General features: G+C 65.1%; 192 protein-coding genes and 5 pseudogenes (2 of these 197 only partly in view). 107 read left to right on the top strand and 90 right to left on the bottom strand.

Annotated features, from left to right (window positions below; genetic code table 11):
* Positions 1 to 1,977, top strand: the 3' portion of a protein-coding gene (locus ACVW1C_RS07645) for a multidrug efflux RND transporter permease subunit (protein WP_456757884.1). 1,125 nt of this gene lie to the left of the window's left edge; only the last 1,977 of its 3,102 coding nucleotides appear in the window; the start codon falls outside the window, past its left edge; it ends in the stop codon at positions 1,975 to 1,977.
* Between the two features lie 189 nt (positions 1,978 to 2,166).
* A complete protein-coding gene (gene cnbZ / locus ACVW1C_RS07640) occupies positions 2,167 to 2,910 on the top strand; it encodes a 2-amino-5-chloromuconate deaminase CnbZ (RefSeq protein WP_456757883.1) in 744 nt (247 codons plus the stop codon).
* 159 nt (positions 2,911 to 3,069) lie between these two features.
* Here cnbZ and ACVW1C_RS07635 read toward each other — a convergent pair whose 3' ends face one another.
* The 12 genes and pseudogenes from ACVW1C_RS07635 to ACVW1C_RS07580 form a co-directional block, all read right to left on the bottom strand.
* Positions 3,070 to 3,957: an ABC transporter permease gene (locus tag ACVW1C_RS07635; RefSeq protein ID WP_456757882.1), complete on the bottom strand. Its 888-nt coding sequence runs from the start codon at positions 3,955 to 3,957 to the stop codon at positions 3,070 to 3,072.
* A gap of 4 nt (positions 3,958 to 3,961) precedes the next feature.
* Complete coding sequence (locus ACVW1C_RS07630; protein WP_456757881.1) at positions 3,962 to 4,903, bottom strand: ABC transporter permease; 942 nt, start codon at positions 4,901 to 4,903, stop codon at positions 3,962 to 3,964.
* Positions 4,904 to 4,934: 31 nt separating this feature from the next.
* Positions 4,935 to 6,438, bottom strand: a pseudogene (locus ACVW1C_RS07625) (ABC transporter substrate-binding protein).
* Positions 6,439 to 6,455: 17 nt separating this feature from the next.
* Entirely contained in the window at positions 6,456 to 7,562 is a 1,107-nt protein-coding gene (locus ACVW1C_RS07620; RefSeq protein ID WP_456757880.1) for an ABC transporter ATP-binding protein, read from the bottom strand.
* Positions 7,559 to 8,548, bottom strand: a complete 990-nt coding sequence (locus ACVW1C_RS07615) for an ABC transporter ATP-binding protein (RefSeq protein ID WP_456757879.1) — start codon at positions 8,546 to 8,548, stop codon at positions 7,559 to 7,561. Before ACVW1C_RS07615 ends, ACVW1C_RS07620 begins: the two co-directional genes overlap by 4 nt.
* Positions 8,545 to 9,255: a DUF1028 domain-containing protein gene (locus tag ACVW1C_RS07610; protein ID WP_456757878.1), complete on the bottom strand. Its 711-nt coding sequence runs from the start codon at positions 9,253 to 9,255 to the stop codon at positions 8,545 to 8,547. The genes ACVW1C_RS07615 and ACVW1C_RS07610 overlap by 4 nt, the downstream gene beginning before the upstream one ends.
* Before the next feature lie 9 nt (positions 9,256 to 9,264).
* Positions 9,265 to 11,070 carry a gamma-glutamyltransferase family protein gene (locus tag ACVW1C_RS07605; RefSeq protein WP_456757877.1) on the bottom strand — a complete coding sequence of 602 codons (1,806 nt, stop codon included), beginning with the start codon at positions 11,068 to 11,070 and terminating at the stop codon, positions 9,265 to 9,267.
* A 100-nt stretch (positions 11,071 to 11,170) separates the two neighbouring features.
* On the bottom strand, positions 11,171 to 12,166 hold the full coding sequence (locus ACVW1C_RS07600; RefSeq protein WP_456757876.1) for an ABC transporter ATP-binding protein: 996 nt from the start codon (positions 12,164 to 12,166) through the stop codon (positions 11,171 to 11,173).
* A complete protein-coding gene (locus ACVW1C_RS07595) occupies positions 12,163 to 13,146 on the bottom strand; it encodes an ABC transporter ATP-binding protein (RefSeq protein WP_456757875.1) in 984 nt (327 codons plus the stop codon). The genes ACVW1C_RS07600 and ACVW1C_RS07595 overlap by 4 nt, the downstream gene beginning before the upstream one ends.
* Positions 13,143 to 14,105, bottom strand: a complete 963-nt coding sequence (locus ACVW1C_RS07590; RefSeq protein WP_456757874.1) for an ABC transporter permease — start codon at positions 14,103 to 14,105, stop codon at positions 13,143 to 13,145. The genes ACVW1C_RS07595 and ACVW1C_RS07590 overlap by 4 nt, the downstream gene beginning before the upstream one ends.
* Positions 14,106 to 14,116: 11 nt before the next feature.
* Complete coding sequence (locus tag ACVW1C_RS07585) at positions 14,117 to 15,097, bottom strand: ABC transporter permease (RefSeq protein ID WP_456757873.1); 981 nt, start codon at positions 15,095 to 15,097, stop codon at positions 14,117 to 14,119.
* Between the two features lie 103 nt (positions 15,098 to 15,200).
* Positions 15,201 to 16,799: an ABC transporter substrate-binding protein gene (locus tag ACVW1C_RS07580; RefSeq protein ID WP_456757872.1), complete on the bottom strand. Its 1,599-nt coding sequence runs from the start codon at positions 16,797 to 16,799 to the stop codon at positions 15,201 to 15,203.
* A gap of 444 nt (positions 16,800 to 17,243) precedes the next feature.
* Here ACVW1C_RS07580 and ACVW1C_RS07575 point away from each other — a divergent pair, with 444 nt between their 5' ends.
* From ACVW1C_RS07575 to ACVW1C_RS07550, 6 genes are all read left to right on the top strand, one after another.
* Positions 17,244 to 17,501 (top strand): DUF6489 family protein, encoded by a 258-nt coding sequence (locus tag ACVW1C_RS07575; RefSeq protein WP_092125001.1) that lies wholly within the window; start codon positions 17,244 to 17,246, stop codon positions 17,499 to 17,501.
* A 65-nt stretch (positions 17,502 to 17,566) separates the two neighbouring features.
* Entirely contained in the window at positions 17,567 to 18,301 is a 735-nt protein-coding gene (locus tag ACVW1C_RS07570) for an esterase/lipase family protein (protein WP_456763014.1), read from the top strand.
* 58 nt (positions 18,302 to 18,359) lie between these two features.
* Positions 18,360 to 19,910, top strand: a complete 1,551-nt coding sequence (locus tag ACVW1C_RS07565) for a WS/DGAT/MGAT family O-acyltransferase (RefSeq protein ID WP_456757871.1) — start codon at positions 18,360 to 18,362, stop codon at positions 19,908 to 19,910.
* An 11-nt stretch (positions 19,911 to 19,921) separates the two neighbouring features.
* Positions 19,922 to 20,917, top strand: coding sequence for an alpha/beta fold hydrolase (locus tag ACVW1C_RS07560; RefSeq protein WP_456757870.1), 996 nt, complete (start codon positions 19,922 to 19,924; stop codon positions 20,915 to 20,917).
* A 129-nt stretch (positions 20,918 to 21,046) separates the two neighbouring features.
* Positions 21,047 to 24,280: a bifunctional cytochrome P450/NADPH--P450 reductase gene (locus ACVW1C_RS07555; RefSeq protein ID WP_456757869.1), complete on the top strand. Its 3,234-nt coding sequence runs from the start codon at positions 21,047 to 21,049 to the stop codon at positions 24,278 to 24,280.
* Positions 24,281 to 24,553: 273 nt separating this feature from the next.
* Positions 24,554 to 25,228, top strand: a complete 675-nt coding sequence (locus ACVW1C_RS07550) for a spermidine synthase (protein ID WP_456757868.1) — start codon at positions 24,554 to 24,556, stop codon at positions 25,226 to 25,228.
* A 72-nt stretch (positions 25,229 to 25,300) separates the two neighbouring features.
* Here ACVW1C_RS07550 and ACVW1C_RS07545 read toward each other — a convergent pair whose 3' ends face one another.
* Entirely contained in the window at positions 25,301 to 25,696 is a 396-nt protein-coding gene (locus ACVW1C_RS07545; protein WP_456763013.1) for a nuclear transport factor 2 family protein, read from the bottom strand.
* Positions 25,697 to 25,891: 195 nt separating this feature from the next.
* Positions 25,892 to 26,818 carry an alpha/beta fold hydrolase gene (locus ACVW1C_RS07540; protein WP_456757867.1) on the bottom strand — a complete coding sequence of 309 codons (927 nt, stop codon included), beginning with the start codon at positions 26,816 to 26,818 and terminating at the stop codon, positions 25,892 to 25,894.
* Between the two features lie 415 nt (positions 26,819 to 27,233).
* Here ACVW1C_RS07540 and ACVW1C_RS07535 point away from each other — a divergent pair, with 415 nt between their 5' ends.
* The 16 genes from ACVW1C_RS07535 to ACVW1C_RS07460 all read left to right on the top strand — a co-directional run bounded on the left by ACVW1C_RS07535 (position 27,234) and on the right by ACVW1C_RS07460 (position 41,931).
* Positions 27,234 to 27,617 (top strand): hypothetical protein, encoded by a 384-nt coding sequence (locus ACVW1C_RS07535; RefSeq protein ID WP_456757866.1) that lies wholly within the window; start codon positions 27,234 to 27,236, stop codon positions 27,615 to 27,617.
* Entirely contained in the window at positions 27,614 to 28,696 is a 1,083-nt protein-coding gene (locus ACVW1C_RS07530) for a PHA/PHB synthase family protein (RefSeq protein WP_456757865.1), read from the top strand. The genes ACVW1C_RS07535 and ACVW1C_RS07530 overlap by 4 nt, the downstream gene beginning before the upstream one ends.
* On the top strand, positions 28,693 to 29,289 hold the full coding sequence (locus ACVW1C_RS07525) for an N-acetyltransferase family protein (RefSeq protein WP_456757864.1): 597 nt from the start codon (positions 28,693 to 28,695) through the stop codon (positions 29,287 to 29,289). Before ACVW1C_RS07530 ends, ACVW1C_RS07525 begins: the two co-directional genes overlap by 4 nt.
* A 181-nt stretch (positions 29,290 to 29,470) precedes the next feature.
* The gene (locus ACVW1C_RS07520) at positions 29,471 to 29,947 is read left to right on the top strand and encodes a phasin (RefSeq protein ID WP_456757863.1); all 477 of its coding nucleotides are present in this window, start codon (positions 29,471 to 29,473) and stop codon (positions 29,945 to 29,947) included.
* 251 nt (positions 29,948 to 30,198) lie between these two features.
* Entirely contained in the window at positions 30,199 to 31,482 is a 1,284-nt protein-coding gene (locus ACVW1C_RS07515; RefSeq protein ID WP_456757862.1) for a DUF445 domain-containing protein, read from the top strand.
* A 197-nt stretch (positions 31,483 to 31,679) separates the two neighbouring features.
* Positions 31,680 to 32,450 (top strand): esterase/lipase family protein, encoded by a 771-nt coding sequence (locus ACVW1C_RS07510; RefSeq protein ID WP_456757861.1) that lies wholly within the window; start codon positions 31,680 to 31,682, stop codon positions 32,448 to 32,450.
* Between the two features lie 88 nt (positions 32,451 to 32,538).
* Positions 32,539 to 33,408, top strand: a complete 870-nt coding sequence (gene paaX, locus ACVW1C_RS07505; protein ID WP_456757860.1) for a phenylacetic acid degradation operon negative regulatory protein PaaX — start codon at positions 32,539 to 32,541, stop codon at positions 33,406 to 33,408.
* Between the two features lie 76 nt (positions 33,409 to 33,484).
* Positions 33,485 to 34,477, top strand: coding sequence for a 1,2-phenylacetyl-CoA epoxidase subunit PaaA (paaA, locus tag ACVW1C_RS07500; RefSeq protein ID WP_456757859.1), 993 nt, complete (start codon positions 33,485 to 33,487; stop codon positions 34,475 to 34,477).
* Between the two features lie 13 nt (positions 34,478 to 34,490).
* Complete coding sequence (gene paaB / locus ACVW1C_RS07495) at positions 34,491 to 34,778, top strand: 1,2-phenylacetyl-CoA epoxidase subunit PaaB (RefSeq protein ID WP_024579339.1); 288 nt, start codon at positions 34,491 to 34,493, stop codon at positions 34,776 to 34,778.
* Positions 34,779 to 34,924: 146 nt separating this feature from the next.
* Entirely contained in the window at positions 34,925 to 35,701 is a 777-nt protein-coding gene (paaC, locus tag ACVW1C_RS07490) for a 1,2-phenylacetyl-CoA epoxidase subunit PaaC (protein ID WP_456757858.1), read from the top strand.
* Positions 35,695 to 36,198 carry a 1,2-phenylacetyl-CoA epoxidase subunit PaaD gene (paaD, locus tag ACVW1C_RS07485; protein WP_456757857.1) on the top strand — a complete coding sequence of 168 codons (504 nt, stop codon included), beginning with the start codon at positions 35,695 to 35,697 and terminating at the stop codon, positions 36,196 to 36,198. The genes paaC and paaD overlap by 7 nt, the downstream gene beginning before the upstream one ends.
* A gap of 2 nt (positions 36,199 to 36,200) precedes the next feature.
* A complete protein-coding gene (paaE, locus tag ACVW1C_RS07480; RefSeq protein ID WP_456757856.1) occupies positions 36,201 to 37,277 on the top strand; it encodes a 1,2-phenylacetyl-CoA epoxidase subunit PaaE in 1,077 nt (358 codons plus the stop codon).
* 95 nt (positions 37,278 to 37,372) lie between these two features.
* Complete coding sequence (paaI, locus tag ACVW1C_RS07475; RefSeq protein WP_456757855.1) at positions 37,373 to 37,828, top strand: hydroxyphenylacetyl-CoA thioesterase PaaI; 456 nt, start codon at positions 37,373 to 37,375, stop codon at positions 37,826 to 37,828.
* A gap of 19 nt (positions 37,829 to 37,847) precedes the next feature.
* Entirely contained in the window at positions 37,848 to 39,179 is a 1,332-nt protein-coding gene (gene paaK / locus ACVW1C_RS07470; RefSeq protein ID WP_456757854.1) for a phenylacetate--CoA ligase PaaK, read from the top strand.
* Positions 39,180 to 39,215: 36 nt separating this feature from the next.
* Positions 39,216 to 40,646 (top strand): indoleacetamide hydrolase, encoded by a 1,431-nt coding sequence (gene iaaH, locus ACVW1C_RS07465; protein WP_456757853.1) that lies wholly within the window; start codon positions 39,216 to 39,218, stop codon positions 40,644 to 40,646.
* A 229-nt stretch (positions 40,647 to 40,875) separates the two neighbouring features.
* On the top strand, positions 40,876 to 41,931 hold the full coding sequence (locus ACVW1C_RS07460) for a YeeE/YedE family protein (protein WP_456757852.1): 1,056 nt from the start codon (positions 40,876 to 40,878) through the stop codon (positions 41,929 to 41,931).
* 258 nt (positions 41,932 to 42,189) lie between these two features.
* Here the strand turns inward: ACVW1C_RS07460 and ACVW1C_RS07455 are convergent, their stop codons facing one another.
* Together ACVW1C_RS07455 and ACVW1C_RS07450 are read right to left on the bottom strand one after the other, a co-directional pair.
* Positions 42,190 to 45,519 (bottom strand): adenylate/guanylate cyclase domain-containing protein, encoded by a 3,330-nt coding sequence (locus ACVW1C_RS07455; protein WP_456757851.1) that lies wholly within the window; start codon positions 45,517 to 45,519, stop codon positions 42,190 to 42,192.
* Positions 45,520 to 45,684: 165 nt separating this feature from the next.
* Positions 45,685 to 46,593: a DMT family transporter gene (locus tag ACVW1C_RS07450; RefSeq protein WP_456757850.1), complete on the bottom strand. Its 909-nt coding sequence runs from the start codon at positions 46,591 to 46,593 to the stop codon at positions 45,685 to 45,687.
* An 81-nt stretch (positions 46,594 to 46,674) separates the two neighbouring features.
* Between ACVW1C_RS07450 and pdxR the strand changes: the two genes are divergently transcribed.
* The gene (pdxR, locus tag ACVW1C_RS07445; protein WP_456757849.1) at positions 46,675 to 48,132 is read left to right on the top strand and encodes a MocR-like pyridoxine biosynthesis transcription factor PdxR; all 1,458 of its coding nucleotides are present in this window, start codon (positions 46,675 to 46,677) and stop codon (positions 48,130 to 48,132) included.
* Positions 48,133 to 48,341: 209 nt separating this feature from the next.
* Here pdxR and ACVW1C_RS07440 read toward each other — a convergent pair whose 3' ends face one another.
* The 5 genes from ACVW1C_RS07440 to ACVW1C_RS07420 all read right to left on the bottom strand — a co-directional run bounded on the left by ACVW1C_RS07440 (position 48,342) and on the right by ACVW1C_RS07420 (position 53,311).
* Positions 48,342 to 49,562 (bottom strand): bifunctional alpha/beta hydrolase/OsmC family protein, encoded by a 1,221-nt coding sequence (locus ACVW1C_RS07440; RefSeq protein WP_456757848.1) that lies wholly within the window; start codon positions 49,560 to 49,562, stop codon positions 48,342 to 48,344.
* Between the two features lie 158 nt (positions 49,563 to 49,720).
* The gene (locus ACVW1C_RS07435; protein ID WP_456757847.1) at positions 49,721 to 50,383 is read right to left on the bottom strand and encodes a sulfite oxidase-like oxidoreductase; all 663 of its coding nucleotides are present in this window, start codon (positions 50,381 to 50,383) and stop codon (positions 49,721 to 49,723) included.
* A 13-nt stretch (positions 50,384 to 50,396) separates the two neighbouring features.
* Positions 50,397 to 51,719: an MFS transporter gene (locus ACVW1C_RS07430; protein ID WP_456757846.1), complete on the bottom strand. Its 1,323-nt coding sequence runs from the start codon at positions 51,717 to 51,719 to the stop codon at positions 50,397 to 50,399.
* 85 nt (positions 51,720 to 51,804) lie between these two features.
* On the bottom strand, positions 51,805 to 53,031 hold the full coding sequence (locus ACVW1C_RS07425) for a cytochrome P450 (protein ID WP_456757845.1): 1,227 nt from the start codon (positions 53,029 to 53,031) through the stop codon (positions 51,805 to 51,807).
* A 73-nt stretch (positions 53,032 to 53,104) separates the two neighbouring features.
* Entirely contained in the window at positions 53,105 to 53,311 is a 207-nt protein-coding gene (locus tag ACVW1C_RS07420) for a ferredoxin (protein WP_016842874.1), read from the bottom strand.
* A 175-nt stretch (positions 53,312 to 53,486) separates the two neighbouring features.
* On the opposite strand from ACVW1C_RS07420, the gene ACVW1C_RS07415 reads away from it, so the two are divergent.
* The gene (locus ACVW1C_RS07415; RefSeq protein ID WP_092125037.1) at positions 53,487 to 54,119 is read left to right on the top strand and encodes a TetR/AcrR family transcriptional regulator; all 633 of its coding nucleotides are present in this window, start codon (positions 53,487 to 53,489) and stop codon (positions 54,117 to 54,119) included.
* Between the two features lie 6 nt (positions 54,120 to 54,125).
* On the opposite strand, the gene ACVW1C_RS07410 is transcribed toward ACVW1C_RS07415, so the two are convergent.
* On the bottom strand, positions 54,126 to 55,547 hold the full coding sequence (locus tag ACVW1C_RS07410; RefSeq protein WP_456757844.1) for an amidase: 1,422 nt from the start codon (positions 55,545 to 55,547) through the stop codon (positions 54,126 to 54,128).
* A gap of 213 nt (positions 55,548 to 55,760) precedes the next feature.
* On the bottom strand, positions 55,761 to 56,537 hold the full coding sequence (locus ACVW1C_RS07405) for an SDR family oxidoreductase (RefSeq protein WP_456757843.1): 777 nt from the start codon (positions 56,535 to 56,537) through the stop codon (positions 55,761 to 55,763).
* Positions 56,538 to 56,706: 169 nt separating this feature from the next.
* On the opposite strand from ACVW1C_RS07405, the gene ACVW1C_RS07400 reads away from it, so the two are divergent.
* Positions 56,707 to 57,786, top strand: a complete 1,080-nt coding sequence (locus ACVW1C_RS07400; protein ID WP_456757842.1) for a tartrate dehydrogenase — start codon at positions 56,707 to 56,709, stop codon at positions 57,784 to 57,786.
* Between the two features lie 232 nt (positions 57,787 to 58,018).
* Here the strand turns inward: ACVW1C_RS07400 and ACVW1C_RS07395 are convergent, their stop codons facing one another.
* From ACVW1C_RS07395 to ACVW1C_RS07385, 3 genes are all read right to left on the bottom strand, one after another.
* Positions 58,019 to 58,930: an NAD(P)-dependent oxidoreductase gene (locus ACVW1C_RS07395; protein ID WP_456757841.1), complete on the bottom strand. Its 912-nt coding sequence runs from the start codon at positions 58,928 to 58,930 to the stop codon at positions 58,019 to 58,021.
* A gap of 30 nt (positions 58,931 to 58,960) precedes the next feature.
* Positions 58,961 to 60,211 carry an allantoate amidohydrolase gene (locus ACVW1C_RS07390; protein ID WP_456757840.1) on the bottom strand — a complete coding sequence of 417 codons (1,251 nt, stop codon included), beginning with the start codon at positions 60,209 to 60,211 and terminating at the stop codon, positions 58,961 to 58,963.
* Positions 60,212 to 60,334: 123 nt separating this feature from the next.
* Positions 60,335 to 61,252, bottom strand: a complete 918-nt coding sequence (locus ACVW1C_RS07385; RefSeq protein ID WP_456757839.1) for a LysR family transcriptional regulator — start codon at positions 61,250 to 61,252, stop codon at positions 60,335 to 60,337.
* 120 nt (positions 61,253 to 61,372) lie between these two features.
* Here ACVW1C_RS07385 and ACVW1C_RS07380 point away from each other — a divergent pair, with 120 nt between their 5' ends.
* The 6 genes from ACVW1C_RS07380 (at position 61,373) to ACVW1C_RS07355 (ending at position 66,907) form a co-directional block, all read left to right on the top strand.
* Positions 61,373 to 62,191: a putative hydro-lyase gene (locus tag ACVW1C_RS07380; protein WP_176532653.1), complete on the top strand. Its 819-nt coding sequence runs from the start codon at positions 61,373 to 61,375 to the stop codon at positions 62,189 to 62,191.
* Between the two features lie 87 nt (positions 62,192 to 62,278).
* Positions 62,279 to 63,526, top strand: a complete 1,248-nt coding sequence (locus ACVW1C_RS07375) for an ABC transporter substrate-binding protein (protein WP_456757838.1) — start codon at positions 62,279 to 62,281, stop codon at positions 63,524 to 63,526.
* 97 nt (positions 63,527 to 63,623) lie between these two features.
* The gene (locus tag ACVW1C_RS07370; RefSeq protein WP_173641657.1) at positions 63,624 to 64,502 is read left to right on the top strand and encodes a branched-chain amino acid ABC transporter permease; all 879 of its coding nucleotides are present in this window, start codon (positions 63,624 to 63,626) and stop codon (positions 64,500 to 64,502) included.
* Positions 64,502 to 65,488 carry a branched-chain amino acid ABC transporter permease gene (locus ACVW1C_RS07365; protein ID WP_456757837.1) on the top strand — a complete coding sequence of 329 codons (987 nt, stop codon included), beginning with the start codon at positions 64,502 to 64,504 and terminating at the stop codon, positions 65,486 to 65,488. The genes ACVW1C_RS07370 and ACVW1C_RS07365 overlap by 1 nt, the downstream gene beginning before the upstream one ends.
* Positions 65,485 to 66,219, top strand: coding sequence for an ABC transporter ATP-binding protein (locus ACVW1C_RS07360; protein WP_092125048.1), 735 nt, complete (start codon positions 65,485 to 65,487; stop codon positions 66,217 to 66,219). Before ACVW1C_RS07365 ends, ACVW1C_RS07360 begins: the two co-directional genes overlap by 4 nt.
* Positions 66,203 to 66,907 carry an ABC transporter ATP-binding protein gene (locus ACVW1C_RS07355; RefSeq protein WP_456757836.1) on the top strand — a complete coding sequence of 235 codons (705 nt, stop codon included), beginning with the start codon at positions 66,203 to 66,205 and terminating at the stop codon, positions 66,905 to 66,907. Before ACVW1C_RS07360 ends, ACVW1C_RS07355 begins: the two co-directional genes overlap by 17 nt.
* A 198-nt stretch (positions 66,908 to 67,105) precedes the next feature.
* On the opposite strand, the gene ACVW1C_RS07350 is transcribed toward ACVW1C_RS07355, so the two are convergent.
* Positions 67,106 to 67,393: a hypothetical protein gene (locus ACVW1C_RS07350; RefSeq protein WP_456757835.1), complete on the bottom strand. Its 288-nt coding sequence runs from the start codon at positions 67,391 to 67,393 to the stop codon at positions 67,106 to 67,108.
* A gap of 32 nt (positions 67,394 to 67,425) precedes the next feature.
* Positions 67,426 to 68,082: a 3-oxo-tetronate 4-phosphate decarboxylase gene (gene otnC, locus ACVW1C_RS07345; RefSeq protein ID WP_456757834.1), complete on the bottom strand. Its 657-nt coding sequence runs from the start codon at positions 68,080 to 68,082 to the stop codon at positions 67,426 to 67,428.
* Between the two features lie 175 nt (positions 68,083 to 68,257).
* Between otnC and ltnD the strand changes: the two genes are divergently transcribed.
* The 6 genes from ltnD to ACVW1C_RS07315 all read left to right on the top strand — a co-directional run bounded on the left by ltnD (position 68,258) and on the right by ACVW1C_RS07315 (position 77,852).
* The gene (ltnD, locus tag ACVW1C_RS07340; protein WP_456757833.1) at positions 68,258 to 69,169 is read left to right on the top strand and encodes an L-threonate dehydrogenase; all 912 of its coding nucleotides are present in this window, start codon (positions 68,258 to 68,260) and stop codon (positions 69,167 to 69,169) included.
* A gap of 12 nt (positions 69,170 to 69,181) precedes the next feature.
* Positions 69,182 to 69,964 (top strand): 2-oxo-tetronate isomerase, encoded by a 783-nt coding sequence (gene otnI, locus ACVW1C_RS07335; RefSeq protein WP_456757832.1) that lies wholly within the window; start codon positions 69,182 to 69,184, stop codon positions 69,962 to 69,964.
* Positions 69,961 to 71,238 (top strand): 3-oxo-tetronate kinase, encoded by a 1,278-nt coding sequence (gene otnK, locus ACVW1C_RS07330; protein ID WP_456757831.1) that lies wholly within the window; start codon positions 69,961 to 69,963, stop codon positions 71,236 to 71,238. Before otnI ends, otnK begins: the two co-directional genes overlap by 4 nt.
* A gap of 178 nt (positions 71,239 to 71,416) precedes the next feature.
* Positions 71,417 to 73,108, top strand: a complete 1,692-nt coding sequence (locus ACVW1C_RS07325; RefSeq protein ID WP_456757830.1) for a methyl-accepting chemotaxis protein — start codon at positions 71,417 to 71,419, stop codon at positions 73,106 to 73,108.
* A gap of 375 nt (positions 73,109 to 73,483) precedes the next feature.
* Positions 73,484 to 76,663: an efflux RND transporter permease subunit gene (locus ACVW1C_RS07320; protein ID WP_456757829.1), complete on the top strand. Its 3,180-nt coding sequence runs from the start codon at positions 73,484 to 73,486 to the stop codon at positions 76,661 to 76,663.
* A complete protein-coding gene (locus ACVW1C_RS07315) occupies positions 76,650 to 77,852 on the top strand; it encodes an efflux RND transporter periplasmic adaptor subunit (RefSeq protein WP_456757828.1) in 1,203 nt (400 codons plus the stop codon). The genes ACVW1C_RS07320 and ACVW1C_RS07315 overlap by 14 nt, the downstream gene beginning before the upstream one ends.
* 171 nt (positions 77,853 to 78,023) lie before the next feature.
* On the opposite strand, the gene ACVW1C_RS07310 is transcribed toward ACVW1C_RS07315, so the two are convergent.
* Together ACVW1C_RS07310 and ACVW1C_RS07305 are read right to left on the bottom strand one after the other, a co-directional pair.
* A complete protein-coding gene (locus ACVW1C_RS07310) occupies positions 78,024 to 79,535 on the bottom strand; it encodes an acetyl-CoA acetyltransferase (protein ID WP_456757827.1) in 1,512 nt (503 codons plus the stop codon).
* A gap of 143 nt (positions 79,536 to 79,678) precedes the next feature.
* Positions 79,679 to 80,812: a nitronate monooxygenase gene (locus tag ACVW1C_RS07305; protein WP_456757826.1), complete on the bottom strand. Its 1,134-nt coding sequence runs from the start codon at positions 80,810 to 80,812 to the stop codon at positions 79,679 to 79,681.
* Between the two features lie 276 nt (positions 80,813 to 81,088).
* Here ACVW1C_RS07305 and yghU point away from each other — a divergent pair, with 276 nt between their 5' ends.
* Complete coding sequence (gene yghU, locus ACVW1C_RS07300; RefSeq protein WP_456757825.1) at positions 81,089 to 81,967, top strand: glutathione-dependent disulfide-bond oxidoreductase; 879 nt, start codon at positions 81,089 to 81,091, stop codon at positions 81,965 to 81,967.
* A 100-nt stretch (positions 81,968 to 82,067) separates the two neighbouring features.
* On the opposite strand, the gene ACVW1C_RS07295 is transcribed toward yghU, so the two are convergent.
* From ACVW1C_RS07295 to ACVW1C_RS07270, 6 genes are all read right to left on the bottom strand, one after another.
* Positions 82,068 to 82,343, bottom strand: coding sequence for a GNAT family N-acetyltransferase (locus ACVW1C_RS07295; RefSeq protein WP_456757824.1), 276 nt, complete (start codon positions 82,341 to 82,343; stop codon positions 82,068 to 82,070).
* A gap of 9 nt (positions 82,344 to 82,352) precedes the next feature.
* The gene (locus ACVW1C_RS07290; RefSeq protein WP_456757823.1) at positions 82,353 to 82,970 is read right to left on the bottom strand and encodes a flavin reductase family protein; all 618 of its coding nucleotides are present in this window, start codon (positions 82,968 to 82,970) and stop codon (positions 82,353 to 82,355) included.
* Between the two features lie 144 nt (positions 82,971 to 83,114).
* The gene (locus ACVW1C_RS07285) at positions 83,115 to 84,389 is read right to left on the bottom strand and encodes an acyl-CoA dehydrogenase family protein (protein ID WP_097670521.1); all 1,275 of its coding nucleotides are present in this window, start codon (positions 84,387 to 84,389) and stop codon (positions 83,115 to 83,117) included.
* A gap of 175 nt (positions 84,390 to 84,564) precedes the next feature.
* Entirely contained in the window at positions 84,565 to 84,942 is a 378-nt protein-coding gene (locus ACVW1C_RS07280; protein WP_456757822.1) for a VOC family protein, read from the bottom strand.
* 365 nt (positions 84,943 to 85,307) lie between these two features.
* Complete coding sequence (locus tag ACVW1C_RS07275; protein WP_456756841.1) at positions 85,308 to 86,393, bottom strand: IS4 family transposase; 1,086 nt, start codon at positions 86,391 to 86,393, stop codon at positions 85,308 to 85,310.
* A 211-nt stretch (positions 86,394 to 86,604) separates the two neighbouring features.
* The gene (locus ACVW1C_RS07270) at positions 86,605 to 87,387 is read right to left on the bottom strand and encodes an SDR family NAD(P)-dependent oxidoreductase (RefSeq protein ID WP_456757821.1); all 783 of its coding nucleotides are present in this window, start codon (positions 87,385 to 87,387) and stop codon (positions 86,605 to 86,607) included.
* Between the two features lie 163 nt (positions 87,388 to 87,550).
* Here ACVW1C_RS07270 and ACVW1C_RS07265 point away from each other — a divergent pair, with 163 nt between their 5' ends.
* From ACVW1C_RS07265 to ACVW1C_RS07255, 3 genes are read left to right on the top strand one after another with little or no spacing between them, the layout of a single operon-like run.
* Entirely contained in the window at positions 87,551 to 88,345 is a 795-nt protein-coding gene (locus tag ACVW1C_RS07265; RefSeq protein ID WP_173641676.1) for an enoyl-CoA hydratase/isomerase, read from the top strand.
* Positions 88,342 to 89,328, top strand: coding sequence for a phosphotransferase family protein (locus ACVW1C_RS07260; RefSeq protein ID WP_456757820.1), 987 nt, complete (start codon positions 88,342 to 88,344; stop codon positions 89,326 to 89,328). The genes ACVW1C_RS07265 and ACVW1C_RS07260 overlap by 4 nt, the downstream gene beginning before the upstream one ends.
* A 1-nt stretch (position 89,329) precedes the next feature.
* Positions 89,330 to 89,701 carry a DUF6285 domain-containing protein gene (locus ACVW1C_RS07255; protein WP_456757819.1) on the top strand — a complete coding sequence of 124 codons (372 nt, stop codon included), beginning with the start codon at positions 89,330 to 89,332 and terminating at the stop codon, positions 89,699 to 89,701.
* Positions 89,702 to 89,912: 211 nt separating this feature from the next.
* Here ACVW1C_RS07255 and ACVW1C_RS07250 read toward each other — a convergent pair whose 3' ends face one another.
* Positions 89,913 to 90,650: a transposase gene (locus tag ACVW1C_RS07250; protein ID WP_456763012.1), complete on the bottom strand. Its 738-nt coding sequence runs from the start codon at positions 90,648 to 90,650 to the stop codon at positions 89,913 to 89,915.
* Positions 90,651 to 91,306: 656 nt separating this feature from the next.
* On the bottom strand, positions 91,307 to 92,086 hold the full coding sequence (locus ACVW1C_RS07245; protein ID WP_456757818.1) for an enoyl-CoA hydratase-related protein: 780 nt from the start codon (positions 92,084 to 92,086) through the stop codon (positions 91,307 to 91,309).
* A 220-nt stretch (positions 92,087 to 92,306) separates the two neighbouring features.
* Between ACVW1C_RS07245 and ACVW1C_RS07240 the strand changes: the two genes are divergently transcribed.
* On the top strand, positions 92,307 to 93,581 hold the full coding sequence (locus ACVW1C_RS07240; protein WP_456757817.1) for an acyl-CoA dehydrogenase family protein: 1,275 nt from the start codon (positions 92,307 to 92,309) through the stop codon (positions 93,579 to 93,581).
* 26 nt (positions 93,582 to 93,607) lie between these two features.
* Complete coding sequence (locus ACVW1C_RS07235) at positions 93,608 to 94,081, top strand: GFA family protein (RefSeq protein ID WP_456757816.1); 474 nt, start codon at positions 93,608 to 93,610, stop codon at positions 94,079 to 94,081.
* A 62-nt stretch (positions 94,082 to 94,143) separates the two neighbouring features.
* Here ACVW1C_RS07235 and ACVW1C_RS07230 read toward each other — a convergent pair whose 3' ends face one another.
* Both ACVW1C_RS07230 and ACVW1C_RS07225 read right to left on the bottom strand, forming a co-directional pair.
* Positions 94,144 to 95,724 carry a fatty acid--CoA ligase gene (locus tag ACVW1C_RS07230; RefSeq protein WP_456757815.1) on the bottom strand — a complete coding sequence of 527 codons (1,581 nt, stop codon included), beginning with the start codon at positions 95,722 to 95,724 and terminating at the stop codon, positions 94,144 to 94,146.
* A 149-nt stretch (positions 95,725 to 95,873) separates the two neighbouring features.
* A complete protein-coding gene (locus ACVW1C_RS07225) occupies positions 95,874 to 96,749 on the bottom strand; it encodes an SDR family oxidoreductase (protein ID WP_456757814.1) in 876 nt (291 codons plus the stop codon).
* Between the two features lie 101 nt (positions 96,750 to 96,850).
* Between ACVW1C_RS07225 and ACVW1C_RS07220 the strand changes: the two genes are divergently transcribed.
* The 3 genes from ACVW1C_RS07220 to ppc all read left to right on the top strand — a co-directional run bounded on the left by ACVW1C_RS07220 (position 96,851) and on the right by ppc (position 102,423).
* Positions 96,851 to 97,660, top strand: coding sequence for a crotonase/enoyl-CoA hydratase family protein (locus tag ACVW1C_RS07220; RefSeq protein WP_456757813.1), 810 nt, complete (start codon positions 96,851 to 96,853; stop codon positions 97,658 to 97,660).
* A 165-nt stretch (positions 97,661 to 97,825) separates the two neighbouring features.
* Positions 97,826 to 99,373: an acyl-CoA synthetase gene (locus tag ACVW1C_RS07215; RefSeq protein WP_456757812.1), complete on the top strand. Its 1,548-nt coding sequence runs from the start codon at positions 97,826 to 97,828 to the stop codon at positions 99,371 to 99,373.
* Positions 99,374 to 99,615: 242 nt separating this feature from the next.
* Entirely contained in the window at positions 99,616 to 102,423 is a 2,808-nt protein-coding gene (ppc, locus tag ACVW1C_RS07210; RefSeq protein ID WP_456757811.1) for a phosphoenolpyruvate carboxylase, read from the top strand.
* A 40-nt stretch (positions 102,424 to 102,463) separates the two neighbouring features.
* Here the strand turns inward: ppc and ACVW1C_RS07205 are convergent.
* The 4 genes and pseudogenes from ACVW1C_RS07205 to ACVW1C_RS07190 all read right to left on the bottom strand — a co-directional run bounded on the left by ACVW1C_RS07205 (position 102,464) and on the right by ACVW1C_RS07190 (position 106,384).
* Positions 102,464 to 103,566, bottom strand: a pseudogene (locus tag ACVW1C_RS07205) (SMP-30/gluconolactonase/LRE family protein).
* Between the two features lie 159 nt (positions 103,567 to 103,725).
* Positions 103,726 to 104,640 (bottom strand): SDR family oxidoreductase, encoded by a 915-nt coding sequence (locus tag ACVW1C_RS07200; RefSeq protein ID WP_173641688.1) that lies wholly within the window; start codon positions 104,638 to 104,640, stop codon positions 103,726 to 103,728.
* A gap of 186 nt (positions 104,641 to 104,826) precedes the next feature.
* The gene (locus ACVW1C_RS07195; protein ID WP_456757810.1) at positions 104,827 to 105,966 is read right to left on the bottom strand and encodes a thiolase C-terminal domain-containing protein; all 1,140 of its coding nucleotides are present in this window, start codon (positions 105,964 to 105,966) and stop codon (positions 104,827 to 104,829) included.
* Between the two features lie 4 nt (positions 105,967 to 105,970).
* On the bottom strand, positions 105,971 to 106,384 hold the full coding sequence (locus ACVW1C_RS07190) for a Zn-ribbon domain-containing OB-fold protein (protein ID WP_456757809.1): 414 nt from the start codon (positions 106,382 to 106,384) through the stop codon (positions 105,971 to 105,973).
* Positions 106,385 to 106,628: 244 nt separating this feature from the next.
* Between ACVW1C_RS07190 and ACVW1C_RS07185 the strand changes: the two genes are divergently transcribed.
* From ACVW1C_RS07185 to ACVW1C_RS07140, 10 genes are all read left to right on the top strand, one after another.
* The gene (locus tag ACVW1C_RS07185) at positions 106,629 to 107,891 is read left to right on the top strand and encodes an amino acid ABC transporter substrate-binding protein (RefSeq protein WP_456757808.1); all 1,263 of its coding nucleotides are present in this window, start codon (positions 106,629 to 106,631) and stop codon (positions 107,889 to 107,891) included.
* 45 nt (positions 107,892 to 107,936) lie between these two features.
* Complete coding sequence (locus tag ACVW1C_RS07180) at positions 107,937 to 108,860, top strand: branched-chain amino acid ABC transporter permease (protein ID WP_456757807.1); 924 nt, start codon at positions 107,937 to 107,939, stop codon at positions 108,858 to 108,860.
* Positions 108,853 to 109,773: a branched-chain amino acid ABC transporter permease gene (locus ACVW1C_RS07175; protein WP_456757806.1), complete on the top strand. Its 921-nt coding sequence runs from the start codon at positions 108,853 to 108,855 to the stop codon at positions 109,771 to 109,773. Before ACVW1C_RS07180 ends, ACVW1C_RS07175 begins: the two co-directional genes overlap by 8 nt.
* The gene (locus ACVW1C_RS07170; protein ID WP_207836366.1) at positions 109,763 to 110,494 is read left to right on the top strand and encodes an ABC transporter ATP-binding protein; all 732 of its coding nucleotides are present in this window, start codon (positions 109,763 to 109,765) and stop codon (positions 110,492 to 110,494) included. Before ACVW1C_RS07175 ends, ACVW1C_RS07170 begins: the two co-directional genes overlap by 11 nt.
* Entirely contained in the window at positions 110,484 to 111,203 is a 720-nt protein-coding gene (locus tag ACVW1C_RS07165; protein WP_456757805.1) for an ABC transporter ATP-binding protein, read from the top strand. Before ACVW1C_RS07170 ends, ACVW1C_RS07165 begins: the two co-directional genes overlap by 11 nt.
* 110 nt (positions 111,204 to 111,313) lie before the next feature.
* Entirely contained in the window at positions 111,314 to 112,663 is a 1,350-nt protein-coding gene (locus ACVW1C_RS07160; protein ID WP_456757804.1) for an amidase, read from the top strand.
* Positions 112,656 to 113,342, top strand: coding sequence for a DUF2848 domain-containing protein (locus tag ACVW1C_RS07155; RefSeq protein ID WP_456757803.1), 687 nt, complete (start codon positions 112,656 to 112,658; stop codon positions 113,340 to 113,342). The genes ACVW1C_RS07160 and ACVW1C_RS07155 overlap by 8 nt, the downstream gene beginning before the upstream one ends.
* A 251-nt stretch (positions 113,343 to 113,593) precedes the next feature.
* On the top strand, positions 113,594 to 114,337 hold the full coding sequence (locus tag ACVW1C_RS07150) for a 2OG-Fe(II) oxygenase (RefSeq protein ID WP_456757802.1): 744 nt from the start codon (positions 113,594 to 113,596) through the stop codon (positions 114,335 to 114,337).
* Between the two features lie 13 nt (positions 114,338 to 114,350).
* On the top strand, positions 114,351 to 115,004 hold the full coding sequence (alkB, locus tag ACVW1C_RS07145) for a DNA oxidative demethylase AlkB (RefSeq protein ID WP_456757801.1): 654 nt from the start codon (positions 114,351 to 114,353) through the stop codon (positions 115,002 to 115,004).
* Between the two features lie 216 nt (positions 115,005 to 115,220).
* Positions 115,221 to 116,435, top strand: a complete 1,215-nt coding sequence (locus ACVW1C_RS07140; RefSeq protein WP_456757800.1) for an MFS transporter — start codon at positions 115,221 to 115,223, stop codon at positions 116,433 to 116,435.
* Here ACVW1C_RS07140 and ACVW1C_RS07135 read toward each other — a convergent pair.
* The 6 genes from ACVW1C_RS07135 to hpaH form a co-directional block, all read right to left on the bottom strand.
* Positions 116,432 to 118,060 (bottom strand): thiamine pyrophosphate-dependent enzyme, encoded by a 1,629-nt coding sequence (locus tag ACVW1C_RS07135; RefSeq protein WP_456757799.1) that lies wholly within the window; start codon positions 118,058 to 118,060, stop codon positions 116,432 to 116,434. The genes ACVW1C_RS07140 and ACVW1C_RS07135 overlap by 4 nt on opposite strands.
* Entirely contained in the window at positions 118,057 to 118,956 is a 900-nt protein-coding gene (locus ACVW1C_RS07130) for a fumarylacetoacetate hydrolase family protein (RefSeq protein ID WP_456757798.1), read from the bottom strand. The genes ACVW1C_RS07135 and ACVW1C_RS07130 overlap by 4 nt, the downstream gene beginning before the upstream one ends.
* 164 nt (positions 118,957 to 119,120) lie before the next feature.
* Entirely contained in the window at positions 119,121 to 120,104 is a 984-nt protein-coding gene (gene hpaD / locus ACVW1C_RS07125; RefSeq protein ID WP_456757797.1) for a 3,4-dihydroxyphenylacetate 2,3-dioxygenase, read from the bottom strand.
* A 104-nt stretch (positions 120,105 to 120,208) separates the two neighbouring features.
* Complete coding sequence (gene hpaE / locus ACVW1C_RS07120) at positions 120,209 to 121,753, bottom strand: 5-carboxymethyl-2-hydroxymuconate semialdehyde dehydrogenase (protein ID WP_456757796.1); 1,545 nt, start codon at positions 121,751 to 121,753, stop codon at positions 120,209 to 120,211.
* Complete coding sequence (locus tag ACVW1C_RS07115; protein ID WP_456757795.1) at positions 121,746 to 122,144, bottom strand: 5-carboxymethyl-2-hydroxymuconate isomerase; 399 nt, start codon at positions 122,142 to 122,144, stop codon at positions 121,746 to 121,748. Before ACVW1C_RS07115 ends, hpaE begins: the two co-directional genes overlap by 8 nt.
* A gap of 21 nt (positions 122,145 to 122,165) precedes the next feature.
* A complete protein-coding gene (gene hpaH, locus ACVW1C_RS07110; RefSeq protein ID WP_456757794.1) occupies positions 122,166 to 122,972 on the bottom strand; it encodes a 2-oxo-hept-4-ene-1,7-dioate hydratase in 807 nt (268 codons plus the stop codon).
* A gap of 110 nt (positions 122,973 to 123,082) precedes the next feature.
* On the opposite strand from hpaH, the gene hpaR reads away from it, so the two are divergent.
* Complete coding sequence (hpaR, locus tag ACVW1C_RS07105) at positions 123,083 to 123,616, top strand: homoprotocatechuate degradation operon regulator HpaR (RefSeq protein WP_456757793.1); 534 nt, start codon at positions 123,083 to 123,085, stop codon at positions 123,614 to 123,616.
* Positions 123,617 to 123,641: 25 nt separating this feature from the next.
* On the opposite strand, the gene ACVW1C_RS07100 is transcribed toward hpaR, so the two are convergent.
* A complete protein-coding gene (locus ACVW1C_RS07100) occupies positions 123,642 to 124,637 on the bottom strand; it encodes a GntR family transcriptional regulator (RefSeq protein WP_456757792.1) in 996 nt (331 codons plus the stop codon).
* 288 nt (positions 124,638 to 124,925) lie between these two features.
* Between ACVW1C_RS07100 and ACVW1C_RS07095 the strand changes: the two genes are divergently transcribed.
* The 11 genes and pseudogenes from ACVW1C_RS07095 to ACVW1C_RS07045 all read left to right on the top strand — a co-directional run bounded on the left by ACVW1C_RS07095 (position 124,926) and on the right by ACVW1C_RS07045 (position 140,838).
* Positions 124,926 to 126,071 (top strand): ABC transporter substrate-binding protein, encoded by a 1,146-nt coding sequence (locus tag ACVW1C_RS07095; protein ID WP_456757791.1) that lies wholly within the window; start codon positions 124,926 to 124,928, stop codon positions 126,069 to 126,071.
* A gap of 240 nt (positions 126,072 to 126,311) precedes the next feature.
* Entirely contained in the window at positions 126,312 to 127,187 is an 876-nt protein-coding gene (locus ACVW1C_RS07090) for a branched-chain amino acid ABC transporter permease (protein ID WP_029082157.1), read from the top strand.
* The gene (locus ACVW1C_RS07085; RefSeq protein WP_456757790.1) at positions 127,184 to 128,956 is read left to right on the top strand and encodes a branched-chain amino acid ABC transporter ATP-binding protein/permease; all 1,773 of its coding nucleotides are present in this window, start codon (positions 127,184 to 127,186) and stop codon (positions 128,954 to 128,956) included. The genes ACVW1C_RS07090 and ACVW1C_RS07085 overlap by 4 nt, the downstream gene beginning before the upstream one ends.
* Entirely contained in the window at positions 128,956 to 129,684 is a 729-nt protein-coding gene (locus ACVW1C_RS07080; RefSeq protein WP_021079917.1) for an ABC transporter ATP-binding protein, read from the top strand. Before ACVW1C_RS07085 ends, ACVW1C_RS07080 begins: the two co-directional genes overlap by 1 nt.
* Before the next feature lie 36 nt (positions 129,685 to 129,720).
* Positions 129,721 to 130,806 carry a malate/lactate/ureidoglycolate dehydrogenase gene (locus ACVW1C_RS07075; RefSeq protein WP_456757789.1) on the top strand — a complete coding sequence of 362 codons (1,086 nt, stop codon included), beginning with the start codon at positions 129,721 to 129,723 and terminating at the stop codon, positions 130,804 to 130,806.
* 39 nt (positions 130,807 to 130,845) lie between these two features.
* Positions 130,846 to 131,622 (top strand): HpcH/HpaI aldolase family protein, encoded by a 777-nt coding sequence (locus ACVW1C_RS07070; protein WP_456757788.1) that lies wholly within the window; start codon positions 130,846 to 130,848, stop codon positions 131,620 to 131,622.
* A gap of 197 nt (positions 131,623 to 131,819) precedes the next feature.
* Positions 131,820 to 133,343 (top strand): UxaA family hydrolase, encoded by a 1,524-nt coding sequence (locus tag ACVW1C_RS07065; RefSeq protein ID WP_456757787.1) that lies wholly within the window; start codon positions 131,820 to 131,822, stop codon positions 133,341 to 133,343.
* 141 nt (positions 133,344 to 133,484) lie between these two features.
* Positions 133,485 to 133,988, top strand: coding sequence for a GDSL-type esterase/lipase family protein (locus ACVW1C_RS07060; protein WP_456757786.1), 504 nt, complete (start codon positions 133,485 to 133,487; stop codon positions 133,986 to 133,988).
* Between the two features lie 143 nt (positions 133,989 to 134,131).
* Positions 134,132 to 137,398, top strand: coding sequence for a transglutaminase family protein (locus ACVW1C_RS07055; protein WP_456757785.1), 3,267 nt, complete (start codon positions 134,132 to 134,134; stop codon positions 137,396 to 137,398).
* Positions 137,399 to 137,418: 20 nt separating this feature from the next.
* Positions 137,419 to 139,963, top strand: a pseudogene (locus ACVW1C_RS07050) (circularly permuted type 2 ATP-grasp protein).
* Positions 139,960 to 140,838, top strand: a complete 879-nt coding sequence (locus tag ACVW1C_RS07045; RefSeq protein WP_456757784.1) for a transglutaminase family protein — start codon at positions 139,960 to 139,962, stop codon at positions 140,836 to 140,838. The pseudogene ACVW1C_RS07050 and the gene ACVW1C_RS07045 overlap by 4 nt, the downstream one beginning before the upstream one ends.
* Positions 140,839 to 140,883: 45 nt before the next feature.
* Here ACVW1C_RS07045 and ACVW1C_RS07040 read toward each other — a convergent pair whose 3' ends face one another.
* Positions 140,884 to 142,386 (bottom strand): diguanylate cyclase, encoded by a 1,503-nt coding sequence (locus tag ACVW1C_RS07040; protein ID WP_456757783.1) that lies wholly within the window; start codon positions 142,384 to 142,386, stop codon positions 140,884 to 140,886.
* A 171-nt stretch (positions 142,387 to 142,557) separates the two neighbouring features.
* Positions 142,558 to 144,264, bottom strand: coding sequence for a methyl-accepting chemotaxis protein (locus tag ACVW1C_RS07035; protein ID WP_456757782.1), 1,707 nt, complete (start codon positions 144,262 to 144,264; stop codon positions 142,558 to 142,560).
* Between the two features lie 350 nt (positions 144,265 to 144,614).
* Here ACVW1C_RS07035 and ACVW1C_RS07030 point away from each other — a divergent pair, with 350 nt between their 5' ends.
* The 4 genes from ACVW1C_RS07030 to ACVW1C_RS07015 all read left to right on the top strand — a co-directional run bounded on the left by ACVW1C_RS07030 (position 144,615) and on the right by ACVW1C_RS07015 (position 151,092).
* Positions 144,615 to 145,997: an ethanolamine ammonia-lyase subunit EutB gene (locus tag ACVW1C_RS07030; RefSeq protein ID WP_456757781.1), complete on the top strand. Its 1,383-nt coding sequence runs from the start codon at positions 144,615 to 144,617 to the stop codon at positions 145,995 to 145,997.
* A 128-nt stretch (positions 145,998 to 146,125) separates the two neighbouring features.
* Positions 146,126 to 147,712, top strand: a complete 1,587-nt coding sequence (locus tag ACVW1C_RS07025) for a B12-binding domain-containing radical SAM protein (protein ID WP_456757780.1) — start codon at positions 146,126 to 146,128, stop codon at positions 147,710 to 147,712.
* A gap of 4 nt (positions 147,713 to 147,716) precedes the next feature.
* Positions 147,717 to 148,511 carry an ethanolamine ammonia-lyase subunit EutC gene (gene eutC, locus ACVW1C_RS07020; RefSeq protein WP_456757779.1) on the top strand — a complete coding sequence of 265 codons (795 nt, stop codon included), beginning with the start codon at positions 147,717 to 147,719 and terminating at the stop codon, positions 148,509 to 148,511.
* Between the two features lie 196 nt (positions 148,512 to 148,707).
* Positions 148,708 to 151,092: an efflux RND transporter permease subunit gene (locus tag ACVW1C_RS07015; RefSeq protein WP_456757778.1), complete on the top strand. Its 2,385-nt coding sequence runs from the start codon at positions 148,708 to 148,710 to the stop codon at positions 151,090 to 151,092.
* Between the two features lie 79 nt (positions 151,093 to 151,171).
* On the opposite strand, the gene ACVW1C_RS07010 is transcribed toward ACVW1C_RS07015, so the two are convergent.
* Complete coding sequence (locus ACVW1C_RS07010; RefSeq protein ID WP_456757777.1) at positions 151,172 to 151,675, bottom strand: hypothetical protein; 504 nt, start codon at positions 151,673 to 151,675, stop codon at positions 151,172 to 151,174.
* Between the two features lie 405 nt (positions 151,676 to 152,080).
* Between ACVW1C_RS07010 and ACVW1C_RS07005 the strand changes: the two genes are divergently transcribed.
* The 6 genes from ACVW1C_RS07005 (at position 152,081) to ACVW1C_RS06980 (ending at position 158,254) form a co-directional block, all read left to right on the top strand.
* Positions 152,081 to 152,317, top strand: a complete 237-nt coding sequence (locus ACVW1C_RS07005) for a hypothetical protein (protein WP_456757776.1) — start codon at positions 152,081 to 152,083, stop codon at positions 152,315 to 152,317.
* Positions 152,318 to 152,513: 196 nt separating this feature from the next.
* Positions 152,514 to 153,392: a squalene synthase HpnC gene (gene hpnC, locus ACVW1C_RS07000; RefSeq protein ID WP_456757775.1), complete on the top strand. Its 879-nt coding sequence runs from the start codon at positions 152,514 to 152,516 to the stop codon at positions 153,390 to 153,392.
* On the top strand, positions 153,389 to 154,225 hold the full coding sequence (gene hpnD / locus ACVW1C_RS06995) for a presqualene diphosphate synthase HpnD (protein ID WP_456757774.1): 837 nt from the start codon (positions 153,389 to 153,391) through the stop codon (positions 154,223 to 154,225). The genes hpnC and hpnD overlap by 4 nt, the downstream gene beginning before the upstream one ends.
* Positions 154,225 to 155,475, top strand: coding sequence for a hydroxysqualene dehydroxylase HpnE (gene hpnE, locus ACVW1C_RS06990; protein WP_456757773.1), 1,251 nt, complete (start codon positions 154,225 to 154,227; stop codon positions 155,473 to 155,475). The genes hpnD and hpnE overlap by 1 nt, the downstream gene beginning before the upstream one ends.
* A 65-nt stretch (positions 155,476 to 155,540) precedes the next feature.
* Positions 155,541 to 157,502, top strand: a complete 1,962-nt coding sequence (gene shc / locus ACVW1C_RS06985; RefSeq protein WP_456757772.1) for a squalene--hopene cyclase — start codon at positions 155,541 to 155,543, stop codon at positions 157,500 to 157,502.
* On the top strand, positions 157,499 to 158,254 hold the full coding sequence (locus ACVW1C_RS06980; protein ID WP_456757771.1) for a phosphorylase: 756 nt from the start codon (positions 157,499 to 157,501) through the stop codon (positions 158,252 to 158,254). Before shc ends, ACVW1C_RS06980 begins: the two co-directional genes overlap by 4 nt.
* Positions 158,255 to 158,377: 123 nt before the next feature.
* On the opposite strand, the gene hpnH is transcribed toward ACVW1C_RS06980, so the two are convergent.
* Both hpnH and ispH read right to left on the bottom strand, forming a co-directional pair.
* Entirely contained in the window at positions 158,378 to 159,547 is a 1,170-nt protein-coding gene (hpnH, locus tag ACVW1C_RS06975) for an adenosyl-hopene transferase HpnH (protein WP_456757770.1), read from the bottom strand.
* A gap of 45 nt (positions 159,548 to 159,592) precedes the next feature.
* On the bottom strand, positions 159,593 to 160,519 hold the full coding sequence (ispH, locus tag ACVW1C_RS06970) for a 4-hydroxy-3-methylbut-2-enyl diphosphate reductase (RefSeq protein WP_456757769.1): 927 nt from the start codon (positions 160,517 to 160,519) through the stop codon (positions 159,593 to 159,595).
* A 453-nt stretch (positions 160,520 to 160,972) separates the two neighbouring features.
* Here ispH and hpnN point away from each other — a divergent pair.
* Positions 160,973 to 163,589: pseudogene (hpnN, locus tag ACVW1C_RS06965) on the top strand (hopanoid transporter HpnN).
* Between the two features lie 111 nt (positions 163,590 to 163,700).
* On the opposite strand, the gene ACVW1C_RS06960 reads toward hpnN, so the two are convergent.
* Complete coding sequence (locus ACVW1C_RS06960) at positions 163,701 to 164,357, bottom strand: DUF2147 domain-containing protein (protein ID WP_456757768.1); 657 nt, start codon at positions 164,355 to 164,357, stop codon at positions 163,701 to 163,703.
* Positions 164,358 to 164,460: 103 nt separating this feature from the next.
* Between ACVW1C_RS06960 and hpnO the strand changes: the two genes are divergently transcribed.
* A complete protein-coding gene (gene hpnO / locus ACVW1C_RS06955; protein ID WP_456757767.1) occupies positions 164,461 to 165,852 on the top strand; it encodes an aminobacteriohopanetriol synthase HpnO in 1,392 nt (463 codons plus the stop codon).
* Between the two features lie 153 nt (positions 165,853 to 166,005).
* On the opposite strand, the gene ACVW1C_RS06950 is transcribed toward hpnO, so the two are convergent.
* From ACVW1C_RS06950 to ACVW1C_RS06935, 4 genes are all read right to left on the bottom strand, one after another.
* Positions 166,006 to 166,770, bottom strand: a complete 765-nt coding sequence (locus ACVW1C_RS06950) for an anti-sigma factor family protein (protein WP_456757766.1) — start codon at positions 166,768 to 166,770, stop codon at positions 166,006 to 166,008.
* Positions 166,767 to 167,324 (bottom strand): sigma-70 family RNA polymerase sigma factor, encoded by a 558-nt coding sequence (locus ACVW1C_RS06945; RefSeq protein WP_456757765.1) that lies wholly within the window; start codon positions 167,322 to 167,324, stop codon positions 166,767 to 166,769. The genes ACVW1C_RS06950 and ACVW1C_RS06945 overlap by 4 nt, the downstream gene beginning before the upstream one ends.
* A 94-nt stretch (positions 167,325 to 167,418) precedes the next feature.
* Positions 167,419 to 167,742 carry a cupredoxin domain-containing protein gene (locus ACVW1C_RS06940; RefSeq protein ID WP_456757764.1) on the bottom strand — a complete coding sequence of 108 codons (324 nt, stop codon included), beginning with the start codon at positions 167,740 to 167,742 and terminating at the stop codon, positions 167,419 to 167,421.
* A 25-nt stretch (positions 167,743 to 167,767) separates the two neighbouring features.
* Positions 167,768 to 168,721: a metallophosphoesterase family protein gene (locus ACVW1C_RS06935; protein ID WP_456757763.1), complete on the bottom strand. Its 954-nt coding sequence runs from the start codon at positions 168,719 to 168,721 to the stop codon at positions 167,768 to 167,770.
* A 214-nt stretch (positions 168,722 to 168,935) separates the two neighbouring features.
* Between ACVW1C_RS06935 and ACVW1C_RS06930 the strand changes: the two genes are divergently transcribed.
* A complete protein-coding gene (locus ACVW1C_RS06930) occupies positions 168,936 to 169,103 on the top strand; it encodes a hypothetical protein (RefSeq protein ID WP_456757762.1) in 168 nt (55 codons plus the stop codon).
* Positions 169,104 to 169,188: 85 nt separating this feature from the next.
* On the opposite strand, the gene ACVW1C_RS06925 is transcribed toward ACVW1C_RS06930, so the two are convergent.
* The 6 genes from ACVW1C_RS06925 to ACVW1C_RS06900 all read right to left on the bottom strand — a co-directional run bounded on the left by ACVW1C_RS06925 (position 169,189) and on the right by ACVW1C_RS06900 (position 174,771).
* Positions 169,189 to 169,455, bottom strand: coding sequence for a hypothetical protein (locus ACVW1C_RS06925; protein WP_456757761.1), 267 nt, complete (start codon positions 169,453 to 169,455; stop codon positions 169,189 to 169,191).
* Positions 169,456 to 169,542: 87 nt separating this feature from the next.
* Entirely contained in the window at positions 169,543 to 170,445 is a 903-nt protein-coding gene (locus tag ACVW1C_RS06920) for an alpha/beta fold hydrolase (protein WP_456757760.1), read from the bottom strand.
* Between the two features lie 7 nt (positions 170,446 to 170,452).
* Positions 170,453 to 172,072 carry a GMC family oxidoreductase gene (locus tag ACVW1C_RS06915; protein WP_456757759.1) on the bottom strand — a complete coding sequence of 540 codons (1,620 nt, stop codon included), beginning with the start codon at positions 172,070 to 172,072 and terminating at the stop codon, positions 170,453 to 170,455.
* A gap of 197 nt (positions 172,073 to 172,269) precedes the next feature.
* Entirely contained in the window at positions 172,270 to 173,574 is a 1,305-nt protein-coding gene (locus ACVW1C_RS06910) for an MFS transporter (protein WP_456757758.1), read from the bottom strand.
* Between the two features lie 244 nt (positions 173,575 to 173,818).
* Positions 173,819 to 174,268 (bottom strand): MaoC family dehydratase, encoded by a 450-nt coding sequence (locus ACVW1C_RS06905; RefSeq protein ID WP_456757757.1) that lies wholly within the window; start codon positions 174,266 to 174,268, stop codon positions 173,819 to 173,821.
* Between the two features lie 11 nt (positions 174,269 to 174,279).
* Positions 174,280 to 174,771, bottom strand: coding sequence for a MaoC family dehydratase (locus ACVW1C_RS06900; protein WP_456757756.1), 492 nt, complete (start codon positions 174,769 to 174,771; stop codon positions 174,280 to 174,282).
* 170 nt (positions 174,772 to 174,941) lie between these two features.
* Here ACVW1C_RS06900 and ACVW1C_RS06895 point away from each other — a divergent pair, with 170 nt between their 5' ends.
* The 3 genes from ACVW1C_RS06895 (at position 174,942) to ACVW1C_RS06885 (ending at position 177,899) form a co-directional block, all read left to right on the top strand.
* On the top strand, positions 174,942 to 175,712 hold the full coding sequence (locus ACVW1C_RS06895; protein WP_456757755.1) for an IclR family transcriptional regulator domain-containing protein: 771 nt from the start codon (positions 174,942 to 174,944) through the stop codon (positions 175,710 to 175,712).
* A gap of 118 nt (positions 175,713 to 175,830) precedes the next feature.
* Positions 175,831 to 177,168, top strand: coding sequence for an amidohydrolase (locus tag ACVW1C_RS06890; protein WP_456757754.1), 1,338 nt, complete (start codon positions 175,831 to 175,833; stop codon positions 177,166 to 177,168).
* A 104-nt stretch (positions 177,169 to 177,272) separates the two neighbouring features.
* A complete protein-coding gene (locus ACVW1C_RS06885; protein WP_456757753.1) occupies positions 177,273 to 177,899 on the top strand; it encodes a pyridoxamine 5'-phosphate oxidase family protein in 627 nt (208 codons plus the stop codon).
* A 111-nt stretch (positions 177,900 to 178,010) separates the two neighbouring features.
* Here ACVW1C_RS06885 and ACVW1C_RS06880 read toward each other — a convergent pair whose 3' ends face one another.
* Entirely contained in the window at positions 178,011 to 178,433 is a 423-nt protein-coding gene (locus ACVW1C_RS06880; protein ID WP_456763011.1) for a hypothetical protein, read from the bottom strand.
* A gap of 280 nt (positions 178,434 to 178,713) precedes the next feature.
* Between ACVW1C_RS06880 and ACVW1C_RS06875 the strand changes: the two genes are divergently transcribed.
* On the top strand, positions 178,714 to 179,886 hold the full coding sequence (locus ACVW1C_RS06875; RefSeq protein ID WP_456757752.1) for a M20 aminoacylase family protein: 1,173 nt from the start codon (positions 178,714 to 178,716) through the stop codon (positions 179,884 to 179,886).
* 135 nt (positions 179,887 to 180,021) lie between these two features.
* On the opposite strand, the gene ACVW1C_RS06870 is transcribed toward ACVW1C_RS06875, so the two are convergent.
* Positions 180,022 to 181,203 (bottom strand): cytochrome P450, encoded by a 1,182-nt coding sequence (locus tag ACVW1C_RS06870; RefSeq protein ID WP_456757751.1) that lies wholly within the window; start codon positions 181,201 to 181,203, stop codon positions 180,022 to 180,024.
* Between the two features lie 137 nt (positions 181,204 to 181,340).
* Here ACVW1C_RS06870 and ACVW1C_RS06865 point away from each other — a divergent pair, with 137 nt between their 5' ends.
* Positions 181,341 to 182,249, top strand: a complete 909-nt coding sequence (locus ACVW1C_RS06865) for a LysR family transcriptional regulator (RefSeq protein WP_456757750.1) — start codon at positions 181,341 to 181,343, stop codon at positions 182,247 to 182,249.
* Positions 182,250 to 182,336: 87 nt separating this feature from the next.
* Here ACVW1C_RS06865 and ACVW1C_RS06860 read toward each other — a convergent pair whose 3' ends face one another.
* On the bottom strand, positions 182,337 to 183,959 hold the full coding sequence (locus tag ACVW1C_RS06860; protein WP_456757749.1) for an inorganic phosphate transporter: 1,623 nt from the start codon (positions 183,957 to 183,959) through the stop codon (positions 182,337 to 182,339).
* 601 nt (positions 183,960 to 184,560) lie between these two features.
* Positions 184,561 to 186,024 (bottom strand): UdgX family uracil-DNA binding protein, encoded by a 1,464-nt coding sequence (locus ACVW1C_RS06855; RefSeq protein ID WP_456757748.1) that lies wholly within the window; start codon positions 186,022 to 186,024, stop codon positions 184,561 to 184,563.
* A gap of 256 nt (positions 186,025 to 186,280) precedes the next feature.
* Between ACVW1C_RS06855 and ACVW1C_RS06850 the strand changes: the two genes are divergently transcribed.
* The 5 genes from ACVW1C_RS06850 (at position 186,281) to ACVW1C_RS06830 (ending at position 192,968) form a co-directional block, all read left to right on the top strand.
* Positions 186,281 to 187,075: an ImuA family protein gene (locus ACVW1C_RS06850; protein WP_456757747.1), complete on the top strand. Its 795-nt coding sequence runs from the start codon at positions 186,281 to 186,283 to the stop codon at positions 187,073 to 187,075.
* On the top strand, positions 186,966 to 188,747 hold the full coding sequence (locus ACVW1C_RS06845; protein WP_456757746.1) for a Y-family DNA polymerase: 1,782 nt from the start codon (positions 186,966 to 186,968) through the stop codon (positions 188,745 to 188,747). Before ACVW1C_RS06850 ends, ACVW1C_RS06845 begins: the two co-directional genes overlap by 110 nt.
* A gap of 70 nt (positions 188,748 to 188,817) precedes the next feature.
* Positions 188,818 to 192,303 (top strand): error-prone DNA polymerase, encoded by a 3,486-nt coding sequence (locus tag ACVW1C_RS06840; RefSeq protein ID WP_456763010.1) that lies wholly within the window; start codon positions 188,818 to 188,820, stop codon positions 192,301 to 192,303.
* Positions 192,304 to 192,382: 79 nt separating this feature from the next.
* Positions 192,383 to 192,598 (top strand): hypothetical protein, encoded by a 216-nt coding sequence (locus ACVW1C_RS06835; RefSeq protein ID WP_173641757.1) that lies wholly within the window; start codon positions 192,383 to 192,385, stop codon positions 192,596 to 192,598.
* A 43-nt stretch (positions 192,599 to 192,641) separates the two neighbouring features.
* A complete protein-coding gene (locus ACVW1C_RS06830; RefSeq protein ID WP_456757745.1) occupies positions 192,642 to 192,968 on the top strand; it encodes a heme-binding protein in 327 nt (108 codons plus the stop codon).
* A gap of 713 nt (positions 192,969 to 193,681) precedes the next feature.
* Here ACVW1C_RS06830 and ACVW1C_RS06825 read toward each other — a convergent pair.
* Positions 193,682 to 193,969 carry a hypothetical protein gene (locus ACVW1C_RS06825; protein WP_050403335.1) on the bottom strand — a complete coding sequence of 96 codons (288 nt, stop codon included), beginning with the start codon at positions 193,967 to 193,969 and terminating at the stop codon, positions 193,682 to 193,684.
* 199 nt (positions 193,970 to 194,168) lie between these two features.
* Here ACVW1C_RS06825 and ACVW1C_RS06820 point away from each other — a divergent pair, with 199 nt between their 5' ends.
* The 3 genes and pseudogenes from ACVW1C_RS06820 to ACVW1C_RS06810 all read left to right on the top strand — a co-directional run bounded on the left by ACVW1C_RS06820 (position 194,169) and on the right by ACVW1C_RS06810 (position 200,175).
* A complete protein-coding gene (locus ACVW1C_RS06820; RefSeq protein ID WP_456757744.1) occupies positions 194,169 to 195,560 on the top strand; it encodes a CoA transferase in 1,392 nt (463 codons plus the stop codon).
* A 151-nt stretch (positions 195,561 to 195,711) separates the two neighbouring features.
* Entirely contained in the window at positions 195,712 to 196,959 is a 1,248-nt protein-coding gene (locus ACVW1C_RS06815; RefSeq protein ID WP_456757743.1) for an efflux RND transporter periplasmic adaptor subunit, read from the top strand.
* Positions 196,960 to 197,045: 86 nt separating this feature from the next.
* Positions 197,046 to 200,175 (top strand): annotated as a pseudogene (locus ACVW1C_RS06810) (efflux RND transporter permease subunit).
* A 59-nt stretch (positions 200,176 to 200,234) separates the two neighbouring features.
* Here ACVW1C_RS06810 and ACVW1C_RS06805 read toward each other — a convergent pair.
* Both ACVW1C_RS06805 and ACVW1C_RS06800 read right to left on the bottom strand, forming a co-directional pair.
* On the bottom strand, positions 200,235 to 201,203 hold the full coding sequence (locus ACVW1C_RS06805; RefSeq protein ID WP_456757742.1) for an amidohydrolase family protein: 969 nt from the start codon (positions 201,201 to 201,203) through the stop codon (positions 200,235 to 200,237).
* Between the two features lie 138 nt (positions 201,204 to 201,341).
* Positions 201,342 to 202,688 carry a TolC family outer membrane protein gene (locus ACVW1C_RS06800; protein WP_456763009.1) on the bottom strand — a complete coding sequence of 449 codons (1,347 nt, stop codon included), beginning with the start codon at positions 202,686 to 202,688 and terminating at the stop codon, positions 201,342 to 201,344.
* Positions 202,689 to 203,003: 315 nt separating this feature from the next.
* Here ACVW1C_RS06800 and ACVW1C_RS06795 point away from each other — a divergent pair, with 315 nt between their 5' ends.
* The gene (locus tag ACVW1C_RS06795; protein ID WP_456757741.1) at positions 203,004 to 204,866 is read left to right on the top strand and encodes an acetyl-CoA hydrolase/transferase C-terminal domain-containing protein; all 1,863 of its coding nucleotides are present in this window, start codon (positions 203,004 to 203,006) and stop codon (positions 204,864 to 204,866) included.
* On the opposite strand, the gene ACVW1C_RS06790 is transcribed toward ACVW1C_RS06795, so the two are convergent.
* On the bottom strand, positions 204,863 to 205,642 hold the full coding sequence (locus tag ACVW1C_RS06790; protein WP_456757740.1) for an enoyl-CoA hydratase: 780 nt from the start codon (positions 205,640 to 205,642) through the stop codon (positions 204,863 to 204,865). The genes ACVW1C_RS06795 and ACVW1C_RS06790 overlap by 4 nt on opposite strands.
* A gap of 125 nt (positions 205,643 to 205,767) precedes the next feature.
* Positions 205,768 to 206,433 (bottom strand): hypothetical protein, encoded by a 666-nt coding sequence (locus ACVW1C_RS06785; protein ID WP_456757739.1) that lies wholly within the window; start codon positions 206,431 to 206,433, stop codon positions 205,768 to 205,770.
* 327 nt (positions 206,434 to 206,760) lie between these two features.
* On the opposite strand from ACVW1C_RS06785, the gene ACVW1C_RS06780 reads away from it, so the two are divergent.
* Both ACVW1C_RS06780 and ACVW1C_RS06775 read left to right on the top strand, forming a co-directional pair.
* Positions 206,761 to 207,306 (top strand): sigma-70 family RNA polymerase sigma factor, encoded by a 546-nt coding sequence (locus tag ACVW1C_RS06780; protein WP_212311080.1) that lies wholly within the window; start codon positions 206,761 to 206,763, stop codon positions 207,304 to 207,306.
* Between the two features lie 2 nt (positions 207,307 to 207,308).
* On the top strand, positions 207,309 to 207,947 hold the full coding sequence (locus tag ACVW1C_RS06775) for an NrsF family protein (protein WP_456757738.1): 639 nt from the start codon (positions 207,309 to 207,311) through the stop codon (positions 207,945 to 207,947).
* On the opposite strand, the gene ACVW1C_RS06770 is transcribed toward ACVW1C_RS06775, so the two are convergent.
* Both ACVW1C_RS06770 and ACVW1C_RS06765 read right to left on the bottom strand, forming a co-directional pair.
* Positions 207,944 to 209,050 carry a DUF2336 domain-containing protein gene (locus ACVW1C_RS06770; protein ID WP_456757737.1) on the bottom strand — a complete coding sequence of 369 codons (1,107 nt, stop codon included), beginning with the start codon at positions 209,048 to 209,050 and terminating at the stop codon, positions 207,944 to 207,946. The genes ACVW1C_RS06775 and ACVW1C_RS06770 overlap by 4 nt on opposite strands.
* Positions 209,051 to 209,111: 61 nt before the next feature.
* A complete protein-coding gene (locus tag ACVW1C_RS06765) occupies positions 209,112 to 210,260 on the bottom strand; it encodes a GGDEF domain-containing protein (protein WP_456757736.1) in 1,149 nt (382 codons plus the stop codon).
* A 414-nt stretch (positions 210,261 to 210,674) separates the two neighbouring features.
* Between ACVW1C_RS06765 and ACVW1C_RS06760 the strand changes: the two genes are divergently transcribed.
* The 4 genes from ACVW1C_RS06760 (at position 210,675) to ACVW1C_RS06745 (ending at position 214,734) form a co-directional block, all read left to right on the top strand.
* A complete protein-coding gene (locus tag ACVW1C_RS06760; RefSeq protein ID WP_456757735.1) occupies positions 210,675 to 211,244 on the top strand; it encodes a sigma-70 family RNA polymerase sigma factor in 570 nt (189 codons plus the stop codon).
* Positions 211,244 to 211,990 carry a hypothetical protein gene (locus ACVW1C_RS06755; RefSeq protein ID WP_456763008.1) on the top strand — a complete coding sequence of 249 codons (747 nt, stop codon included), beginning with the start codon at positions 211,244 to 211,246 and terminating at the stop codon, positions 211,988 to 211,990. The genes ACVW1C_RS06760 and ACVW1C_RS06755 overlap by 1 nt, the downstream gene beginning before the upstream one ends.
* Before the next feature lie 42 nt (positions 211,991 to 212,032).
* On the top strand, positions 212,033 to 213,697 hold the full coding sequence (locus ACVW1C_RS06750; protein ID WP_456757734.1) for a S8 family serine peptidase: 1,665 nt from the start codon (positions 212,033 to 212,035) through the stop codon (positions 213,695 to 213,697).
* 542 nt (positions 213,698 to 214,239) lie between these two features.
* Positions 214,240 to 214,734: a TIGR03809 family protein gene (locus ACVW1C_RS06745; RefSeq protein WP_456757733.1), complete on the top strand. Its 495-nt coding sequence runs from the start codon at positions 214,240 to 214,242 to the stop codon at positions 214,732 to 214,734.
* Between the two features lie 8 nt (positions 214,735 to 214,742).
* Here ACVW1C_RS06745 and ACVW1C_RS06740 read toward each other — a convergent pair whose 3' ends face one another.
* On the bottom strand, positions 214,743 to 216,113 hold the full coding sequence (locus tag ACVW1C_RS06740; protein ID WP_456757732.1) for a TIGR03808 family TAT-translocated repetitive protein: 1,371 nt from the start codon (positions 216,111 to 216,113) through the stop codon (positions 214,743 to 214,745).
* 348 nt (positions 216,114 to 216,461) lie between these two features.
* On the opposite strand from ACVW1C_RS06740, the gene ACVW1C_RS06735 reads away from it, so the two are divergent.
* Complete coding sequence (locus ACVW1C_RS06735; protein ID WP_456757731.1) at positions 216,462 to 217,790, top strand: adenylate/guanylate cyclase domain-containing protein; 1,329 nt, start codon at positions 216,462 to 216,464, stop codon at positions 217,788 to 217,790.
* Positions 217,791 to 217,932: 142 nt separating this feature from the next.
* Here ACVW1C_RS06735 and ACVW1C_RS06730 read toward each other — a convergent pair whose 3' ends face one another.
* The gene (locus ACVW1C_RS06730) at positions 217,933 to 218,580 is read right to left on the bottom strand and encodes a pyroglutamyl-peptidase I family protein (RefSeq protein WP_456757730.1); all 648 of its coding nucleotides are present in this window, start codon (positions 218,578 to 218,580) and stop codon (positions 217,933 to 217,935) included.
* Complete coding sequence (gene meaB, locus ACVW1C_RS06725; protein ID WP_456757729.1) at positions 218,577 to 219,569, bottom strand: methylmalonyl Co-A mutase-associated GTPase MeaB; 993 nt, start codon at positions 219,567 to 219,569, stop codon at positions 218,577 to 218,579. Before meaB ends, ACVW1C_RS06730 begins: the two co-directional genes overlap by 4 nt.
* A 155-nt stretch (positions 219,570 to 219,724) precedes the next feature.
* Between meaB and ACVW1C_RS06720 the strand changes: the two genes are divergently transcribed.
* Positions 219,725 to 220,195, top strand: a complete 471-nt coding sequence (locus ACVW1C_RS06720) for an SRPBCC family protein (RefSeq protein WP_456757728.1) — start codon at positions 219,725 to 219,727, stop codon at positions 220,193 to 220,195.
* 15 nt (positions 220,196 to 220,210) lie between these two features.
* On the opposite strand, the gene ACVW1C_RS06715 is transcribed toward ACVW1C_RS06720, so the two are convergent.
* The 9 genes from ACVW1C_RS06715 to ACVW1C_RS06675 all read right to left on the bottom strand — a co-directional run bounded on the left by ACVW1C_RS06715 (position 220,211) and on the right by ACVW1C_RS06675 (position 228,346).
* Entirely contained in the window at positions 220,211 to 221,014 is an 804-nt protein-coding gene (locus ACVW1C_RS06715; protein ID WP_456757727.1) for an RsiV family protein, read from the bottom strand.
* Between the two features lie 36 nt (positions 221,015 to 221,050).
* Complete coding sequence (scpA, locus tag ACVW1C_RS06710) at positions 221,051 to 223,207, bottom strand: methylmalonyl-CoA mutase (RefSeq protein ID WP_456757726.1); 2,157 nt, start codon at positions 223,205 to 223,207, stop codon at positions 221,051 to 221,053.
* A gap of 12 nt (positions 223,208 to 223,219) precedes the next feature.
* Positions 223,220 to 223,690 carry a GFA family protein gene (locus ACVW1C_RS06705; RefSeq protein WP_456757725.1) on the bottom strand — a complete coding sequence of 157 codons (471 nt, stop codon included), beginning with the start codon at positions 223,688 to 223,690 and terminating at the stop codon, positions 223,220 to 223,222.
* Complete coding sequence (locus tag ACVW1C_RS06700; protein WP_456757724.1) at positions 223,687 to 225,561, bottom strand: methylmalonyl-CoA mutase family protein; 1,875 nt, start codon at positions 225,559 to 225,561, stop codon at positions 223,687 to 223,689. Before ACVW1C_RS06700 ends, ACVW1C_RS06705 begins: the two co-directional genes overlap by 4 nt.
* Before the next feature lie 107 nt (positions 225,562 to 225,668).
* Entirely contained in the window at positions 225,669 to 226,160 is a 492-nt protein-coding gene (gene folK / locus ACVW1C_RS06695) for a 2-amino-4-hydroxy-6-hydroxymethyldihydropteridine diphosphokinase (protein WP_456757723.1), read from the bottom strand.
* Positions 226,161 to 226,180: 20 nt separating this feature from the next.
* Entirely contained in the window at positions 226,181 to 226,561 is a 381-nt protein-coding gene (folB, locus tag ACVW1C_RS06690) for a dihydroneopterin aldolase (RefSeq protein ID WP_092125171.1), read from the bottom strand.
* A complete protein-coding gene (gene folP, locus ACVW1C_RS06685; protein WP_456757722.1) occupies positions 226,558 to 227,415 on the bottom strand; it encodes a dihydropteroate synthase in 858 nt (285 codons plus the stop codon). Before folP ends, folB begins: the two co-directional genes overlap by 4 nt.
* Positions 227,416 to 227,513: 98 nt before the next feature.
* Positions 227,514 to 227,921, bottom strand: coding sequence for a DUF4332 domain-containing protein (locus ACVW1C_RS06680; protein ID WP_092125172.1), 408 nt, complete (start codon positions 227,919 to 227,921; stop codon positions 227,514 to 227,516).
* 59 nt (positions 227,922 to 227,980) lie between these two features.
* Positions 227,981 to 228,346: a hypothetical protein gene (locus tag ACVW1C_RS06675; protein ID WP_092127034.1), complete on the bottom strand. Its 366-nt coding sequence runs from the start codon at positions 228,344 to 228,346 to the stop codon at positions 227,981 to 227,983.
* Positions 228,347 to 228,719: 373 nt separating this feature from the next.
* Between ACVW1C_RS06675 and ACVW1C_RS06670 the strand changes: the two genes are divergently transcribed.
* Together ACVW1C_RS06670 and ACVW1C_RS06665 are read left to right on the top strand one after the other, a co-directional pair.
* Positions 228,720 to 230,339 carry a helicase HerA-like domain-containing protein gene (locus tag ACVW1C_RS06670; protein WP_456757721.1) on the top strand — a complete coding sequence of 540 codons (1,620 nt, stop codon included), beginning with the start codon at positions 228,720 to 228,722 and terminating at the stop codon, positions 230,337 to 230,339.
* A 97-nt stretch (positions 230,340 to 230,436) separates the two neighbouring features.
* Positions 230,437 to 230,686, top strand: partial view of a M20/M25/M40 family metallo-hydrolase gene (locus ACVW1C_RS06665; protein WP_456757720.1) — the 5' end (the start) only. Its footprint extends 1,151 nt past the window's final position; the window shows 250 of its 1,401 coding nt (coding positions 1-250); the start codon lies at positions 230,437 to 230,439; its stop codon lies beyond the right edge, outside the window.

Raw genomic sequence — 230,686 nt, 5'->3', positions numbered from 1 at the left:
ATGCTGGCAGCGGGCTTCAGCTTCAACCTGCTGACGCTGCTGGCGATGGTGCTGGCGATCGGCCTCGTGGTCGACGACGCCATCGTGGTGGTGGAGAACATCCATCGACATCTCGAGGAGGGCCTGCCACCGGTGCAGGCATCGCTGAAAGGTGCGCGCGAGATCGTGGGCCCGGTCGTCTCGATGACGATCACGCTCGCGGCGGTGTATGCGCCGATCGGCTTCCTTGGCGGCGTCACCGGCACGCTGTTCCGCGAATTCGCGTTCACGCTGGCCGGCTCGGTGATCGTGTCGGGTGTGATCGCGCTGACGCTGTCGCCGATGATGTGCTCGGTGTTCCTGAAGAGCGCGGAAGAGGGGCGTTTCGCCAAGCTGGTCAATCGCGTCTTCGGCGCGTTGACGCGCGCCTACGGCCGCCAGCTCGACCGTTCGCTCGACTACCGCCCGATCACGGCCCTGTTCGCCGTGACCATCCTCGGCCTGGTCGGCTTCCTCTATATGCACATCCAGAAGGAGCTGGCGCCGCAGGAGGACCAGGGCATCGTGTTCGCGGTGACCAAGGCACCGAAATACGCCAACATCGACTACATCGATTTCTACGGCGACAAGATGGACAAGGAGTTCCAGAAGTTTCCCGAGACCGACCTGCGGTTCATCCTGAACGGCATCACCGGTCCGCAGGGCGGCTTCGCCGGCATGCTGCTCAAGCCGTGGGACGAGCGCAAGCGTAGCGCGCAGGCGCTGCAGCCGCTGGTGCAGGCCGAACTGTCGAAGATCGAAGGCATCAGCGCGTTCGCGTTCAGCCTGCCGCCGTTGCCCGGCGGTCCCGGCGGTCTGCCGGTGCAGATGGTGATCTCGTCGACGGCCGGATTCCAGCAGGTGTTCGACCAGATGAACAAGCTGAAGGGTGCCGCGCGCAAGAGCGGCTTGTTCATCGTCACCGACAGCGACCTCGACTTCAACCAGCCGGTGGTCCGGGTGAAGGTCGATCGCTCCAAGGCGAGCGACCTCGGCATCACCATGCAGTCGATCGGCGGCGCGCTGGCGACGCTGCTCGGCGGCAACTATGTCAACCGCTTCAACCTCGAAGGACGCTCCTATCAGGTGATCCCGCAGGTGCCGCGCGCCAGCCGGCTCGCACCGGAATCGTTCGACAACTATTACGTCCCGACCACGACCGGGCAGCTGGTGCGGCTGTCGACCGTGGTTACGGTCGAGACCGGCGTCGATCCGAACGCGCTGACCCACTACAACCAGCTCAACTCGTCGACCTTCCAGGCCGTGCCGATGCCCGGTGTTTCGATGGGGCAGGCGGTGGAGTTCCTGCAGGGTGAAGCCAAGAAGCTGCCGTCCGGCTTCAGCTACGACTTCCTGGCCGACTCCCGGCAGTACGTCCATGAAGGCAACCAGCTGCTGGTCACCTTCGCGTTCGCCATCATCATCATCTTCCTGGTGCTGGCGGCGCAGTTCGAGAGCCTGCGCGATCCATTCGTGATCATGATCAGCGTGCCGATGGCGATCGTCGGTGCCCTGATCCCGTTGTTCTTCGGCGTCGCCACCATGAACATCTACACCCAGGTCGGCCTGCTGACGCTGGTCGGACTGATCACCAAGCACGGCATCCTGATGGTGGAGTTCGCCAACGAGCTGCAACTCAACGAGGGATTGGACCGCCGTTCCGCGATCGAAATGGCGGCCCGGATTCGTCTGCGGCCGATCCTGATGACGACGGCGGCCATGGTCACCGGCCTGCTGCCGCTGCTCACCGCCTCGGGCGCCGGTGCCGCAAGCCGCTTCTCGATCGGGCTTGTCGTCGTCACCGGCATGACGATCGGCACGCTGTTCACGCTGTTCGTGCTGCCGATGGTCTACACGGTGATTGCGACCGACCACCAGGCCGCGGCACGGTCCGAGCGTGCCAAGCAGATCGCCGACTACGAACTCGAAGGCCGCGGCGGCGCACTGAAACCGACTTGAGCCCTCCAAGCTCATGCTCGCAGGAAAGGCGGCATTGGCGACAGCCACTGCCGCCTTTCTTTGTCCCGCGAACGCCTTGCCGATGGGCGGGCCGAACACTGCTTGGCTTGACGCGTTTTCTTGACCCGAACCGGGAGACCAATTCGCTCGAAAGCGCTATGCTCCTCACAAGATCTGGAGGAAACAGGCATGGCGAGCGAATTCGCGGCGGGCAATTACCGGTTCATTCCGGCCGTGTTCCAATATTCAAGTGGTGCGCAGGCGAACGCGGGCTATGAGATCGAGCGGGTGCGCTTCGATCGCCTGGTGCCGCTTGCGGAAGGTTTTGCGCGCATTGCCGCCTACATCAAGGACGCCGGCCGGCCGCTGACCTCGTTCTGCGCCTGCGAACTGCGTTCACCGGCCGCCTTTACCGAGGACGGCTTCCGCGCCTTCAACCAGCATTATGTCAAGACGCTCGCCGAATGGGGCCTGTTCGACGGCACCATCAATCCGGTGGCGCGCAGCAATGTCTGTCCCGAGATCGATCCGGCGGCCGAGCCGTCGTTCCATGCGTTCTCGTTCACGCGGCCGAGCGCGAGCACCTCGCCGTCCTTCGTGATCGCGGGCGGCGCCGAAGCCCGCAGTGGCACTGCCAGCTACCCCGACCGCATCGTTTGCTATCGCGATCTCAGCCCCGGCGCGTGGCGGGAGAAGGTCCGCTTCACCACCGCCGAGATGGAGCGCCGTCTTGCGGAGTTCAGCTTCGGCTGGGCGGAGACGACAGCGGTGCAAGCCTACACCGTGCACGACATCCATCCCGTGATCGTCGACGAGCTGGTCCGCCGCAGCGCCACGCGCTCCGGCTTGACCTGGCACTTCTGCCGCCCACCGGTGGTCGATCTCGAATACGAGATGGATTGCAGGAGGGTGCTGCGCGAGGTGGTGATTTAGCTGAAGAGCTTTGGGTACGCATGCTACGAGTCCCGTCATCCTGAGGAGCGCGTAGCGCGTCTCGAGGGATGCATGGCCCGACTGGTGGCCGTGCATCCTTCGAGGCTCGCTCCGCTCGCACCTCAGGATGACGGGAAGGGATGGAGGCTCAGATCAGCCTCACCGCGCCTTCGGGTCCAGCGCGTCGCGCAGGCCGTCGCCGACCAGGTTGAACGACAGCACGACCAGGAAGATCGCAAGCCCCGGCCAGATCGCCATCCATGGCGCGCTGGTCAGGAAGCGTTGCGCGGCGTTGAGCATGCTGCCCCAGGACGGCGCCGGCGGCTGCTGGCCGAGGCCGAGAAAGGACAGCGCGGCCTCGGCGATGATCGCGGCCGCGATCGACAGCGTAGCCTGTACCAAAAGAGCCGGCAGGATATTGGGCAGGATGTGAACCAGCGCGATGCGCCAGCGCGGATTGCCCATGGCGCGTGCGGCCTCGACATAGTCCTCGACCTTGACGCTCATCACCTGGCCGCGGGTCAGGCGGATGAAGATCGGGGTCGCCGAGACGCCGATCGCGATCATCGCATTGCCGAGGCTCGGCCCGAGGAAGGCGGCGAGCGCGATCGCCAGGATCAGGAACGGGCAGGCCAGCATCGCATCGGTGATACGGCTGATGAGCGCGTCGATGAAGCCGCCGCGATAGCCGGCGACGAGCCCGAGCGGTACGCCGATCGCAAGCGCGATGCTGACCGAGATGACGCCGGCAAGCAGCGAGGCGCGGGCGCCGAACACGACGCGGGCGAGCACGTCGCGGCCGAGCTCATCGGTGCCGAACCAGTGCTGCATCGACGGCGCCTTGCGGACCAGCGACCAGCTCGTCGCGATCGGATCATAGGGCACGATCAGCGGCGCGAAGACGGCGAGCAGAACAAAGAGCGCGATCACGGCGAGCCCGAGCACGGCACCCTTGCGCCGGATCAGCCGCCGCCCGGCGCGCCGTGCCGGGCTCTCCAGCGTCTCGGCGGCAAGCGAAGCTGATGTGCTGAGTACCGCGTCGGTCATCCGATCAGCCCCTCAGCCGCGGATTGACGAGGATGTAGGCGATGTCGGCGATCAGGTTGAGCGTGATGTAGATCGTCGCCGTTGTCAGCACCACGCCCTGCACGACGGCATAGTCGCGGTTGAACACGGCATCGACGATCAGCTTGCCGAAGCCCGGGATCGAGAAGATCTGCTCGGTAAGAACCGCACCCGACAGCAGCGTGCCGAGCTCGAGCGCGCCGAGCGTGATGATCGGCGTCAGCGCGTTGCGCATCGCATGCTTGAGGATCACCGTGCGCTCGGACAAGCCCTTGGCGCGCGCGGTGCGGACATAGTCGCTCTCCAGCACCTGCAGCATGGCGCTTCGTGTATGACGCATCAGGACCGCGGCGATCGCATTGCCGAGGACGAAGGCCGGCATGATGGTGGCGGCGAGGCTGGCGCGCCAGTTCTCGGTCAGCGGCACATAGCCGGACGCCGGAAGCCAGCCGAGTTCAATGGAGAACAGGAAGATCAGCATGATGCCGAGCCAGAAGTTCGGCGTCGAGATGCCCCACAGCGCGAACAAATTGGCGCCGTAGTCCCAGGCGGTGCCTTTCTTGACGGCCGAGACGATGCCGGCGGGAATGCCGATCAGGAAGGCGATCACGATCGCCATGCCCGCAAGCTGCAGCGTGACCGGCAGCTTCTGCGCAATCAGCTCCAGCACCGGCATCTTGTTGCGCAAGGACTCGCCGAAGTCGCCCGACAGCACACCCTTGATCCAGTAGACATATTGCACCGGGATCGGCTGATCGAGATGGTACTGCGCACGGATCTGCGCGATCACGGCCGGGTCGCGCTCCTCGCCGGCCATCACCAGCGCCGGGTCGCCTGGCAGCAAATGCTGCAGCGAGAAGATCAGCACCGAAACGAAGAACAGCGTCGGGACGGTTTGAACCAGCCGCTTGGCGAGGAAGTTCAGCATGGCGATGCTCGTGTCCCGGACACCGGCGCGATCACTTCAGCTTGAGCCCGACCACGCGCACCAGGCCGTCGGGCATCTGCTTGTAGCCGTCGAGCTTGGTGGTGTGCGCGATGATGATGCGGCGGTGGTAGATATAGAGAATGGCCTCGTCCTCAAGCTCGAGCTTGGTGAGCTTGGCGTAGATTGCCTTGCGCTGCGCCATGTCGGTGGTGAGGCGGGCATCGTCGAGCGCCTTGTCGGCCTCGGGATTGGCCCAGGCGCTGTAGTTCTGCGGCGCGTCCCTGTGCAGGAAGACGTAGGAGTTTCCGTCCGGATCAATGCGGCCGCTCCAGGCCAGCATATAGGCCTGGTATTCGCCGGCCTCGGCCTGCTTGAGCGACGTCGCGAACTCGGTGACCCGGATCTTGAGGTCGAAGCCGGCCTCCGCGGCCATCGACTGGATCACCTGCGCGGTGGCCTCGGTCTCGGGACCCTTCGGCACCATGAAATCGACGCTGACCGGCGGCGTCACGCCGGCTTCCTTCAACAGTGCCTTGGCCTTCTCGATATCGCGCGGACGGATCGGAAACTCCTTCTGGTAATAAGGATGATCCGGGCTGATCCACTGGTTTCCCGGCTTGAACTCGCCGTTGAACACGACCTGGTTGATCGCCTCGCGATCGATCGAGAGGTCGAGTGCCTGCCGGACCTTAGCGGACTGGCTCAACGGACCTTTGGCCTTGTCCTTGCCGATATTGAGCGTGATGCCCTGATAGCCAAGCTCGATTGCGCTCGAGCCGCGAATCCGCGCGCACGTCCTTCAAGTCGGTCGCAAGCACGCGCTCGATCAGGTCGAGGCCGCCCGACTTGAGATTGGCGAGCCGCACCGTGGCATCCACGATCGGCAGATAGACGATGCGGTCGATGAAGACGTTGTCCTTGTTCCAGTAGTCGGCAAATTTCTCCAGCACGATGCGGTCCTGCTGCACGCGCTCGACGAATTTGTAGGGACCAGCGCAGACCGGATGCAGGCCGAGCTTGTCGCCGGCAGCCTTGGCGGCCTTGGGCGACACCATCATGCCGGCGCGGTCGGTGAGCTGCGCGATCAGGGGCGAGAACGGTGCCTTGAGCACGAGCTTGATGGTCAGGGGATCGACGACGTCGATATGATCGATGCTGGCAAGCTCCGGCTTGCGGAACGAGCCTGGGAGAGTCAGATGCCGCTGCAGCGAGAACTTGGCGGCCTCCGCATCGAGCGGCTCGCCATCCTGGAACTTGACGCCGGGCCTGAGCTTGATGGTGACTTCCTTGCCGTCGGCGGAAGTCTCGTGCGACAGCGCGAGTTGCGGCACGATGTTGAGCTTCTCGTCGATGTCGAACAGCTTGTCGCAAAGTGCAGCGAATACGATGCGGCCGACATAGGTACGCGCCATGGTCGGATCGAGCACGTCGGGGTCCTCGGCAAGCCCGATCCGCAGCGTGGTCTGGGCCTGGGCGCCTGCCGCCAGCGACAGCAGCAGGGCGGCGGCGGTCGCCGCCAAACGAAACATCCTCATCGCGCAACTCCCCTTGATCATGCTTGCGGCAGCGTCTCGACGTTACCAACCCCGCCGCGGCCGGTCCCTTCCGCCGCTCCGCTGAATGCCGCCACCAATTTCTCCAATGTAGGCGAGAAGCCGCCATCGGCGGGAACGATGGTCTCCGCGGGCGGCAGTTCGGCGACGCGGTGACAGGCCGTGGCATGGCCCGCGCCATCCGCCAGCAATTGCGGAATCTCGTTGCGGCAGCGCGCGATCACGTAGGGGCAGCGGGTATGGAAGCGGCAGCCGGAGGGCGGATTGAGCGCGCTCGGCAGCTCACCCTCCAGCACGATGCGGCTGCGCCTGGCGCGCGGCTTCGGCACCGGGATCGCCGACAACAGCGCGCGGCTGTAGGGATGGCGCGGCGCGGCGAACAGCGCCTGCGCCTCCGCCGTCTCGACGATAGTGCCGAGATTCATCACGGCGACACGGTCGGCGATGTGTTTGACGACGGCGAGATCGTGCGAGACGAAGATGTAGGCAAGCTTCAGGCGATCCTGCAGGTCGCGCAGCAAATTCAGGATCTGCGAGCGGATCGAGACGTCGAGCGCCGACACCGGCTCGTCGCAGATGATCAGCTTCGGCTCGACCGCGAGCGCGCGGGCAATCGCGATGCGCTGGCGCTGGCCGCCGGAGAATTCATGCGGATAGCGGCGCGCGAAGCGCGGCTCGAGCCCGACCAGACGCAACAGCTCCTCGACCCGCTCGCGGCGGCGCGCAGCCGGCACGAGATCGTGCAGCGCCAGCGGCTCGGTCAGGATCTGGCTCACCGTCATGCGCGGGTTGAGCGAAGCGTAGGGGTCCTGGAAGATGAGCTGCGCGTCGCGGCGGAACGCGCGCAATTGCTCGGCATTGAGCGCGCGGAGGTCGCGGCCCTCGAAGTGGACGCGTCCGGCGTCCGGCTCGATCAGCCGCAGCACCAGGCGGCTGACGGTGGATTTGCCGCAGCCGGATTCGCCGACCAGCGCCAGCGTCTTGCCGGCCTCGACCGTGAAGCTGACGCCGTCGACCGCCTTCACATGAGCGGTCGGCCGTCCGAACACCGAGCGTTCGGCGACGAAATGCTTCACCAGCCCTTCGACCTCGAGCAGCGCAGTCATGATACCAGCCGCTCCAAGGGCGCGCGGATGCAGCGCGAGGCGTGGGTCGCGCTCAGCAGCGCGAGCGGCGGCGGCGACCGGGTGCAGGCATCTTTCACGAATGGGCAGCGCGCGGCAAAGCGGCAGCCCGCCGGCGGGTTCGCCATGTTCGGCACCATGCCTTCGATGGTGGCGAGATGGCTGGTGCGGCGGTCGAGCCGCGGGATCGAGCCGAGCAGGCCGACCGTGTAGGGATGCTGCGGATTGGCAAACAGCTCGTCGACCGGGGCGCGCTCGACGATCTCGCCCGCATACATCACCGCGACTTCGTCGCAGACTTCGGCGACGACGCCGAGATCGTGCGTGATCAGGATGATCGCGGCGCCGCTCGCGGCCTTCAGCTCGCGCATCAGATCGAGGATCTGGGCCTGGAGGGTGACGTCGAGCGCGGTGGTCGGCTCATCGGCGATCAGGAGCTGCGGATCGCAGGCCAGCGCCATCGCGATCATCACGCGCTGGCGCATGCCGCCGGAGAGCTTGTGCGGATATTCGTCGATGCGCTTCTCGGGCGAGGGAATATGGACGCGGCGCAGCAGCTCGATGGTGCGCTCGCGCGCGGCGCGGCGCGAGCCGCCGCGGTGGCGCAAAATGGTCTCGGCGATCTGGTCGCCGATGGTGAAGCTCGGGTTGAGCGAGGTCATCGGCTCCTGGAAGATCATCGCGAGGCGATTGCCGCGCAGGTCGCGCAGCGTCGCATCCGGCACGTCAAGCAGGTCGAAGCCGTCGAAGCGGATCGCGCCGGAGACCGCGGCCGACTGCTTCGGCAACAGTCCCATGATCGCAAGCGAGGTGACGCTCTTGCCGCAGCCGGACTCGCCGACCAGGCCGAGCGTGGCGCCGTTGGCGACGGAAAGGTCCACGCTGTCGACGGCATGCGTCACGCGGCCGTCGTCGCTGTGGAAGGTGACGCGCAGGCCCTCGATCTCGATCAGCGGACCGGCGGTCATTTGCGGCTCTTCGATGCCGCTGCGATGCCGGCGTCGATCTTGGCGCGGTCGCTGGTTCCGGCCGGGTTGTCGCGGGTCGGCATGAAGCTCCGGAACGGCACCCAGTGGTCGCGGCTGACCGCTTCCAGCCGTTCCAGCTCGCGCAAGGGATCGGCGTGGTCGTCGACCCGCAGGTCGAGCAACGGCCATTGCTCGGTTCCGTGGATCAGAAGGGCGGCCGATTGCTTGCCGCGCTTGTCGCCGCCGGCCGCTTCGCCGGCGAACATCGCCTTGATCAGCCGCTCCGCGAACGGCAGCTTCTCGTTCGCGGCATAGACGCGCGCGGTCTCGTCGAGTACGGCGGGCCCGGCCAGCATATTGCCGGCGATCGAGAAGCCGTCGCCGGCGATATGGCCGAACCAGTCGATGCAATCCTTGCCCGAATGGGCGGCGATCCGGCCCTTGCTGTCCATGACATGCACCTGCCGGCTCTCGCGGCCGCCGTCACGCGCGAGCAGCGCCGCGATGGTTTCGTGCGGGCTCTTGCCGTCGCGCAGCAGCGCGAGGCCGTCGATGCCGTAATAGGGATTGACCAGCGCCTGCGTCGCAATGGCGCCGATCCCCGGTGCAATGTGCGGCACGAGGGCGCCGACCGCGAAGAACCGCGTTGCGACGGCGATGCCGAGCTGGCCGGTGGCGCTGTCGCGGGCGATGATCGACCAGGTCATCCCAAACCTCTAGCGGCCCGCGGCGTAACCCTGCATGCCGCGCGGGTTGGCGGCGGCGCGGCGGCGGGGGCCGACCTTCGAGGCCGCGGTGAGGCGGCCTTCCGACCAATCCGGGCCAATCTCCACCACATGGCCGCGGCGCTTCAATTCGTCGATGGTCGATTTCGGCACGCGATTTTCCAGCACCAGCACGCCGGGGCGCGAGGTGCGCGGCCAGAACGAAATCGGGAAATGCTCGGAGTGCCAGGCCGGCGCGTCGATCGCTTCCTGCAGATTGAGCCTGGCGTGGACATGGCGCAGGAAGAACTGCGTGATCCACTGATCCTGCTGGTCGCCGCCCGGCGAGCCCCAAGAGAGATACGGCTCGCCGTCGCGCAGCGCCATGGTCGGCGACAGCGTGGTGCGCGGCCGCTTGCCCGGCGCCAGCGAGGCAGGGTGGTTCTCCTCCAGCCAGAACATCTGGGCGCGGCTGCCGAGGCAGAAGCCGATCTCGGGAATCACCGGCGAGGATTGCAGCCAGCCGCCGGACGGCGTCGCCGAGATCATGTTGCCGGCCTTGTCGATGATGTCGAAATGCACGGTGTCACCGCGCACCTCGCCGAAGCGGCCGACCGTCGGCTCTCCCGCGCCCATGGCGCCGACCGCCTCGCGATGCCCTTCGGCGTGTCGCAGCTTCACGACGCCGCCGAAGCCTGTGACCGAGCCGGGGCGGAAGTCGAGCGACGCCTTGTCCTTCGAGATCAGCTTGCGCCGTTCGTTGTTGTAGGCATCGGACAGCAGCGTTTCGATCGGGATGTCGGTGAACTTGGGATCGCCATAGAACGTCTCGCGATCGGCATAGGCAAGCTTGGCGGCTTCGATCTGCAAATGGATGAAGTCGGGGCCCGCGGGATCGAGCCCGTCGAGCTCAAAACCCTTCAGCAGCGCGAGCTGCTGCAGCATCACCGGACCCTGGCTCCAGACGCCGCACTTCTGCACGGCGTAGCGGCCGTAATCGTAGGTCAGCGGCGCCTCGATGGTCGGCTGCCAGCGCGCCATGTCGTCGGCCGACAGCACGCCGCGATGCGGCGAGCCGGAGACGTCCATCACCTCCTGGGTGCGGCAGAATCTGTCGATCGCCTCGGCGACGAAGCCCTTCGACCAGGCCTGCCGCGCGCGCTCGATCTGCGCCACGCGGTCGCCGCCTGCGCTCTCCGCCTCGGTCAGGATGCGAGCGTAGGTCTCCGCGAGCTTCCTGTTGGTAAAGATGGTGCCGGGCTTCGGCACCTCGCCACCAGGCAGATAGATCTCGGCGGACGTGAGCCAGTATTTCCGGAACAGCTGCTCGACGGTCTTGATGGTGGCGGAGGCGCGCTCGACCAGCGGATGGCCGTCGCGGGCATAGGCGATCGCCGGCTCCAGCACGTCGCGCAGCTTCATCGTGCCGTAGTCGCGCAGCAGCAGCATCCAGGTTTCGAACGTGCCGGGCACACAGGCCGCGAGCAGGCCGGTGCCGGGCACCATTTCGAGGCCTTCGCTGCGATAATGCGCGATCGTCGCCTTGGCCGGCGCCGGTCCCTGGCCGCAGATCACTTCGGTTTTGCCGCGCTTGACGTCGTGCACGATGAGCGGGACGTCGCCGCCGGGGCCGTTCAGATGCGGCTCGACCACCTGCAACGTGAACGCCGCCGCAACGCCGGCGTCGAAGGCGTTGCCGCCTTTCTCCAACGCCGCCATGCCGACTGCGGTCGCGATCCAGTGGGTCGAGGTGACGACGCCGAAGGTACCTTCGATCTCTGGCCTTGTGGTGAACGGATCGGGATTGACGTTGCTCATGGGGCTGCGCTTCCGGCTAGGTCTTGTGGCGCGCGCACTTGATCACAGGCCGGCTGGTATGCCAACCGCTTGGTGGACATGGCCGCTCCCATCCGCGTGATCATGCCGGAACGGCGGCGGCAGGGCTGTTGACGGCGTGGCAGGCGACGCCGTCGATCAGTTCCGGCGCCTTCTCGCGGCAGAGATCGAAGGCGAGGGGACAGCGCGGGTTGAACGCGCAGCCCCGCGGCGGATCGATCGGGTTGGGGATCTCGCCCTTGACCGGGATGCGCTGGCGGCCGGACATCGCAAGGTCCGGAACCGCGCCGAGCAGCATCTTGGTGTAGGGCATCCGCGGGTTCTCGAACAATTTTCGGCCCTCGGCGATCTCGACGATGCGGCCGAGATACATCACGCCGATCCTGGTTGCCATGTGGCGGACAACCGCGAGATTGTGGCTGATGAACAGATAGGTCAGGCCGAACTTGTCCTGCAGGTCGCGCATCAGATTGAGGATCTGCGCCTGCACCGAGACGTCGAGCGCCGAGGTCGGCTCGTCGCAGACGATGAACTCGGCTTCCGACGCCAGTGCGCGGGCGATCGCGATGCGCTGGCGTTGGCCGCCGGAAAACTCATGCGGGAATTTCTGGCCGTCGTCGGGGTGCAGGCCGACGAGCGAAAGCAGTTCGCCGACCCGGGCCTTGATGTCGCGTTCGCCCGCGATCAGGTCGAAGGCGCGGATCGGCTCGGCCACGATGGCGGCGACCCGGTAGCGCGGGTTGAGGCTGGCATAGGGGTCCTGGAAAACCATCTGGATGCGCCGGCGCAGCCGGCGGCGCGCCTGCGCCTGGCGCGGATCGGTCATCGAGACGCCGTCGATGACGACCTCGCCCGAGCTCGGCGGCAACAGGCCGACCACCATGCGTGCCACCGTGGTCTTGCCGGAGCCGGATTCGCCGACCAGCGCAAACGTCTCGCCGCGCTTGATGTCGAAGCTGACGCCGTCGACGGCCTTCAGGAATTCGAGATGGCCGCCTTCGATCACGCGGTTGAGCCACGGCTTCGAGACGTCGAAGACGCGGCGCAGGTTCTTGACCTCGATCAGCGTCCCGCTCATGCCGCCGTCTCCTTCGCCGGTTCGAACAGATGGCAGGCGACGGATTGGGTGCCCTGCCGGATCGGCTCGGGGCGTTCGACGCGGCAGCGATCGAAGACAAACGCACAGCGCGGATTGAACGGGCAGCCGGCCGGGATCGCCGATAGCCGCGGCATCGAGCCCGGGATCTGCACCAGGCGCTTGTCCTCGCCTGCGAGCGTCGGGATCGCGCCCATCAAGCCCCTGGCGTAAGGATGCAGCGGGTTGCGCACCACCTCCTGCACCGGGCCGATCTCCGCGATACGGCCGGAATACATCACCGCGACGCGGTCGCAGGTCTCGGCGATCACGCCCATGTCGTGGGTCACCAGCATCACGGCGGTGCCGTGGTCGCGGCCGAGCCGCTTGATCAGCGCGATGATCTGCGCCTGCACCGAGACGTCGAGCGCGGTGGTCGGCTCGTCGGCGATGATCAGCTCGGGCTCGGCGCAGATCGCAAGCGCGATCACGACGCGCTGGCGCATGCCGCCGGAGAATTCGTGCGGGTAGCCGTCGATGCGCTTCTCCGGCGCGGGGATGCCGACCTCGGCGAGCAGATCGATGGCGCGCCGGCGCGCGGCGCTTTCGCTCAGATTGGTGTGGGTGCGAATCGTCTCGATGATCTGGTCGCCGATCCGGTAGAGCGGATTGAGGCTGGTCAGCGGGTCCTGGAAGATCATGCCGATCCGCTTGCCCCTGACGCGGCGGATTTCTTCCGGCGGAAGATGGTCGATCCGCGTGCCCGAGAGCTCGATCTGGCCGCCGGAGATGCGGCCGGGCGGATCGATCAGCCCGATCACCGCAAGGCCGGTGACCGATTTGCCGGCGCCGGACTCGCCGACCACACCGAGCACCTCGCCCTTGGCGATGTCGAACGACACACCGTTGATGGCGCGCAGCGTCGCGCGCCGGGTGACGAATTCCACCTCGAGATTGCGCACGGAGAGAACAGGCTGGATCATCGGAGCTTTGGGTTCAATGCGTCGCGCAGCCAGTCGCCGAGCAGGTTGATGGAGAGGATCAGGCCCGCCAGTGCGATACCTGGAAAGGCGACGATCCACCATTCGCCGGCAAACAGGTAGTTGTTGCCGATCCGGATCAGGGTGCCGAGCGAGGGCATGGTATCGGGCATGCCGGCGCCGAGGAAAGACAGCGTCGCCTCGGTGATGATCGCGAGCGCGAGGTTGATGGTGGCGATGACCAGGATCGGGCCCATCGTGTTCGGCAGCACGTGCCGCAGCATGATCGTCGGCGCCGGCAGGCCGATCAGCTGCGCCGCCGCCACGTAGTCCTTGTTCTTCTCGACCATGACCGAGCCGCGCACGGTGCGGGCATATTGCACCCAGAAACTGAGGCCGATCGCGATGACCAGCACGCCGAACGTGCTCATCTCGTCGAGCCGGTTGCCGAGCAGCGATTTGGCGACGCCGTTAACGAGGAGCGCGATCAGGATCGCCGGGAAGGTGAGCTGGACGTCGGCGATCCGCATGATCACGCTGTCGACCACGCCGCCGAAATAACCGGCGACCAGCCCGAGGGCGATGCCGAGCGCGCCGGCGAACACCACGCCGGCAACGCCGACCGCAAGCGAGATGCGCAGGCCGTAGAGGATCGCCGAGAGCACGTCGCGGCCCTGCTCGTCGGTGCCGAGCAGGAACGGGCTCTGGCCGTCGGCGGTCCACAGCGGCGCGATCCGCGAGTTGATCAGCTGCAGCTGCGCCGGATCGAACGGGTTCTGCACCGCAAGCCATGACGCAAAGATCGCCAGCAGGAAGAACAACAGCGTGATCACGGCGGCGACCATCGTCAGCCTGGATCGGCGGAACGAATAGAGGATGTCGCTGTCGAGCGCGCGCCCGAACCAGCCGGCAGGTGCCTGCGGGTGATCTTCGGAGCGATGGGGGACGACGGCGTCGGACATCGGTTGCCCCCTCACGCCGCGCGGCCGATGGTCGAGCGCAAGCGCGGATCGACCACGGTGTAGAGGATGTCGACGACGAGATTGATGGTGACGAAGATCAGCGAGACCATCAACAGATACGCGGCCATGATCGGGATATCGACGTTTTGCACGGCCTGCACGAACAGAAGTCCCATGCCCGGCCATTGGAACACGGTTTCGGTGATGATCGAGAAAGCAATAACCGAGCCAAACTGCAGGCCGGCGACCGTGATCACCGGAACCAGGGTGTTCTTCAGCGCATGGCCGAAATGGATCGCGCGCGTGGTCAGCCCGCGGGCGCGGGCGAAGCGGATATAGTCGGTGCGCAGCACTTCCAGCATTTCGGCGCGCACCAGCCGCATGATCAGGGTCATCTGGAACAATCCGAGCGTGATCGCCGGCATGATCAGCGCCTTCAGGCCGGAGACGGTGAGCAGCCCGGTCGACCACCAGCCGAGCTTCACCACCTCGCCGCGGCCGAAGGAGGGCAGCCAGCCCAGCGTCACCGCGAACAGATAGATCAGGAGGATGCCGATCAGGAAGGTCGGCAGCGAAATGCCGATCAGCGATACCGCCTGGAATAATTTGGCGAGCACGGTGTCGCGGCGCAGCGCCGAGTAGACCCCCATCAGGATGCCGGCGATCATCGCGAACACCGTGGCGCAGATCGCAAGCTCCAGCGTCGCCGGCAGCCGTTCGGCCAGCAGCGATGAGACCGGCAGGCGGAACTGGTAGGACACGCCGAACTTGAACTGCAGCGCATCGATGAAGTAGCGGCCGAACTGCACCAGCACGGAATCGTCGAGGCCGAGCGAGCGCCGGATTTCAGCGCGCTGCGCGGCCGAGGTGTCGATCGAGACGATCTGGCTCACCGGATCGCCGGCGAAGCGGAACATCGCGAACGCAATGACGCCTACGGCGAGCATCACGCCGATCGCCTGCAGCACGCGGCGAAGAGTGAAAGCGAGCATCTCTACCTTTCACTGCTTTTGACATCCGGCGCGCGGCTTTGCGCGACCGGAAAGCGAGAGGTCCCGGAAGCCTGCGCTTCCGGGACCCAATTCGCTAGAGCCACTATTCACCTTGCTTGGTCGCCCAGTAGAGCAGCACCTGATTGTCCGCGCGCTGGGTCAATTTGACCTTTTTCGACACGCCCCACACCAGCGGTTGCTGATGCAGCGGAATGTAGCCGTAATCCTTGATGACGATCTCATAGGCTTGCTTGATCAACTGGTCGCGCTTGGCAGTGTCAGTCTCGACCAGGACCTTGTCGGCGAGCGCGTCGACTTCCTTGTTGCAGTAGCCGCCGAGATTGGCTTCGCCTCGGGTGGAGTCCTTCGGATCGTCACGGCAACCGAGGATGTCGTGCAGCACGTTGTGGGAATCCGAGGTCGCAGGCGTCCAGCCCAGCATGAACAACGAGGTCTGGTAGCCGCCGGGCTTCAGCACCTTGGCGAAATACTGCGCCTTCGGCTGCGCCAGCAGGTTCACCTTGATGCCGATGCGGGCCAGCATGCCGACCACCGCCTGGCAGATTGCGGCATCGTTGACGTAGCGGTCGTTCGGGCAATCCATCGTGACTTCGAAGCCGTTCGGATAGCCGGCCTCGGCCAGCAGCTTCTTCGCGCCATCGGGATCGAGCTTCGGCCGGGTGAACTCCTTCGACAGCGGATAGAGTTCGGGCGCGATCATCAGCGTCGAGGGAGTCGACATGCCGCGCATGACGCGGGTCTTGATCAGGTCGACGTCGATCGTCTTGTAGAAAGCTTCGCGGACCTTGATGTCCTTGAACGGATTCTTGCCCTTGACGTTGGAGTACAGCAGCTCATCGCGCGCCATGTCCATGCCGATGAAGATGGTGCGGATTTCCGGCGCGGTCATGACGGTGGCGACGCCGCTGGAATTGACGCGCTGGATGTCCTGCAGCGGCACCGGTTCGATGACATCGACCTCGCCCGAGAGCAGCGCGGCAACGCGGGTGGCGTCGGAGCCGATCGGTGTGAAGATGATCTCCTTGAGATTATGCTCGGGCTTGCGCCAGTAGCCCGGAAACGCCTTGAACACGGTCTTCACGCCGGGCTGGTGGCTCTCGATCGTGAAGGGGCCGGTGCCGTTCTCGTGCAGCGCCGCGTAGCTCGGCGTGGTCGCGGAGGCCGGCGTCGGTGCGACGGCGTTGTTCTCCTCGCACCACTTCTTGTCCATGATGTACCAGCTATCCCATTGCGAGGTCAGGATGGGATTGGGCGAGTCCAGCGTCACGTCGACCGTGTAGTCGTCGACCTTGGTGAACTTGGCGTCGGCCGGGACGTTGCTGAGGAAATTGGAGCCCTTGGCGCGGACGCGCTCGGCGGAGAACAGCACGTCGTCGGCGGTGAAGGGATCGCCATTGTGGAATTTCACGCCCTTGCGCAGATGAAAGCGCCATTTGGTCGGGCTCAGCGTCTCCCAGCTTTCCGCCAGTGCCGGGATGATCTTGAGGTCCTTGTCGCGCGCGGTGAGGCCTTCGTAGACGTGCGCGTGGTGCGCGATCGTCGTGGTTTCCTTCAGCGTGTACGGATCCAGCGACTTCAGCTCGCCCTGATTGGCATATTTCAGTGTCTGCGCCGATGCCGGCAAGGCAAGGGCGACCAGCGCGACGGCAGTCGCCGCAAACAAACTCCAACGTACCGACATGTGATCCCGCGTCCCCGTTTTTGTCCGCCGGCTGCTTTGTCCGGCTGGTATTATTGATGCATGTTGCCAGAGTTTACCGGCCGCGCAAGCGCGATTTGCCAAAGGGTTAATCGGTTCGCGCGGGTGCAGCGCAATGAACGCGATAGGAGAGTAGGCGGTTGGTGCGGGCGCGTGACATTCGACTTTCGGAGTGCTGCTTGCCGAGCACCGGAGTGATCGCCGGCGAGCCGGCTGATGCCGGTCCCGCCAAGCGGTTTGGAGCGGTCGCTCCAAACGGTTTGAAGCCGTCGTTCCAAACGGTTTGGAGCCGTCGTTCCAAACGGTTGGGTTGACCATAACGGATGATTGAGGCCGACTATCCATTGGGGCAGGTACGGCTCGCTTGCGTGACCGACCCCGTCCCGGCGATACTGAGGCGGGCCAGGCGCATTTGAGGAGGCGGATATGAAGGTCAACGTCGAGATAGATTGTACGCCCCTTGAAGCGCGGCAGTTCTTCGGCCTGCCGGACGTGGCACCGATGCAGAACGCGGTGATGGACAGGCTCCAGCAGCAGATGCTGTCGAACATCGACAAGGTTTCGCCGGAAGCGTTGCTGCAAAGCTGGTTCACCTTCGATCCCAAGCTCGCCGAGCGCTTCCAGGACATGTTCGTGGCGATGGCCGGCTTCGGCGGCGGCGCGGGCAAGAAGGACAAGAAATAGTGGCGGCCGCGAAAGGGAGCGTCGATGCGGCCGAACGCCGGTTGCGTCCGCCCAGCCTGTTCCTGATGCTGGCGGAAGCGCGCGGCGTGCTCGAGCTGAATTCGAGCCTGCTGCTGTCGCCCTTGCTGATGCAGGCGCCGAAGGGCGACGGTCATCCGGTGCTGGCGCTGCCGGGCTTCCTCGCCAGCGACCTTTCGATGGCGCCGATGCGGCGCTATCTGAAGGAGCTCGGCTATGACGCCTACGCTTGGAACATGGGCCGCAATTTCGGCGGGATCTCCAGCAGGCGGACTGCGCTGCGCGACCTGCTGAAGCGGGTCCATGAGGCGTCGGGGCGCAAGGTCTCGATCATCGGCTGGAGCCTCGGCGGCGTCTATGCGCGCGACCTGGCGTCGCAGATGCCCGAGCTGGTGCGCTCCATCGTCACGCTGGGCAGCCCGTTCGCCGACGATATCCGCGCCACCAACGCGACCCGGCTGTACGAGCTGCTGTCCGGCGAGGGGGTGGACGACATTCCCGAGATTCGCGCGGCGATCGCCGGCGACATGCCGGTGCCGGCAACCTCGATCTATTCCCGCACCGACGGCATCGTGAATTGGCGGACCTCACGGGTACGGCCGTCGGCGACCGCCGAGAACATCGAGGTGCATTTGGCCAGCCATCTCGGCCTCGGCGTCAACCCCGCGGCGCTGTGGGCGATCGCGGACCGGCTGGCACAGCCGGAAGGGGAGTTCCGGCATTTTGACCGCTCGGGCCCCTTTGCCATTGCCTATGGGCCGGCAGAACAGGCACTATCCTGATCAGACGACGAGAAGCGCCGTCAAGGCGCCCGCGTGAGTTGGCTCTCGGGAGGAGACCATGAGCGACGCCAAAAAGCTGTCCTCGCTGGACGCATCGTTTCTGTATCTGGAAACGCCGGAAATGCCGATGCATGTCGGCAGCATGGCGATCTTCCGGCTGCCCGACGGCTACAAGGGCGACTTCTTCGAGGAGTTCAAGGCGATGATCGCCTCGCGGCTGCACATCGCGCCGATCCTCAAGGCGCGCCTGCAGAAGGCGCCGCTCGACATCGATCACCCGTCCTGGGTCGAGGACGACCAGTTCGACATCGATCGCCACATCTTTCGCGCCAGCCTGCCCGCGCCGCGCGACCGCGCGACGCTGGAGCGCATCGTCGGCTGGATGCACGCCAAGCTGTTGAACCGCGCCCGCCCGCTCTGGGAGTTCTACGTCTTCGAGGGCATGAAGGACAACGAGATCGGGCTCTATTCCAAGATGCACCACGCCTGCATCGACGGCGGCGCCGGCGCGGCGCTGACCAGCATGATCTACGACCTCACGCCGGTGCCGCGGCAGATCGATCCGCCGAGCGCCAAAAAGGTCGCGCAGGAGCCGCGCGACATCGCGGCCAATTTGATCGACGCCTATCAGCAGCTCTGGACCCAGCCGTTCGAGGCGGCCGCCGCCGCACAAAAGAGCCTGGAGCTGCCGCGCTCCGGCAAGAGCGACCTCGGCTCGATCCTGTTCGACAACGCCATGTTCCAGATCGAGAGCGCGGTGAAGTTCGCGGGCTCCATGCCGACCGTGCTCAAGAGCCTGTCCGACGTCGTCGCCAAGATCGCCGATCCCAGGTCGCGCGAGAGTCTGCAAGCGATGTCCTCGCCCCCGACCATCCTCAACAAGGCGATCTCGTCGGAGCGCAGCTTTGCCGGCACCTCGATCTCGCTGTCGCGCGCCAAGGCGCTGGCGAAGGCATCGGGCGGCAAGCTCAACGACGTCGTGCTGGCGCTCGCCTCGGGCGTGGTGCGGCGCTATCTGATCAGCCAGGGCGCGCTGCCAAACAAGTCGCTGACGGCAGGCGTGCCGATCTCGCTGCGCGAGGAAGGCAACGCCGAATCCAACAACCAGGTTTTCGGCATGATCTGCTCGATCGCGACCGACGTCGAGGATCCGAAGAAGCGGCTGGAGACCATCATCGCGCAGTCCACCAAGTCCAAGGAGATGTCGCATCCGCTGCGCGCCCTGGTGCCGCAGGTTTCCAATATCTCGCTGCTGGGCGCGCCGATCCTGGTACAGATCATGGCGCTGCTCTACAGCCGATCCGACCTGTCCAATGTGCTGCCGCCAGCCACCAACATCACGGTGTCGAACGTGCCGGGTCCGCGGCAGACGCTGTACGCGGCCGGCGCGGAGCTGCTTCACATCTTCCCGGTCTCGATCTCGACCCACGGCGTGGCGCTCAACATCACCGTGCAGAGCTACCGCGATCAGCTCGATTTCGGCTTCATCGTCGGCGCCAACATCATTCCGCATGTGCAGGTGATGTGTGACATGCTGCCGCTCGAATTCGATGCACTCGAGGCGGCGTTCGCGCCGCCGCCTGCCGACATCAAGGGCGCGGCCGAATAGGAACCCTGTCAATGATCGAAATGCCACCGCTGCAGTTCGCCGAGACCAACGGCATCCGCATGGGGTTCTACGAAGCAGGCCCCAGGACCGACGCGCCGCCCGTGGTGCTGTGCCACGGCTGGCCTGAACTGGCGTTCTCCTGGCGCCATCAGATCAAGGCGCTGGGCGAGGCCGGCATCCGGGTGATCGCCCCGGATCAGCGCGGCTATGGCGCGACCGACCGGCCGGAGCCGGTTGAGGCCTACGACATGGAGCACCTGACCGGCGACCTGGTCGGCCTGCTCGACCATCTCAAGATCGACAAGGCGATCTTCGTCGGTCACGACTGGGGCGGCTTTGTCGTCTGGCAGATGCCGCTCAGGCATCCGTCGCGGGTCGCCGGCGTCGTCGGCGTCAACACGCCGCATTTGAACCGCGCGCCGATGGACCCGATCGCGCTGTTCCGCCAGCGCTTCGGCGACCAGATGTACATCGTCCAGTTCCAGGATCCGGCGCGCGAGCCCGACCGCATCTTCGGCAGCCGCGTGGAGCAGACCTTCGATGCCTTCATGCGCAAGCCGGCGGCGCGCCCGCCGGGCACACCGGAGGAACAGCCGATCGCCGGCGTCGGCGCCTCGGCGCGGCTGAACCTGGCGTTCCCGCAGATGATCGCGAACTACGACGCCAAGCACGATCCGCGGACGCCGATCCTGTCGGCCGAGGAGAAGAAGGTGTTCGTCGACACCTTCAGCAAGACCGGGTTCACCGGCGGCATCAACTGGTATCGCAACTTCACCCGCAACTGGGAACGCTCGGCCGGGCTCGACCATCACGTGCGGGTGCCGTCGCTGATGATCATGGCTGAGAACGACGCGGTGCTGCCGCCCTCGGCCGCCGACGGCATGGAGAAGCTGGTACCGGACCTCGAAAAGTATCTGGTCCGAGACAGCGGCCATTGGACGCAGCAGGAAAAGCCGGACGAGGTCAGCGCCAAGCTGATTGAGTGGCGCAAGCGAAGGTTTGGGTGAGGACAAGACACTAACGCCGTCATTGCGAGCGAAGCGAAGCAATCCATTGGTCCGCATACCAGGACAGATGGATTGCTTCGTCGCTTCGCTCCTCGCAATGACGAATAGAGGACAGGGGGCAATCTCAATATGGCGTCCGGCAACAGACTGAGTCCGATTCCGCATCCGCCGACGAAGCCGGTGGTCGGCAACATGCTGTCGCTGGATTCGACCGCGCCGGTGCAGCATCTGGTCAAGCTCTCCAAGGAGCTCGGGCCGATCTTCTGGCTCGACATGATGGGTGCGCCGATGGTGATCGTCTCCGGTCACGATCTGGTCGACGAGCTCTCCGACGAAAAGCGCTTCGACAAGGCGGTGCGCGGCTCGCTGCGCCGGGTGCGTGCGGTCGGCGGCGACGGGCTGTTCACCGCCGACACCAAGGAGCCGAACTGGAGCAAGGCGCACAACATCCTGATGCAGCCGTTCGGCAACCGCGCCATGCAGTCGTATCACCCGAGCATGGTCGATATCGCCGAGCAGCTGGTCAAGAAATGGGAGCGCCTCAACGCCGACGAGGAGATCGAGGTCGTCCACGACATGACGGCGTTGACCCTCGACACCATCGGGCTCTGCGGCTTCGACTACCGCTTCAATTCGTTCTACCGCCGCGATTACCACCCGTTCGTGGAATCGCTGGTGCGCTCGCTCGAGACCATCATGATGACCCGCGGCCTGCCGCTCGAGGGTCTTTGGATGCAAAAGCGGCGCAAGACGCTCGCCGACGACGTCGCCTTCATGAACAAGATGGTCGACGAGATCATCGCCGAACGTCGCGGCAATACCGACGTGACCAGCGACAAGAAGGACATGCTGGCCGCGATGATGACCGGCGTCGATCGCGCCACCGGCGAGCAGCTCGACGACGTCAACATCCGCTACCAGATCAACACCTTCCTGATCGCCGGCCACGAGACCACCTCTGGCCTGCTGTCCTGCACGATCTATGCGCTGTTGAAGCATCCCGAGGTGCTGAAGAAGGCCTATGAGGAGGTCGATCGCGTCCTTGGTCCCGACATCAACGCGAGACCGACCTATCAGCAGGTGACGCAGCTCACCTACATCACCCAATGCCTGAAGGAGGCGCTGCGGCTGTGGCCGCCGGCGCCGGCCTATGGCATTGCGCCGCTCAACGACGAGACGATCGGCGGCAAGTACAAGCTCAAGAAGAACACCTTCATCACCATCCTCGTGATGGCGTTGCATCGCGATCCCTCGGTCTGGGGCCCGAACCCTGACGTGTTCGATCCCGAGAATTTCAGCCGTGAGGCGGAAGCAAAACGCCCGATCAATGCCTGGAAGCCGTTCGGCAACGGCCAGCGCGCCTGCATCGGCCGCGGCTTTGCGATGCATGAGGCGGCGCTCGCGATCGGGATGATCCTGCAACGCTTCAGGCTGCTCGACGTGCATCGCTACCAGATGCATCTGAAGGAGACACTGACCATCAAGCCCGACGGCTTCAGGATCAAGGTGCGGCCGCGCGACGACAGGGATCGCGGCGCGTTCGCCGGCAGCACGGGCGCCGTTGCCGCCGCGCCGAAGGCAGCGCGCGCGCCGACCACGCGCCCCGGCCACAACACGCCGATGCTGGTGCTCTACGGCTCCAACCTCGGCTCGGCCGAGGAGCTGGCGACCCGCATGGCGGATCTGTCGGAGATCAACGGCTTCGCCACGCGGCTTGGTCCGCTGGACGATTATGTCGGCAAGCTGCCGGAGGAGGGCGGCGTCCTGATCATCTGCGCCTCCTACAATGGCGCGGCGCCCGACAATGCGACGCAATTCGTCAAATGGCTCGAAAGCGATCTGCCGAAGGATGCCTTCGCCAAGGTGCGCTACGCGGTGTTCGGCTGCGGCAACAGCGATTGGGCCGCGACCTACCAGTCGGTGCCGCGCTTCATCGACGAGCAGCTGACCAAGCACGGCGCGCGCGCGGTCTATCCGCGCGGCGAGGGCGATGCGCGCAGCGATCTCGACGGCCAGTTCCAGAAATGGTTCCCGGAGGCGGCGAAGGTTGCGACCAAGGAATTCGGCATCGACTGGAATTTCACCCGCACCGCCGAGGACGAACCGCTCTACGCGATCGAGCCGGTGGCGCAGGGCGCGGTCAACACCATCGTGACGCAGGGCGGCGCGGTGCCGATGAAGGTGCTCGCCAACAACGAGCTGCAGAACAAGCAAGGCGCCCATCCGTCGGAGCGCTCGACCCGGCATATCGAGGTCGAGCTGCCTGCCAGTCTCAGATATCGCGTCGGCGATCATCTCAGCGTGGTGCCGCGCAACGACCCGACCCTGGTCGATTCCGTGGCGCGCCGGTTCGGCTTCCTGCCGGCCGACCAGATCCGCCTGCAGGTCTCGGAAGGCCGCCGCGCGCAGCTGCCGGTCGGCAACGCCGTGTCGGTCGGGCGGCTGCTCACCGAGTTCGTCGAGCTGCAGCAGGTCGCGACCCGCAAGCAGATCCAGATCATGGCCGAGCACACCCGGTGCCCGGTAACCAAGCCGAAGCTGATGGCCTATGTCGGCGACGATGAGGCTTCGGCCGGGCGCTATCGCGCCGAGGTGCTGGCCAGGCGCAAATCGGTGTTCGATCTGCTCGAGGAATGTCCGGCCTGCGAGCTGCCGTTCCACCTCTACCTGGAAATGCTGTCGCTGCTGGCACCGCGCTATTACTCGATCTCGTCGTCTCCGGCCAGCGAGGCGCAGCGCTGCAGCGTCACCGTCGGCGTCGTCGAGGCGCCCGCGAGCTCTGGCCGCGGCATCTACAAGGGCGTCTGCTCGAACTATCTGGCGCGCCGCCGCGCCGGCGACACCATCCATGCCACGATCAAGGAGACCAAGGCCGGCTTCCGCCTGCCTGACGACAACGCCGTGCCGATCATCATGATCGGGCCGGGCACCGGGCTCGCGCCGTTCCGCGGCTTCCTGCAGGAGCGCGCCGCGCGCAAGGCACAGGGCGCTGCGCTGGGCCCCGCGATGCTGTTCTTCGGGTGCCGGCATCCGGAGCAGGATTTCATCTATGCCGATGAGCTGAAGGCGTTCGCAGCCGACGGCGTCAGTGAACTCTACACCGCCTTTTCGCGCGCCGACGGGCCCAAGACCTATGTGCAGCACCTCGTCGCCGCGCAGAAGGATCGGGTCTGGGAGCTGATCGAGAAGGGCGCGATCGTCTATGTCTGCGGCGATGGCGGCAAGATGGAGCCCGACGTCAAGGCGACGTTGATGTCGATCTATCGCGAGCGCACCGGCGCCGACACTGGCGCCGCCGCGCGCTGGATCGAGGACATGGGAACCGGGAACCGCTACGTGCTCGACGTCTGGGCCGGCGGCTAGCCTCGGCGCCAGGGCCGGGGACGACGGTGATGCGGTTGAGGGCAGGTTCCTTTCCCCATCGTCGTCCCGGCGAAAGCCGGGACCCATAACCACTGGGTTGAGTCGTTGAAGAGGGCTATGGCCCCAGCGATGCGCAACAATCACCTTCGGTGGTTAGGGGTCCCTGCTTTCGCAGGGACGACACTGAGTTTGTTGCGCCATTCGTGAGTCACTATTTCGCATGCTCTGGGCGCTAGCTTCGCCCGCCCTGACGCCCATGCTACAAGCCGCCGCATGATTCCCTGGGAGAAGATCGACACCGCGCGCATTCCCGGCACCGAAGGTGAACTGCGTCTGATGCGGCGAGGCCGCGAGTTTTCGATCATGCTCGGCACCAACGAGCTGATGAACAGCCGCCTGTCGGGGTCGGAAGCAGCGCTGGCGACGCTCGCGGCGAAGAAGATCGATAAGGTCGAACGGCCGCGTTTTCTGATCGGCGGCCTCGGCATGGGCTTCACGCTGCGGGCGGCGCTGACCGTGCTTGGACCCGAGGCGGACATCGTGGTGGCCGAGCTGGTGCCGGCCGTGGTCGCCTGGGCGAGAGGCCCGATGGCCGAGATCTTCGGCGACAGCCTGAACGATCCGCGCGTCAGCATTCAGGAGGTGGATGTCGCCGATGTGATCGAGCGCAATCCGCGCACCTACGATGCCATTCTCCTCGATGTCGATAACGGCCCGGAAGGCCTGACCCGCAAGGCCAACGACGCGCTGTATGATGTCGCCGGACTTAAGATCGCCCACACGGCGCTGCGGCGCGGCGGCGTGCTCGCCGTCTGGTCGTCCGGTCCGAACGTGAAGTTCCCGAAATCGCTGTCTCGCGCCGGATTCGCGGTCAATGAAGTCGCCGTTCGTGCCACGGGCCGTGGCCGCGGCGTGCGCCACGTGATCTGGATCGCGGTCAAGGAGTAGCAGGCATCTCGGCGGGCTCGCGAACCTGACTGTGCGCCATGTCCGGCGCAAGGCCAGGGTATATGGGTACTTTCAGAACATCGTGTTGTTATTCGCCGGATTCTCCGGGACGGGCTGCACCACGTCCCAATGCTCGACGATCTTGCCGTCCTCGAGCTTGAAGATGTCGACGATCGCGTTGCCGCGGGTGCCGGGCTCGCGCACGGCGTGGACGTGCAGGATCACGTAGTCGCCGTCGACGAACGAACGCTTGATCTCGCTGTGCGAGTTTGGAAACTTCTCGCGCAGGAAGCCGATGAACTTGCGGAAGCCGTCGGGACCGTCGGCCGCGCCGGGATTGTGCTGCACATAGCGGTTGCCGACATAGGCGAGCGCCGCGTCGGCGTCCTTCTGGTTCAGCCCCTTCTCGTAGAAGGCCAGCACCGCCCTGCGGTTGGCTTCCTGTTGCGCGCCGCTGGTGGCGGCCATCGCGGTGGAAGACGCAAGCGCGAGCAAGAGAGCGGCGACGGCTGTCGGCGGCCGGAGGATGGTCTTCATCTGGGGACTCCCGAGGCTGATGGTGCGCGGCCCGCGCAGTGGATCGCGCTCTCTACAGCCTTCATGCCGGGCCCGGAAGAACGCACTCCCGGCTCACATGGTTACCGGGAGATACCTCCCTCACGCTCACGCCGCCTTCACCGCCGCCCCATGCGCGTGCTTGTCGATGGCGTCGATGATCTGCGGCCACATCGGGATCGGCAGCGCATGGCCCATGCCCTCGATCATCAGGAGCTTTGCGCCAGGGATCGAGACGGCGGTGTCCTTGCCGCCTTCGGGATGCACCAGCGGATCGACGGTGCCGTGGATCACCAGCGTCGGTGCCTTGACGCTGCGCAGCCGCTCCTTGCGGCTGCCCGAGGCGAGGATGGCGCGGAGCTGGCGGCCGACGCCCTCCGGATTGAGGCCGCGCTCAAAGGTGCGCCGCGCACGCTCGGGATCGAGCGCCTCATCTTCGGGGAACGAGCCGTTGCGCAGCACCTTCCAGGTCTGGCCGAAACGCACGAAGTACTCCTCCTTGCTCTTCGGCGGCGGTGCCATCAGCACCGCGGTCGCCTCGCGGGTCGGTCCCGGCACCTTTGGATTGCCCGTGGTCGACATGATCGAGGTCAGCGAGCGCACGCGCTCGGGAAAGGTGATCGCAACCTCCTGCGCGATCATGCCGCCCATCGAGGCGCCGACAAGGTGCGCGGTGCGGATGCCGAGCGCATCCATCAATCCGATCGTGTCCCGCGCCATGTCGGCCAGCCGGTAGGGCGCTGTGACCGGAATCTTCAGGAAGCGCAGCTTCAGCAGCTCGAGCGCGGTCAGCCGGTTGCCGCCGCTCATCCGGGAGGATTTGCCGATATCCCTGTTGTCGAACCGGATCACGCGAAAACCGCGCGCAGCAAGCCGGCGGCAGAATTCGTCGTCCCAATGGATCATCTGGGCGCCGAGGCCCATGATCAGAAGCAGCGGCTTCGCATTCGCATCGCCAAAAATCTCGTAGCAGATGTCTATGCCGTTGGCGCGGGCGAGCTGCGGCGGCTGATGGGCGAGCGTGGTCACGGGCATCCCCTGCTAAAGCATGATCGGTCTAATTTGAGCTGGAACGGCGTCGAAGGTTCACCTCTCCCGTTGGGAGAGGTCGATTTGCGCAGCAAATCGGGTGAGGGGTTACGGTCTTTCGAGGGAGCAAGAGCCCTCGCCCGGATTGCACTGGGCGATGCTCCGCATCGCCAGGCGCAATCCGACCTCTCCCCGACGGGGAGAGGTGAACCGAAAGCGCGGCATGCCGATTCAACCAAAACCCATCTCACTCTAGTGGCTCGGTCAGGAGCCTCCATGCTGCCATAGATTGACGCAGCGCAGAAGAGCGTCAACGTCGCCGGGCGTGCCGCACTGTTGACCGATCAGCGGCAACAGTGTCGTATGGCACAAACAAACGGAAGCGCGACAAGCGCTCGGAATTGACGTGGAGGAGGGCCGCATGGCCGACAAGGGCAACGACCCTGCCGTGATCTGGCAGACGATGATTGGCGAGATGGAGAAGGGGTTCAACTCCTTCGGCAACCAGTTGATGACCTCGCCTGAATTCTCCAAGGTGATGAATCAGGCCGGCAGCGCCGCGGCGGGCGCGCAGAAGCAGCTTGGCGAGCTGATGGAGAAATATCTGCTGGCGATGAACCTGCCGAGCCGGGCCCAACTCGTCGGCATGGCCGAGCGCCTGCAGTCGATGGAGACCCAGCTCAACGAGATCAAGACGCTGCTGCAGCAGGTGCACCACAATTCGCTGGCGCCGGACGACGGTCACGGCGCAACGCCGCGGCCGCCGCGCACCAGGCGCCCGCCATCGGAGGGAGACAGCAAATGAATGCTCCCACCGGGTTTGATTTCGCCTCGATCTCCGAGCGAGTCCAGTCCGAGGTGCAGCGTGCGATCCAGCGCAGCATCAAGGGCGTCGAGTATTTTTCGAGCTCCGGCCCCGAGCTCGGCTCGACGCCGAAGGACGTGCTGTATTCGCGCGGCACCATGAACCTCTATCACTACCGGCCGCAGGCCAGTGAGGTCTATCGTGTGCCAGTCCTGATCGTGATGGCGACCACCAACCGCGGCTACATCCTCGACCTGGTGCCCGGGCAGAGCTTCATCGAGTTCCTGCTCAAGCGCGGCTTCGACGTCTACATGCTGGACTGGACCGCGCCGAAGCCCGAGGAGAAATCGCTGCGCATGGAGGACTACGTCCTCGACTTCATTCCGGAATCGATCCGCCGCGTGCAACAGGACTCCGGTGAGAAGGACGTCTCCGTGATCGGCTATTGCTTCGGCGGCGTATTGTCGCTGCTCTATGGCTCGATCTTCAATAACGGGCCGATGAAGAATTTGATCTGCTTCACGACGCCGATCGATTTTCGCGAGATGAAGCTGTTCTCGAATTTCGCCGACCGCCGCTACTTCGACGTCGACCGCCTGATCGACAGCACCGGCAACATGCCGCCCGAACTGATCCTGCAATCATTCGACATGCTGCGGCCGGCCGCGCGCGTCGTCGGCCAGATCCAGCTCTGGGACAACATCTGGAACGATGAGTTCGTCAAGTCGTACCGGATGTTCGATCGCTGGGCGACCGACACGCTGCCGCTGGCGGGCGAATATTTCCGCGCCATCACCAAGGACCTGATGTGGGACAACAAGCTCTTCAACGACACCATGACGGTCGGCGGCCGCGCGGCAAAGCTCGCCGACATCAAGGTGCCGATCCTGCACGCGGTCGCCGAGCACGACCACATCGTGCCGTATGACGCGGCAAAGCACCTGATCACCAAGATCGGCTCCGAGGACAAGGAGGAGGTGATGCTGAAAGGCGGTCACGTCTCGCTGGTCGCCGGCGCCAATGCAATCAAGCGGCTGTGGCCGAAACTGGACTCCTGGTTGAGCAAGAGATCGACATGACCGAACAACGTTCCTATCCGCGCCACGTCAAGACCGAGGCCGGCGACATCGAGTTCCGCCTGATGAAGCGGGCCGACGAGGCCGCAGTGCTGGCCTTCGCGCAGCAACTGCCGACGCATGATCTGCTGTTCCTGCCGCGCAACATCAGCCAGCCGAAGGTGCTGTCGGCCTGGATCAACGAGATCGAGCGCGGCGACATCACGAGCCTGCTCGCGATCAAGGACGGCAAGGTGGTCGGCTGCGGCACCCTGGTGCGCGACCCACATTCCTGGTCGCCGCATGTCGGCGAGATCCGGATGGTCGTGTCGCTCGACGTGCGCGGGCAGGGCGTCGGCCGGGCGCTGTCGCAGGAGACCTTCGCCATCGCGCTCGGCGCCGGGCTGGAGAAGTTCTCGGTGCAGATGACAGTCGACCAGCGGGCGGCAATCGCGCTGTTTGAAAGCTTGGGCTTCAAGGCGGAGGCCCTGCTGCGCGACCATGTCCGCGACGTCGAGGGCAAGACCCACGACATCGTCGTGCTCGGGCACAATGTGGCGCAGGTCCGGGCGCAGATGGAGGCATATGGGGTGTCCGAGGCAGTTAACGGTAATTAGAAACCGTAAATCGCTGGTTCCTTAGGCAGTCTGCCGGATCTTCATGCTGTTCACAGGTTCGTGATATCGCGCTGCAACATTAATGTTGCGTCGCACCATGAATTGTGACACAACAGCCTTGCCCCGGGCCAAACCGGACGGGGTGAGCCCATAGCTCAAACCTGAGGATGGAGAGACCCCAATGACCACCGAAACCAATTCCGTGCTGAACAGCGTCAAGGAAGCCTTCGCGCCCGTCACCGAGGCGTTCACCAAGCTCCAGAACATGGAAGTTCCGGAAGCCGCCCGTGAGTTCGTGAAGAAGCAGGCCGAGGCCGCCAAGACCCGCGCCGCCGATGCGTATGCCGGCTCCGAGAAGGTGACCAACGTGATCGAGACCGCCGTTGCCGGTTCGGTGACCGAGGCCGCCAAGATCAGCCGCAACATCCAGCAGGCGCTCTACCAGGACGCCGAGGCGTTCTTCGCCGGCATCGACAAGCTCGCTTCCGCCAAGTCGCTGAGCGAAGCCGCCCAGATCCAGTCGGACCTGGTCCGTGCGCGTGGCGAACTGTTCGTCTCGCGGGCGAAGGCCACCACCGAGTATCTCGGCAAGCTCGTCACCGACGGTGCGAAGACCGCGCAGGACAACTTCGCCAAGGTCTACAGCAAGACCGCCTGATCGCGCTTGCACTGACCACTGCCCTGTTCGAAGGCCCGCCGTTTTGCGGGCCTTCTTTTTTGCCGGTGCTTCTCATACATCGTTGACGTCGCGCCTGCCGTCATTGCGAGGAGCTCGCGACAAAATTGCGCAGCAATTTTGCGCTGAAGCGACGAAGCAATTCACCCCTCCGCAAGCGGTGAAATGGATTGCTTCGCTTCGCTCGCAATGACGGCTAGTGTGCGGCCAGTGCGAGAGCTTGCTCTATCCCCATGACCCTTCCCGCCGCCCTCATCGCAACGCCCCTCGATGCCGAACGCGCGGCCGAGCTGCGGCGCGTGAAGTGGCTGGCGACCGCCGTGCTGGCGGCCACCCTCATCATCTTCATCGCAGCGAAGGCGCTGCTGCCGGTGCATCCTGCCTTCGGCTTCATCGCGGCATTTGCCGAGGCCGCGACCATCGGCGGGCTGGCCGACTGGTATGCCGTCGTCGCCCTGTTCAAGCGGCCGCTGGGGCTGCCGATCCCGCACACCGCGATCATCCAGAGCAATCAGGAGCGCATCGCCGAGAAGCTCGGCGAATTCATCGAGAACAATTTCCTGGAAGCCGGGCCGGTCGAGGCCAAGCTGCGCGAGATCGATTTCGGCAGCTTCATCGCCGACTGGCTGCGCGACCGCAAACGTTCCGAGGATCTCGCCCGCTTCGTGCTGCGGATGCTGCCCGAAGCGTTTGCGGCGACCGAGAGCTCGGGCCTGATGCAGTTCATCAGCCGCCGCGTCACGACGCAGGTGCTCTCGATCGATCTTGCACCGCTTGCGGCCGGCGCGCTGCGCGGCTTCGTGCAGGAGGGCAAGCATGGCGGCCTGCTCGACGACATCCTGCGCGTGCTGCACCAGACGCTGACGCAGCAGGAGACCATGGCCGTGATCCGCGACAAGGTCCGCGCGGAGATGCCGACGCTGTTGAGGCTCTATCGCGCCGACAAGTTCGTGGTGAACCGGATCATCGCCTCGGCCACGAAATTCTTCGAGGAGGTGCGCAACGACCCGCAGCATCCGTTTCGCGGCGAGTTCGACCGGATGCTGCTGTCCTTCGTCGACCGGCTCGGCAGCGACAAGGCGTTCGCCGAACGCATCGACGGTCTCAAGCGCGATCTGATGGCGCGGCCGGAGCTCGCCAATCTCGGGCGCACGATCTGGGCCAACGTCAAGGATTTCATCGAGCGGAGCGCCTCGGGCGAGTCGCAGGTGCTGCAGCATCAGCTGGCGAGAATGCTCGTCGAGGCCGGCGACGCGCTGGACGGCGACGCCGAGCTGCGCGCCGAGATCAACCAGGGCCTGGTCGCGGTTCTGCGCACGGTCGTTGCCGAGCAGAAGAGCGGTGTCTCGACCTTCATCGCCGATCAGATGAAGAGCTGGGACATGGACCAGCTGATATCCCTGATCGAGGTCAATGTCGGCAAGGACCTGCAATACATCCGCTTCAACGGCTCGCTGATCGGCGGGCTTGCCGGGCTGGCACTTTACACGCTGGAATATGTGCTGCGGCTGCTGTGACCGATTGGGCACGGGCGCCACATTAGTTGTGGCAAGTGTGACCTGGGCCGCTTGCACGAAAGTGATCGGTTCCCTAGCTTTTCAAGGTTGGTTGTTGCGTTGCGGAACGATTCCGCCGGGTTTGCGTCAATCCTGTTGACCCACCCTGTTGATCCCATTGCCGGCCGCCGAGACGTCGTGCCGGAAGAGGAGTTGAAATGTCCGTTGCTGCGCAGACGCTACGCCCGCCGTCCAGGACGCTGATGTTTCTGGAAGGCCGCGCCATTCACGAGCTCGGTGCCTTTCTTGGCGCATTGCCGCTGCTGAGCCTCGCGCCGCGCGGCGATGGGCATCCGGTGCTGGTGCTGCCCGGACTGATCGCCTCCGACATGTCGACGCGCCCGCTGCGCGACTTCCTCAAGAGCAAGGGCTACGCCGTCAGCGGCTGGCGCCAGGGCCGCAACCTCGGGCTTCGCTCCGGGGTGCAGGACGGGATGGTCGATCTGCTGCAGGAGATGAACGAGACCAGCGGCCGCATGGTCTCGGTGGTCGGCTGGAGCCTCGGCGGCCTCTATGCGCGCCAGCTCGCCAAGATGATGCCGGAGCGCGTGCGCCAGGTGATCACCCTCGGCAGCCCGTTTGCCGCGGGCCCGAAGTCGACCAACGCCTGGCGCGTCTACGAGATGGCCAGCGGGCGCCGTGCCGACGAAGAGGACCAGCGTTTCGGCGGCTCGCTCACCAGCGCGCCGCCGGTGCCGACCACCGCGATCTTCAGCCGCACCGACGGCGTCTGCGCCTGGCAGGGTTGCCGCGAGCAGGCCTCGTCGATGACCGACAGCATCGAGGTCGAGAGCAGCCATTGCGGCATGGGCCATCATCCGGCCGTGGTCTACGCCGTCGCCGATCGCCTCGCGCAGAAGGACGGCGAGTGGGCGCCGTTCGATCGCAGCGGCTGGCGCAGCTTCGTCTACCCGGATCCCAATCGCTGACGTGCTTGCCTCGCCCGGCTTGCGGGGAGAGGCAGAAGCCAGAGCGGCTGCATTGTCGTGAATCGACAAAACGCGCTATGCGTTGGGCATGCCACAGCCGCTTGCCCGCATCGTCGATCAGCTGAAGCGCGAGCCGTCGCGCACCGGCTCGATCATCATCACCGTGTTCGGCGATTCCATCGTGCCGCGCGGCGGCTCAGTTTGGCTCGGCACGCTGCTCGAATTCTTCAAATCGCTCGACATCGACGGCAATGTGGTGCGCACCGCGATGTCACGGCTTGCCGCCGACGGCTGGCTCGAGCGCAGCAAGGTCGGCCGCAACAGTTTTTATCGCTTGAATGCGAAGGGGCGGCAGACCTTCGACACCGCGACCCGGCACATCTACGATCCGCCGCCGTCGGACTGGACCGGCCGCTTCGAGCTGCTGTTGATCGGCAATGCCGAGGATCGCGATGCCGCGCGCGAGGCGTTGAAGAATGCCGGCTTCGGCAGCCCGCTGCCCGGCGTATGGGTCGCGCCGTCGGGCGTGCCGATCCCCGATGAGGCATCGCGCGCGATCCGTCTGGAAGTCTCCGCGGAGGATGACAGCGGGCGCAGGTTGCTCAGCGAGAGTTGGCCGCTCGATCGCACCGCGGATGCCTATCTGAAGTTCATGAAAACGTTCGAGCCGCTGCACGGCTGGATCGTCAGAGGCGAAAGGCTGAGCGACGCCGACGCTTTCACCGCGCGCATCCTGCTGATCCACCATTATCGCCGGGTCGTGTTGCGCGATCCGCTGTTGCCGTATCAGTTGTTGCCGAAGGATTGGCCGGGCAGGGCCGCGCGGAAACTCTGCGGCGAGATCTATCGCGGGCTGCTTCCTGCGTCGGAACAATGGCTTGACGATCACGCAACCAACGAGGATGGGCCGCTGCCGAAGCCTAACGGAGCCGTGGCACGTCGCTTCGAGGGTGTCTGAACATATTACAGAAATATATTGCATTTAGAAATTTGTGTTATATATTCCTGTCCAACAACACACTGGGAGGTCGGCCATGTACACGCAGGCGCTCAATTCATCCGACGGTGACGATCGCGGCGTCGAGGATGTCGCCCGTGCCAATCAGTTCCAGGCCCGCATCGATGCCGACGAGCGCATCGAGCCGAACGACTGGATGCCCGCGGCCTATCGCAAGACGCTCACCCGGCAGATTTCCCAGCACGCCCATTCCGAAATCGTCGGCATGCTCCCCGAGGGCAACTGGATCACCCGCGCACCGTCGCTGCGCCGCAAGGCCGCGCTGCTCGCCAAGGTGCAGGACGAATGCGGCCACGGCCTCTATCTCTATGCCGCCGCCGAGACGCTCGGCACCTCGCGCGAGGAGCTCGTCGACGCGATGCTCTCGGGCAAGGCGAAATATTCCTCGATCTTCAATTATCCGACCCTGACCTGGGCCGACATCGGCACCATCGGCTGGCTGGTCGACGGCGCCGCGATCATGAACCAGATCCCGCTGTGCCGCTGCTCCTACGGCCCCTATGCGCGCGCGATGATCCGCGTCTGCAAGGAAGAGTCGTTCCACCAGCGCCAGGGTTTTGAGATCATGGTGACGCTGTGCCGCGGCACCGCCGAGCAGAAGGCGATGGCGCAGAATGCGCTCGATCGCTGGTGGTGGCCGGTGCTGATGATGTTCGGTCCGCCGGACCAGGTCAGCCAGCACAGCGATACCTCGACCAAGTGGAAGATCAAGCGCTTCTCCAATGACGAGCTGCGCCAGAAATTCATCGACGCCACCGTGCCGCAGGCCGAGTTCCTCGGGCTCACGATTCCCGATCCCGGCATGAAGCAGAACGAGAACGGCAATTGGGTGCACAGCCCGATCGACTGGGACGAGTTCAAGCAGGTGCTTGCCGGCAACGGCCCCTGCAACCGCGATCGCCTCGCCGCGCGCCGCAAGGCGCATGAGGAAGGCGCCTGGGTGCGCGAAGCCGCGATGGCCTATGCCGAGAAGCGCAAGAGCCGCCAGCTCGCGCAAGCCGCAGAATAAGGGAGCGCTAAAGATGGCCACGCCGAACGTTCCACTCTGGGAAGTCTTCATCCGCAGCCGCAACGGCCTTGCGCACAAGCATGTCGGCTCGCTGCATGCGGCGGACTCGACGCTGGCGCTGCAGGCGGCGCGCGACATCTACACCCGCCGCGGCGAGGGGCTGTCGATCTGGGTGGTGCCCTCGAACGCGATCACCGCGTCCGACCCGTCCGAGAAGGGCATGATGTTCGAGCCGGCGGAATCCAAGATCTACCGCCACCCGACGTTTTACGACGTTCCCGACGAAGTCGGGCACATGTGACTTTCGCCCGTCATGGTGAAGAGGCGCGGCACGCGCCGTCTCGAACCATGACGCCCCGATCGTAACCGCGGCCATCCTTCGAGACGCCTGCTGCGCAGGCTCCTCAGGATGACGTCGAGCAAGTGGATGCAGGTGGAATAGGGAACATGGCAACCGCCAATATCGCAGTCTCCGAAACGCCGCTGGTGCTCTACGCGCTGCGCCGCGCCGACGATGCGCTGATCCTCGGTCATCGGCTGTCCGAATGGTGCGGCCATGCGCCCGCGCTGGAAGAGGACATGGCGCTCGCCAATATGGGTCTCGACCTGCTCGGCCAGGCCCGCGAGCTCTACACCTATGCGGCCAAGGTCGAAGGCAAAGGCAACGACGAAGACAAGTTCGCCTATCTGCGCGACGTCAGGCAGTACCGCAATCTGCTGCTGGTCGAACAGCCGAACGGCGACTTTTCCCGCACCATGGTGCGGCAGTTCTTCTACGCGGCATTCGCCGATCCCTACTGGCGCGCGATGATGGCCTCGTCCGATCCGACGCTCGCCGCGATCGCGGCGAAGTCGGAGAAGGAGAGCGCCTATCATTTGCGGCATTCGTCGGAATGGATCGTCCGTCTCGGCGACGGCACCGAGGAGAGCCACCGCCGCGCGCAGGATGCGATCGACGATCTCTGGGCCTATACCGGCGAGATGTTCGCGGTCGACGACAGCGAGCGCGGCCTGATCGATGCCGGCATCGCGATCGATCCGGCGGCGCTCAAGCCGCGCTGGCTGAAGACGGTCACCGGCATCGTCGACGAGGCGACGCTGGCGCTGCCATCGGGCAACTGGATGCAGCAGGGCGGCCGCACCGGCAGCCACAGCGAGCATCTCGGCCATCTCCTCAGCGAGCTGCAGTCGATGCAGCGGACCTTCCCGGGGGCAACATGGTGACGGCTGCGCTCAGCGATGCCGATCTGCGCCGGCGCGCCTGGAGCGCGGCTGCGCAGGTGGTCGATCCCGAAATTCCGGTGCTGACCATCGCCGATCTCGGCGTGCTGCGCGATGTCGCGGTCCACGACGGCCATGTCGAGGTCGCGATCACGCCGACCTATTCCGGCTGTCCCGCGATGAACATGATCGCGCTCGAGATCGAGCTTGCGCTGGAACGCGAGGGCATCCACCAGCCGAAGGTCCGCACCGTGCTGTCGCCGGCCTGGACCACCGACTGGATGAGCGAGGACGGCCGACGCAAGTTGAGAGAATACGGCATCGCGCCGCCGCTGCCGGGCTCCTCGCGCCGCGCGCTGTTCGGCGAGCAGCAGGTCGCGTGCCCGCAATGCGGGTCAGGCGATACCGAATTGCTGTCCGAATTCGGCTCGACCTCCTGCAAGGCGCTGTGGCGTTGCAAGAGCTGCCGTGAACCCTTCGACTACTTCAAGTGTCATTGACCATGTCGACACCGCGATTCCACCGTCTGTCCATCAGCGATCTGCGCCGCGAGGCGTCGGATGCCATCTCGATGACCTTTGCGATCCCCGACGAGCTGCAAGGCGACTACCGCTTCACGCCGGGCCAGTATCTGACGCTGCGCACCACGATGGACGGCGAGGAAGTCCGCCGTTCCTACTCGATCTGCTCCGGCCCCGACGATGGCGAATTGCGCATCGCGGTGAAGAAGGTCGATGGCGGCGCCTTCTCGAACTGGGCCGCCGAGGAGCTGAAGGCCGGCGACGAGCTCGACGTGATGACGCCGACCGGCCGTTTCGGCGTCGCGCACACCCCCGGCGAGGCGCGGACCTATGTCGGCTTCGCCGCTGGCAGCGGCATCACGCCGATCCTTTCGATCATCAAGGGCGTGCTGGCGCGCGAGCCGGACAGCCGCTTCTTCCTGTTCTACGGCAATCGCTCCACCGAGGGCATGTTGTTCCGGGAGGCGCTGGAGGAGCTGAAGGACCGCTTCATGCAGCGGCTGTCGGTGTTCCACGTCATCTCGGGTGAAGAGCAGGACATCCCGATCCTGCACGGTCGGCTCGACGGCGAGAAGGTGCGGGTGCTGCTGCGCTCGCTGGTGCCGGCCGCGATCGTCGATCATGTCTTCGTCTGCGGCCCGGCCGCGATGAGCGAGACCATCGAGGCGACCTGCCGCGAAATCGGCATCGCCGCAGAGCGCATCCATGTCGAGCGCTTCGTGTCGGAATTCGGCGGCAAGCCGCGCGCGAAGGTGGTCGTTCCCGCCGGCGCGCCGCCAAAGGCGATCGCCGGGCTGATCATCGACGGCAAGCGCCGCGAGGTCCCGGTGGCCGACGGCGAGTCGATCCTCGATGCCGCGTTGCGCGCCGGCATGGACCTGCCGTTCGCCTGCAAGGGCGGCATGTGCTCGACCTGCCGCGCCAAGCTGGTCGAAGGCGAGGCGCCGATGGATCTGAACTATTCGCTGGAGCCGTGGGAGCTCAAGGCGGGGTTCATCCTCACCTGCCAGGCCAAACCGTGCTCCGGCAAGGTCGTGGTCGACTACGACCACGTCTAGTTCTATTCGCGCGTTGACACCTCCGGTGTCGCGCCCAACACTGACGTGACAGCAAGAAGCCCGTCGCAACGGGCCCGTGCACAGGGAGTTCGATTGTGAACGTGAAGGCCACGCTATCATCAGAGGATGTCGCTCGCGCCTGCGCGGACGCAATGTGGAAGGAAGACGACGCCAGCAAGGGCCTCGGCATGGAGCTCGTCGAGATCAAGCCGGGGCAGGCGGTGATGGCGATGACGGTGCAGCCGCACATGGTCAACGGCCAGCGCATCTGCCATGGCGGTTACATCTTCACGCTCGCTGACTCAGCCTTCGCCTTTGCCTGCAACAGCCGCAACGATCGCGCGGTGGCGGCGCAGGGCAACATCACCTTCATCCGGCCCGGCAAGCTCGGCGACCGTCTGGTGGCGACCGCGCGCGAGATCTCGCGCAGCGGCCGCTCGGGAATCTACGACGTGCGCGTTACCGCCGGCGACAGCGTGATCGCCGAGTTTCGCGGCCATTCGCGCGTGATACAGGGCAGCTGGCTGCCGGACACGGACATCAAGGCATAAGTCTCCAGAGGAAACGTCGATGGCAACGGCAAAGCTCAAGGTCAGGGATAGCGGCTATCATGCCGAGCTCGATGCGGCTGAACGCGCCTCGCGCGACGAGATCATGGCGTTGCAGACCAGGCGGCTCGCCTGGTCGCTGAAGCACGCCTATGACAATGTCGCGCACTACAGGAAGTCGTTCGACGCGGCGGGCGTGCACCCGTCCGATTTCAAGCAGCTTGCCGATCTCGCAAAATTTCCCTTCACGGTGAAGACGGATCTGCGCGACAATTATCCCTTCAACATGTTCGCGGTGCCGCGCGAGCAGCTGGTGCGCGTCCATGCTTCCTCCGGCACGACCGGCAAGCCGATCGTGGTCGGCTATACCAAGGGAGACATCGACACCTGGGCCGATGTGATGGCGCGCTCGATCCGCGCCGCCGGCGGCCGCAAGGGCATGCTGATGCACAATGCCTACGGCTATGGCCTGTTCACCGGCGGCCTTGGCGCGCATTACGGCGCCGAGCGGCTCGGCTGCACGGTGGTCCCGATCTCCGGCGGCATGACCGAGCGGCAGGTGCAGCTCATCAACGACTTCCGGCCCGACATCATCACGGTGACGCCGAGCTACATGCTGGCGATCCTCGACGAATTCAAGCGGCAGGGCCTCGACCCGCGCCAATCGTCGCTCAAGTTCGGCATCTTCGGCGCCGAGCCCTGGACCAACGCGATGCGCGTCGAGATCGAGCAGGCCTTCGACATGGACGCCACCGACATCTATGGCCTGTCGGAGGTGATCGGCCCCGGTGTCGCGCAGGAATGCGTGGAGACCAAGGACGGCCTGCACATCTGGGAGGATCACTTCTATCCTGAAGTGATCGATCCGCTGACCGGCAAGGTGCTGCCCGACGGCGAGAAGGGCGAACTGGTGTTCACCTCGCTGACCAAGGAAGCCTTCCCGATCATCCGCTATCGGACCCGCGACCTGACGCGGCTGTTGCCCGGCACGGCGCGGCCCGGCATGCGGCGGATGGAGAAGGTGACCGGCCGCTCCGACGACATGATCATCCTGCGCGGCGTCAACGTGTTCCCGACCCAGATCGAGGAGGCGCTGCTGGCGACCGACTGGTGCGGCGGCCATTTCGTTATCGAGCTGACCCGCGAGGGCCGCATGGACGAGATGACGGTGCTCGCCGAAGCCCGGCCCGAGAGCTGGGACGGCGAGGGGCTCACCGCGCACGCCGAGAAGGTCTCCGCCTTCATCAAGAACACGATCGGCATCTCGACCCGCGTCCGCGTCGTCGCGCCCGAGACATTGGAACGTTCGCTCGGCAAGGCGAAACGTGTTTACGACAAGCGGCCGAAAGAATAGCCTCTCGCCCGCAATCCAAAAGGGCGCGGGGTTTCCATGGCCGATACCAACGAAGCAACCGCTGCGAAAATCGTGGCTGATATCCGCGACGGGAGGGTGACGGCGGTCAGTGTCGTCGAGGCGGCGCTCGATCGCGCGGAGCGGCTCAAGCATCTCAACGCCTTCATCGTGCTGAACCGCGACGGCGCGCTGGCGGCGGCGCGCCAGGTCGATGCCGGCACGCGCACCGGCGTGCTGGCCGGGCTTCCGATCGTCGTCAAGGACAACATCAACACATCAGACCTGCCGACATCGGGCGGCACTCCGGCGCTGCAACACGCGCGGCCTGCGCGCAATGCGCCGTCGCTGCAGAAGCTGCTCGATGCCGGTGCTGTGGTCATCGGCAAGACCAATCTACACGAACTCGCCTTCGGCATCACCAGCACCAATCTCGCGCCGTTCGCGGGACCGGTCAGAAATCCATACGACGTGACCCGGATCCCGGGCGGGTCGTCCGGCGGAACGTCGGCGGCGATCGCCGCACGTATCGCCACCTGCGGCCTCGGGTCGGACACCGGCGGCTCGACCCGCGTGCCCGCGGCGCTGACCGGGACCGTGGGCTTGCGGCCTTCGGTCGGCAATGGCGGCGCCGAGCGGCGCTATCACGACGACAACCAGGTGGTTCCGATCAGCCATACCCGCGACACTGTCGGCCCGATGGGATGCACGGTCGCCGACGTCGCGCTGCTCGATGCCGTGATATCAGGCACGCCGCTGGCGTCAGCCATTCCGCTGCGCGGCGTGCGTCTCGGCATGCCCGCCTGCTTCTGGAGCGGTCTCGATCGCGACGTCGAGACTGTCGCCCGCGCGGCCTGCGCGCGGCTCACGGCTGATGGCGCGGTGCTGGTCGATGTCGATATGCCTGACCTGTTCGAGCAGAACGGCAAGGTGTCCTTTGTGGTCGCGCTGCATGAACCGATCGCCGATATCCCAGCCTGGCTCGCCGCCTCCGGAATTGAAGGGATCACGTTGTCCGATATCGCGGCCGGCGTCGCCAGTCCCGACGTTGTCGGCGCTTTCGGCGCCATCACGGCGGACGCGTTCGGTGCCGCCTATGACGATGCGATCAAGGTGCAGCGGCCGGCGCTGCAGGCGATCTATGCGGCGTATCTGAGGGACAACAAACTGGACGCCATCCTGTTTCCGACCACGATCGCGCCTGCGCCTGCCATCGACGAGAAGACCGGGTCCGGCGAGATGTCGGTCAATGGCGGCGAGCCGGTGCCGACCTTCGGCACCATGATCCGCAACACCGATCCCGGCAGCAATGCCGGCCTTCCCGGGCTGTCGCTCTATGCCGGCATGACGCCCGATGGCCTGCCGGTCGGGCTCGAGCTCGACGGTCCGGTCGGCAGCGATGCCAGATTGCTCGGGCTCGGCCTGTCGATCGAAGCGCTTCTGGGGACGGCCCCGCCACCGCAGCTCTGAGTAGAGCGTTTTCAAGCGAAGTGGCTACCGGTTCGCGTGAAGAAAACGCGTCGAAACAAGAATCCAGAGCCCCGTTCCGATTCGATCGGAACGGGGGCTCTAGGCCTCCCGCAACAAGCCCCTTGAATTGATCGGCCAGTCGATTAGTCATGGCCTGAGGCCGCCTGGCCGCCACGATCTGCGCGCCTTTCGCTTCGCCCGCAATGACGAAGGCAATTGAAGGATTGTCATGGACCCCGCCACGATCGTCATCCTCGCCGCCCTGGTCATCGGCCTGATCTATGGCTCGGTCGGGCTCGTCAGCGGCTTCTGCATGATGAGCGGCCTGCGCGGCTGGTGGGCGGACGGCGATGGCCGGCTGGTGCGCACCTACGCGCTGGCGATGGGGGTCGCGATCGCGGCCTCGCAGCTGCTGGCAGGGGCCGGTCTCGTCGATCTCGGCAAGTCGATCTATCTGCAACCGTTGTTCTCGGCGCCGGTGATGTTCCTCGGCGGGCTGCTGTTCGGCTACGGCATGGTGCTGTCGAATGGCTGCGGCTCGCGGGCGCTGGTGCTGCTCGGGCGCGGCAACTTACGTTCCTTCGTGGTCGTGATCGTGCTCGGCATCGTCGCCGAGATAACGCTGAAGGGCCTGATCGCGCCCATGCGCATCGCAATGGTGCAGGCCTCGCAGGCCACGGTATCAGCCAATTCGGCGCCTGCGCTGTTGGCAAGCATCGGCCTCGGCGCGGTGCCGGCGCGGATGGTGGCGGCCTCGGTGCTATCAGCCGTCCTGATCATTTTCGCCTTCGCCCATGCGCCGTTCCGGAAATCGCCGGGCCAGATCGCGGCCGGCCTGATCGTCGGCCTGCTGGTGGCGGCCGGCTGGTACGCGACCGGTTATCTCGGCGCCGATGATTTCAATCCGGTGCCGGTGACCTCGCTCACCTTCATCGCGCCGATCGCCGACGCGCTGCAATATGTGATGCTGTCGACCGGCTCGACGCTCAATTTCGGCATCGTCACCGTGTTCGGCGTGTTTGCCGGCAGCGCGGTCACGGCGATCGCCACCGGGCGCTTCCAGCTCGAAGGCTATCGGTCGCCGCAGCACATGCTGCGCTCGGCAGCCGGCGCCGCGCTGATGGGCGCGGGCGGCGTGATGGCATTCGGCTGCTCGGTCGGGCAGGGGCTCACCGGCTTGTCGACGCTGTCGCTGTCGTCCTTCATCGCAATCGCCGGCATCATGCTCGGCACCGGCGCCGGCCTGCGCGGCGCGCTGCGGGTCAGGCCGCTGGCAACGGCTTGAAGATCTTGTTTGAGCACGATCTCCGCGCAAAGCCATTCCGCGATTGTCGCGACGGAAAACTGCTTCACGCGTTTCCGGATCATGGTCTAAAGCGTGATGAGATGAGGCCGTGTGCCTACAAACCCGGCGGCGTCATGTGGCTGGTGACTACGTCCGCTTTGCTCCTATGGCGACCAAGTTCGTGCGGCAGCGCAGTATGTCGCGATGGGCCATGAACCGACATCCCAGGGCCGAATCGATAGCGGTTATACAAAATCCCTATATCGCGAATTCGGACAAAGAAGCCTGCGCGCGGCGCTCGAACATGAGGGCTCCCTGGCGCCTAGCGATGTCGGCGGCGGTTGCGAAGGCCGATCGTGCCTCTGTCTTGTTGCCGCGGTCGAGCGCCAGCAAGCACGCACCACGCAGGCGGTAGATTTCCGGCATGTAGATGCCGACGCCAGCCTCGTCGACTCCTGCGATTGCGCGGTCGAGATGACCGAGCGCGTCCGCCGGCCGACCTGCGGCAAGCAGCACCTCGGCTGCAAGGCCGAGATAATATTGGGGCAGCGGACCGGCCGCCGTGGCCTTGCCGATCTCGGCGTCGATCAGCCGTACGGCATCCGCAGCGGCGGCACCGGTTGCGGTCGCCCATCCGACCAGGATCAAGCTGCTGGCGCGCCATGGCGGTAGGCCGAATTTGTCGGCCAGCGTGGCCGCGCGATGCGCGGCTGCGTACGTCGCGTCGCGGTCTCGCCCGAGCTGATAGCCGATGCCCACGTTGTGTAGCCCGTGCGCGAGACTGTTCGGGTGGTCGAGCAATTCGGCCAGCGCAATACCTTGCATGAAATGCGACTTTGCCTGTTGTTCGTCGCCAGATAGCCGCAATGAATTGCCGCACTGAATATGGGCGCAGACGGCGGGATCGTGGCCACCAAAGGCGTGTGCGAGATGACGGTGCTGCGTCATGTCGTAAAGCGCGATGACGTGCCTGCAGCCGTCCAGCGCGCCGCCGACATCGCCGCGAAAATAGGCTGTTGAAAACTGGCAGTGATAGGCTTCGAGCAACAACTCGCGATCGCCGGACTGCTGCGCAAGCGACACCAGTTCGCCCGCACGGTCGCGCGCAAGAGCGGTCTTGCGCCTGAGGTTGGCGTTGATCCAGAGCCCCCATTTGGCCTGGAAGGAGGCTGAGCCGTCGCCGAGCTGGTCGCCGATCTCGCTGGCCCTGGCATAAGCTGCTTCGGCTTCGGCGCTTTGCAGGCCGTGCGCGACCAGCGATGCCGCGCCGAGCTTGAGCCAGAATTCCAACTGCCGGCGCCGGCCGTCTTGCGGCAACATGGTTTCGGCGAGCCTGAGGCCCGCCATGAAATGCGCGATCGCCTCCACGTAGGCCGAGCGGCTAACGGATTGGTTACCGGCGCGCATGCGATAATCGCAAGCAGGAGAGAACTGTCCCGCCTCGCCGAAATGATAGGCCAGCAACTCCGGCTCGTTCGCGGCGACGTCGCCAAAACGCTGCTCCAGCGCCAGAGCGACGCGCCCGTGCCATTCGCGCCGGCGCATCAGCAACAGGCTTTCATAGGCGGCGTCCCGCACCAGCGCGTGCTTGAAGTTGAAGCTCCGCTCGAGGCCACGCTCCTCAGGAAAGACAATTCCCGCGGCAACCAGCTTTGCCAGCATGTCTTCCAGTTCGTCATTGTCCTTGCCGGCTACCGCTTCCAGCAAGGCAAAGGTGAATTGCCGGTCGATCACCGCGGCAATTTGGGCCACCTCGCGGGCCCCGCCGAGACGGTCGAGGCGGGCCATCAACGAGTCCTTCAGCGTCGCAGGCACCGAATCCTCGCCCGCCGATTCCATCACGCTCCGCGTCAGCTCTTCGACGAACAGCGGCACGCCGTCAGTTTTGGCGATGATCGCGGCGATCGTGTCCGCCGTCAGTCCATGCGCCGCAGCGATGCTCGCGACCACCTGCATACATTCGGGCCGGCCGAGTCGTCCGAGCGTGATCAGCGTGGCGTGTGGCCTTGACAGCCATGGCGGCGTGAAATCCGGTCGCGCCGACACCACGACAAGGAACCGCGAGCGGGCTATGCTGTCGGCCAATCGCGTCATCAGTTCGATCGTGGTCGCATCGATCCAGTGCGCGTCTTCCAATACAGTCAGCACCGGATCGTTGTCACTGGTCCGCTTCATGATCTCGACGATCAGCGCCAGCGTTGCGGCCTTGCGCTGCGCCGGCGCCGCGGCGGGAGCTGCCTCAGCCAACGGGATCGACAACAGCTCGGCCAACAGCGGCAGCGCAGCCGGATCGGTGATGTGCCGCGCGCCAAGAAGCGAGCGGAGTTTCTCGGTGCGCGAATCCGATGGATCGCCAGGCGCAAGGTCGGCGGCGCGGTTGAGATATTGGATCACCGGGTAGAGTGCGCTGTCGCTGTGATAGGGAGAGCATTGCAGATTGATGCGCGCATGAGCTTCGGCCGCAAGCTCTTGCTGCAGCCCCTCGATCACGCGCGATTTGCCGATTCCGGCTTCGCCGGTCACGGTGACGATCTGGCCTTCGCCCTGCTGCGCCAGACGCCAGCGTTCGCGCATCAGGCCCGTTTCATGCGCTCGACCGACCAGCGGCAGGCGTTTCGCGCGGATCGCAGCAAATCGGCTTTCGACCGAGGCTTCGCCGCACACGCGCCAAGCTGGCACTGGGCGGGAAAAGCCCTTGAGCTCGTGCTCGCCGGTATGGGTGAGTTCGAAAAGGCCGCCCAACAACTTTTGGGTGGACTCGCTGATAATGATGCAGTCTGCATCCGCAAGGGCCTGCAGCCTTGCCGCGAGGTTGGGCGTTTCACCGACAATGGTCCGCTCCTGAGCCGAGCCGGTACCGATGATTTCGCCGACCACGACCAGGCCAGTTGCGATGCCAATCCGCGTCTGCACGCGGGACCCGTCGGGCAATTCAATTGCGCTAACTTCCGATAGAATTCCAATCGCCGAGCGGACCGCGCGTTCCGCCGCATCCTCAAAGGCCCGGGGAAAACCGAAATAGGCCAATACGCCATCTCCCATGAACTTCGCGACGAAACCACCGTAACGTCCAATCGCACCCGCCACCGCGTCTTGGTACCGCCGGATCAGGCCGCTGAGCAGCTCTGGATCGAGCTTCGCCGAGAGCGCCGTAGAGCCAACCATATCGGCGAACATCACCGAAACCTGCCGCCGCTCGGCATCGCCCGAGCCGGACGCCTCAGCCGCAGCTTTGCCAGGCGAAGGAGCCTCGCCCTGGCCGGCAATAGGGTCTGCCGCGGTCTTACCCGCCGCGATCGCCTTCAAAAGCCTCCGGCGATTGCCTAATGAGAGACCCAATTGCTCGAGATCATCGTCATCGAGGTCGGGGAGAATATCGAGGCCGATGTCATTCGCCTCAAAAACTTCGGCGTATTGCTCCAGATTGTGCTCACGCAACCAGTCGCGCAGATCGCTCATGCCATTGATTCCCCCACACCCGGCTCCCCAAAGGTAGATTGGCACATCTACAGGATCTTGGGGTACAAGACTTTGGGTGCGGGATTTCGAGCGGCCGAAGGAACGACCCTTAGGTCCGCCTTGGGTCATTTTCGACGGTCTCAGCGGAGATTGTCGGCTGGCTGACGTCCGCTTCAACCCTGTAAGCGTCTAATCGGGGCCTGCCCGAAACGGCGTCGAAGGTTCACCTCTCCCCGATGGGAAGAGGTGAAACGAAACCGCCGCAAGCCGCTTCAACCAAAAACTCATTCCGCTTCAGGCGCGCGACGGCGCATCCGCGAGCGAGCTCAGCGCAATCCCGCCGACGATCAGCGCCGCGGCAATCGCCAGCGAGAGGTCGATCGGCTCGCCGAGCAGCAGCGCTGCGGTGACGATGCCGACGATCGGCGTCGCGGTGGTGCCGAGCGAGGTCGTCAGCGCCGGCAGGCTCTTGTTGACCATCGACATCGCCCAATAGGCCAGCGCCGTGCCGATGAAGCCGGAATAGAGGAACAGCAGCACGAGGTGCGGCGACCATGTCACCGTGGGCACGCCCTCGGTGACCAGCGCCGTCGTGGTCAGCACCAGCGTCGCAACCAGCACCTGCCACAGCAACAGCTGCAGCGGTGTCGCGATCCAGCGATGCGAGCGGATATAGATGATGTTCGCGGCCCAGCAAATCGCGGCGATGATGATCATGCCGGCGCCGGCGATGACATGCAGGTTGCTCCAGTCGAGCGATGCCGGGTTGAGGATCACGCAGAGCCCGGCGAGTCCCAACGCGACGCCGACGAGCTTGAGCGCGCCGAGCCGTTCGGTGCGCGCCGCGCCCGCGGCCAGCGCGACCCAGAGCGGCGTGGTGTAGCCGAGCACGACGCCCTTGCTGGCCGGCAGATAGCGCAGGCCGGCGGCGACCAGGGTCGAGAAGAACGTCATGTGCAAGAGCGCGACGCTGAGCACGACCGGGACATCGGCGATCCGCGGAATGATCAAATTGCCGCTGGCGCGCAGGATCACCAGCAGGGCGACCAGGGCGACCCAGCTGCGGATCGATGCGGTCCACAGCGGCGGCACCGCCTCGACCAGCGATTTCGTCACCGACCAGTTGATGCCCCAGGCCAGCACCACGACGATGAACAAGGCTGCGGCCTTGGCAGGGGAGAGCGATGAGTTCACGGGCGGCATCCTTGCAGGCGATACCGCTTGTGAATAGGATCGCGCTGGCTCTCTCGAAAGAGCCAGATTTGACAGATAAAAGGAGCCAGATTGATCCTCGCCGAATTGCTCGCGCTGAAGCGTGCCGATGATGCCGGGCTGACCGCGCAGCTGACGCAGCAGCTGCGTGGGCTGATGGCGAGCGGCCGGATCAGGAGCGGGGCCGTACTGCCGTCGAGCCGCACGCTTGCGGCCGAGCTCGACGTGTCGCGCAACACGGTGACGCATGCCTACGAGCAGCTCGCAGCCGAGGGGTATCTGCGCGTTGCCGCGCGGCGGCGGCCGGTGGTGTCAGACGATATCGAGGCGCGCTTCGCCAGGGCGGTGCCGGCCCCGCGGCGCGATACCGCCCGCAAGCCGCAGCTGTCGCCCTGGGCCTTGCAGCTCTCCGACACGGATTGGCCGCTGTCCTACCAGGCCGACTTCCGGCCGCTGCGTCCCGGGCTTGCGGATGCGCGCGAGTTTCCGCACGAGATCTGGGCGCGCTGCCTGCGCCGCAGCGCGTTGCGCCGCCGCTTCAACGACCAGACCGTGATCAACCGGCCAAGCCTGCGCGAGGCTTTGCGCGACTACCTCGAAATCAGCCGCGGCGTGCGCGCCGAGGCCGATCAGATCCTGATCCTGCCGACGGCGCAGGCGGCGCTGACGCTGATCGCCGCGACCACCATCGTGGCTGGTGATGCGGTGTGGACCGAGGATCCCGGCTATCCCGGCGCCGCGGCGGCGTTTCGCGCGGCCGGCGCCGACGTCGTCGGGGTCAGGCTCGATCAATGGGGCATGATGCGGACGCGCGAAGCGCGCGCGCCGAAGCTCATCTTCACGACGCCCTCGCATCAGCATCCGACCGGGCGGGTGATGCCGGTTGCGCGCCGCACCGAATTGTTGGCGGCGGCCGAGCCCGGCAAGACCTGGATCGTCGAGGACGATTACGACGGCGAGTTTCACTATGACAGCCGCCCGATGCCAGCGCTGCAAGGGCTCGATCGCGAGGGACGCGTGCTCTATCTCGGCACCTTCGCGAAGGCGATGACCGCCGATATCCGCATCGGCTATCTGGTGGTGCCGCCGTCATTGGCACGGACGATGGAGATCGCGCAGCGCCATCTCGGGCTGATCGCCTCCGTGCACGTCCAGGAGGCGCTAGCCGGCTTCATGGCCGACGGGCATTTCCTGGCGCATGTCCGACGGATGCGGCGGATTTATCGCGCGCGCCGCGACCACCTCGCGGCGGCGCTGGCGCGACACCTCGAGCCGGTGCTCACGGCCGAAGTCCCGCCGGGCGGGATGCAACTGATCGCCCGCTTCAGGGATGGCGCCGCGGACCAGAGCGCCGTGACGCGCCTGGTCGCAGCCGGGGTCGAGGTGCGCGCACTGTCGAGCCTTGCGCTGGAGCGGCCGCACGACCACGGCCTGTTGCTCGGCTTCGCCGCGTGGCGCGAGAACGAGATCGGCGCCGCGGTGCGCATCATGGCGAACTGCCTGACGAGGAAGCGGCCGGCGCGTGGCTAGAGGGACGTTGGCGTGATTTCGGAATAATAGAAGAATATCTCTGAGTTGCCCGACGTGTCAAGTCGCCTTGTCGAACGCCGGGGCCGCCGGCACCTTTGCATGGGGTTGTTTTCGATATTTTTCAGCGCGCCCCTGCGACGGCCCGCAAGCGGGAGGGGGACGCAGCCGCCATGCTGCCACGGCTCGGCCCGTCTCGCTGCGTCGAGGGCTCAATCCGCCGCCTTGGTGACGATCCGGACCTCCGACGTCAGCGTCTTGTGCACCGGGCACTTGTCGGCGATCTCCATCAGCCGCTTGCGCTGATCGGCGTCGAGGTCGCCCTCGATCCTGATCACGCGGTCGATCTGGTCGAGCATGCCGTCGCGCGTCTCGCACTCCTCGCAATCCTTGGCATAAATCTTGTTGTGCCGGAGTGTTACGGTGATGCGATCGACCGGCAGCGACTTGCGGTCGGCATACATTCGCATCGTCATCGAGGTGCAGGCGCCGAGACCGGTGAGCAGGAAGTCGTAAGGCCCGGGGCCGGAATCCTGGCCGCCGACGGCAACCGGCTCGTCGGCCAGCATCCGATGCGGACCCGTCGTGACGGTCTGCTGGAATTTGCTGGCGCGAGTCTCCTGCACCACGACGTTGCGCGGCGCGCTGCCGGTGTCGGCTGCCGGCTGCGGCGCGAGGTCGATGTAGCGCTCGGCCCAGGCGCCGATCACGTCGGCGACATAGGCGGCATCCTGCTTGCCGCTCAGGAGGTGATCCGCGCCGGCAAGCGAGACGAAGCTCTTCGGGTGTTTGGCCGCGATGAAGATGTGTGTGGCGTTGTCGATGCCGACGGTGTCGTCGGTCGGCGAGTGCATGACCAGCAGCGCCTTGTGCAGCCTGGTCACCTGCGCCATCAGATTCTGCTCGGCGACGTCGTCGAGGAATTCGCGCTTGATGCGGAACGGGCGGCCGGCGAGCGAAACTTCGCCTTCACCCTGCGCGCGGATGTCCTCGATCCTGTCCCGGAAGAAGTGCGTGACATGGACGGGATCGGACGGCGCGGCGATGGTGACGACCGCCTTCGCCTCGGGAATCTGGCCTGCGGCCGCGAGGATCGCGGCGCCGCCGAGGCTATGGCCGATCAGGATCGCCGGCGCCTTGCGCGTCTCGCGCAAATGGTCGGCGGCGCGGACGAGATCGGCGACATTCGACGAGAACGTCGAATTGGCGAAATCGCCCTCGCTGGAGCCGAGGCCGGTGAAGTCGAACCGCAGCGTGGCGATGCCTTTGGCGGCGAGCGCGACCGCGATGCGCTTGGCCGCCAGCACGTCCTTGCCGCAGGTGAAGCAGTGCGCGAACAGCGCATAGGCCTTGATCGGGCCGTCCGGCGTATCAAGCGCGGCGGCAAGCTGATGGCCGCCCACACCGGTGAATTGAAAGCGTTCATGCGGCATCTTCGGCTCCCGGGATCATTCTTCACCTCTCCCATGGGGAGAGGTCGAATTTCGAGCGTAGCGAGAAATTCGGGTGAGGGGTAACGCTTCATCTAGGGAGCGCGACCCCTCACCCTGCGCTTCGCGCCGACCTCTCCCCATCGGAGAGGTGAGGAAAGTCAGTCGCCAGAATAGCGCTGTTCGGCCCAGGGATCACCGCGATTGTGATAGCCGCGCACCTCCCAGAAGCCGGGCGCATCCGCAGGTAAAAATTCGATGCGCTGCAGCCACTTCGCGCTTTTCCAGAAATACAGATGCGGCACCACCAGCCGCACCGGGCCGCCATGCTCCGGCTCCAGCGGCTTGCCCGACCAGCTATGGGCGAGCAGCGCGTCCTCGGCGGCAAAATCCTCGAGCGCCAGGTTTGTCGTATAGCCGTCATACGAATGCAGCGCGACAAACCGCGCGTCCTCGCGCGGCTGGCAGGCGGCGAGCAGGTCGCGGGTCGCAAGCCCCTCCCACTGATTGTCGTAGCGCGACCAGGTGGTGACGCAGTGGATGTCGGAGACGAATCGGGTCTGCGGCTGCGCCATGAATTGCGTGAAGGTCCAGTAGATCGTCTGCTCGACCGCGCCGTGGACGTCGAGCCGCCAGCGCTCCCGCGTCACGTTCGGCATCAGCCCGAGATCGAGCACCGGCCAGTCCGCCGTCAGATGCTGGCCCGGCGGCAGGCGCTGCTCTTCCGGCCGGGTGATCTTGCCGGTGAGGAATTTACCCTCACGCGCCCAGCGCTGCTTGCTGCGCGTCAGCTTGCTCTCGGGTGGCTCGGCGTCGTCGGTCATCGGCGTTGTGCCATCATTCGTGGCGATGCATCGCGGAGTCGTGCTTGGTGTCGCGCATGGTCGAATAAATCAGGAGCGACAGGAAGATCATGCCACTAAGATAATAGTAGAACCAGTCCTCATGCCCGATGCTCTTGAAATAGAGCGCGACCGCAGGCGCGGTGCCGCCGAAGACCGACACCGTGATGGCGTAGGGCAGGCCGACGCCGAGCGCACGGACATTGGTCGGGAACAGCTCGGCCTTCACGATCGCATTGATCGAGGTGTAGCCGGCGACGAAGATCCAGGCGCCGCAGATCAGGAGGAAGGCGATGAAGGGCGATTTGGTCTCCTTCAGCGCGGTCAGGATCGGGATCGTCGCCAGCGTGCCGACGACGCCGAAGAAGATCAAAAGCGGCTTGCGGCCGATACGGTCGGACAGCGCGCCATAGATCGGCTGCAGGAAGGTCGCGAAGATCAGCGAGCCGAAGATCACGAAGGTGGTCTGGTCCTCGGTGAGGCCGACCGACAGCTTCACGAAGGTCTGCATGTAGGTGGTGAAGGTGTAGAACGCCGCGGTGCCGCCGGCGGTGAGACCAACCACCAGCAGCAATTCGCGCGGATAGTTCAACAGGCCGACGATCGAGCCGGTCGGCTTGGAGACCTTCTTGGCCTCCTCGAACGCCTCGGTCTCGTGCAGGCCGCGCCGCATCACCGCCGCGAAGATCGCGAGCATGGCGCCGATCACGAACGGAATCCGCCAGCCCCAGGCCTTCAGCTCGTCCGCGGTCAGGAACACCTTTTGCAGCAACAGCAGCACGATGATCGCGGTGAGCTGGCCGCCGATCAGCGTCACGTACTGGAAGCTCGAATAGAAGCCGCGATGCTTGGGATCGGCGACCTCGCTGAGATAGGTGGCACTGGCGCCATACTCGCCGCCGAGGCTGAGACCCTCGATGATGCGGGCGAGTGCCAGGATCGCCGGTGCGGCTATGCCGATGGTGGCATAGGTCGGCGTCACCGCGATGATCAGCGAGCCGAAGCACATACAGACCACCGACAGCGTCAGCGACAGCCGTCGGCCATAGCGGTCGGCGATGTAGCCGAACAGCCAGCCGCCGAGCGGGCGCATCAGGAAGGTCGCGGCAAACAGCACCGCGGCATTGAGCTGCTGCACCACCGGATCGCTGTTCGGGAAGAACGCCGGCGCGAAATACAGCGCGAACGCGGTATAGGCGTAGAAATCGTACCACTCGACGAGATTGCCGACCGAGCCGATCAAGATCGCCTTGACCCGCCGCTCGACGTCATGGATGTCCAGATGGTCGCTCGCGGATCGAGCGGTTTGTTCGGACATTGGCAGGCCTCCCCGGATTCTCTGGCGCGATTCCGGGGCAACCTATCTCATTTGCGTGGTGCGGTGTAACTGCTGTCCCGTTGCTTTAGGCGTTCTTGCCGAACAGAACGGGCAGTTGACGCGGGCCGCGCACCGTGCCTTCCGACCAGGTGACCTTGCCGGCCGGGTCGAGGCGGAAATCCGGAATCCGCTTCAGCCATTCCTCGATCGCCACCTGCATCTCCATCCGCGCCAGGTTGGAGCCGACGCAGCGGTGGATGCCGAGGCCGAACGCGGCGTGGCGGTTCTCCTTGCGGTCGATCACGACCTTGTCCGCATCGGGGAACATGGCGGGGTCACGGTTGGCCGCGGGAAAGGACAGCAGCACCATGTTGCCCGCCTTGACCGGGCAGCCGGAGATCGTGGTCTCCTTCATCACCTCGCGCGCCATCGTCACCGGCGAATAGGCGCGCAGGAATTCCTCGATCGCGGTCGGGATCAGCGCCGGCTCCGCGACCAGGCGTTCGCGATCGGCGGGCGTTTTGGCGAGGTGCCAGAGCGAGGAGCCGAGCGCGCTCCAGGTGGTGTCGATGCCGGCGATCAGGAGCAGCCGCAGCGAGCCGAGCACGTGCTCGTCGGTCAGCGGCTGGCCGCCGGGGCCCTTGGCCCGCAGCAGCTGCGAGATCAGATCGTCGCCCGGCTCAAGCTTGCGCTGCTCGAGATGGGCCATGAAGTAGCCGGTCATCTCGCGCACGCCGCTCATCAGTTCGTTCTCGTCCTTGATGCCGAGCTCGAGGATCTGGTGGATCCACTTGATGAAGAGGTCGCCGTCCTTCTCGGGAATTCCCAGCATGTGCGCGATGGCGCGCACGGGGATGTGCTTGGTATAGCGCGCCGCGGCGTCGCAACGGCCGTCGGCGATGAATTCGTCGATCAGCTCGTTGCAGATCGCGCGCACCCGCGGCTCCAGCCGCTTCATCGCGTCCGGCGTGAAGGGCGGCAGCAGCACCTGCTTGGCGGGCTTGTGCTCCGGCGGATCGGAGGTGATCGGCGGCGCACGGGCCGTGATCTCGGGGCGGACGTCGCGCACGATGACGCGGCGCGAGGAGAAGTGCTCGGTGTCGTAGGCGATCTCCTTCACCGCCTGATAGGTGGTCGGCATGTAGCAGCCGAGGAAGCGCTCGGTATGCACGACCGGTGAGGCGGTGCGCAGCGTCTCCCAGATCGGGAACGGGTCGTCGGTCCAGGCTGGATCGGTGTGGTCGAAATCATGGACCCAGTCGGTGACCGGTGGATGTTCAGGCAGATAGCTTGCGGACGGGGAATCGGACATCGGCTCGTTTCCTTCTCGTTCGATCAAACGCAGGTCGGCGCAGCGGGCGGCGCGCGGCCGTCCCTGTTGGCCGCTATTCCTCGGTGACTTCGATCGCGATTTCCGGGCAGTTGGTTTGCGCGAGCCAGGCCTTGTCCTCGAGCCCGGCCGGAACGGTCCCGTCGCCAACTTCATGGGCGTTGCCGTATTCGTCGAGCTCGAACAGTTCGGGGGCGAGCGATTTGCAGCGGGCGTGACCCTGGCACTTGTCCTGGTCGACGCGGATTCTGAGCTTGGACATGCAAGCACTCTCCCTCGGCTCTGGCGCACAGTGGGCGCGCCGGGTTCCTCATTTTAGTTTATGCAAGTTTCAGCTTGCTTGGGCGGCCGGCCTCTTAACCGGACCGCCAAGTTATAGTATATTACATTATCGTCGTGCTTGCGCGTCAAGCGAAAATTCAGCGATCATTGCCGCAATGGGACAAATCGTTCGTAAGCCGTTGAAAACCTACCACCATGGCGACCTCCGCGAAGCCCTGATTCAGGCCGCGTTGCGCGAGGTCGAACTCGGTGGCCCCGAAGCGATCAGCATCAAGGCGCTGGCCAGGCAGCTCGGCGTCTCGCAGCCGGCGCCGTATCGGCATTTCGCCGACCGCGAGGCGTTGCTGGAGGCGGTGACCGCGGAAGCGTTCCGGCAGTTCAACGTGATCATGCGCGAGGCGATCGAGCAGCCCGGCAAGGGCTCGAAACTGTCGCGCTTCGCGCAGGCTGCGCTGGCCTTCGGGCTCGAGCGGCACGGCATCTACCGGTTGATGTTCGCGTCCAGAACCATGGCCTGCGCGCCTGTCGGCAGCGAACTGCACGTCGCGGCGATGGAAACGCTGGCGCTGCTGATCGAGTCGTTCGAGGCGCCGGCCGTCGGGCTGTTGCGCGAACGGCAGGCGCTGAAGATCTGGGCCGGGCTGCACGGCATCGTGATGCTCGCCGAACAGGGCCTGCTCACCGGCGAGGTCGGCCAGATCAGCCGCGAGGAACTGATGGACGAGATCGTCGAGCAGACTAAGCTCGCACTCACCGTCGCGCTGCATGCGACGGAAGAAAAGGCGTAGGACGTTCTACCTCGGCGGCCGCGGGTCGATCGGGGTCGTGCCACGCACGCCCAGAATGTCCTCCAGCACTTTCGCGCCGGCGAGAAGCTGCGCCTCGGCGCGCGGCTTGGCGATCATCTGCAGACCGACCGGCAGGCCCGACGCGGTGAAGCCGCAGGGCAGCGACAGTGCCGGGCAGCAGGCCAGCGTGATCGCATAGACGATGCCGAGCCATTCGACGTAATTGTCGAACTTCTTGCCGTCGCATTCGGCGACATAGCGATTCTCGACCGGGAATGGCGGCACGATGGTCGCGGGCGCCAGCAGCAAATCGTATCTCTCAAAGAATTCGAGCGCACGCGCGGTCATCGCGACGCGCTGCGCCTCGGCGCGCTCGAGCTTTTCGACCGTGAGCTTCAGCCCTTCCTCGATGTTCCAGATCACCTCGGGCTTGAGCAGGTCGCGCTTGGTGCGCAGCAGTTCGGCCTTGCTGATCGCGAAATCGAATGCGCGCAGCACGTGGAAGCATTCATGGGCGTCGCGGAAGTCAGGATGCGCCTCCTCGACGATCGCGCCGGCCTCCGCGAAACGCTCCGCCGCCTTGCGGGTGACGGCCCTCACTTCGGGATCGACCGGCGTGATGCCGAGATCGGGCGAATAGGCGATGCGCTTCGGCTTGCTGCCCGACCGCGCCGCTGAGAGGAACGATGTCGGCAGCACGGGCAAGGACAACGGATCGGCGGCGTGCTCGCCGCTCATCGCGTCGAGCAGCAGCGCGAGGTCCTCGATATTGCGCGCCATCGGCCCCTGCACGCCGAGCGTGCGGTCGACGCCGAATTTCGGCGTCTGCGCGACGCGGCCGATCGACGGCCGTAGGCCGACGACGCCGCAGAAGCTCGCCGGGTTGCGCAGGCTGCCGCCCATGTCGGAGCCGTGGGCGAGCCACGCGGTGCCGCTGGCCAGCGCCGCCGCCGCGCCGCCGGACGAGCCGGCGGCCGAGCGCGACGTGTCCCAGGGATTGCGGGTCGGACCGAACACCTCGTTGAAGGTGTTGGCGCCGGCGCCGAATTCCGGGGTGTTCGACTTGGCGTAGATCACGCCGCCGTTCTGTTCGAGGCGCTCGACCAGGATGTCCGACTTCGCGGGAACGTTGTCCTTGAAGATCGGCGAGCCCAGCGTGGTCAGCACGCCGGAGACGGCGGTGAGGTCCTTGATCGGGACCGGAAGACCCGCGAGCAGGCCGCGCTCGCTGGCCGGCTTCTGCATCAGCGCCCTGGCGTGCGTGCGGGCGCGGTCGAAGCAGAGCGTCGGCAGCGCGTTGACCTTGCCGTCGATCTCGGCGATGCGCTTTTCCAGCACATCGAGCAGGTCGAGCGGCGTGACGTCGCCGGCTTTCAGTTTCTCGACGACGGCACATGCGGTTTCCCGGATCAGCCCCTGATCTGCCACTTGCTTGTCTCCGTTGTTGCAAGTCTTCTGTGCTTGCTGCTGTAGAACATTTTCCCGGAAAGTGGAAACCGCAGAGATTGCGAACGGTTCTCTCTCCCCGTCATCCTGAGGAGCGAAGCGAGCCTCGAAGGAAGAACGGCCAGCAGCAGGGCCGTCGATCCTTCGATGCGCCGCTTTGCGGCTCCTCAGGATGACGGAGGAGAGAGCGAGCGCCTAACCCCACCCCGACGTCAGCCCGCCATCGACCGTGTAGATCACGCCCGACGTATAGCCTGCGCGATCGGAGGCCAGGAACGCCATCAGGTCGCCGATCTCGCGCGCATGCGCGGGGCGGCCGAGCGGCAGGCCCTTCTGGAATTCCGTGTAGCGGCTCTCGTCGCCGAACTGGTTCCTGGCGCGGGTCTTGAGCAGCGTGACGTGGCGGTCGGTGCCGACCGGGCCGGGGTTGATGCCGACGACGCGGATGTTGTCGGCGAGGCTCTTGCCGCCGAGCGCGCGGGTGAACGACATCAGCGCCGCATTGCCGGCGCTGCCGCAGATGTAGTTGGCATCGAACTTCTCGCCGGCCGCGCCGATGTCGTTGACGATCACGCCGCCGCCGCGCGCCTTCATCTGGGCATAGACCGCGCGCGTCAGGTTGATGTAGCCGAACACCTTGAGCTCCCAGGCATGCCGCCAGGTCGCCTCGTCGATCTTGTCGATCGAGCCTCCCGGGATGTCGCCGGCATTGTTGACGAGGATATCGATGTCGGCGGCCTCCCTGGCCAGCCGCGCGAGATCCTCGGATTTGCGCAAGTCCACGACGCTGGTCGCGGCGTCGATCTGGTGCGCGGAGCGCAGCCGCTCGGCCAGCGCCTTCAATTGCTCGCCGTTGCGGGCGGCGAGCAGCAGATTGGCGCCTTCCTCGGCAAAGGCTTCGGCGGCGGCCGCGCCAATGCCCTTGGAGGCGCCGGTGATCAGGACACGCTTGCCGCGCAGATGCAGATCCATGGGATGTCTCGCTTTGGTATGAGGAACGAATGTCCGCGAAATTGGTGGGGCAGGGTCGCTCCGCGGTCAACACTGCACTGCAGCGTTGCGCTGGCGCGAAGTTTGGTCCATTGCAGGACCATCAGGATAGGCGGCATTGCCGGCCGGGCAAATCACAAGGGTGTTCTCGATGAGCAGCGCAAAAAAGCAGTATCGGATTGCGGTCATTCCCGGTGACGGCATCGGCAAGGAAGTGATGCCGGAGGGCCTGCGCGTCATCGAGGCGGCGGCGAAGAAGCACGGCGTCGACGTGAAGTTCGACCATTTCGACTTCGCCTCCTACGACTATTACGAGAAGCACGGCGAGATGATGCCGGCCGACTGGAAGGACCAGATCGGCAAGCATGACGCGATCTATTTCGGCGCCGTCGGCTGGCCGGCCAAGATCCCGGATCACGTTTCGCTGTGGGGTTCGCTGATCAAGTTCCGCCGCGAGTTCGACCAGTACGTCAATCTGCGCCCGGTGCGGCTGATGCCCGGGGTGCCGTCACCGCTTGCAGGCCGCAAGCCCGGCGACATCGATTTCTGGGTGGTGCGCGAGAACACCGAGGGTGAATACTCCTCGGTCGGCGGCCGTATGTTCCCGGACACCGACCGCGAATTCGTCACGCAGCAGACCGTGATGACCCGTATTGGCGTCGACCGCATCCTGAAATTCGCATTTGATCTCGCGCAGTCGCGGCCGAAAAAGCATCTGACTTCGGCGACCAAGTCGAACGGCATCTCCATCACCATGCCCTATTGGGACGAGCGCGTGGAGGCGATGGCCAAGAACTACCCGAAAGTGAAGTGGGACAAGTACCACATCGACATTCTCACCGCGAACTTCGTGCTGCATCCGGACTGGTTCGACGTCGTGGTCGGCTCCAATCTGTTCGGGGATATCCTCTCGGACCTCGGCCCGGCCTGCACCGGCACGATCGGCATCGCGCCGTCGGGCAACATTAATCCGGAAGGCGATTTCCCCTCGGTGTTCGAGCCGGTGCACGGCTCGGCGCCCGACATCGCGGGGCAGGGCATCGCCAATCCGATCGGCATGATCTGGTCGGGTGCGATGATGCTGGAGCATCTCGGCGAGAAGCAGGCGGCAGCCGCCATCGTTGGCGCGATCGAGCGCACGCTCGGCGAACGCACGCTGCGCACCCGCGACCTCGGCGGCAATGCCGATACGACGGCCTGCGGCAAGGCCGTGGCGGAGATGGTGGATTAGGCTGCGCTGTCACCCTCTTCCTTTGTGGGAGATGGTGCCTCGTCGCCTAACCCCGTGCTGTCGTCCCTGCGAAAGCAGGGACCCCTAACCACAGGGTCTTGTTGTTGGGGCTCGCTGTGGCCCCAGCCTTCGTGACAATGTGGAGCGGTGATTATGGGGCCCGGCCGCGCGGAGCCTGTCATCGGGCGGCGCTTTGCGCCGACCCGTTGGCTGGGCCGGGACGACGGTGAGATTACCCCTTCACGATCCGCCGGCAATGCTCCCATGCCGCGTGGATCAGGTTCTCGCTCGCTTCGGGCGTGCGGAACGCCGAGTGCGCCGACAGCGTCACGTTCGGGATTTTCGTCAGCGGATGATCCTTGGGCAGCGGCTCGATGTTGTAGACGTCGAGGCCGGCGTGGCGGATGTGGCCGGAGTTGAGCGCATCGATCATCGCCTGTTCATCGACGATCGCGCCGCGGGCGGTGTTGATCAGCACCACGCCCTTCTTCATCTTGGCGATCTTGTCGCGCGTGATGAGGCCGCGGGTCTCGTCGTTCAATAGCAGATGGATCGAGACCACGTCGCTTGTCGCCAGCACGGTGTCGAGCTCGGTGAATTCGACGCCCGGATGGCTCTTGGGCGACCGGTTCCAGGCGATCACCTTCATGCCGCTGCCGAGCGCGATGCGGGCGACCTCGGCGGCGATGCCGCCGAAGCCGACCAGGCCAAGGGTCTTGCCGGTGAGCTGCATGCCGTCCTCGCGCAGCCAGTTGCCGGCGCGCATCTCGCGGTCCATCTGCGCGATCACCCGCGCCGACGACCACATCAGCGCGATCGCGGACTCCGCGACCGCGGTGTCGCCATAGCCCTTGATCAGATGCACGGAGATGCCGAGCTCGGCGAGCTCTTCCGGATTCATGTAGCTGCGCGCGCCGGTGCCGAGGAACACGACATGCTTCAGGCCGGCGCATTTCCTTGCGACGTCGGTCGGCAACGCGGTGTGATCGACGACCGCGATCTCGGCGCCGTCGAGCACTGCAGGATAATCCTCCGGCTTGATGTCGGGGTTGCGGTTGATCCGCATCCGGGGATCGCCTGACTTTTCCAATCGCTCGGTGATGACAGCGAGCGATTCATTGGCGTCGACAAACACTGCGCGCACGAAAGCCTCCATCCGATGAGAAGAAGATGATCAGGATGCGACGCCGGCGAGCGCCAGCACCGTATGCATCAGGACGTTGGCGCCGGCGGCGCAATCGGTCTGCGTGGCGTCTTCCAGCTCGTTATGGCTGATGCCGTCCTTGCAGGGCACGAACACCATCGCCGCCGGCATCACCGTGTTGAGGTTGCAGGCGTCATGGCCGGCGCCGGAGGTGATGCGGCGGTGCGAATAGCCGAGCTGCTGGGCCGCGCTCTCCACCGCGTCGACCAGCCTCGGGTCGAAATGCGTCGGCGCCTTGCGCCAGACCAGGTCGAGCTGGACCTCGACCTTGCGCTTTGCTGCGATCTCGGTGACGGCTGCACGCAGGTCGCGATCCAGCGCGTCCATGATCGCGGCGTCGGCGCTGCGGCAATCCACCGTGAAGGCGATCTCGCCGGGGATGACGTTGCGCGAGGGCGCAGCGATCACGGCCTCGCCGATGGTGCCGACCGCCTTCGGCCCGTGTTTCTTCGCAATGCTTTCCATCGCCAGCACGATCTCCGACAGCGTTGCCAGCGCATCGCGGCGCAGCGGCATCGGGGTGGATCCCGCGTGACTCTCGAAGCCCGTGATCTTGCCGTCGTACCACAACACGCCCTGGCCGGAATCGACCACGCCGATGGTCTTGCCCTCGGCCTCCAGGATCGGGCCCTGCTCGATATGCAGTTCGACGAAGCTGGTGAACTTCTGGCGGCCGACCGGGGCATCGCCGCGATAGCCGATCGAGTCCAGCGCCTGCGCCACCGTGACGCCGTCGGCATCCTTGCGCGACAGAATGTCGTCGGTGGTGAAATCGCCGACGTAAGCGGCAGAGGCCATCATCGCCGGCGCAAAGCGCGAGCCTTCCTCGTTGGTCCAGTTGCAGATGCAGATCGGCAGCTCGGTCTCGATGCCGGCATCGTTGAGCGTGCGCACCATCTCGAGCGCGGCCAGCGTGCCAAGGATGCCATCATATTTGCCGCCGGTCGGCTGGGTGTCGAGATGCGAGCCGACGCCGATCGGCGGCTTCGACATGTCCCGTCCTTTCCGCAAGCCGAACATCGAGCCGAGCGCATCGACCTGCACCTCGAGGCCGGCGCTCTCGCACGCCTTGCGGAACCAGTCGCGCACCTGCTTGTCCTCGGCGCTGAGGGTCAGCCGCCGCACACCGCCCTTTGGCGTTGCACCGAACTGCGCGGTTTCGTGGATGGTGCCCCAGAGGCGGGCGGAATCGATCTGCAGGTTGGTTGCGGCTCGGCTCATGTCGTCAGTCCATTTCAGCTGTCATTTCCGGGGCGGTCCGAAGGACCAGGCCCGGAATCTCGAGATCCCGGGTTCGATGCTGACGCATCGCCCCGGAATGACGTTTGATTATCCGGCACTCGTTCAATGGCGCGCCGCTTCCATCGCGTCAACCGCCACGCTCGCCTGCGCGATCTGCCTGGCGAGATGGGCGACACGCTCTACGGCGACCGCATCGGGGGAGGCGAGCCAGCTTGCGGTGAAGGTGAGGGGCGGCAGCTTGAGGTCGGTATCGAGCAGTTGCAAGCGGCCGTCGGCGAGCTCGTTCTCGACGATCGCCGACGGAATCACCGCAATGCCCAGGCCTTCATTGGCCATGTGGATCACGGTCGCGAGCGAGGTCGAGGCGTGCAGCCGGATCGGCGGCAGGTCAGGGGCGTTGAACAGCGCGCGCACGGTCTCATAGGGCTGGGTCTTGCGCGGAAATGTGATGATCGGAAACCGCGCCAGATCCCGCCGCGCCACCGGCCCGGAGCCGAGGCCGAGCGAGGGGCTCGCCAGGAAACCGATCGGGTAGTCGCATAGCACATGGTTGTGCGCGCCGGATGCCGAGACCGGTCCGAGCACGAAGGCGAGCTCGATCTCCTGCGCCAGCAGTCGCGGGGTCAGGTTCGGCGTGATGTCGACCTCGATCTCCAGCGACAGGTTCGGGTAGATCTCGTTGACGCTCTTGACCAGCCGCGGCAGCCAGGTGTGCACGATGGTCTCCGCGACACCGAGCCGCAGCGCACCGCGCATCGCCGAACGGTCGCCGACCTCCGCCATCATCTCCGAGCGCAGGCCGATCAGCTTCTCGGCGTAGGTCATCATCAGCCGTCCGCTCGGCGTCGGCGAGGCCACCCGGTGATCGCGGTTCAACAGCTTGACGCCCATCTCGCGCTCGAGCTGGGCGATGCGCTGGGAGATCGCCGGCTGGGTGGTGTTGAGCCGCTGGGCGGCGCCGCGGAAGCTGCCGAGCTTGACGACCCAGAGGAAGGTTTCGATCGAGCGGAAGTCCGTCATTGGAAGCATATCCCCGATCGATAAATCTTATTTATCGATTTTGATTAGAAAGGACGATTAGACATTATATCACGCTTGGTGTTGGTTTGTCCTTGTCGAGATTATGGGCAGGAGAATCCCATGACTGTTTTTGCGGCAGTGCAGCGATCTCAGGGGGAGCCGGTGCTGGCGAGCGTCGAAGCGCGCCGCGCCTGCCGCAACGGCATGGCCTCGGCCACCACGGCCGGGCTCGCCAACGGTTTCGTGCAAGGTAATCTCGCGATCCTGCCGGAGAAACTCGCCGGCGCCTTCCACCGCTTCTGCCAGCTCAATCCGAAGCCGTGCCCGATCATCGGCATGTCCGACGTCGGCGATCCCAGAATCCCCGCGCTCGGCCTCGACCTCGACATCCGCACCGACGTGCCGCGCTACCGGGTCTGGCGCGACGGCGAGGTGGCGGACGAGCCGACCGACATCACCAAATACTGGCGCGACGATCTCGTCACCTTCGTGCTCGGCTGCTCCTATTCGTTCGAGGAGGCGCTGCTGGAGGACGGGCTGCCGATCCGTCACATCGAACGCAACCTGCGTGTGCCAATGTACCGGACCAACATCGCCTGCCAGCCGTCGGGGCCGTTCGCGGGACCGATGGTGGTGTCGATGCGCCCGTTCAAGCCGGCGGATGCGATCCGCGCGGTGCAGATCACCTCGCGCTTCCCGTCGGTGCATGGCGCACCGGTTCATCTCGGCCACCCGCATGCGATCGGCATCAAGGATATCGCCAAGCCCGACTATGGCGATCCGGTGCCGGTGGCCGATGACGAGATCCCGGTGTTCTGGGCCTGTGGCGTGACGCCGCAATCGGTGATCGCAAGCGCGAAGCTGCCGTTCGCGATCACGCATTCGCCGGGCCTGATGCTGGTGACCGATCTCAGGAACAAGCAGCTGGCTGTGCTCTGAATAGGCAATTCGTGCAATTCATTGAGGCTTTACTGCGCGCTACAAGCATCACATCGATAATAACAAGCTGACCTAAGGGGAATTTCGATGACGATCTCTCGCCGTAACGTGTTGCTGGGTGCCACTGCCGCCGCCGCGCTCGGTCCGATGGCCGCGCGCGCGCAGACAAGCGAAGTTGCAATCGGCGTGATCTATCCGCTGTCCGGCTCCAGCGCCGCGATCGGCGTCGACGCGCAGCATGCCTTCAATACCGCGGCCGAGATCATCAACAAGAACTATGATTTCGCGCTGCCGCTCGCCAAGGGCGAAGGCCTGTCCGGCCTCGGCGGCGCCAAGGTTCGCCTCGTGTTCGCCGACCACCAGGCCGATCCGCAGAAAGGCCGCGCCGAGACCGAGCGCCTGATCACGCAGGAGAAGGTCTGTGCCGTCGTCGGCACCTATCAGAGCGCGGTTGCCGTTACCGTCAGTCAGACCTGCGAGCGCTACGGCGTCCCGTTCATCTCGGCCGACAATTCCTCGCCCAGCCTGCATCGCCGCGGTTTGAAATACTATTTCCGCGCCTCGCCGCATGACGAGATGTTCTCGGCCGCGATGTTCGACTTCTTCGATGCGATGAAGAAGAAGGGCCAGAAGATCGAGACCCTGGCGCTGTTCCACGAGGACACCATCTTCGGTACCGATTCGGCGAACGCGCAGACCAAGCTCGCCGGCGAGCGCGGCTACAAGATCGTCAGCGACATCAAGTATCGCGCCAACTCGCCGTCACTGACCGCCGAGGTGCAGCAGCTCAAGGCGGCCAATGCCGACGTGCTGATGCCGTCGAGCTACACCACCGACGCCATCCTGCTGGTCAAAACCATGGCCGAGCTCGGCTACAAGCCGAAGAACATCATGGCGCAGGACGCCGGCTTCTCGGAGAAGGCGACTTATGACGCTGTCGGCGACAAGCTCGAAGGCGTGATCTCGCGCGGCAGTTTCTCGCTCGACCTGGCCAAGAAGCGGCCGATGGTCGGTCTCATCAACGAGATGTACCGCGCCAAGTCCGGCAAGGACTTCAACGACTATTCGTCGCGCCAGTTTATGGGCCTGATCGTGATGGCCGACGCCATCAACCGGGCCAAGTCGACTGACGGCGAGAAGATCCGCGAGGCGCTGGTTGCGACCGACATGCCGGGAGACGTGACCATCATGCCGTGGCGGCGCGTCAAGTTCGACGAGATGGGGCAGAACAACTTCGCCGATCCCGTGCTCTTGCAGTATGCGGCGAAGAACTTCGTCACGATCTTCCCGGAACAGGCCGCCGTCTCCGAGGCGATCTGGCCGATGAACAGCTGATCGGTCGGACGCTTTCTCTCCGTCGTCCCGGGCAAGCGAAGCGCGACCCGGGACCCATTACCACAGGCAGGCGTTTTGCGATGATTGGGGCGCAGCGGTGACAGCCGAGACCATTATCCAGAGTTTAGCGAGCGGCCTCCTGATGGGGCTACTCTACGGACTGATCGCCGCCGGCCTCGCATTGATCTTCGGATTGATGGACGTCGTGAATTTCGCGCACGGCGAATTCCTGATGATCGCGATGTACGCGACCTTCTTCCTGTTCGCGTTCTTCGCGATCGACCCCTTGCTTGCGGCGCCGTTGGTCGCCGCGGCATTGTTCGTGTTCGGCGCGGTGGTCTACCTCTTGGTGGTCCGCTTCGCGATGCGCGCCAAGGCCAATGCCGGCATGGTGCAGATCTTCTCCACCTTCGGCCTTGCGATCGTGATGCGGGGCCTCGCCCAGTTCTTCTTCACGCCCGACTACCGCAGCGTCACCAACTCCTGGGTCGGCGGCAAGACGATCTCGATCGCCGGCATCTATCTGCCGGAGCCGCAGCTGATCGGCGCGATGCTGTCGATCGCGGCCTTCGTCGCGCTTTACTTCTTCATCAACCGCACCGATTTCGGCCGCGCGCTCGAGGCGACGCGCGAGGACGCCGGCGCGGTGGCGCTGGTCGGCATCGACAAGAACCGGGTGTTCGCGCTCGGCTGGGGCCTTGGTGCCGCGCTGGTCGGCCTGGCCGGCGCCATCATGGCGATCTTCTTCTACGTCTATCCCGACGTCGGCGCGTCGTTTGCGCTGATCGCCTACGTCACCGTGGCGCTCGGCGGCTTCGGCAGCGTGTTCGGCGCCTTTGCCGGCGGCATCATCGTCGGCCTGGTCGAGGCGACCACCGCGCTGATCCTGCCGCCGTCGCTGAAATCGGTCGGCATCTACGCCGTCTATCTCCTGGTCGTCTTCATCCGCCCGCGTGGCCTGTTCGGATCGATGTGATGGACACCTACTTTGCCCAACGCCGCAGGCGTGACCTGATCGTCGCGGCCTGCCTTGCGGTGATCGCAGCGCTGGTGCCGCTGTTCGTCAAGGACGTCTACGTCCAGAACATCATGGTCCTGACCCTGATGTATGCCGCGCTGTCGCAGAGTTGGAACATCCTCTCCGGCTATTGCGGACAGATCTCGCTGGGACATGCGCTGTATTTCGGGCTCGGCGCCTACACCACCGCGCTCCTGTTCACCAAGTTCGGCGTGCTGCCGTGGTTCGGCATGCTGGCGGGCGGGGCGATCTCCGCCGTGATCGCGATGGCGCTAGGCTATCCCTGCTTCCGCCTGCGCGGGCATTATTTCGTGATCGCGACCATCGTGATCGCCGAGATCGCGCTGCTGCTGATCCAGAACTGGGATTGGGCGGGCGCAGCCCTCGGCATCGATATCCCGGTGCGCGGCGACAGCTGGCTCAAATTCCAGTTCACGCGCTCCAAGCTGCCGTACTTCTATTTCGCGCTGGCGCTGGCCTGTATCGCCTGGCTCGTCACCTGGTGGCTTGAGGACTCCAAATGGGGTTATTGGTGGCGCGCGGTGAAGGACAATCCGGACGCGGCCGAAAGCCTCGGCGTGGTCGTGTTCAATTCCAAGATGGGCGCGGCGGCGGTCTCCGCCTTCCTCGTCGCCGTCGGCGGCAGCTTCTACGCCCAGTTCGTCTCCTATATCGACCCCGAAAGCGTGATGGGCTTCCAGTTCTCGCTGCTGATGGCGCTGCCCGCGGTGTTGGGGGGCATCGGCACGCTGTGGGGGCCGGTGCTCGGCGCCGTGATCCTGATCCCGCTCACCGAGCTGACGCGGTCCTTCGTCGGCGGTTCCGGCCGCGGCGTCGACCTCATCGTCTATGGCGCGCTGATCGTCGCGATCTCGCTGGCACTGCCGAAGGGGCTCGTCAGCGTGTTCAGCTTGCTGTCCGGGCGCAAGGAGGCCGCGCGATGACGGCCCCGCTCTTGGAAACCCGCGGCGTCTGGCAGCGCTTCGGCGGCCTCGTCGCCAACAGCGACGTCTCGATCTCGGTCGGCCGCGGCGAGATCGTCGGCCTGATCGGCCCGAACGGCGCCGGCAAATCGACGCTGTTCAATTTGATCGCGGGCGTGCTGCCGCCCACGCAAGGCTCGATCATGTTCGACGGCGAGGACGTGACAAAGCTGCCGGCGGCGGAGCGCTGCCAGCGCGGCGTCGGGCGCACCTTCCAGGTGGTCAAGAGCTTCGAGACTATGACCGTGATCGACAACGTCATTGTCGGTGCGCTGATCCGCAACACGAAGATGCGCATCGCGCGGCAGAAGGCCTATGAGGTCCTGGAGTTCTGCGGACTTGCGGCGCGCGCCGACAAGCTTGCCGCCGATCTCGTCCCGTCGGAGAAGCGCCGGCTCGAAGTCGCCCGTGCGCTGGCCACCGAACCGAAGCTGCTGCTGCTCGATGAAGTGCTGACCGGACTGACGCCCGTCGAGGCGCAGACCGGCGTCGAACTGGTGCGCAAGGTGCGGGCCACCGGCGTCACCGTGCTGATGGTCGAGCACGTGATGGAGATCGTGATGCCGCTGGTCGACCGCGCCATCGTGCTCAATCTCGGCAAGGTGCTGGTCGAGGGCAAGCCGACCGAGGTCGTCCGCAATCCGGAAGTCATTTCTGCCTATCTCGGGGATCGTCATGCTGTCGGTGCGTGAACTCACCACCGCCTATCAGGGCCTGGTTGCGATCTCCTCGGTGTCGATCGACGTCACCAAGGGCGAGATCGTCTGCGTCGCCGGCGCCAATGGCGCGGGCAAGTCGACGCTGCTGAAATCGATCGCCGGCGCCGAGCGTCCGCGCGCGGGCACCGTCACCTTCGACGGCAAGCGGATCGACGGCCAGCCGCAGCACGTCATCACCGCTGATGGCATCGCCTTCGTGCCGGAGAACCGCCGGCTGTTTCCGCGACTCTCGGTGCGCGACAATCTGCGGCTCGGCAGCTATCTCTATCGCAGCCAATCCGACCGCGATGCGCCGCTCGATCTGGTGTTCAATCTGTTCCCGCGGCTCGGCGAGCGGCTGGAGCAGCGCGCGGAGACCTTGTCCGGCGGCGAGCAGCAGATGCTCGCGATCGGCCGCGCGCTGATGACGCGGCCGCGGCTGCTGATGCTCGACGAGCCGTCGCAGGGCATCATGCCGAAACTGGTCGACGAGATCTTCCAGGCCGTGAAGCGCATCCGCGACGCCGGCATGACGGTCCTGATCGTCGAGCAGCGCATGGCCGAGTGTTTGGAGATCGCCGACCGCGCCTACATCCTGCAGACCGGCCGCGTGCTGATGCAGGGCACCGCCGCCGAGATCACCGGCAATCCCGACGTGCGCAAGGCGTATCTGGGGCTGTAGTTTTCTGTCTCCGCGCACGCGAACGTCATCCTGAGGTGCGAGCCTTGCGGCGCATTTGCGCCGCTGGGCGAGCCTCGAAGGATGGGCTACAAGCGCCCGTGGCCATCCTTCGAGGCGCGCTGAAGTGGCTCGCACCTCAGGATGACGGTGGTGCTTGTGGCGCGAGGTATCCGACAGCTACGAATCTAGCCCAGCAGCCTACTTGCCCTCTTGCTTGCTCTCGTCAATCTTCTCGACCTTCGCGGCGAGATCCGGCACGCGGCTGACGCGATAGGTCGCGTTGCTGCAGGTCAGCGTCCAGGCCTCGTTGTCGGGCTTCGAGAGCTTGTCGTCCCGTTCGGCCTTGAGCGGCTTGTCGCAGGCATAGCCTTGCGCGCGCAGCTGCACCGCCAGCAGGTCCGGCAAGGTCTGCTCGGCCTGTGCCGTCGATCCCGCCAGGCCGCCGGCGAGCAGCGCAGTGAATGCCAATCCCGTGAACCTCATCATGACCGTTCTCCGCATATCTCACCTTGCTTGATCTAGTGAGGGTGATCCGGCAGCACGAGCCCGAACGTCCTGGTCAAATCCGCCACCTGTTCGGGCGAGAGATAGCGCGGGTTCAGCCCGCGCAGCAGCAGATAGAGTTTGGCGGTTTCCTCCAGCTCCTCGGTCGCGAACACCGCCGCTTCCAGCGTATCGCCTGACACCACGGGCCCGTGATTGGCGAGCAGCACCGATGAATATTTGCCGGCCAGCCCTCTGATCGCGTCGGCAACCGCGGGGTCGCCGGGGCGATAATAGGGTACCAGCGCGGTCTCGCAACATTTCATGACGTAATAGGCAGTCATCGGCGGCAGCACGGCCCGCGGGTCGATCTCGGGCAGCATCGAAAGCGCGACCGAATGGGTCGAGTGCAGATGCACCACGGCGCCGGCTGAGGCGCGGGTCTGGTAGAGCGCGGTGTGCAGCGGCACTTCCTTGGTCGGGGCATCGCCGGAGATCAGGCGGCCGTTGGCGTCGAGCCGCGACATCTTCGCCGGATCGAGGAAACCGAGCGAGGCGTTGGTCGGCGTCACCAGCCAGCCGCCGTCGTCGAGCCGGACGCTGATATTGCCCGAGGAGCCCGGCGTCAGCCCGCGCTCGAACAGCGAGCGGCCGAAGCGGCAGATATCCTCACGAAGCCTCGTTTCGCTCATCCGCTTTTGCCCACTCGGTTTCGTCCGCCTGTTTTGTCTCGGCGCTATCCGTTTTCCGCTTTGTCTCATGCTTTGGCAGCACGGCCAAGGCGTGATAGGCAAGCAGCAACGCGCATGATCCGGAAGAGTGGAAACCGTTTCATGTGTAATCAAGTAAAAATTTGAGGATCGCCGCATGTCCAGTTCCGCAACACCGCACGTCGCCGTCATCGGGCTGGGCTCGATGGGATACGGCATGGCGACCTCGCTCAAGCGCGCCGGCCTTGTGGTGACCGGCTGCGACGTCTCGGCCGATGCCGTCGCGCGCTTCGTAGCCGACGGCGGCAAGGGCGCGAAAACGCCGGCCCAAGCGGCCAGGGATTCCGACATCGTCGTCAGCGTCGTCGTCAATGCGGCGCAGACCGAAGCCATCCTGTTCGGCAAGGACGGCGCCGCCGAGACCCTGGCCAAGGATGCGGTCTTCATCTCTTCGACGACCATGGACCCCGATATCGCGCGGCGGCTGGCCAAGCAGCTGGAGGCGACCGGCCGGCATTATCTCGATGCGCCGATCTCCGGCGGCGCGCAGCGCGCGGCGCAGGGTGAATTGACGATCCTCGCCTCAGGCACCCCGGCGGCGTTCGCGAAGGCGCGGCCGGCGCTGGATGCGATGGCGGCAAAGCTCTACGAGCTCGGCGACGCCGCAGGGCAGGGCGCCGCGTTCAAGATGATCAACCAGCTGCTGGCCGGTGTGCATATTGCCGCCGCCTCGGAGGCGATCGCCTTTGCCGCCAAGCAGGGCCTCGACATCAGGAAGGTCTATGAGGTGATCACGGCCTCCGCCGGTAATTCCTGGATGTTCGAGAACCGCATGCCGCATGTGCTCGACGGCGACTATGCGCCGCGGAGCGCGGTCGAGATTTTCGTCAAGGACCTCGGCATCATCCAGGACATGGCGCGCAATGCGCGCTTCCCGGTGCCGATCTCGGCCGCGGCGCTGCAGATGTTCCTCATGACATCGGCCGCCGGCATGGGCCGCGACGACGATGCGTCGGTGGCGCGGATGTATGCGCAGGTCACCGGCACCAAGCTTCCCGGCGCGAAATAAGAGGATCCTGCGATGCCCCGCTTTGCCGCCAACCTCACCATGATGTTCAACGAGGTCCCGTTCCTCGACCGCTTCGAGGCGGCGGCGAAAGCGGGCTTCACCGCGGTCGAGTTCCTGTTTCCCTACGACCATCCGGCCGAGGAGGTCGGCAAGCGGCTGAAAGCCGCCGGGCTGACGCAAGCGCTGTTCAACCTGCCGCCGGGCGACTGGAACGCCGGCGAGAAGGGCTTTGCCGCGCTGCCGGAGCGCTTCGCCGACCTGCAGCAGAGCCTGAAGACCGCGCTGCCTTATGCGCAAGCGACCGGCGTCAAGCGCGTGCATCTGATGGCCGGGATCGCCGACCGCAGTGATCGACGCGCAGTCGAAGCCTTCTACAAATCCGTCGCCAACGCCGCGGAGTTCTTCGCGCCGCACGACCTCGACGTCGTGATCGAGCCGATCAATCCGCGCAACGTGCCCGGGTATTTCCTCAATGATTTCAACTTCGCGTACGACCTGATCAGCGAGCTGAAGATCCCGAACCTGAAATTGCAGTTCGACATCTATCACTGCCAGATCATCCATGGCGACGTCACGATGCGGCTGCGCGAGATGATGCCTGTGATCGGCCACATCCAGATCGCCTCGATCCCCTCGCGCAACGAGCCCGACGGCGAGGAGCTGAATTATCCGTTCCTGTTCGGTGAACTCGACCGGCTCGGTTACGGCGGCTTTGTCGGCTGCGAATACAATCCGCGCGGCAAGACCACCGATGGTCTCGCCTGGTTCAAGCCCTATGCCGGAGTGAAGCCGTGACACTCGCACTCGGTTGCATCGCCGACGACTATACCGGCGCCTCCGACCTCGCCAACACGCTGACCCGCGCCGGCCTGCGCACGGTGCAGACCATCGGCGTGCCCGCCGACGATCTCGCACTGCCGGAGGTCGACGCCGTCGTTGTGTCGCTGAAGAGTCGCTCGATCGAGGCCGGCCTTGCGGTGACGCGTTCGCGCGCCGCGGAGAGCTGGCTGCGCGGCCGCGGCGCTCAGCATATCCTCTTCAAGATCTGCTCGACCTTCGATTCCACCGATGCCGGCAATATCGGTCCGGTGATGGACGCGCTGCGTGCCGATTCCGGGGACAGCATCGTGCTTGTGACGCCGGCGTTCCCGGAAACCGGCCGCACCGTCTATCAGGGCAATCTGTTCGTCGGCTCGGTGCCGCTGAACGAGAGCCCGCTGAAGGACCATCCGCTCAACCCGATGCATGATTCCAATCTGGTCCGCGTGCTGGCGCGCCAGAGCACCACCAAGGTCGGCCTGGTCGATCTGGCGACGCTGAGCCGCGGCACCGAGTCCGTTCGGGCAAAGCTCGCCGAGCTTGCACGCGGCGGCATCGGCGCTGCGATCGTCGACGCGGTGTTCGACCGCGACCTCGAAACCATCGGGCAGGTGGCGCTGGACCACGGTCTTTCGGTCGGCGCCTCCGGCATCGGGCTTGGCTTGGCGCGCGCGCTTGTCGCCTCAGGAAAGGCCAAACCGGCTGCCGCGAATGCCGTGACCAGCGCAGCGATCGGCGGGCCGGCCGCCTGCCTCGCCGGCAGTTGCTCGCAGGCGACCCTGCGCCAGATCGCCAGTGCCGAGAAGGTGATGCCGGTCCTGCACCTCGACCCCGAGCGGGTGATCGCCGGCAAGGACGAGGCGCAGCGCGCGCTCGCCTGGGCCAAAGAGCGGCTCGGCACGGGTCCAATCCTGATCGCCAGCAGTTCGACTCCGGAGGAGGTGGCTGCTCTGCAATCCCGTCATGGCCGCGATGCAGCCGGATATGCGATCGAGCAGGCGATGGCCGACATCGCGGAGGGACTGGTGCGGTCGGGCGTGCACAGGCTGGTGGTCGCCGGTGGTGAAACTTCAGGCGCCGTGGTCGACCGCCTGGGTATCCCGGGATTCCTGGTCGGTGCGGAAATCGCTGCGGGTGTGCCGGTTCTGCGGGCGGTCGGCGCTGGAGAAGGCGAGATGGTGCTCGCCCTGAAATCAGGCAATTTCGGCGGGCCGGAGTTCTTCTCGGACGCGCTGGCATTGATGCCGTGATGCGCATGTCGCGCACCATGTCAGTCTGATGACTGATATCTCCGTAGTTCAACGGTGAGCCAAATTAACCCTACTTAAGGAGGGGGGCTGGCTTTGATGTCTACGGCGTTGCGCCGCGCCATCAGCCTTCTTTCCGCACGAACGGGCCTCGCGAGCCCGGCACCCAAGAGACCCCACGATGTTCGCCAAATTCTCGATCCGCGCCAAGATCATTGCCGCGGTTGCGTTCCTGCTTGTCGCGCTGACGGGCATGGGCTTGCTTGCAGTCTGGAATATGCGGGCGATCAACGCCAGCACCGTCGACATCACGACCAACTGGTTGCCGAGCGTGCGCGTGCTCGGCGAGCTGCGTGCCGGGGTCATCACCTACCGCAACGTGATCCGCGAACACATGCTCTCGGAAACGCTCGAAGGAAAGCTGGCCGCCGAAAAGACGCTTGCCGGCGTCGTCGAGATGAACACAAAGGCCCGCGCCAAGTACGAGCCGATGATTGCTACCCCGGAGGAGCGGGCGCTCTACCGGCAGTGGTCCGACACTTGGGACAAGTACAAGAAGGGCACCGAAGAGGTGATGGCGATCTCCCGCAAGGAAGCGGGCAAGATTCCGCATGAGGCCCACGAGCTCAACGCCAAGGTCGTGAATAAGATCGGCCTCGAGGCGGATGAGATCCTCAGCAAGGATATCGAACTCAACAACAACGGTGCCGACAAGGCCGCGCAGGATTCCGCCAACAATTACAGCTCGGCGCTGATGATGGTGGCCGCGATCCTCGGCATTGCGATCCTGATCAGTGTCGGCGTCAGCCTCTACACGATTCGCGACATTTCGGCCGGCATCGCCTCGATCGTGAGCCCGATGCAGGCGCTGGGCCGCGGTGACCTCACCGCAATCGTGCCGCACCAGGGCGAGAAGACCGAGATCGGCGCGATGGCCGACACGCTGCAGGTGTTCAAGGAAGCCCTGGTTGCCAAGAAGGCCGCCGATGAGGCCGCTGCCGCCGATGCCGAGGCCAAGATCGAGCGCGGTCGCCGGGTCGATACCATCACCCGCAATTTCGAACAGATGATCGGTGAGATCGTGCAGACCGTGTCGTCGGCCTCGACCCAGCTCGAAGCCTCGGCCAGCACGCTGTCGTCGACCGCACGGCGGTCGCAGGAACTGACCACCTCGGTTGCCGCTGCGTCCGAGGAGGCATCGACCAACGTGCAGTCGGTGGCGTCGGCGACCGAAGAGCTGTCGTCGTCGGTGACCGAGATCAGCCGCCAGGTCCAGGAGTCGGCGCGGATGGCGGGCGATGCCGTGGGCCAGGCGCGCACCACCAACGATCGCGTCAGCGAGCTGTCGAAGGCCGCCGCTCGGATCGGCGACGTCGTCGAACTGATCAACACGATTGCCGGTCAGACCAACCTGCTGGCGCTGAACGCCACCATCGAGGCGGCGCGCGCCGGTGAAGCCGGCCGCGGCTTCGCGGTCGTGGCCTCCGAGGTGAAGGCGCTGGCCGAGCAGACCGCGAAGGCGACCGGCGAGATCGGCCAGCAGATCGCCGGCATCCAGACCGCGACCCAGGAGTCGGTCGGCGCGATCAAGGAGATCTCGTCGACCATCGAGCGGCTGTCGGAGATCTCCTCCACCATCGCCGCCGCGGTCGAAGAGCAGGGCGCGGCGACGCAGGAGATTTCCCGCAACGTGCAGCAGGCGGCGCAGGGCACCCAGCAGGTCTCGGCCAACATCACCGACGTGCAGCATGGCGCCAACGAAACCGGCTCGGCTTCGACCCAGGTGCTGTCGGCGGCGCAGTCGCTCTCGGGTGACAGCAGCCGCCTCAAGCTCGAGGTCGGCAAATTCCTCGACGCCGTCCGCGCGGCCTGATCCGGCGGCGCCCGGACGGCCTGCATCGGGCAGCGAAACACGAACGTGGTGGGCCGACCAGCTCACCACGTTTTGCATTTTTGCAGAGCAGCGATGCGCTAGCCTCGTGACGGCCGAAACGGCGTGCTCGGCCGGCGCATATTCGCAGCAGAGCCGTCTCCTTTTGACGATGATACGAGCGCGATCGGCGGCACTGCGTCCGGCGTACCCGATCGGAGCGCACGGCTTCACGTACTATGCCAAGGAAGTGAAGGCCGCCGCGGCTCCGCAGGTTGGCGTTTCGCCCGTCATCGGGTAAATCGGCCGCTACCGGGACGGCTTTTGCAATGTCGATTCCTCTGCCTGGGCGGGCTTCATTTCGGGAATGCTGCTTTTATGATCGCACTGGTCCGTATCGCGCTGAGCCGGCCATACACTTTCGTCGTGCTCGCGATCCTGCTCTTGATTATCGGACCGCTGGCCGCACTGCGCACGCCGACCGACATCTTTCCCGACATCCGTATCCCCGTGATCGGCGTGGTCTGGCAATACACCGGCCTGCCGCCCGACCAGATGGCTGGCCGTATCACTTCGCCGTTCCAGCGCGCGCTGACCACGACGGTCAACGACATCGAGCACATCACCGCCAACTCGTACAACGGGTTCGGCATCATCAAGATCTTCTTCCAGCCCAATGTCGACATCCGCACCGCCAACGCGCAGGTCACCGCGATCTCGCAGACCCTGCTCAAGCAGATGCCGCCGGGCGCGACGCCGCCGCTGATCCTGAACTACAGCGCCTCGACGGTTCCGATCATCCAGGTCGCATTGTCGGGCGAAGGCCTGACCGAGCAGAACCTCGCCGACATCGGCATCAACCAGCTGCGCACGCCGCTGGTCACGGTGCCTGGCGCTGCGATCCCGTATCCGTTCGGCGGCAAGCAGCGCCAGGTCCAGATCGATCTCAATTCGACCGCGCTGCAGGCGCGTGGCCTGTCCGGCCAGGACGTCGCCAACACGCTCGCGGCGCAGAACCTGATCACGCCGGTCGGCACGCAGAAGATCGGCAATTTCGAATACACCGTAAACCTGAACAACTCGCCGCTCCGGATGGAGGAACTCGGCGACCTGCCGATCAAGCAGGTCAACGGCGCAATGGTCTATGTGCGTGACGTCGCCACCGTCCGCGACGGCAACCCGCCGCAGACCAACATCGTCCATGTCGACGGCAACCGTTCGGTGCTGATGATGGTGCTGAAAGCCGGCGCCACCTCGACGCTCGATATCATCTCCGGCATCAAGCAGAAGGTGATCGACGTCAAGGACCAGATGCCTGACGCGCTGAAGATCGGCTTCATCGGCGACCAGTCGGTGTTCGTCCGCGGTGCGATCACCGGCGTCGCCTTGGAGGGCGTGATCGCCGCGCTGCTCACCAGTGTGATGATCCTGCTGTTCCTCGGCAGCTGGCGCTCGACCGTCATCATCGCGGTGTCGATCCCGCTGTCGGTGCTCGGGGCCATCATCATGCTGTCCCTGATCGGCGAGACGCTGAACATCATGACGCTCGGCGGCCTTGCGCTCGCGGTCGGCATCCTGGTCGACGACGCCACGGTGACGATCGAGAACATCAACTACCATCTCGAGCAGGGCAAACCGGTCGAGCAATCGATCCTCGACGGCGCCAATCAGATCGTGACGCCGGCCTTCGTCTCGCTGCTCTGTATCTGCATCGTGTTCGTGCCGATGTTCTTCCTGACCGGCGTGGCGCGCTTTCTGTTCGTGCCGATGGCCGAAGCTGTCATGTTCGCGATGATCTGGTCGTTCATCCTGTCGCGCACTTTGGTGCCGACCATGGCGAACTATTTGCTGCAGGCGCATGTTCATCACGAGGGCGCGCCGCCGAAATCGCGCAATCCGCTGGTCTGGTTCCAGCGCGGCTTCGAGGCGCGGTTCGAGCGCATCCGTGGCGGCTATCGCGGCCTGCTCGAGATGGCGCTTGGCCACCGCAAGGTGTTCGTCGGCGGCTTCCTCGCGGTGGTTGCCGCGTCGTTCGTGCTGGTGCCGTTTCTGGGACGCAACTTCTTCCCGTCGGTCGATGCCGGCAACATCCTGATGCATGTCCGCACCCAGGTCGGCACCCGTGTCGAGGAGACCGCCAACCAGCTCGCCGACATCCAGAAGGCGATCCGCAAGCTGGTCCCCGGCGAGATCGAGACCATGACCGACAACATCGGCATGCCGATCTCCGGCATCAACATGACTTACAACAACACCGGCGTGATCGGTCCGCAGGACGGCGACATCCAGATCCGCCTCAAGGAAGGCCACAAGCCGACCGAGCAGCATGTTCGCACGCTGCGTGAGCAGTTGCCGCGGCTGTTTCCGGGCACCAGCTTCGCGTTCCTGCCGGCCGACATCGTCAGCCAGATCCTGAACTTCGGCGCGCCGGCGCCGATCGACCTGCAGATCCGTGGCGCCAACCTCGACGCCAATTTCGCCTACGCCAACAAGCTATTGGCGAAGATCAAGCGCATCCCCGGCATTGCCGACGCGCGGATCCAGCAGTCGCCGAACAATCCGACCTTCAACATCGATGTCGATCGCACCCGCGCGCAATATGTCGGCCTGACCGAGCGCGACGTCACCAACTCGCTGGTCGTCAACCTTGCCGGCTCCTCGCAGGTCGCGCCGACCTACTATCTCAATCCCGACAACGGCGTGTCCTACTCGATCGTGATGCAGACGCCGCAATATCAGATCGACTCGCTGAGCGCTTTGCAGACCCTGCCGATCACCGCGACCGGCAACACCCAGGCGCCGATCCTCGGCGGCATCGCCGACATCAAGCGCGCGACCTCGAGCGCGGTGGTGTCGCAATACGACATCCAGTCGCTGGTGCAGATCTATGCCACGACGCAAGGCCGCGATCTCGGCGGCGTCGCGACCGACGTGCGCCAGCTCATCGCCGACACCGCCAAGGAAGTGCCGAAGGGCTCTTCGGTGGTGCTGCTCGGCCAGGTGCAGACCATGAACTCGGCCTTCACGGGCCTGCTGTTCGGCCTGCTCGGCGCGGTCGTGCTGATCTACTTCCTGATCGTGGTGAACTTCCAGTCCTGGTCGGACCCGTTCGTGATCATCACGGCGTTGCCCGCAGCACTCGCCGGCATCGTCTGGATGCTGTTCACGACCCAGACCACGCTGTCGGTTCCGGCGCTCACCGGCGCCATCATGTGCATGGGCGTTGCGACCGCCAACAGTGTGCTCGTGATCAGCTTTGCCCGCGAGCGCTATGAGGAACTTGGCGATCCCGTCGCGGCCGCGCTGGAGGCCGGATTTGTCCGCTTCCGCCCGGTGCTGATGACCGCGCTCGCCATGATCATCGGCATGGCGCCGATGGCGCTGGGGCTCGGCGAGGGCGGCGAGCAGAACGCGCCGCTGGGCCGCGCCGTGATCGGCGGCCTGATCTTTGCAACCTTCGCGACGCTGATGTTTGTTCCCGTGGTATTCAGTATGGTACACAAGAAGCAAGGCGCCAAAGCCGCCGCCTCATCGGAGATTCCGCATGCAGCCCACTGAACAGCGCCCACCGGTGTCCGGCCGGAGATTGGGCATATTCGGCGTGGTTGCACTGGTCGGCGCGGGGCTGATCGTCGGCACCGGCATCCGCGCCCGCGAGGAGCAGGGCACGAGGCTGAAGGAATGGACCGACGACCAGGCCATTCCGACGGTCGCCGTGGCGCTGCCGAACGCCAAGGCGCTGAGCCCCACGATCGACCTGCCGGGCCGGCTCGAGGCCTATTCCCGCGCACCGATCTTCGCGCGGGTGTCCGGCTATCTCAAGAGCTGGGACGCCGACATCGGGGCCCGCGTCAAGGCCGGCCAGGTGATCGCCGAGATCGAGGCGCCCGACCTTGACCAGCAATTGCTGCAGGCGCGCGCCGATCTCGCCAGCGCCCAGGCCTCAGCCAAGCTCTCCGAGGCGACGCTGACCCGGCGCAAGACGCTGGTCGCCTCGAACTTCGTCTCCGCCCAGGAGATCGACGAGCGCACCGCCGACCTCTCCAACAAGAACGGTGCGGTCAGGTCGGGCCAGGCCAATGTCGAGCGGCTGGAAGCGCTCGCCGGTTACAAGAAGATCACGGCGCCGTTCGACGGCGTGGTGACCTCGCGCGACACCGACGTCGGCGCGCTGATCAATGCCGGCGGCAACTCGGGTCCCGCGATGTTCACGATCTCGGACATCACCAAGCTGCGCGTCTACGTCAACGTGCCGCAGAACTACGTCCCGGCGATCAAGATCGGCGCCAAGGCCTCCTTGGTGTTGCCGGATTACCCGAACCGCACGTTCCAGGCGACGGTGGAAGCCTCCTCGCAGGCGGTCGATGTCGCCTCCGGCACCACGCGGATGCAACTCGGGCTCGACAACTCCTCCGGCGAGCTGATGCCGGGCAGCTATGCCAGCGTGAAGCTCAATTTGCAGCGCGAGGCCGCGCCGCTCAGCATTCCCGCCAGCGCGCTGATCTTCAACAGCAACGGCCTGCGGGTCGCAACCGTCAGCCCCGATGACAAGGTGCTGTTCAAGACCGTGAAGATCGGCCGCGACCTCGGCAAGGAGATCGAGATCGCCTCGGGCCTCGCCCCCGACGACCGCATCATCACCGCTCCACCGGACGGCCTCGCCGACGGCGATCATGTCCGCGTCACCGGCGTCGGCGCCAAGGGCAAGCCGACGACGGCGTCTGAAAAGCAGGATGTGAAGGGGTAAGGCGCGCAGCGCTTCGCCTCTAACCTCGCCCCGCTTGCGGGGAGAGGTCGGATCGCATCGTCAGATGCGATCCGGGTGAGGGGGTACAGATCTCACGGCGAGCAGAACTCGCGGAAGCGGCCCCTCACCCCAACCCTCTCCCCGCAAGAGCGGGGCGAGGGAGCTTAGAGACTAGCCCACCCGCCATTCCCGCACGCCGTCACTGGCCGTGACGATGTTGCCCGTGGTGCCGACCGGCGTGCGGTCGAGGTTCTGCAGATACGTCAGCGTTGCCGTGTCGCTCGCCGGGACGCGGCCGAGCGTGCGGCGGCCGTCCTCGGTGCGCAGCATGGTGACGCCGTGCTCGATCTCGCCGTTGGCGCGATAGATCACGGTGAAGGCCTCGACCTTGCCTTTTCCTGTCGCCTCGGCCGTGAAGTCGGGCACGTTGCGCCTGTTGCGGTCGGCTTCCGCCTGCACGCTGGTGTCCTGCTCGAGCGCGGCAGTCGGCGCGGCGCGCGACAGCACGAGGCCATGATGCTTGGTGACGAAGCCGCCCTGGCCGTAGAGCAGGCCGAGCGTGCCGCCGCCCCGCAGCTTGCGCACCATCGCGCAGGCCGAATGCGTCATGTAGGTGTTGAGCGGCGCGCCGAAGAACGTCAGCCCACCCGTCACGGTTGGCTGCACGTCGGCGCCGAGGCCGAGCGTCCGGCGCGCCATCTTCGGCACGCAGGGGAAGCAGCTATAGAGCTCGATCGCGTCGAACTTCCTGCCGTCGCCGCCGACGAGATCCATCGCCGCCCTCAGCACCGCATTCTGTGCGTGGCTCTCGACGAACTGGTCCCGGATGAGGTAGTCGCGCGGCTCTTCGGCCGAGGCGCCGCCGAGCGGGTAGATCAGTTTGTCCTGGGGCACGCCGGCGGCGCGCGCTTTCGCCAGGCTGGTCAGGATCAGCGCGCCGCCCATGTTCACCGTCGGGTTTGCCACCATCAGTTTTGTATACGGCCAGGCGATCATCCGGTTATCGGGCGTCGCGGTGGTGATCTCGTCGCCGGTGAAGCGCTTCTTCAGCCAGGAGTTCGGATTATCGGCGGCAACCCGCGCATAGGTCGACCACAACTCGCCAGACTCCTTCAGCGCCTCGCGCGGCGTCTGGCCCCAATGCGCCGAGGTCGCGGACTCATAGAGCGGATAGACCGTGATCGGCCGGAACACGCCGAGTGCAACGGCAAGCGGCTTCTGGAATGCGGCGCCGCGCTTCGGCTCCTCCACGTCGTGCGCGAACGGCGTCCACGGCAATTCGACGCCGGCGCGCTGCGCCTTGGTCGCCGTCGACTGTGCCTCCGCACCGCAGACCGCGGCGACGCTGCATTCGCCGCGCGCGATGCGCTGCGCCGCCTCGTGCAGATAGCGGATCGGGCTCTCGCCGCCGACCGGGCCGTAGTAGAGGTGCGCGGGCGCGATGCCGAGCCGCTGCGCCAGCTGCTTCTCGGGATCGCGGTAGCGCCAGCTCAGGAAGTTGACGACGTCGAGCGATTGCACGTCGGAGAGCAGCTTGGCGCCGCTGTCGGCCTCGGCGCGCTTCAGCGCCTCTTCCAGCAGGGTAAGCGGCTCGAGGCCGGCGGCGATGTCCTTTGGACGATCGACGATCTCGCCGACGCCGACGATGACGGGAATGCGGTCTTCGGGGATGCTGTTCGACATTCTTGTTGTGCACTCTCTGCAGTATTGGGCTCGATGGTCATTCTAGGCGTCATTGCGAGGACCGAAGCGACGAAGCAATCCATCTCGCCGCCGGGGCGAAATGGATTGCTTCGCTTCGCTCGCAATGACGGCGGGAAGGGCTCTCACTCCGCCACCAGCGCGTTCATGTGCTCGACGGCCTCGACGAAATCTTCCTTGAATTCCTGCACCACGGCGCCCGCCGACTTCACGCTGTCGACCAGGCCGACACCCTGGCCGACGAAATAGCTGACCAGATCGCGCGCCTTCTCGTTGCCGGCCGCAGCCGCGCGGTCGATCGCGTTGAAGGCGTCGCGGCTGATGATGCTTTGCAGCGGCATCGGCAGCGCGCCGGGGCTGTCCGGCGAGCGGTCCCAGGCGTCGGTCCAGACCGAGCGGAGCTGCCGCGCCGGCTTGCCGGTGCGGCCCTTCGAGCGGATCGCGTCGCGCGAGGATGCCGCGATCATCTTCTCGCGAAAGATCTCCGAGGTCTCCGACTCCACGGTCGCAAGCCACACCGAGCCGGTCCAGGCGCCGGCGGCGCCCATCGCCATGCAGGCCGCCATCTGGCTGCCGGTCATGATGCCGCCGGCAGCGAGCACCGGCACGTCGCGGATCTTCCTGACCGCCTTGATCACCTCGGGCACCAGCACCATGGTCGAGACTTCGCCGCAATGGCCGCCGGCCTCGGTGCCCTGCGCGACCAGAATGTCGACACCGGCCGCGACCTGGCGCAGCGCATGCTCCTTGGAGCCGACCAGCGCCGCCACCGGCACGCCGTGCTTGCGGCCCATCTCGATCATCGCCTTCGGCGGCACGCCGAGCGCGTTGGCGATCAGCCTGATCGGATGGCGGAACGAGACTTCGAGCAATTGCAGCGCGGTCTCGGCATCGAACGGCTGCGGCTGGTTGTCGGCGACGTTCCGACTGGTCAACTCGATGTCGTATTTCTTCAGCAGATTGCGGGTGAAGTCGCGATGCTCCTGCGAGACGCGCGCCTCGAGGCTCTTCCAGGTGACGTTCTTCTCGCCCGCGGTCGAGATGTTTTCCGGGATCAGCACGTCGATGCCGTAGGGCTTGCCGTCGACATGCGCGTCGATCCATTTCAGCTCCTGCTCCAGCGTCTCCGGCGAATGCGCGGTCGCGCCGAGCACGCCGAAGCCGCCGGCGCGGCTGACCGCCGCCACCACGTCGCGGCAATGGCTGAAGGCGAGCAGGGGGAAGTCGATTCCCAGCATGTCGCAGATCGGTGATTTCATGGACTGGTTCTCTCCCGGCGGCTGCTTGTTGTGCTTGTTGGCATCAGCCTCCGGGACGCTAGCGCATGACGGTCGGCGAAGCCAAGCGGGTTTCGGCTGCGGCGATCTTGTGGGCAGGCGCTGCCTGGCTGCATCGCTCGCGACGCATTCCGCAAGGTAGAAAATGCGATCCAACGGGGCTGGGCAAAGCCGGGCGAGCCCACCATCTAGTGCGGGCATGCGGATGGGCGCGGCGGTCGCCGCACCGTGGAAAAACGGAAACCGGGAGCCAACGACGTGACTGACACCTCTGCCTACGAGCCGCCGAAAGTCTGGACCTGGAACAAGGGGAGCGGTGGACGCTTCGCCAGCATCAACCGGCCAATCGCGGGGCCCACCCACGACAAGGAGCTGACGGTCGGCCGTCATCCGCTGCAGCTCTACTCGCTGGCGACGCCCAACGGCGTCAAGGTCACCGTGATGCTGGAAGAGCTGCTTGCGGCGGGCCACAAGGGCGCGGAATACGACGCCTGGCTGATCAAGATCGACGGCAACCAGTTCGGCAGCGGCTTCGTTGCGGTCAATCCCAACTCGAAGATCCCGGCCCTGATGGACCGCAGCGGGCCCGAGCCGATCCGGGTGTTCGAGTCGGGCTCGATCCTGGTCTACCTCGCGGAAAAGTTTGGCGCATTCCTGCCGACCGATGTGAAGACCCGCGCGGAAACCTTCTCGTGGTTGTTCTGGCAGATGGGCGCCGCGCCTTATCTCGGCGGCGGCTTCGGCCACTTCTATGCCTATGCGCCGACCAAGATCGAATACGCCATCGATCGTTTTGCGATGGAGGTGAAGCGCCAGTTCGACGTGCTCGACCGCAGGCTCGCTGACAACGAATATCTCGCGGGCGACGTCTACACCATCGCCGACATGGCGGTGTGGCCGTGGTACGGCAGCCTTGCCAAGGGCCTGCTCTACGGCGGCGGCGAATTCCTCTCGGTGCAGGACTACAAGAACGTGCAACGCTGGACCGACGCGATCGCGGCACGGCCCGCGGTGAAGCGCGGCCGCATGGTCAACCGCACCTGGGGCGAGCCGTCGAGCCAGCTCCACGAGCGCCATGAGGCCAGCGATTTCGAGACCAGGACGCAGGACAAGATCGGCGAGCCGGCGGCGTCGTAGCTCCGCAGCTTGTAGGGCGGATTATCGAAGCGTAATCCGCCGTCATGCCCGGACAGATCGGCGGGTTACGCTGCGCTAACCCGCTCTGCGCATCGCCGCATCACCCCAACAAATCGTCGTACTCCGGATGCTTCTTCATGAAGCCCTGGATGAACTCGCACTTCACGACGAGCTTGATGCTCTGCGCGCGTACCGCATCGAGCGTCGCGTGGGCGAGCTTGGAGCCGATGCCGCGGCCGCCGAGCTCCGGCGGCACCACAGTATGCACAAGTGTGATCGTATCCGGCGTCTTGCGGTAGACCACGCAGGCGGTCGCGCCATCGACTTCGAGTTCGAACCGGCTCTGTGCCGGATTGTCGCGGAATGCTTCGCTCATTGTCTTGTCCTATTTCTTCTTTGCGCCCTCGGCCGCGGGAAACACCACGCGGTCGTCGGTGCGGCAGTAGCGGTCGGCGAACATGCGGCCGATCGGGTGGTAGCGCTCCATGTGGACGCGCATCGCTTCACGATCCCACAATTCGTCGCGGATGTGGAAGTGGATGCCTTCGCCCATGATCAGCTGGCGGTCGCCGTTGACGTCGATCAGCTTCCAGGTCTTGCACTCCATCGCGAAAGGCGCGTCGGCGAGCCGGGGCACCGCGATCTTGCTGGAGGGCGCAAGCTTCAGGCCGAGATAGTCGGGCTCGCCGATCTCGGGCGGGAAATCGCCCGAGGTCTCGTGCATCGCGCGCGCCAATGGCTCGTCGGTGAGATTGACCACGAACTCGCCCAGGCGCTGGATATTGACCAGCGTGTCCTTCTCGCGGCCGTCGGGCCTGCGGTTGACCGCGAACATGCAGAGCGGCGGATCCTCGCAGAACACGTTGAAGAACGAGAACGGCGCCGCATTGACCACGCCGTCGGCGCTGAGGCTCGTCACCCAGGCGATCGGCCGCGGTAGCACGAAGGAGGTCAGCACCTTGTAGCGTTCGCGCCGGGTGAGGTCGTTTGGAGAATATTCCATGAGATGTCCGAAAACGTAGGGCGGGTTGGCGAAGCGTAACCCGCCGCGAGCGGACAAGAAAGTAAAAGGCGGGTTACGCTTGCGCTAACCCGCCTTACGATTCCGCTTGTTCGTCTCCCCGCACGCGGGGAGGAGACGACGAGCTTACGTCATGCTCAGCTCGTGGCGGCCGACCACCATCCAGTGCACCTCGTCCGGACCGTCGGCGAAGCGCAGATGGCGGACGTCCTGGTACATTTCGCCAAGCGGGGACCATTGCGAGATGCCGGTGGCGCCGTGCATCTGGATCGCCTGGTCGATCACCTTGCAGGCGCGCTCGGGCACCATGGCCTTGACCATCGAGACCCAGACGCGGGCTTCCTTGTTGCCGAGCACGTCCATCGCCTTGGCCGCCTTCAACACCATCAGGCGCATCGCCTCGATCTCGCAGCGCGCCTGGGCGATGATCTGCATGTTGCCGCCGAGATGAGCGATCTTCTTGCCGAACGCTTCGCGGGTGAGGCCGCGCTGCACCATCATGTCGAGCGCCTTCTCGGCCTTGCCGATGGTGCGCATGCAATGATGGATGCGGCCCGGGCCGAGGCGGACCTGCGAGATCTCGAAGCCGCGGCCTTCGCCGAGCAGCATGTTCTCCTTGGGCACCTTCACATTGTTGAAGCGCAGATGCATGTGGCCGCGCGGCGCATGGTCATGGCCGAACACGTGCATCGGGCCCAGGATCTCGACGCCGGGGGTGTCGATCGGCACCAGGATCTGCGACTGCTGCTTGCTCGGCGCCGCGTCGGGATTGGTCTTCACCATCACGATCATGATCTTGCAGCGCGGGTCGCCGGCGCCGGAGATGTAATACTTCTCGCCGTTGATCACCCACTCGTCGCCGACCAGCTTTGCGGTGGTCGAGATGTTCTTGGCATCGGAGGAGGCGACGTTGGGCTCGGTCATCGCATAGGCGGAGCGGATCTCACCATTGAGCAGCGGCTTCAGCCACTTCTCCTTCTGCGCCTTGGTGCCGACGCGCTCCAACACCTCCATGTTGCCGGTGTCGGGCGCCGAGCAGTTCATCGTCTCGGAGGCCAGCGGGCTCTTGCCGAGCTCGGCGGCGATATAGGCGTAGTCGAGGTTGTTGAGGCCGTCGCCGGTTTCGGCATCGGGCAGGAAGAAGTTCCAGAGGCCGACTTCCTTGGCCTTGTCCTTGGCCTTCTGCAGGATCGCGAGCTGCTCGTCCGTGAAGCTCCAGCGGTTGGTCTTCTTCTCGCCGGCGCGATAGAACTCGACCGACATCGGGTCGACCGTGTCACGGATGAACTGCTTCACATGGTCGTAGAGCGGGCGGACCTTGTCCGACATGCGGAGGTCGTTGAGCTCGTCGCCCGGATTGAGCGTGTAGTTCGTGGTGCGCGGCACATAGGCATGCTTCATTGTCGTTTCTCCCGTCGCGAAGGCGCGTTTCGCGGCGGACAATAAACGCGTGCGGCGCGAAGCGCGAGTGCCGATTTTCCGATCATACCTACCGCATCGCGGAATATCGCGACGGCGTTTCAAACGTTGTTTGAACGCCGCCGCGCACAGCGTGAAAGATTCCGGCGGATGCCGGTTAGGTCATCCGATGCATGGCGCAGATCTTGTTGCCGTCGAGGTCGCGCAAATAGGCGAGGTAGAGCTTGATGCCGTTGCCCTCGCGCACGCCCGGCGGATCCTCGCAGGGCTTGCCGCCATTGGCGATGCCGGCCGCGTGCCAGGCATGAACCTGCTCCGGCGAAGAGCAGGCAAAGCCGATCGTGCCGCCATTGGCATGCGTTGCCGGTTCGCCGTTGATCGGCTTGGAAACCATGAAAATGCCGGTCTTGGTGAGGTACATGATGCGGTGACCGTCGACCCGGGCGGGCCGGACATCGAGCGTGCCGAGCAGCGCATCATAGAACGCCTTGGCCTTGTCCAGATCGTTGGTGCCAACCATCACGTGTGAAAACATCTGAAATATCCTCCCTGTCGTTGACCAAAGCCGCCTTGTCGCGTGCTTGCCGCTCGAACGCTTAGCAGCAGTCTTGCCGCGACGGAAGCGACGCTGCGTCGCGCCGGGACGACGGCAGAATTTGAGACGCGCAGGTGTGCATCAAAACTTGCGCCACACACTCGCCGTCGTCCTGGCGAAAGCCCATAGGCGCTAAGATAGTTTGATCATTGCCTGATAGCGGCGCTTGCGTCTGGGGGGCTCGCGCAGATGTCGCCGGAGAGCACGGCTTGCTCTGCGCAGACAAGCGATCGTGGGTTGGGGAATGACGGCTTGGAGCAATGAGGCGATGAGCTGACGTAGCAGGCGCCATGCGGAAGGTCCGGTCAGGCGGCTTCGTCCAAGCGGGGAGAGTCCTCGAGTTCGTCGACCAGCGGCTCGAGCAGTAGAGTGATCAGCAGGTGAGCGAGGATATGGGGTTTAGCGGACCGCTGGTCAGTTCCGGGAGGTCCCTTCAAGCCAATCAAGCTCTTCAGCCGCTTGAAGCCGAGCTCAATCCGCCATCGCAACCGGTAGAGGGCAATGACGTCAGCAGCCGTGAAGTCCTCGCCCTTGAGCGAGGTCGCCAGGATTACCCAATCTGCGGCCTCAAGCGTTTGCCTGGAGAGTTGATGGCCTCCCTTCTGGGCTGTCCTGCGTGCCTTGCGTCGCGCCTCCGCGGCCGCATGCGCCGGCTTTTTGACCGCGACCAAGCGCACAGCAAGCGGTTGCGCACCGGACTTGCGCTCTATCCAGATCGGTCGATCGATCATGCCGCCTGCCAAGGCCTTGCGCAGCTCTGCGATGAGATCGACAAGGTTGCCGTTGCGATCCAGCCAACGCGCGCTCTTCCAGCCCGCGCGGATCACGAAGTCCGCGCCGGCATCGACCAGATGCGCCATGCGCTCTGGTTGCAGGTAGGCACGGTCGGCAAGACGGATCTCGCCGGCAGTCACGGGTATCCGATCCAGTGTCTCGCCTGCGCCCTCATCGGTCAGCTCGAAGTGCCCAAAGCGCTCTTGCGGAAGATCGAACGCACTGTGGATACGCCACACTGCGTTGTTTTGCCTGCCCTCGGTTCCGGCTTTGGGGACCGTCGTGGCGTCAACGATGCGGATCAGCCGACCGCGGCTTGCCTTCGGCGCACCACTCGCAAGTGCCTGACCTATCAGTTGCGCCAGCCAATCTCCGGACTGACGCAAGCGATACAACAGAGCCACGTTGGAGATGTCGACAAGGCCCACCGACGTCGCCCACGCCGCCGTCAGCCGCAAACCCCGCGTGCCCAGACAATACGCAAGGATCAGCCGCAGCAAATCAACTGCATTGGTGATCTCGCGCGGACGAACAAACGCCTTCGTCTCGCGCGCGCCAACCTCCAGAGCCTTAGCCCCACCAAGCCGAGCAACAACACGCGCCCAGTCTTCGTTCACAAGCGATTCGTGTCTCATCCCTTCTTGGAATCACATACAAATTCAACGCGCAAATCCTATTTTAGCGCCTATGGGCGAAAGCCAGGACCCATTACCCCAAATCTCAATTGTAGCGCGACGCTCGAATGACGAGTCCCGTTCACTACGCCTGCCGCGGCGTATGGGTCCCTGCTTTCGCAGGGACGACACCGGTGATGCGGCAAGCGCGAGGCTAGAACGCCGTGTACCCGCCGTCGATCACAAAGCAGTCCGCCGTATGATAGGACGACGCCTTGCTCATGAGGTAGACGGCGATGCCACCGAAATCGCTCGGCTCGCCGAAGCGGCGTACCGGGATGCGCGGCATCACATTGGCGACGAACTTGTCGTTGGCCATGATGCCGGCGGTCATGTCGCTCTTGATCCAGCCGGGCAGGATCGCATTCGCGGTGACGCCGTGGCGGGCGAGCTCGACGCCGAGCGCGCGGCACAGCGCGTTCAGTGCGGCCTTGGTGCCGGCATAGTGCTCGTTGCGCGCGGTGCCGAACAGCGAGGCGAGGCTCGAGGTCGCGACCAGCCGGCCGAATTTGTCGCCGGCCTCGGCGCGCTCGGTCATGTGGCGTGCCGCAGCCTGGAATACGTGAAACACGCCGTCGAGATTGGTCGCGAACATCTTGCGCCATTCCTCCTCGGTACGGTCGATGAAGGAGCGGCGTCCGCCGCCGCCGATGCCGGCATTGGCGAAGCAGCCGTCGACGCGCCCGAAGGTGTCGAGCGTCGCCTTCATCGCGGTCTTGACCGAGCCGGGATCGCTGACGTCGCAGAACTGGGTTGCTACCTTGCCGGGTCCGGCCTTCATCGAGGTCGCGGCATTGGCGTTTTTTTCCGCGTTGCGGCCCCAGATTGCGACGTTGCAGCCGGCGGCGTTCAGTGCCTGCGCGATGCCGAGGCCGATGCCGCCATTGCCGCCGGTGATGACAGCGACGCGACCGGTGAGATCGAAGATGCCACTCATTGGGGTTTCCATTTGGTTTGGTGCGCGCTAATCACGCGTTCACGGATGGTCTTGCTGCCGACCATGGACAAGCCCGGCACAAAAATCAAATATGGGTCCAAATATAGGTCGGCCCATCGACCTACCGCGGCACCAACCGCCGCAGCAACGCAAAGAGGAAACCATGCAGTTCAAGCACGTCACGCTCGACTTCGACGGATCGGTCGCGATCCTCAAGCTCGACCATCAGGAAGTCATGAACGCGGTCTCGATCGACATGCTGGGCGGCCTTGCCGAGGCGCTCGATGCGATCGACGACAAGCGCGACGAGGTGCGCTGCCTGGTGATCACCGGTGCGGGCCGCGCCTTCTGCACCGGCGCCAATCTGCAGGGCCGCAATCAGCAGCAGAAGCCCGGCAAAAGCAACGCCGGCGCGGCACTGGAGACCGCGTTCCACCCGTTCCTGCGCCGATTGCGTAAGCTGCACTGTCCGATCGTGACGGCGGTGAACGGTCCGGCCGCCGGCGCCGGCATGAGCTTCGCCCTGATGGGCGACCTCATCCTGTGCGCGCGCTCGTCCTATTTCCTGCAGGCGTTCCGCCGCATCGGCCTGGTGCCGGATTGCGGCTCGACCTGGCTGCTGCCGCGGCTGATCGGCAAGGCGCGCTCGGTCGAGCTGTCGCTGCTCGGCGAGCGGCTGCCGGCCGAGAAGGCGCTGGAATGGGGCCTCGTCAACCGCGTCTATGACGACGGCGCGCTGATGGAGGAGACCATGAAGCTGGCGCATGATCTGGCCAACGGCCCGACCGTCGCGCTGTCGCTGATCCGCAAGCTCTATTGGGACAGTCCGGAAAACACCCTCGAGGATCAGCTCAATCTTGAATTCGAGTCGCAGCGGATCGCTGGCCGCGCCGAGGACTTCAAGGAGGGTGTCACCGCATTCCTCGAGAAGCGGCCGGCGAAGTTCAAGGGCAAATGATCGAGACCGAGCTCACCCGCTGCGTCGCCGCGTTTCATCCGGGTGCGACCGGCGTCACCGGCGCCGCGAAGCTCTCCGGCGGCGCCAGCCAGGAGACCTGGACGTTCGACATCGTGCACCCGAGCGGCAATGTCGGCGCGATCCTGCGCCGCGCGCCGCCGGGTTACGGTGCCGCGCCCGGCCGCGCCGCCGGCCTCGATGCCGAGGCCACGCTGATGCAGCTCGCGCATGACGCGGGCTTGCCGTCGCCGAAGGTGATGCATGTGCTGAGGCCGGAGGACGGCCTTGGCCGCGGCTTCATCATGGCCCGCGTCGAGGGCGAGACCATCGCGCGGAAAATTTTGCGCGACGAGGAATTTGCCAAGGCGCGGCCGATCCTGGCCCGTCAGCTCGGCCGCGTCATCGCCGGCATCCACAGCCTGCCGCAGGCCAAGCTGCCGAAGCTGCGCAGCCTGACCGCAACCAGGGAAATCGAGGATCTCTCCCGCGAGTATCACAGCTTCAACTGGCCGCGGCCAGTGTTCGAGCTGGCGCTGCGCTGGCTGCGCGATCACGATCCCGGTCCGTCGTCCGAGCTGACGCTCGTGCATGGCGATTTCCGTCACGGCAATCTGATCATCGGCCCCGACGGGGTGCGCGCGGTGCTCGACTGGGAGCTCGCGCATACCGGCGATCCCATGGAAGACCTCGGCTGGATCTGCGTCAACTCCTGGCGCTTCGGCGAGATCGACAAGCCGGTCGGCGGCTTCGGTTCCCGTGAGGACCTGTTCGCGGGCTACGCGGAGGCCGGCCGCAAGGTCGACCCCGACCGCGTGATGTTCTGGGAAGTGATGGGCACGCTGCGCTGGGGCGTGATGTGCTGCGGCATGATGCAGCGCTTCCGCCTGGGTCCCGATCACTCGATGGAGCGCGCGATGATCGGGCGCCGCGCGTCGGAGACCGAGATCGATCTGCTTAGGTTACTCGCACCGAGAGGTCGTTGAGATGCAGGATGAACCGACACCCACCGAACTGATCAAGGCCGTCGCCGATTTCCTGCGCAACGAGATCGCGCCTGCGATCAAGGGGCACAATAGCTTCAAGCTGCGCGTCGGCATCAACGCGCTCGATCTGGTGACGCGGCAGCTTGCGCTCGCCGAGGCTGGCGATGCGACCGAGGCCAAGCGGCTGAAGGCACTGCTCGGCGCGGACGGCACGCTGATGGAGCTGAACCGCGCGCTGTCGGAGAAGATCGCACGCGGCGAGGTCGATTTGAAGACGCCGGGCCTGCCGGAGCATCTCTGGCAGACCACGATGGACAAGCTCGCCGTCGATCAGCCGAACTACGCGTCCTACAAGAGGGAACTCGGAAAGTAGCAACCATTAGCTTTTCCGATTGTGTGCGATTGAATTGCCCGATCGCCGTTGAGACTGACGCCGTGCTCGCGGCCATCAAGGCGTGGCCTGTCGAGAGTGGGGATGTGGCGGCATTTGAGCGACGGCCATCCTTGACGGCCGCTGTGCGCGACGTTCTCGTGACGGCAGGTCGGGACGAAGAAACGGTGCCCCGATCGAACAAAGAAACGCTTCAGCTTGCCGGAGCGACGACTGGCAAGTGAGCTTGCCAAGGGGTCGCTCGAGCCACCACGGTGTTGATGAAGATGAGCAGCTTCCTGGCGCAGGCGATCAGGGCACGCTTGTGGCCTTTGCCGGCGGCGATCAATCGTTTGTACAGGGCGATGAGCTGCGGATTCCAGCGAAAGGACGCCGCCAGCGCCGCAGCATAGAGCGCCTGACGCAGACGCTTGCGTCCACCGTCGATGTGACGAGCGCCGATGTGTTCGCCGCTGTCGTCGTCATACGGCGCAAGGCCCGCAAGTGCTGCAGCCTGCTCGCGGCTGACCTGGCCGATCTCGGGCATCCGGACCAGGACGGCGACCGCAGTCGGCAGCCCGGCCCCACCGACGCTGTGGATCAGGTCGAGCCGGGCGGCGAGATCGTGCTGCTCGCGGATCGCCGCCACCAGAGCCTTGAACTCAACCCGTTCGCGCTTGGCCAGACGAGCGATGTCGTCTTTCCATAGCTTTTGGATACGCGCGTCGCGACAGCTCTCGAGCCGGTTCTTGAATCGCGCGATATCTTCTCCGATCTGATCAATCAGCGTCAGATGTCCGGCCAAGGGCGGTAATCTGGCGTCGGGTGCCGGGTGGATCTTCTTGACCGCAGCGGTGCAGGCGGCGATCAGCGCGGCATCGAGCCGATCGTTCTTGGCACGCTGCCCGCGGTATTTGGCATAGGCACGCACCTGCGCCGGCTGGAACACCACGACCGACAAACCGCTTGCGCCGCAGCTCGACGACGACCGGCTGCTCATAGCCACCACTCGCCTCGATCCCAACCCGCCTGACCTTGTGGCGCCCAAGCCACTCCAACAGCGTCTTGTAACCATCCGCCGTGTTCTCCACCTGCAGCTGGTCCGAGCCGTCGGCGAGCGCCACGTCGAGCTTCCGTTTGCCGATATCGATTCCGGCACAGATTGTGATACGCTTGGCCATCTTCCTCGACCCTCCCTTGTGATGCGAACCTAGAGTTCGTTCAACCATGCGGGTCCCGATGAAGTGCCGATCGCGATCTTGCTACGAACGACAGCCCTCAAGGCTTCGATGGGTATCGATCCGATCGATCAGCGGCCCAGCCCGGGCGGCCACCCGAGCTGGGCCATTCCTCTCGGAACGAGGCCAGTCTAATCCAGCGCGCCAATACAAGGATGGGTAGAGCGAAGCGAAACCCATCACAGACGGCGCAAGCGTCGATGGGTTTCGCTTCGCTCTACCCATCCGACGAAGTGCGCGTGACTGCGAGGAGACACCCGGTCCCGCGTTCTGCAGGCCGGATGATAAACTCCGCGACGAAGCAATCCACATCTCTACGCTTGGCGAGATGGATTGCTTCGCTTCGCTCGCAATGACGCGGAAAGAGCTGTTATCGCCCCAGCCACTTCGGTGGGCGCTTCTCCGAAAACGCCTTCGGGCCCTCGATATAATCCTGCGAGGCGGCCATCGCCTTCACCGCCGGATAGTCGCGCTGCTCGGCCAGCGCCTGCTCGAGCGAGACTTCGAGTCCCTTCTGGATCGCCTGCTTGGAGGCGCGGATCGACATCGGCGAGTTCTTGGCGATGGTCTCGGCCCAGCGCTCGGCGGCGGCCAGCGCCTCGCCCTGCGGCACCACCTCGTTGACGAAGCCGAGCTCGAGGCCTTCCTTGGCGCTGACATGGCGTGCGGTCAGGATCATGCCCATGGCGCGCTTCAGTCCGATTTGGCGCGGCAGCCGATGCAGCCCGCCGGCCAGCGCCGCGAGCCCGACGCGCGGTTCGGGAAGGGCGAAGGTCGCATTCTCCGAGGCAATGATCAGGTCGCAGGCCAGCGCAATCTCGAACCCGCCGCCCATCGCGACGCCGTTGACGGCAGCGATGATCGGCTTGTCGCAGTCGAAGCGGGTGGTGAGCCCCGCGAAGCCGCCCTTGTCCCAGCCGCGCCTGCCGCCGGCGGCCTGCCATTTCAGGTCGTTGCCGGCGCAGAACGCCTTGTCGCCGGCGCCGGTGACGATCGCGACCCATTGCTCGGGATCGGCGGAGAAGTCGTCGAACACCTTGTTGAGCTCGAAATGCGCATCGATATGCAGCGCGTTGTAAACCTCGGGCCGCGACAGCGTCACGATGGTGATGGGACCCTTGCGCGTCACCTTGGAGAATTTCAGATCCATGTTTGCTCCCGTGGATTTTCTGCGGCGAAGAATATCACGCGCATCCTAGCGCCTGCGCGCCGTTCCGTGCCATTCAATTACGTAACGCGACCGCGCGTGCAAGCCTCACTCGGCTGCTTGACTTGGCGGCGCCGTTCTCACCTTAATCGATCCGAACGCGCATCCGCGATAGCGCCTAAACGCAAAACCAGAATCAACAATATTTCCGGGAGAAACCACCTTGGATTTCAATCTGCCGACTGACCTGACAGCCTATCTCGCCGAGCTCGACCAATTCATCGAACGCGAGATCAAGCCGCTGGAAGAGGCTGACGACAACATCCGCTTCTTCGATCATCGCCGCGAATGGGCGCGCACCGATTTCGACAAGGGCGGCCTGCCGCGGCACGAATGGGAGCTCTTGCTGCGCAAGGTCAAGAATCTGGCCGATGCCGCGGGTCATCTGCGCTTCGCGATCCCGAAGCGGTACGGCGGCAAGGACGGCTCCAATCTCTGGATGGCTGTGATCCGCGAGCATTTTGCCTCGAAAGGTCTCGGCCTGCACAACGATCTGCAGAACGAGCACTCGATCGTCGGCAACCTGCCGATCGTGACCATGCTCGACCGCTATGGAACCGACGAGCAGAAGGCGATGATCGACGGCTCGATCACCGGCAAGTACCGCATCACGTTCGGTCTGACCGAGCCCGAGCACGGTTCCGATGCCACGCATATGGAAACCAGGGCGGTGCCGGCGACCCGTGACAACGTCAAGGGCTGGATCATCAACGGCGAGAAGATGTGGACCACCGGCATGCATGTCGCGACCCACTGCGCGCTGTTTGCCCGCACCTCCGGCAATGACGGCGACGCCCGCGGCATCACCTGCTTCCTGGTGCCGGCGAAATCGCCTGGCGTGAAGGTCGAAGAGTATATGTGGACCTTCAACATGCCGACCGATCATCCGCGGGTCAGCTTCACCGACGTGTTCGTGCCTGAGGATGCGCAGTTCGGTGAGGTCGGCCGCGGCCTGTCGCTGGCGCAATGCTTCGTGCATGAGAACCGAATCCGCCAGGCGGCGAGCTCGCTCGGCGCTGCGGTCTATTGCATCAACGAGAGCGTGAAGTATGCCCGCGAGCGCAAGCCGTTCGGCAAGGCGCTGGCCGAGAACCAGGCGATCCAGTGGCCGCTGGTCGAGCTCGCGACCCAGGCGGAGATGCTGCGGCTGTTGATCCGCAAGACCGCCTGGGAGATGGACCAGCTCACCCAGGCGCAGGTCGAGCACACGCTGTCGGACCGGGTCTCGATGTGCAATTTCTGGGCGAACCGTCTGTGCTGCGAGGCCGCCGACCGCGCGATGCAGGTGCATGGCGGCATGGGCTATTCGCGTCACAAGCCGTTCGAGCACATCTACCGCCACCACCGCCGCTATCGCATCACCGAAGGCAGCGAGGAGATCCAGAAGCGCAAGGTGGCGGGCTTCCTGTTCGGCTACATGGGCGCCGGCAAGCATTGAGGCGTTAACCGGGGAGGCGGCACGAGATGGAAGGTGGATGCACCTGCAGGAACGTCCGCTACCGCCTGACCGGCAGGCCGTTGATCGTGCATGCCTGCCATTGCACCTGGTGCCAGCGCGAAACCGGCACCGTGCACGCACTCAACGCGATGTACGAGGCCGAGCGGGTCGAGCACATCGCGGCCGAGCCCGAGATCGTGGACACGCCGTCGGCGAGCGGCAAGGGGCAGAAGATCGCCCGCTGCCCGCGCTGCAAGGTCGCGGTCTGGAGCAATTATCCGGGCGCTGGGCCGGCGGTGCGGTTCGTCCGCGTCGGCACGATGGATGATCCGAGCCTGTGCCCACCCGATGTCCACATCTTCACGTCGTCCAAGCAGCCCTGGGTGACATTCCCGCCGGGCGCCAAGGTGTTCGCCGAATATTACGATCGGAGAGACATCTGGCCGGAGGAAGCGCAGGAGCGCTGGCGCGCCCTGCGGGAGAGGATGAAGAAAGGTTGATGAGCGCTTCTCTTTCTGTCGTCCCGGCCTTCGCCTGGCCTTCGCCAGGACGACAGGGGAGGCTAATTCACCTGCCGGTCCTTGCCCGCCCAATACGGTTCACGCAGGCTCCGCCGCAGGATCTTGCCCGACGGGTTGCGCGGCAGCGCCGGGATGAAGTCGACCGATTTCGGCGTCTTGTAGCCGGCGATCCGCTCGCGGGTGAAGTTGATGATGTCGGTGGCCGTCGCGCTCTTGCCGGGCTTCATCACCACCACCGCCTTCACTGCCTCGCCCCATTTGTCGTCGGGGATACCGATCACCGCGGCCTCAGCCACGTCAGGGTGGTCGCACAGCGCGCTCTCGACCTCGGCCGGGTAGATGTTCTCGCCGCCGGAGATGATCATGTCCTTGATGCGGTCGTGAATGTAGAGATAACCGTCACTGTCCATGTAGCCGGCATCGCCGGTGCGCAGCCAGCCGTCGCTATCGATGGTGCGCGCGGTGGCCTCGGGCAGATTCCAGTAGCCGGCCATATTGGAGCCGGAGCGGGTGGCGATCTCGCCGACTTGGCCCGGCGGCAGCGGCTTGCCATCCGGATCGAGGATCGCAAGCTCGACGCCGGGCAGCGCCTTGCCGGCGGAGCGCATGCGGTCCAGCCCCTCGACATGATCCTCCGGCGGCAGCGCGACGATGGTCCCGGTGGTCTCGGTCATGCCGTACATCTGCACGAAGCCGCATTTGAAGACCTCGATGCACTCCTTCAGCAGCGCTGCCGGGATCGGGGAGGCGCCATAGAGCATGTATTTCAGCCGCGAGAAGTCGACCTGCCGCGCGCGCGGCTGCCGCACCACGAACTGCATCGCGGCCGGCACCATGAACAGCTTGGTGATGCCGGACTGCTCGAAGAAGTCGAGCACCTTGGTCGGGTCGAACTCGCGCGCGATCACGCCGCGGGCGCCGTGATAGAGCCCCATCACGCCCCAGCCGGAGCCGCCGATGTGGAAGATCGGCATCGCGACCAGCGAAACGTCTTCGGTGGTCCACCGGTTCCATTCCGGCTTTTCGGCCTCATTGCCGCTCTGCACCAGATTGAGGAAGTTGGCGTGCGACAGCATCGCGCCCTTCGGCTTGCCCGTGGTGCCCGAGGTATAGAGCTGGATCGCGATGTCTTTCGGCTCGATCGCAACGCGTGGGTCGTCGCCGCTCTGCGCGTCGCGCCAGGCGAGATAGTCGGGCCATTCCGGCGCCCCGCCCTCGGTCGTGATGACGGTGCGGACGCTGGGCAGCTTGTCCCTGATGCTGCGCGCCTGCGTGATGAATTCGGGGCCGACGAACAGGACGGGAGCCTTGCAGTCGTCGACGATGAAGGCGACCTCGGGGCCTGCGAGGCGCCAGTTCACCGGCGCCATCACCACACCGGCTTTCATCGCACCCATCAGCAATTCGAAATAGAAGTCGCTGTTCTTGCCGAGATAGGCGATCCGCTCGCCCTTCTTGACGCCCATCGCGAGCAGCGCGTTGGCGACGCGGTTGGTCTTGACGTCGAACTCGGCGAAGCTGGTTTGCCGGCCCTCGAACTCATAGGCCAGCGCATCACCGCGGCTTGCCGCGCGGTCGCGCACCATGTCGGCAAGGTTGCTCAGTTTCGGCGCGTCGGACATGTTTCCCCCGTGACGTCTTGCTTTGGTTGCGCGGAGTGTGGCGGCATCGCGCGGGAAAAACAATACGGAGGGAGTGGCCGCGCTATTTCAACATCGTAGTCCCGGCCTTCGCCGGGACGACAGTGGTGGTTGAGGCACGTGCACGGGCTTCAACCCCGCGCCGCGCGATCCTTCTCGTTCTGGGCCTTGATCGACTCGCGCGCCTTGGTCCAGTCGTCGTCGCTCCAGTCGCGCAGCTGATAGAAATTGCCGCCCATCGCGAGCGCCTGCGCGCCGTCCATGGCGATGGTCTCGCCGTTGATCCAGTCGCAGCCGCCGGAGATCAGGAACACGGCAAGGTTCTGCAACTCCTCCATGGTGCCGACGCGGCCCATCGGGTTCATCGCCTTGGTCCGCGCGCCGACCTCGTCGCCGGGCTTGATGCGCTTGCTCATGCCCTCGGTCGGAATCTCGCCAGGCGCGATGGTGTTGAGGCGGATGCCGTGGCGGCCCCATTCGACCGCAAGCGACATGGTCATGGCGTGGATCGCCGACTTGCTCATCGCCGACGGCACCACATAGGGCGAGCCGTTGCGCACCCAGGTCACGGTGATCGACACCACGTTGCCGCGATGGCCGCCGGCGATCCAGCGCCGGCCCACCGCGTGCGTCACGTAGAAGGTGCCGTGCATCACGATGTTGGCCACTGCATCGAACCCTCGCGCGGAGAGCTCTTCCGAGCGCGAGATGAAATTGCCGGCGGCGTTGTTGATGAGATCCGTAAGGGGACCGCTGGTGGCCCAAATCGACTCGATCATCTCGTCGACCGCCATCGCATTGCGGATGTCGACGCCGTGGCTGACCACGCGCCCGCCATGCTCGGCCATCAACTCGGTGGCGGTTTCGTCGCAGACGCTCTTGCGGCGGCCGCAGATATGCACCTCGGCCCCGAGCTGCAGGAACCGCGAGGCCATGGCCTTGCCGAGGCCGGTGCCACCGCCGGTTACCAGTATGCGCCGCCCGGCAAGAAGCTGATCTGAGAACATCGTTTCCTCCACGGGGATTGTCAGTTAATTGGTCGATTGACTAAAAGCGGACAACGGCCTTTGTGTAAAGCGCCAACTCAGGGAACAAAGCGGAGGGAATGATGGAAGATCGCGTCTCGATATCAATTTCAGACGGTATCGCCGATGTCCGCCTGGTCCGGGCGGACAAGATGAACGCGCTCGATGCCGCGATGTTCGAGGCATTGGTCGCCGCAACCGACCGGCTTTCCAAGGAAAAAGCCGTCCGGGTCGTCGTGCTCTCCGGCGAGGGACGGGCCTTCTGCGCCGGCCTGGACATGGGCCGGTTCGCTGCCATGAAGGACGGCGGTAACGGAGTGCCGGGCGGCGAGAACCGCGACCTCACGATCCGCACCCATGGCAAAGCCAATTTCGCGCAGCAAGCGGTCTGGGGCTGGCGCCAGCTGCCGGTGCCCGTGATCGCCGCGGTCCACGGCGTCGCGTTCGGCGGCGGCTTCCAGCTCGCGCTCGGCGCCGATATGCGCTTCCTGTCGCCGGATGCGCGGATGTCGATCATGGAGATCAAATGGGGCCTGGTTCCCGACATGGCCGGCACGCCGATCCTGGCGAGCCTCGTGCGCGACGATATCCTGCGCGAGCTCACCTATACCGGCCGCATCTTCTCGGCGCAGGAAGCCCAGAGCTACGGCCTCGCCACCCGCGTCTGCGACGATCCGCGCGCGGCCGCGCTCGAAGTCGCACGCGAGATCGCGGGCAAGAGCCCGGACGCGATCCGTGCCGCCAAGCGGATGCTGAACAATCTGTCGGTCGATCCGGCCGCCGCGCTGCTTGCGGAATCCGTCGAGCAGCAGAAGTTGCTCGGCAGCCCGAACCAGACCGAATCCGTGCGTGCCAATCTTGAGAAGCGGGCGCCGAGGTTTGCTGATGTGTGATTGATGCGTCGGTCATGGCCGGGCAGAAGCGCGAAGCGCGTCTTCGCGCAGATGTTCCGGCCATCCACGTCTTTGTTGCGGCTGAGAAGATGTGGATCACCGGGACAAGCCCGGGTGATGACGAAAACAACGAGCCGCTAACGAATAACGAAGAACAACATAAAAATGAGCGAAACGTCCCAACCCTTCCTCGGCATCATCAGCGGCGGTCGCCGTCGCGATCACGCTGCGGTCGCCGAGCGCACCGATCGCATTGCGAGCGGCCTGAACAAGCTCGGTGTCAAGCCGGGCGACAGCGTCTGCATGCTGATGCGCAACGACATCGCCTTCATCGAGGCGGCCTACGCGGCGATGCGGCTCGGCGCCTATGGCGTGCCGATCAACTGGCACTTCAAGCCGGAGGAGATCAACTACGTGCTGACGGATTCCGGCACGCGCGTCCTGATCGGCCATGCCGACATGCTGCACCCGCTGCGCGGCGCGATCCCTGCCGATGTCACCGTGCTCAGCGTGCCGACGCCCCCGGAAATCCTCGCCAACTACAAGATCAATCCCGATCACCTCGCGACGCCGGATTTCGCGATCGATTTCGAATCCTGGCTGGCGCAATTCCCGCGCTATGACGGCCCTGTGGTGCCGCAACCGCAGAACATGATCTACACCTCGGGCACGACAGGCCATCCCAAAGGCGTGCGTCGTTTCGCGCCGACGCCGGAGCAGGCCGCCAATGCGGAGGCGATGCGCGGGATGATCTACGGCCTGCGGCCGGGGGCACGCGCGATCCTGCCGGGGCCGCTCTACCATTCGGCGCCGAATTCCTTCGGGCTGCGTTCGGGCAAGCTCGGGGGCGTGCTGGTGCTGATGCCGCGTTTCGATGCGGAGGAATTTCTGCAGCTGATCGAGCGCGAAAAGATCGACACCATCTTCATGGTGCCGACGATGTTCATCCGCCTGATGAAGTTGCCGGAGCAGGTGCGCCGGAAGTACGACATGTCGTCGCTCCGCCACATCATCCATGCCGCCGCGCCCTGTCCGCCCGACGTCAAGCGCGCCATGATCGAATGGTGGGGACCGGTGATCTACGAATTCTACGGCTCGACCGAGTCGGGCGCGGTGACGTTTGCGACATCGGAGGATGCGCTGAAGAAGCCGGGCACGGTCGGAAAGATTTCGCCCGGCGCCGAGCTTCGCTTCATCGGCGACGACGGCAAGGAGGTGCCGCAGGGCCAGATCGGCGAGATCTACTCGCGGATCGCGGGCAATCCCGATTTCACCTATCACAACAAGTCGGAGAAGCGCGCCGAGATCGACCGCCAGGGATTCATCACCTCGGGCGACGTCGGCTATATCGACGCGGACGGCTACGTCTTCATCTGCGACCGCAAGCGCGACATGGTGATCTCGGGCGGCGTCAACATCTATCCGGCCGAGATCGAGGCCGTGCTGCATGCGGTGCCCGGTGTGCACGACTGCGCGGTGTTCGGCATTCCCGACGCCGAGTTCGGCGAGGCACTGATGGCGGTGGTCGAGCCGCAGCCGGGCGTCACACTCGACATCGCCTCGGTCCGCGCCCAGCTCAAGACTGCGCTGGCCGACTACAAGGTGCCCAAGCACATCGAGATCCAGACCAATTTGCCGCGGGAGGATTCCGGAAAAATCTTCAAGCGTCGGCTGCGGGACCCGTATTGGGAGCGGGCGGGGCGGAGGATCTAGCTAGGCCACAATCCCGCCGTCGTCCCGGCAAGCGAAGCGCGACCCGTTACCCATAACCACCGATTTCCCGTTGCGCGAGCTGCGGCCCCGTCTGATGCCAACCTCGGATATCGGTGGTTATGGTGGTTCCCTGCTGTCGCAGGGACTACGGCCGTGAGTGCACCGCTTCCAAGTTCATCTTGCGCTGCGGCAAAAAAAGCGCACACTCCGGAGGAACCCGGCAGCCTCTGGAGTAGCCCGCCATGTCACCCCAGACCATGCCTTCCGACACCGAGATCGGTGCCAGGAGTGCCGCAGAAGCCAGTCTCCTTGAGAAGGCGGCACAAGAGGAGGATGCACGGCTCCGGAACGACATCCGGCTCTTGGGGCGCGTGCTGGGCGACACCGTGCGCGACCAGGAAGGAGCCGACGTATTCGACCTGGTCGAGCGCATCCGCCAGACCTCGGTCCGGTTCCATCGCGACGAGGACAAGCTGGCGCGGCGCGAGCTGGAAGGCATCCTCGACGGCATGTCGATTGCCGAGACGCTGCAGATCGTCCGCGCCTTCAGCTATTTCTCCCACCTCGCCAACATTGCCGAGGACCAGAACAACATCCGCCAGATGCGCAGCCGCGGCCCCGGCGGGGCGCCGCGGCCGAGCACGCTGGAGCAGACGCTGATCCATGCCCGCCAAGCTGGCATCAGTCCGGCCGACCTGCGCAGCTTCTTCAAAGGTGCGCTGGTCAGTCCTGTCCTGACCGCGCATCCGACCGAGGTGCGCCGCAAGAGCACGATGGACCGCGAGATGGAGATCGCCCACCTGCTCGACCGCCGCGAGCGGCTGCAGATGACGCCGGAGGAGAGCGAAGCCAGCGATGAACAGCTGCGCCGAGCGGTCGTGACGTTGTGGCAGACCAACCTGCTGCGCCGGACCAAGCTCACCGTGCTCGACGAGGTCGCCAACGGCCTGTCGTTCTACGATTACACCTTCCTGCAGGAAGTCCCGCGCGTGCACTGCGCGCTGGAGGACCGCCTGAACAACGAGGGCGGCGAGGCGGGCGAGCTCGCCTCGTTCCTGCGGATGGGAAGCTGGATCGGCGGCGACCGCGACGGCAATCCCTTCGTCACCGCCGAGGTGATGCGCGGCACGCTCCGGCTGCAGTCGAGCCGGGTGCTCAGCTTCTATCTCGAACAGCTGCATGCGCTCGGCGCCGAGCTGTCGCTTGCGGCACATCTCGCCGACATCTCGGACGAATTGCGGATCCTCGCCGAGCGTTCGCCGGACACCTCGCCGCATCGGAGCGGCGAGCCGTATCGTCTGGCGGTATCGGGTATCTATGCGCGGCTCGCAGCCACCGCCATGCGGCTCGAGGTCGAGACCACGCGGCCGCCGGTCGGCAAGGCCGAACCCTATGCGAGCGTGAATGAGTTCCAGGCCGATCTCGACGTGCTCAATCGCTCGCTGATCGCGAACAACTCCGGCGTGATCGCGCGCGGCCGGCTGCGGCAGTTGCGGCGGGCGGTGGATTGCTTCGGCTTCCATCTGGCGCGGCTCGACATTCGCCAGAACTCGGCGGTGCATGAGCGCACCATCGCCGAGCTGCTCGACACCGCAAATCCCGGCATGTCCTATCTGGCGCTCGGCGAGGATGCGCGCGTCAGCCTGCTGCTCGGCGAATTGCGCAACGCGCGGCCGCTGGCCTCGCCCTTCGTCAAATATTCCGAGGAGACCCAGAGCGAGCTCGCCGTGTTCCGCGCCGCGGCCGAGGCGCATGCCAAGTTCGGCCCGGAGGTGATCGCCCAGTGCATCATCTCGATGTGCAAGGGCATGTCCGACATGCTTGAGGTCGCGGTGCTGCTGAAGGAGGTCGGGCTGGTCAATCCGTCCGGTCGCAGCGCCATCAACATCGTGCCGCTGTTCGAGACCATCGAGGATCTGCAGGCCTCGAGCGGCATCATGGACCGCATGCTGGTGCTGCACGACTATCGCAAGCTGGTCGACAGCCTCGGCAGCGTGCAGGAGGTGATGCTCGGCTATTCCGACAGCAACAAGGATGGCGGCTTCGTCACCTCGGGCTGGGAGCTCTACAAGGCCGAGATCGGCCTCGTCGAGGTATTCGAGCGCCACGGCGTGCGGCTGCGCCTGTTCCACGGCCGCGGCGGCTCGGTCGGCCGCGGCGGCGGCCCGAGCTATGATGCGATCATCGCGCAGCCCGGCGGCGCGGTGAACGGCCAGATCCGCATCACCGAGCAGGGCGAGATCATCTCCTCGAAATATTCCAATGCCGAGGTCGGCCGCAACAATCTGGAGATCCTCGCTGCGGCAACTTTGGAAACCAGCCTGCTGCAGCCACGGCAAAGCGCGCCGCGCCGCGAATATCTCAAGGCGATGGAGGAAATTTCCGCGCTCGCGTTCAGGGCCTATCGTGGTCTCGTCTATGAGACCGAAGGCTTTGCCGACTATTTCTGGGGCTCGACCGTCATCAACGAGATCGCGACCTTGAACATCGGCAGCCGTCCGGCCTCGCGCAAGAAGACCCGCGAGATCGAGGACCTGCGCGCCATTCCCTGGGTGTTCTCCTGGGCGCAATGCCGGCTGATGCTGCCCGGCTGGTATGGCTTCGGCAGCGCCGTCGAGACCTGGATCTCAGAGCATCCCGAGCAAGGCATGCCGTTCCTGCAGGAGCTCTACAGGGAATGGCCGTTCTTCCGCACGCTGCTCTCCAACATGGACATGGTGCTGGCGAAGAGTTCGATCGCGATCGCCTCGCGCTATGCCGAGCTGGTGCCCGACGTCGCGCTGCGCGAGAAGATCTTCGGCCAGATCCGCCGCGAGTGGCACCTTGCGATCGAGACGCTGCTCGACATCATGGGCCACGACCGGCTGCTGCAGGGCAACCCGCTGCTGGAACGCGGCATCCGCAACCGCTTCCCCTACCTCGATCCGCTCAATCACGTGCAGGTGGAGCTATTGAAGGAGCACCGCGCGCAGAATCCCGACGAGCAGGTGCTGCGCGGGATTCAGATCACGATCAACGGGATCTCGGCGGGGTTGCGGAACAGCGGCTAGCCCCAGTGTCGTCCCGGCCCGCGCCGGGACGACGGCTATCTCAACAGTTGTGCGCGCCTCTGGTCTCGACATAGACCGCGTAGAGCGACTGGCTTGCGGTCATGAACAGGCGGTTGCGCTTCTTGCCGCCGAAGGTGAGGTTGGCGCAGGTCTCCGGCAACAGGATCTGGCCGATGCGCTGGCCGTCGGGTGCGAACACCTGCACGCCGTCATAGCCGGGTCCGACCCAGCCGGCTCCAACCCAGATGTTGCCGTCGATGTCGACACGCATGCCGTCCGGGAAGCCTGACTTTCCGTCCAGCGTCATGTCGATCAGCGTGCGCGGGTTGGACAACTTGTCGCCGTTGAGGTCGTACTGCCAGACGATGTTCTTGGCGTTCGTGATGCCGGTGTCGCAGACATAGACCTTCTTGTAGTCGTGGCTGAAGGCGATGCCGTTCGGCTTGAACGGTTCGTCGGCAACCTTGGTGATCTGCCCGGTCGCGGCGTCGATGCGGTAGACGGCCTCCTTCTGGTAGGGCTGGTTCGAGCCGGTGTTGGCGCGCTGGCCCTCGTAGATCGAGATCGCGCCATAGCCGGGATCGGTGAACCAGATCGACTTGTCGTTGGGATGCACGACCATGTCGTTCGGCCCATTGAGCTGCTTGCCGTTGGCCTGTTCCGCCAATGAGGTGACGGTTCCATCGTGCTCGTAGCGCACCAGCCGGGTGCGTTCGGCGGTGATCTGGCGGCCCTCGAAATCGAACGTCGAGCCGTTGGCCTCGTTCGACGGCTTGTGGAACTGCTCCGAGATATGGCCATCATCGTCGAGATAGCGCAGCTGTCGGTTGGTCGGGATATCGCTCCACACCAGGTACTGGCCCTGCGCATTCCAGGCCGGCCCTTCCGCCCAGAGGCAGCCGGTGTACAGCCGCTTGATCGCGGTGTTGCCGACCTTGGCCTTGAAGCGCTTGTCGTCGATGACAACGATATCCGGATCGGGATAACGCTGCGGCTCCGCATTGGGGCCGAAGTCGCGCGCGGCAGCATCGGATGCAGCCATCGCAGTTGCAGCAAGCGCAGTTGCCCGCGCAAAATGGTTCGGCGGTCGAACGCCTTCGCGCCGTCGCTCTCGCATTTCGCTGTGTTGCTTGGATTTATCACGAAAGTCCTCCCAGGCTTTTTGTTATCGGGAGAACGATCATGCGCCCGCAATTCGGGCACAATGCGGGCGTGCTGTGAAGAAACAACCAAAGAGTGTGTCGCCTCCGCCTCATGCGCGATTGCGCGCAGAGTTCGCGGAGGCGATTTTTCATAAAACTGTCAGATCGGATCCCAGGTGAAGACGTCGGCCGAGCGGTCGAGCTTGGCGAACGATCCCTTCAGCGCCGGCATGCCGTGTTCGGCAATGGTCTCGGGCGTCCAGCCTTCGCCGCGATGAACCGAGCGCACCGGACGATGCTGGCTGAACAGGAAAATCTCGTTCATGCGCACGCCGAAGATCTGCCCGGTGACGTCCTTGGCGGCGTCCGAGAGCAGATAGGCGCAGACCGGCGCGATCTTCTCCGGGCCCATCTGCTTGATCTTCTCGACGCGCGCCTTCTCGGCGTCGGTCTCGGTCGGGATGGTGCCGATCATGCGGGTCCAGGCGAACGGCGACACGCAGTTCGAGCGGACGTTGAAACGGCCCATGTCGAGGGCGATCGATTTCGACAGGCCAACGATGCCGAGCTTGGCAGCGGCGTAATTGGCCTGCCCGTAATTGCCGATCAGGCCGGAGGTCGAGGTGAAGTGCACGAACGAGCCTGACTCCTGCTCGCGGTAGATGCGCGCTGCGGCGTGGCTGACATAGAACGAGCCCATCAGATGCACCTTGATGACGGCCTCGAAGGCTTCCACGCTCATCTTGTGGAAGATCATGTCGCGCAGGATACCGGCATTGTTGACGACGCCGTCGAGCCGGCCGAAATGATCGGTCGCGGTCTTCACGATCTTGCTGGCGGGGATCGCTTCCGCCACCGATTCGAAATTGGCGACCGCGGTGCCGCCGCGCTTCTTGATCTCCTCGACCACTTCCTCGGCGGGCGCTGCGCTCGAGCCGCCACCGTCGGCGGCACCGCCGGGATCGTTGACCACGACCTTGGCGCCTTCCGCCGCGCAGAGCAGCGCAATCTCGCGGCCGATGCCGCGGCCCGCGCCGGTGACGATGATGACCTTATCTTGCAGTGATTTTGCCATGTGGGTTCTCCTGATCGGGTGATCTGCATGCTTCACCTCGCCCCGCTTGCGGGGAGAGGTCGGATCGCATCGCAGATGCGATCCGGGTGAGGGGGACTCTCCGCGAGTCCGAGTGTGTGGAAGCAGCCCTTCACCCCAACCCTCTTCCCCGTAAGAACGGGGAGAGGGAGAAGGCGAGCAGCTCGCTCATTTCTCGTTCGTAAAGATGATCGTGCCTGACGCGGCGAACATGCCGCCAACGCCGTGGCAGACCGAGATCTTCGCATTCGGCACCTGCGCCGGCGCGATGCCGCGCATCTGCCGCACGCTCTCCTGCAATGCGTACATGCCGTACATGCCGGAGTGCATGTAGCTCAGCCCGCCGCCATTGGTGTTGAGCGGCAGCTTGCCGCCGGGGCGGGTGTTGCCGTCGGCGATGAACTTGCCGGTTTCCTCATGCGGCATGAAGCCGAGGTCGCCGAGGCCGTAGAGCGGCAAATGCGCGAAGGCGTCGTAGATCATCAGATGATCGACGTCCTTGTGGGCGATGCCGGCCTCCTTGAAGGCCAGCGGGCCTGCCACCTTGAAGGCGCGCGATGAGTCAAAGGTCTTCATCTGGCTGACCATCGGCGTCTCCACGCTCTCGCCGGTGCCGAGGATGTAGACCGGCTTCTGCGGGAAATCCCTGGCGCGATCGGCCGAGGTGAGGATCAAGGCGCCGCCGCCGTCGGTGACGAGGCAGCATTGCAGCAGCCGGAACGGATAGGCGATCATCCGCGAGTTCAGCACGTCGGCGACCGTGATTGGATCCTTCATGGTCGCGCGCGGGTTCTTCGCGGCCCATTCGCGCTGCACGACCGCGACCATCGCGAGCTGCTCATGCGTGATGCCGTGCGTCTTCATGTAGCGCAGCACCGGAATCGGGAACATGCTCGGCGGCCCGTAGACGCCGAACGGTGATTCGAACTGGCCGTTGAGGCTGTCGGGTGCGGTGAAGCGCGGCTGCTTGCCGATCATCGACTTGCCGCTCTCGGCATGCGTGATCAGCACGGTCTTGCAAAGGCCGGCCTCGATGGCCGCAGCAGCGTGGCGGACATGCAGCATGAAGGAGCAGCCGCCGACCGAAGTGCCGTCGACCCAGGTCGGGGTGATGCCGAGATAGTGCGCGATCTGCTGCGGGGTTTCGACCGCGGTGGCGAAGCCGTCGATGTCGGACAGTTTCAGGCCGGCGTTCGCGATCGCGTTCAGCGCCGCGTCCGCGTGCAGCTGGATCTGCGACATGTTCGGGATGACCCCGAGTTCGGTGGTTTCGGCCGCACCGACCACGGCAACCTGGTTCCTGCGCATCACATTACCCCTTTGCCGGGCGGAACAGGGGAAGGGTGATCCTGTCGTCGAGTGCCTCGAAGGCGACCTCCAGCGGCATGTCGAGCTCGAGCGCTTCCGGCGTCTGCGGACAATCGATAATGTTGCTCATCATGCGCGGGCCCTCGTCAAGCTCGACGATGGCGATCGCATAGGGCGGCGTGAAGCCGGGGGCGGCGGGACGATGGTTGATGACGTAGCTGTACAGCTTGCCCCTGCCGGTGGCCTTGAAGACGGAGACCTTGCGCGAGGCGCAGGAGGGGCAGAACGGCCGCGGCGGAAAGTAGACATTGGCGCAGGCGTCACAGCGCTGCAGGCGCAGCTCGCCGGCCTTGGTGCCGTCCCAGAAATGCTGGGTCTCAGGCGTCGGTTTTGGTTTCGCGCGCGCGGGCTCGGCCATGTCGGATGTCTCCTCCCGAAATCGTTACAGTCTTGATGCGCCATTGGACCAACGGCCGTCAACGGTCCATCCTCGCCCCGCGCAGTGGCCTGTGTCCCGTGCATGCCGCATATTCCGCCCCTCGCACAATTGCTAAGGCCGCGATGCTTGTGTCGCTCCGGTCCGGCGCGTAGAAGGGCCGCGGTCCAAGATACGTCGAAGACCGGTCCACGAGACGTCCAAGATACCCGGGAGGAATAATATCATGCTGAGGATCATCGGCGCGGCACTCGCTGCCAGCCTCGCATTCGCCACGCAGGCGATCGTTACGCAGGCTGTGGCCGCCGACGCACCGTCGGAGATCAAGATCGGCACGCTCTACGCGTCCTCGGGGCGCTACGCCTCGATCTCGATGCCGGTCTACAGCTCGCTGAAATTGTGGGTCGAGCAGAAGAACGCCGAGGGTGGCGTCTTCGTGAAGGCGTTCGACAAGAAGATCCCGATCAAGCTCGTCTCCTATGACGACCAGAGCAACACCGCGACCGCCTCGACGCTTTATAATCAGCTCGTCACCCAGGATAAGGTTGATCTGCTGGTCGCCGATTCCGGATCGGTGCTGACCGCGCCCGCGGTCGCGATCGCGCGCGACCACAAGATGTTCCTGTTCGACCAGACCGGCACCGGCGCGAGCTTCTTCTCCAAGGACAATCCCTACATCGCGCTGATGGCCGATCCGGTGTCGACCGTCTGGCCGAAGCCGGTGGCGGATTTCATCAGCCATGACGGCCCTGGCCTCGGCATCAAGAAGATCGCCATCCTCTACGCGACCAACGAATTCACGGGCACCCAGGCCAACGCGTTCCGCAAGTTCGTCAAGGAGTCCGGCGCGCCGATCGAGATCGTCTACGACCAGGGCGTTCCGACCGAGACCACCAACTACAACGTCATCATCAACAACATCAGCAACACCAATCCCGACGCGGTGATCCATTTCGGCTACGCGCCGAACGACATCGCCTTCCTGCGCAACGTCCAGGACGTCGGCACCAAGTTCAAGATGCTGTTCGCGATCTATGCCGGTCTCGAGACCGAACTGCTGGAGAAGAACGTCGGCGCCAAGGGCCTCGAGCACGTCTGGACCTATGTGCCGCCGTCCGAGCTGGACTACCCCGTCAATTTCGGGATGAACATGAAGGATTTCCGCGCCGCCTGGCTGAAGAAGTACAACGACGGCAAGATGGAGTTCGGCTTCAACGCGGTGGCGGGCTACACCACCGCGCTGGTGATCGAGAAGACGCTGTCGGTTGCGACCAGCCTCGAGCAGATGGAGCTGCGTCGCGCGGTGTTCTCGCTCAGCGGCCAGCTCAAGACGCTGGACGGCACCTTCGCGCTGGATGAGACCGGCGGCCAGATCGGCGAATTGACGCCGCTCGGCCAGCTCACGGTCGACGAGCACGATCACATCAAGTTCGTCTCGATCTATCCGCACGAGACCGCGACCGGCAAGCCGATCTATCCGGCACCGTGATGCAGGTGAGTGCGGCAGGCGTAACCTTCGGCGGCGAGCGATAGCATGACCTATGCGCTCGTTGCCGGCGTGCTGTTCGGGCTGTATTTCAGCCTGGTCGGCATCGGTCTCAACCTCGTTTTCGGCGTCATGCGCATCGTCAACCTTGCGCATGGCGACATCCTGATGCTGGGCGCCTTCATCGCGCTCGGCGTGGTCGGCATCGCCGGCATCGACCCGCTGTTCGCGGTGCCGCTGGCCTTTGTGGTGTTCGTGCTGGCGGGCGTGCTGCTTTACTGGGTGCTGGTGCCACGCCTGCAGGGCTCGGCAAATCCTGAAATGCTGTCGATCATCCTGTTCTTCGGCCTGTCGCAGGTGATCGAAGCCGTCACCACGATCTTCGCCGGCACCAGCGAGCGCTCGATCCAGAGCCGGCTGCTTGGCACCGTGTTCACGACCATCAAGGTCAAGTGGTTCGGCGGCAAGGCCGGCGGCGCAGGGCCGATCCAGATCTTCGGTCAGGGATTTCCCGCGCCGTGGGTGATCGCGGCCTGCACCAGCCTCGTCGCGATCGCGCTGGTGTACCTCTATCTCTACCACACAAGGCTCGGCACCTTGACCCGTGCGGTGATGTCACGTCGCGACGAGGCCTTGGCGACCGGCATCGATGTTGACCGCGTCTCGGCTGCGGCATTCGGCATCGGGCTCGGCATCGCGGCGGTTGCCGGCGTGTTCGCGCCCTTCATGTTCGGCTCGGTGACGCCGGCCTTCGGCGCCGATGCGACGGTGACGTCGTTTGCGATCGTCGTGCTCGGCTCGCTCGGCAATCCCTTAGGCACTGCGCTCGGCGGCGTCGTCTATGGCCTCTGCTACATGCTGGTGCAAACCTATCTCAGTTCCTGGGCCGACCTCTTGCCCTATGTGTTGCTGATCGTGATCCTGTTGTTGCGCCCGAGCGGTCTACTCGGAAGGCGGGTGCGCGTTGCATAACGCCTCGAAACACCTGCTGTTCATCCTGGCGCCGCTGGTGGTGGTGTTCGCACTGCTGCCCGGCGTCTATCAAAACCATCTGCTGCTGTTCAACTTCGTGATCTTCCTGATCCTCGCGCAAGGCGTGAACATCATCTATGGCTTCACCGGCTATCTGCCGTTCGGCTATGTCGGCTTCTTCGGCGCCGGCGCCTATGGCTTTGCCATCATGGTGATGCATTTGCAGACGCCGGCGCCGCTGGCCGTGCTGGTCGGCGGCGCCGTCGCGGTTGCGCTTGGCCTGTTGCTGACGCCGCTGCTGCGGCTGTCGGGTGCGTACTTTGCGATCGCCAATCTCGCAGCTTCGCTCGCCGTGCTGCATTTCGTCGCCAACCCGGCGCTGGAGGGGATCACCAAGGGCCCGTACGGCGTGTCGCTCACGGGCACGTTCAACCCAAGCCATGCCTATTATGCGGCCGTTGTCGTGATGGCGCTGACGGTCGGCGCGGTGATCTATCTCAAGAACTCGTCGTTCGGCCTGGCGCTGCAGGCCGTGCGCGAGGATGCGGTGTCGGCCTCGATGGCCGGCGTCGACATCATCAAGATGCGGGTGATCGCCTGGCTCGCCTCGGCGCTGGTCGCCGGCCTCGCCGGCGGCATCTACGCCTGGTACGTCTCGGTGTTCTATCCGGACAACGTGTTCTCCGGCGAGTTCAGCATCTTCGCGATCGTGTTCGCGCTGTTCGGTGGCGTTGCCACCATCACCGGACCGATCGTCGGTGTGCTGATCCTGTACGGCATCTACAATCTGATCGGCTTCACGACGCCGCAATATTTCCAGCTGATCTATGGCCTCCTGATCATGGGATTGGTTTTGTTCCTGCCCGCAGGGCTGGTGTCGCTGGCAACGCGCAGGGGGTGGCATGTCCCCTGAGCAAAACTCCATCCTCAAGGTCTCGAAGCTGGTCAAACGCTTCGGCGGCTTCCACGCGCTCGATGGCCTGAGCTTCCATGTCGTGCCGGGCGAGATCCTCGGCCTTGTTGGTCCGAACGGTTCCGGCAAGACCACGGCGATCAACGTGATCTCCGGCCTCTACGCACCCGACGGCGGCGAGGTCGTGTTCGACGGCGCATCCTCCGGCGGCGTCGCCTCGCACAAGCTGGTTCACCGTGGCATCAATCGCACCTTCCAGGTGCCGAAGCCGTTCCTGTCGCTCACGGTGCGCGAGAACATCCAGGTGGCGCTGGCCTATGGCGGCGCGACCGGCACGCCGCCGTCGATCGCCGAACTGCTCGACGAATACCGGCTCAAGGAGGTCGCCGACCGCCCCGCCGCCGATCTCAACAGCGCGCAGCAGAAGATGCTCGATCTGACCCGCGCGCTCGCCACGCGGCCGCGGTTGTTGCTGCTCGACGAGCTCGCGGCCGGCCTCAATCCGGCGGAGCTCGACTGGATCGCCGGCCGCATCAAGGCCTTGGCCGCGACCGGCATGGCGATCATCGTGGTCGAGCATCTGATGGGCTTCATCGAGCAGATCACCGACCGCGTCATCGTGCTCAATGCGGGCAAGGAAATCTTCGAGGGCACGCTCGCGACCGCGGTGCGCGAGCCGCAGGTGATCGAGGTGTTCCTGGGAGGCGAGCATGCCCACTGATACAGCGCCGCTTCTGGACGCCAAGGGCGTCGATGCCGGCTACGGCACCATGCAGGTGTTGTGGGGCGTCGATCTCGACGTCCGCCCCGGCGAGACCGTGCTGCTGCTCGGGGCCAATGGCGCGGGCAAGACCACCTTCCTGAAGTCGCTGGTCGGCCTGATCGAAGCCCGCAGCGGCCACATCAAGCTCGGCGGCGAAGACATCACCAAGATGCGATCTTCGGATCGCATGAAGCGCGGCATGACTTACATGTCGGAGCTCGCGGTATTCCCCGATCTGTCGATCGAGGAGAACATCCGCGTCGGTGCGCAGGCGCTCGGCCATGCCAATCCGGGCGCGCGGGTCGACGAATTGTACGGCCTGTTTCCGGTGCTGCGCGACAAGCGCCGCGATCCGGCCTCCAGCCTGTCCGGCGGCCAGCGCAAGATGCTCGGCATCGCCAAGGCGCTGTCGGCCGAGCCGAAGCTGCTGGTCATGGACGAGCCTTCGGCCGGGCTGTCGCCGCTGTTCGTCAAGGAGGTGCTTCGCGCCTTGTCGAGCCTGCAGGGCCGCGGACTGGCGCTCTTGATCGCCGAGCAAAATATCGGTTTCCTTGAGATTGCCACCCGCGTATTCGTGCTGGAAGGCGGGCGCATCCGGTTCTCCGGCACGGTTGCCGAGATGAGCGGCAATGAAGAGCTGCACCGGGCCTATTTCGGGCTGAAGTGATGCCGGCGTACCGGTCTGGAAATCGGCGCCGGTTCGCGCGACAATCAGCTGCAAGATCTTTTGAATTGCCAGCCAGCAAGCCGTGAAGTGCAAGCCGTAAAGTGAAAGCCATGCCCAAAAATCCGACACTCGCCTCCCTTGCCGCCGATCTCGCCAGCGGCGCGACCTCTGCCCGCAAGCTCGTCGAGCAATGCATCGCCAGGATTGCCGATCCGGCAGGCGAGGGCCAGCGCACCTTCATCCACGTCGACCGCGACGCCGCGCTGGAGGCCGCCGACGCTATGGACCGGCTGCGCAAGGCCAACGCGGCGCCGTCGCCCTTTGCCGGCATTCCGGTCTCGATCAAGGACCTGTTCGACATCAAGGGGCAGGTGACGCGCGCAGGCTCCCGGGCGCTGGATGATTCCGCGCCGGCGGATGCCGATGCGCCTGCGGTGGCGCGGCTCAAGCGCGCCGGCTTCATCGTGATCGGTCGCACCAACATGACCGAGTTCGCCTATTCGGGCATCGGCATCAATCCGCATTACGGCACGCCGAAGAGCGCCTGGAACCGGAGCGTCGGCCATGTGCCCGGCGGCTCGTCCTCGGGCGCCGCGGTCTCGATCGCCGACGGCATGGCGTTCGGCGCGCTCGGCACCGACACCGGCGGCTCCTGCCGGATTCCAGCCGCCTTCAACGGCATCGTGGGCTACAAGCCGACGCAGCGCCGGATTCCGCTCGATGGCGGCGTGCCGCTGTCGTTCACGCTCGACAGCTACGGCCCGCTGGCCAATTCAGTGGCCTGCTGCGCCGCGCTCGACGCCGTGCTGGCCGACGAGCCGGTGACGCCGATCGCCCCGCGCCCGGTCAAGGGCATGCGGCTCGCGGTGCCGACCACCGTCGTGCTCGACGACCTCGACGATGCCGTCGCAAAGACCTTCGAGCGCGCGCTGGCGGCGCTGTCGCGCGCCGGCGCCTTGATCGAGCGGATCGAGGTGCCCGAACTGCTCGATGTCGGCATGATGAACACCAAGGGCGGCTTTTCCGCGGCCGAGAGCTATGCCTGGCACCGCTTCCTGCTGGCCAGCAAGGGCGACATCTACGATCCCCGCGTCGCGGTGCGGATCCAGCGCGGCGAGGGTTTTCTTGCCGCCGACTATATCGACATTATCAACGCGCGGCGGTCGTTCATCGCCCGGACCGAGGCGCGCATCGCGCCCTATGACGCAATGGTGCTGCCGACCACGGCGAACCTGCCGCCGACCATCGCCAGCCTTGCCGACGACAAGGCGTTCGCCACGGAGAATTTGCGCGCGCTGCGCAATCCCTCGCTGATCAACGTGCTCGACGGCTGCGCCCTCTCGCTGCCCGCGCATCGCGAGGGCGAGGCACCGGTCGGCCTGATGCTCGCCGCCGCGGGCGGTTCGGATCGCCGCATCTTCGAGCTTGCCGCCGGAATGGAGACTGTCATCCGTGTTTGATCTCACCTTCAATGTCGATGACAAGGGCGTCGCCACGCCGCTCACGCTCGAAATCAAGCAGGCCGTGATTGCCGGCTGGACCGGCCGCGATCCGGTGGCGCGCGACAAGCACATCGCCGAGCTCGAAGCGCTCGGCATTGCGCGGCCGGCGACGACGCCGATCTATTACCGCTGCTCGGCGTGCCGGCTGACCTTTGCCGACACGATCGAGGTCTGCGGCGAGGATTCGAGCGGCGAGGTCGAGTTCGTGCTGATCGGCTGGCAGGGCCGCACCTTCGTCGGCTGCGGCTCCGACCATACCGACCGCAAGGTCGAGAGCTACAGCGTCACGGTGTCGAAGCAGATGTGCGACAAGCCTGTCGCCTCCGAGTTGTGGGAACTCGAGGACGTCATCGATCATTGGGACCAGCTCATCCTGCGGTCCTGGGCCACAATCGGCGGCCAGCGCGTGCTCTACCAGGAAGGCACGCTCGATCACATGCTGCCGGTGAAGGACCTGATCGCCCGCGGCTTCGACCAGGGCGCGCTGCCCGACGGCTGCGCCATGTTCGGCGGCACCTTCGCGGCCAAGGGCGGCATCCGCCCCGCCAGCCGCTTCGAGTTCGAACTGGAAGATCCCGTGCTGAAGCGGAAGATCAGCCACGGATATGATGTGGTGACGCTGCCGGTCAGGGGCTGATTTCCTTCCGCGCGTGGCCCTGTCGAAAGCTCGTCGGCACTTCCTCCACGCGTCGTCCCTGCGAAAGCAGGGACCCATACGCCCCGGCTTTCGCAAAGGGCACGCGGCCAGACGGCCTTCTCACAACCAGCACCTGTGGTTATGGGTCCCTGCTTTCGCAGGGACGACGCCGTGATTGTGGCGGCGTTCTCGGCATATTTGGATCGGAAATCGGGTGGCGCCACCCGCGTTCAAGGGCCAGATTCCGCTGCATGACAGCAACAGCCAAAACCATCAGTCGCACAGCCACCAGCATTCCCGCCCGCGTTGATGCGCTGGACTGGGACCAGATCACCACCGACCTCGACGGGCAGGGCTGCGCCGTCCTTGGCGGCCTGCTGACGCCGCAGGAATGCGACGCCATCGCCACGCTCTATCCCGACGACAGCCGGTTCCGCAGCCGGGTCGTGATGGGCCGCCACGGCTTCGGCCGCGGCGAGTACAAGTACTTCTCCTATCCGCTGCCGGACCTGATCGCGGAGCTGCGGCCGGCGCTGTATGCGCGGCTGACCGCGACCGCCAATCGCTGGAACGAGACGATGGGGATCGAGATCAGCTATCCGCCGTCGCATGCGGCGTTCCTGAAGCGCTGCCATGATGCCGGGCAGACCCGGCCGACGCCGCTGCTGCTGCAATATGGCGAGGACGACTACAACTGCCTGCACCAGGATCTCTATGGCGAGCACGTGTTTCCGATCCAGGTCGCGATTCTGCTGTCGCAGCCGGGGCGCGATTTCACCGGCGGCGAGTTCGTGCTGACCGAGCAGCGGCCGCGGATGCAGTCGCGGCCTGAGGTGGTGCCGCTGACGAAGGGCGATGCGGTGGCCTTTGCCGTACACCATCGTCCGGTGCAGGGGACGCGCGGGCCTTATCGTGTCAATCTGCGCCATGGTGTCAGCCGGATCAGGTCCGGCCATCGCCACACCGTTGGCGTGATCTTCCACGACGCAAAGTGAGTGCGAGAGAGGCGTGGCGGCTGATCTGTTCGAGACGATTGGTGATACCCGGCCGCCGCGCGAGACGATCGCCGACGGCGCGGTGCTTTTGCGCGGCTTCGTCCGGCCGTTCGAGGCCGAACTGATCCCGGCGTTGCGCATCATCGTCAGGCAGGCGCCGTTCCGGCATCTGATCACGCCGGGCGGCCACCGCATGTCAGTCGCGATGACCAATTGCGGCAGCGTCGGCTGGGTCTCCGATCCCAGCGGCTATCGCTATGATCCGATCGATCCTGACTCGGGACAGCCCTGGCCTGAAATGCCGGAGGTGTTGCGCAGGCTCGCCGCCGGCGCCGCCGCCGAGGCCAGCTTCAACGGATTCGCGCCAGAGGCCTGCCTGATCAATCGCTATGTCCCCGGCGCAAAATTGTCTCTGCATCAGGACAAGGACGAGCTCGACTACGGCGCACCGATCGTTTCGATTTCGCTCGGGCTGCCGGCGATCTTCCTGTTCGGCGGCCTGAAGCGCAGCGATACGCCGCGCCGCTATCGGCTCGAACATGGCGATGTTGCGGTGTGGGGCGGGCCGTCACGGCTATTTTATCACGGCGTCGCGGCGCTCGCTGATGGTGAGCACAGCGTGCTCGGCCGCCAGCGCATCAATTTGACCTTCCGCAAGGTGCGCTAGCTATTGCGCGGCGGCAGGTGGCTGCACTATTTCGGAATAATGGAAATATACAATTGAGTTGCCCGACGCGTCAAGCGCTTTTCCGAGTACCGGCGGAACGCCTGCTGCTTTGCATGGGGTTGTTTTCGATATTTTTGGCAGCTCGTACCTTTGCCTCCTCGCTTCAATCCGGCTAAAGGCCTCCCGCAAATGGGAGAGCTGGTCTAGACTTCGCGTATGACCACCCAGGCCGACCGCGCGGTCAATCGCACCGGCGTCTATCTCGCCGTGCTGCAGCTTGTCTTCACGCTGGGCTGGACCACCTACCTGATCTATCTGCCCAAGTTGTGCGCCGATGTCGGCATTGCGCCTGCAACCGTCATCCTGATCCTGATGATGGATCAAGCCATCTTCACCATCACCGACACCGCGATGGGCATCGCCGCCGACCGCGTGTCGCTCCTGGTCGGCCGTCTCGGCCGGTTCGTCGGCATCCTTGCTGCGATCTCCTGCGCCTCCTTCGTCGCGCTGCCTTACGTCGCCGGCACCGGGCCGGGTGCAAAAGTGTGGCTGATTGCGCTGATCGTGATCTGGGCTGTCACATCGTCGGCCCTGCGCGCGCCGCCACTGACGCTGCTCGGCAAGTATCGCGCGCAACCCTCCGTCCCCTTCCTCGCCGCGCTGGCGATGCTGGGCTACGGCGTCGCGGGTGCGGTCTCGCCCTATCTTGCCGTCGTGCTGCGCGATCATGATGCGCGGCTGCCATTTGTGCTGTCCGGTGCCGTGCTGCTGCTGACCGCGCTCGCGTTCTCAGGGGTCGAGCGCCGTGTCGCCGAGGAGGTGCAACCCGAGCGGCTTGCGGCACCGGCCAAGCGGCTCGGGGCGGTGCCGATGTTCCTGATCGCGGCGATGGTGCTGCTCTCGCTCGGCTATCAGCTGCACTTCAACATCAACAGCGCGCCGTTCTATCTGCGCTTCGCCAAGCCGAACGATCTGCAATGGCTGATGCCGGTGTTCTGGATCGGCTTCAATATCGCGATGTTTCCGGCGAGCGTCGTCGTCAAGCACCGTGGCGGGCTGATCGTGATGGGCGCAGCCGGACTACTCGGTGCGTTCGCCATCGTCGCGGCGGAGATTGCCGGCAGCCTCAACGTCCTGATCGTGGCGCAGTTCATGGCGGGAGCGGCCTGGGGCTGCATGCTGATGAGCGCGGTGTCGGCAGCGCTTGCGATCGGGGAGACCGGCGCCGAAGGCAAGGTCACGGGCCTCGTGTTCTCGGCGCTGGCGCTCGCGACCTTTGCGCGGATGGCGGCGGTCGCGGGCGGCCTGCAGAAGATACCGGACTATGCGCCGCTGGTGCACTGGGCGCCGCTCGCCTGCTGGTCGGTCGCCGGCGCCGGCCTGCTGGTGATCGCCGCGTCGCGGCTGCAACGCGGCTTGAAGAGCGCCTAATTGTTCCGCGCCGGGTGGATGAACGCCCAGGGACTGACTTCCGAGTCCGTCGGCACTTCCACCGAGATCACGTAGGGCCCGCCATCGGCCAGCGCCTTCTCCAGCACAGGGCGGAAATGATCAGGCGAGGTGACGCGCGCGGCACCGACGCCGAAGGACTCCGCGAGCTTGACAAAATCGGGGTTGACCAGATCGGAGGCGACGACGCGGCCGTCGAAGCGCTCGCGCTGGTCGCGGCGGACATTACCGTAGGCGTTGTTGTTGAACACCAGCGTCACCACGCCGATCCTGAACTGCACGGCAGTGGCGAGCTCCTGCACGCCAAACATGAAGCCGCCGTCGCCCGTGATCGCGACCACCGGTTTGTTCGGGTTGGCGACCTTGGCGCCGAGCGCGGTCGGGAAGCCCGAGCCGAGCGTGCCCTGATAGCCCGAGGTGACGAAGGTGCGCGGCTGGTAGATCGGAAAGCCGTACCAGGAGGCGAAGCCGACCTGCGACAGCTCGTCGGTGACGATGGCGTTCGCGGGCAGCACCTCGCGCAGGATCTTCAGGTAGGCCATCTGTGGCTGGATGCGCTGGATCTCCTGCTCGGCGGCTGCGGTCGCCTCGCGGATCGCCGCGCGGCGGCCCGAGGTCTTGCTGTAGCCGGCTTTGCGCACCGCCGCGATGAGGTCGGCGGTGCCGGCCTTGGCGTCCGCGATCACGCCGGCGTCGGCCGGCCAGCGGCGCAGCTCGACCGGGTCGATGTCGATCCGCACGCATTTCAGTCCGGCCGGCTGATAGGGCCAGCGCGACATGGTCGGCAGCTCCATGCGGGTGCCGATTCCGATCATCAGGTCGGTCTTTGGCCATAGCTTGTAAGCCGCGGCCATTGTGAGCCCGAGTTCGTGCGCGTTGGAGACGATGCCGCGGCCGCTGCGGAATGCGACCACCGGCGCGTCGATCATCTCGGCCAGTTCGAGGATCTCCTCGCGGGCCTCGATGGCGCCACTGCCGACGAAGATCATCGGCGCCTTGCTGCCGGCGATCAGATCGGCGGCGGCCTTGATGCGGTCCGGATCGGGCTGCGGCGCCGGCAACGGGTCGAACGGCTTGACGGGGGTAACCTGGGTGCGCTGGGTGAACACATCCCACGGCATTTCCAGCGACGCGGGACCGCGGCGGCCCGACAGCATCTCCTGGAATGCACGCGACACCATCGCGGGCGCGTTGTCGGGATATTCGATCCGGTCGGCCCATTTCACGAAGGTGCGCAGCGTCGCAAGCTGGTCCGGCATCTCGTGCAGATGGCCGCGGCCCTTGCCGAGAAATTGCGTCGGCACCTGGCCGGTCAGGCACAGCACCGGCTCGTTGCAGCCGAATGCGGTCAGTAGCGCCGCCGAGGCGTTGAGCACGCCGGGACCGGGCACGACGCTGAACACGCCGGGCTTGCCGGAGGAGCGGGCATAGCCGAACGCCATGTAGCCGCAAGCCTGTTCATGCCGGGCGCCGATCACCTTGAGCTGCGCCTGGTGGAACGCATCGAACAGGCCGTAGATCTGCGCGCCGGGCAGGCCGAACACGGTGTCGACGCCGTGGGCGACGAGGCCGTTGACGATCGCTTCGCCACCGGATGTTGAGGTCATGGCACTGTCCACTTGCTCTGAGGTTGGGTTGCTTCGTCGACGACGCCGTTGCGCAAGGTACCGACGCCTTCGGCCTCGACCTCGACGACATCGCCGGGCTTCAGATAGCGCGGCGGATCGAACCGCGCACCTGCGCCGGTAGGCGTCCCAGTGACGATGATGTCGCCGGGAACCAGCGTGGTGAAGGTCGAGATGTAGTTGATGAGGTAACGGAAGCCGAAGATCAAGCGCGAGGTGCGGTCGTCCTGCCTGACTTCGCCATTGACCCGCGTGGTCAGCCGGATATCGGCGATCTGCGCCTCACCGGTGTAAGGCACGATCCATGGGCCAAGACTGCCTGTGGAATCGAAGTTCTTGCCCTGGGTGACGTTGAATTTGGCGTGGCGCACCCAGTCGCGGATAGTGCCTTCATTGCAGAGCGTGATCGCGGCGATGTGATCGAGCGCGGCGCTCTCGGCGATGTGCCGGCCGGCCTTGCCGATCACCAGCACCAGCTCGCCCTCGTAGTCGAGCTGCGGCGAGACGCGCGGCCGCACCACCGGCATGTTGTGGCCGACGAAGGAGCGTGGCACCCGCAGGAACATGCTCGGATATTTCGGCGCATCCGAGCCGTCCTTGTACTCGGCATTGCGGTCCGGATAGTTGACGCCGATGCAGATGATCTTGTCCGGCGCCGGGATCGGCGGCTGCCAGGTGACCGCGTCCAGCGCGACGTCGGGCGCGCGCTTGGCAGCGTCCTCCACGAGCTTCGACAGCGCGCCGGCGGCGATCGCCTCGCGGAGCGTCGGATAGTCCTTGGCGAAGCGCGACGAGAGGTCGACGATACCGGTGTCGGTGACGGCGCCATATTGCGTGGCGCCGTTGACGGTATAGGTGGCAAGGCGAGAGGCTGACATGAGCAATCCAATTCTTGATGTCGTCCCAGCCAAGCGAAGCGCGAGCCGGACCCATAACCACAGGCCTCACATTATGGCACGCGGGGCGTCGATCTTGGCGCAACGCGGTCCGGTGGTTATGGGTCCCGGCTTTCGCCGGGACGACGTGTGATGGGAGGTCTGTACTAATCCGCAACCAGCACGTCGGCGACGAAGCGGGGCTCGCGCACCGCCTGGCCGGCGAAGGTCGAGCCTTCCTCGAACCAGGAGCGCGGCGCCGGCGCGCCCCACAATGTCTGGCGGCGCGGATCGCGCAGCGACCAGCGCAGCGGCTCGTGGTCGTGGTCGCCGGTGAAATAGTCGCTAGTGTAGAGCTCGACGCGATGGCCGTCGGGATCGCGGATATACAGGAAGAAGGCGTTGGAGATGCCGTGCCGGCCCGGGCCGCGCTCGATGTTCTTGAGGAAGCCGGACGAGGCCATCACGTCGCAGAGATGCACGATGTTCATCGCGGTCGGCACCCAATAGGCGATGTGGTGCAGGCGCGGGCCACGGCCGTTGGTGATGGCGAAGTCATGGACATTGCCCTTGCGATGCATCCAGGCGGCTGCGATGCGGCCGTTGTCGCCGTCCTCCTCGGCATATTCGGTGAGGCGGAAGCCGAGCCGGGCGTAGAAATCGACGGTGTCCTGCACCTCGGCAGCGAACACGTTGAAATGGTCGAGCCGCTGCGGATGGCAGCCTTTGTAGAGATCATAGCGCCGCAGCAGGTGCGGTCGCTTCTCCATCGTGGCGTAGAGCTCGATCTGGAAGCCGAACGGATCGGTGAATTGCAGCGTGCGGCCCTGGAACGGCTGGTCGACGAAGGCGTAGGCGATGCCGTTCTCGGAGAAGAAGGCGGCGGCCTTGTCGAGGTCGCCGTCATTGCCGACCTTGAAACCGAGGCGGTTGCAGGCCGCCTTCGCCGCCTTGCGCAGCACCACCGAGTGATGCTGGTGCTCCTCGCTGGCGCGCAGATACACCGATTTGTCGTCGCGGTCCTCGACATGGAGGCCGACGGTCTTCTCGTAGAAAGTGGCGCTCTTCTCCAGGTCCGTGACGTCGAGCACGGCATGGCTGCAGCGGATGATGTTGAACGGCGGATCGAAAACGTGTGTCGGAACGGGCATGGACATTTCCCCTCAATTTTATCGGCCGTTCCGGGGCGATGCGCCGCATCGAACCCGGAATCTCGAGCTTCCGGGTTCGCTTCGCGCCCCGGAACGACGTGCAATCAGATTCCCAGTTTCTGAATCTTGTGCGTCCCGCGCGCGAGCGAGACGTGCTTGGTTTCCATGTAGAAGTCGAACGAGTAGTCGCCGCCGTCGCGGCCGATGCCGGAGGCTTTCATGCCGCCGAACGGGGTCGGCAGGTGGCGGACGTTTTCCGAGTTGAGCCAGATCATGCCGGCCTCGAGCGCGTCCGCGACGCGCAGCGCGCGGCCGACGTCGCCGGTCCAGACATAGCCGGCGAGGCCGTACTGCACGCCGTTGGCGATCTCGATGGCGTCGGCCTCGTCGCGGAACGGGATCACGGTCAGGAACGGACCGAACACCTCCTGCTGGGCCACGCGCATGGTCGCGTTGGCGCAGGTGACGAGGGTCGGCTGCACATAGTGCCCGCCGCCCGGACCGTCATGCGGCTTGCCGCCGACCGCAATCGTCGCGCCGTCTTGCTTGGCGACGTCGAAATAGCTGCAGACCTTGGCGAAGTGCCGCTCGTGGATCAGCGGCCCGATCTCGGTCGCCGGATCGAGGGGATGACCGACCTTGAGTGCCTTCACGCGCGCGGTCAGCTTCTCTATGAATTTTTCGGCGATGCTCTCCTGGACCAGGAGGCGGCTCGACGAGGTGCAGCGCTCGCCGTTGAGCGAGTAGATCATGAACACGACGGCATCGAGCGCACGGTCGAGATCGGCATCGTCGAACACGATCACCGGATTCTTGCCGCCGAGCTCGAAATGCACCCGCTTCAGGGTCGGCGCACCCTGTGCCATGATTGCCGAGCCCGTCGTGCTCTCGCCGACGAAGCCGATCGCCTTGATCGCGGGGTGCTCGGTCAGCGCCTTGCCGGCGTCCTCGCCGAAGCCGTGCACGGTGTTGAAGACGCCATCGGGCAGACCGGCCTGCTTGGCCAGCCTGACCAGGAGGTCGGCGGTCACCGGCGACCATTCCGCCGGCTTGTGCACCACGGTGCAGCCGGCCGCGAGCGCGGGCGCGATCTTCCAGGTCGAGAGCATGAACGGCGTGTTCCACGGCGTGATCACCCCGACCGGGCCGATCGGCACGCGGGTCGAGATGTTCCAGTGCTCGTCCGAGGGTGTGTTGAGGCCGTCGCGGGCCTCGCCGCATTTGTCGGCGAAGAAGCGGAAATTCTCGGCGGCGCGGATCGCGGCCTTGGCCATGAAGCGGTGTGCCTGACCGGTGTCGATGCATTCGAGCACGGCGATGTCGTCGGCGCGCTCCTCGATCGCGTCAGCCACGCGATGCAACAGCTTGCGCCGCTGCGCTGCCGGCACGTCGCGCCAGGCCTTGAAGGCCTTCGACGCGGCGGTTGCGGCACGGTCGATGTCCTCGGCGTTGCCGCGCGCGACGGTCGCAAGCACGGTGCCGTCGATCGGCGATTTCGTCTCGAAGGTCTGGCCGGAGGCCGCCGGCACAACCTTGCCGTCGATCACATGGCCGATGCCTTCGGCTTTTAATTTCGCAAGCAACGGACCGGCGCGATCGCGATTGGCCTGGAACACGTCGGCTGTGGATTTCGGAGTGGCGTTATCCATTGACCGTCTCCACCTTCAGTGCGTCGTGGATGTTGTTGCGTTTCCAGCTCGTTTCCTTGTCGTTGATCTGCATGTCGAACGACAGAGCGAACTTGCTGTTGGCGAATACCGGATCGAGATGAGCCGATAGCGCCTCGAAGATGTGCTCGCCGGCCTTCTTGCGCGTGGTGAAGTCGCGGCCTTCGCCGAGACGGAGCACCATGTCGAGGAAGCCGTAATTCTTGCGGCCGTCGGCGATCGCGTAGTGCTCGCATCTGATGGCGCGCACGCGGATGCCGCCGAGCGGGAAGATACCGGTCTCGACCGCGGCTTTGCGGACCAGTTCGACCGTCGCGCCCATGTCGACGAGGCCGTCGAGATTGGCGGAGTATTCAATCGTGAAATGCGGCATGCAGCTCTCCCGCTGAGTGCGTCAGGCGAAGTAGCAGCTCACGGAACCGTAAGGTCCGTAGTCGGCCTGGATGGTGTCGCCCTTGCGGGTCTCGATCGGGCGGATGAAGGAGCCTGCGAGCACGATTTGTCCGGCCTCCAGCGCCAGCCCGTTCGGGGCGATCTTGTTGGCGAGCCATGCCACCGCGGTCGCCGGATGATTCAACACGCCGGCGGCCAGACCGGTTTCCTCGAGCTGGCCGTTTCGGAAACAGAGCGCGCCGATCCAGCGCAGATCGGCTTCGAGGGGGCGGATCGGACGGCCGCCGAGCACAATACCGGCATTGGCGGCGTTGTCGGCGATCGTGTCGAAGATCTTGCGCGTCGCCTTGGTCTCGGGGTCGACGCGCTCGACCCTGGTATCCAGGATTTCCAGCGCCGGCACCACGAAGTCGGTGGCGTTGAGCACGTCGAACAGCGTGCAGTTCGGCCCCGCGAGGCGATGCTTCATCACGAAGGCGAGCTCGGCCTCGACGCGGGTCGCGATGAAGCGGTCGGTCGGCACCAGGCCGCCATCGGCAAAGAACATGTCGTCGAGCAGGATGCCGGAATCCGGCTCGTCGATATTGAGTGCGCTCTGCATTGCCTTCGAGGTCAGGCCGATCTTGTGGCCCTTGACGACGCGCCCCTGCGCCACCTTCATCTCGACCCAGGCCTTCTGAATCGCGTAGGCGTCTTCGAGGGTCATGCGGGGGTATTCCAGCGAGAGCTGGCGGATTTGCTTGCGGGTCTTTTCCGCGTTGTCGAGCCGCTCGGCGGCAGCGCGGATATCGTCCTTGGAGAGGGCCATGCGTGATACACAAAAGTGGATGTCGGGAGATGATTAACATGTTAAGTGAATTCCCGCAAACTGAATCAGGGCATGTTGCAACGCAAAATCTTGCTGCGATGGACTAGGCGATGGCGCGCAAGAAATTGGATGAGATCCGGCCGGGGCAGGGCGCCGACGCATCGTCGCGACGGACCCCGATGCGCGAGTTCTCGCGCTCGCTGCCGATGTCGCTGCTCCGTGCGCGCGAGGCGGTGATGCGGCAGTTCCGTCCGTCGCTGCGCAATCACGGGCTGACCGAGCAGCAGTGGCGGATTTTGCGTGCGCTCACCGCGGTCGATGAGATCGAGGTCACCGAGCTCGCCCGCGTGGCGTTTCTGCTCGGCCCGAGCCTGTCGCGGATCCTGCGTGATCTCGAGGCGCGCGCGTTGATCGAGCGCAAGGCAGCGGAGAACGACGGGCGGCGCGCGGTGGTCTCGATCTCCGCCAAGGGGTTGAAGCTGATCGAGGCGGTGGCGCCGACGTCGGAGGCGATCTACGCCGAAATCACACGACGATATGGCGCGCGCAAGCTTGCCGAGTTGCACGAAATGCTGGGCGCGCTGGAGGCAAGCCTCGCCGGAATGGGCTCGGCCGATGACGCCGAAGTCGAGGCCGACGAGTAATCGCGGCGATGCGCGGCAATGCCGCTCACGTCATGTAGGGCACGCGCGAGATCACGTTGATGGCGCGGAATTCGGCGATCCAGCCGGCGACCTTGGAGTGCGACCACTCGATATGGCGGCGCAACGTCGCGGCGGCCGTATCGCCGTCGCAGGCGCGCAAGGCTTCGATGATCACCAGATGCTCGTCCATGAAGGAATCGATCTGCGGCGCGGTCAGGGCGACCTGGATGTGCTTGCCGATCACGAAAGCGCAATGGGTGCGCTTGAGCGCTTCGATCATCTCGCGATTGGTGCCGTAACCCAGGCAGCGGATATGGAGGTCGCCCTCGATCTCATCGAGCTCGCCGACGCCGACGCGGCTGCGGAATTGGATCCCTTCGCGCAGCCGCTCCGCCATCCGGTCAAGCAGTGCGGTCGGAATCCTCGCCGCAGCGGATTTGAGGAGCAGCGGCTCGAGGGTTGCGCGCACCTCGAAGATGTCGCGTAGGCGATCCTCATCGAGCGGTACGACATACCAATGAGCCTTCGCGCCTTTCTCCAGGATTCCGATTGCCTGCGCACGTAGCAGCAAATTGCGAGCAACCGTGCGCCCGACCCGGAAGTGCCGCGCCAATGCGAGCTCGCTGACGCGGAAGCGTCCGAATAGCGACCGGTAGATGATCTCGCGTTCGAGCTTGTAATAGAGCGTATCCCAGGCGTCGCTGCGCACCGCCTCGACGGGGCCGTCGGTCAGCCCAAACATCTCCGGCGTGATCGGGACGCGCCGCGGGTCGACCTTGCGCTTGCCTGCGATCACGCCGCGGCCGTCAAAGCGGCGCACCAGGCCGATGTGCTCGAGTTGTTCGAAGGCCTGCCGTACCGGCGAGCGGCTGGAGCCGAACAAGGTCGCGATCGCCGATTCGGAGAGAACCGTGCCGGGTGGCACGTCGCCAGTCCGGATGTGCTTCGCCAATGCGCTCTTGATCAGCGCGTAGGCCGGCTGTTTTCGTCTGGTCTGCGATTTCGCTCTTGGAATCGACATCGATGACTGCCCGCCGGTCACACTATCATGTGATCCCGTCGTGGTCGCTGGTAGCAGGCAATTACACACCGTTGCCAGCGACTTTTGACTATTGCGTGCAATGTGCAATCATGTTTAGCTATGTCAAACGCCAGATTGATGGCGGCCGTTGCGCGTCTTGTGCGCCGCAAGCGGCGCTCGCGTTTGTTCGTCGTGCCGATTGATGGCTGCGGATAGGGCAATCGATCGACGCGTTAGCTCGTTTCAATGCAGCCGATATGCAAGTCGGCGCACCAAAGGGAGGATTGAATGAAACTGACGAGACGTGAGTTTTCCGCCGGCTTGGCGGCAGGTCTCGCTGCTCCCGCGCTGCTGCGCAGCGCCTGGGCGCAGGGAGCGACCATCAAGATCGGCATGTGCGTGCCGGTGACCGGACCGGCCGCTGAGCAGGGGCTGTGGGCCCAGAACGGTGCCAAGCTGGCGCTGGCCGCGGTGAACAAGGCCGGCGGCGTGCTCGGCAAGCAGGTCGAGCTCGTCATCGAGGACGACCAGACCACCAATCCCGGCATCGTGCTGGCCTTCTCCAAGCTCGCCGCGCAAGCCGACATCGTCGCCTTCCTCGGCTCGATCCGCTCGACCCAGGTGCAAGCGATGGCGCCGGACGTGATCAAGGTCGGCAAGCCTGTGATGATCGGCGGCACCAATCCCGATCTCACCCATTCCGGCAATCCCTGGCTGTTCCGCTTCCGCCCGAACGACAATTATTCCGGCCGCGTGATCGCCGACTACGGCGTCAACACGCTCGGCAAGAAAAAGTGGGCGATCGTCCATTCCACCGACGCGTTCGGCACCGCCGGCGGCAAGGCACTCGCGGAAGCGCTGACCAAGTTCGGCGCGCCGCCGGTGCTTGACCAGGGCTACGCCAACCAGAGCCAGGACTTTACCCCGGTCGTGCTCGCCGTGAAGCAGTCCGGTGCCGACGTGCTCGGCACCTACTTCACCTTCGAGAATGATCTCGGCATCTTCGCCCGGCAGCTGCGCCAGCTCGGCGTCAACATCCCGTGGGTCGGCTCGCCGTCGGTGGTGGCGGTGTCCTCGACCAAGCTCGCCGGCCCTGCGCTGTTCGGCACCTACGGTGTCGCCGACTTCGCCGAAGACTCGAGCGATGCCGCGAAGGCGTTCGGCAAGGCCTATCGCGACGCCTACAAGACCGCGCCCGACAACCAGAGCGCCTGGCCGTACGACGCGATCACCATCCTGTCGGCGGCGATCAACAAGGCTGGCTCGACCGACCCGAACAAGATCCGCGACGCCATCCTGGTGACGCAGAAATTCGCGGGCGCCGAAGGCGAATATAATTTCGACAAGAACGGCGACGGCCTGCACGGCTACAATGTCGTGAAGAACGACAAGGGCAAGATCGTCTACGACAAGCACATCGACTTCAACGATTGATCTGACAGTCGGGGAGGCACGAATGGATGGGTTCCCTCCCCCCTTGCGGGGGAGGGTTAGGGAGAGGGGTAGGCCGCACGGGCGGAATTCGTGGCTTACCCCTCTCTCCGACTCTCCCCCGCAAGGAGGGAGAGAGCCCTACCACCTCCCGCGTGGTCCTAAACGAGAGGCTGTGTACGACAAGCACACCGATCCGGCCGGTGCCGGGATATTCGCTTCCCCTCTAACCGAACGTTTGTCATGGATCTGGTCCTTCAACTGCTGTTCACCGGCATCGGCATCGGCGCGGTCTACGCGCTGGTGGCGCTCGGTTTCGTGCTGATCTTCCGCGCCACCAACGTGGTGAACTTCGCGCAAGGCGAGTTCTCGATGGTGGCCGCCTATCTGATGGTGGTGTTCTCGGTCGATCTCGGCTGGCCTTACTGGCTGTCGTTCCTGATCGCGCTCGCCGGCATGGCGCTGTTCGGCGTCATCTTCAATCTCGGCGTCTATTATCCGCTGCGCCATCGCACCTATCTGCCTGTCATCATCGCCACCATCGGCGCCTCGATCCTGCTGTCGAACTCGGTGCTGGCGATCTACGGCCCGCAACCGCAGGTGCTGCAGGGCTGGTTCGATACGCCCGGCATCCAGCTCGGCCCGGTCTATCTCGACAGCCAGTATCTGTTGATCATCGGCGTCACGATCCTGCTGGTGTTGTTCAATTTCTGGTTCTTCGAGAAGACGCTGCTCGGCAAGAAGCTGCAGGCGACCTCGCAGGACAAAGAGATGGCCTCGCTGCTCGGCATTTCCGTCTCCACTATGATCATGATCACCTTCATCTATTCGGCCGTGCTCGGCGGCCTCGCCGGCATCCTGGTGGCGCCGGTGCTGTTCGTCTCGATCCAGATGGGCTCGACCATCGCGCTGAAGGCGTTTGCCGCGACCATCATCGGCGGCTTCGGCGATGTCGCCGGCGCCATCGTCGGCGGCCTGGCGCTCGGCGTCATCGAGACGTTCGGCGCCGCCTACATTTCGGTACCGTACAAGGACGGCTTTGCTTTCCTGGTGCTGATCGCGTTCCTGGTGTTCCGGCCGCAGGGCATCTTCGGCGAACGTGTCGCGGAGAAAGCATGAGCGCCAGCGACAACATGATTCCGGTGCCGGCCGTGCGCTCGAAGCCGCTGATCATCCGTCATCTGCCGTATTTCATCGGCGCGGCGGTGCTGGTGGCGCTCGCCGCCGGCATGCAGTTCGACGGTTACATCCTCAACATCCTGCTTCAGGCCACGACCTTCTCGATCGCGGTGTTCGGGCTTTCGGTCGTGCTCGGCCTGTGCGGCCAGATCAACCTGGCGCAGGCCGCGTTCTTCGGCTTTGGCGCCTATGCCGTCGGCCTCGGCACCGCCGACCTGCATCTGAACTTCTGGCTCTGCCTGGTCGGCGCCTGCGCGATCACGCTGGTCGCCGGCGCGTTCCTCGGCATGTCGACGCTGAGGCTCGGCGGGCACTACCTTGCGATGGTGACGATCTCCTTCCAGCAGATCGTGACGCTGGTGATGATCAACGCCATCGGCGTGACTCACGGGCCGGACGGCGTCGCCAACATTCGCCGGCCCGAGCTGTTCCAGTCCTCGCAAAGCTATCTCGCCTTCTGCGTCGCGATGCTTGCGATCGTCGGCTATCTGGTCTGGCATTTGCCTGACACCAAGCTCGGCCGCGCCATGCGCGCGGTGCGCGACAACGAGCTCGCGGCCGGCGTCAACGGCATCGACGTGTTCCGCACCAAGATCTACGCCTTCGCGGTGTGCGCGGTGCTCGGCGGCCTCGCGGGTGGCCTGTTTGCCGGCGGCTTTGCCTATGTCAGCCCGGACCAGTTCTCGTTCGCGGAATCGATCGTATTCCTGACCATGTCGCTGCTCGGCGGCGTGGCCTCACCGATCGGCTCGGCGATCGGCACCGGGCTCTTGATCCTGATCCCGGAATGGCTGCGCTTCCTGAAGAGCGTGCCGGGCCTCTACCTGGCAATCTACGGCCTGTCGGTGATCCTGATCATCCGCTTCATGCCGGACGGCATCTGGGGCTTCGTGTCCGACGCATTCACACGCTGGCGCGCGCACACCAAGGCGCCGCCGGTTGCCGGAGCGCTCCAGCTCAAGCCCGCGACCACAGGCGGCGACATCGTGCTCGAAGTCACCGGGCTCTCGAAGCATTTCGGCGGCCTCAAGGCGGTCGATGGCGTCGACATCGCGGTGAAGCGCGGCAGCGTGCATGCGCTGATCGGACCCAACGGCTCCGGCAAGACCACGACGCTGAACGTGCTGTCCGGTCTCTACAAGGCGACCGCGGGCAAGATCGTGCTCGACGGCACCGACATCACCGGCATGGCGCCGCATCAGCGCACGGCGGCGGGGCTCGGACGCACCTTCCAGAACATCCGCCTGTTCCGCTCGATGACCGCGCTGGAGAATGTCGAGATCGGCGCCGAGCGTCCGGGCAACACCATAATCGGGAAGGGCGACGACGCGCTGACCGAGCGCGCGATGGAGGCTTTGACCTTCGTCGGTCTCGGCAACCGCGCCAACGAATTGATCTCGAGCTTCTCCTACGGCCATCAGCGCCTGATCGAGATCGCGCGCGCTCTGGCCTCGAACCCGACGCTGCTGCTGCTCGACGAGCCGGCCGCCGGCCTCAACTCGACCGAGAAGCTCGAACTGCACGAGTTGCTCAAGCGCATCGCGGTGCAGGGCCTCACCATCCTGATCATCGACCACGACATGACGCTGGTCTCGGAAGCCGCCCAGCACATCACCGTGCTGAACTTCGGACGCCGTATCGCCGACGGAGAGTCCATGGCGGTGCTGCGTCATCCCGACGTCGTCTCCGCCTATCTCGGGAGCGAATGATGCCGCTGCTCGAAATCCGCAATCTCGTGGTCCGCTACGGCGAGATCGAGGCGCTGCGCGGCGTCACCATCGCCGTGGAGCAGGGGCAGGTGGTCACGTTGCTGGGCGCCAACGGCGCCGGCAAGTCGACCACGCTGCGCGCGATCTCCGGCCTCGCCAAGCCGGCCTCCGGCGACATCCTGTTCGACGGTCATTCGATCGCAGGCCTCGGGCCGGAAGCGATCGTGCGGCTCGGCATCTCGCATGTGCCGGAAGGCCGCCGCGTATTCCCGGGTCTCACCGTGAAAGAGAACATCATGCTCGGCGCGTCGAACCGGAAGGTGTCCGCGTCGCAGATCTCGCGCGAAGCCGACGCGATGTTCGACCTCTTCCCGGACATCCGCGCCTTCTCCAACGCGCTCGGCTGGACGCTGTCCGGCGGCCAGTTGCAGATGGTCGCGGTGGCGCGCGGCCTGATGGCCAAGCCGCGGCTGTTGCTGCTGGATGAGCCCTCGCTCGGGCTCGCGCCTGTCATCGTGCAGGCGGTGTTCCGCATCATTTCGCAGATCAGGAAGGACACCACGGTCTTGCTCGTCGAGCAAAATGCGCGCATGGGACTTTCGGTCGCCGATCACGGCTTCGTCCTGGAAACCGGGCGGATCGTGCTGGGCGGCAAGCCCGACGAATTGTGGGGCAACGAAGCCATCGCCGCGGCCTATCTCGGCGGTCACGCCAAAACCCACGCCTGACAACGCATTGTGCTTCATCGAGCGAGCTAGTCTTTCATGGTCACCATCAAGGTCGATAATCTCATCAACTTCGTGTCCGAAGTGTTTTCCCATTCGGAGTCTTCTCCGGAAGAGGCGAAGCGCATCGCGACCTATTTGACGACCGCGAATCTGACAGGCCATGACAGCCACGGCGTGATCCGCGTGCCGGTCTATGTCAGGTGGAAGAAGATGGGCTCGATCGTGCCGAACCAGACCCCCGAGGTCGTGGTCGACACGGCCTCGCTCGCGGTGGTCGACGGCAAGTTCGGCTATGGCCAGACCGTCACGCCTGTCGCGGTGAGGCTCGGCATCGAGAAGTGCAAGAAGGCAGGGCTTGCCGCCGTCGCGCTGCGCAACTCCGGCCATCTCGGCCGTGTCGGTGACTGGGCCGAGATGGCTGCCGCCGAAGGCCTCGTCTCGATCCATTTCGTGACCGCGGCGGGCTCGCTGCTGGTCGCGCCTTACGGCGGCGTCGAGAAGCGCCTGTCGACCGCGCCGTATTGCGTCGGCATTCCGCGCCAGGGCCAGGATCCGATCGTGCTTGATTTCGCGACCTCCGTCGTCGCCGAGGGCAAGTGCCTGGTGGCTAGCCGTGGCGGCAAGAAGCTGCCGCCGGGCGCGCTGGTCGATGCCGACGGCACGCTGAGCGAGGATCCGCATGTGCTGTATGGCCCGTACACGCCGGACGGACCGCGCGACCATACCAAGGGAACCGGCGCGATCCGTGCTTTCGGCGACCACAAGGGCTCGGGCCTCGCCTTCATTTGCGAACTGCTCGGCGGCGCGCTGACCGGCACCGGCGCGACGTCGTCGGACCGGCGCTTCGCCAACGGCATGATGGCGTTCTACATCGATCCCAAGGTGATCGACACCAGCAATTTCTTCGACGGCGAAATCACCCGCTACACCGATTTCATCCGCGCCACCAAGCCGATCGCGGGCACGGAGTCCGTGCTGGTTCCGGGCGATCCCGAGCGGAAAACCCGTGCCGATCGCACCAGGAATGGCATCCCCTTGCCTGACGACACCTGGGCGGCGATAGTGAATACCGCGCGCGAAGTCGGCGTCAGCGAAGTTTCGATCCAGCGGGCGACCAGCTGAGGCTCGTCCCCCAATAAACCGCAAAGGGAAACGCGATCAATGGCAAACAAGGTCAAGCAAGTCTGGGCGTCGGGCAAGGCAGTGGTGAACGCGTGGCTCGCGATCCCCTCCGGGTTCTCGGCCGAAGTGATCGCGCAATGCGGCTTCGACAGCGTCACCGTCGACATGCAGCATGGCGTGCAGGATTATCAGTCGATGGTGCAGTGCTTCCAGTCGATGCATGCCCATCCGGTCACGCCGATGGTCCGCGTGCCGTGGAATGAGCCGGGCATCATCGGCAAGGTGCTCGACGGCGGCGCCTATGGCGTGATCTGCCCGATGGTCAACACGCCGCAGGAAGCCAAGAACCTGGTTTCCTATGCCAAGTATCCGCCGAAGGGCGTGCGCTCCAACGGCCCGATCCGCGCCGGCATGTACGGCTCGGCCGGCACCTATCAGCAGACCGCAAACGACGAGATCGTGCTGCTACCGATGATGGAGACCAAGACCGCGGTCGAGAACATGGAAGCCATCCTCGATGTCGAAGGCATCGACGGCGTCTATATCGGACCGTCCGATCTCGGCTTCTCCTACGGCCTGGTGCCGAAGCTCGATCGCGACGAGCCGGAGATCCTCAAGATCTACGAGAAGATCATCAAGGAGTGCGGCAAGCGCGGCCTCAATCCCGGCATCCACTGCTCGGGCGCCGACGGCGCGGTGCGCGCGATCAACATGGGCTTCAAGCTCGTGACGCTGTCGAACGAAGTCGGCCTCATGCAGGTCTACGCCAGGATGCAGGTCAACCAGACCCGCGAGAAGTCCGGCGGCAAGGCGTAAGCCCTGTCGACAAGACGCAATGCTTTGCCCCCTCGCCCCGCGCTTGCGGGGAGAGGGTTGGGGTGAGGGGCTTCTGTCTGGCGAGCACCATCGCTGTAATTGACATCGTGCTTCGCCCCTCACCCGGATTGCTGAAGCAATCCGACCTCTCCCCGTAAAGGACGGGGAGAGGTGAAGAACTCCAAAGGAGAACTCCCATGGCCTCGGCACAAGTAATCCGCCTGCACGCCGACGACAGCGTCCTGATCGCGCGCGCGAGCCTGCTGCCGGGGCTTGAAGTGACCGAAGGCGTCACCACGCTCGACCGCATTCCGGCCGGCCACAAGGTCGCGATCAAGCCGATCGCGCAGGGCGAGCCGATCCGGCGCTATGGCCAGATCATCGGCTTCGCGACCCAGCCGATTGCGCCCGGCCAGCATGTGCATACGCAGAACTGCGGCATGGGTGATTTTGCCAAGGACTATGCCTATGGCGTCGACGTCAAGCCGGTGCCGAACTTCGATTTGCCGGCAACCTTCGAGGGTATCCGCCGCGCCGACGGCCGCGTCGCGACCCGCAACTATATCGGCATCCTCACCTCGGTGAATTGCAGCGCCCACGTTGCGGGCATCGTCGCCGACATGTTCAAGAAGAATCCGTTCACCGGCGACAACCCGCTGGCCGATTTCCCGAATGTCGACGGCGTCGTCGCGCTGACCCACAAGACCGGCTGCGGCATGACCCAGGATGAGCCCTTGGCGCTGCTTCGCCGCACGCTCGGCGGCTACGCGCGCCACGTCAATTTCTCCAACGTCATCGTGCTCGGCCTCGGCTGCGAGGTGAACCAGATCGGCGGCCTGATGGCCGAGCAGAAGCTCGCCGGCCGCCTGCGCGCGATGGACATCCAGGAGGTCGGCGGCACGCGCAAGACCGTGGAAGCCGGTGTTGCCTTCGTGAAGGAGGCGCTCACCGACGCCAACAGGGTCAAGCGCGAGGCGGTGCCGGCAAGCGAGCTCACCGTAGCGCTGCAATGCGGCGGCTCTGATGGCTACTCAGGCGTGTCGGCCAATCCGGCGCTCGGCGCGGCCAGCGACCTGCTGGTCCGTCACGGCGGCACGGTGATCCTCTCGGAGACACCGGAGACCTACGGCGCGGAGCATCTGTTGACCCGCCGCGCCGTCAGCCGCGAGGTCGGCGAAAAGCTGGTCGGCCTGATGCGCTGGTGGGAGGAATACACCCAGCGCGAAGGCGCCGAGATGAATGCCAATCCAAGCCCCGGCAACAAGGCCGGCGGTCTCACCACGATCCTTGAGAAGTCGCTCGGCGCGATGGCCAAGGCCGGCAGCACCAATCTCGTCGACGTCCTGCACTACGCCGAGCCCGTCACCAAGAAGGGCTTTGTGTTCATGGACACGCCCGGCTACGACCCGGTCGCTGCGACCGGGCAGGTCGCCGGCGGCGCCAACCTCGTCTGCTTCACCACCGGCCGCGGCAGCGTGTTCGGCTGCAAGCCCGCACCCTCGATCAAGCTCGCCACCAACACGCCGATGTACAAGCGGATGGAAGACGACATGGACGTCAATTGCGGCACCATCCTCGACGGCGAGGAGAGCGTGCAGGAATGCGGCCAGCGCATCTTCGACCTGATCCTCAAGACCGCCTCGGGCCAGCCGACCAAGAGCGAGAGCTTTGATTTCGGCGGTGCGGAGTTCGCGCCGTGGGTCTTGGGCGCGACGATGTAGTTTAGACCTACGATCTAGCCTCGCACTCCGCTGTCGTCCCTGCTTTTCGCAGGGGCGACGAGTTCTATTGACGTGGCCTCCCGGATTGCGCTCCGCTCCATCCGGGCTACAGGCTGGCGTTTCGATTTGAACGGAGGCAGGATGCGCGCGGGTCGATCGGGAAGCATTGGATGCCTCGCATTCCTGGCCGCCTTGAGTCTTGGCGTCGGTTCAGCCGACGCCGCAACCATCGTGGCGCTTGGCGCGAGCAACACCTACGGCAAGGGCGTGGCGCGCAACCAGGCCTATCCCGCGCAGCTCGAAGCGATCTTGCGGGCGAAGGGATTGAACGTCCGTGTCGTGAACGCCGGCATCAATGGCGACACCACGGAAGGGATGCTGCAACGCCTGGACCGTGCCGTCCCGAACGGGACCCGTGCGGTGATTCTACAGCCGGGCGGCAATGATCGGCGCAAGGGCAGCCCCGACCGCACAGCGGATATCCAAAGTCGACTGAGCGCCCGTGGCATCGCGGTGATCATGCTCTCCAACGGGATGCTGCACGGCCTCCCGCATCAGCCCGATGGCCAGCATTTGACCCCCGAGGGCTATCACACGCTCGCCGAGCAGCTCGCTTCGCGGGTATCCGGCGCAATCGGCCGATAGCGGCGAGGGTAACCAGCCACGCCAGTTGCTAGAGGTCGGGACAACGCGGCGGATAATTCCTGGGCAGTCGCTGCCCGTTGTTAGTGCTTGATGTCGACCGGAACCAGTGTTCTGCTCAAAAAAGCTGCTGGAGTCCTCGGTCCGTGTCGATCTTCGTCGCACTGCATCACGTCACGCACTACAAATACGACCGGCCGATCGATCTCGGGCCTCAGACCATTCGGCTCCGGCCCGCGCCGCATACCCGCACGCCGATCCTGAGTTATTCGCTCAAGGTCACGCCATCGAATCATTTCGTGAACTGGCAGCAGGATCCGCAGGGCAACTGGCTGGCGCGCTACGTTTTTCCGGAGAAGGCGACCGAGCTCAAGGTCGAGGTCGACTTCACCGCACAGATGACGGTGGTCAATCCGTTCGACTTCTTCGTCGAGCCTTACGCCAACGCCTTTCCGTTCGAATACCCCGAAGATCTCAAGACCGAGCTCGCGCCTTATCTTGAGACCGAGGTGCCGGGACCGTTGCTCGCGGCTTATTTGAAGGACATTCCGCGCAAGGCCGACTCGACCGTCAATTTCCTGGTCGAGCTGAACGCGCAGCTGCAGAAGAAGATCGGCTACGTGATCCGCATGGAGGCCGGCATCCAGACGCCGGAGGAGACGCTGGCCGCGGGCTCCGGCTCCTGCCGCGACTCGGCGTGGCTCTTGATCCAGGCGCTGCGCCATCTCGGGCTCGCCGCGCGCTTCGTCTCGGGATATCTCATTCAGCTGCGGCCGGACATCGATCCGCTCGAGGGGCCGCGTGAGGTCGAGCGCGATTTCACCGACCTGCACGCCTGGGCCGAGGTCTATCTGCCAGGTGCGGGCTGGATCGGTTTCGACGTCACCTCCGGCATGCTGACGGGCGAGGGACATATCCCGGTCTGCGCCACGCCACACTACCGCTCGGCCGCGCCGGTGACCGGCACCGCGGGCTTCGCCAATGTCGAGTTCGGCTTCGAGATGAGCGTCAAGCGGATCCGCGAGGCGCCGCGGATCACCAAGCCGTTTTCGGATGAATCCTGGGCGCGGCTCGACCGGCTCGGCGAGCAGGTCGATGCCGATCTAAAGAAGGACGATGTGCGGCTGACCATGGGCGGCGAGCCGACCTTCGTTTCGGTCGACGATCTGGAATCGCCGGAGTGGAACGTCGCCGCGGTCGGTCCGACCAAACGCGGGCTGGCCGACGAACTGATCCGCAAGCTGCGCACGCGGTTCGCGCCCGGCGGCCTGCTGCATTACGGCCAGGGCAAATGGTATCCCGGCGAGAGCCTGCCGCGCTGGGCGTTCGGCCTCTACTGGCGCAAGGACGGTAAGCCGATCTGGAAGAATGCCGGCCTGATCGCTTCAGTCGAAAATCCGCGCAAAGCTGGGATCGCCGATGCGGAGCGCATCGCAATCGGCATCGCCGCGCGGCTTGGCCTGAAGGCTGACTACGTCATGCCGGCCTTTGAGGACACAGCGTTCTGGCTCGAGCGCGAGGCCGGCTTGCCGGCCAATGTCAGCCCTGCGAATTCCAAACTGACCGATCCGGAGGAGCGCGCGCGGATGGCGCGGGTGTTCGACGAGGGGCTGACCACGCCGAAAGGCTATGTGCTGCCGATCCAGCGCTGGAGCCCGCTCGGCGATCGCGTGCCGGCGCGCTGGCGCAGCGAGCGCTGGAAGATCCGGCGCAGCCATCTGTTTCTCTTTCCGGGCGATTCCCCGCTGGGCTTGCGGCTTCCGATCGCTTCGCTCGAACACGTCCCGCCCGAGGATTTTCCCTACGTCATCGAGCGGGATCCGATGGCGCCGCGCGATGCGCTTGGGGAGATCGATCCGGAGCTGACGCGGGCGCTCAAGGACATTGAAGAGCCGCTGCCGGTGCGTACCGCGATGTCGATCGAGGTGCGCGATGGCGTGCTATGCGCCTTCATGCCGCCGGTCGAGAAGGTCGAGGACTATCTCGAGCTGATCGCCGCGATCGAAGCCGCCGCGGAAGAGCTGCAGCTGCAAGTCCATGTCGAAGGTTACGCGCCGCCATTCGATCCGCGGATCGAGGTGATCAAGGTGACGCCGGATCCCGGCGTGATCGAGATCAACGTGCAGCCGGCGCAGAGTTGGCGCGAGGCCGTCGACATCACCCTCGGCCTCTATGAGGACTCCGCGAAGACGCGGCTCGGGGCCAACCGTTTCCTGATCGATGGCCGCCACACCGGCACCGGCGGCGGCAACCACATCGTGGTCGGCGGCAGCAAGCCGGAGGATTCGCCGTTCCTGCGCCGGCCGGACCTGCTGAAGAGCCTCGTGCTGTACTGGCAGCGGCATCCGTCGCTGTCCTATCTGTTCTCCGGCATGTTCATCGGCCCAACCAGCCAGGCGCCGCGCATCGACGAGGCGCGGCACGACGGGCTCTATGAGCTGGAGATCGCGCTGTCGCACGTGCCGCCGCCGGGGATGGATGCGCCGCTGTGGCTGGTCGATCGCCTGTTCCGGCACATTCTGGTCGATATCACCGGCAACACCCATCGCGCCGAAATCTGTATCGACAAGCTCTATTCGCCCGATGGTCCGACCGGCCGGCTCGGCCTGGTCGAATTCCGCGCGCTCGAAATGCCGCCCGATCCGCGGATGTCGCTGGCGCAGCAGCTGTTGATTCGGGCACTGATCGCCAAGCTGTGGCGCGAGCCGCAGCAGGGCAGGTTCGTGCGCTGGGGCACCGCGCTGCATGACCGCTTCATGCTGCCGCATTTCCTCTGGGAGGATTTCCTGGGCGTGCTCGCCGAGCTCAAGCAATCCGGCTACGACGTCGAGCCGGAGTGGTATCAGGCCCAGCTCGAATTCCGCTTTCCCGCGTTCGGCCGCATCCATCACGGCGGCGTCGGCCTCGAGCTGCGGCAGGCGCTCGAGCCCTGGCACGTGCTGGGCGAGGAGGGCACCGCTGGGGGTACCGTGCGCTACGTCGATTCCTCGGTCGAGCGGCTCCAGGTGAAGGCGACCGGTTTCGTCGAGGGCCGTCACGTCATCACCTGCAACGGCCGGCGGATGCCGATGACCGAGACCGGCCGCGCCGGCGAGGCGGTTGCCGGCGTGCGCTTCAAGGCCTGGCAGCCGGCCTCCGGCCTGCATCCGACCATTCCCGTGCACGCGCCGCTGACGTTTGACCTGATCGATACCTGGAACGGCCGCTCGCTCGGCGGCTGCGTCTATCATGTCGCCCATCCCGGCGGCCGCAACTACGAGACCAAGCCGGTCAATTCCTACGAGGCCGAGGCGCGCCGGCTGGCGCGCTTCCAGGAGCACGGTCATACCCCCGGCAGGGTCGAACCGCCGCCGGAGGAACGCACAATTGAGTTTCCGTTGACCCTCGACTTGCGGACGCCGCTCCTGCAGTAATTGGATGCAGGGGAAGTGCAATGACCGCATCGGGTGGCCAGGGAAGCAGTCAAGGAAGCAGTCAAGAGAGCAGGGCCCGTCCCGGTCAGCGCCGGATGGCGCAGTGGACCCGCGACTATGTCCGGCTGCCCGGCATTCCCGATGAATACATTGCCGAGAACGGCGCGCCGCGGCCGGTCTGGGCCCGCTTCTTCGACGCCTTTGCCGCGTTGTCGCCGGCCGATATCGAGCGGCGCTTCGCCTCCGCCGACCGCCATCTGCGCGAGGCCGGCGTCACCTACCGCGCGCCCGGCGACACGTCCGACCGGATCTGGCCGCTCAGCCACCTGCCACTGATCATCGATGCGGCCGATTGGCGGCAGCTCGCCGCCGGCGTCGCGCAACGCGCGCAGCTTTTGGAAATGGTGCTGGCCGATCTTTACGGCGAGGGCCGTCTCGTTGCTGACGGTGCCATCCCCGCGGCGGCGATCGCCGGCAGCAGCGAATATCTGCGCGCGGTCAGCGGCATCAAGCCGCCGGGCGGCCGCTATCTGCATCTCTATGCCGCCGACATCGGCCGCGGGCCTGACGGCCGCTGGTGGGTGCTCGGCGATCGCACGCAGGCACCGTCGGGCGCCGGCTATGCGCTGGAAAACCGCCTGGTGCTGTCGCGCGCCTTTTCCAATCTCTACAAGTCGATGAATGTCGAGCGCGTCGCGCCGTTCTTCGAAGCGTTCCGCGATTCGCTGCGTGCCAGCGCCGACCGCGACGAGCCGCGCATCGGTCTGCTGACGCCAGGGGCGTTCAGCGAGACCTATTTCGAGCATGCCACGCTCGCGCGCTATCTCGGCTTCCTGCTGGTCGAGGGCGACGACCTCGCGGTCTCCGGCGATCGCATCCACATCCGCACCGTTGCCGGGCTGAAGCGGCTCGACGTGCTGCTGCGCCGGGTCGATTCCAACATGCTCGATCCGCTCGAACTCGACGCCTCCTCTTATCTCGGCGTGCCCGGGCTCGTCGAGGTGCTGCGCAAGAGCGGCGTCGTGGTCGCCAACATGCCGGGCTCGGGCGTGATGGAGGCAAGGGCGCTGCTTGGCTTTCTGCCCAATCTGTGCCGGCGTCTGCTCTCTGAAGACCTGATGATGCCGCACATCGCGACCTGGTGGTGCGGCCAGAAGTCCGCCCGCGAGCAGGTGCTGTCGCGGTTCGACGAATTCGCAATCGAAGGCGCCTATGGCCGCGGCGTTGCGGATTTTCCAGGCCACGGGCCGGTGCTCCCGGGCGAACTGTCGGCCGCGGACCGCGACCGCCTGAAGGATGCGATCAGCCATCGCGGCATCGACTATGTCGGGCAGGAGTTGGTGCGGCTGTCGACCACGCCGGTGTGGGAGAACGGCCGCATCGCGCCGCGTCCGTTCGTGCTGCGGGTGTTCGCGGCGGCGACGCCGAACGGCTGGACCGTGCTGCCCGGCGGCTTCTGCCGGATTGCCGATCGGGCGGATGCGCGCGCGGTGTCGATGGGCGACGGCGCGGTGTCCGCCGATGTCTGGGTGGTCTCCGACAAGGCGGTTGCGACCTCGACCCTGCTGCCGGCGGTCGACACCGTCCGCATCCGCCGCATCGCCGGCGTGCTGCCGAGCCGCGCCGCCGACAATCTGTTCTGGCTCGGCCGCTATCTCGAGCGCGCCGAGGCGACCATCCGGCTGATCCGCGCGCTGTGCACGCCGCTGCGCGATCCTGCACGGGCCAATTCGACCGGCTCGACGCCGGCCATGCATTCGGCCGAGCGCATCCAGCGCATGCTGGTCGCCTGGGGCGCGGCCTCGCAGACGGCGCGCGCCAATCCCGCCAAGGTCGCGCTCGAAGCGTTGCAGAACGAGGAGAAGTTCGGCTCGGCGCTGTCGCTGGTGCGATCGGCGCAGCGCACGGCCACCTCGCTGCGCGAGCGGCTGTCGCCGGACGCCTGGCAAGTCATCACCGAGATGGCGGATCGGCTTGCGATCGAGGTTCACGACGATGACGGCGTCGTCAGCGCCGCCGAGCTGACCTTGCAGGAGCTCGCGAGCTTCGCCGGCCTCGCGCAGGAGAACATGAACCGCGCCGCCGGCTGGCGTTTCCTTGAGATGGGCCGCCGCGCCGAGCGCGCCATAAACACCACGCGCTTTGCCCGTCAGTTCGCCTATGACGAAGCCGGCGACGAAGACCTCGACGTTCTGCTGACGCTGGTCGACTGCCAGATCACCTACCGCTCGCGCTATCTGGTGCAGCCGCTGCTGACGCCGGTGCGCGATCTCGCCGTGCTCGATCCCTACAATCCGCCGCTCGGTCGCATTCCAGGTCGCGGCGCTGAACGAGCATATCGCCGCGCTGCCGAGCCTGAAGGAGCACGGCCTGATCGAGCGGCCGCAGAGGCTTGCCGTTGCGGTCGAGGCGATGTTGACGACGGCCGAAGCCGGCAGCCTCGACGTCAAGACGCTGTTTGCGCTGGAGCAGGATCTGCTCAACCTCGCCGACTCGGTCGGGCTGCATTATTTCCCGCACGGGCCGAACGCCAGCCGGCCGGAGAAGCTCACGGGGCTGGCGTGATCTACGACATCCGTCACGTCACGACCTACAGCTACGAGACCCAGGTCAGCTTCGCGCGCTGCTCGCTGCGGCTGGAGCCGATCACCGGCGACGGGCAGGAGCTGGTTTCCCATTCGGTCGAGATTCGTCCGAAGCCCGCGGAGCGCACCGCGCGGCGCGACTTTTTCGGCACGCTGACCGAAGGCGTCCTGATCGAGACCGCGCATCGCAGCCTTCGGATCGATTCCCGCTCGCGGGTCTCGGTGGCGCGGCAGCCGCCGGCGCGTGACGCGGCGAGCCCGCCCTGGGAGTGCGTGCGCGACAGCGCATTCGAGGCCTTGAGCCTCGATGCGGCCTCGCCGGTCGGCTACGTCTTCGCCAGCGCGCTGGTGCCGGTGCTGCGGCCGGTGACGGCCTACGCTTCCGCGAGTTTTTCGCCCGGCGGCGGCATCCTTGCCGGTGCGGCCGACCTGATGCGCCGTATCCGCCGCGACTTCAAATACGATGCGAAGGCGACCGTGATCTCGACGCCGCTTCGCGACGTGTTCGAGAAACGCCACGGCGTCTGCCAGGATTTTGCCCATGTGATGATCGCGGGGCTGCGCGGGCTCGGCCTGCCGGCGGCCTATGTCAGCGGCTATCTGCGCACCATTCCGCCGCCGGGCCAGCCGCGGTTGCAGGGCGCGGACGCAACCCACGCCTGGGTGTCGGTCTGGTGCGGCGGCGAGCTCGGCTGGGTCGGGTTCGATCCGACCAACGATCTCATGGTCGCCAACGACCACATCATCCTCGCGGTCGGCCGCGACTTCGCCGATGTCTCGCCGGTCGACGGCGTCATCGTCGGCGCGCGCAAGCAGAAGCTCAGCGTCGCCGTCGACGTGTTGCCGGTGGAGTGAACCGAGGGGACAGACGCGCGCTCGGCCGCGCCGCCGCGATCTCGATCAGGCGACCTGCCGCTGGCCCGATTTGTCCCACCCGATCGGGCTGATGATGACGCGGTCGCGGCCTTCATGCTTGGCTTGATAGAGCGCGAGGTCCGCGGCCTTGAGCAGATCGCGCGATGTGCGCTCGTGATCCGGGACGAGGCAAGACAGCCCGATGCTGATGGTCGGCAACTCATGCTCGGATTCGCGCGCCGCGGTCAGCTTCGCGCGAATCTGCTCGGCAACTTCCAACGCGCCCGCCTTGCCGATGCCAGGCAGCAACACCGAAAACTCCTCGCCGCCATAGCGCGCGCCGAGATCCGTTGCGCGCTTGGTGCTGCTGGCGATGCACCATCCCACAGTGGCGAGCACAGCGTCGCCGGCCTGATGGCCGTACGTGTCATTGAAGGTCTTGAAATGATCGACGTCGATCATCAGAAGCGATACCGGCGACTTTGCGCGCATGCCACGCCGCCATTCGACGTCAAGCGTATCGTCGAGGCGGCGGCGGTTGGCGAGGCCTGTCAGCGCATCGGTGTTCGCGAGGTGCGCGAGCCTGCCTTCCGCGGCGGCTCGGCGTTTAAGAGCGGCCAGCAAGTAGAACATCAGGACGATCGAGAAGCCACAGAGCGCCGCCACCACGCTTCCGATCAGCCAGAGCTGTTGCCACCAATCGGCATAGATGCCGTCGAGCGCGAGGCCCTCGGCGATCAGCAGGGGATGGTGTCCGACCGCCTGAAAGACATAGAGCCGGCTGACGTGATCGACGATCGATTTCGTCATGTACGAGCCGGATTGCCGTGCCGGGAACTGCTTGAAGACCTGTGAGTCCCTGATGCTTTGCCCGATCTTGCCGATGTCGAACGGTGCTCGCATCAGCATGACGCCGTCGGTGTTGAACAGCGCCATGCTGTCGCCGAGGCCGAAGTTCAGCTTGCGAAACAGATTGTGGAAATAGCTGAGCCGCATGCTGCCCGCGACGACGCCGGCAAAGGACCCGTCGGCATTGCTGATGCGGCGGCTCAGGCTGATCAGATATTCGCCGTCTGAAGTCACCCAGGGAGCGCTGATGAACAGTCCGCTGTCGGCTCGCGCCTGATGCACCCGGAAGAAGTCCCGATCGGCGAAGTTTGAGGTCCGCGGCGTCAATGTCCGGGAATCGAGCGTGACGTCTCCCGCCGTATTCAGCACGAGGATCGAGCCGAGATCCTTGGCGGTGGCGGCGCGGTCGAACAGCACGACCTGGCGAAGCTCGGGGCTGATCCTGCCGAGTTCCGGCAGCTTGAAGCCGTCGGCGACGGCCTGCAGCGACAGGTCATAGAGCTCGATGTTGCGGTCGATCTCGCTGGCGATGGAGGCGACGAGGTTGGTCGCGCCTTCCTTCGCATGCTGATAGTCCTTGCCGGCCATCTCCCAGAGAATGGACGCGCAGATCGCCGAAAAGCACAAGACGAGACCGATCCCGAGCGCAAGCAGCCGTTTGGTCGGCACGGCCCTCGGCTTTGGCAACAGCCCGTTCATTGCTCGCTTCCACTTCCCCGCGCCCCCGCGCTCTATCCGTTTCTATAGGGGCATCAAATTGAGAAAGGCGACCGCAAGCACCGGCAATTTGCGCCCGCGCGTTGCGATAGTCTTAACCATTCCAAGTTGGTCGGAACCTGGCGCCGGGCCCGGACGGATCGCCTGATCCCTTCAGGTTCCGGTCCGTCGCAGGTCCTCGGCGGCATCGCTGCGCAGGTTGCGGAAGAACTGCTCGACCTCGCGCGACAGCGTCTCGGCGGTTGCCGTCAGATCGTTCGATGCCGCGAGCACCGATTCCGCCGCCTTGCTGGTCTGGTCCATGTCGTCGCGGAGCGAGCCGACGTTCGTCACCAGGGTTTCGTTGCCCTGGGCGGCCATCTGCGCGTTGGCGGAGATTTCACGCGTGGCTGCGTCCTGCTGGTCGATCGCACTTGCGATGTTGGCGGTGACGTTGCTGATCTCGCGCACCGCCTGGCCGATCTCGCGCACGGCGGCCACCGAGTTGCGGGTCGAGGCCTGGATCAGGCCGACATTCTCGCTGATCTCGGCGGTTGCCTTGGCGGTCTGCCCGGCCAGCGCCTTCACTTCGTGTGCAACGACCGCGAAGCCGCGGCCGGCGTCGCCGGCGCGGGCGGCTTCGATGGTGGCGTTGAGCGCGAGCAGGTTGGTCTGCTCGGCGATCGCCTGGATCAGGTTCAGCACACCATCGATGCGCTGCGTGGTGGCGGCAAGGCTCTCGATCTCGGTGATCGACCGGTCGGTGCGCGCACCCGCCTGATCGACCGCGCCGGAGGACTGCTTGACCTGGCGGCCGATCTCCTGGACCGAGGCGGAGAGCTCTTCGGCTGCGCTTGCCACCGCAGACACGTTGCTCGAGGCCTGTTCGGTCGCGCCCGCCGCCGCAACCGTCCGGCCGCTGGCGTCCGCCGCGACGGTCGCGATGGTCTGCGCGGTTTGCCGCATCGTCGCAGCGTTGTCGTGCACCGCGCGGAGCACCTCACCGATGGTGCCGCGGAACGTCTCGACGAAGCTCTCGATATGCCGGCCGCGGGCATCGCGGGCCTCGGAGTCCTGCACGACTTGCGCGTTCAGGCTGCGATTGCGGTCCATCGCCTCCTGGAAGACCTTGATGGCGCGTGCCAGTGCGCCGATTTCATCGCTGCGCCCGACGTGCGGCACGTCGACGTGGTCGGCGCCCTCGGCGACGTGCTTGATGGTTGTGGTGATCTGCGACAGTGGCCGCGCCACCGAGCGGGCAATGATCAGCACGCCGAGCACCACCACGACCAGGGCCGCTGCGCCGAGCCCGGTCAGCAGCAGCGCCAGTTCGCGGTTGGTGTCGGTCTGCTGCGCCAGCTTCTTGCTGCGCTCGGCGTAGACCTTGGACAGCGCCTCGAGATCCTTGTTCAATGCGGTGCGCACGTCGCGGTTGGCGTCGTTGTCGCCCCACTCACGCCCGGCAGCGGCGCCGATTTCGATGCCGCGGCGGACCAGCTCTTTGCGGAACTCGATGAATTGCTCGATGCGCTTCTTGAACACCGCGAACTGCGCGGCGTCGTCGGCCTGCACCAGGGATTCCCAGTTCCTCACCACGCCGAGGATGCGGTCGTTGAACGCCAGCAGCCCGTCGCCGTATTTCTTCACCGCCGCAGGTTCGGCCGACATGTAGATGCCACGGGATTCCATCACCACCGCGTAAACCAGCGAGTTGACCCGCTCGACATTGAGTGCGGCGCGGCTTGCGAGGTCGACGGCCGCGGTCAGCTCGGCATTGCGCCGCGCGTTGTAGTCGGACAGGATGGTGATGGCTGCGGTCAGCGCCGCAATCAGCGCAAACGTCGAGTACAGCCTGGCAGCAAGCGAGAATCGGGATGCCATTGGCGGAGGCCGGGATGTGGAGATGGGGGATGTGACGGGGGACGGCATTGAGGGCACTCCAAGAGGCCGGGGAGTACCTTCGGCCAATTAAAGCTTATGCAAAATCTTCATGGACAATTTCTTAACGCGTGCGTTTCGTAGCGGTCGCAACCGTTAAAATCTCTAAATAATACCAATGTCTTATGAGACGCGCCGAGGCGGTCGGGTTTTGTCGGCCTGCCGTCGTGTTGAATGACGGACCGCCATCATCATCATTCATCAACATCCCCCGGCGCACCGGGAGAAGCTGATGGTACGACTTTCGCAAAGAGGTGCTAGGTTACGCCGTCCCTGCCTCGACGCGAATCCCCATGCTCTATCGTCACACCATCGATGCCACCAGTTATGCATTCGACGATCTGCGCATCCTGCTTGCCAAGGCCTCGCCGCCGCGGTCCGGCGACCGTTTGGCCGGCATCGCGGCCGACAGCGCCGCGCAGATGATCGCCGCGCGGCTCGCGCTTGCCAACGTTCCACTGAAGCAATTCCTCGATGAGCCGATCATCCCCTATGAGGACGACGAAGTCACCCGCCTGATCCTCGACAGCCACGACGTTGCCGGCTTCCTGCCGGTGTCGTCGCTCACCGTCGGCGACTTCCGCGACTGGCTGCTATCGGATGCTGCCACTGGAGACGCGATCAACAGGATCTCGCGCGGCATCACGCCGGAGATGGTGGCGGCAGTGTCGAAGCTGATGCGCAACCAGGATCTGATCCTGGTCGCGAAGAAATGCGAGGTGACGACCCGCTTCCGCAACACCATCGGCTTGCGCGGGCGAATGAGCACGCGGCTGCAGCCGAACCATCCGTTCGACGATGCCAAAGGCATCACCGCATCGATCCTCGACGGGCTGTTGCTCGGATCCGGCGACGCCTGCATCGGCATCAATCCGGCGAGCGACGATCCGAACGTCATCGGCACCCTGCTGCGGCTGCTGGACGACGTCATCACCCGGCTCGGGATTCCGACGCAAGGCTGCGTGCTGACCCATGTCACGACCACGCTCGGCCTGATCGGGCAGGGGCTGCCGGTCGATCTCGTGTTCCAGTCGATCGCTGGCACCGAGGCGGCCAACCGCAGTTTCGGCGTCGACCTCTCGTTGCTCCGGGAGGCACGGGAAGCCGGGCTGTCGCTTCGCCGCGGCACGGTCGGCGACAATGTCATGTATTTCGAGACCGGGCAGGGCTCGGCCCTGTCGGCCAACGCCCATCACCAGGTCGACCAGCAGACCTGCGAGGCGCGGGCCTACGCGGTGGCGCGGGCGTTCGATCCGCTGCTCGTCAACAGCGTGGTCGGCTTTATCGGTCCCGAATACCTCTATGACGGCAAGGAAATCATCCGCGCCGGGCTCGAGGATCATTTCTGCGGCAAGCTGCTCGGCCTGCCGCTCGGGATCGACGTCTGCTACACCAACCACGCCGAGGCCGATCAGGACGACATGGACAATCTCCTGACGCTGCTTGCGGCCGCCGGCGTGAACTTCATCATGGGCGTGCCGGGCGCCGATGACGTGATGCTGAACTATCAGTCGACATCGTTTCACGATGCGCTCTACGTCCGCGACCTGTTCGGCCTGAAGCGGGCGCCCGAATTCGACGACTGGCTGGCGCGCGTCGGCCTTGCCGGGCAGGACTTCCGCCTCGTTGCCGATGCCGGGCAGCTGCCCGACCTCGCCGCCAGGCTCTTGACCTGACGGGATAGCCAAATTCTGCAGAGCAACTATCTCACCGTTGTGACGTTGGTAAGCGCCACAATATTGAAGAATTTCTGGCCCAGCGTTCCGCGCCGTGGTTAGATTTGCGGGTGCTTCGGGGTCGATTGATGAGAGCTGAGGGCATAAAGACAGCACGGCGTATCCTCTGCGTCTTTCCGCGCTATACGTCGTCCTTTGGGACCTTCGAGCACGCCTACCCCCTGACCGACGGCGTCAAGGCGTTCATGCCGCCGCAGGGCCTGCTGCTGATCGCCGCATACCTCCCCGAGAACTGGCCAGTCCGTTTCGTCGACGAGAATCTGCGTCCGGCCACGATGGAGGATTTCGAGTGGGCGGACGCGGTGTTCGTCAGCGGTATGCACATCCAGCGCCAGCAGATGAACGATATCTGCCGCCGCGCGCATGATCATGATCTGGCGGTCGCGATCGGCGGCCCGTCGGTCAGTGCCTGTCCGGACTACTACCCCTCATTCGACTACCTTCATGTCGGCGAACTCGGCGATGCGACCAATGAGCTGATCAAGCGTCTGGAGCAGGACACCAGGCGTCCGGACGAGCAGGTGGTGCTCAAGACCATCGACCGCTTGCCGATGACGGATTTTCCGTTGCCGGCCTACGAGCTCGCCGAAACCAAGAAGTACTTCCTCGGCAGCATCCAGTTTTCCTCGGGCTGCCCCTATCAGTGCGAGTTCTGCGACATCCCGGGGCTCTATGGCCGCAATCCGCGGCTGAAGTCGCCGCAGCAGATCATCGCCGAGCTCGACAAGCTGCGCGCCTGCGGCGCAACCGACACCGTCTATTTCGTCGACGACAATTTCATCGGCAACCGCAAGGCCGCGAGCGAGCTGCTGCCGCATCTGATCGAGTGGCAGAAGCGGACCGGCTATGTCACGCGCCTCGCCTGCGAGGCGACGCTCAACATCGCCAAGCGCCCCGAGATCCTGGAGAAGATGCGCGAGGCCTTCTTCGTGACGATCTTCGTCGGCATCGAGACGCCAGATCCCGACGCGCTGAAGGCGATGCACAAGGATCAGAACATGATGGTTCCGATCCTGGAGGGCGTGCGCACCATCAACTCGTTCGGCATGGAGGTCGTCTCCGGCATCATCATGGGGCTCGATACCGACAAGCCCCAGACCGCTGACGCGCTGCTCTCCTTCGTCGAGGAGTCGCGGATTCCGCTCCTCACCATCAACCTGCTACAGGCGCTGCCGAAGACGCCGCTGTGGGATCGTCTCGAAAAGGCGGGAAGGCTGGTCCATGACGATGGCCGCGACTCCAATGTCGAGTTCCTGATGCCCTACGAGGACGTGGTCAGTTCCTGGCGCAAATGCATGGAGATCGCCTACCAGCCCGAGAAGCTGTTCGAGCGCTACTTGCATCAATGCAACTACACCTATGCCAACCGCATCAAGGTGCCGGTCAGCCCGGAGATGAAGAGCTGGGCCAACATCCGGCGCGGCCTGATTATGCTGCGCAACATCTTCTGGAAGGTCGGCGTGCTCGGCGACTACAAGCGCGTGTTCTGGAAGTTTGCGCTCGGCCGGCTCAAGCGCGGCGACATCGAGGGGCTGATCTCGGCGACGCTGGTTGCGCATCATCTGATCACGTTTGCGCGTGCAGCCTCCAGCGGCCGGCAGAACGCCTCGAACTACTCGATCCGGCTGCGCGAGGCTTCGGTACCCGCCGAATGACACCATGACGACACCGCCGGCGCCATCGCCCCCGTCGCTTCCCGATTTTCGCGACTTCACGCCGGCGCGTGTCGGTCTCGGCCGATCGGGGGCGAGCCTGCCGACTGATGCGCTGCTCTCGTTCACGCTCGACCACGCCCGCGCCCGCGACGCCGTTCACGCGGCCTTCGATGTCAGCGGCATTACGGCCGGTCTTGCCGGCCTTGGCATCACGTCGCACGAGGTGTCGAGCCAGGCGCCCGGCCGGCGCGACTATCTGCGCCGGCCCGATCTCGGACGCATGCTGGACTCAGCATCGCGACGGTCGCTGGAAGGGTGTGGTATCACCGCATGCGCGTGCGCCATTGTGATCGGCGACGGCCTGTCGCCGACCGCGGTCAATGTGCACGCCGTCGAATTGATCCGGCACCTCGTGCCGCGGCTTGCGGCAGACGGGATCGACGCCGGTGCGGTGATCGTCGCGTCAGGCGCGCGCGTCGCGCTCGGTGACGAGATCGGCGCCATCATCGGCGCGCGGATGCTGGTGATGCTGATCGGCGAACGGCCCGGCCTGTCCGCGCCCGACAGCCTTGGTGCCTATCTCACCTTCGCGCCGCGGATCGGCCTCACCGATGCCGACCGCAACTGCATTTCCAGCATCCACCGTGCCGGCCTGAGCTATCCGGAAGCCGCATTCAGGATCTCGTGGCTTGTGCGCGAGGGGCTGGCACGCCAGATCACCGGGGTCGCGTTGAAAGATGAAAGCGGCGGTGGATCGTCACAGAATGCGCTTCCAGGGTGTGACAAATCAGATACTTAATAGTGGGGATCAGCGGTTCCCCGCGCATTTGGTTCTGCCCTCGCGCTTGCGAGCAAAGGGGCAGACAGGTAAAACACGCGCCGGTCAATATTCGCGTGTTTTCAAGGACTAGCGCCGATAAGCCGCGCTCACCCGCCTCATTCGCGCCCCTCGACCCAAGCTAGACAGATTGAGCCGTTTCAGAACTGGACAGGGCATGCTCGAAAAGAACTCCGAAAGTCAGGTCCACGTCGAGAAGGTCGAAGAGCCGCGGTCGGGCCCCAGCATCGCGTTCGGGATCGAGCGTCTCGGCCTGATCCCGATGCGGGCGCCGATCCTGTCCTGCATCGTGCTCGTCCTGTTGTTGATCGGCGCGGTGTTCGGCGTGCATCGGATCAAGATCGACGACTCGCTGTCGCAGCTGTTCCGTTCCGAATCCAAGGACTACAAGCAATATGAGGCGGTGACCAAGCGCTTCCCGGCGACCGAGTTCGACGTCCTTGTCGTGGTCGAAGGCAAGACGCTGCTCGAACGCGACAATCTCGGCAAGCTCCGTGACATGGTCACAGACCTGCAGCTCGTCGAGGGCGTGCGTGGCCTGGTCTCGCTGTTCTCCGCGCGCCAGGCGCCGGAGCCCGGCAAGCTGCCGGCGGCGCTGTTCCCCAATGAACTCCCGGAGGGCGCGGCCTACGACAAGTTCGTCGAGACCGTCAAAAGCAACGAGATCATCCGCGGCAAGCTGCTGTCGGAGGACGGCACGCTCGCGCTGGTCGTGCTGTCGCTCGAGCCGGAGGTGGTCGGCAGCAACAAGCTCAGCAAGGTGGTCGGCGACATCAGGAAGATCATGGCCGACGATCTCAGCGGCAGCGGGCTCAATGCCCAGCTGTCCGGCGTGCCGGTCATGCAGCTCGAGATCCGCAATGCGGTCGAGCGCGACGGCCTGACCTACAACATCCTCGGCATCCTCGCCGGCTGCGTCATCGCCATCATCTTCTTCCGCAAGATATCCTTCATGGTGGCGGCGGCGTTCCCGCCGATGATCGCGATCCTGCTCGCGCTCGGCGGCCTCGGTTGGGCCAATTTCAATCTCAACATGTTCCTCAACGTGATGACGCCGCTCATCATGGTGATCAGCTTCTCCGACTCGATGCAGCTGACATTCGCGGCGCGTGACCGGCTGATCGCGGGCCAGGACAAGTTCACCGCGTTCAAGAACGCGGTGCTGGTGGTCGGCCCGGCCTGCGTGCTGACGCACGGCACGGCGGGCATTTCCTTCATCGCGCTGCAGTTCTCGGATTCCGACCTGATCCGCAAGTTCGGCGAGGCCGGGCTTGCGGCAACCATCATCGCGCTGGTCGCGGTGCTCTCGCTGGTGCCGGTATTCGGCATCCTGCTGGTGCGCAACGAGAAGGTCTTCGCGGTCAAGTTCCAGAGCGCGGACGCCGGCGTGCAGGCGCTGCGCAATTTCTGCTACTGGATCGCGGTGCGCATGGTCGGCCGTCCGGGGCTGTTCAGCCTGCTCGCGCTGATCGTCGTCGGCGGCCTCGGCATCATCTATGCCAATCTCGAGCCGCGTTACCGGCTCGCCGACCAGGTGCCGGACAAGCGGCAGGCGGTGGAGGCGTCGAGCCGGCTCGACGCCAAGCTGACCGGCGCCAATCCGGTCGACGTGCTGATCGAATTCCCCAAGGGCCAATCGCTCTACTCGCCGGAGACGCTGAAGACGATCGCCGACGTTCATGCGATGGTCGAGGACAGCGCCGGCGTCGGCAACGTCTGGTCACTGGAGACCCTGCGGCGCTGGCTCGCCGAGAAGGCCGGCAGTAGCGATGTCGCGACGCTGAAGGAATATGTCAGCGTGATTCCCGAGCATCTCGTGCGCCGCTTCATCTCGAAGGATCAGGATGCGGTCGTGGTGTCGGGCCGCGTCCCGGATCTCGATTCGAGCCAGCTGCTTCCGGTGGTCAATAAGCTCGATCATTCGCTGGACAAGGTGCGCGCCGAGCATCCCGGCTACGAGATCGCCGTCACCGGCCTGTCGGTGATTGCCGCGCGCAACAGCGCCAATATGATCGAGAAGCTCAACCGCGGCCTCACCGTGGAGTTCGCGCTGGTCGCGATCTTCATCGGGCTCGCGTTCCGCTCGATCGTGGTGATGTTCTCCTGCATCCTGCCCGGCATCTTCCCGGTGGTGCTGTCAGGCACGGTGCTGTGGCTGCTCGGGGAGGGGCTGCAGTTCGCCAGCGTCGTGGCGTTGACCGTGTCGTTCGGCCTCGGCCTCAGCGCCACCATCCACTTCCTCAATCGGTTGCGGCTCGAGACCAAGCCCGGTGTCACGCCGGAGCTTGCGGTGGAGCGCGCCACGGTGCTGGTCGGCCCCGCGCTGATCCTGACCACGGTGGTGCTGGCCTGCGGCCTCGTCGTCACCGTGTTCTCCGACCTGCCGTCGCTGCGGCTGTTCGGCTGGCTCAGCGCGTTCTCGATGGTTGCGGCCCTGGTCGCGGACCTCTTCATCCTGCGGCCGACCTCGATGTTCCTGATCAATCTGTCGCAAAGGCTCCGCGGCAACGGCGGGCAACCGGCGCCGATCGAGAAGGCTTGATTGATCGAAAACCAAAAGCCCGGTTCCGAAGTGCTCGGAACCGGGCTTTTTGTTTGCCTGCCAAATCGGCTGGAGGGCGTCAGGTTTTCGTCATCGTGATCGTGACGCCGCGGATCTCACCCTTGGAGTCGATCTGCACCACCTGCTTGGAGCCGTTGGTCTGCAGGTTCAGGTTCGCGGCAAAGCCGGACGCCTCGACAAACACGTCAATCCGGCCGCCGCCCGCGGTGCCCTGCAAATTGCCGAAGATGTTCCGGCTCGCCTCGCTCCAGTTGCCGGAGATCCGGTCGCCCTGGCTGGTGACGTCGCTGGAGAGGTCGAACTTGTAGCTGTCGCTCGCGCAATGCAGCGACTGCTTCAGATTCATGCCCGATGGCGCGACCTTGTAATCCGCCTTGCAACGAATCCGTTCGGTCGTTCCGTTGGACAACGCCACCGTGCCCGATCCGGTCCACGAGCCGGCAAAACCGGCAAATGGACCGCTGGCCTGTGCGTGGACTGCGGAGGCAGACAGCATCAGCACGGCGCCGACGCCCACAGCCCTGAGAGCCTGGCCATAGAGGCTGGAACCAAACAGTTTCATTTTGAATTTTCCCACCAAAATCAACGCCTCTTTCGCAAGAAAGCGTCTCGCCGCATCGAAGGTTTAGTGTCAGCCAAGAATGTTAGGTTCAAACGACAGAAGCGGCTCGCGCAAACCCTGTTGTCATCGAACAGAATCAGAAACCATTGGCCTCATGATGGCATCTAGCTTTGCGCGAGCGCGATCCGCAATACCCAAACGCGACAAAGTGATGGCATGAATCGTTGCATTAAATCAATGGCTTAGGCAGGGGTTTACAGCGTCGCAAATTTAGCCGCATTTAGCAGTGCTTGTCGTCAGTCCGTTGCCGCGTTACGTGGCGTCTGCAATCCCCAAAATCCGTCCCGGCCATGCCGAAACGCGTTTCGGGAACAGATTTTCTGCTGTCGGAAATGAAGGAATACGATGCGTAAATTTCTCCTGGCTGTTGCCGTGTTGTCGATCCCGCTCTCGTCCAGCGCCTTCGCCCAGCAGCAAGGGCGCGGTACGCCCGATGAGCAGAAGGCCTGCACGCGCGACGTGCAGCGTCACTGCCGCGCCGTCATCGATCAGGGCGATTTCACCATTCTCGCCTGCCTGCAGCAGAACCGCACCAAGATCAGCGCCGCCTGCGACCAGGTGCTGAAGACCCACGGCCAATAAGACCGAATTCAGGTCTCAAGGGACCGCTATCGACACCGCGGCTGGCAGCCATGCCGGCCGCGGCCACGTATGCTGGCGGTCACAGATAGCATTGGTTTTGGTGGCGTATTCCCCTATATGGGGCTCGCAAATCCCCCGCATGCGCCTGACCGTCCGCGCCTGCGTCGTGCCATGACCTGTGTAGCCCAAATTTCCCATGACCACCGCGAGCGACCTGCGATCCGGAAAGACCCACCGCGACGAGAATTTTCCGGTCGCGTCGTGGATCATTCATCCGCGGCATCGTGCCCTGATCCTGGCCTTCTATAATTTCGTCCGCACCGCCGACGATATCGCCGATCACGCCGCGCTGCCGCCTGCGGAGAAGCTGCGCTATCTCGACCTCATGGAGGCCGAGCTGCTCGGCAATGGCGATAGCCAGAAGGAAGCGGTCAGCCTGCGCCGCGCCTTCGCCGAGCGCGGCATGCCGCCGCGGCATGCGCTCGACGTGCTGGTGGCGTTCCGCCTCGACGTCACCAAGCTGCGCTACGAAAACTGGGACGACGTGATCGATTATTGCCGTTACTCGGCAATGCCGGTCGGGCGCTTCATGCTCGACGTGCATGGCGAGGATATTTCGACCTGGGCGGCGTCGGATTCGCTCTGCGCCGCATTGCAGATCAACAACCATCTGCAGGACTGCGGCAAGGACTACCGGAATCTGAACCGCGTCTATCTGCCGCGCGATGCGCTTGCCGCTACGGGTGCGACCGTCGAGATGCTTGGCGAAGCGAAATCGCAGCCGGCCCTGCTCAAATGCCTGCAGGCGCTCGCGCTGCGCACCGCGGCGCTGCTCGACCAGAGCAAGTCGCTCGCCGCCGAAGTGAAGGATTTCCGGCTCGGGCTCGAGATCTCAGTGATCCAGGCGTTCGCCGGCAAGATCGTCAACCTGCTGAAGGTGCGCGATCCGCTCAGCGAGCGCGTGCATCTGAGCCCGGTCGAATTGCTGTTGCAGAGCCTTGGCGGGGTCGCCGGCGAGACCGCGCGGCGTGCGATCGGACGGCGTGCGGTCTCCAAGACGGCGGCAGGGGCATGAGTGCTGAGGCGGCGGCCAACGCAAATTACGGCAGCACCGCATCGGGCAGCTCGTTCTATGCCGCGATGCGCATCCTGCCGCGCGCGCAGCGCGAGGCGATGTTCCAGATCTACAGCTTCTGCCGGCAGGTCGACGACATCGCCGATTCCGACGGCCCGCGGCCGGAGCGCCTTGCGGCCTTGCAGCAGTGGCGCGACGATATCGACGCCCTCTATGCCGGGCATCCGCCGGAGCGCCTCAAGGACTATGTCGCGTCGGTGAAGACCTTCGCGCTGAAGCGCGAGGATTTCCTTGCGATCGTCGACGGCATGGAGATGGACGTGCCGCAGGACATCCGCGCGCCGGATCTTGCGACGCTCGATCTGTATTGCGATCGCGTCGCGAGCGCGGTCGGCCGGCTGTCGGTGCGCGTGTTCGGCCTGCCCGAGGACGACGGCATCCAACTCGCCTACCATCTCGGCCGCGCGCTGCAGCTCACCAACATCCTGCGCGACATCGACGAGGATGCCGGTCTCGGCCGGCTCTATCTGCCGCGCGAATGGCTCTGGCATGCCGGCATCACCAATAACGACCCGGCCCGCGTCACCGCCGACCGCGCGCTGCCGAAAGTCTGCGCGCCGCTTGCCGAGCGCGCCAAGATGCACTTCCAGAAGTCCGACGAGATCATGAAGCGCAATTCGCGCCGCGCCGTGCGAGCGCCGCGGATCATGTCGAAATACTACCGCGCGATCCTCGATCTTTTAATCGCGCGCGGTTTCGCCGCTCCGCGTGAGCCGGTGCGTGTGTCCAAGGCCGCCAAGATCGGCATTCTTCTTCGTTACGCGATCATCTGATGCAAAACACCGTTCATATCATCGGCGCCGGTATTTCCGGCCTCTCCGCGGCCGTGCGGCTCGCCAATGGCGGCTACAAGGTTGCCGTCCACGAGGCGACGCAGCAGGCCGGCGGCCGCTGCCGCTCTTATTTCGACGCCGCCACCAATCTCACCATCGACAACGGCAACCATCTGCTGCTGTCGGGCAACCGCCATGCGCTAAGCTACGCGCGTTCGATCGGCACCGAGGCGGGTCTCGTGGGACCCGCGCGTGCGCAGTTTCCGTTCGTCGATCTGGCCTCCGGCCAGCGCTGGCAGCTCGACCTCGGCGATTCCCGCCTGCCGCTGTGGGTGTTCGACGAGGCGCGCCGCGTCCCGGACACCGGCCTGCGCGATTATCTCGCATTGGCGCCGCTGGCCTGGGCCGGCACCGAGGCGCTGGTCGGCAACACGATTCCCTGCAAGGGCACGCTGTATGACCGCCTGGTGCAGCCGCTGCTGCTCGCCGCATTGAACGTCGATCCGCCGGAGGGCTCGGCCGGGCTTGCCGGCGCCATCGTGCGTGAGACGCTGCTCGCCGGCGGGCAGGCCTGCCGTCCGCTGATCGCGCGCGACGGCCTGAGCTCGGTGCTGATCGAGCCGGCCGTGAAGCTGCTGCAGGAGCGGGGCCACAGCGTCCAGTTCAGTCACGAATTGCGTACACTTGGCATGTCGGGTGATCGCATCAGCGAGCTCGACTTCGGCGGTGGCGACAAGATCACGCTGGCCGCCGACGATGCCGTCGTGCTCACGGTGCCGCCGCGCGCCGCGGCAACGCTGCTGCCCGGCCTGAAGACCCCGACCAAATTCCGCGCCATCGTGAATGCGCATTTCCGCGTCGATCCGCCGCGCGACGCCGCGCCCATTCTCGGCGTGGTCGGCGGCCTCGTGGAGTGGCTGTTCGCGTTCCCGCAGCGGCTGTCGGTGACGATCAGCAACGGCGACCGCCTGGTCGACATGCCGCGCGAGGAGCTCGCGCAGGCGATCTGGCGGGACATCTGCAAGGCATCCGGCGTTTCCGGCGACTTGCCGCCGTGGCAGATCGTGCGCGAGCGCCGCGCCACATTTGAGGCGACGCCGGAGCAGAACGCCCTGCGTCCGGGGCCCACGACGGCGCAAAAAAACCTGTTCCTTGCCGGCGACTGGACTGCTACCGGGTTGCCGGCAACCATCGAGGGGTCGGTGCGGTCGGGTGATCGCGCCGCAGATCTGATTCTGGCCAGGCGTTAATTCGACCTGTTAAGCGGCCGCGGCTTTCGATCAGCCGGTCCGCAATGAAGAGGATATCGAGCGAAATGCTTTCGAGAGATCACGGCGTCGCAGTCGATCCGGTCGCGCTGGAGAAGAGCATCTCCAAGGCAACCGAAGCGCTGCTCGGCTACCGTCAGTCCGACGGGCATTGGGTGTTCGAGCTCGAGGCCGACAGCACCATTCCGGCCGAGTACATCCTGCTGCGTCACTACCTGGCCGAGCCCGTCGACGCCGCGCTCGAGGCCAAGCTCGGCAACTATCTGCGCCGCGTCCAGGGCGCGCATGGCGGCTGGCCGCTGGTGCATGACGGCCCGTTCGACATGAGCGCCAGCGTGAAGTCGTACTTCGCGCTGAAGATGATCGGCGATTCCGTCGACGCGCCGCACATGGTTCGAGCGCGCGAGGCGATCCGTTCGCGCGGCGGGGCTTCGGGCAGCAACGTGTTCACGCGCTTCCTGCTTGCGCTCTATGGCGTCGTGACCTGGCGCGCGACGCCGGTGCTGCCGATCGAGATCATGCTGCTGCCGATGTGGTCGCCGTTCCACATCAACAAGATCTCCTATTGGGCGCGCACCACCATGGTGCCGCTGATGGTGCTCGCTGCGCTGAAGCCGCGCGCCAAGAATCCGAAGGGCGTCGGCATCGACGAACTGTTCCTGGAAGATCCGAAGTCGGTCCGCATGGCGCCGAAGGCGCCGCATCAGAGCGCGAGCTGGTTCTATCTGTTCCGCTCGCTCGACGCCGTGCTGCGCGTGATCGAGCCGATGTTTCCGAAGCGCCTGCGCCAGCGCGCCATCGACGCCGCGCTCGCCTTCACCGAAGAGCGGTTGAACGGCGAAGACGGCATGGGCGCGATCTATCCGCCGATGGCCAACATCGTCATGATGTACGATGCACTCGGCAAGGACGAGAATTTCCCGCCGCGCGCCGTCACCCGCCGCGGCATCGACAAGCTGCTGGTGATCGGCGACGACGAGGCCTATTGCCAGCCCTGCGTCTCGCCGGTGTGGGACACCGCGCTGACCTGTCATGCGCTGCAGGAAGCGGGCAGCGACGATACGCTCGCCAAGGCCAAGCAGGGGCTCGACTGGCTGAAGCCGCGCCAGGTGCTGGAGCTGAAGGGCGACTGGGCGGTCAAGGCTCCGAATGTCCGTCCCGGCGGCTGGGCGTTCCAGTATAACAACGATCACTATCCCGATCTCGACGACACCGCCGTGGTCGTGATGGCGATGGATCGCGCGCGGCGCCACAGCGGAACCAGGGAATATGACGAGGCGATCGCGCGCGGCCGCGAGTGGATCGAGGGGCTGCAGAGTCGCGACGGCGGCTGGGCGGCGTTCGACGTCAACAACCTCGAATATTACCTCAACAACATCCCGTTCTCCGATCACGGCGCCTTGCTTGATCCGCCGACCGAGGATGTCACGGCACGCTGTATCTCGATGCTGGGCCAGCTTGGCGAGACGGTCGAGAGCAGCAAGGCGATAGCCGACGGCATCGCCTATCTGCGCCGCACCCAGCTGGCCGAGGGCTCCTGGTACGGCCGCTGGGGCCTGAATTACGTCTACGGCACCTGGTCGGTGCTCTCAGCGCTAAATGTCGCAGGGGTCGATCGCAACGACCCGATGATTCGGAAAGCGGTCGATTGGCTGGCTTCAGTCCAGAATCAGGACGGCGGCTGGGGCGAGGACGCCGTCAGTTACCGGCTGGATTACAAGGGTTATGAAGTCGCGCCGTCGACCTCCTCGCAAACGGCATGGGCCTTGCTTGGATTGATGGCGGCCGGAGAGGTCGAAAATCCCGCCGTTGCGCGGGGGGTGGGGTACCTAAAGGCAACACAGACGGAAAAAGGGCTGTGGGACGAGCAGCGATACACAGCTACGGGGTTTCCGCGGGTATTTTACTTGCGATATCATGGCTACTCGAAGTTCTTTCCGCTCTGGGCGCTGGCGCGGTATCGAAATTTGAGAAGCACCAATAGCAGGGTGGTAGGGGTCGGGATGTGATTGTTGAGGCGGGGGCCGCCGAGACCGTGGGCAGTAGAATTGATCCTCGGCCGGTATTGATTGTGACTGGATTGGTGCAGGAGGCCCGCATCGCGGCCGGTCCCGGCATGATCGTGATCTGCAGCTCGAGCGATCCGCAGCAGCTGCGTGAATTGCTGGCGACGCTGGATCCGACGAGCTTCCGTGGCGTGATTTCGTTCGGCGTGGCCGGCGGGCTCGATCCGTCGCTGAAGTCGGGCGACGTCGTGGTCGCGACCGAAGTGATGTCCGGCGATACCCGTTTCCTGGCCGCATCCGCCTTGAACGAAGAGATGATCGCCAGCGCCGCGCTGAAGCGCCGCCGGATCGTCCGCGGCGGGCTTGCCGGCGTCGAACAGGTGATCGCGGCGAAGGCCTGCAAGGCCGCGCTGCGCTCGATGACGGGCGCAGCCGCAGTCGACATGGAAAGCCATATCGCGGCAGCCTATGCGGCCAAGGCGGGCGTTCCGTTCGCCGCGCTGCGCGTGATCAGCGATCCGGCCCACCGGGCGCTGCCCGAGCTGGCGAAATCCGCGGTGAAGCCGAACGGCGACATCGACCTGCGCAAGGTGCTGCGCGGCATCGCGCGCAATCCGCGGACGGTGCGGGCGCTGGTGTCGACCGGAATCGATTTCAATCGCGCGCTGCGCTCGCTGCGCAGCTGCCGCGGCTTCCTGCTCGGCAACGACGTGCTGATGCCGGTGGACGACGTACTGGTGGCGAAGGCGGCCTGATCCAACTGTCCCGGGCCGGGACGGCGTGGCTCGCCGCACCAAGCTCAAAACAACCAACCTCAAAAGTAGAGGCCCGATCGCATCGCGATCGGGCCTTTTTCCTTGATGTCCGGGCGGCGCGGCTTAGGCGGCGGTCGACGCCTTCTGGGCTGCCGCGGCCTTCTTCTGCTCGGCGGCGATCGCCTCGTCGCGGCGGATCTCCGAGAGCTTCTTCTGGACCTGCTCGGCGAAGATGTACTGCGCCGGACGCTGCTTCGACATGTCGATCTCCGGCGCCATCGGGCCAGTGGTCTTGATGCCGCGCAGCGCGACCCACATCGCCTTCAGCGGATTGTTGATCGCAGCGGTCGCCGCGGTCGGCTCGTAACCGCAATGGGCCATACAGTCGGCGCACTTCTCGTACTTGCCGGTGCCGTAGGTCTCCCAATCGGTGGTGTCCATCAGCTCCTTGAAGGTCTTGGCGTAGCCTTCACCGAGCAGATAGCAGGGCTTCTGCCAGCCGAAGATGTTGCGCGCCGGCATGCCCCAGGGCGTGCACTCGTATTCCTGGTTGCCGGCGAGGAAGTCGAGGAACAGGCCGGAATGCATGAAATTCCACTTCTTGCCCTTGCCGAGCGCAAAGACGTCGCGGAACAGCTTCTTGGTCTTGGTACGGTTGAGGAAGTGCTCCTGGTCAGGCGCACGCTCATAGGCATAACCCGGCGACATCGAGACGCCGACGCCGAGCTCGGTGGTGAAGTCGAGGAATTTTGCGATCTCCTCGGCCGGATGGCCGTCGAAGATCGTGGCGTTGACGTTGACCGTGAAGCCGCGCGCCTTCGCCGCCTTGATCGCGGAGACGGCGCGGTCGAACACGCCCTTCTGCGACACCGCCTTGTCGTGGTGGTCCTTCAGGCCGTCGAGATGCACCGAGAAGAACAGATAGGGCGACGGCTCGAACAGATCGAGCTTCTTCTCGAGCAGCAGCGCGTTGGTGCACAGCGAGACGAACTTCTTGCGCGCCACGAGGCCGCGCACGATCTCGCCGATCTCCTTGTGGATCAGCGGCTCGCCGCCCGGGATCGCCACCATCGGCGCGCCGCATTCATCGGCCGCGTCCCAGCATTCCTGCGCGGTCATGCGGCGATTGAGGATCGCATCGGGATAATCGATCTTGCCGCAACCAACGCAGGCGAGGTTGCAGCGGAACAGCGGTTCCAGCATCAGCACGAGCGGATAGCGTTTGCGGCCAAGCAGCTTCTGCTTGATCAGATAACCGCCGATACGCATTTCCTTGAAGAACGGTATAGCCATTAGACGATTTTCTTTCTGCACTTATCAAAGGGAAGTGGGATCAGATCAGCCCGCAGTCAGTTCGGCCGGCAGCCGGAATTCGATATTTTCTTCTCGGCCCGGAACGACCGAGACCGACACCGGTCCGATGCGCCGCAGGGCCTCGATGACATCGTCGACCAAAACTTCAGGTGCCGATGCACCTGCCGTGATGCCGACGGCCTTCGCATCCTTCAGCCAATCCGGGTTGAGCTCGCTCCCATCGGCAATGAGATAACTCGCGACACCAACCTCGGTGCCGATCTCACGAAGCCTGTTCGAGTTGGAACTATTGGCGGCCCCCACCACCAAAATGACATCCACCAGTTTGCTCAGGTCCCTTACCGCAGATTGGCGGTTCTGTGTCGCATAGCAGATATCCCTGATGTCCGGGCCTTGAATATCTGTAAATTTTGCCTGAAGGGCCGCGATGATGTCCCTGGTGTCGTCCACGGACAGGGTGGTCTGGGTGATATAGGCGACCGGGGCATCGGTCGGCAGCCGCAATTCCGCCACATCCTGAACACTCTGGACCAGCAGGACCGGCCCCGGAACCTGCCCCATGGTTCCCTCGACCTCGGGATGGCCGGCATGCCCGATCAGGATCAGGGTGCGGCCCCTCGAGATATAGCGCTTGCCTTGGTTGTGGACCTTGGTGACGAGCGGGCAAGTGGCATTGAGCACGGGCAGGTCGCGGGCCTCCGCCTCCTCCTCGACGCTCCTGGCGACGCCATGGGCACTGAAGACGGTCACCGCCTTGGCCGGCACTTCCGACAGGTCCTCGACGAAGATGGCGCCCTTCTTCTTCAGGCTTTCGACCACGTATTTGTTGTGCACGATCTCGTGGCGGACATAGACCGGCGGGCCATACTTCTGCAGCGCGCGTTCGACGATTTCGATCGCGCGCACAACGCCCGCGCAAAAGCCGCGCGGCTGAGCAAGATACACTTCCATGGGTCGTCCGCTACGCAAATTGCACCAATCTCATTCCATGCCCTGCGGCCATTTCTGCAACGCACTCCGCCCAGGCGGACGCCGCAACTTCAGTTGCAATGTCCGCACCATCTCAGGTCCTGCACGTGATCCGCGCCCTCAAGGGCATGGAAATACAGGGATTTGTGGCAAAAGGGTAGCGCTTCGAGCGGATGAGTAACCAGTCAAGTGAGGGGCTTGAGGTAATATGGTGTGGGTTTCGGGTCCTGCGACCGCCCGTTTCCCTCACTTGTTCGTCACTTTATCGCCCACTCCTGCGGTCTATACCGGCGGCTCGTGGCCGTTCCTGTGCTTTGGAACCTCCTTGCCATCTCATCGTGGAAGGTAACCAAAACAACATTAGATCGGTCCCCGGAACTCCGCTACAGAGCGGGCGTTTTCGGCCATGCTTCCCAGAGATTAGAAAGAAACGAAGTGCTGACAAATATTGTCGTCTCCGTTGTTAGAACCTGTACGCGTTTTGCCCTTCCGGTTGTCATTCTCTCGGTGCTGCTGTCGATCGGCGCCGGCTTCTATACGGCCCGAAACTTCTCGATCAACACTGACATCAACAAGCTGATCTCGCCGGATCTGGATTGGCGCAAGCGCGACAACCAGTTCGAGGAAGCCTTTGATCGCGAGCGGCTGATCCTGGCTGTCGTCGAGGCAGCGACGCCCGAGCTGACCAGTTCGGCCGCGAAGGCGCTTACCGCGAAGCTGCAAGCCGACAAGAAGAACTTCGAGGCGATCACCGCGCTCGGCTCCGGTGAATTCTTCGAGAAGAACGGTTTGCTGTTCCTGCCGACCGAAGAGGTCGGCAAGGTCACGGGCCAGCTCGAATCGGCCGCGCCGCTGATCGAGATCATGGCCGGCGACCCTTCAATTCGCGGACTGACCGGTGCGCTCGAGACCGGGCTTGCCGGCGTCAAGCGCGGACAGGTCAAGCTCGACAATGCGGCTCCGCCCTTCAATTTGATCTCCGAGACCATCGAGACCGTCCTCGCCAAGGGCAACGCGACCTTCTCCTGGCGCGAGCTCACCAGCGACAAGCCGCTGACCGATTCGGACAAGCGCGCCTTCATCGAGATCAAGCCGATCATCGACTATTCGGCGCTGGAGCCGGGCAAGGACGCAACCGACGCGATCCGCCAGGCGGCGGCCGACCTGAAATTCCCGACCGAGTATCACGCGCGCGTCCGCCTGACCGGACCCGTGCCGATCGCCAACGAAGAATACGCCACCGTGCAGGACGGCGCGATCCGCAACGGCATCGGCACCGTGGTGATTGTGCTGATCATCCTCTGGCTGGCGCTGCATTCCGCCAAGATCATCTTCGCGGTGTTCGTGAACCTGTTCATCGGCCTTGCCATCACCACGGCGGTCGGCCTGATGATGGTCGGGTCGCTGAACCTGCTCTCGATCGCCTTCGCGGTGCTGTTCGTTGGCCTCGGTGTCGACTTCGGCATCCAGTTCAGCGTCCGCTACCGCTCCGAGCGTTTCAAGAACGACAATCTGACGCTGGCGCTGGAAAACGCCGCGCGCCGCTCCGCGGTGCCGCTGTCGCTCGCGGCGATGGCGACCGCGGCCGGCTTCCTGTGTTTCCTGCCGACCGACTACAAGGGCATCTCCGAACTCGGCAAAATCGCCGGCGCCGGCATGCTGGTGGCCTTCATCACCAGCATCACGGTGCTGCCGGCGCTGCTCGACCTGCTCAATCCGCCCGGAGAGAAGGAGCCGGTCGGCTACGCCTTCCTGGCGCCGCTCGATCACTTCCTGGAAAAGCATCGCGTCCCGATCATCGTCGGCACGATCCTGGTCACGGTCGCGGGCCTGCCGCTGCTGCACTACATGAAATTCGACTTCAACCCGATCAATCTGCGCAACAAGCACGCGGAATCGATCGCGACCTTCCTCGACCTGAGAAACGATCCGAACATCGGCGCCAACGCCATCAACGTGATGACGCGCTCGGAGGCCGACGCCAAGAAGATCGAGGCCAAGCTCGAGAAGCTGCCGGAAGTGTCGCGCGTGATGTCGCTCGACAGCTTCGTGCCTGATGATCAGCCGGCCAAGCTGAAGCTGATCGCGCAGGCAGCCAAGACGCTCGGCCCCGCGCTCAACCCCGACTCGGTCGATCCGGCGCCGTCGGATCAGGAGAAACGTCGAGTCGCTGAAGAGCTCGGTCGACAGCCTGCGCAGGACCGCGGGCGACGGCAAGGGGGCGGGCGCGGTCGCCGCACGCCGGCTCGCCGACGCCCTGCAGAAACTGGCCGATTCGAACCAAGCCATCCGCGACAAGGCACAGGACGTCTTCGTCGCGCCGATGAAGATCGTGTTCGATCAGCTCCGCAACACGCTGCAGGCCCAGACCGTCACGCTGCAGAACCTGCCGCCGGAACTGGTCGAGAGCTGGAAGACCAAGGACGGCCTGATGCGTGTCGAGGTTGAGCCGAAGGGCGATCCGAACGACAACGACAATCTGCGCCGTTTTGCCGACGCCGTGCTCGCCGCGGAGCCGACCGCGATCGGGGGGCCGGTCTCGATCCTCAAATCGGGCGATGTCATCGTGAATGCGTTCATCCACGCCGGCATCCTGGCGCTGGTCACGATCGGCCTGCTGCTGTGGCTGACGCTGCGTCGCGTCGTCGACGTGCTGATGACGCTGGTGCCGCTCCTGGTCGCCGGCATTGTCACGCTGGAGATCTGCGTGCTGATCGGACTGCCACTCAACTTCGCCAACATCGTCGCGCTGCCGCTGCTGCTCGGCGTCGGCGTCGCGTTCAAGATCTACTATGTCACGGCATGGCGGCAGGGCAGGACAAACCTGCTGCAGTCGAGCCTGACGCGTGCGATCTTTTTCAGCGCGCTGACCACGGCGACCGCGTTCGGCAGCCTGTGGCTGTCCAGCCATCCCGGCACCGCGAGCATGGGCAAGCTGCTCGCGCTCTCGCTCGTCACCACGCTCGCCGCGGTGTTGCTGTTCCAGCCGGCGCTGATGGGCAAGCCGCGCGAAGCCCTCAAGGAGGAGGATATCGCCAACGACGTCACCTGACGCGCAGGCGGTCGGGCTTGGCGGCAAGGTGCCGCCGAGCCCTAAATTCGAGCACGCGTCAACGTCCCGAAGCAGCCGGCATGCGCGTGCGGCGCCGCTAGCCGGTCTCTGTCAATGCGTCGGTCGCGCGATGTCCGGCAGCAGGCAGATATCACCCACGACGTCAGCAGACGCATTGGCGTTTCCTGGGGCAGTGGTTGCCTGCTTTTGCCCCGGCTTGGTGGCAGGCGCCACGGCGCCGGTGGTCTTCTGCGGCGCTGCCGATTTGGGCAGGGCGCCCTTTGCTGCCGGGCTGCCCGCGGCAGGCGGGTTGCCGGCTGCGCTGACCGGGATCGGCGGACCGACGCGAGTCCAGGTCTCGCCGCCACAGAGGAAGCCGAGCACGCAGCCCTGGATCTCGAGCTGATCGGTGCCGACGGGCTTGATGGTCGAGCTGTAGAGCTGGCCGTCCTTCGCATTGTAGACTTGGCCTTCCCACGCATCGGTGCCGGCCTTCTTCTTCATGTCGATCAGGATCGGCATGCCAAGCGTCGGCCTGCTTTGCTTCGCGGGATCAGGATTGTTCTTATCCTTGCCGCCGGGGGTTTTTTCCCAGGACACCGCACCCCACATGCTGCCATTACACTGGGCGACGCGGATGATGGCGACACCGTCGGCGACCTTCCAGTCGCCGGTCGGGTCCGCTGCAAGCGCCGGTGATAATACGGTGGCCAAAAATAAACCTGAAAAGGCTATTGTACGCGCGAAAGTTCTTGGGCAGTGCAACATGGTCCAAACCTGTGCTTAACTAGACGATCCGAGCGGGGGGTCAAAACGCCGCTAGCGAGCGTTTTAAGTTGACGAGATGGCCATCAACCGACGTATGTAACGAATGGTAAGTTCCAATTTAGACGTTTCCGAGATTTTTGTGGAGCGCGAGGGGCAGCGCGGTGCCATGCACACGCGTCACCTCAACGAGCAGCTCGTTCGCGTCCTCAAGACCATTGGCTATGACGTCGGCTTCCAGAAGGGGCAAGGCCAATACCTCTTCGATCGTCAGGGGGCTCGTTACCTCGATCTATTGAGCGGATTTGGCGTTTTTGCGATTGGCCGCAATCATCCGGACCTGCGCAAGGCGCTGAAGAGCGTGCTCGACGCCGATCTGCCGAATCTGGTGCAGCTCGACGTCTCGACGCTCGCCGGCGTGCTCGCGGAACGGCTTCTGGAATATGTTCCATATCTGGACAAGGTGTTTTTCGCCAATTCCGGTGCCGAAACCGTCGAAGCGGCGATCAAGTTCGCGCGTGGCGCCACCGGCCGTCCGGGCATCGTCTATTGCGGGCATTCGTTCCACGGGTTGTCCTACGGCGCGCTGTCGCTGACCGATGATTCGAATTTCCGCAGCGGCTTCGAGCCGCTGCTGCCGGGTTGCACCCCGATTCCCTACAACGATCTCGACGCGCTGGAAAAGGCGCTGTCGTCGCGCCAGGTTGCCGCGTTCATCGTCGAGCCGATCCAGGGCAAGGGCGTCAACATGCCCACCGACGAGTTCCTGCCCGGCGCGCTGGCGCTGTGCCGCAAATACGGCACGCTGTTCATCGCCGACGAGATCCAGACCGGCATCGGCCGCACCGGCAAGTTCCTCGCGATCGAGCACTGGGGCATCGAGCCCGACATGGTGCTGCTGGCGAAGGCGCTCTCCGGCGGTCACGTGCCGATCGGCGCGCTGCTGACGCGCAAGCACATCTTCGACAAGATATTCAACCAGATGGATCGCGCGGTCGTGCATGGCTCGACCTTCGCGAAGAACGATCTGGCGATGGCTGCCGGCATCGCCACGCTTGATGTCATCAAGAACGAGAAGCTCGTGGAGAACGCCGCCAGGCGCGGCGCTGAGCTCCGCCTTGCGCTGACCCGCATGGTGCCGGGCTACGAACTGCTGAAGGAAGTCCGCGGCAAGGGCCTGATGATTGGCGTCGAGTTCGGGCCGCCGAAATCGCTGCGGCTGAAGGCGTCGTGGAACCTGCTGGAGACCGCCAACAAGGGACTGTTCTGCCAGCTGATCACGGTGCCGCTGTTCAAGGATCACAAGATCCTGACCCAGGTCGCCGGCCACGGCCTCCACACCATCAAGTTGCTGCCGCCGCTCATGATCACCGAAGAGGACTGCAGCTGGATCGAGAAGTCGTTCGACGAGGTGATCGCCGGCAGCCACAAGGTTCCCGGCGCGATCTGGTCGCTCGGCAAGACGCTGGTCGACAACGCTGTGCGCAAGTCGGCGTAAAGTTTGAACCCGTAGCTAGGCAGGGCGCAGGGCGGATTAGCCGAAGGCGTAATCCGCCGACAGTGCAGCCGACGAGAGACTGGCGGCGGGTTACGCGGAGCCTGTCATCGGGCCGCGCTTTGCGCGGACCCGTTGGCTAACCCGCCTTACAGATCATCCTTCCTTGTTCGCGTGCATCGCGCTCTCGAACTTGTCGCCGAACTCCGTCAGCTCATCGGCGCCGAGATCGCTGACCGCCCAGTAATTCAGGCCGCGGTCGCTCCAGCGCCGGATGTTGAAGCCCTGCAGCGTCGAGATCTTCGCGGACTTCCGTTCGGTGTTCGCCGTCTGCGCCACGAACAGGTTGATGATGTGCTGGCGGCGCTTGTAGACCACGGCGCCGATCTCGCGGGCGTTAACGTAGTCGAGCCGGCCGCCGATCAGGGTAAAGCCCTGCGCGGTGAGATCGATCACCGGCGGCGAGACGTCGAGCTTGCCGTTGAACCAGGGCTTGACCGTATGCTGATCGGTCGAGGCCACGTCGATCAGGTGGCCGGCCTGCAGCGAGCGCAGATGCGCCGACACCACCTCGTTCTCGATGCGCTGCTCGTCGTCATTGCGCAGCACGATCGCAACGAGGCCCGTCGCGGCCATCGCCGACACGGCGGAGCCCATCGCGAAGCCGCGCAGCACCGAGCGTCGGGTCGGCGCCGCCTGCGGTTGCGGCAACGCCTTCTCGATCTTGCGGCGCAGCTCGAGCGGTGCCTTGTAGCGCACATCGCTCTCGGCGATCGCCTGGCGGATCTCCTGATACTCCTTCATCAGGGCGGCGCAATGCGCGCATCCCTCGATATGGGCTTCCACTTCGCGCGCATGGCCGGCATCGAGTTCGCCGTCGATCAGCGCGTGGACCAGCACTTCGGCTTCCTCGCAGTTCATTTCGCTTGCTCCTGTTCCGCAAGCCAGGCCGATCGCAGCATGGCGCGGGCGCGTGCGAGGCGGGACATCACGGTGCCGACAGGCACGGCGGCGACATCGGCGATCTCGCGGTAAGAAAGATTCTGGATTTCCCTGAGCACGAAGGTCTCGCGGAACGGCTCGGCGAGCGCCGCGACCAGCTTGCGCACGGTGTCGCCGTCGAAGCGACGCAGCAGCTGCTTTTCCGGAGTCTCCGGCGCCTCGTTCCACAGCGGGGTCTGATCGCCGCCCTCGGGCAGCTCCTCGACTGCGGTGGGGGCGGTCTTGCGCCGTGCATATTCGGCGTGGCAGACATTGCGCAGGATCGCAAACAGCCACGGCTTCATCGCAGGTCCACGGTAGCTGTCGAAATGCTTGTAGGCGCGCAGGTAGCATTCCTGCACCGCATCCTCGGCGTCGGCGGCATCGCGCAACAAATAGCGTGCCAGGGTATAGGCGTCGTCAAGGTACGGCAGCGCGGCTTCGCGAAAGCGCCGCGCCTTTTCGGGATCGTCTTGCGACGCTTTGACAACCATCGTGTCCTGCCCGGCATGTCGAGAGACGGCTTGTGCCCGGCCGGGGGCGGAGGGCCACCGGCCGGGCATCGCTGCGATCGTATGGGTGGTCACGTTACCCAACCTTGATACTGCCTGTCATGTGCGGATGCAGCGAGCAAAAATACTTGTACTCGCCGGGCTCCGTGAAGGTGAACGAGAAGGTACCGTCGGTGTCCAAGGTCTTGGAGCGGAATTTTCCCGCACACACCACGGTGTGCGGGATGTCGTCGCGGTTGGTCCAGGTCACGGTGGTGCCGACCTTCACCTCGAGCGGGTTCGGCGCGAACGAGAAGTTGTCGATGTGGACCGCGACGTCTTCGGCGCGGGCCGCCGTGACAGGAAGCAGCATGGTCGCGACCACGGCTATACCGAAGTCGCGTCGATTGATCGAACTCATCGGTGTCTTCCCTTAGCCTTGTGCCTCAGCCCTGCAACGGCGTGTCGATGATCGCCAGCGGCTGGCTGTTCTGCTTGAAGTTGATGCTGGCGACGCCGAGCATGCTGCGCAGCTTGGCATCCTCGACCTTCATCGGGCCGGGCGAGGGGGCGGCACCCGGCGCGGGCTGCGGGAAGGCCGTCGAACGCGCGGTATGGAAGGTGACGTTGCCCTCGACCTTCTGCATCACCTGGTGGATGTGGCCGTTCAGCACGGTGACCGAGCCGAAGCCCTTGACGTACTCCAGTGCGCGGGCGCCGTCCTCGGTGCCCCAGCCCCATTGCGGATAGACGGTCCACAGCGGGATGTGGGCGAACAGCACGATTGGCGTCGACTTCGAGCGGCCCTTGAGGTCGTTCTCGAGCCATTCCAGTTGCTCGTTGCCGAGATTGCCGAGGCCGCCGCCCTTGAGGTCGACGACATTGACGAGACCGACGAAATGCACGCCGCCGGCGTCGAAGGAGTAGTAGCCAGGACCCTTGGTGCCCTTGCCGTAGCGTTCCTTATAGAGCTTGACCTCCTCGTCGATGAAGTCGTGCTCGCCAGGCACGTAATGCACGTCGAGCTTGGCCTGCGAGATGATGCGATCGGCGTCGTCGAATTCGGACGCCTTCGACAGATGCGTGATGTCGCCGGTGTGGATCATGAAGGACGGCTTGACCTGCATCGCCCGGACCTTGTTGATGGCCTCCTCAAGTGTGCCGATGGCGTTCGGGTTGGCCGGCTTGTCGAAGCCGACATGGCTGTCGCTGATCTGCATGAAGGTCATGCCGGTGGTCGCTTCGGCTGCGGCCGCCGAGCCGACGATGCCGAGCGAATGCGGCACGCCGCCGGTAACCGTCCAGAGTACGCCGGTGCCGGCCCAGGTCATGCATTCCAGCACCTTGCGTCGGCTGACGCCTTTCTTTTCATCGTGGTGGTCGTGATCGTGTCCGCTCATGGCAAGTCTCCCGTTGGGCCCAGGGATTGGGTTTCCGGGAATGTGATCGGCCGGGTCAGGGCTTTATTCCCGGGCCTTTGGAGGGTGCCGAGGGGACGGATGACGATTTCGTGAGGATCCGCGAGAGGTGGACGCAAGGTCAAGACGCGTCATTGAAGCCGCCCGGTTTGTAGAGCGATCTATCCGGCAAGCCACTGATCGATCGGAGGAAAGCATGGCTGACGTGACCGGCGGCTGTCACCGTCACCGCGGCGAGATTCGTCACGAGGTGCTTATCCAGGGCGCCGAGCGGCAGCGCTGGATGGAAGCCACGCGTGAGCTGCCGGCCTTCGGCCGCATTCCCGCCGCCGTCGCGACCCGCGGCGATCAATCAACGCGGTAGCCGCCATGCGCGCTGCAACATGGAAACGTCGTGCAACACAGATGAACGGTTGCAACAAAGCTGTCTTGCAGCCGTCAGCATAGTGTCAGCGCTCCTGCATAAGAATGGCGGACTTCATTCGCCACACCGGGAGATCTTCATGAGCGACCACGCAGGCGTTGAGCATCATCACAAGGCAGCTGAGCATCACGAACACGCGGCGCGTCATCACCGCGAAGCCGCCAAGCACCACGAAGCCGGCGATCACCACAAGGCGGCGCATCACGCGCACAGCGCCCATGGTCACGCCAGCCATGCCCAGCATCACCACACCGAGGCGAGCCGGCATCACGCCGAGCACCACGGCAATCACTAAGAACCGTTCCAGTACTGCGTGAGTGGCTTCCGCCGTCCCCGCAAGGGGACGGCGTTTTCTTTTGGCGGGCGTTCCGTGCCGACGCTAGCCGGTTCGTGCGTCAAACGTTCTGAGCGCCGCAACCATGAGCTCCGGCGCCTCCTGCGCGACGCAATGCCCGACGTTCCCGAACGTCCAGCGGCTGGCGTGCGGGATCAGGGCGGCGGCGCGGTCGGCCATCTCCTTGTAGACCGGCCATGACTGCTGCGCCGTGGCGATGCAGACCGGGCAGGCGATATCGGAGAACCACGGGAACGGATTGCCGCGCGCATCGCCGGTGTAGATCTGCTCCATGGCCTGGAAGATCGGCCCAAGCAGCGCCGACTCGATTTCAGGCGTGCAGCGTAGCTGCATGCGGCCGTCGTCGAGCCGCGCAAAACCGTGATGGACATAGGCCCACAGCGACGGCTCGGTCCACGGCGCGAACGCCGGCGCGGCGCGCAATCGCCGGAACAGATCGTCGGCATTATCGAATTCGGCCCGGCGGCGCAGCACTCCCTGCACCGACGCGCGCGCGATCTCGCTCAGGCCGCCGGTGCGCGGCGTGCGCGGATCCATCGCGGTCGGCTCCGTCACGAACAGCCGCGCGAAGCGGTCCGGCATCAGTTTCGTGGCGAGCATCAGGTCGGTCGCGCCGGCGCTGTGACCGATGCCGTAGATATCATGGAGATCGAGGCGTTCGACCACCATGCAGACATCGTCGGCGAAATCCTGGAACTGATAGCGGTCGGCCGGCGGCTTGTGGCTCAGGCCATGGCCGCGGCGGTCGAGCGCATAGACGGTGTAGTCGGCGGCCAGCGCTTCCGCGACCTCGGTCCATACTTCGGCGACAAAGCCGGTGCCGTGCAGCAGCAGCGCCGGCGGCTTGCCGGAGGCCGGCTGGCCCCATCGCGCCAGCGCGATCTGCGCGCCGGCATCGCCAACGAGAATGCGCTTCCGGGATTTCATCGTCGCTCTATCGTGCATCCTGCAGGATCATCGCCGCGGCCTTCTCGGCGATCATCGCGGTCGGCGTGTTGGTGTTGCCGGAGGTGATGGTCGGCATCACGGAGGCATCCGCGATGCGCAGCCCGTTGAGGCCGTAGAAGCGCAGGCGCTCGTCGACCACGGCCATCGGATCGTTGGCCGTTCCCATCTTTGCGGTGCCGACGGGGTGGAAGATCGTGGTGCCGATGTCGCCGGCCGCCTTGGCGAGCGAGGCGTCGTCGTCGCCGACCGAGGGGCCGGGCAGGAACTCCTCGGGACGATATTTCTCCAGCGCCTTCTGCTTCATCAGTCTGCGCGTGGTGCGGATGGCGTCGGCCGCGACCTGGCGGTCGTCCTCGGTCGACAGGTAATTCGGCGCGATCGACGGCTTGTCGTCGGGCGCGGTCGAGCGGATGCGCACCGTGCCGCGCGAGGTCGGCTGCAGATTGCAGGCGCTCACCGTGATCGCGGGGAAGCGATGCAGCGGGTCGCCGAACTTGTCGAGCGATAGCGGCTGCACGTGGAACTGAATGTTGGCGCGCGAGCGCGTCGCATCCGAGCGCGTGAAGATGCCGAGCTGAGACGGCGCCATGGTCAGCGGCCCGCGGCGGCGGAACGCGTAATCGAGGCCCATCAGGCCGCGGCGCACGAGGTTGTAGTAGGTCTCGTTCAGCGTGCGCACGCCCGATACCTTGTAGATCGCGCGCTGCTGCAGATGGTCCTGCAGATTGTGACCGATGCCCTGTACGTCAGCCACGATGTCGATGCCGAGCGGCGACAGCCATTCGGCCGGGCCGATGCCGGAACGATGCAGCACCTGCGTGGTGCCGATCGAGCCGGCGCAGAGGATCACCTCGCCTTTGGCGCGTGCTTCTACCGTCTCGTTGCCCTGACGGAACAGGACGCCGGCGGCGCGGCCGCTCTCGATGATCAGGCGGTCGACCAGCACGTCGGTCTCGAGCCGCAGATTGCCGCGGTTCAGCACCGGCTTGAGGAAGCCGCGCGCCGACGACCAGCGCCGCCCGCGCTTCTGGTTGACGTGGAAGTAGCTGGTGCCTTCGTTGTCGCCGGTGTTGAAGTCCGGAATGCGCTTGATGCCCATCTCCTCGGCGGCATCGCCGACCGCATCGAGGATCTGCCACGACAGCCGCGGCGCCTCGATGCGCCAGCCGCCGCCGGTGCCGTGATGCTCGCTTTCGCCGAGGAAGTGATCCTCCAGCTTCTTGAACGCCGGCAGCACGTCGTCGTAGCTCCAGCCGGTGAGGCCGAGCTGGCGCCAGTGATCGTAATCCGCGGCCTGGCCGCGCATCGAGATCATGGCGTTGATCGCCGACGAGCCCCCGATCACCTTGCCGCGCGGATAGGCGAGCGCGCGGCCGTTCAGGCCGGGCTCGGCCTCGGTCTTGAACATCCAGTCCGAGCGCGGATTGCCGATCGCGAAGAGATAGCCGACCGGGATATGAAACCAGATCCAGTTGTCCTTGCCGCCGGCTTCCAGCAGCAGCACGCGCTTCTTCGGATCGGCCGACAGGCGGTTGGCCATGATGCAGCCCGCCGTGCCCGCGCCGACGATAATGTAGTCGAAATCACCCTCGAGCCTACGCGGCATGTCCTCGTTCCCGACAAGCGTCTTTTGTTGGGTTCCTTCTATAGCGTTTTCGAGCGAAGTGGAGCACGGTTCGCGCGAAGAAAACGCGTCAATACAAGAAAAATGGAGCTCGGTTCTGGTGAATTCAGAACCAAGCTCTCTCCGGACGCCGCCGGTCGACGGAAGCCCGGCCGGCGGGCCGGGCGTACGCTGGATGATCAGGGACGGCTCGGTTCGGCCAATGTTACCTGATGTCTCGCGCGGGGAACGCAGACGATCAGCGTCAGCATGCCGATGCCGAGCACGGCGCCGACCAGGGCGAGCGGTGTGTAGATGCTCCCGGTCGCGACATTCATCCAGCCGATCAGGGCAGGGCAGACCGCGCCGCCGAACGAGCCGATCGCGCTGATCAGCGCGATACCGCCCGCCGCGGCGCTGCCTTCCAGCATCGCGTTTGGAATGGTCCAGAACAGGGAGAGAATCGCGAAGATGCCGATCGAGGCGATGGCGAGCAGCGTCACGGTCAGCAGGATGCTGCCTTGCGCGGCCTGCAGGGCGATGAAGCACGCCGCCGCGACGAGACCGCAGCAGACCACGTGCCAGCGCCGTTCCCGCGTGCGATCGGAGCTGTAGCCGATCGCGATCATGCCGATCGCCGAGGCGACCGAGATCGTGCCGCTCAGCCAGCCGATCTCGGTGGTGGTCGCCACGCCGACGCGCTTGAGCAGCGTCGGTGTCCACAACAGGATGGTGTTGAGCGAACAGAAGAACGCGAAATAGATGAAGGACAGGAGATAGACGCGCGGCTCGCGCAGTGCCGCTGCGAAGCTGCTTGTCGTGTCAGGAGCGGCGGCGCGATCACGGGCGAGATCGCTCGCGACCTGCCGTCGTTCGTCGGTGCTGAGCCAGTTCGCGGCCTGTGGCCCGTCGGCGAGATAATGATACGCGGCGACGCCGAGCAGCACGGCTGGAACGCCTTCGAGGATGAACAGCCACTGCCAGCCATGCAGGCCATGGACGCCCTGCATGTGATCCATGATCAGGCCCGACAGCGGCCCCGCGATGACGCCGCCGAGCGGCACCGCCATCACGAACAGGCTGGTCATGCGGCCGCGCACGCGGTCTGGAAACCAGAGCGTCAGGTAATACAGGATGCCGGGGAAGAAGCCACCCTCGGCGGCGCCGAGCAGGAACAGCAGATAGAGGTGATACTGGGTCTGCACCAGCGCGAGCAGCACGGTGACGGTGCCCCACAGCACCATGATCCGCAGCAGCGTCTTGCGGACGCCGATCCTGACCAGCAGCAGATTGCTCGGCACTTCGAGCGCGACATAGCCGACCGAGAAGATGCCGGCGGCAAGCCCGAACACCGCGTCATCAATGTCGAGGTCGTGCAGGAATTGCAGCTTGGCAAAGCCGATGTTGAATCGGTCGATGATCGCAACCGTGTAGCACGCCAGCAGGAACGGGATCAGGCGCCAGGCGATCCGTCCATAGAGCCGCGAATGGGCCGCATCCTGCATCGAAACCTCCAAATGATTCTTTTGATTGTTGTTGAGTTGGACAGCGCCGCGAACGAGCCATGCTCCCTCGCCCCGTTTTTGCGGGGGCGAGGGGAGGTGGGGGCTGCCGGCGCATACACGGTGACAGCTGTGATCGCGGCGGCTCTCCCTCACCCGGAACGCATCTGGCGATGCGTTCCGGCCTCTCCCCGCACGCGGGGCGAGGCGGAGCGGGAGCCCGTTGCTCTGATCGAAATATGCGCGGCTAGCCCGCCTTCGCGCCGGGAAACTCCAGCATCGCCTCGCCGGCCGCGACCGTCTCGCCGCGCTGGTTCTGCACGGCGACGTCGACCAGCACCCAGCGCGACTTCGCGGTCGTCTGCTTGGCCTTGATGGTGCCGGTGGGGCGGATGGTGTCGCCGGGCTTCACCGGCTTCAGCCAGCGCGTCTCGAGCCTGCGATGGATCGCGCCGGCAGGTAGAGCCCAGTCGGTCAGCATGCGCGAGATCAGGCCGAAATTGTTCATGCCATGCATGATGATGCCGCCGAAATTGGTCTTGCCGAAATCGCCCTTCATGTAGTTGTCGTCGAGATGCAGCGGGTTGTAGTCGAGCGATGCATCGCAGAACAGGCGGATCGATTCGCGCGTGACCGCGAAGGCGGGGCCGTCGATGGTGTCGCCGGCCTCGAGAGCATCGAAATTCGCTGTGGTCATCGTGATCCTCCTTACATCGGGCGGATGGTCTGGCCGCGACCCGAGCAGATCACGTCGCCATGCTGGTTGAAGAAGACGTTGTCGTGCACCACGAACAGCCGTTCGCGCTTGATGAACTTATCGAGCGCGCGGGCCTGCAGGGTGATGGTGTCGCCGGGACGGGCAGGGATGTTGTAGCTCCACGACTGCCCGGCATTGACGGTGCCCGGCGAGCGCATCCAGTCGTCGGCCGGCGTGCAGGCGAACATCAACAGGATATGGATCGCGGGCGGCGCGATCAGCCCGCCATAAGGCCCGGCTTTCGCGGTGGTCTCGTCGAGATAAAGCGGGTTGGTCTCGCCGACCGCACGGCAGTACAGCGCGATCGCTTCCTGTGTGAGCGTGTAGGGCAGCGTCTTGCGCGGCTCGCCGGGGACGATGTCGTCCCACACCTTGCGCAGCTTCGCGTCCTTCCAGAAATCGGTTTCGAACGGGGTGGCCGCAGAACTTTCTGCTTGCGCCATAGAGGATACTCCTGCTATTTTGTTCGCCAGGCGAACAGTTCATTCGCTGTGTGAATTGACGCTAGCGCGGTCGGGAGCCCCTGACAAGCGGGCAGCGCCGCGCCATGTGCAGGCAGCCATGTGGGCTGCGATGTGATGAGCAAATACGACGGCCCCAGCAGAACGGTGTCATGAGTAAAGAGAGTGACGGCTTCGTGCGTGCGATCGCGCGCGGTTTCTCGATCATCGAGGCGCTCGGCAAGCCGCCGGGCCGGCATACGCTGGCGGAGGCCGCCGACACCGCCGGTCTCAACCGCGCCACCGCACGCCGCATCCTCGCGACCCTGGTGGCGCTGAAATATTGCGCTTCGGATGGACGCTATTTCAGCTTGCGGCCGCGCGCGCTCGGGCTCGGCCTGTCCTATCTCAACGCGCTGCCCTATTGGGCGCATGCGCAGCGCGCGCTGGAGAATTTGCGCAACGAGATCGGGGAGTCCTGTGCGATGGCGGTGCTCGATGAGGACGAGATCGTCTATGCGCTGCGTCTGCCGGCGCGTCGGATTCTGTCGGCCAATCTCGGCGTCGGCAGCCGGCTGCCCGCGCATCTGGTGTCGCTCGGCCGCGTCATGCTCGCGGCGCTGCCGCCTGGCACCCGCGAGGCTTATCTTGCGAGCGGTGGCTTCAAGCAGGTCACGCCGCGTACCGTGACCGATCCGGAGCGTCTCGGGGAACTGCTCGCGCGGGTCGAGAGCGACGGCTATGCCTGGGTCGATGGCGAACTTGATCCCGCGATCTGCGGCATCGCCGTGCCGCTGCGCGATCCGGCCGGCGCGGTGGTCGCGGCGCTCAGCGTCAACACGATTTCGGGCACGGTCAGCGAGGCCGGCGCGCGCAAGAAATTTCTGCTGCCGCTGCGCCGCACCGCACAGGAGATCCGCAGCCAGATGCTGACCTCGGGCTAGGCGCGCACACGCTCTGGATCAGTCATTGTTTCCTGTCACCTTGCCTGCTTAGATCGCGGAGCCGAGCCCGACCTAGCGCTCGGGGTGCAGTATCCGGGTTTCAGTTGGAGCGATTGCCATGAACAAGATTGTTCTCACGCTGCTTGCGTCCGCCGCGCTCTGCGCTTCATTGCCGCTGCGAGCCAATGCTGAACTCGATGTCGCCGCGCTGAAGGGCGCAATCGAGAAATCGGTCGAGGCGGACTACCCGAAACTCGACGCGCTCTACAAGGATATTCACGCCCATCCCGAGATCGCGTTTCAGGAGGAGAAGACCGCGGCCAAACTGGCTGCCGAAATGCGGGCGCTGGGCTTCGAGGTGACGGAGCACGTCGGCAAGACCGGGCTGGTTGCGATCTACAGGAACGGCGAGGGCCCCACCATCATGGTGCGCACCGAGCTCGATGCGCTGCCGATGGAAGAGAAGACCGGCCTTCCCTATGCCAGCCACGACAAGACCACATGGCAGGGACGGGAAACCTTCGTCGCTCACAGCTGCGGCCACGACATCCACATGGCGAGCTGGGTGGGCGCGGCCAAGACGCTGGTCGGCCTGAAAGACCAATGGCACGGCACGCTGATGTTCATCGCCCAGCCGGCTGAAGAGATCGTGGCGGGTGCCAAGGCGATGCTGGCGGATGGTCTGTTCACAAGGTTTCCAAAGCCGAATTTCGGCTTCGCCTTGCACGATGGCCCGTTCGCCTACGGAACAGTGCGCTATCGCGTCGGGATCGGCTCGTCCGCCGCCGATGGCCTCTACATCAAATTCCGTGGCCGCGGCGGGCACGGTGCGGTACCGCAGGCGACCATCGATCCCGTGATGATGGCCGCGCGCTTCGTCGTCGATGTTCAGAGCGTGATCAGCCGCGAAAAGGACCCGACAGAATTCGGCGTGGTCAGCATCGGCGCAATTCACGGTGGCACCGCGTCGAACATCATTCCTGACGATGTGGTGCTGCTCGGCACCATTCGCACCTTCAAGCCCGAGGTGCGCGCTAAAATGCTTGCAGGCATCGAGCGGACGGCAAAGGCGGTCGCCGCCATGTCGAATGCGCCGGAGCCTGAGATCAACCTCGCCGAAGGGACCAAGGCCGTGATCAACGATCCCGACGTGGTCGGCACGGCGGAAAAGGTGCTGAAGGCGGCGTTTGGCGACAAGTTCGCAACCTCGCCGCCCGGTACGCCCAGCGAGGATTATTCGGAATTCGTCAGCGCCGGTGTGCCGTCGATGTTCTTCAACATCGGTGTCTACGAGCCGGAGCGCGTTGCCGCGGCCCGGGCGGGCAACGGCCCGCCATTGCCGACCAACCATTCGCCGCTGTTCGCGCCGGTACCGGAGCCGACCATCAAGACCGGTGTCGAGGCCATGACGCTTGCCGTGTTGAGCGCGTTCGACCGGCAGGCGCGAGGAAATTAGCCACCTGCGGCCGGGCGCGCCCGGGAGATTCGGCTGCCGCTGGCCGCATGTTCTCGCCGCGCCAAAACTTGCAGATCGGTTGCTCAACTTGCTGGAGGAGTCCTGTGGCAGATCCCGTTCGCGCCGCTTTCTACCACGACGGAATGCGTGAGTTGCAGGACCGCTTCGACGGTCGTCGCGTCGCCGACGGCCTTGAGAAGCATCGCCTCCACTTCGAATTCTGGGAACAGGAACGCAAGCTCATCGAGGAGACGCGGTTCTTTTTCATTGCGACGAGCTATCAGGACAATGTCGATTGTTCGATGCGTTGTGGCGATCCCGGCTTCGTGAAGATCACCGGGCCCGACACGTTTGAATACCCCGAGTATGACGGCAACAACATGTACCGCACACTCGGCAATATTCACCGCAACCCGAACGTCGGGTTGCTGTTTGTGCGCCTCGACGGCAAGACGTTTCGCGCGCGCATCCGAGGCAAGGCAACGATCCACGACGGCGCGGAAGCGCTTGCCCGGCATCATGGCGCGAAGCTAGTCGTCAGCGTCAAATGCGAAATCTTCCCAAATTGCCCGCGCTACATTCCGGACATGATGGGCGCGTCAGCGGATGTGGCGGCGAATCCGTTCGTTCCTCGGCCCGGCTACGAGCCGCCCGCACCGGAATGGAAGAGCCGGGATTACCTCAAAGACGTACTTTCGAAATACGATCCGCATCGGAAACGCGACGCATAGCGAGCAGGCGAGGACGGATCTTGCTCTGCGCCGCGCTTCGAGGGCAAAGCGGACGCGGCTTCCAATCTTGCGCGCCCCAAGCGGATCTGGGATCGGCGGAGCAACGCCCGATCAAGGCAGCGGCGCCATATAGGGAATGCTGCCGACCAGAACGAAGACTTGAACCGCATTGCACAGCATGCCGCCCCAGTGCAGCCGGCGGAGCCGCCGCACCGCGGTGGGATCGCCAAGGTCTCTCGCGTTCGCCTCGGCATCGAGCCGCCGCAGGAACCATCGGCGCGCCAGCACCGCGAACGCCGCGATCAAGGCGATGCCAAGCGCGACGGCCGGCCGGCCCGCGGCGGCGAAGGCGAGCGTCCCGATCACGCCCGAGACGGTCAGCACCAGGAAGTAGGCATTGAACATGCCGCGCAGCAGACGCGTGACGGACGGAACGTCGAGCTTCACGAGCAGGAACGCAGGGGCCGCGAGCAGGAAGTATCCCATCGGCACCAGCAGGATGATGGTGGAGAACAAGACCGCTTGATCCGGCATCATGCAGCCGCGCCCTTAGGATGGAGGATTTCGGTGCGAAAACCTGAAGTAGTATCCGCACGAGATATCCCCGGCACTATTAGGCTTTGGTCGGATGCGATTCCGCCGGGCCAGACATTGGCGAACGGACGCAAGGTCGCCCGGCCCGCTCGTCCGGGGAACATTCGGCATCCCATTTGCGAATGCAGAGCCCAGGCCGGAGGCATGCCACATCTGTTGGGTGGACCGCCTCTTGCATGCTAGACAGGTCTTACGTCCAACCTCTGAGGCCAGAATTCTCATGCCCATCGTCAACCGCGTCGCCGATCTGCAACCCGATATCCAGGCCTGGCGCCGCAACATCCATGAAAACCCCGAACTGCTGTATGACGTGCACCGCACTGCATCATTCGTGGCCGACCGGCTGCGGGAATTCGGCTGCGACGAGGTCGTGACCGGGCTCGGCAAGACCGGCGTGGTCGGCGTCATCAAGGGCAAGAAGGGGGCGGCCAAGGGCGACGTCAAGGTGATCGGCCTGCGCGCCGACATGGACGCGCTGCCGATCCACGAGGAAACCAACCTGCCTTACGCCTCGAAGACGCCGGGCAAGATGCACGCCTGCGGCCATGATGGCCACACCGCGATGCTGCTCGGTGCGGCGCGCTATCTCGCCGAGACGCGCAATTTCGCCGGCGATGCGGTGGTGATCTTCCAGCCGGCCGAGGAGGGCGGCGCCGGTGCGGCCGCCATGATCAAGGACGGGCTGATGGATCGCTTCGGCGTCCAGCAGGTTTACGGCATGCACAACGGTCCGGGGATTCCGATCGGCTCGTTCGCGATCCGCTCCGGCCCGATCATGGCCGCGACCGATGCGATCGACATCAAGATCGAAGGGCTCGGCGGTCATGCCGCGCGGCCGCATAAATGCATCGATTCCGTGCTGGTCGGCGCCCAGCTCGTCACCGCCTTGCAGCAGATCGTCGCGCGCACCGTCGATCCGCTCGACTCCGCCGTAATCTCGATGTGCGAATTCCATGCCGGCAACGCGCGCAACGTGATCCCGCAGACCGCGGAACTGCGCGGCACCGTGCGCACGCTGACCCGGGAGGTGCGCGATCTCATCGAGAAGCGCGTGCGCGAGGTGGTCGATGGCGTTGCCAAGATGACCGGCGCGAAGATCGAGCTCACCTATGAGCGCGGCTACCCCGTCACCGTCAACCATGAGGCGCAGACCGAATTCGCGGGCCGCATCGCGCGCGACGTCGCGGGCGCTGCCAATGTGCACGAAATGCCGCCGCTGATGGGCGCCGAGGATTTCTCCTACATGCTGGAAGCGCGGCCCGGCGCCTTCATCTTCTGCGGCAACGGCGACAGCGCCGGCCTGCATCACCCCGCCTACAATTTCAACGACGAGGCAATTGTCTACGGTACCTCCTATTTCGTGAAGATCGTGGAGGACGCGCTGGCGGCGTAAGGCTCGCTGCTGGCATCACTCTTCGAACGTCATTGCGAGGAGCGAAGCGACGAAGCAATCCATTGCTCAGCGAGTGGAGATATGGATTGCTTCGCTTCGCTCGCAATGACGGTGAGCGTTGGTCTTGGCGCCGGCTCACACATCCCATCGCACCGGCAGCGTCACCGGTCCGCGGAACACCCAGCCGCGGACGACGGGCGGCGCCTCCGCGCGGAGGCGCAAATTGCGCAAGCGCGCGAACAGCATCGGCACCACGATCTTGCCGACGGTGAGCCGCGACACCCAGGTGCCGGCACAGAAATGCGGTCCGGCGCCGAACGCCAGATGCGATTGCTTCGGTCGCGTCACGTCAAAAGAATCAGGCTCGGCGAAGCGATTGCCGTCGCGGTTCGCCGCGCCGACGCAGAGCCCGATCTGAAGGCCCTCGGGCAGCATGGTGCCGGAAAGATCGACATCGCGGGTGACGCGGCGCGGATACATGCCGATCGGCGAGATCCAGCGCACCGCTTCCTCGAGCGCAGCGGGCCATAGTTCCGGCTTCGCCAGCACGCTCTCCTTCTGCGCCGGGTTTTGCAGGAGACCGAGCACGAGGGTCAGGATCGCATCGCGCGGCTCGTTCAGTCCGCCGCCGATGATTACCTTGATGTTGGCGCGGATGCCCTCGATCGGCATCGGCGGATCGGCGTTGACCATCGAGGACAGGATCGAGGGGTTGGGGTGGCTGCGGTGATCATTGAGCACCGCGTCGATCGCGGCGTCGACATCGGCGCTCGCCTGCATCGCCTTGCGCTCGATCCCGGCATCGGCAGCGTAATTGCCCGCGCCGTCGATCAGCGCCTGCGACCAGTCGGCCAGGGTCTGCCATGGCATCTCACGAAAACCGATCATCGCCATCAGGCTGCGCGAGGCCATCGGCGCGGCCAGCGCCGAGAATAGATCGGCCTCATCGGCAGCGGACAGGTCATCGATCAGCTCTTGCGCGATCGCGGTGAATTTCGGCGCCCAATACTCCTTGATCGTGGCCGGGCGGAACGAGGGCTCGATCGCCTTGCGGCCGATCGCGTGCTCGGCGCCGTCCTTGCGCATGAAGGTCGGCCCCATCACCTTGTTGACCAGCGAGGTCGGATTGTCGGCCGAGTAGGTCGCCGGATCGCGCTCGATCCGCACGATGTCGTCGAAGCGCGTCACCAGCGTCAGCCTCGCGGGCTCGACGAACACCGCCGGCGCCAGCTCGCGCAGGCGGCGGAAGATCGGATAGGGGTCGTCGAGCAGATCCTGATACGCGATGTCGGTGACGACGGGCACGCTGCTGGTCATTGGTCCTCCCGGAGCGCTTTTCGCGAAGCCTAGCGCCAGCGCCGGCAATCACTCAATTCGATGGGATTGATATAGGACATCGAAATATTACATGACCTCATGCTAGGCTGGTCCGCCAGCAAGGCGGGAGGTGCAGCGTGGCGGCCAATTCCTCGATCGATCCGATCGACATCGGGACCTTACGGACGCTTGTGCTGGTTTATGACCTGCAGTCGTTCTCGGCGGCGGCCAAGCGGCTCGACGTCAACCAGTCCACCATCAGCTACGCGGTCGAGCGGTTGCGCGGCGCGCTCGGTGATCCCTTGTTCGTCCGCAACGGCAATGGCGTGACCGCCACCGAACGCTGCGCAGCGCTGGTCAGCTGGGCGCGGGACATGATCGGCGAGATCGACGGGCTTGCCTCACCGGCTGAATTCGATCCGGCGACGGCGCAGGGCAGCGTGACGATCTCCTGCAACTATCACGAACGCCAGACCCTTATGCCGCGGTTCAGTGCGCGGCTGCGTGCCGGCGCACCACGGGTCCGTCTCGTCCTGCTCGATGCCGCGGGCCATGGCGACATCCATCTCAAGCAGAACCAGTGCGACATCGTGCTCGGTCCGGTCGGGGTGGTCGGCGAAAGCTTCTTTCGGCGCCATATCCTCACCGATCACTATGTCTGCGTGATGGATCCGGCCAATCCGCTGGCGCGCGGCCGGATCGCGCTGTCGGCCTACGCCAAGGCCGAACACGTCTTCATCACCCACAGCGGCGAGTGGCAGCCGCTTTATCTCGAGGCGCTCAAGGCGAGGGAGATCGAGATCGAGCCTTTGGTCAGCCTTCCGAACCACGACAGCCTGGAGCGCATCGTCGCCGGCACAAGGCTGGTTGCGACGATCCCGCATCACCTGGCGCGGGCGATGCGCGGCGGCCTGCACGTCGCGTCGCTGCCGTTCCGGGTGCCGATCTCGATCGACATGTACTGGAGCGCCAGGACGGCCAAGTCCGGCCTGCACAAATGGGCGCGCGGTCTGCTGGCGGAGGTCGCGAAAGTGTACGCTGCCTGAGCGCGCCGCGATCGTCAAAAAGCAAAGGCCCGCACCAATGTGCGGGCCTTGGGTCCGGCGCGTTGCCGCGCCGAAAGCGTGTCGGCATCAGAACACGTGGTAGAACACGTAGTACAGACAACCCGAGATGATCATCGCGGCGGGCAGGGTCAGCACCCAGGCCATCGCGATGTTGCGGATCGTCGCCCATTGCAGGCCGGAGCCGTTGGCTGCCATGGTGCCGGCAATGCCTGACGACAGCACGTGTGTGGTCGAGACCGGCAGGCCGTAGCCGTCGGCCGCAGCGATCGTCGCGGCCGCCGTGATCTCGGCGCAGGCGCCCTGCGCGTAGGTCAGGTGGGTCTTGCCGATCTTCTCGCCGACGGTGACGACGATCCGCTTCCAGCCGACCATGGTGCCGAGGCCGAGCGCGATGGCAACGGCGAACTTCACCCAACTCGGGATGAACTTGGTCGCGGCATCGAGCGAGCCCTTGTACGCGTTCAGCGTGGCAATGTCGGCCGCGGTCAGCTCGGCTTCCTTGTCCTTCATCAGGAAGCGGATCGCCTCGGACGCCAGGTACATGTCGTTACGGGTGTTGCCGACCGCATCAGCCGGGAACTTGGCCAGCGAGCCATACTGGGCAACCTGCTGGCCGATGTCGCGCACCAGCACCGCGAGCGACGGATAGGTGCCTTCGTTGATCTGGTGCTGCGCGACATAGTTGGTCACGGCCGGGCGCGGATTGCCGATCACATTGTAACCGGCGGCCTTGCCTTCGATGACCTTGCTGGCCGAGGTGGAGTGCGCGGCGAACTGCTCGATCTGGCTCGCGGGCAGCGCGCGGTTCAGCGCGTAGGCGGTCGGCACGGTGCCGATCAGGATCAGCATGATCAGGCCCATGCCCTTCTGACCGTCGTTCGAGCCGTGGAAGAAGCTGACCAGCGTGCAGGTCAGGATCAGGATGCCCCGGATCCACCACGGCGGCGGCTGGTTGCCGACCGGCTCGCCGAACAGCGCCGGCGTCGCGCGCGTCAGCACGATCTTGAGGATGTAGAGCAGGCCGGCGGCGAGCGCGAAGCCGAACAGCGGCGACAGCAGCAGCGCCTTGGCGATGTTGGTCGCCTGCGACCAGTCAACACCGGAGGTGCCGTCGCGGCCGCGCAGCAGCGCGTTGGTGATGCCGACGCCCATGATCGAGCCGATCAGGGTGTGCGAGCTCGAGGCCGGCAGGCCGAGCCACCAAGTGCCGAGATTCCAGATGATGGCGGCGATCAGCAGCGCAAACACCATCGCGAAGCCGGCGCTGGAGCCGACCTGCAGGATCAGTTCGACCGGAAGCAGCGACACGATGCCGAACGCGACGGCGCCGCTCGAGAGCAGCACGCCGATCAGGTTGAAGATGCCAGACCAGACCACGGCGATATGTGCCGGCAGCGAGCGGGTGTAGATCACGGTGGCGACCGCGTTGGCGGTGTCGTGGAAGCCGTTGACGAATTCAAAGCCGAGCGCGATCAGCAGCGCTACGAACAGCAGGATGTAGGGCAGGAACGAGGTGACGCGCGTACCGGTGGCGTCGACGTCGACATAGATGCTGTAGGCAACGAACAGCAGCGCGGCCGCAACCACGCCCAAATAGATAATGCCGGTCAGAGGATGAAAGCCCTTGTCGAGGTCCGGTCCCTTTTTCAGGGCGGGCTCGATCGAGCCGGGTAACGCCATATCGCTCATGGTAAACTCCTGTCCTAATGCCCGCGATTTTGATCGATGCATATGACAGGCAATTGAAATCCGGCCCGCGAAATGAGCCGGTCCACCCATGACGGTGGACATCCCGCCGAATTGTTGTGCAACGCATTGAAGGTCCACGGGCCTTCGCGGCCTCGTGGCAATCTTCAGCAGCAGACGATCACCGATCGCGCAATGATCGTGACTGAGGTCACTGTCCGGGTTTCGCGGAGCGAGACATGTGGAACGAGACATGTGGAAGGTGAGGACGCCGGCAGCGAGACGTCGGGGCCGCGAAGCCACACCACCGGGAATCGAGGTCGCCGGAAATCCTGGCAACCAGGAATTCAAATAACCAGAAATCCGGCGCGGACGAGTGAGTGAGGAGGGGAGGATTGCGAGATGAGGTGGCGCGCCGCACGATCGGGGCTAGCAAACCGCGCAGCGCGCCCGCCTCAGGTACGTCATGGCGTGAACATGACGCCCGATACCTGTGGAACACGTCACAATACCACGGATCAATTAAAGGTTGTAGGTATTTGTCAGCGTCCAGAAACAATTTTACGTTGAAGTGTTGTGCCTGGTTCCGCCGGTTTGGCGCAACTCAGGCCGCGCGGGCCGGATTGCGCAATTGATCTGCGGCAATTTTCAAGTCGTCGATAAAACGCTGGTATTCCAGCGCTTTGGCTTTCTCGTCGGGCAGCCGCAACAGGTAGGACGGGTGTACGGTGACGAGCACCTTGGTTCCGTCGTGATCGATCAGGCGGCCGCGGTTCTTGTTGATCGGGGTGATTTTGCCGAGCACGCTCTGCGCTGCGGTGGCACCGAGCGCCACCACGAGTTCCGGCCTGATGGCGTCAAGCTCGCGTGCGTACCACTGACGGCAGGCGCGGATCTCCGGCGTGCTCGGCTTCTGGTGCAGCCGGATCTTGCCGCGCGGCACGAATTTGAAGTGCTTCACCGCGTTGGTGATGTAGACCTTGGCGCGCGCGATGCCGGCGTCCTCAAGCGCGCGATCGAGCATCTGCCCGGCCGGTCCGACAAAGGGATGGCCTGCGAGATCTTCCTTGTCGCCGGGCTGTTCGCCGACCAGCATCAGCGACGCGTCTTGCGGCCCTTCGCCGAACACGGTCTGGGTTGCGTCCTTCCACAGCGGGCAGGCGCGGCAATCGGCTGCCTCTTCGCGCAAGGCAGCGATCGTGTCGCGAACTTGCATGTCTTGAATCTGCTTGTCTTTGACTTGTTTGTCTCGGGCTTGCTTGCGGGCCATCGGCTCATCCTGCGGCTTCAGCGGCGCGGCCGCCTTGCGTGCAATGAAGGGGCCGCTGGTCATGCGCATGGCGTCTTCGATCAGCGGCTTAATGATCGAGTCCTCGGGCAGGTTCCTCCAATAGGCCTGCGGCATCTCCATCACTTTCAGCCGCGCGGGATTGAAGAGGCCGTTGTCATGACGCCGCCAGGCCTCCTCGAGCCGGTCTTCGCTGGGCACCTCGGATTTGGCGAGGCCGGGCGAGATCGAGATCGCGTGCCCGTCCCAATGCGCACAGACGTCGGGCGTCAGGATCGACCACGGCATGTCGGCGAAGCGGCCGGCGAAGAAAGGTGCGGCGAGCTCGACGATGCGATGCTCCGGCTCGAACCAGGCGACGTAATGCGCCGTCCGCTCGCGGCCGATCTCGCGGAAGCGGAGCTGCGCGTGCATCCGGTCGATGTCGCCATAGACCGCGCGCGCCATCGCGTGGACCTCGGCGACGTCGGGATCATCGGTCGCGCTGAGCAGATCGTGATGGCTGCGCAGCCGCCACAGCAGGCGATAGAGCAAGGCGAAGCGCTCGTCATTGCGATGCAGGATCGCGGTCTTTGCGAGCTCGACGAAAATGGCTGGGACGTTGAACCGCGCCTGCGGCGCATCGGGCAGGTCATTCACGCAGGAGGCTGACGACAGTTCGTCGTCCTTGCGTACGGTCCACGTGACCTCCGCAGGCTTCACGTCATTCAGCGCCAATCGCCGCGCTGCCTTGCGCCAGCCCTCGAAATCGGTGTCGTTGTCGAGCACGATGATACGCATGCGATTGCTCCGTTTCCGTCACGCCGCCATTCTTGGGGCCTGCACGCCTGACTTGCGGAAGAGCAGGGCCCGTCCGCTCCGGCGGCTGGTGAATCCCATTGATTCCATTCATGAATCGATGGGCTCACCAATCCGATTGACTCCGCGGGCCCTGTTAGCTTTATATTAGAACATACCATGAACAAATGGACCAGTCCCTGGTTCTCTGTTTCTGGTTAGTGACGGCCTCAAATTTTCAGGTGGAAGGAGCGGCGCAATGAACGGCGCACGCACGGGTACGCTTGCGTCTCTGCGCGGCAGCATCGCACGCATCGAGGCGCCATCGGAGGTGGCGATGCCGAACCGCATCGCGCTTGGACATGCCAGCGCGGACGCGATGCTGCGCGGCGGGCTTGCGCCGGCCGCGCTGCACGAGGTGTTCGCGGCCGGCCATCAAGGCGGCGCGGCGACCGGCTTCATCGCCGGGCTCGCCGGACGGGTGTCAGCGCGCAAGCCGCTGGTCTGGGTGCGGCAGGATTTTTCCGACCGCGAAAACGGCGCGCTGTCGATGCGCGGGCTGGCCGAGCTCGGCCTCGATCCGCGCCTCCTGGTCACCGTGCGTGCCGCCGATGTCGACAGCGGCCTGCGCACCGCGGCCGACGCGCTCGCCTGCGATGCGCTCGGCGCGGTCGTGCTCGAGATCTGGGGCCATGCGCGCCAGCTCGATCTCGTCGCCAGCCGCAAACTGACCTTGGCGGCGCAAGCCTCCGGCGTCACCGCGCTGGTGCTGCGGATCGCAGCCACGCCGATCCCCTCGACCGCGGAGACGCGCTGGATCGTGCGCGCGGCGCATTCGCCGCCAGGCAATGCGGCTTGCGCCTGGGGCGCGCCGCGCTTCGAGGCCGAACTCGTGCGCAATCGTCATGGCCCGGTCGGGCGATGGATCATGGAATGGAAATGCGATGAGTGCCAATTCAATGAACCGTCGGCGTATCCTCAGCCTGTGGCTGCCACGCCTGCCCATCGACCGCATCAAGCGCAAGCTCGCGCAGGACATCGCCTCGCAAGCTGACGCGCGGGAGGTCGTAGGGCTCCCTCTCCCGCTTGCGGGGGAGGGCTGGGGTGGGGGTCTCGCCACGAGTCCCGCTGAGGAGAGAGCCCCCACCCGGATCGCATCTCGCGATGCGATCCGGCCTCCCCCGCAAGCGGGAGAGGCGAAGAAAGAACTTCGCTTTCTGCTGCAAGCGACAACAGTGCAAAAACTCCCCAGCGTCGTGGTCGCAAAGGACCACAACGCGATCCTGCTGCACGCGATCGACGAGGCGGCGGTGCGGGCCGGGCTGTCGATCGGGTTGCCGCTCGCCAATGCCCGGGCGATCTGCCCGGAACTCACGGTCTACGACGCAGACCCCGCCGCCGATCTGAAAACGCTGAACGACATCGCCGACTGGTGCGACCGCTTCACGCCGCTGGTCGCGCTCGATCCGCCTTACGGGCTGTTCCTCGACATCACCGGCTGCACGCATCTGTTCGGCGGCGAGCGCGCGCTGCTGCAGATCGTCACCAATGCGCTGAGCCGGCGCGGCTTTGCCGTCAGTGCGGCGATTGCCAGCACCTCGATCGCGGCGCGCACGCTGACGCGCTACGCCTCGGGGCAGATCGTAGCCAGCGGCGCGGAGGCAGAGGCGGTCGGCCCGCTGCCGGTGTCGGCGCTCGGCGCAGATAGCGCGGTCACCGCCGGCCTGCGCCGCGCCGGCCTGAAGACCATCGGCGATGTCGCCTCGCGCGCGCCGCATGAAATCTCGGCGCGGTTCGGCTCGGCCTTCACCACCCTGCTTGGTCACGCACTCGGGCAGGGCGATGCCCCGATCAGCCCGCGCAAGCCGCTGCCCGATTACATCGTCGAGAAGCGTTTTCCCGAACCCATCGCAACCGACACCGTAATCGCGCTGACGCTCTCAAGCCTCGCCAAGACGCTGGTTGCGGCGATGGACAAGCAGGGCAAGGGCGCGCGGCAGCTGGAAGCGAGCTTCTTCCGCACCGACGGCGCGGTGCGCACGATCATGGTCGAGACCGGGCGTCCGGTGACGCGGCCGGAGATGATCGACCGCCTGTTCCGCGAGCGGCTCGATGCGCTCAACGATCCGCTCGATCCTGGCTTCGGCTTCGATCTCATCCGTCTCGCCGCAGGGCGTACCGAGATCGTGGTGCAGCAGCAGCGCGATCTCGACACCACCGTGCACGACAATGACGAGATCTCGGCGCTGATCGACCGCATCGCCGCCCGCATCGGGGGTAAACGCGTCGTCGTGCATCTGCCGCTCGAGAGCCATATCCCCGAACGCGCTGCGCTCGCGCTGCCGGCGCAGCATCATCTGGCCGCGGCGAGCGCGGCCGCCTGGCCGGACCGCGTCGCCGGCGAGCCGCCGCTGCAACCGCTCAGGCTGTTCGAGCGGCCCGAGCCCATCAAGGTGCCGTTCGCGAGCGTGCCGGACGGGCCGCCGCACCAGTTCACCTGGCGGCGCGCCTTGCACGCGGTGGTGCGGGTCGAGGGGCCCGAGCGCATCGCGATGGAATGGTGGAAGCAGGACGGCGCGGCGCTGACGCGCGATTACTTCCGCGTCGAGGATGCCGAGGGCCAGCGCTTCTGGATCTTTCGCGACGGCCTCTACGAGAGCGAGCTGCGCGACGAGCAGGGCGAGCCGGTCGCGGCCAACTGGTATGTGCACGGGCTGTTCGCATGAATATGCAGAGCGTTTTCGAGCGAAGTGGGAGCCGGTTCGCGTGAAGAAAACGCGTCAAAACAAGAATCTGATGCCCGACTATGCCGAGATCGGCATCACCAGCAACTTTTCTTTCCTGCGCGGCGGCTCCGATCCGCGCGCCTATGTACATCAAGCGAGCGAACTCGGGATTCCCGTGATCGGGCTCGCCGATCACAATACGCTGGCCGGCGTGGTGCGCGCCTGGAAGGAGCGCGACAGCGACAAGGTCGCCCATCCGCCCAAGCTCTTGATCGGCGCCCGCATCGTCTTCATCGACGGTACGCCCGATATCCTGGTCTATCCGCGCGACCGCGCCGCCTACGGCCGGCTGTGCCAATTGCTTACCCGCGGCAAGCGCGGCGGCGGCATCGAGCGCATCGAGAAGGGCGACTGCCGGCTCACTCTGTCCGATCTCGTCGACTTCGCCGAAGGCCAGCTCCTGGTGCTGGCGCTGCCGCATCGTTTCGAAGACGAGAAAGCGCTCGATCTGCTCGCGCAGCTCAAGGCCAGTGCCGCCGATGGCGTCTGGCTCGCCGCAAGCCTGCTCTATCGCGGCGACGACAGGCGCCGTCTCGCGCGGCTCCATGGCCTCGCCGCCGATGCCGGCGTGCCGCTGCTCGCCACCAACGAGGTGCTCTATCACCATCCCGCCCGCCGCCCGTTACAGGACGTGCTGACCTGCATCCGCGAAAAGACCACGATCGAGGCTGTCGGCCGCAGGCTTGAGGCCAATGCCGAGCGGCATCTCAAGCCGGCGCATGAAATGATCAGGCTGTTTCGCGATCTGCCGGATGCGATCGCGGAGACCATGCGCTTCGCGAAACGCATCTCCTTCTCGCTCGACCAGCTCAAATACCAGTATCCCGACGAGCCGGTACCGCCGGGCAAGACCGCGCAGCAGCATCTGGAGGACCTGACCTGGGCCGGTGTCGACAAATATTTCGGCGGCGTGATCGACGAAAAACTTCGCGCCACTTTGAACAAGGAGCTCGCGCTGATCGCCGAGCTGAAATACGCGCATTACTTCCTCACCGTGCACGACATCGTGCACTATGCGCGCAGCCAGAACATCCTGTGCCAGGGGCGGGGGTCGGCGGCGAACTCGGCGGTCTGCTACGTGCTCGGCGTCACCTCGGTCGATCCGACCAAGGTCGATCTGCTGTTCGAGCGCTTCATCTCCAAGGAGCGGCTGGAGCCGCCCGACATCGACGTCGATTTCGAGCATTCGCGGCGCGAGGAGGTGATGCAATATGTCTATCGCCGCTATGGCCGCCACCGCGCCGCGATCATCGCGACCGTGATCCATTATCGCCCGCGCAGCGCGATCCGCGACGTCGGCAAGGCGCTCGGGTTGACCGAGGACGTCACCGCCGCACTCGCCGACACCGTGTGGGGCAGCTGGGGCAAGGGCCTCAACGACATGCAGGTGCGGCAGGCGGGGCTCGACCCGAAGAATGCGATGATCAATCTCGCGGTCGAGCTCGCCACCGAGCTGATCGAGTTTCCGCGCCATCTCTCGCAGCATGTCGGCGGCTATGTGCTGACCCAGGACCGGCTCGACACCTATGTGCCGATCGGCAACGCCGCGATGGACGACCGCACCTTCATCGAATGGGACAAGGACGACGTCGACGCGCTTCACATGATGAAGGTCGACGTGCTGGCGCTGGGCATGCTGACCTGCATCCGCAAATGCTTCGACCTGATCGATGACCACAAGGGCGAGCGCTGGGAGCTCGCCTCGGTCCCGCAGGACGAAAAAGAAGTCTACGACATGCTGTGCCGCGGCGAGTCGCTCGGCGTGTTCCAGGTCGAGAGCCGCGCCCAGATGAACATGCTGCCGCGGTTGAAGCCGCGCACCTTCTACGACCTCGTCATCGAGGTTGCGATCGTGCGCCCCGGGCCGATCCAGGGCGACATGGTGCATCCTTATCTCAGGCGGCGGAACAAGCAGGAGCAGGAGATCTATCCGGCTCCGTCGCCCGAGCACGGCTCACCGGATGAGCTCTACAATGTCCTGCACAAGACGCTCGGCGTGCCGCTGTTCCAGGAACAGGCGATGCGGATCGCGATCGAGGCGGCAAAGTTCACCTCGGAGGAGGCCAACGGCCTGCGCCGCTCGATGGCGACCTTCCGCAACCTCGGCACCATCGGCAGCTATGAGGAGAAGCTGGTCGGCAACATGGTGGCGCGCGGCTACGATCCGGATTTCGCCCGCAGCTGCTTCGACCAGATCAAGGGCTTTGGCAGTTACGGCTTCCCGGAAAGCCACGCCGCGAGCTTCGCGCAGCTCGTCTACATCTCCTCATGGCTGAAGCACCATCATCCCGATGCGTTCTGCTGCGGCCTGCTCAACTCGCAGCCGATGGGCTTCTATGCCCCGGCGCAGATCGTCGGCGACGCCCGCAACAACGGCGTCACGGTGCGCGAGGTCGATGTCTCCTTCAGCTTTGCGCAGAACACGCTGGAGGAGCGCGACGGAAAATACTGCGCGGTGCGGCTCGGCTTCCGCCAGATCGACGGCTTTCATTGGCTGGATGAGGACGAGGAGCGGTTGAAGCGGATGCGGGCCAGCCACAAAGAGGCTGTGCTCCCTCTCCCGCTTGCGGGGGAGGGGTGGGGTGGGGGTCTCTCCACGAGTCACGCTGAGGAGAGAGCCCCCACCCGCAGCGCATTCGCGCTGCGGCCTCCCCCGCAAGCGGGAGAGGCGAAGCAAGAGAAAGACTGGGCCGACCGCATCGTCGCCGCGCGCAACCGCCGGCCCTTCGCTTCGCTTGAGGACTTCGCCCGCGACACTGGCCTGCCCAAGCGCGCGCTGATCCTGCTCGCCGACGCCGATGCGTTCCGCTCGCTCGGGCTCGACCGCCGCGAGGCGCTGTGGGCGGTGCGGCGGCTGCCCGACGACGTGCCGCTGCCGCTGTTCGAGGCCGCCACCGCGCGCGAGCAGCCGGATGAGGGCGCAAAACCGCTGCCGGAGATGCCGCGTCCCGAGCAGGTGGTCGCCGACTATCAGACCATCCGCCTGTCGCTGAAGGGCCATCCGATGGAATTCCTGCGCGAGATGTTCACCAGGGAGCGTGTCGTCGCCTGCCACACCATCAACCGCAGCAACGACCGCCGCCGGGTCAGCTGCGCCGGCGTCGTGCTGGTGCGGCAGCGGCCGGGCAGCGCCAAGGGCGTCGTGTTCATGACGCTGGAGGACGAGACCGGCATCGCCAACATCGTGGTATGGCCGAAAGTGATGGAGCAGTACCGCAAGGAAGTGATGGGTGCGCGCCTGATCCTGGTCGAGGGCTATATCCAGAGCAGCCCCGAGGGCGTGACGCATCTGGTGGCGCAGCGCATGACCGACCGTTCCCACGATCTGATCGGCCTCGCCAACGAATCCCTCAGTCGCAAGCATCCGGTGCCGCCGGGACCGGCGCTGATCGAGCCGCTCAACGACGACCGCCGCGATCGCGGCGATAACTCGCCGCAAAAGATCCGCCACCCTCGCAACGTCCGCATCCTGCCGCCGTCACGGGATTTTCATTGACGCCGGCACGGGCCTCGATTTGATGCAGATCAAAGGCACCGCGGAGCTCCCGTAAGACAAAGGAAAAAAGGAGACCGGGATGTCCGCAGCCGAGATTGCAAAGCTTCATTTCTCAGCAGCACTTGCCGAAGCGGAGGCCGCTGGGGTGGGGCACGACAGCCTCTGCCGCTCGCTGCTCGGCCTTGTCGTCTCGAAATACCTCGAAGACAGGAGCGTCTCCGACGTGCAGTCGGAGCTTCGCTTCATCGCCGACAATTGCGACCCTGATACGGACTTCGCGTTCATGCGCCCCTAACGCGCGGAGCGCAGGGCGGATCGTAGCCTTTATCGCAGCGATAGTGTGCACCGCAACCAGCCGATCTCGTCCGGCCGGCGAACTCGTCTATTTCGAGAAGCAGGACAACTGCCAATATGCCTCGATCGGCGTTTCCCAGCACAAGGCGTGCACCACGACGCGCTATCGCCGTCCCACGCTGACGTTCGAAGACCTGATGGGCAAGGGAGCCTACTTCTCCTATCTCGCGACGCTTGACGACGTGATCGCCTCGCGCGGCGGCAACCTGCTGATCGTCGACGGCAAGGTCGTCGGCGTTAGCGGCGGTTCCGGCGGTTCGGGCTCGCAGGACAATGTGATCTCGATCGCCGGCCAGGCCGCGCTGAAGTGAGGGCAGCGACATGATGCTTCTGCCTGGCTTCGGTCGGGCGGAAGCTCTTCTGACGAGCGTGGGTAGAGCGAAGCGAAACCCATCACCTTTGATCCGCGCGGAGACATGAATGGGTTTCGCTGCGCTCTGCCCATCCCACGAACTGCCAACAATTTGTTCGGCTTTTCAGAATTTGACTTGACGCCGCACCCAACTCAGATGTTCAATGCGCCCGTCTCACCCAATCGAGGGGCGCTTCGCGGTCGTCACGAACGTGGGTCGAGATGCGGTGGACGCCGAGTGTGCAACTGACGAGTGCGCATGAGGCGGACGGTGAAGTCGTGTGGTCCTGACGCCCTAGCGGCAGGTGTCTTTTCCAATTGCGCGATGCGCGTTGCGAAGACGGTGACAAGCAAGCCCAGTCTCGCCGGGGAGAGCACGAAGTAAGCCGTAAGCCATCGCGCAGGGAAAGCCGGATTGCTCCGGTTACACCTGTGGTCCTACCCCCGAGCTTTCTACCCTTTGCTCGGGGCCCATGGGTGCGATCGGCACCCGGCTTTCCCTGCGCCCTCTGTTTGATGAGAGGGCGACACACGAAGCAAACCTCGGGCGGATCACGCCGCGAGAGTGCTCATCCGTGACTTACGTGCGAATGCTTACACGAAGCTTACAACCCCGCTGCCATCAGATCGGTCTTGCGTTTGCAAGCGGATGAATTCCTCGGCAGCTGCATGCTATTCCAGCGCGGCCCCCACCGGGGGCCCGCCCGGCGGGCGGTGCAGGAAGGTGATCGATGCATAGGCGCCGACCCACGAGCCGGCCGCTGCGAAGGCGACGTAGAGCCAGTTCTCGGTGTAGCTGATCACCGCATAGGAGGAGAGCACGTACCAGACGCTGCTCCAGGTCGCAGCCGGCACGCGCTTGCGCGCGACGACCGCCGAGGTGAACATGACGTAGACCGCGTCGGTCGCCGCGGTCGCGAGGAAGACGCCGCCGGCGGTAAGGGGATCGATGGCAGCCATTGCAACTCCTGTTCGGGTCGGGCAGAGCTAAGGCATGGTCCGGAAAAGTGTGAAACGGTTTTCCGAAAAGATCATGCCCAAACAAGGCATGGTCCGGGAAGGTGTGATCTTGCCCAAATACGGTAATGACGATCGGGGATCGGGCATTGCCATTTTGTCATCATGCTCGGGCATAGAATAATCGCAAACAGGAATGCGCATGCAGGACATCCGTGAAATCCTCTCCGATGTCTGGACCGGCACCGGTGGCGCGCCGTCCGCGCTCGATGCGGTCACGCTGACCGGCAGCGAGCCGCAATTGCCGTCGTCGTTTCGGGTCGCAGCGGCGGCGCAGGTACCGATTGCCGCGGCGGGCCTTGCGGCGGCCGAGATCTGGAAAGCCCGCAGCGGCGAGCAGCAGGATGTCGCGGTCGACATGCGCCATGCCGTCGTCGAATGCCGCAGCGAGCGATATCTGCGGGTCGACGACAAGCCGCCGCCGCCGGCCTGGGACAAGATCGCCGGCGTCTACCGTGTCCGCGACAACCGCTTCGTTCGCCTGCACACCAATTTTCCGCATCACCGCGACGCCGTCTGCAAGGTGCTGGGCTGCAACGCCGAGCGCGACGAGGTCCAGGCCGCGCTGCTGCAATGGGACGGCGAGGCGTTCGAGACCGCGGCCTATGCGGCCGGCGGCGTCGTCGCCTTGATGCGCTCATATGACGAGTGGTCAGCGACGCCGCATGCAGGAGAACTTGCAAGACTGCCGCTGATCTCGATCGAGAAGATCGGCGAGGCCGCGCCAAGGCCGTGGCCCGCTGGGAAGCGGCCGCTGGCCGGCATCCGGGTGCTCGATCTGTCGCGCGTGATCGCGGGTCCCGTCGCCGGCCGCACGCTCGCCGCGCATGGCGCCGACGTGCTGCTGATCTCCGGTCCCGATCTGCCTGATATCCCCTGGCTCACCATCGACACCGGCCGCGGCAAGCTGACGAGCTTTCTCGAGCTGCGCAGCGAGGAGGGGCGCGCCGTGATGCGCGGTCTCGTCGCGCAGGCCGATATTCTCTCGCAGGGCTATCGCCCCCAGGCGATTGCGCGGCTCGGCTTCTCGCCGGAGGAAGCCGCCCGCATCAATCCCGGGATCGTCTATGTGACGCTCTCGGCCTATGGCCATGCCGGTCCGTGGGCGGAGCGCCGCGGCTTTGACTCGCTCGTGCAGACCACGACCGGCTTCAATCATGCCGAGGGGCAGGCCGCCGGCGTCGATGGACCGAAGGAATTGCCGGCCCAGATGCTCGACCACGCCACCGGATACTTCATGGCGTTCGGCGCCATGATGGCCAGGGCACGCCAGGCGCGCGAGGGCGGCAGCTGGCATGTCCGGGTGTCGCTGGCACAGACCGGGCGCTGGCTGTGGAATCTCGGCCGGCTCGAAGGGGGCCTTGCCACCGAGGACCTGACGGCGGATGCGGTGCAGCCCTACATCGAGCGGCTTCCGTCCGGCTTTGGCACGCTGAGTTCGGTCCGGCACGCCGCCATCCTGTCGCGCACCCCGGCCCATTGGTCCCGTCCGGCAATGCCGCTCGGCAGCAATCCCCCGGAGTTTCCCGGATGAGACGTTCAGCCGCCGTTCAGGCTATCCGAACTTTAACGACGCGCACCCCCGAAGTGCGATTTTTAGGTTGTTTGAAACGCCAAATCGGCACTATTAGCGCACCGCTGGGGCTGTCCCGCCGGAAGCTGCAACGATCGACCCCGCGGACCGCATGCTGAAAGAGTTTATCAAGGGAATGCAGAGCTTTAGCCGCCCGCGTCTGCTCGTGGCCACGGCGGTGCTGGTGGTCGCCTGCGCGGGCGCCTATGGCTACACCCGTTTCGGCTCGGACAAGCAGGCATCGTCGGAAGTCTCCAGCCAGTCCCGCAAGGGGGGCACGCGCTATGCGCCATCGCCCGCCGAGTGGGCCAGCCTGACCTTCCAGACCGTGGCCGAGCACACCTTCCGCTCCGAACTGGTGACCGAGGGCAAGATCGGGATCGACGAGGACCGCTCCACTCCGGTCTACTCGCCCTATACCGGGCGGGTGACCCGCCTGCTGGTGCGGCCGGGCGATACCGTGGTGAAGGGGCAGCCGCTGTTCGTGATCGAAGCGGCCGACACTGTGCAGGCGCAGAACGACTACGTCGCCGCGATGACCGGCCTCAACAAGGCCCAGTCGGCGCTCGACCTGGCGCAGATCCAGGAGAAGCGCGCCAAGGACCTGTCCGACGGCAAGGCAATCCCGCTGAAGGATTATCAGACTGCGCAGGCGGCGCTGGTGCAGGCGCAGAACGATGCGCGCTCGGCGCAGACGCTCTTGGAGGCCGCGCAGAACAAGCTGCACATCCTCGGTTTCGGCGACGAAGCCATCACGACCTTGCAGCAGAAGGGCCGCCTCAATCCGGAGACGACGGTGTTCGCGCCGATCGGCGGCACCGTGGTCCAGCGCAAGGCCGGCCCCGGCCAGTATGTCTCGACCGGCGCCAGCGACCCGGTCTATGTGATCGGCGATCTCTCGACGGTCTGGCTGATCGCCTTTGTCCGCGAATCCGACGCCGACAATGTCGCGGTCGGGCAGGACCTCAGCTTCAGCGTGATGGCGCTGCCGGGCAAGGTGCTGAACGCCCGGGTCAACTATGTCGCCGCCGCGATCGACGCGACCTCGCGCCGGCTCCTGGTCCGCGCCACCATCGACAACGCCGACAATCGGCTGAAGCCCGAGATGTTCGCCAATGTGACGCTGTATTCGAAGGGCGACCACCCGGCGGTCGGCGTGCCGAAACAGGCGCTGATCTACGAGGGCGACCAGGTTCGCGTCTGGGTCGCGAAGGCTGACGACAAGACCATCGAGCTGCGCCAGATCAAGCCCGGCCTCATCAATGGCGACCTCGTCGAGGTCGCCGGCAATCTCAAGCCGGGCGAGCAGATCGTGACGAAGGGAAGCCTCTTCATCGACCGCGCCGCATCTGGCACCTAGGGCATGATCCGGAAAAGGGGGAACCGGCTTTCCGGATCGACCATGCTCACCAAGAAAAATCCTCTCCGTTGAAAGTGCCGATCTGAATGGATCGCCTCGTCGCCCTTGCCGTCAATCGCCGCTACTTGATGGTGGCCATGTTCGTGGTCGTCTTCATCGGCGGCCTGCTTGCGTTCAAGCAGCTCAACATCGAGGCCTATCCCGATCCGACCCCGCCGATGGTCGACATTGTGACGCAGAGCCCGGGCCTCTCGGCCGAGGAGATCGAGCGCTACATCACGATCCCGATCGAGACCCAGGTCGCCGGCATCAAGAACCTCAAGACCATCCGCACCATCTCGCTGTACGGCCTCTCCGACGTCAAGCTGCAGTTCTCCTTCGACTACACCTATGACGAGGCGCTGCAGCAGGTGCTGAACCGGCTGTCGCAGCTCGCGCCGCTGCCCGGCAACGTGCAGCCCGGCATCTCCCCGACCAGCCCGATCGGCGAAATCTTCCGCTATCGGCTGAAGGGGCCGCCGAACTACAGCGTGCTCGACCTCAAGACGCTGCAGGACTGGGTGCTGCAACGCCGCTTCCGCGCGGTGCCCGGCGTGATCGACGTCACCGGCTGGGGCGGCAAGACCAAGACCTACGAGATCCAGGTCGACTTCAACAAGCTGGTCGCCAACGGCCTGACGTTGCCGCAGGTGCTGCAGGCGGTTTCCAACGCCAACATCAATGTCGGCGGCAACACCGTGAACATCGGCTCGCAATCGGCCGTGGTGCGCGGCGTCGGCCTGATCCGCTCGATCGACGATCTCGCCAACACCATGATCTCGCAATCAGGCGGCAATCCGGTGCTGGTCAGGGACATCGGCGCCGTCACGATCGGCGAGAAGCCGCGGCTCGGCATCGCCGGCATCGACAATGACGACGACATCGTGCAGGGCATCGTGCTGATGCGCCGCGGCGAGCAGAGCTCGCCGACCATTGCCCGCGTCGAGCAACTGGTCAACCAGATCAACAATTCCTCGATCCTGCCGCCGGGCGTCAAGATCGAGCGGATCTACGACCGCAAGGATCTGATCGAGCTCACCACCCACACCGTGCTGCACAACATGGTGGTCGGCATCCTGCTGATCGTGCTGTTGCAGTGGATCTTCCTCGGCGATCTGCGCAGCGCGCTGATCGTCGGCGCGACGATCCCGTTCGCTTTGTTCTTCGCCGTGATCATCCTGGTGCTGCGCGGCGAATCCGCCAATCTGCTGTCGGTCGGCGCGATCGATTTCGGCCTGATCGTCGACGCCACCGTGATCATGGTGGAGGCGATCTTCCGTCGGCTGTCGCAGACGACCGCGCTGTCGGAAGAGGAGCGGAGCCACATCTCCGAGGATACGGTGATGGGGATGAAGAGCCATGCGATCCTGTCGGCGGCGGCCGACGTGTCGCGCTCGATCTTCTTCGCCGCGACCATCATCGTCGCCGCGTTCCTGCCGCTGTTCACGCTGGGTGGCGTCGAGGGCAACATCTTCGGGCCGATGGCGCGAACCTATGCCTATGCGTTGGCTGGCGGGTTGCTGGCGACGTTCACGATCACGCCGGCGCTGAGCGCGCTCATCCTGCCGGCGCATATTCACGAGACCGAAACCTGGATCGTCAAGAAGCTCGATGCGATCTACCTGCCGGCGCTGAACTGGGCGATCGCCAACCGCAAGATCGTGATGGCCGGTGCGGCCGGCCTCGTGGTCATGACGATTATCTTCGTGCGGTTCCTCGGCCTCGAATTCCTGCCCAAGCTGGAAGAGGGTAATCTGTGGATCCGCGCCACGCTGCCGCCGACGATCTCGCTGCAGGAAGGCAACGCCTATGTCAACGAGATGCGGAAGCTGATCAGCAGTCGTCCCGAGGTGGTGTCGGTGGTGTCGCAGCACGGCCGCCCCGACGACGGCACCGACGCCGCCGGATTCTTCAATGCCGAATTCTTCGCGCCGCTGAAACCGGCCGGCGAATGGCCAGGCACGCACGACAAGGACGTCCTCACCGCGCAATTGCTCGCGCAGTTGCAGGACAAGTTCCCCGGCGTCGAATTCAACTTCTCGCAATACCTGCAGGATAACGTGTCGGAGGCAGTGTCCGGCGTGAAGGGCGAGAACTCGATCAAGCTCTATGGCAACGATTTGCAGGCGCTGACCGATACCGCCAACAAGATCAAATCCGTGCTGTCGACCGTGCAGGGCATCACCGACCTCGCAGTGTTCACCTCGCTCGGCCAGCCGACCGTCCAGATCGACGTCGACCGCGCGCGGGCGGCGCGCTACGGCCTGTCCCCGGGCGACATCAACGCCACGATCAAGGTCGCCGTCGGCGGCGACACCGCGGGCGATCTCTATGAACCCGGCAGCGACCGGCACTTCCCGATCATCGTCCGCCTGGCGCCGGAATACCGCAAGAGCGCGGAAGCGATCCAGAACCTGCGGATCGGGGCGACGAATCCGAATGGCGGGGTCACGCAGATCCCCCTGAGCGAGGTCGCCTCGATCAAGCTGATTTCGGGCGCGGCCTACATCTATCGCGAGCAGCAGGAGCGCTATCTGCCGATCAAGTTCTCGGTGCGTGATCGCGACCTCGGCAGCGCGATCCTGGAAGCGCAGCAGAAGGTCAACGAGCAGGTCCAGTTGCCGCCCGGTTCGCGTCTCGAATGGGTGGGCGAGTTCGGCAATCTGCAGGACGCGATCAAGCGGCTGTCGATCGTGGTGGCCGATCAGCCTCGTGCTGATCGCGGTGCTGCTGTTCTTCAATTTCGGCTCGATGGTCGACACCATGCTCGCGATGAGCGTGATCCCGATGGCGATCTTCGGCGGTGTGCTCGGGCTGCTGATCTCGGGCATTCCGTTCAGCGTGTCGGCGGCGATCGGCTTCATCGCGCTGTTCGGCATCGCCGTGATGGACGGCATCATCATCCTGTCGCAGTTCAACCAGCTGATCGACGAGGGCTATGACCGGATGCGCGCGGTGATCCGCACCGGCGAATTGCAGCTTCGTCCGGTGTTGATGACCTGCGTCGTCGCCGGCATTGGCCTGTTGCCGGCCGCGGTGTCGGAGGGCATCGGCTCGCAGGTGCAGAAGCCGCTCGCCATCGTCGTCGTCACCGGCATGATGCTGGCGCCGCTGGTGATCCTGATCACGCTGCCGGTGCTGATCTCCTACTTCTCGCGCCGGCCGAAGGACAACTAGAGCATGATCCGGAAAAGTGTGAAGCGGTTTTCCGAAGAGATCATGCTCAAACAAGACAATCAGGTAAAGCCGTAGAGCCGCGCCGGATTGTCGACCAGAATGGTCTTGCGCACGGCGGCGTCCGGCGCCCAGATCGGAAGCTGGTTGAGGAGGCGGCCGTCGTCGATCTGGTACAGCGGCGTCACGTCGGTGACCTTCTTGCCTTGCGGCGTCACCGAATCCGGGTGCGGCCAGTCGGTGCCCCAGACGATGCGCTCGGCATTGGCCGCGATCAGCGCCCGCGCCAGCGGCGCGGCGTCGGCATAGTCGGGCGCGAGCCTGGAGGCGCGGTAGGCGCCGGAAATCTTGACATACGCCTTGCCGGATTTGACCAGCGCGAGCAGGTCGTCAAATCCCGGCTGGCCCGTGCCGAGCGCGGCCTCGGCGCCGCCGAAATGGTCGAACACCACGGGCACCGGCGCTGCCGCGACCAGGTCTTTGATCGCGGAGATCATGGCGAGGCTGGTGAACAGCTGCACGTGCCAGCCGCGGGCCTTCATCCGCTCGATCGCGGCCGAGAGGCGCTGCCGGCCGACATTGGGATCGTTGACGCCGCCGGTCGCGAGGTTGAGGCGAATGCCGCGGAAGCCGGCCTTCTGCATGGCGTCGAGATCGCCCTCGCTGGTCTTGTCGTCGATCACAGCGACGCCGCGCGCCGTGGGGCCGCGCGCCGCCATGCCGAACAGCGTCGACGAATTGTCGGGGCCATAGACGCTCGGCGTCACGATCACCACGCGCTCGATATGCAGCGCCTTGTGCAACGCGCTCATCTCCTCCGGCGAGGCCGGCTCCGGCGTGTAGACGCGGCCGGCGAAGAACGGGAACTTCGCGGGGTCGCCATGGATGTGGGTGTGGCAGTCGCAGGCACCGGCAGGCACGTCGAAACTCACCGGGGTCGATGGTTGCGATGCCTTGGAAAATGCGTTGCTGCTGGTCATGGTCACTCCCGCTGCGATGGAAGCCAGCATCATACTGCGTCGCGTCAGCATTGGACGTCTCCCTGCGTGCTCGGCTGTTATGCGCGCACTCCGCGCACCGGCATTGTTGATGGCCGGCGGGGGCGGAGGTTATTGGCGGAGAGAGCGGGCGGAAAGGGCCGGTTCGCGGTACGAACGGTTCCGCAAAGGCTATTGTCCCGACGGCGTGCGCAGGCCATGCCAGGCGTCGCGCACCTGATGGTAGTGCACCTCGGGCAGATAGTCGGGCGTCTTGAGATTGAGCGTCTTGACGTCGAGGCGTCCGACCGCGCTGAGCAGCGTGTAGGAGGCGATCACGCGGTCGCGCTGCGCGCCGATCAGCCGGGCCCGCGCCGTGATCAGATCCTGCTGGGCGTTGAGCACGTCGACCGTGGTGCGCTGGCCGCCGGCGGCTTCCTTCTGCACGCCGGCGAGCGCAACCTCCGCGGCCTTCACCTCGGACTCGGAGGCCGACACCGCGATCTTGGCGCCCTCATTGGCGACCCAGGCGCTGACCACGGCGGTCTTGGCCTGGTTGCGGACCTGGTCCAGCACGAGGCGGCTCTGCGCCGCCACTTCCTTGGCCTGCCGGGTCTGCGAGGCCGCGGTGCCGCCATCATAGATCGGCTGCGTGACCTGGCCGATCACCGAGGCCTGGTCGGTCCCGAATGTGCCGAGCGTGGGGTCACTGTCGCGGCTGCGGCTGACGCTGCCTTGCAGGGTGACGTTCGGCATCAGGCTGCTCTCGGCGACGCGGATCGAGGTCGAGGCGACGTCGACGTCGTAGCCTGCGGCCATCACGGCCGGATGCTCGCGCACCGCAAGCGCGATCGAATCCTCGCGGCTGCGCGGCAGCAGCCGGTCGATGGTCTCGGCCGGACGCAATTGCGACGGCGCGCTGCCGACCACCTGCGCATAGGTCGCCTGGCTGATCGCGAAGTTGACCTCGGCGGCGTTGAGATCGGACAGGCCGCGGTTGAGCCGGGCCTCGGCCTGCGCGGTATCGGTCGGCGTGACGTCGCCGGCATTGAGGCGGCGCTGGGTGATCGCCTGGGTCTCCTTCAGGAAGGCGACATTGGCGCGCTGCGCCTCGACCAGGGTCTGGTTGGCCAGCACGTTGGTATAGGCGGTGACGGCGTCGAGCAGCACGCCCTGGCCGACATTGCGCAGGGCCTCGCGGCCGGACTGCACCTGCAACTCGGCGACGCGGACGCTGTTGGCGGTCTTGAAGCCGTTGAACAGGGTCTGGGTCACGGTGACCCCAATCTGCCAGGGCTTCAGCGTCGCGCCCTGGATCACGTTGCCGGGCAACTGGTCGCGCACGGCCTGCAGGCCGAGCGAGAGGCCGGCGGTGATCTGGGGGCGGTAACCGGCCAGCGCCTGCGGCACGTTCTCGTCGGTCGCGCGCTGGCGCGCCCGTTCGGCATTGAGTTGGGGATTGGTCTGATACGCCTTGGCCATGGCTTCCGGCAGGTTCTCGGCGCGGCCCGCGGTATTCGTCAGCAGCGCGCAGGCCAGCGCGCCAAGGGCCGATGCCCGACAAAAGCACGCGCCTCGCTACGTCGCCAATATCAGCGGCACGCCCAACCATGTGATCCCGCAAACCAAAACCCCGGCAATCCGCTCTCGCCGATGCCGTCGACACATTTACCTGTTTACGGGGCGCCGCCGCCACAGGCAAACCGCCACGCAACATCTGCACATCATTTCGGTTGTTGTCTGTTGCCGGTTCGTCACAGGCGAACGCACCTGTCATATGAAGTATAAGTTTGAGCCGCCGGCCGCCGATTCAGCGATGCCGGTCATCCACTGCCTTGCCCGGGTTCATCGCAGATGCCTGAATTCTTCTCTGATCCCGAGGCGATCGCGGAGCACATCATTCGTGACGTCGGAACCGAACTTGTGGTGGGGCTGCCGCTTGCCCTTGGCAAGGCCAACCACATCGTCAACGCGCTGTACGCGCGGGCGGTCGCCGACCGCTCGATCAATCTGACGCTGTTCTCGGCGCTGACGCTGGAAAAACCGAAGCCGAAGAGCCTGCTCGAACAGCGCTTCATCGGTCCGGTGATCGATCGCCTGTTCGGCGGTTATCCGGATCTCGCCTATGCGGAGGCGCTGCATCGCGGCGCGCTTCCGCCCAACATCAAGGTGATCGAGTTCTTCTTTCTTGCAGGGCAATGGTTGCATCAGCCATTCGCCCAGCAGCACTACATTTCCGCCAACTACACCCACGCGGCGTCATACCTGCTGTCGCGCGGACTGAATGTCGTGCCTCAGCTCGTCGCCAAGCGCGTGGTCGACGGCATGCCGCGCTACAGCCTGAGCTGCAACACCGACACGACGCTCGACGTGCTGCGCGCCCGTGCGCAGGGGCGGGCCTCATTCAAGCTGATCGGCCAGGTCAATTCCGAACTGCCGTTCATGCCGGGGCCCGGCGATCTGCCGGCGGATGAATTCGCCGCGGTGCTCGACGGTCCCGACACCGACTTCCCGCTGTTCGCGCCGCCGTCGGAGCCGATCAGCGACACCAAATATGCGATCGGATTGCACGCCGCGGGTCTGGTCCGCGACGGCGGCACGCTGCAGATCGGGATCGGGCAGGTCGGCGACGCGCTAGCGCAGGGGCTCGTGGTCCGCCACCGCGACGACGCCCAATTCCACGGCATCTTGCAGCGGCTTGCGCCCGGTAGCGCACAACTCGCGGTGGCCGAGACCGGGCCGTTCGAAAAGGGTCTCTATGGCGTCAGCGAGATGCTGTTCGAGGCGTTTCTCGGGCTGATCGACGCCGGCATTCTCAAGCGCGACGTTGGTGGCGTGATCCTGCACGGCGCATTCTTTCTGGGTCCGCAATCCTTCTATCGGGCGCTGCGCGAGATGACGCCCGAGCAGCTGGCGCGAATCCAGATGATGCCGGTGTCCTTCACCAACGAGATCTTCGGCGATGAGGACGGCAAGCGCCGCGCCCGCGTCGATGCGCGCTTCGTCAACAGCGCGATGATGGCGACGCTGCTGGGCGCTGCGATCTCCGACGGGCTCGAGAACGGCCAGGTCGTGAGCGGCGTCGGCGGCCAGTACAATTTCGTAGCGCAGGCATTCGCGCTCGAGGGTGCGCGCTCGGTGCTGGCGCTGGAGGCGACCCATCAGTCCGGCAGGCAGACGCAGTCGAACATCCGCTGGTCCTACGGTCATGAGACCATTCCACGGCACCTGCGCGATGTCTTCGTCACCGAATACGGCATCGCCGACGTCAGGGGGAAGTCCGATGCCGACGTGATCGCCGCGATGCTGCAGGTGGCGGACTCGCGCTTCCAGGGCGAGTTGATGCGGCAAGCCAAGGATGCCGGCAAGCTGCCGCGCAATCACGAAATCCCGGCCGCTCACCGCGAAAATTATCCCGAGCGCATCAGCACTGCGCTGAAGCCCGCACGTGACGCAGGTCTGCTGCCGTCATTCCCGTTCGGCAGCGATTTCACCGACGTCGAGCAACGGCTGATTCCGGCCCTGCAGATATTGCAGCAGGCGCAGCAGACCCCGCTGCAACTCGCCGGCCTGCTGTGGCAGGGGATGCGGCATCCGCCTGACCCTGCCGACCGCGAATGCCTGGCGCGGCTCGCTCTCGACAAGCCGACGCATTTCGCCGAGCGCGCCTATCGCGCGCTCGTCACTGCGGCATTGCAGCGAAGCCGCGTGGATTAACGGTTCTTGTTGACCGGCTTGCGCTTCTCGATGAAGGCCGCCATGCCCTCGGAGCGATCCTCGAGCGCGAAGGTCGCGTGGAACAGATTGCGCTCGACATTCATGCCTTCCGAAAGCGGCGTCTCGAACGCGCGGTTGATAGCCTCCTTGGCCATCGCGGCGGCCGGACGCGACATCGAGGCGATCTTCTCGGCTGCGGCAAGCGCCTCTTCCAGCAGCTTGTCGGCTGGAACGATCCGCGACACGAGGCCCGAGCGCTCGGCTTCCGCCGCATCCATCATGCGTCCGGTGAGGCAGAGATCCATCGCTTTCGACTTGCCGATCGCGCGGGTCAGGCGCTGCGTGCCGCCGATGCCCGGGATGGTGCCGAGGGTGATTTCCGGCTGGCCGAACTTGGCGGTGTCGGCGGCGATGATGATGTCGCACATCATCGCGAGCTCGCAGCCGCCGCCGAGCGCATAGCCCGCGACCGCGGCAATGGTCGGCTTGCGGCAACGGGCAACGCGATCGCCGCCGATGGCGGTGAAGTCGCTGTTGAACATGTCGATGAAGCCCTTTGGCTGCATCTCCTTGATGTCGGCGCCGGCTGCGAAGGCCTTCTCGCTGCCGGTGATCAGGATGCAGCCGATCTTGTCGTCGGCCTCGAGATCGTCCACCGCCGCGGCGATCTCGCGGAACACGCCGAACGACAGCGCATTCAGCATTTTGGGCCGGTTCAGCGTGATGACGCCGACCGGTCCCTTGCTTTCGACGATGATGAATTCGAACGTAGTCATGACGCAAACCCCGTGCCTGATTTGCCGGGCAATGTGCCCGCTGGCGGGATGCGCTTCAAGTGGCTGAAGCGGGCTTTGGGCCGCGGTGCGGCGCTACCCCGCGCCGCAAGCCGCAAGCGCCGCGGCTAGGCCATGAACATGCGCGCCGCGGAGGCCATCGTGAGCAGGGCGCCGAAGCCGATGAAAATCTTCCCGATCAGCGAGGTCTGGTCCAAGCTCGCGCTGTCGCTGCTCGCCAGAACCGGAGCCGGCTTGGGTGCCGCTACGGCGACAGGCGGCGGCTGCGTCGGGGGCGCCTCCTGCTGGGCGGTCTGCGGTGGAGCCGGTTGCGGTTGTTCCGCCGGCTGCTCCTGCTGCAGGGCCCGGTCGAGGTCGTTGAGCTGGTCGGATGCGACCACGCTGCCGTCGGGTTGGGCGTCGCCGGGCTTGTCGGAGGCGGCCATCACCGGATTGACGTTGGCGGCCGCGGTGCTGGCATTGCCGGACGTCAGCTCCGCATTGGCATTGGCGACCGTGGCGGGCATGCCCGCCGACGTCACGCTGCCGGCCTTCTTGCTCTCGGATTTGTCGGCCGTCTTGTCAGTCGTCTTGGAAGACTGGTGGCGCGCATGGCGCCGGCCATGCCGCGAACTCTGCTGCGCGGACTTGTCGGTCGAAGCATTGTCGGATTTCGCCGCGGCGGGATCCGAACCGGCCGCATGCGCCGGCAATGCTCCGGCGAAACACACAAAGAACCCTGTCAGGCCTGTCGCAACCATCAAGGCCAAGCGTCCGCTGGCTTTGATCTTCATTTGATGATCTCCCCATTTCGCCCGTCCCGAACGCGAAATGAGACCCCGCTGCGTGTCTACACCGGGGCAAAAAAAGGGAATCTTCGGGCATCAGAGGGCAAAAGCTGGGCAATTTCGTCCCGGTGGGGCGTCGGGCAGCAGCTCCACCGATGCGTGTCGGACCGATCGGTGTTATGAGCCCTTCCGTCTGCAAACCCGCCGGAGCGATTCTTTGAGGCTGATTCTCGGCGCGGCGTTGCCTGAGGATAACTATCACGAATTCGTGATGCCTTTGGCGTGCCACGTAACAAACTGAAAGATCGGCCGAATTGCAATTCAGGAGCCTGCGTGCGCGAACGTGAGGATGAATGGACCGACCTGATGCGGTCGGCCATTTCAGGCGATGACGCGGCGTATCATCGCCTGCTCAAGGCCATCACGCCGGTACTCCGTGCCGCGGCGCGGCGTGGCTTGGCGCGTGCGGGACAACCGGTCGATCAGTCCGAGGACATCGTGCAGGACATCTTGTTGGCGGTGCATTTGAAGCGGCAGACCTGGGACACGAGCGCACCGTTCGCGCCGTGGCTGTTCGCGATCGCGCGCAACAAGCTGATCGACGCCCTGCGCCGCCGCGGCAGGCGCATCTTCGTCAATATCGATGACTTCGCCGAGACGCTGCCGGGGGAAACACCGGAGCCGACGGCCTCGCCCGGCGAGGTAACCGCCCAGTTGCAGGCGTTGCCGGCGCGGCAGCGCGACGTGCTGCAATCGATCGCGGTCGACAGCACCTCGATCAAGGACACCGCCGCGAAGTTCGCGATGACCGAGGGCGCGGTGCGGGTCGCACTGCATCGTGGGCTTGCGAGCCTGACCGCAAAATTACGGGACCGATGAGCATGGACACGGATCAACTCATTCGAACCCTGACCGCCGACAATGCCTATCGGTCTCGTCCGATCGGTCTTGCGCTGATGATGGCGCTGCTGGCGGCGGCGCCGGTCTCGCTGCTGATCTTCTTCGCCGAGCTTGGCGTGCGGCCCGACGTGATGACCGCGATGCATAATCCGTTCTTCGACCTGAAATTCGCGGTGACGCTGGCGCTCGCCGCCTCGGCGATCGCGGTCAGCCTGCATCTGACGCGGCCGGAAGCCTCGCTGCGCGGCTTCGGCTGGTGGCTGCTGATTCCCGCCGGCATCCTCGTTGCCGCGATCAGCGGCGAGATGATGATGCCGCAGCGTACGCCGATGATGACGCGGCTGATCGGCAAGAACTCGATGGCGTGCATGACCGCGATCCCCGCGATGTCGCTGCCGCTCTTGGTCGGTGCGCTGTACGGGCTGCGGCAGGGCGCGCCGGCGCGGCCCGCGGTCGCCGGCGCGGTGGCGGGCCTGCTCTCGGCAGGCCTCGCGGCCACCGTCTACGCGTCGCATTGCACCGATGACTCGCCGCTGTTCGTTGCCACCTGGTACACCTTGGCGACCGCGATCGTCGCAAGCGTCGGCGCGCTGATGGGGAAGCGGGCGTTGCGATACTAGGCCGCGGGCGCGGACTGCTGCATGCGATGGAAGCGGAGCACCTGCTGCGCGGTCGACGGCCGCAGCCGCTCATAGGTGTCCTTGCAGGCCTGCAAATCGGTCGGCTCACCGCCCGAGATGTCGTCGCGCAGATTGATGATCGACCGCACCGTCGACCATGACAGGCCCGAGACCTTGGCCAGGATCATCACGCCCTCGGCGCGGGTTTCGATCATCATGTTCTCGGCGATGCTGACCGAGACATTGGCGAGCGCGGCAAGCGAGGCATTGGTCTCGTCGAACTTGCCGGCCTCGGCGAAGGCTGCGAGCTGGAATTCGTCGAGCCGGCCATCCTGGTAGAGCGACTTGACCAGCGCATGCGCGATCGTTGTGTCCGGCGTCACGGCGGCGGGCGCCGAGCGTGCGCGTCGCGTCGCTTCCTTCACCGCGATCGGAATCTCCTTGGCCTGCTGCGGATTGGCAGCCTCGAGCCGTTGCCTGACCGTGTCCGAGGCCTTGGCGACCAGCTTGAGATAGAGATGCCGCGGGATGTTCGGGCGCAGCCCGACGCAGGTCGACAGATTGTCGTCGCCCTCGGCGCGGCTGACCAGCCGGGTGAAGCCGCGCTCGGTGAATTCCGCGCCGGGATTGTTGACCGCGCTCTGGATGACCTCGTCGTTGCCGCGCAGCACCAGCACGTCGGTGACGGCGCCGCTCAGCGTCTTGCGGTTGGAGATCGCGAGCAGATGCGCCTGGCTCTTGCTGCGCGCGGTCTCGATCAGGGTGTCGTCGTCGAGCCGCGGCGACAATGTCAGCACGGGGCCTGCGACCTCGATCAGGTCGTCGAATGCAAGGGTACGGATGGTCTGCGGCGGCCCGGTGTCGATCGGGGCGAGGCGGTTGGCGAGCAGCGCCTTGGCCGAGTTTTCGATGTGCTCGAGCAGGCATTGGAAAACGTCGTCGAACAGCACGATCTGCTGGTCCGAATAGTTGACCGAGCCGTTGATGAAGAGGTCGGTCACGCGGCGCAGCGTCTCGACACGGCGTGCGACGGTGCCGTGCGCGAGCGTCGTCTGCAGCTCGTCGAGCAGACTTTCGGGGGCGGTCTCGGGCTTCGAACTCATGACTCTGTCCTGGAGCGGTGGCGACGGATTCTCCGGCGCCGAATAGGGTAATGAAAGGATGTCAGGCACTGGCGATGCGGTTGCGTCCCCTCGCCTTGGCTGCGTAAAGCGCGCCATCGGCGCGGGCGAGTAATGTGTCGGAGTTTTCGTGCGGCTTGAGCGTCGTGACGCCTGCGGAGATCGTCACCTGCATGCCGGGCGAGAATGCGCTCCAGTCGAGACCGGCGATGATCGCGCGCAGCCGCTCGAGCGCGCGCATCGCCTGGTCCTGCGACAGGTCGGGCAGCACCAGCAGGAATTCCTCGCCGCCGTAACGGCCGAAGCGATCGATGCTGCGAAGATTGGCGAACATGCCGATGGCGAAGGTGCGCAGCGCTTCGTCGCCGATCGGATGGCCGTAGACGTCGTTGATGCGCTTGAAATGGTCGAGGTCGATCAGCGCTACCGCGCAGGAGCTGCCATTGCGGGCGCAGCGAGCGATCTCCTCCTCGAGCGTGCGCATGATGCTGCGGCGGTTGGAGGTGCCGGTCAACTCGTCGAGTTCGGCGAGCTCCTCGATGCGCCGGTAGGCCTCCTTCAGCTTCACGCCGCTCTGATACAGCGATTGCTGCATCGAGCTCGAGAAGATGCCGAGATACATGCAGCGCCCGATCGTCAGCGCGAACACAAGCATGGTGGCGAGGCGGTCGATCCTGGTGCCGGTCGGCATCCCGATCGCCTTGTCGGTGCCGAGGAACAGCGCGGCGAGGCCCAGCACCATGATGGTCCAGACAATCGCGGTCTGCCGTGCCGAGGTACGCAGCGCACCGAAGCCGAACACCACGAACAGGTTGCAGAGGAACAGCACGCCGACTTCCGGCGCGATGTAGGTGAACACGAGCAGGTTCACCATGTTGACGGCCGATTGCGGCGCGACCAGGTAATGGTCGCGGAAGCGCTCGTGAAAGCCGCGCTCCGAAAGCAGCACATAGATGACGACGAGGGAGAGGCCGGTCAGGGCATAGCCCGCCGCCACGAGCACCGTCGTGGTGCCGGCATGCGCGTAGATCAGCAGCACGACGGCATCGAGCACGAAGCAGGCGGCGATCATCGACTGGATCTGGCGGCGCTGCCTGGCCCGGCGCGTCAGGCGCTCGCGCGTCAGCCTGGGACGGCCGCTTTCCGATGTACCCGCGATCGGGCTGGGAAGTGACGACGCAGCGCTGCCCATGGTCTCGCCATTGCTGAAATTCGGCGAAAATCTAAGTGGGAAAGCCTTTAGGTTTGGTATCTTTTGGAACCGAATCTGCTCTGTGAAATCCGGTCATCACCCTTGTTTCGTAAGGGGAATCCGTTCGCGGAGGCGGGTCGGGAGCGATCGGGGCGGGGGCTTGCGGCAGCGCTCGCTTCGCGACAGCGCTGGCTTGCCGGCAAAGCCTTGGTATGGTCGCGCCGGATGGTGCGAGTCCGCGAGAGTCACTATTATGGTACCGCTTATCGAGTCTCCGGCGATTTTTCCTCACCGGGATCGTCGACTGTGTCATAGATCACACATGCAGGCAGGACATTGCCGTATTGTGAAGAATCTTGCCTCGCGCGTCGAACCACGCACCACCCCCCTCAGACCAACTTTGCGAGACGGCCATTGAGTGCGGCACAGGCGGCTTCAGACGAGGTTCTGATCGCTCGGATCGCTCAAGGCGACCGGCTCGCCATGCAGGTGCTGTACGGACGGCATCATGTCAGGGTGTACCGCTTCGGGCTTCGGCTCGTGCGGGACGAACAGGTGGCGGAGGACCTCATTAGCGAGGTCTTTCTGGACGTGTGGCGTCAGGCGGGCAAATTCGAGGGACGGTCCGCCGTTTCAACCTGGCTTCTGGCGATTACCCGGTTCAAGGCGTTGTCTTCGCTGCGGCGAAGGAAAGACGCCGAACTGGACGATGAGGCCGCGAACGCGATCGAGGACACGTCCGACGATCCGGAAACGTTGGTGCAGAAGAAGGACACGGGTGACACGCTGCGTAAGTGCCTGACGGGACTATCGGCGGAACACCGGGAAATTGTCGATCTTGTCTACTATCACGAGAAATCCGTGGAAGACGTCGCAGAGATCGTCGGGATTCCGGAGAACACCGTGAAGACGCGCCTGTTCTATGCGCGCAAGAAACTTGCCGAGTTGCTGAAGGCAGCCGGTGTCGAGCGAGGTTGGCCATGATGGCTGCGAGCAACAAGAAGGTGCAGGGTCAAGATCCTGACGATGTCGAGATGCTGCTGCCCTGGCACGCGGCCGGCACGCTGAACGCGCGTGACGCGCGCCGCGTCGAGGGCGCACTCGCTTCCGATCCGGAGCTCGCCAGGCAGTATGCCGTGATCCGCGAGGAATATGCCGAGACCATCGGCCTCAACGAGAGCCTCGGTGCGCCCTCGGCGCGTGCCATGCAGAAGCTGTTTGCCGCGATCGATGCCGAGCCGGAGCGCAAGCCGTCGGCGGGCGCGCGCATGTCGGCCTCGGTCTCGGAGTTCTTTTCGAAACTGTCGCCGCGGACGCTGGCCTGGTCGTCCAGCCTCGGTGCGCTCGTGGTGTTGCTGCAGGCCGGCGTGATCGGTGCGGTACTGATGCGCAGCGAACCGGCCTCGTTCCAGACCGCCTCGCTTGATGCCGCCGAACAACGCAGTGCCCCCAGCGCACCGAGCACGGCCGTCGCAGCCAGTGCGCCGATCACCCGCGACCTCGGTGCCAGCGTGGCGGCGGCGCCGACGCGGCTGTTGGTGCGCTTCACGCCGGATGCCAGGATCGCCGACATCACATCGCTGCTCGACAATTACCAGGGCGTGATCGTCGACGGGAAGGGCGGCATGTTCCGATTGCAGTTCCGCGCGATGGACAAGGATGGCGTCGCATCGCTGATTGCCCGTTTGCAGAAAGAGAAGATCGTCAGCCTCGCGGTCGAGACGCCGTAGCCATAACCGGTAGCTGACGGTCTGCGCCGAGTTGAGGTCACCATGACCGCCAACGGCCGGACCAGATCGACGAACCGAGCGGCCATTGCGGCCGCCGTGTTGTTGCTGGTCTCTGTTGCCGGCTCGGCCTACGCCCAGAATTTCATGCGGTCACCGATCGGCGGCAGGCCGCAGCTCTCCATCGGGCCGCGGGTCAATCCCGGCATCGGCAGGGCTGGCGGCGGGCTGGATCGCACGGCCGGCCGCGCGCCGCTCCACGGCCCGGCGACGTCATGGACCGGCGATGGACCGCGATCGGGCATGCCGCCGCCCCATATGCGTGACGCCCCCCGTTTCTCTGCCGATTGCGATGACGGCACGCGCCGATGCGCCGGCCGGCCGGTCTCCGTGAACGGTGGCGGCAAGGGCGCAGCGCGGAAGGGCAGGGCCGGCGGTGGCGGCAGCAGCCGCGCGCAGGACGTGGCGGCCACGCGAACCGTGCCGAACGAGTTCGTGGCGGAGATCGACGGCGCATTGACCGAGACCCAGACCGACGCGCTGGCGCGTCGCCATGGCCTGAGCCGGATCGCCTCGCAGAACGTCCCGCTGCTCGGCGCTGCGATCGGCCTGTTCCGCACGGCCGGCCATCGCTCCGCCGACGCGGTGGCCCGCGACCTCGCAGGCGACAGCAGCGTCCGCTCCGTGCAGCCGAACTACCGTTACGCGCTGCAGGACCAGAAGCCGCCAGTGGGCGGCAGTGATCCGGCGCAATATGCCCAGACCCAGCTGCATCTGCCCGAGGCGCACAGGCTGGCGCGCGGGATGAACGTCACCATCGCCGTCATCGACTCCGGCGTTGATGTCGCCCATCCGGAACTGGCCAACACGGTCGCGGACACGTTCGATGCGCTCGGCAGTAAGGATGGCCCGCATGCCCACGGCACCGCCGTCGCCGGTATGATCGCAGCGCGCGTCCGGCTGACGGGGAGTGCGCCGGAAGTACGCATCCTGGCGATCCGCGCCTTCGGTGCGGCCGCCGGCGGCGCCGAGAGCACCTCCTATGTGATCCTCAGGAGCCTCGATTACGCGGTGGCGCACGGCGCGCAGATCGTGAACATGAGCTTTGCCGGACCTAAGGACGCACTTGTCGCGCGCGCCGTGGCCGCCGCCGCGGCGCGGGACGTCGTGCTGGTTGCGGCGGCCGGCAATGCCGGCCCGAAATCGCCGCCGCTGTATCCGGCCGCCAACCCCGATGTGATCGCGGTCGGCGGCATCGATGCCGGCGAGCGGCTGATGGCGGCCTCGAACCGCGGCAGCTACATCGCGTTGGCGGCGCCGGGCGCCGATCTCCTGGTGCCGGTGCCGGACGGCAAGTACCAGCTGATGTCAGGCACCTCCTTTTCGGCCGCGTTCGTCAGCGGCATCGCGGCGCTGGTGCTGGAGCGCAGTCCGGCATTGAAGCCCGCGGAGGTGCGGAAGATCCTGACCACCACGGCCCGCAATCTCGGGACACCTGGACGTGACGAGCTGTTCGGGGCCGGGGAGGCGGATGCGCTTGCCGCGGTGATGGCGGCGACCAGCGCGCCCGTCGCGGTCACCGTGGACAAACAGTCGCAGCCCGCGACGGCAGCGGACGGCAATAACACTTCCGTGAGCCGCGCGTTGAATGAAGCGGCGCCGTCGATCGCATCGGACGATTCCGCGGCAAATCACCGCGCCGCGCAGTGATTTCCGGCGCCGGGCGCCTGCAGCGGTGCGATGGAACCGGGCGTCGAGAAGGTTAAAAAAATCGCGGGCGATTTGAACGTCCGCCGCTCTCTCACGACTTATGTGTGTGGGAGCGGTTTATCCCTCCCCGGCTATATCAGGCGCGAGCGCCCATCCACCCCAAGCGCCCATATGGCTTTGACCCGTCCGGTTGTCCCCCCGGACGGGTCTTTCATTTTGGGGGCATCCTTGCATGACGCACTGGACGGACGCGGTCGCGCTGCATGATTGCGACGGGATGCGCGCGACAGCCGCGGCTGTTTGCTGTGGATCGTTCGGCTGCGCAGCGATCGGCAGCGACGCGCATCACCACCACGCAAGTCGATGACTTGACGATGGTTCGGGCAACAAACTCCGTAGTTGAGCGGACTTCATTTATCGCCCGTCCGCGATTAAGAATTTGGTTAGACTTTATTTACCTTTTCCACAGAATATCAGTGTCGCGTCCAGTTGATTCGGTTCCGTTGCGTCTGCGTCCGTTTCTTTCCCTGCGGGCAAGTTGAATGACACATCGGACCGACGTGGCCAGAGGCCAGGAGATCGTTGCACGCTGGTGCAACCTTGCCGAGCAAAGGCTGGAGCACCTCAACGAGCTGTTCGAAACCGGACGCTGGCGCCGCTATCACAGCGAGCAGGCCTTTCTCGAAAACATCAGGGAAGCACGGGCCGCGGTCGACATCTGGCGGGAGTTGCTGACCCGCGAAGCCTCGCTCGACAATTCGCCGATCGATCTGTCCTGGCTCGGACGCGGCAAGTCGAAGCTGCCGCCGCCCGATCTCTCGCCGGTGTCGCAGCGCCGCTCGGAGACGGCGACACTGGCGGAGGCCGCGATGACCGCAGTCGCGGCCGCGATGGAAACGGCGGCCGAGGTCCTCGAGCAGCCGCCCGTTGCGGCCGACGCACCGGCGCTGGAGATGCCCCCTCCGGTCATGCCGCCGCCGGTGCTCGATCTCGACACCATCCAGCGGCGCTATCCGCTGCTGCGCAACGCGCTGTAGGCGGAAGGTTAGCGCCGCACCGCGTTGGCGCCGACCACCAGCTGCGCATATTGCTGGGCGCCGCCCACTGACAGGTCGGTCGTGATCGGACGGGCGTGGTCGAGCCCGACCACCGCGCCGCCCGGGGTTTCCGAGATCATGTTGTTGTTGACCAGCGCCGTGCCGGCGCCCGGCACCACCGAGACGCCGATGCCGACGAACGCCCTGCGCACGACATTGCCCGAAATCGCGACGTCGCGCAGATACTTGCCCCAGCCGGCGACGATGCCGAAGGTCGGCGCGTTCTCGATCACGTTGCCAGTGACGGCGCTGTCCGCCTCGACATAGATGCCGATGCCGGCCCCGTCGTTCGGGTCGGTGCCGATCGGCCGCTTCGGCAGCAGGTTGCGGATGATGTTGCCCTGGACCACCGCGATGCGGCCGCCTTCGTTGAAATTGCACACGGAGACGCCGATCGCGGCGCCGTCGACGGTGTTGTTGGCGATGACAGCGGCCTCGAACGCGAACTCCGAATAGAGCGCGACCTCGCGGACATTGCTGACGCTGTTGTCGGTGATGTGGATGTTGGAGGCCGAATTGCCGCGCACCGCCGAGAAGTCGCAATTGCTGATGCGGTTGCCGCGCACGATCACATTGCCGGCGCGGAAGGCGTTGATGGCGTTGCCGTACTGCCCGGAGCCGCCGGGACCGGCCTTGATGTCCTCGATGCGGTTGTCGGCAACGATCGAGCCGTCGTCGCCGATCGCGGTGCGCAGGATCTCGATGCCGTTGTCGTTGGTGCCCCTGATGGTGTTGCGCGAGACGATCAGGCCGAGTGCGTCGAACGACACCAGCGCCGTCGACGCGATGCCGGTGAAGACGTTGTTGCTGACGTCGCCCGACATCTGCTCGAACCAGATGCCGCTGCCGCCGCTGCCGGTGAACTGGCAATCGGTGATGCGGATGTCGCGGCCGGACAGGCAATGGACGAGGCCGCGCCGCGCCGGCAGCGGAACGTTGCCGCCGTCGAAGCTTAGGCCCATCAGGACGATGCCGCCGGCGCCTTCGCCTTCCAGCAGCGAGGCGCCGCCATTGAACACCAGCCGGCTGGCGCCGCGGACGCCGATCAGCTGGCTGCCGGGCGCAAGCCGCAACAGGCCGGTGCGATAGACGCCGGGCGGAAACGCCAGCGGCACCTGCGCGCGCGCGGCATCATCGATCGCGCGCTGCAAATTGCGGGTCTGGTCGTCGGGGCTGCCGGGACGGACGCCATATTGCGTGACGTCGCGGCCGAGCGAGCCGGCCGATTGCGCGGCGCGCGCCGCATCCGGCGATATCGCAAGCGCACCGGCGACGCCGGCGGCGGAGGCTCCGATCAGATGGCGGCGGTTGACGTCCATGGGCACAGCCCTCGCAAATAGTCACGAGCGGTGACGTTCGCGCCCGAGTGGTAGCGCGAAATGCGGCGCGGCATGGTGAACACGCCGACGCAGCCGGGCGATTGTTGGCGGTAGGGTTAATCCGGGGTGCAGCCTGTTCAGATTGTCAAACGGCGATTTCGCGGCGTCGTCACCGGCGAAAGCGGGTGGTCCAACATTCCGGAGGCCGCAGTCGAGGCGCGGATTGGCAGCATTTTCTCCAAGGCAGACCTGCGTCGTGTGCTAATGTTTCTCATTTCGCATTCGCAATTGCCATGAAGAGCTTTTCGATCGTCTAAGATTCAACACGTCGCGATACTGGAGTTGGATATGGCCGATTTCATTATGCCCCGGACGCAATATGCGCGCAGCGGCGATGTCAATATTGCCTATCAGGTGACCGGAGAGGGGCCGATCGACCTTCTGATCGTGCCCGGCTCGATCTCCCACCTTGAGGTCGTGCATGAGTTGCCGTGCATAAGCAGCAACGCGCAGCGGCTAGGGCGCTTCGCCCGGATCATAAGCTTTGACAAACGCGGTCAGGGACTGTCCGACCGCGTGTCTGGCGTGCCGTCGTTGGAAGAGCGAATGGACGACGTTCGCGCCGTGCTCGATGCGGTGGGATCCCGCAAGACGGTCTTGCTGGGCATGTCGGAAGGCTGTCCCATGAGCGTCCTGTTTTCGGCCACCCATCCGGATCGTGTTTCCCACCTGGTTCTTGTCGGGGGCTTCGTGCGCGCCGGCTACTCGATCCCCGCGGCCCAGTTCGAGGCATTTGCTGACAGGGCTGTTGCAAACTGGGGCTCGGGGCAGATGATGAAAAACGTCGTCGGTCTGGCGGACGCTTCCCAGGAGCAGCTTGCTGCGCTCGGCAAGTTCGAGCGGATGAGCTGCAGCCCCGGTGCCTTCAAGGCGATCATGGTGATGAACCGGCTGATCGACGTGACGCCGGTGTTGCAGAGCGTGCGCGTCCCAACTCTCGTGCTGCACAGCCAAGCCGATGCGGTGGTGCCCGTATCCGAGGGACGGAAGCTGGGGGCTGCAATTCCCGGTGCGAGATACATCGAATACGAGGGTCTTCCGCATGGTGTCTTCTTTACGAGCGAATGCGAACGCGTGATTGGCGATATCGAGGAATTCGTCACCGGTCACCGCCCTGAGGTCGGAGAGGATGTCGATCGGGTGCTGGCTACCGTCCTGTTCACGGACATCGTCAACTCCACGACGAAAGCCATCGAGGTTGGTGATCGCCGTTGGCACGAACTGCTCGATTCTCATGACCGCCTGGCAGCGCAGGTCGTGGAGAGGCATCGTGGGAAGCTGGTGAAGAATACCGGCGATGGAATCCTGGCGACGTTCGATGGACCGGGACGCGGCGTTCGCTGTGCCCTCGCACTCGGCGAAGCTGCGCGTCAGATCGGCCTGCCGCTGCGCGCCGGACTGCATACCGGCGAGATTGAAGTGCGCGGCAGTGACGTCGGCGGAATAGCCGTTCACGTCGCCGCTCGCGTGATGGGGCGGTCGGATGCAAATGAAGTGCTGGTCTCGCGCGTCGTGACCGACCTGGTCGCAGGAGCCGGATTGAAATTTGCGGAGCGCGGCTCGTTCGACCTTAAGGGTATCCCGGGGGCTTGGGATTTGTACGCTGCCGTCCAGTAGGCCGGGCCTCTCCAACGGCAGGCTCTGTTGGCCAAACCCGGGCCTTCGACGATTGCTTGTGCCCGTTGTTAGGACATCAGCCTTCCACGATGCCGAGATACGCGGCGCTTCTGTTCGAGAGGACTCGTCCAACCGGCATCGCTCACGCGCGCGCAGCCTGCCGGGTCAGCTTCACCAGCTCCAGCAGCATGGCTTCGCCGGCATCGACCAGCGCTTCCAGCGTGATGGATGATTTGCCTGATGCGGCCGTGCCGTCATGGGCGAGCGGCGGCACATGGACGAATTGTGCGAGGTGCAGGCCGTTGTCGCCGTTGACGGCCTCGATCGCGCGCCAGCTCAGGTAGTTGCAGAGATAGTTGCCGGCATCGCGCGATGTCCGCGCGTCGATGCCGGTCGCTAGCGCCGCGCGCAGGAGTTTCCCCGTGTGCCGCCCGAACACCTGCGCATCGGCGCCGCTCTCGATCGATCCCTGGCGCGCATGCTGGCGGCCGGCATCGGGAAAGCGCGTCGTCACCGCATTGCGGGCGCGGCTTTCGATCCGCAGATGCGCGCTGCGGCCGGCGAGGCCGAACATCAACAGCGCCTGCGGGCGATGTCGTGCGATCAGCTCGGGCAATTCGCGATCGACCGTTGCGTAGGTGACGTCGAAGATGTGGCTCGTCAGCGCGACGTTGTCGAAGGCCGGCCGGCGCAGCCCGGTCAGGCGCTTGACCAGCGGCATGGTCGGGTTGAACGGCGCACCCGGGAACGGCCCGAAACCGGTGACGAGGATGCGCAGTTTGCCGCTCAATGCAGCATCTCCGCGATCTGCTCGGCGGCGACCGCGGGCGAGATGCGGCCGCCGGCGACCTCGGCCTCCATCTTCTTGACCTTGGCGCGGATCGCAGCGTCCGAGCGCAGCTGCGCCATCATCCGGGCTTCCAGCATCGACCACATCCACTTCACCTGCTGCTCGCGGCGGCGGGCCTCGAATTCGCCCGAGGCTTTCATCGCAGTGCGGTGGTCGAGGATCTTCTGCCAGAGTCGGTCGAGCCCGGCGCCGGTCAGCGCGGAATAGGTCTCGACCGGCGGATGCCAGTGCTCGGAGCGCGGCGCCAGGATGTGCAGCGCGCTGCGATAGTCGGCGGCGGCGAGGTTGGCGCGCTTGAGGTTGTCGCCGTCGGCCTTGTTGATCGCGATCATGTCGGCGAGCTCGACGAGGCCCTTCTTGATGCCTTGCAACTCGTCGCCGGCGCCCGGCAGCATCAGCGCCAGGAAGAAGTCGGTCATGTCGCAAACCGCGGTCTCGGACTGCCCGATGCCGACGGTCTCGACCAGCACAACGTCGAAGCCGGCGGCCTCGCACAACAGCATCGCCTCGCGGGTCTTCGCCGCGACGCCGCCGAGCGTGCCCGAGGACGGCGAGGGGCGGATGAAGGCCTGGTCGGAGACGGCGAGCCGCGCCATCCGCGTTTTGTCGCCGAGGATCGAGCCGCCGGTGCGCGCCGAGGACGGATCGACCGCGAGCACCGCGACCTTGTGGCCGCGTTCGATCAGGAACATGCCGAGCGCATCGATGGTGGTCGACTTGCCGACGCCGGGCGAGCCGGTGATGCCGACCCGCACCGCCTTGCCGGTGTCGGGCAACAGCGCCTGCACCAGCTCGCGCGCCGCCGCCTGATGATCGCCGCGCCGGCTCTCCACCAGCGTGATCGCCCGCGCCAGCGCGGCGCGGTGGCCGGCGCGGAGCTGCTTGGCGAGGGCGTGGATGTCGGGAGAGGCGGGCTTCGGCGAGGTCATGGCCTTGGTTTACAACGGCTGCCGGTTGCAAGCGAGGGCGGAGTCCGTACTCGTCCCCGATCAATCGCGAGATCGGAAATCGGGTGGGCGCGCCCGCTGCCATGCGGTTGATCAAGGCCCGTTCCGCATCACTGCGGCCAACATCCGGAGCCAACATGACCCGAGCCTATTACAGCACCGTCCTCGAGCATCCGCTCGATACCGTGTGGTCGCTGATCCGCGACTTCAACAATTACCCCGCCTATATCGAGGGCGTCAGCGAAAGCGTGATCGAGGACGACAAGCGCGGCGACCAGGTCGGTGCTGTCAGGCGCTTCTGCTATCTCGGGCTCTGGGTCAGGCAACGCCTTGCCCACCACTCGGACACGCAGCATTCGCTGACCTATGCCAGCATCGAGCCATTGCCGTTTCTGGCGGATGCCGGCTCGGACGCGCCGCAGCCGACCCATTACGAGGGCACGATGCATCTGCTGCCGGTCGTCGAAGGCAACCGCACCTTCATCGAATGGTCGGTCAAGCTCGACACGGCGCCCGGTGACGCCGATCGCTGGCACAGCCAGTTCCAGGCGTGGATCCCGGATTGGACCGGCTCCCTGGTCAGAGCGCTGGCGCGTCAGCCAGGCTGAGGCCTGCTGAAGCAGCTATTGCGGCTGATCGTCCGCGTCGCTCTTCGGCCGCATACCGCCGAAGATCTTCGCGCCTTCCGCCGTCAGATACGGCTTCAGCGTCTCCCACGGCACGAAGACGACATACTGGCCTTCGGCGTAGGGGCCGACGGCGTAGGGCGGGTAGTGGAAGGTGAGGCCGGCGCTCTTGCCGGCTTCGGTCGACGGCGCCAGCGTGACCGCGCCGATCTTGAGCAGGGTCGGCTTGAGCTCCTTGTACCACTCCACGGTGGCGGTCTCGCTGGCACCGCGCCGCTTCTTCTCGGCATTCAGTGCCGAGACGATCGCCTTGCGCATCGCCGTCAGGGTCGGGCCGTTGTCGGCTGTCTCGCTGAAGAAGGGACGGATGCTGATGCGCTTCTTCGCCGTCGTATCCCACAGGATGGTGTTGACGTCGGTGTTCGGATGCGCGCCGTGGGTGTCCATGTAATCGTCGCGCAGCACGCTCACATAGCGGCCGTCGACGACGGAACGCACCGAATATTTGCGCTCGAATGAATAGCCACCGCGGTCTTTGAAAAGCTCAGGCTCGTCCTTGCGCGCGGAAGCCGCCTCGGCGGCGTTCTTGTCGATCCACTTCCGGCCTTCGGCGAGACAATCGGCCGCCAGCGCTGCGTCCGCCTTGATCTTGTCGTCGAGATAGACGTTGGCCTCGATGCTCGCATTCTTGATCGTGGCGTCGGGCTTGGGATCGGCGGCGCGCGCGGAAAGGCAGAGGCAAGCCAGCAGGCCGGCAAGACCCATGATGCGGGCAGGCGTCATCGAGCGAGCGGCGCGCATGGAAAACTCCGAGCAAGGGAGGCGAAGGCGGCAGCGTCACTCCGCCGCCGCGCTATGGCCGAGCCGGGCGTTGAGCTTGTGGATCAGCTCCTCGGCGGCGTCCGAGATCACGGTGCCCGGCGGGAAGATCGCTTCGGCGCCCGCGGCATAGAGCGCATCGTAATCCTGCGGCGGCACCACGCCGCCGATGATGATCATGATGTCCTCGCGGCCATGCTTCTTCAGCGCCGCCTTCAATTCCGGCACCGCGGTGAGATGCGCGGCGGCGAGCGAGGAGACGCCGAGAATGTGAACGTCGTTCTCGACGGCTTGCCGCGCGGCTTCGTCGGCGGTTGCGAACAGCGGTCCGATATCAACGTCGAAGCCGACATCGGCGAAGGCGGATGCGATCACCTTCTGGCCACGGTCATGGCCGTCCTGGCCGATTTTTGCCACCAGGATGCGCGGGCGGCGGCCTTCCGCCTCTTCGAAGGCGTCGATCAGCGCCTGCACCTTTTCGACCTTGTTGGACATGGCCGCTGCCTCTCGCTTGTAGACGCCGGTGATGGACTTGATCTCGGCGCGGTGGCGGCCGAATACCTTTTCCATCGCGTCCGAAATCTCGCCGACCGTGGCCTTGGCGCGTGCGGCGTCGATCGCGAGCGCCAGCAGATTGCCGTTGCCTTCGCCGGCCGAGCGGGTCAGCGCGGCCAGTGCCGCATCGACGTCCTTCTGGTTGCGCTCCTTCTTGAGCCGCGCCAGCTTGTCGATCTGCAGTCGCCGCACGGTGGAGTTCTCCACCTTCAAGACGTCGATCGGCCGCTCGTTCTCCGGCTTGAACTTGTTGACGCCGATCACTGCCTGCCTGCCGGCATCGATCCGCGCCTGCGTCTTGGCGGAGGCTTCCTCGATCCGCAGCTTCGGCACGCCGGCCTCGATCGCCTTGGCCATGCCGCCGAGTTCCTCGACCTCCTGGATGTGACCCCAGGCCTTGCCGGCGAGATCGCGGGTCAGACGCTCGACATAATAGGAACCGCCCCAGGGATCGATGATGCGGTTGGTGCCGCTCTCCTGCTGCAGGAATAGCTGGGTGTTGCGGGCGATGCGCGCCGAGAAGTCGGTCGGCAGCGCCAGCGCCTCGTCGAGCGCGTTGGTGTGCAGCGACTGGGTGTGGCCTTGCGTCGCCGCCATCGCCTCGATCGTGGTGCGCATCACGTTGTTGAAGACGTCCTGCGCGGTCAGCGACCAGCCCGAGGTCTGGCAATGCGTGCGCAAGCTGAGCGAGCGCGGGTCCTTCGGGTTGAACTGCTTCAGCAGCTTGGCCCACAACAGCCGCGCGGCGCGCATCTTGGCGACTTCCATGAAGAAGTTCATGCCGATCGCCCAGAAGAAAGAGAGGCGAGGAGCAAAACGATCGACGTCGAGACCCGCGGCCAATCCGGCACGCAGATATTCGACGCCGTCGGCCAGCGTATAGGCGAGTTCGAGGTCCTGCGTCGCGCCGGCCTCCTGCATGTGGTAGCCGGAAATTGAAATGGAATTGTATTTCGGCATCCGCTGCGAGGTGTAGGCGAAGATGTCCGAGATGATCCGCATCGAGGGCGCAGGCGGATAGATATAGGTGTTGCGCACCATGAACTCTTTCAGAATGTCGTTCTGAATGGTGCCCGACAGCTTCTCCGGCGGCACGCCCTGTTCCTCGGCGGCGGCGACGAACAGCGCGAGGATCGGCAGCACCGCGCCGTTCATGGTCATCGACACGCTCATCTGGTCGAGCGGGATGCCGGCGAACAGCGTGCGCATGTCGTAGATGGAATCGATCGCGACACCGGCCATGCCGACGTCGCCGGAGACGCGCGGATGATCGGAGTCGTAGCCACGGTGGGTCGCGAGGTCGAACGCGACCGACAGGCCCTTCTGGCCGGCCGCGAGGTTGCGGCGATAGAAGGCGTTGGAGTCCTCCGCCGTGGAGAAGCCGGCATATTGCCGGATGGTCCAGGGCTGGTTGACATACATGGTCGGGTAGGGGCCGCGCAGATAGGGCGCGATCCCCGGCCAGGTCTCGAGGAAGTCGATGCCTTCGAGATCGGCCTCGCTGTAGACGGACTTCACCGGAATGCCCTCGGGCGTCAGCCACGGCTCGGCGCTCGCGGCGGGCATCGCCGTGGCAACGGGCTGGAAGGCGACATCGGCGAAATTGGGAATGCGGGTCATTCCTTGGCTTCCTTAGTCATGGTCCGGATGCTGATGGCTGACGATGGTCGCCATCTTCTCCGGTCCGTAATTCTGCATCGTGGTCTGGCTCGGCAGATTGGCGATGCCGACCACCCAGCCTTGGCGGGACTCGGTTCCGAATTGCTGCGTCGGGATCACCCGGTCGGGCCGGTCGAAGGCGCCGGTCATGATCTCGATGCGGGAACCGTCGATCCGCCGGAAGCTGAGCGGCGTGCCGCAGGCGGCACAGAAGTCGCGCTCGGCGATCGAGGAGGATTTGAACGCCGCAGGCCTCCCCCGGGTCCAGGCGAAATCCTCTTTGTTGATGTCGGCGAATGAGGCGAACGGCGCACCGGAGGCCTTTTGGCACATCCGGCAGTGACAGATGCTGACGCGGTTCGGTGCCGCGGACACCGCAAAGCGCACGGCGCCGCACTGGCAACCGCCGGTCAGAACGGGTTTCGCCGGTGTCTCTGCCGTCATGCCTGCTCCATCCGCCGATAGGCGTCGCGCAATGTCGCCAGCGCATCACCGCCGGCGAAGACGAACTCACCGATGCCGGCCGCCCGCAGCGCCGCTTCCTGGTCGCCGGGCCGCCCTGCCAGATAGATATGCCTTGCTCCGGCGCCGTGAAGGGCCTTGGCGGCCTCAGCGGCGCTAACGGCATAGACCTTATCAGAGGAACAAAGGCACGCCATCGCGGCGCCCGAGGCCTTGAAGGCCGCGGCAAGCGCTGCCGCGTCGGCAAAGCCCTCGCTGTCGATGGCTTCGATCCCGCCGGTCTCGAAGAAGCTTTTTGCAAATGTCGCGCGAGCCGTGAAATCCGCCGGCGTGCCGAGATTGGCGAGGAAGATCTTGGGCCGTGCGCCACGCGCCTTCAGCGCGGCGTCGGACTTGTCGCGCAGCGCCTCGAACGGTTCGGCGAGCCGCATCGGCGCGAGGGCCTCGAAGCTGATCTTGGCACCTGCCGTGGACGCCGGCGCGGCCGGTTTCACATCCAGCACCGCGAGGTTGGTCTCGTGGAGGTTGGGGAATTCGCTGGCGCCGGTCAGCACGTCGCGGCGCTTCGCCACATTGGCTTCGCGTTGCGCCCGCGTCGCGGCGACCTTCTTTTGCAGCAGCCCCTGCTCGAGCGCGGTGAAGACGCCGCCGGCCTTCTCGATCTCCTGGAACAGCGTCCACGCCGCCTCGCAGAGCTGCGAGGTCAGCGTCTCGATGCCGCCTGAGCCTGCCGCGGGATCGGAGACCTTGGCAAGGTTGGACTCCTCAAGCAGCACGAGCTGCGTATTGCGCGCCACGCGGCGGGCGAAATCGTCCGGCAGCCCGAGCGCCAGCGTATGCGGCAGCACGGTGATCGCATTGGCGCCGCCGAGTCCGGCGGCAAAGGTCGCGATCGTCGCGCGCAGCATGTTCACGTTGGGGTCGCGCTGGGTCAGCATCCGCCAGGCGGTCTGCGCATTGACGAAGATCGGCTTCGGCATAAGGCCGCAAGCCTCTTCGATCCTTGCCCACAGGCGGCGCAGCGCGCGGAATTTCGCCATCGTCAGGAACTGGTCGGCATCGGCGCTGAGCCGGAATGAGACGGCTGCGCGCGCTGTATCGAGATCGAGCCCTGCAGCTTCCAGCATGCGCAGATAGGCGAGCGCGGTCGCGAGCGTGAAGGCGAGTTCCTGCACCTCTGATCCGCCGGCATCATGCACCGGCCGGCCATCGGCCAGCACGAACGGCCCCTTGAAGCCGCGCTTGATCAGGCCGTTGACGACCTGGCCGAACGGCTTTGCGTAGTCGGCCCAGCTGGCTGCCGCCGCACCGCGCACGGCAATCGTGCCGAGCGCCTGATAATTGAAATGCAGGTCGAGCTTGGCCGGATCGAGCTTGCGGGCCTCGACCATGTCGGCAAACGTCTCGCCGGCGTTCTCGCGTCCGATCACCGGGTTGAGCGCGATCATGATGCCGGCATCGAGATGGACGCCGCCGCAGGCCCGCGCCAGCGTCTTCTTGCTGGCATCGGAAAGACCGAAGCCGCGCGCGCCGGGACCGCCGGCGAACTCGAATTCGAGCCCGGTCGCTCCGTTCTCGAGATCCTGCAGCGCCTGCGCGTTGGCCGCTGCGGCGTCGGGGTGATCGACCCGCTGCAGGATCTGCCAGGGGGTGGCGGCGGCACGGCCGGGAAGCGGACTTGAGTTGGTGGCGCGGCGGTAGATCGGATCGATCCTCAGGCCATCATAGGTCTTGCCGACCAGCTTCTCGAACGGCGCGCCCTTGAGCACGCCATCGACCAGCTTCCGCCAGTCGTCATAGGTCGCCGGTGCAAAATCCGAAGCCAGAGCCAAATCGTCAGTCGAGGTCGTCATCCGCCCAAATCGTCCTTCATCGGCCCCGCGTGGGCGCCCCGTGATTTGGCCGGAAATTGCCACGGGCGGGCGGCCAAGCCAAACGGTTGTTTGCGGTCGTGCGGCTTTTAATCAAGGTCCGCTAGACGGAAAATACCGTCCGTCGAGACCCCAGCCAGCGCATCCGCGACGCGGCGCCCGGCGATGACGCGGTCGGGAACGATCTCGGCCAGCGGCACCAGCACGAAGGCGCGCTCGAACAAACGCGGGTGCGGCAGCGTCAGTTCCGGCTTGTCGAGTGTAACGTCGTCATAGGCGATCAGGTCGAGGTCGAGGGTGCGCGGTCCCCAGCGCTGCTCGTTCTTGCGGTCGCGGCCGAATTTGCTTTCGATCTTGTGCAGCGTGAACAGCAGCACGTGCGGATCGAGGCTGGTGTCGATCTCGATGCAGGCATTGATGAAGCTGTCCTGCTGCGCTTCGCCCCAGGGCGGCGTCGAATAGTCCGACGAGCGCGCCACGAGCGCGGCCTGCGTCATGCCGCAGATATTGGCGACCGCCTTGCGAAACGTCGTGCGGACGTCGCCGACATTGCCGCCGAGTGCGATCAGGACGTCAGCCATCAGCGTTCAACCTTGCGCGTTCAACTCTGGGACGGCGGATGCCGCGAGCGGGTCAGCACCACGCCGACATCGTCGAAGATCGCGGCGATCGGCGCATGCGGCTTGTGCACGGTGACCTTGACCGCCCTGACGCGCGGGAAGGTGGTCAGGATGTCATCGGCTACCGCGCCGGCGGCGCGCTCCAGCAGCTTGTAATTGGTGTTCTTGAATGCCGATGTCGCGGTCGCCACCACGTTGGAATAGGACACCGTGTCGGAGAGGCGGTCGGTACGCGAGGATTCCGAGAGGTCGGTATAGAGCTCGAGGTCGATGACGAAGCGCTGCCCGACTTCGGTCTCATGTTCCATCACGCCATGACGGGCATGGATGACGATCCCGGTGATGAAGATCGTGTCGGTCATTGCTGTCCCTCGATTGCCGCGGCCACCCGCAGCGCCTGAACGGTTTCGGCGACGTCGTGCGCACGGATGATGCGGGCGCCATTCCGCGCGGCGATCAGATGCGCCGCGATCGAGCCGCCGATCCGCTGTTGCGGCTCCGAGGCCACGATCGTGCTGATGAAACGCTTGCGCGAGGCGCCGACCAGCACCGGCAGGCGGAACGCGTTGAGCTCGGCAAGCCGCGCCAGCGCGATCATGCTCTGCTCCGGGGTCTTGCCGAAGCCGATGCCGGGATCGAGTACGATCCGGTCGGACGCAATGCCGGCGCGCGCCGCGATATCGAGCGAGCGTTCAAAGAAGGCCGTGATGTCCTGCATGATGTCGATCGCCGGATCGGCCTGCTCGCGATTGTGCATGATGATCACGGGCACGCCGCGCGCGGCGACGAGCGGCGCCATGCCGGCATCGCGCTGCAGGCCCCAGACGTCATTGGCGATCGCAGCACCCTGGTCGAGCGCCCAGGCCACGACTTCCGACTTCATGCTGTCGATCGAGACCGGCACGCCGAGCGCGACCACCTCGGCCAGCACCGGCTTCAGCCGCGCCATCTCGGCCTCGGCGGTGACCGGCTGCGAGCCGTAGGGGCGGGTGGATTCCGCGCCGATGTCGATGATGTCGGCGCCTTCAGCGATCAGCCTGCGGGCCTGCGCCAGCGCCCGTTCGGGCGCGATGAACTGGCCGCCGTCGGAGAACGAGTCCGGCGTCACGTTCAGGATACCCATCACCGCCGGATAGAGCCTCGACAGCAGTGCCGGCAGCACCGCCGATACGGCCGGGCCGGTCACCGCCGGTGCTATGGGCCTGGTTGCCATCATGCGGTGGCTTTGCGCTGACCGCAGCGGCAAGTCAAGGTGTCGCCGCGATGCGTGGCGCCGGCGGCCGCGGGTGCGGTTAAGGCTGCCTAATAGTGATGCTAATAGGTGATTTTGAGCGGCAGCTTGCGTGCCTGTTCGATCAGCAACTCGACCGATTTCTCTGACGGCATCACGCGGACGAGCTTACGCCGCACATTGGCGTCCTTCATGCTCTGCGCCAACCGCGACGGGTTGCGCTGCGCGAGCTCGCGCACGGTGGTGACGCCGGCGGCGCGGACCAGCCCGACCTTCGCCTTGCCCATGCCGGGAATCCGCATGTAGTCGGAGATGTTGGCCCATTCGAGCAATTGTTGTTCGCTGATCCCGGTCTTGGCGGCGAGCGCCTTGCGTCCCTTGACGGTGCGGGCGGCTTCAAGCAGTGCGTCGGTCGTGCGGATACCCTGCGATTTCAGTTTGGTGGCGCAATAGGCGGACAGGCCTTCGATCTCGGAGAGTGGGTATGTCATGATACTCGTATGCAGGTAACAGGTAGAAGGGAGCGCGCGCAGGGCCGATGCAAAGTGCTTCAGGCAAACTGGCTGAGGCCCGGCGTCCCCGAGATGATCTCGCCCATTTGATCCGCTCCGATTTTGTCGCGGCCGAATCTGAAAAGTTCACGCGCGACGTTCTGAATCTCACCCATGCTCAGGCCGAGCGCCATCAGCCGGGTGCCGACAGCCATCAGGCCGCCACCCATCAACCGCGATAGGCCACCGCTGTTGTTGGAGGCGGCGATTGCCGCTTCGGCGCCGGGGATTTGGTCGATCAGAGCCTGAACTTTATCGGAAGGTCCCTCGTTACGGAGGAAACCCAGAACGATGCCGATGGTTTTTTCAGCGACAGCGCCATCGATGCCGGCCTTCGCGGCCAGCTGTCCAACCAATTCGTCCATCTTGCCCCGCCTCAACCGGACTTTGCCGGGTCGTTCTTAAAGATTTATCTTGAGCGCCTGTCTCACGAAATACAAGCGATCCGCGCATTTCAGTTCGTTTTCTTTTTCGATCGCGTTGTGACTGTGGCCTCGCTGCAAGAGTGAGCGGCGGATTCACACCATCTTGTCGCAATGCGCAATGCCTTTCGTCACTTCGCCAGGAATAAAATATGAGGAACCAGTGGCGCGACAATATACGTCAGCTTGCGCTGACGGTTTCAATCGACCGGCAAGTTGCAATATGATGGCACTGGTTCGGGAGCGAACCGGACTCGACGTATCGAACCGGGTGCGATGATCGAAACGATCCAAATCTGCGCGAAGAGGCGAAGCGATGGCGACCTCCGACAATAAGTTGGCCGATACCGACGAGAAGATTTTTATCGGCAAGGGTGAGGAGACAGCTTGGCTGGCGCTGGCGCTGGCCAACCGGCATGGCCTTGTCACCGGTGCAACCGGAACCGGCAAGACCGTCTCGCTTCAAGTCATGGCTGAAGGATTTGCGCGCGCCGGCGTTCCGGTTTTCGCCGCCGACATCAAGGGCGATCTCTCCGGTATCTCCGAGGTCGGCGAGGCCAAGGACTTTATAGTGAAGCGCGCCCAGGAAATGGGCTTGACCTTCCAGCCCGATCAATTCTCGACCGTGTTCTGGGACGTGTTCGGCGAGCAGGGCCATCCGGTGCGCGCCACCGTCACCGAGATGGGGCCGCTGTTGCTGTCGCGGATGCTCGATCTGAACGACGTGCAGGAGGGCGTGCTCAACGTTGCCTTCCGCGTCGCCGACGAGAATGGCCTCGCGCTGATCGACATGAAGGATCTGCGCGCCCTGCTGGATGCGATCGCGCCCGACGGCAGCAAGAAGGGCGCCGAGGACGGCGAAGATCCGCTGGCGTCGATCCGCAAGGCCGCCCAGAGCTACGGCAACGTGTCCAAGGCGACGGTCGGAACGATCCAGCGTCAGCTGCTGGTGCTCGAGAACCAGGGCGGCGCGAAGTTCTTCGGCGAGCCCGCGCTGACGCTGAAGGATTTCATGCGCACCGACCGCGACGGCCGCGGTATGGTTAATATCCTCGTCGCCGACAAGCTGATGCAGAGCCCGCGGCTTTACGCCACGTTCCTGCTCTGGATGCTCTCGGAATTGTTCGAGGAATTGCCGGAGTCCGGCGACCTGCCGAAGCCGAAACTGGTGTTCTTCTTCGACGAGGCGCATCTGTTGTTCAACGACGCGCCGAAGGCGCTGATGGACAAGATCGAGCAGGTGGTGCGGCTGATCCGCTCCAAGGGCGTCGGTGTCTATTTCGTCACGCAGAATCCGATCGACGTGCCGGACAAGGTGCTGGCGCAGCTCGGCAACCGCGTGCAGCACGCGCTGCGCGCCTTCACGCCGCGCGACCAGAAGGCGGTCGCGGCAGCCGCGCAGACCTTCCGTCCCAATCCGAAGCTCGATACCGCGCGGGTGATCATGGAGCTCGCCAAGGGCGAGGCGCTGGTCTCGTTCCTCGAGGGCGGCGGCACGCCGTCGATGGTCGAGCGCGTCATGGTGCGCCCGCCGTCGGCGCGGATCGGGCCGATCACGCCGGAAGAGCGCAAGGCGATCATGGATGCGAGCCCGGTGAAGGGCAAATACGACACCGCGATCGACGCCGAATCCGCCTATGAGATCATCCAGAAGCGTCTCGCCGGCACGGCGACGCCGGCGGACGGTGCGGGCGGCGAAGGCGGCGGTATCCTCGGCCAGATCGGGGCCATTGCAGCCACGATCTTCGGGACCAATGTCAAGCGCGGCCGGCTCTCGACCCGACAGGTGATCGCGCGCAACGTCACGCGCTCGGTGACCGACAAGGTGGTCGGCGGCGTGGTCGCGGATCTCGGCAAGTCGGTCGGTGGTTCGGTCGGCGGCTCGATCGGTCGCGCATTGGTGCGCGGTGCGCTCGGCGGAATCCTGCGCAGGTAGCACCGCGATCATCCGGCCAGAGGAATGGGCAGCCGGCTTTGCCTGCGGCGGCCGGCGCGCTACAACGTCGGCAATGTCCACAAAAAGGATATCCGCGATGTCCAACGCCAAGCTGCAGACCGTCCTCGACCGTATCGACGCCGATTTCGACAACAGTCTCCAGCGGCTGTTCACGCTGCTGCGGATCAAATCGATCTCGGCCGATCCGGCCTTTGCCAATGACTGCAGGGCGGCTGCCGATCACCTCGCCAAGGATATCGCAACCCTCGGCTTCAAGACCGAGGTGCGGCCGACCGCCGGCCATCCGGCCGTGGTCGGCAAGCTGAACGGCGCGACCGACGGGCGTC

The organism is Bradyrhizobium sp. USDA 4011 (assembly GCF_054063415.1).
The sequence above is the reverse complement of the archived record's forward strand: the minus strand, read 5'-3'. Positions and strand labels throughout refer to the sequence as shown.

Bases quoted from the DNA above. Each gene is read 5' to 3' on its own strand.
- cnbZ (WP_456757883.1), top strand. From the start codon at position 2,167: ATGGCGAGCGAATTCGCGGCGGGCAATTACCGGTTCATTCCGGCCGTG.
- ACVW1C_RS07635 (WP_456757882.1), bottom strand. From the start codon at position 3,957: ATGACCGACGCGGTACTCAGCACATCAGCTTCGCTTGCCGCCGAGACG.
- ACVW1C_RS07630 (WP_456757881.1), bottom strand. From the start codon at position 4,903: ATGCTGAACTTCCTCGCCAAGCGGCTGGTTCAAACCGTCCCGACGCTG.
- ACVW1C_RS07620 (WP_456757880.1), bottom strand. From the start codon at position 7,562: ATGACTGCGCTGCTCGAGGTCGAAGGGCTGGTGAAGCATTTCGTCGCC.
- ACVW1C_RS07615 (WP_456757879.1), bottom strand. From the start codon at position 8,548: ATGACCGCCGGTCCGCTGATCGAGATCGAGGGCCTGCGCGTCACCTTC.
- ACVW1C_RS07610 (WP_456757878.1), bottom strand. From the start codon at position 9,255: ATGACCTGGTCGATCATCGCCCGCGACAGCGCCACCGGCCAGCTCGGC.
- ACVW1C_RS07605 (WP_456757877.1), bottom strand. From the start codon at position 11,070: ATGAGCAACGTCAATCCCGATCCGTTCACCACAAGGCCAGAGATCGAA.
- ACVW1C_RS07600 (WP_456757876.1), bottom strand. From the start codon at position 12,166: ATGAGCGGGACGCTGATCGAGGTCAAGAACCTGCGCCGCGTCTTCGAC.
- ACVW1C_RS07595 (WP_456757875.1), bottom strand. From the start codon at position 13,146: ATGATCCAGCCTGTTCTCTCCGTGCGCAATCTCGAGGTGGAATTCGTC.
- ACVW1C_RS07590 (WP_456757874.1), bottom strand. From the start codon at position 14,105: ATGTCCGACGCCGTCGTCCCCCATCGCTCCGAAGATCACCCGCAGGCA.
- ACVW1C_RS07585 (WP_456757873.1), bottom strand. From the start codon at position 15,097: ATGCTCGCTTTCACTCTTCGCCGCGTGCTGCAGGCGATCGGCGTGATG.
- ACVW1C_RS07580 (WP_456757872.1), bottom strand. From the start codon at position 16,799: ATGTCGGTACGTTGGAGTTTGTTTGCGGCGACTGCCGTCGCGCTGGTC.
- ACVW1C_RS07575 (WP_092125001.1), top strand. From the start codon at position 17,244: ATGAAGGTCAACGTCGAGATAGATTGTACGCCCCTTGAAGCGCGGCAG.
- ACVW1C_RS07570 (WP_456763014.1), top strand. From the start codon at position 17,567: ATGCTGGCGGAAGCGCGCGGCGTGCTCGAGCTGAATTCGAGCCTGCTG.
- ACVW1C_RS07565 (WP_456757871.1), top strand. From the start codon at position 18,360: ATGAGCGACGCCAAAAAGCTGTCCTCGCTGGACGCATCGTTTCTGTAT.
- ACVW1C_RS07560 (WP_456757870.1), top strand. From the start codon at position 19,922: ATGATCGAAATGCCACCGCTGCAGTTCGCCGAGACCAACGGCATCCGC.
- ACVW1C_RS07555 (WP_456757869.1), top strand. From the start codon at position 21,047: ATGGCGTCCGGCAACAGACTGAGTCCGATTCCGCATCCGCCGACGAAG.
- ACVW1C_RS07550 (WP_456757868.1), top strand. From the start codon at position 24,554: ATGATTCCCTGGGAGAAGATCGACACCGCGCGCATTCCCGGCACCGAA.
- ACVW1C_RS07545 (WP_456763013.1), bottom strand. From the start codon at position 25,696: ATGGCCGCCACCAGCGGCGCGCAACAGGAAGCCAACCGCAGGGCGGTG.
- ACVW1C_RS07540 (WP_456757867.1), bottom strand. From the start codon at position 26,818: ATGCCCGTGACCACGCTCGCCCATCAGCCGCCGCAGCTCGCCCGCGCC.
- ACVW1C_RS07535 (WP_456757866.1), top strand. From the start codon at position 27,234: ATGGCCGACAAGGGCAACGACCCTGCCGTGATCTGGCAGACGATGATT.
- ACVW1C_RS07530 (WP_456757865.1), top strand. From the start codon at position 27,614: ATGAATGCTCCCACCGGGTTTGATTTCGCCTCGATCTCCGAGCGAGTC.
- ACVW1C_RS07525 (WP_456757864.1), top strand. From the start codon at position 28,693: ATGACCGAACAACGTTCCTATCCGCGCCACGTCAAGACCGAGGCCGGC.
- ACVW1C_RS07520 (WP_456757863.1), top strand. From the start codon at position 29,471: ATGACCACCGAAACCAATTCCGTGCTGAACAGCGTCAAGGAAGCCTTC.
- ACVW1C_RS07515 (WP_456757862.1), top strand. From the start codon at position 30,199: ATGACCCTTCCCGCCGCCCTCATCGCAACGCCCCTCGATGCCGAACGC.
- ACVW1C_RS07510 (WP_456757861.1), top strand. From the start codon at position 31,680: ATGTCCGTTGCTGCGCAGACGCTACGCCCGCCGTCCAGGACGCTGATG.
- paaX (WP_456757860.1), top strand. From the start codon at position 32,539: ATGCCACAGCCGCTTGCCCGCATCGTCGATCAGCTGAAGCGCGAGCCG.
- paaA (WP_456757859.1), top strand. From the start codon at position 33,485: ATGTACACGCAGGCGCTCAATTCATCCGACGGTGACGATCGCGGCGTC.
- paaB (WP_024579339.1), top strand. From the start codon at position 34,491: ATGGCCACGCCGAACGTTCCACTCTGGGAAGTCTTCATCCGCAGCCGC.
- paaC (WP_456757858.1), top strand. From the start codon at position 34,925: ATGGCAACCGCCAATATCGCAGTCTCCGAAACGCCGCTGGTGCTCTAC.
- paaD (WP_456757857.1), top strand. From the start codon at position 35,695: ATGGTGACGGCTGCGCTCAGCGATGCCGATCTGCGCCGGCGCGCCTGG.
- paaE (WP_456757856.1), top strand. From the start codon at position 36,201: ATGTCGACACCGCGATTCCACCGTCTGTCCATCAGCGATCTGCGCCGC.
- paaK (WP_456757854.1), top strand. From the start codon at position 37,848: ATGGCAACGGCAAAGCTCAAGGTCAGGGATAGCGGCTATCATGCCGAG.
- iaaH (WP_456757853.1), top strand. From the start codon at position 39,216: ATGGCCGATACCAACGAAGCAACCGCTGCGAAAATCGTGGCTGATATC.
- ACVW1C_RS07460 (WP_456757852.1), top strand. From the start codon at position 40,876: ATGGACCCCGCCACGATCGTCATCCTCGCCGCCCTGGTCATCGGCCTG.
- ACVW1C_RS07455 (WP_456757851.1), bottom strand. From the start codon at position 45,519: ATGACCCAAGGCGGACCTAAGGGTCGTTCCTTCGGCCGCTCGAAATCC.
- ACVW1C_RS07450 (WP_456757850.1), bottom strand. From the start codon at position 46,593: ATGCCGCCCGTGAACTCATCGCTCTCCCCTGCCAAGGCCGCAGCCTTG.
- ACVW1C_RS07440 (WP_456757848.1), bottom strand. From the start codon at position 49,562: ATGCCGCATGAACGCTTTCAATTCACCGGTGTGGGCGGCCATCAGCTT.
- ACVW1C_RS07435 (WP_456757847.1), bottom strand. From the start codon at position 50,383: ATGACCGACGACGCCGAGCCACCCGAGAGCAAGCTGACGCGCAGCAAG.
- ACVW1C_RS07430 (WP_456757846.1), bottom strand. From the start codon at position 51,719: ATGTCCGAACAAACCGCTCGATCCGCGAGCGACCATCTGGACATCCAT.
- ACVW1C_RS07425 (WP_456757845.1), bottom strand. From the start codon at position 53,031: ATGTCCGATTCCCCGTCCGCAAGCTATCTGCCTGAACATCCACCGGTC.
- ACVW1C_RS07420 (WP_016842874.1), bottom strand. From the start codon at position 53,311: ATGTCCAAGCTCAGAATCCGCGTCGACCAGGACAAGTGCCAGGGTCAC.
- ACVW1C_RS07415 (WP_092125037.1), top strand. From the start codon at position 53,487: ATGGGACAAATCGTTCGTAAGCCGTTGAAAACCTACCACCATGGCGAC.
- ACVW1C_RS07405 (WP_456757843.1), bottom strand. From the start codon at position 56,537: ATGGATCTGCATCTGCGCGGCAAGCGTGTCCTGATCACCGGCGCCTCC.
- ACVW1C_RS07400 (WP_456757842.1), top strand. From the start codon at position 56,707: ATGAGCAGCGCAAAAAAGCAGTATCGGATTGCGGTCATTCCCGGTGAC.
- ACVW1C_RS07390 (WP_456757840.1), bottom strand. From the start codon at position 60,211: ATGAGCCGAGCCGCAACCAACCTGCAGATCGATTCCGCCCGCCTCTGG.
- ACVW1C_RS07385 (WP_456757839.1), bottom strand. From the start codon at position 61,252: ATGACGGACTTCCGCTCGATCGAAACCTTCCTCTGGGTCGTCAAGCTC.
- ACVW1C_RS07380 (WP_176532653.1), top strand. From the start codon at position 61,373: ATGACTGTTTTTGCGGCAGTGCAGCGATCTCAGGGGGAGCCGGTGCTG.
- ACVW1C_RS07375 (WP_456757838.1), top strand. From the start codon at position 62,279: ATGACGATCTCTCGCCGTAACGTGTTGCTGGGTGCCACTGCCGCCGCC.
- ACVW1C_RS07365 (WP_456757837.1), top strand. From the start codon at position 64,502: ATGGACACCTACTTTGCCCAACGCCGCAGGCGTGACCTGATCGTCGCG.
- ACVW1C_RS07360 (WP_092125048.1), top strand. From the start codon at position 65,485: ATGACGGCCCCGCTCTTGGAAACCCGCGGCGTCTGGCAGCGCTTCGGC.
- ACVW1C_RS07355 (WP_456757836.1), top strand. From the start codon at position 66,203: ATGCTGTCGGTGCGTGAACTCACCACCGCCTATCAGGGCCTGGTTGCG.
- ACVW1C_RS07350 (WP_456757835.1), bottom strand. From the start codon at position 67,393: ATGATGAGGTTCACGGGATTGGCATTCACTGCGCTGCTCGCCGGCGGC.
- otnC (WP_456757834.1), bottom strand. From the start codon at position 68,082: ATGAGCGAAACGAGGCTTCGTGAGGATATCTGCCGCTTCGGCCGCTCG.
- ltnD (WP_456757833.1), top strand. From the start codon at position 68,258: ATGTCCAGTTCCGCAACACCGCACGTCGCCGTCATCGGGCTGGGCTCG.
- otnI (WP_456757832.1), top strand. From the start codon at position 69,182: ATGCCCCGCTTTGCCGCCAACCTCACCATGATGTTCAACGAGGTCCCG.
- ACVW1C_RS07325 (WP_456757830.1), top strand. From the start codon at position 71,417: ATGTTCGCCAAATTCTCGATCCGCGCCAAGATCATTGCCGCGGTTGCG.
- ACVW1C_RS07320 (WP_456757829.1), top strand. From the start codon at position 73,484: ATGATCGCACTGGTCCGTATCGCGCTGAGCCGGCCATACACTTTCGTC.
- ACVW1C_RS07315 (WP_456757828.1), top strand. From the start codon at position 76,650: ATGCAGCCCACTGAACAGCGCCCACCGGTGTCCGGCCGGAGATTGGGC.
- ACVW1C_RS07310 (WP_456757827.1), bottom strand. From the start codon at position 79,535: ATGTCGAACAGCATCCCCGAAGACCGCATTCCCGTCATCGTCGGCGTC.
- ACVW1C_RS07305 (WP_456757826.1), bottom strand. From the start codon at position 80,812: ATGAAATCACCGATCTGCGACATGCTGGGAATCGACTTCCCCCTGCTC.
- ACVW1C_RS07295 (WP_456757824.1), bottom strand. From the start codon at position 82,343: ATGAGCGAAGCATTCCGCGACAATCCGGCACAGAGCCGGTTCGAACTC.
- ACVW1C_RS07290 (WP_456757823.1), bottom strand. From the start codon at position 82,970: ATGGAATATTCTCCAAACGACCTCACCCGGCGCGAACGCTACAAGGTG.
- ACVW1C_RS07285 (WP_097670521.1), bottom strand. From the start codon at position 84,389: ATGAAGCATGCCTATGTGCCGCGCACCACGAACTACACGCTCAATCCG.
- ACVW1C_RS07280 (WP_456757822.1), bottom strand. From the start codon at position 84,942: ATGTTTTCACACGTGATGGTTGGCACCAACGATCTGGACAAGGCCAAG.
- ACVW1C_RS07270 (WP_456757821.1), bottom strand. From the start codon at position 87,387: ATGAGTGGCATCTTCGATCTCACCGGTCGCGTCGCTGTCATCACCGGC.
- ACVW1C_RS07265 (WP_173641676.1), top strand. From the start codon at position 87,551: ATGCAGTTCAAGCACGTCACGCTCGACTTCGACGGATCGGTCGCGATC.
- ACVW1C_RS07260 (WP_456757820.1), top strand. From the start codon at position 88,342: ATGATCGAGACCGAGCTCACCCGCTGCGTCGCCGCGTTTCATCCGGGT.
- ACVW1C_RS07255 (WP_456757819.1), top strand. From the start codon at position 89,330: ATGCAGGATGAACCGACACCCACCGAACTGATCAAGGCCGTCGCCGAT.
- ACVW1C_RS07245 (WP_456757818.1), bottom strand. From the start codon at position 92,086: ATGGATCTGAAATTCTCCAAGGTGACGCGCAAGGGTCCCATCACCATC.
- ACVW1C_RS07235 (WP_456757816.1), top strand. From the start codon at position 93,608: ATGGAAGGTGGATGCACCTGCAGGAACGTCCGCTACCGCCTGACCGGC.
- ACVW1C_RS07230 (WP_456757815.1), bottom strand. From the start codon at position 95,724: ATGTCCGACGCGCCGAAACTGAGCAACCTTGCCGACATGGTGCGCGAC.
- ACVW1C_RS07225 (WP_456757814.1), bottom strand. From the start codon at position 96,749: ATGTTCTCAGATCAGCTTCTTGCCGGGCGGCGCATACTGGTAACCGGC.
- ACVW1C_RS07220 (WP_456757813.1), top strand. From the start codon at position 96,851: ATGGAAGATCGCGTCTCGATATCAATTTCAGACGGTATCGCCGATGTC.
- ACVW1C_RS07215 (WP_456757812.1), top strand. From the start codon at position 97,826: ATGAGCGAAACGTCCCAACCCTTCCTCGGCATCATCAGCGGCGGTCGC.
- ppc (WP_456757811.1), top strand. From the start codon at position 99,616: ATGTCACCCCAGACCATGCCTTCCGACACCGAGATCGGTGCCAGGAGT.
- ACVW1C_RS07200 (WP_173641688.1), bottom strand. From the start codon at position 104,640: ATGGCAAAATCACTGCAAGATAAGGTCATCATCGTCACCGGCGCGGGC.
- ACVW1C_RS07195 (WP_456757810.1), bottom strand. From the start codon at position 105,966: ATGCGCAGGAACCAGGTTGCCGTGGTCGGTGCGGCCGAAACCACCGAA.
- ACVW1C_RS07190 (WP_456757809.1), bottom strand. From the start codon at position 106,384: ATGGCCGAGCCCGCGCGCGCGAAACCAAAACCGACGCCTGAGACCCAG.
- ACVW1C_RS07185 (WP_456757808.1), top strand. From the start codon at position 106,629: ATGCTGAGGATCATCGGCGCGGCACTCGCTGCCAGCCTCGCATTCGCC.
- ACVW1C_RS07180 (WP_456757807.1), top strand. From the start codon at position 107,937: ATGACCTATGCGCTCGTTGCCGGCGTGCTGTTCGGGCTGTATTTCAGC.
- ACVW1C_RS07170 (WP_207836366.1), top strand. From the start codon at position 109,763: ATGTCCCCTGAGCAAAACTCCATCCTCAAGGTCTCGAAGCTGGTCAAA.
- ACVW1C_RS07165 (WP_456757805.1), top strand. From the start codon at position 110,484: ATGCCCACTGATACAGCGCCGCTTCTGGACGCCAAGGGCGTCGATGCC.
- ACVW1C_RS07160 (WP_456757804.1), top strand. From the start codon at position 111,314: ATGCCCAAAAATCCGACACTCGCCTCCCTTGCCGCCGATCTCGCCAGC.
- ACVW1C_RS07150 (WP_456757802.1), top strand. From the start codon at position 113,594: ATGACAGCAACAGCCAAAACCATCAGTCGCACAGCCACCAGCATTCCC.
- ACVW1C_RS07140 (WP_456757800.1), top strand. From the start codon at position 115,221: ATGACCACCCAGGCCGACCGCGCGGTCAATCGCACCGGCGTCTATCTC.
- ACVW1C_RS07135 (WP_456757799.1), bottom strand. From the start codon at position 118,060: ATGACCTCAACATCCGGTGGCGAAGCGATCGTCAACGGCCTCGTCGCC.
- ACVW1C_RS07130 (WP_456757798.1), bottom strand. From the start codon at position 118,956: ATGTCAGCCTCTCGCCTTGCCACCTATACCGTCAACGGCGCCACGCAA.
- hpaD (WP_456757797.1), bottom strand. From the start codon at position 120,104: ATGCCCGTTCCGACACACGTTTTCGATCCGCCGTTCAACATCATCCGC.
- hpaE (WP_456757796.1), bottom strand. From the start codon at position 121,753: ATGGATAACGCCACTCCGAAATCCACAGCCGACGTGTTCCAGGCCAAT.
- ACVW1C_RS07115 (WP_456757795.1), bottom strand. From the start codon at position 122,144: ATGCCGCATTTCACGATTGAATACTCCGCCAATCTCGACGGCCTCGTC.
- hpaH (WP_456757794.1), bottom strand. From the start codon at position 122,972: ATGGCCCTCTCCAAGGACGATATCCGCGCTGCCGCCGAGCGGCTCGAC.
- hpaR (WP_456757793.1), top strand. From the start codon at position 123,083: ATGGCGCGCAAGAAATTGGATGAGATCCGGCCGGGGCAGGGCGCCGAC.
- ACVW1C_RS07100 (WP_456757792.1), bottom strand. From the start codon at position 124,637: ATGTCGATTCCAAGAGCGAAATCGCAGACCAGACGAAAACAGCCGGCC.
- ACVW1C_RS07095 (WP_456757791.1), top strand. From the start codon at position 124,926: ATGAAACTGACGAGACGTGAGTTTTCCGCCGGCTTGGCGGCAGGTCTC.
- ACVW1C_RS07090 (WP_029082157.1), top strand. From the start codon at position 126,312: ATGGATCTGGTCCTTCAACTGCTGTTCACCGGCATCGGCATCGGCGCG.
- ACVW1C_RS07085 (WP_456757790.1), top strand. From the start codon at position 127,184: ATGAGCGCCAGCGACAACATGATTCCGGTGCCGGCCGTGCGCTCGAAG.
- ACVW1C_RS07080 (WP_021079917.1), top strand. From the start codon at position 128,956: ATGCCGCTGCTCGAAATCCGCAATCTCGTGGTCCGCTACGGCGAGATC.
- ACVW1C_RS07075 (WP_456757789.1), top strand. From the start codon at position 129,721: ATGGTCACCATCAAGGTCGATAATCTCATCAACTTCGTGTCCGAAGTG.
- ACVW1C_RS07070 (WP_456757788.1), top strand. From the start codon at position 130,846: ATGGCAAACAAGGTCAAGCAAGTCTGGGCGTCGGGCAAGGCAGTGGTG.
- ACVW1C_RS07065 (WP_456757787.1), top strand. From the start codon at position 131,820: ATGGCCTCGGCACAAGTAATCCGCCTGCACGCCGACGACAGCGTCCTG.
- ACVW1C_RS07060 (WP_456757786.1), top strand. From the start codon at position 133,485: ATGCGCGCGGGTCGATCGGGAAGCATTGGATGCCTCGCATTCCTGGCC.
- ACVW1C_RS07040 (WP_456757783.1), bottom strand. From the start codon at position 142,386: ATGAACGGGCTGTTGCCAAAGCCGAGGGCCGTGCCGACCAAACGGCTG.
- ACVW1C_RS07035 (WP_456757782.1), bottom strand. From the start codon at position 144,264: ATGGCATCCCGATTCTCGCTTGCTGCCAGGCTGTACTCGACGTTTGCG.
- ACVW1C_RS07030 (WP_456757781.1), top strand. From the start codon at position 144,615: ATGCTCTATCGTCACACCATCGATGCCACCAGTTATGCATTCGACGAT.
- ACVW1C_RS07025 (WP_456757780.1), top strand. From the start codon at position 146,126: ATGAGAGCTGAGGGCATAAAGACAGCACGGCGTATCCTCTGCGTCTTT.
- eutC (WP_456757779.1), top strand. From the start codon at position 147,717: ATGACGACACCGCCGGCGCCATCGCCCCCGTCGCTTCCCGATTTTCGC.
- ACVW1C_RS07015 (WP_456757778.1), top strand. From the start codon at position 148,708: ATGCTCGAAAAGAACTCCGAAAGTCAGGTCCACGTCGAGAAGGTCGAA.
- ACVW1C_RS07010 (WP_456757777.1), bottom strand. From the start codon at position 151,675: ATGAAACTGTTTGGTTCCAGCCTCTATGGCCAGGCTCTCAGGGCTGTG.
- ACVW1C_RS07005 (WP_456757776.1), top strand. From the start codon at position 152,081: ATGCGTAAATTTCTCCTGGCTGTTGCCGTGTTGTCGATCCCGCTCTCG.
- hpnC (WP_456757775.1), top strand. From the start codon at position 152,514: ATGACCACCGCGAGCGACCTGCGATCCGGAAAGACCCACCGCGACGAG.
- hpnD (WP_456757774.1), top strand. From the start codon at position 153,389: ATGAGTGCTGAGGCGGCGGCCAACGCAAATTACGGCAGCACCGCATCG.
- hpnE (WP_456757773.1), top strand. From the start codon at position 154,225: ATGCAAAACACCGTTCATATCATCGGCGCCGGTATTTCCGGCCTCTCC.
- shc (WP_456757772.1), top strand. From the start codon at position 155,541: ATGCTTTCGAGAGATCACGGCGTCGCAGTCGATCCGGTCGCGCTGGAG.
- hpnH (WP_456757770.1), bottom strand. From the start codon at position 159,547: ATGGCTATACCGTTCTTCAAGGAAATGCGTATCGGCGGTTATCTGATC.
- ispH (WP_456757769.1), bottom strand. From the start codon at position 160,519: ATGGAAGTGTATCTTGCTCAGCCGCGCGGCTTTTGCGCGGGCGTTGTG.
- ACVW1C_RS06960 (WP_456757768.1), bottom strand. From the start codon at position 164,357: ATGTTGCACTGCCCAAGAACTTTCGCGCGTACAATAGCCTTTTCAGGT.
- hpnO (WP_456757767.1), top strand. From the start codon at position 164,461: ATGGTAAGTTCCAATTTAGACGTTTCCGAGATTTTTGTGGAGCGCGAG.
- ACVW1C_RS06950 (WP_456757766.1), bottom strand. From the start codon at position 166,770: ATGAACTGCGAGGAAGCCGAAGTGCTGGTCCACGCGCTGATCGACGGC.
- ACVW1C_RS06945 (WP_456757765.1), bottom strand. From the start codon at position 167,324: ATGGTTGTCAAAGCGTCGCAAGACGATCCCGAAAAGGCGCGGCGCTTT.
- ACVW1C_RS06940 (WP_456757764.1), bottom strand. From the start codon at position 167,742: ATGAGTTCGATCAATCGACGCGACTTCGGTATAGCCGTGGTCGCGACC.
- ACVW1C_RS06935 (WP_456757763.1), bottom strand. From the start codon at position 168,721: ATGAGCGGACACGATCACGACCACCACGATGAAAAGAAAGGCGTCAGC.
- ACVW1C_RS06930 (WP_456757762.1), top strand. From the start codon at position 168,936: ATGGCTGACGTGACCGGCGGCTGTCACCGTCACCGCGGCGAGATTCGT.
- ACVW1C_RS06920 (WP_456757760.1), bottom strand. From the start codon at position 170,445: ATGAAATCCCGGAAGCGCATTCTCGTTGGCGATGCCGGCGCGCAGATC.
- ACVW1C_RS06915 (WP_456757759.1), bottom strand. From the start codon at position 172,072: ATGCCGCGTAGGCTCGAGGGTGATTTCGACTACATTATCGTCGGCGCG.
- ACVW1C_RS06910 (WP_456757758.1), bottom strand. From the start codon at position 173,574: ATGCAGGATGCGGCCCATTCGCGGCTCTATGGACGGATCGCCTGGCGC.
- ACVW1C_RS06905 (WP_456757757.1), bottom strand. From the start codon at position 174,268: ATGACCACAGCGAATTTCGATGCTCTCGAGGCCGGCGACACCATCGAC.
- ACVW1C_RS06900 (WP_456757756.1), bottom strand. From the start codon at position 174,771: ATGGCGCAAGCAGAAAGTTCTGCGGCCACCCCGTTCGAAACCGATTTC.
- ACVW1C_RS06895 (WP_456757755.1), top strand. From the start codon at position 174,942: ATGAGTAAAGAGAGTGACGGCTTCGTGCGTGCGATCGCGCGCGGTTTC.
- ACVW1C_RS06890 (WP_456757754.1), top strand. From the start codon at position 175,831: ATGAACAAGATTGTTCTCACGCTGCTTGCGTCCGCCGCGCTCTGCGCT.
- ACVW1C_RS06880 (WP_456763011.1), bottom strand. From the start codon at position 178,433: ATGCCGGATCAAGCGGTCTTGTTCTCCACCATCATCCTGCTGGTGCCG.
- ACVW1C_RS06875 (WP_456757752.1), top strand. From the start codon at position 178,714: ATGCCCATCGTCAACCGCGTCGCCGATCTGCAACCCGATATCCAGGCC.
- ACVW1C_RS06870 (WP_456757751.1), bottom strand. From the start codon at position 181,203: ATGACCAGCAGCGTGCCCGTCGTCACCGACATCGCGTATCAGGATCTG.
- ACVW1C_RS06860 (WP_456757749.1), bottom strand. From the start codon at position 183,959: ATGAGCGATATGGCGTTACCCGGCTCGATCGAGCCCGCCCTGAAAAAG.
- ACVW1C_RS06855 (WP_456757748.1), bottom strand. From the start codon at position 186,024: ATGCGTATCATCGTGCTCGACAACGACACCGATTTCGAGGGCTGGCGC.
- ACVW1C_RS06850 (WP_456757747.1), top strand. From the start codon at position 186,281: ATGAACGGCGCACGCACGGGTACGCTTGCGTCTCTGCGCGGCAGCATC.
- ACVW1C_RS06845 (WP_456757746.1), top strand. From the start codon at position 186,966: ATGAGTGCCAATTCAATGAACCGTCGGCGTATCCTCAGCCTGTGGCTG.
- ACVW1C_RS06840 (WP_456763010.1), top strand. From the start codon at position 188,818: ATGCCCGACTATGCCGAGATCGGCATCACCAGCAACTTTTCTTTCCTG.
- ACVW1C_RS06835 (WP_173641757.1), top strand. From the start codon at position 192,383: ATGTCCGCAGCCGAGATTGCAAAGCTTCATTTCTCAGCAGCACTTGCC.
- ACVW1C_RS06825 (WP_050403335.1), bottom strand. From the start codon at position 193,969: ATGGCTGCCATCGATCCCCTTACCGCCGGCGGCGTCTTCCTCGCGACC.
- ACVW1C_RS06820 (WP_456757744.1), top strand. From the start codon at position 194,169: ATGCAGGACATCCGTGAAATCCTCTCCGATGTCTGGACCGGCACCGGT.
- ACVW1C_RS06815 (WP_456757743.1), top strand. From the start codon at position 195,712: ATGCTGAAAGAGTTTATCAAGGGAATGCAGAGCTTTAGCCGCCCGCGT.
- ACVW1C_RS06805 (WP_456757742.1), bottom strand. From the start codon at position 201,203: ATGCTGACGCGACGCAGTATGATGCTGGCTTCCATCGCAGCGGGAGTG.
- ACVW1C_RS06795 (WP_456757741.1), top strand. From the start codon at position 203,004: ATGCCTGAATTCTTCTCTGATCCCGAGGCGATCGCGGAGCACATCATT.
- ACVW1C_RS06790 (WP_456757740.1), bottom strand. From the start codon at position 205,642: ATGACTACGTTCGAATTCATCATCGTCGAAAGCAAGGGACCGGTCGGC.
- ACVW1C_RS06785 (WP_456757739.1), bottom strand. From the start codon at position 206,433: ATGAAGATCAAAGCCAGCGGACGCTTGGCCTTGATGGTTGCGACAGGC.
- ACVW1C_RS06775 (WP_456757738.1), top strand. From the start codon at position 207,309: ATGGACACGGATCAACTCATTCGAACCCTGACCGCCGACAATGCCTAT.
- ACVW1C_RS06770 (WP_456757737.1), bottom strand. From the start codon at position 209,050: ATGAGTTCGAAGCCCGAGACCGCCCCCGAAAGTCTGCTCGACGAGCTG.
- ACVW1C_RS06765 (WP_456757736.1), bottom strand. From the start codon at position 210,260: ATGGGCAGCGCTGCGTCGTCACTTCCCAGCCCGATCGCGGGTACATCG.
- ACVW1C_RS06755 (WP_456763008.1), top strand. From the start codon at position 211,244: ATGGCTGCGAGCAACAAGAAGGTGCAGGGTCAAGATCCTGACGATGTC.
- ACVW1C_RS06750 (WP_456757734.1), top strand. From the start codon at position 212,033: ATGACCGCCAACGGCCGGACCAGATCGACGAACCGAGCGGCCATTGCG.
- ACVW1C_RS06745 (WP_456757733.1), top strand. From the start codon at position 214,240: ATGACACATCGGACCGACGTGGCCAGAGGCCAGGAGATCGTTGCACGC.
- ACVW1C_RS06740 (WP_456757732.1), bottom strand. From the start codon at position 216,113: ATGGACGTCAACCGCCGCCATCTGATCGGAGCCTCCGCCGCCGGCGTC.
- ACVW1C_RS06735 (WP_456757731.1), top strand. From the start codon at position 216,462: ATGGCCGATTTCATTATGCCCCGGACGCAATATGCGCGCAGCGGCGAT.
- meaB (WP_456757729.1), bottom strand. From the start codon at position 219,569: ATGACCTCGCCGAAGCCCGCCTCTCCCGACATCCACGCCCTCGCCAAG.
- ACVW1C_RS06720 (WP_456757728.1), top strand. From the start codon at position 219,725: ATGACCCGAGCCTATTACAGCACCGTCCTCGAGCATCCGCTCGATACC.
- ACVW1C_RS06715 (WP_456757727.1), bottom strand. From the start codon at position 221,014: ATGCGCGCCGCTCGCTCGATGACGCCTGCCCGCATCATGGGTCTTGCC.
- scpA (WP_456757726.1), bottom strand. From the start codon at position 223,207: ATGACCCGCATTCCCAATTTCGCCGATGTCGCCTTCCAGCCCGTTGCC.
- ACVW1C_RS06705 (WP_456757725.1), bottom strand. From the start codon at position 223,690: ATGACGGCAGAGACACCGGCGAAACCCGTTCTGACCGGCGGTTGCCAG.
- ACVW1C_RS06700 (WP_456757724.1), bottom strand. From the start codon at position 225,561: ATGACGACCTCGACTGACGATTTGGCTCTGGCTTCGGATTTTGCACCG.
- folK (WP_456757723.1), bottom strand. From the start codon at position 226,160: ATGGCTGACGTCCTGATCGCACTCGGCGGCAATGTCGGCGACGTCCGC.
- folB (WP_092125171.1), bottom strand. From the start codon at position 226,561: ATGACCGACACGATCTTCATCACCGGGATCGTCATCCATGCCCGTCAT.
- folP (WP_456757722.1), bottom strand. From the start codon at position 227,415: ATGATGGCAACCAGGCCCATAGCACCGGCGGTGACCGGCCCGGCCGTA.
- ACVW1C_RS06680 (WP_092125172.1), bottom strand. From the start codon at position 227,921: ATGACATACCCACTCTCCGAGATCGAAGGCCTGTCCGCCTATTGCGCC.
- ACVW1C_RS06675 (WP_092127034.1), bottom strand. From the start codon at position 228,346: ATGGACGAATTGGTTGGACAGCTGGCCGCGAAGGCCGGCATCGATGGC.
- ACVW1C_RS06670 (WP_456757721.1), top strand. From the start codon at position 228,720: ATGGCGACCTCCGACAATAAGTTGGCCGATACCGACGAGAAGATTTTT.